Consider the following 179,211-nt stretch of genomic DNA (forward strand, 5'->3'; position numbering starts at 1 on the left):
TCGCATAGGCGCCGGGCATCCCCGCGTTGGTGTACTGGTAGCGCTGGACCAGGGCGTTCCCGCGGCTCGGCGGGAGCGGGGCCCAGAGCACCGGAAGGATGGCCGAGGTCTTCGGGGACAGCGGCGGACGCGCGTGCACCGCGCGCTGGCTGAAGACCCACCACTCCTTGCCGCACCACTCGCTGTCCAGGTAGGGGGCCGACACCAGGGCCACCAGGACATGCGCCTCGGCGAGCATCTGCGAGATGTACAGCCCCCAGTCGTCGCCGAGCGGTATCTCCCGGTCGGAGACGCCGGGGCCGGCCCTGGACTCCCGCCGGACGTGCTGCCCGATCTCGAAGTTGAGGTCCTGCACCAGGTCGCCGATCGGCGAGGCGTCGTCCTGGGAAGGGGCACCGGGGGGCCTGGCATAGCTGACGAAGAAGGACGGCCCGCCATCCTGTCGTTGATCCGATGCCGCGTCCTTGGTGCGTTCGGCCACCGCTGTCCTCCTGGGCACGCCACTGTCCGACGCTCCGTCAGGAGCGTTTCAGGACAACGGTATCGTGCAAAGTGAACAGCAAGTGCTCACTGGGCGGAAAGAGCGGGGCGAATTCGGGCAGACATGACCGGGCGAGTGATGATCACCCGCCCGGAATCAGGAATTCCGCAGATCAAACGTCAGATCGAGGATTGGAATGCGGCGATCTCGAGGTGCTCGGGCCCGTCGGTGCCGAGAGCCCGCTTGACCACGCGTGCGTCGAGGCGGTTGCGGGTATCGGCCAGTGACGGACGCGACGCGCCCGGGCGCGGAGCGGACTCACGGACTGAGGCCGCGGTGGCGGTGTTACTGGGAATGATCACAGAGACCAGCCTTCGGGTGGTGGAATCACGACTCCTGAAACGCCCCCGTCGTGCCCTTTTCGGCGACTCCCCTCCGTGGCCGTTCCAGCACGAAGCTCTCCAGGGCGCATAGATTCTGAATTAGCGTCACCCATACCCGCCGTCGCGGCAAGACCCCGTCAAGCGATGGCCAGTAACCGGCCGGGTTCTGGCCGAGATGCACCGCTCGGAACCTCGACGGGCTCAGGGCTGCAGCCGCCGGACGGTCCAGCCCCCGGCCCCGTCCTCGTACAGCAGCCGGTCGTGCAACCGGTTCTCCCGGCCCTGCCAGAACTCCACACTGGCCGGGGTGATCCGGTAGCCGCCCCAGAACGGCGGGACCGGCACGTCCTCGTCCTCCGGGTAGCGCGCGGCGAGGTCCGCGTAGCGCTGCTCGAGCTCGCCCCGGGAGCCGATCGGACGGGACTGCTCGCTGGCCCAGGCGCCCAGCTGCGAGCCGTGCGGCCGGCTGCGGAAGTAGGCGGCGGTCTCGTCCCGGCCCACCCGCGCGGCCAGGCCCCTGACGATCACCTGGCGGGCCAGCGGATGCCACGGGAAGAGCAGGGCGACCTGCGGATTGGCGTCCAGCTCGGCGCCCTTCCGCGACCCGTGGTTGGTGTAGAAGACAAAGCCGCGCCGGTCGTAGCCCTTCAGCAGCACGGTGCGCACGCTGGGCCGGCCCTCGGCGTCCGCCGTGGAGACCACCATCGCGTTGGGCTCGTCCAGGCCGGACTTCACCGCCTCGGCGAACCACTGGTCGAACTGCGCCATCGGCTCGTCGGCCAGCGCCGACTCGTCGAGCCCCTCGACGCGGTAGTGCCGCCGCATCGCGGCGAGGGAGGCGGGGGAGGCGGAAGCGGGTTCGGACTCGGGAGGCTGCACGCCCACATCATCCCGCATCCGGCACTCCGGTTGTTCTTTTGATCACTACAACATCTCGATATCAAGATATAAGGTGTCCGGTACGAAACCCGCCCCCGTGCGAGGTATCACCCTCGCGTGGTCTGGCGCACTGCACCCAGTGCCTGCCACCCTGACACTGCGTGCCACACGCCCATGACCTGCCACACGCACGACACCAGCGCGCAACCGCGCGTCACGTCCAGACAGCCGACGACTTGGCCACACCACAGTCACCGACGTCAGATTCAGAGGAGCCGCCTGATGTCCGATTTCGTACCCGGACTCGAGGGAGTCGTAGCGTTCGAGACGGAGATCGCCGAACCCGACAAGGAGGGCGGCTCGCTCCGCTACCGCGGTGTCGACATCGAGGAGCTGGTCGGCCACGTGTCCTTCGGGAACACCTGGGGCCTGCTCGTCGACGGCAAGTTCAACCCCGGACTGCCCGCCGCCGAGCCGTTCCCGCTGCCGATCCACTCCGGCGACATCCGCGTGGACGTGCAGTCCGCGCTCGCCATGCTCGCCCCGGCCTGGGGCCTCAAACCGCTGCTTGACATCAGCCCCGAGCAGGCCCGCGACGACCTCGCCCGGGCCGCCGTGATGGCCCTCTCCTACGTGGCGCAGTCCGCCCGCGGCCAGGGCCTGCCGATGGTCCCGCAGAGCGAGATCGACAAGGCCGAGACCATCGTCGAGCGCTTTATGATCCGCTGGCGCGGCGAGCCCGACCCCCGCCACGTCAAGGCCATCGACGCCTACTGGACCTCGGCCGCCGAGCACGGCATGAACGCCTCCACGTTCACCGCCCGGGTCATCGCCTCCACCGGCGCGGACGTCGCCGCCGCGCTGTCCGGCGCGGTCGGCGCCATGTCGGGCCCGCTGCACGGCGGGGCGCCGTCCCGGGTGCTGGGCATGATCGAGGAGATCGAGCGCACCGGCGACGCCGGCGCGTACGTCCGGAACGCCCTGGACAAGGGCGAGCGGCTGATGGGCTTCGGCCACCGGGTCTACCGCGCCGAGGACCCCCGCGCCCGCGTGCTGCGCCGCACCGCGATGGAGCTGGCCGCGCCGCGCTACGAGGTCGCCGAGGCGCTGGAGAAGGCCGCGCTGGAGGAGCTGCACGCCCGCCGCCCCGACCGGGTGCTGGCCACCAACGTGGAGTTCTGGGCCGCGATCATCCTGGACTTCGCCGAGGTCCCCGCGCACATGTTCACCTCGATGTTCACCTGCGCCCGCACCGCCGGGTGGAGCGCGCACATCCTGGAGCAGAAGCGCACCGGCCGCCTGGTCCGCCCGGCCGCCCGCTACATCGGCCCCAACACCCGCAGCCCGCACGAGGTCGAAGGCTTCGACGACATCGCGCGGTAACCTGCGCGCAAAGGGTCATTGGGACTACCTAGGGGCGCGGGGAACTGCGCAAACAGCAACCCGCGCCCACGGTGAACCCGCCCGTCACACCTTCGTGTCTCAAACGGCGGACCTCCCACGGCGCGTCCCCGCCGAGCCGGTAGGCTCGCCCCGTGGCTGAGATCCAGATCCCCGCTGACATCAGGCCCGTAGACGGCCGTTTCGGCGCAGGTCCCTCCAAGGTTCGCCCCGAGGCGCTCAGCGCCCTCGCCGCGACCGGTAGCTCGCTGCTCGGCACCTCCCACCGCCAGGCCCCGGTGAAGAACCAGGTCCGCCGCGTGCGCGAGGGTGTCAGCAGCCTCTTCTCGCTCCCCGAGGGCTACGAGGTGGTCCTCGGCAACGGCGGCTCCACCGCCTTCTGGGACATCGCCGCCTTCGGGCTGGTGCGGGAGAAGTCCCAGCACCTCAACTTCGGCGAGTTCTCGTCCAAGTTCGCCGCCTCCACCAAGGCCGCGCCCTGGCTCGCGGACCCGTCCGTGGTCAAGTCCGAGCCCGGCACCCACCCGCTGCCGGTCGCCGAGGCCGGCGTGGACGTCTACGCGCTGACCCACAACGAGACCTCCACCGGCGTGGCCATGCCGATCTCCCGGGTGGCCGGCGCCGACGAGGGCGCGCTGGTGCTGGTGGACGCGACCTCCGGCGCGGGCGGCCTGCCGGTCGACATCAGCGAGACCGATGTCTACTACTTCGCCCCGCAGAAGTCCTTCGCCTCCGACGGCGGCCTGTGGATCGGTGTCTTCTCCCCGGCCGCGCTGGCCCGCGCCGCCGAGATCGCCGCGTCCGGCCGCTACATCCCGCCGTTCTTCGACCTGCCGACGGCCATCGACAACTCGTCGAAGGACCAGACGTACAACACCCCGTCGCTGGCCACCCTGTTCCTGCTCGGCGAGCAGCTGGACTGGCTGAACGGCAACGGCGGCCTGGACTGGTCGGTGGCCCGCACCGCCGACTCCTCCTCCCGGCTCTACAGCTGGGCCGAGAAGTCCTCCTACGCGACCCCCTTCGTCACCAACCCGGCGGAGCGCTCGCAGGTCATCGGCACCATCGACTTCGACGACTCGATCAACGCCGACGCGGTCGCCAAGGCACTGCGTGCCAACGGCATCGTGGACACCGAGCCCTACCGCAAGCTGGGCCGCAACCAGCTGCGGGTGGCGATGTTCCCGTCCGTCGACCCGGCCGACGTCGAGGCGCTGACGGTCTGCATCGACTACGTGATCGACAAGCTCTGATCCACCCATGACCGAGGGGCCGTCCAGCACCGCTGGACGGCCCCTCGGTCATGGCTACCGCTAGCGCCGCGCCAGCGCGCCGATGACGACAACCAGCAGCAGCAGTACCAGCGCGCCGCTCACGATCCTGCTACGAGTCTTGGGGTCCACGGTCCGAGCGTACCTCCGCCGCCGCGGCGGCCCGCGTGGAGCCCCTCAGTACCAGGGCGGTGGCCAGCGGTTCGGGCGCCGCCGGGGCGTCCCCGGCGATCAGCGCCGCGAGCAGTTCCACCCCGGCCCGGCCGAGCCGCTCGCCCGGCAGGTCCACCGTGGTCAGCGCCGGGGACAGCAGCGCGGCGGCGAGGATGTTGTCGATGCCGACCACCGAGAGGTCCTCCGGGATCCGCAGTCCCAGCTCGGCCGCCGCGTGGTAGAGCCCGGCCGCGACCACGTCGTCGTCGCAGACCACCGCGCCGGGACGGTCCGTCCGGTCCAGCAGCTCCCGTCCGGCCGCCCGGCCCGCCTCCAGGCCGCCGTTGATCGACACACCGACCTCCAGTACCTCCAGGCCCCGCGCGGCCCGCTCGAACCCGGCCTGCCGGGAGCGGAAGGTGTACGCGGAGTCCGTCGACCGCAGATGGCCGAGCCGGACGTGCCCGAGCTCGCGCAGATGCCGCACCGCGGCGGCCATGCCTCCGGCCACGTCCAGTTCCAGGGTCCGGCGCAGGGGCAGGCCGGCCGGGGCGGGTTCCGCGTCCAGGAAGACCACGGGGACGGTGTCGGGCAGCTCGCCGAGCTGGCTGTCGTCGGGGGAGCACAGCAGCAGGCCGTCGAACTGGCCGGTGCCGTGCGCCCGGGCCAGGGTGCCCCGGTCCCAGCCGGAGCTGACCACCACCGCAAGCCCTGACTCGGTCGCGGCGCTCTGCGCCCCGTCCAGCACCCGGGCGAAGAACGGGCCGAGGATATTGGGCACGGCCAGGTGCAGCAGGCCGGTACGGCCCAGCCGGAGCTGCCGCCCGGCCGCCTGCGGCTGGTAGCCGAGCTGCTGGGCCACCGCCCTGACCCGCTCCCGGGTGGACGCGGAGACCCGGGCCCGGGTCAGGTCGTTCTCGGAGAACACCAGCGAGACCGTCGCCTGGGAGACCCCGGCGGCCCGCGCCACATCGCGCCCGGTCGGGCGGCCCGCGGTCACCACGTGGTCAGGCCGTGCCCTGCTCCGCGCGCACCGCGTCGTCGAGGGCGTCCTCGGCGGCGTTCTGCGCGGCGATGCGCTGCTTCATGCCGCCGCCGTTCTTGGCACGGCGCTGGTTGATGCCGGTGCTGATCTGCTCGGACACCTGGTCCCGCTGCTTGCTCAGCAGGACGTAGCTGAGCAGCCCCGACACCAGCAGCGAGATCATCAGCAGCAGCAGGACCCCGGCCCCGCCGGCCATCACCGGGAGGATCTTGAAGTGGGCCAGCATCAGGGCGACGAAGAAGCAGGCCCCGAACATGCTGACCCGCATGGAGGTGTAGCGGAGGGTGGCGTGTGACTTGCTGCTCACGGCGTCGGGCTCTCTTTTCCGAGCGGTTTCGGAGGACTCGTCCAGTACAGCACGGGGCGCGGGCAGATCTTCAGGAGGGGCCGGGTGGTGTCCGGGCTCAGCCCTCTCCGCGCAGCTCCAGCCACATGATCACGTCATCGCACTCCTCGCCGGGGGCCACCCGGATCGCGCCGGGGATCCGGCCGACCTCCTTGTAGCCGCTGCGGCCGTAGAAGGACTCCAGGCCGCGACCGCCGCGCAGGGTCAGCCGCAGCCCGGCCAGCTCCCAGCCGCGGGCCACCCGCTCGGCCTCGGCCAGCAACTGCCCGCCGTACCCGGCACCCTGGTACCGCGGGTGCACCATCACCCGCTTCAGCAGCCGCCAATGGGTCATCAGATCGTGCCGCTGGTCCTCGAAGAACAGGCAGGCGGCCAGTTCGCCGCTGCCCTCGACACGGGCGACCAGCAGCCGGTCCCCGCCGTCGGCCAGGCCGTCGAACTGCTTCTCGGCGGTCGGCCGCACCAGCTCCTCGGTGACCGGCGGGACGAAGCCCACCGCGCCGCCGGCGTTGCTGACATCGGTCCAGAGCGTGATCAGCTCGGCCCGGAGCCCCGGGGTGAGCTCCGGGTCCAGGGTGAAGAGGAGTGCCATCGTTCTTTCCGACTAGAAGCGCATCAGCTGCGGGGTCTCGCGGCGGTCGGCGACCGGTCCGTCGTACTCGCGGATGATCTCGTAGCGGGTGTTGCGCTCGACCGGGCGGAAGCCCGCGTCGCGGATCAGGTCGAGCAGGTTCTCCCGGCTGAGCTTGTTGGGCGTGCCGAAGCCGTCCGCGTCATGGGTGATCTTGTACTCGACCACCGAGCCGTCCATGTCGTCCGCGCCGTGGTTGAGCATCAGCTGCGCGCCGTCCAGGCCGTGCATCACCCAGAACACCTTGACGTGCGGGACGTTGTCGAACAGCAGCCGGGAGACCGCGAAGGTCTTGATCATGTCCGCGCCGGTGGCCATGGTCGTCCTGGCCTGCAGCCGGTTGCGGACGATGCCGTCCTTGGAGTCGTGGAAGTCGTGCTGGTAGCGCAGCGGGATGAAGACCTGGAAGCCGCCGGTCTCGTCCTGCAGCTCACGCAGCCGCAGCACGTGGTCGACCCGGTGCCTGGGCTCCTCGATGTGCCCGTAGAGCATGGTCGAGGGGGTCTTCAGGCCCTTGGAGTGGGCCAGCCGGTGGATCCGCGACCAGTCCTCCCAGTGGGTGTCGTGGTCGACGATGTGCTGCCGCACCTCCCAGTCGAAGATCTCGGCGCCGCCGCCGGTCAGCGACTCCAGGCCGGCGTCGATCAGCTCGTCCAGGATCTCGCTCGCGGAGAGGCCGGAGATCTTCTCGAACCAGTGGATCTCGGTGGCGGTGAAGCACTTCAGCGCGACGTTCGGCAGCGCCGCCTTCAACTCGCGCAGGCTGCGCGGGTAGTAGCGCCAAGGCAGGGTCGGGTGCAGCCCGTTGACGATGTGCAGCTCGGTGAGCTGGTCGTTCTCCATCGCCTTGGCCAGCCGCACGGCCTCCTCGATGCGCATGGTGTACGCGTCCTTCTCGCCCGGCTTGCGCTGGAACGAGCAGTAGGCGCAGGAGGCGGCGCAGACATTGGTCATATTGAGGTGGCGGTTGACGTTGAAGTGGACGACGTCGCCGTTCTTCTGCGTCCGCACGTGGTGGGCCAGGCCGCCCAGCCAGGCCAGGTCGTCGGTCTCGTAGAGGGCGATGCCGTCCTCGCGGGACAGCCGCTCCCCGGCGTAGACCTTCGCCTCGAGCTCCCGCTTCAGTCCTGCGTCCATCCGGCCCTCAGCCCTTTCCGCGCTAACCAGTAACCCCGATGAGCCTACGCCAGCAGTTCGGCAAGCATGGACGGGTCCACGTTCCCCCCGCTCACCACCGCGGCGACGCTCCGCCCCGGCGGCAGCTGCTCCGCGTGGTGCAGGTACGCGGCGGTGGTGACCGCGCCGGACGGTTCGGCGACCAGCCGCCCGCGCCGGGCCAGCACCGCCACCGTGGCGCGGATCTCGTCCTCGGTCACGGTGATGATGTCGTCCACGTACGCCTGGACGTGCTCCCAGGGCAGCAGGCCCAGCGAGTTGGTGCGCAGGCCGTCCGCGACGGTCCGGTGGGTCTTCTCGAACGGCCACACCTGGCGTTCGCCGGTGCGGAAGCTCTCCGCCGCGTCCCCGGCCAGCTCGGGTTCGACGCCGACCACCCGGACCCCGGGCATGGTCAGCTTCAGCGCCGCCGCCGTCCCGCTGATCAGGCCGCCGCCGCTGACCGGCACCAGCACCGTGCGCAGGTCCAGGTCCAGCGCGGTGGCGTCCTCGGCGATCTCCAGGCCGACCGTGCCCTGGCCGGCGATGATCCAGGGGTCGTCGTACGGCGGCACCCAGACGTAGCCGTGCCGCGCGGCCAGTTCGGCCGGGGTGGTGTCACGCTCGTGCATCCGCACCAGCACCACCTCGGCGCCGAAGGACCGGGTGTTCTCCACCTTCACCGCGGGTGAGGTGTCCGGCATCACGATGACGGCCTTGATCCCCATCTCCCGCGCCGCGTAGGCCACCGCCTGGGCGTGGTTGCCGCTGGACTGGGCCACCACCCCGCGGACCCGCTCCTCCGCGGTCAGCACCGCCAGCCGGTTGTAGGCGCCGCGGATCTTGAACGCGCCGGTCGGCTGCAGGCTCTCCGGTTTGAGGTGCAGCGAGTGGGCGTCGGTGTCCGCCCACGGGCAGGGCATCAGCGGGGTGCGCACCGCCACGCCGGCGATGCGCTTCTGCGCCGCGCGCAGTTCGTCCAGGGTCACCAGGGCCATCGGGGGGTCACGCCTTCCGCTCGCTCAGCGCGTCCGGGTCGGGCAGTTCGGTGGCCCGGTTCTCCCACTTGGTCGACAGCACGACCGTGGTCCTGGTCCGGGCCACGCCCTTGGTCCCGGACAGCCGCTTGACGATCGACTCCAGGCCGTCCACGTCGGGCATCCGGACCTTCAGCATGTAGGAGTCGTCGCCGGCGATGAACCAGCAGTCCTCCACCTCGCTGAGGCTCTGCAGCCGGTGGGCCACGTCGTCGTGGTCGGCGGCGTCCGAGAGCTGGAGCCCGATCAGCGCGGTGACGCCGAGGCCCAGCGAGGCCGGGTTGACCGTGGCCCGGTAGCCGGTGATGATCCCGCCCTGCTCCAGCCGGTTGATCCGGTCCGTGACGCTGGGTCCCGACAGGCCCACCAGCCGTCCCAGCTCCGCGTAGGAGGCGCGGCCGTTCTCGCGCAGAGCCTGGATGAGCTGTCTGTCCACCGCGTCCATCGTGGAAACCCGCGCCTTCCGATCGTTGGGCAATCAGCCGACATTATCCGGAATCGAAGACTCCTGACGGGTCGACCCTGACATCCCAACGACAATACCCCGCTCTAGTGAGCTAGCTCACGTGGGCCCGCCCGTCGCCGAGGCCGCCGGTCCAGCGGCGGTAGAGGTCGTGCGGCACGCCGGCCGCGTCCAGCACCCGTCCGGCCACGAAGTCCACCAGCTGCTGGGCGCTCCGGGTGCCCGCGTAGAAGCCGGGCGAGGCGGGCAGCACCACCGCGCCGGCGTCGTCCAGTGCCACCAGCTGACGCAGCGTCTGCCCGCTCAGCGGGGTCTCCCGGACGCACACCACCAGCGGGCGGCGCTCCTTGAGGGTGACGCTCGCGGCCCGCTGCAGCAGGTCCTTGGACAGCCCCAGCGCGATCCCGGCGACACTGGCGGTGCTGCAGGGCACCACCAGCATCCCCCTGGCCCGGTACGACCCGCTGGACGGCCCGGCCGCGAGGTCCCCGGCGGCCCAGTAGCGGACCCGGTCCAGCCCCTCCACCCGCGGTTTCCCAGTGTCCAGCGGCTGCTCCAGCCATTCGGCCAGGTCCTCGCCCCAGTGGCCGTCCCGGAACGGGATCCCGGTCTCGTCCAGCAGGGTCAGCCGTGCGGCCCGGCTGACCACCAGGTCCACGGCCTCCCCCGCCGCGAGCAGTCCCCGCAGCACCGCCGCCGCGTACGCCGTCCCCGACGCACCGGACACTCCGACCACCCACGGTTCTCGTTCCACCCTGCCGACCCTACCGGCGCGGGCTCCGGCGGCAGCCGACCGGTCCGGCCGGTCAGCCCGCGTCGGTGAGCAGCCGCAGCCCGGTGTGCCGGCCGAACGCGTCGAAGGTGGAGACCAGCAGGAAGAGCAGGGCGTCCAGCAGGTCCGGGCGCCCCTCGCCGACGAACAGCGGACGGAGGCCGACCGCCGAGATGAGCTGCTCCACGGCCGCCCGGTCGGCCTCGGTGGAGGTGTAGAAGAGGTCGCCCCTGACGCCGTCCCAGGTCGGCTCCTCGTACGTCTCCCAGGCCTGGGTGTTGAACGCCCGGGCGTAGCGCGCCCCCGGTGCCAGCTCGGCGACCTCGGCGGCGCTGTTGAGCACCGGGCCCGGGAAGCGGTTGGAGGCGTCCAGGACCAGCTTGCCGTCCAGCGCGGCGGTGTGGGTGCGCAGCAGTCCGGGGATCTCGCCGCCGGGCACGGCCAGCAGCACGATGTCGGCCCCGGCGATGGCCTCGGCCGGGGTGGCGATCTTGGCCGCGGTGTCACCGGCCGCCTTGGAGCTGCCGGGATCGCGCGAGCCGAAGACCACCTCCAGCTTGCCGCTGCGGGCGACCGCACGGCCGATGGTGCCGCCGATGTTGCCGGTGCCGATGACTGCGATGACGCTCATGGGTCTGCTCCTCCGTGGCTGTTGCGGACTCGTTATTCCGTCAGCATGACCCGGGAGAAAGGGCCTTGGACCCCTTTTCAGGCTCCGAGCCCGCGAAGCATGAGGTCGAGCAGGGCAAAGGCGAAGAGCGAGATTCCGACAAAACCGTTCACCTGGAAGAAGGCCCGGTTGAGCCGCGACAGGTCGCCCGGCTTGACGATGGAGTGCTCGTAGAGGAAGGCGCAGCAGACCACGACCAGGCCCATCCAGAACGCCCATCCGGCGTCCGTCAGCACCGCGTACCAGCCCAGCAGCAGGACGGTCACCACATGGGCGGCCCGGGCGCCGTAGAGGGCGCCGTCCACGCCGAAGCGGGCCGGGACCGAGCGGACCCCGTCGGCGCGGTCGGCGGCGACGTCCTGGCAGCCGAAGATCAGGTCGAAGCCGCCGATCCAGACGCCCACCGCCAGCCCCAGCACCAGGGCGTCCCAGGACCAGGCCCCGGTCACCGCCAGCCAGGCACCGATCGGGCCCATCGCCTGGGCCAGGCCCAGGATCGCGTGCGGGAAGTCGGTGAACCGCTTGCCGTAGGGGTAGACCACCATCGGGATCACCGCGACCGGCGCCAGCGCCAGGCAGAGCGGGTTGAGCAGCGCCGCCGCGGCCAGGAAGACGCAGAGCGCGACCGCGGAGCCGAGGTACGCGGTGCGCATCGACACCGCGCCGGTGACCAGCTCGCGCCCGGCGGTGCGCGGGTTCCGGGCGTCGATCTCCCGGTCGATGATCCGGTTGGCCGCCATGGCGAAGGTCCGCAGCCCGACCATGGCCAGGGTGACCAGCAGCAGCTGCACCCAGTGGATGCTCTGGTTGTCCAGGAACATCGCCGTCAGCGCGGCGATGTAGGCGAACGGCAGCGCGAAGACCGAGTGCTCGATCATCACCAGCCGCAGAAAGGCTTTGGTTTTGCCCGGTACCGGGACGACCGATGCCGTTGTCGCGCTCACAGCCCGTACTCCTTCCAGCGACGGGTGACCGTCGCGGCCGTCTGCGGGTCCGACTCGACCATCTCCGGCCAGCCCCCGTCCCTTGTGTACCCCTCCTCGGGCAGCTTACGGGTCGCGTCGATCCCGGCCTTGCCGCCCCAGAACTGCTGGTAGGAGGCGTGGTCCAGATGGTCCACGGGTCCTTCGACCACGCTCAGGTCGCGGCTGTAGTCGACATTGCCGAGCGCCCGCCAGGCCACCTCCTGGTAGTCGTGGACGTCACAGTCCTGGTCGACCACCACGATCAGCTTGGTCAGCGACATCATGTGCGCCCCCCAGATGGCGTGCATCACCTTCTGCGCGTGCTTGGGGTACTTCTTGTCGATCGACACGATCACGCAGTTGTGGAAGCCCCCGGCCTCGGGCAGGTCGTAGTCGACGATGTCCGGGACGATGATCTTCAGCAGCGGCAGGAAGAACCGCTCGGTGAACTTGCCCAGCGGCCCGTCCTCGGTCGGCGGGCGGCCGACCACGATGGACTGCAGCAGCGGACGCCTGCGCATGGTGACGCAGTCGACGGTCAGCGCCGGGAACGGCTCCTGCGGGGTGTAGAAGCCGGTGTGGTCGCCGAAGGGCCCCTCCGGCAGCAGCTTCCCCGGCTCCAGCCAGCCTTCGAGCACCACCTCGGCGTCCGCCGGGACCTGCAGCGGCACCGTCTTGCAGTCCACCATCCGCACCCGCTCACCGGCGACGAAGCCGGCGAACAGGTACTCGTCGATGTCCCCCGGCAGCGGCGCGGTGGCCGCGTAGGTCACGGCCGGCGGGCAGCCGAAGGCGATGGCGACCGGCAGCCGCTCGCCCCGCCGCTCGGCGACGGCGTAGTGGTTCCGGCTGTCCTTGTGGATCTGCCAGTGCATCCCGATGGTGCGCCGGTCGTGCCGCTGCAGCCGGTAGAGGCCGAGGTTGCGGATCCCGCTGTCCGGGTCCTTGGTGTGGGTCAGCCCCAGGTTGAAGAAGGAGCCGCCGTCCTGCGGCCAGGTGAACAGCGCGGGCAGCTGCTCCAGGTCCACCTGATCACCCGTCAGCACCACCTCCTGCACCGGGGCGTCCCCGGCCTTCACCTTCTTCGGCGGCACGTGCGCCATCCCGGCCAGCTTGCCGAAGGCGTCCCGTACGCCGGTGAAACCGTGCGGCAGTTCGGGCTTCAGCAGTCCGGCGATCTTCTCCGCGATCTCCTCGGGGCCCTTCAGCCCCAGCGCCTTGGAGAGCCGCCGCTCGGTGCCGAACACATTCATCGCCAGCGGCATCGAGGCGCCCCTGACGTTCTCGAAGAGCAGCGCCGGGCCCTTGGCCTTCTGCACCCGGTCGACGATCTCCCCGACTTCGAGGTACGGGTCCACCTCCGCCTTGATCCGCTTGAGGTCGCCCTCGCGCTCCAGCGCCCGGAGGAAGGACCGAAGATCGTCGTATGCCATAGGTGCCAGTATCGTCCACCGGCTACGCTGCCTCCGACGCGGCTCGGCGGCCACCTCCCGGCTACGTACAGAACGTACGCCGTACCCCCGCGTAGACCCGTCGTTCCGGCCGTTTACGGGTTCCATACGCACCCCGACACTGACCCTATGACCGCCGCCCCCACAGAGATATCCGCGTACGGCGACCACGTACTCGCCGTCGAGCCCACGGGCGCAGAGCCCATTCCCGACGATGCCAGACACGGCAGACCGCTCGGCCTGCTGTGGACCTGGACCTCCCCGAACATGGAGTTCGCCACCGTCTTCATCGGTGTGCTGGCCGTCGGCATCTTCGGCCTCGGCTTCTGGTCGGCCGTGCTCGCCATCGTCCTCGGCACCGCGCTCGGCGCCGTCGCCCACGCCTTCCTCGGCCTCAGCGGACCCCGCTTCGGCGTCCCGCAGATGGTCGCCGGACGCTCGGCCTTCGGCTACTGGGGCAACGCCCTCCCGGCCGGTCTCAACGCGCTGACCGCGGGCATCGGCTGGTTCGCCGTCAACAGCGTCAGCGCCTCCTACGCGCTGAACACCCTGCTCGGCTGGCCGGTGCTGCTCTGCCTGTTCATCGTGGTGATCCTGCAGGTCGGCATCGCCTACTTCGGCCACAACTTCATCCAGAGCGCCGAGAAGTACACCTTCCCGCTGCTGACCATCGTCTTCCTGATCGCCTCCGGGGTGATCCTCAGCAAGTCGGACATCGGCGCCGCGACCGGTGCGCACGCCTTCAACGGCGCCTTCCTGCTCACCGCCGGCGCGGCCTTCGGCTACGCGGCCGGCTGGACCCCGTACGGCTCCGACTACACCCGCTACCTGCCGCGCACCTCGGCCAAGTGGGCGGTGGGCCTGTGGCCCGCGCTGGGCGTCTTCCTCTCCTGCGTGCTGCTGGAGACCGTCGGCGCGGCCTCGGCCACCATCGTCGTGCCCAAGGACCTCAGCCTCACCGACGCCTTCACCCACGCCCTGCCGACCTGGCTGGCCGACCTCACCCTGCTCGCCATCGCGGTCGGCGGGATCGCGGCCAACGCGCTGAACATCTACTCCGGCTCGCTGTCCTTCGTGGCCATGGGCATCAAGCTCCCGGCCGCGGTCCGCCGGGCCACCGTGGCCCTGGTCTTCGGTGTGGCCGGCACCGCGGTCGCCTGGAGCGGGCTGAGCGACTCCGGCACCAAGTACGAGGACTTCCTGCTGGTCATCACCTACTGGATCGGCCCCTGGCTGGCCGTGGTCTTCATCGACCGCTTCCTGCGCCGCACCCAGTCGGACGCGGAGGTCGGCGCGCTGCTCGGCGACCGCTCCTTCAGCAACTGGGCCGCGCCGATCGCGATGGCGGCGGGCACCGGGATCGGGGTCTGGCTGTTCTCCAACCAGTCCGACTACACCGGCCTGGTGGCCAAGCACTTCCCCGGGATCGGCGACATCGCCTTCCTGGCCGGCTTCGTCATCGCCGGAGCGCTCTACCTGGCGCTGCGCCTGGTCCCGGGCCTCGGCCCGGTCGTCCCGGCCAAGGCCGACGCCCCGGCCCCGGCCGCGGAGCCCGCAGGGGCCTGACACCACCGGCGGGACCGGCCTCCGGCCGGGATGCGGCATCACGGTAACGGTCTACGGCTCCGCCGCGTGCGCCAGCGCGGCGGAGCCGTCGCAGCCGCGCGAGCGGCCCGGACCGGCCCCCGCTCCGACCCCGGCCGGGGCTACTCCCCCGCCCGCAGCAGCCGGTGCGCGCAGCAGGCCAGCAGGAGTTCGCCGTGGCACTCCGGATCCGCCACCGGCAGCCCCAACAGCGACTCGATCCGCTCCAGCCGCTGGTACAGCGACTGCCGTCCGACGTGCAGCAGCACCGCGGTCCTGGTCGGGCTGCAGCCGTTCCGCAGGTGCACCTCCAGCGTCCGGACCAGGTCGCTGGCGTGCGCGGCCTCCCACTCCAGCAGCGGTCCCAGCGCCCGGTTGACCAGGTGCGCCAGCCGGTCCCGGGACGCCGGGGTGAGGCCCTCGCCGACCAGCTGGCGCTCCAGCGCCAGCGCCCGGGAGGAGGTGACCTGGACCCCGCCGGCCACCGCGCAGCAGTCCGGCTCCGGCGCGGGGACGGTCAGCGCCAGCGCCAGGGTGGTCCTGGCCTCGCGCAGCGACTCGCCCCAGCGGCTCCAGGCCGCGTCCACCGGCGCGGCGGGTCCGAGCGCCACGGTCACCCCCTCGCCCACCGCGTCGCGCAGGGCCTGCAAGGCCGTGCGGACCACGTCCCCGTCCTTGGCCGGGACCGCGAACAGGGCCGCGACCGCGCCGCCGGGGACCGGGGCGCGCAGCAGCGGCGCGTCCAGCACCTCGGCGGCCCGGTCCAGCACCGCCAGCACGGCCAGTGGATCGGCCCCGGTCGCGGCGGCGCCGACCAGTCGGCGGGTCCGGTCCGGGCGGAAGTCCAGCGCCCGGGCCCGGGCCAGCACCTCGGACTGGCTCAGCGCGGTGCCCTCGGCCAGCGCCTGCAGCAGCGCGCCCGCGCGCCCGTCCCGGTCGGCGGCCGGGTGCGGGCGGTCGGCCAGCGACTGGGTGACGATGGCGGTGTTGGCGGCCTCGGCTATCCGGATGAACGGCACCACCGCGCGCAGCGCGACCAGCGGCAGTCCGCGCCGACGGCTCTCGTCCAGCAGTTCGTACGGCATCTCCATGAGCGACCGCCCGAGTTCCACCGCGATCCCGGCCACGCCGCGCTCGGCCAGTTCGCGGACGTAGTGGCGGCGCGCCCCGGCGTCCGCCCCGGCCAGCCCGAGGCCGGTGGTGAGCAGCAGTTCGCCGCCGGACAGCAGCGGTCCGATCTCGTAGATCTCGCTGGAGTGCACCCAGCGCACCGGCCGGTCCAAGCCGTTCTCCCCGCACAGGATCTCCGGCGCCGCGGCGCCGAGCACGTCGAAGGAGAGGATCTCGCGGAGCGTGAGCGCGGCCATGGAGACTCCTGGAGTGGATTCCGCAGGACAGGGTGTCGGCGTCGGGGTGGCCCGGAGCGTACTTTCCGCACGTTGCCGAGGTGTTTCCGGAACGGGACAGTGGTGCCATGACTGACACCGCAACACTGCTGGCTGTCGCCGTCGAGGAGGCCAGGCTGGGGCTAGCCGAGGGCGGCATCCCGATCGGCGCCGCGCTGTTCGGCCCGGACGGCGAGCTGCTCGGACGCGGCCACAACCGCCGGGTGCAGGACGGCGATCCCTCGACCCACGCGGAGACGGCGGCCTTCCGCGACGCGGGACGGCTGCGCGGCTACGGCCGCACCACCATGGTGACCACCCTCTCCCCCTGCTGGTACTGCTCCGGCCTGGTACGCCAGTTCGGCATCGGGCGGGTGGTGGTCGGCGAGGCCGAGACCTTCCACGGCGGCCACGACTGGCTCGCCGAGCACGGCGTGCAGATCGTGCTGCTGGACGACCCGGAATGCAAGACGCTGATGCGCGATTTCATCGCGGCCAAGCCCGAGCTGTGGTTCGAGGACATCGGCGAGTGACCGCAGAGACTGCAGAGAAGAGGCCCCCCATGTCCCCCCGCATCCCCGTGATCGACCTCGCCCCCTGGCTCTCCGACGACCCCGAGGCCCGGGCGCGGACCGCCGCCGCGGTGGACGCGGCGCTGAGCCAGGCCGGGTTCCTGCTGGTCACCGGCCACGGCGTGAGCCGCGAGGAGCGGGAGCAGGTGCGCGCCGCCGCCCGCGCCTTCTTCGCCCTGCCGACCGAGGTCAAGCAGCAGTACGGGGTGAGTGTCGGCGGGCGCGGCTGGCTGGCCAAGGGCGCCGAGGCCAACGGCTACTCGGAGGGCACCGAGACCCCGCCCGACCTCAAGGAGTCCTGGACCGTCGGCGCCGACCAGCCGATCGGCGACCCGGAGATCGACGCGTTCTGGTTCCAGCCGAACCGCTGGCCGGAGGCGGAGGCCCCGGCGCTGCGGAAGGCCGTCGAGGACTACCTGGCCCGGATGCGGGTGGTCGCGGACGAGGTGCTGCGGCTGCTGGGCACGGCGCTGGGCCAGGACCCGACGTTCTTCACCGACCACACCGCGCACCCCAGCTACACCCTGAACATCAACTGGTACCCGGGCACAGGCGTGGTCGGCGAGCCGCAGCCGGGCCAGTTCCGGATCGGCCCGCACACCGACTTCGGCACGGTCACCCTGCTGGACCGGCAGCAGGGCAAGGGCGGGCTGCAGGTGTACATCGCGCCGGAGGACGGCGGCATCGGCTGGGAGGACGCCCCGTACGACCCGGACGCGCTGACCGTCAACATCGGTGACCTGATGGCCCGTTGGACCGGCGACCGGTGGAAGTCGGGACGCCACCGGGTGCTGCCGCCGTCGCCGGAGGCGCCCGAGGAGGACCTGATGTCGCTGGTCTACTTCTACGAGTGCGACGTGCACACCACGGTGCAGCCGGTGGGCGGCCCGGTGGCGTACCCGCCGGTCGACTCCTCCGACTATCTGCGGGCCAAGCTTGAGGCCATCAGCGTGAGTTGACCGACCGTCAGAGCGCCCGCCGGGCCGGCCTCAGCTGTGCCCGAGCTCCTCGGCCGGGGCGTCGGCGGCCACCGAGCCGCCGTCCCGGTCGGGGTGCAGCGGGAAGTCCTCGTCCGCGAACTCGTCCAGCACCGGCGGGGTGGGCGGCACCGGGGCGGGCACCACCGCGGCCTCGGAGTGGCCGCCGCAGCCGTAGTCCAGGGCCACCACATGCCCGTCGGCCGGGCCGAACTCATTGGCGCAGATCCCGAAGGTCTGGCTGAGCGTCCCGGCCACCGGCACCAGGAAGCCGCAGCTGGAGCAGTTGGCCGGGGCGGCCTGGGCCATCGGGCTGTGCGCGCCGAAGTCCTTCTCCCAGCGGTCCGCCGCGAGGTGCAGCCCGAGCCGGGAGAGCACCCGGGTCCGGCCGAGGCCGAGCTCCAGGGCGACGGCGGCGATGGAGCCGCGGACGGTGGGCGCCGCCAGCGCCTCGGCCCGGGCGACGGCCTCGGCGCCGTTCTGCTCCTCCAGCGCCTCCCTGGCCGCGGCCAGCTCCGCGTCCACCAGGGCGGAGTTCGGGGCCGGCTCGTCCGCGCCGGACCAGCCCGGCTCCAGCCGCAGGTCGTCCTCGTCGGTCGGCAGCAGGTCGCCGGGGCCCATGTCGCCCGGGCGCAGCCGCTCGCTCCAGGGCACCCACTGCGGCGCGACCAGGGCGTCGGCCCCGGGCAGCAGCACCGTTTCGTCCAGCGTGACCAGCTTGCTCCGGGAGGCACGGGTGACCGTGACCGCCCAGCGCCAGCCCCGGTACGCCCATTCGCGGGTGGCGAAGTAGTGCGTGACGACACGCTCACCGTCTGCGTCCGTCCCGAGGTGCTCGCCGACCGCGTCCGCGCCGGCCATCTCCACCGCGGCGGCGCGGGCAAAGTCGACGGCATCGGCACAGAGCCGGTCGGGGGTACGGCTTCGCGTCGTCGCAGCACTCATCACAGGATCGATTCTCTCCCAAGCTTCATCCACGGAACGCCACAAGCACCGGGGGGCATGGCTCGGATGGCCTGCCGGGAGGCGTCGGGCGGTCCCTTATTCTGCGTGATTCCGCGGGCCGGTCAGGACGGGAGACCTGGGCCAGGAGCTGCCCGGACCGCCGCAGGAATTCACGCGAGGCACTACTGAGAAGTGTTGGCGCGGCACCCTCGTCGGAGAATGCCACTGAGTGCACGGTACCGCCCGCGCCGCCAACCGGGACAGTACCTCGCCACTTGTCACCCTGCGGCGTCGCCCGGCAACGCCCCAGCACGACCTGCCGAATCGCTGTCGGAAAGGCCAGCATGAGCGGCCCCGCGTCGGGCAGGATGGGCGATGTGGCCGACGACGCACCTCGGGGATCCGTTCCCGGAGGTCCCGACAGCCCCTCCCGGTCCGGGACCGGAACGGAGGGGCCGGGCACCGCTGGGCCCGGCGCCCCGACCGGCGCCACCAGCGCCCGCAGCGGCTCGCGGATCGGCGGCGCGCTGCACCGGGCGGCGTCGGCCTCCGCCCGCGGCACCGGCCACGCGGTGCACGCCACCGGGCGGCGGATCCGCCGGGCCACCTCCGCCGAGGGCGCGGGCGAGTCGGGCCTGGCCAAGCTGATCGAGCTGCACGCCGTCAGCTCGGCCGGGGACATGATGGTCACCGTCGCCCTGGCGTCGACCATCTTCTTCTCGGTGCCGACCGGCGAGGCCCGCGGCCGGGTGGCCCTCTACCTGCTGATCACCATGGCCCCGTTCGTGCTGCTGGCCCCGGTCATCGGCCCGCTGCTGGACCGGCTGCCCAGCGGGCGACGGGCCGCGATGGCGCTGTCGATGCTGGCCAGGGCCGCGGTCGCGTGGATGATGACCAGCTCCATCGCCGGCGGCGGGCTGCAGATCTACCCGGAGGCGCTGGGCGTGCTGGTGGCCTCCAAGGCGTACGGCGTGGTCCGCAGCGTGGTGGTGCCGAGGCTGGTCCCGGAGCGGGTCACCCTGGTGAAGGCGAACTCCCGGGTCACCCTGGCCGGCCTGCTGGCCACCGGGGTGGCCGGGGCGATCGGCGGAGGACTGCACCTGATCGGCCCGACCTGGCCGCTGCGCGGGGCGTTCCTGGTGTTCCTGGCCGGGGCGTTCCTGGCCTTCTCGCTGCCGCACCAGGTGGACTCGGCGGAGGGCGAGCAGCGCGCCGTGCTGCACGGCGACCCGGCGCCCCCGGTCTCGCTGAGCAAGGAGGCCCCGGCCGACCGGCCCGCCGACGCGCCCGCCGCAGCGTCCGCCGCCGCGCCGTCCGCCACCGCGGTGAAGCCTGCCCGGGTGGGCCTGCGCACCGTCGGCCCGGCCGTCATCCTGGCGCTGCGCGGCGAGGCGACCCTGCGCGGACTGTCCGGCTTCCTCACCTTCTTCCTGGCCTTCCTGCTGCGCGAGCACCCCTTCAGCGGGCTGCGGCCGACCGTGGCGCTGGGCTTCGTGGTGGCCGCGCTCGGCATCGGCAACACCCTGGGCACGGTGCTGGGCTCCTGGCTGCGGGCCCGCGGCCCTGAGATCCTGGTCACGCTGATGCTGACCGCCGCCACCGCTGCCGCCGTCGCCGCCACCCTGTTCTACGGACTGCTGACGGTCACCCTGCTCGCCGGTGTGGCCGGGCTCACCCAGTCACTGGGCAAGGTCGCCCTGGACGCGCTGATCCAGCGGGACGTCCCGGAGCTGGTGCGGACCTCGGCCTTCGCCCGCTCGGAGACGCTGATGCAGCTCAGCTGGGTGCTCGGCGGCGGCCTCGGCATCGTGCTGCCGCTGATCGGACGGGTCGGCACCGCCACCGCCGCGGGCATCCTGGCGGTCTCGCTGGCCTTCACCGTGCGCGGCCTGATCAGGCTGCCCCGGCTGGCCGCCCAACCCCACCTGGCGTAACGGCGGCCGGACGGCGGGCCCCCGACGTGGCGTGATCGCGGGCGGACGGTAGCCTCAGCACCATGAGTCTCAACCGCGCTGTCGCCGCCCTCGGAGCCGTCGCCGTCGTCGGCGCCCTCACGGTCGGCTTCTCCGTCGCCCACGCCAACAGCGTCGGCAAGCCCGTGCCCAAGGTCTATGTGACCTCGGGGTCGACCTGGGTGCCGATCTCCAACACCTGCTACAACGACGGCAAGGTGCTGACGTCCAAGCAGCTCGCGGCCTGCGTGGCGAAGGTCCAGAAGATCGGCGCGGCCGACACCGCCACCCCGGTCAAGGTGCACCCGAACACGACCTTCACCATCGGCGTGGACAAGCAGATCACCGACAAGGGCTGGAGTGCCAGCGGCACCGGCGCGCTGGTGGCGCAGACCACCAAGTACCAGGCGAACAACCTTCCGCTGAGCGGCGTCTTCGCCACCAACACGGACCAGTCCACCGGGGCCACCACCACGGCCGACAAGGGCACCGTGCTGATCGTCGAGCGCAAGAGCGCCACCAGCAACGACATCTACGGTGTCTGGATGGCCACCCTGAAGACCGTCTCCTGAGCCAGGTCCCGCGGCCGGGCCTGCCCCGGCTGCTGGTGGTCACCGCCGTCGCCCCCGAGGCGGCGGCGGTGCTGCGTGGCGTCCGAGCGGCGCTGCCGCACACCGGCCCGGTGGAGACGCCGCTGCCTGGCGGCCACCTGCTGCGGCGCTGCGGCCCGGTGGACGTGCTCGCCGCCGGGGTCGGCCCGGCCGCCGCGGCGGCAGGGACGGCCACCGCGCTGGCGCTGGCCGCACAGCCCTACCAGCTGGTGGTCTCCGCCGGGATCGCCGGCGGCTTCGCCCCGCTGGCCCCGCTGGGCTGCGCCCTGGTCGCCGAGGCCATCGTCGCCGCCGACCTGGGCGCGGACACCCCGGACGGCTTCGCCACCGTCACCGAGCTGGGCTTCGGCCGGGTCCGCCACGCCACCGCGCACTCCGCCCTCGTCGCCGCCGCGCTGCGCACCGCCGGACTGCCGACCGCCGTCGGCCCGGTCCTGACCGTCTCCACGGTGACCGGTACCGCGGCCCGCGCCGAGGAGCTGACGCTGCGCCACCCGGGCGCGGTCGGCGAGGCGATGGAGGGTTTCGGCGTCGCCGAGGCCGCGGCCGGCCACGGCACCCCGGTGCTGGAGCTGCGTGCCGTCTCCAATGCTGTGGGCCCGCGCGACCGCGCCGCCTGGCGGATCGGCGAGGCGTTCGCCGCGCTGGAACAGGTCTTCGCGCGGCTGCCGTACGACCGGCTCGGCTGACCGCACCGGCCGGAGCCTCCGGCACAGGGTTTAGGGTCGAAGGCATGACTGCCGCGGATGTGCTCAAGGTCGCCTACTCGCCCTGCCCCAACGACACCTTTGTGTTCCATGCCTGGGCGCACGGCCTGGTCCCGGCCCCGGTGGCGCCCGAGGTGACCTTCGCCGACATCGACATCACCAACGGCATGGCCGAGCGCGGCGAGCTGGACCTGCTGAAGATCTCCTTCGCCGCGCTGCCCTGGGTGCTGGACGAGTACACCCTGCTGCCCTGCGGCGGCGCGCTGGGACGCGGCTGCGGCCCGCTGGTGCTGACCGGCCCGGACGCGTCGGCGGACCCGGCCGAGCTGGCCGGGAAGACCGTCGCGGTGCCCAGCGAGCGCTCCACCGCGTATCTGCTGTTCCGGCTGTGGGCGGCCGAGGCCGTCCCCGGCGGGCTCGGGGAGATCGTGGTGCTGCCGTTCCACGAGATCATGCCGGCCGTCCGCGACGGCAAGGTGGACGCGGGCCTGGTCATCCACGAGGCCCGGTTCACCTACCAGCAGTACGGCCTGCGTTCGCTCGCCGACATGGGCGAGGCCTGGGAGGCCGCGACCGGCCTGCCGATCCCGCTCGGCGCGATCATCGCCCGCCGCGACCTGGGCCAGGACCGGCTGCGGCAGCTGGCCGAGGCGATCCGCGGCAGCGTGCGGCACGCCTGGGCGCACCCGGAGGACAGCCGCGACTACGTCCTGGCGCACGCCCAGGAGATGGACCCGGCCGTGGCCGACCAGCACATCGCGCTGTATGTGAACGAGTTCACCGCGGACCTCGGCGAGGCCGGCTACGCGGCGGTGCACGGCCTGCTCGACCGTGCCGCCGCGGCCGGCCTGGTCCCGGCGGTAGCCCCGGAAGCGCTGGCCTTCCCCTGACGGTCCGCCAGGTCGGGCGTCCGGGCCGGTCGTCCGGGTCAGACGTCCAGCTGGTCCGCGACCGCGCGGAGCAGGGTGGCGACCTGGTGGCCGGCCTGCTTCTCCGGGTAGCGCCCGCGCTGCAGCCCCGGCAGGATCCGCTCCAGCAGGGTGGTCAGATCCTGCACGATGGGCGCGAGGTCATCCGGTTTGCGGCGGTTCTGCGCGGCCAGCGACGGCAGGTCCTCCAGCACGGTGACCTTCTGGGCCTGGTCCCCGCGGTGGCCCGCGATCACCTCGAACTCGACCCGCTGGCCGGGCTTGAGTGCTTCGACCCCGACGGGCAGCGCCTTGGAGTGGACGAAGACGTCGCCGCCGTCGTCACTGGAGAGAAAGCCGAAGCCCTTCTCGCCGTTGAACCACTTGACCTTGCCCGTGGGCATACCGGAACCTCGTCGCTGCTGAGATGGGGTTGAAAGGGTGGAGCACAGAAGATGAAGGTGGCGCGTACAGATCAGTGCCGCGCCATTGTTCCAGGCTCAAGGCGGGTTGATCGACTGCTTTCCGCGGAGAGCCGCGCGCGGACACCGGAGGGTGCGGGTCGCCGACCGCGTTTCGAGAGCCTTGTCGCCCCTTGCTCTGCCGCAGTCATGACACACCCCCGATCCCTTCGCGGGGCTGCCTCCGGACGGTCTCGGCGCAATCCCCGTGCGTGACGTGCATACCCTTGGAGAGTGACTACTGAAACTCCGCGGCCCGGCGACGCTCTGGTCCGGGTCGGCGCGATCCTGTTCCTCATCGGCGCGGTGGCGACCGTCGCCACGGTGACCCCGCTGTTCCTGGGCCTGAGCCGGCTGCCGACACCCGCGTACTTCGTGAGCATGGTGATGCCGCTCGGCTTCGGCGTCGCCCTGGTCGGGCTGCTGCGCTCGGCCCGGGCCCAGCGGGTCAGCGCCGCAGGTACGAATCCAGCCACTCCGCGAACGCGGTGAGGTCCGGCAGGACCACGTCCGCGCCGGCCGCGGCCAGTTCCTCCGCGCTGTAGGGGCCGGTGGCGACGGCCAACGCCAGCGCGTCCGCGGTGCGGGCGCCCATGATGTCGCCGAGGTGGTCGCCGACGTAGACCGCGGCGCCCTCCTCGCGCAGCACCGTCCCCTTCTCCGGGCCGAAGACCGAGCCGTGCAGCGCGTCCGCGACCAGGTCCAGCGCGTCCAGGTTCAGCCGGGCGTTGGGGGTGTGCTTGCCGGTGACCACCACGGCCCGGCCGCCGTGCTTGCGGACCGCGGCGAGGGCGTCGTGCGCCCCGGGCAGGGCGAGGCAGTCGGCGACGCCGTGGTCGGCGTAGAGCGCGCGATAGCGGTTGGCCGCCTCGCGCACGCCCTCGGCCGGGAACCAGTGCGCCAGTTCCTGCTCGACCGGCGGGCCGAGCCGGCCAACCGCGAGGCCGCTGTCGATGAAGGTCCCGGTCTCGGCGGAGAGCAGGTCGTAGACCTTGCCGATGCCGGGCCTGGAGTCGATCAGGGTCATGTCCAGGTCGAATCCGATGGTGAACGCCGTACTTCCGATCATGTTGTTAACCCTACGGTGCCTCGGCAGGGGACATACTTCTTGAAAGGTGACATAACCCTCGTCGGAGGAACTCATGCCCCGTCAGCTTCCGCGTCGAAGCCTGCTGGTCGGCGGTGCCGGGGCGCTCGGCGGACTGCTCGCGGGCTGCGGCTCGGCGCCGCCGAGGACCAGCGGCGGCACCTCGAACAACGCGGCCACCTCCCCCGCCCCGGTCCCGGTGCACGATGTGCGGACGGCCGAGGGCCAGGTCAGCGTGCCGCAGTCACCGCAGCGGGTGGTGGTGCTCGACACCGCCGAACTGGACTCCGCGCTCACCCTCGGGGTCACCCCGGTCGGCGCGGCCAGGGGCGCCGCCGAGCCGGGCCTGCCCGGCTACTGGCCGGCCGCCCGGCTGGCCGGGATCAGCGAGGTCGGCCCGATCGGCGAGCCCGACCTCGACCTGGTCACCGGCCTGCGGCCGGATCTGATCCTCTCCAACCAGCCCTGCGACGGGGGCCGCTACGAGAGCCTGTCGGCGATCGCGCCGACGGTGCTCACCGCGAGCAGCGGCTACACCTGGAAGCAGAACTTCCAGACCCATGCCCAGGCCCTCAACCTGCGGGCCTCCGCCGATCTGGTCACCCAGGGCTATGCGCAGCAGCTGAGCTCCACCCTCGCCGCGCTGGGCGGCCGGCACCGGACCGGCGGCCTGCGGGTCAGCCTGCTGCGCTTCGTCGAGGGCGAGCCCCCGCGGCTCTACGCCAGGCAGAACTTCCTCGGTGTGCTGCTCGCCGACCTCGGCCTGGCCCGGCCGCCCGCCCAGTCGGGGCCGGTCTTCGACGTCCCGCTGGCCGGCACCGCGCGGCTCGCCGACGCGGACGGTTCGGTGCTGTTCTACGCCACCTACGGCGACCCGGCGAAGGCCGGGACCGCCCGTACCGTCGGCAGCGCGGACTGGCAGGCGCTGGAGGCGGTCAGGACCCAGCGGGCCTTCGCCGTGGACGACCAGCTCTGGTTCCAGGGGATCGGCTACACCGGCGCGAACCTGGTGCTGGCCCAGCTGCAGAAGTTCCTGACGGCCTGACAATTCCGGTACGCCTGTTGTGACCCAGGTCTTGTGACCCAGGTCACCCCGTTCCACCATGGCAGGATGCCGACCACAGCAGAGCAGGCGGGACAGACACCTTCGGACGTCAGGCGCAAGGCCGATATCGCCCAGGGATTCGACCTGGTCGCGGACACCTTCGGCGCGGGCAGCTCGGGCAGTTCGAGCAGCGGCGCGGGGAGCGGCTCGGGCGGCGGCTCCTTCTTCGAGAACGTGGGCAGACGGCTGGTACAGCTCGCCGGGCTGCGGGCGGGCGACCGGGTGCTCGACCTGGGCTGCGGGCGGGGCGCGGTGCTGCTCGCCGCCGCCGAGGCCGTGGGCGCCGACGGCTACGCCGCCGGGATCGACCTCTCCCCGGAGATGGTGCGGGCCACCGCCGCCGAGATCGCCCGGCGCCGACTGCGCAACGTCGCGGTACGGGTGGACGACGCGGAGGACCCGGGCTTCCCGGCCCGCTCCTTCGAGGCGGTGCTGGCGGGGCTGATGATGTTCATCACCCCGGACCCGGCCGCCGCGCTGGCCGCCGCCCACCGGGTGCTGGTCCCCGGCGGACGGTTCGCGATGACCACCTTCGCGCCGGAGGACGAGGCCTGGCAGCGTCCGCTGCTGGCCGCGCTGGCCGCGGCCGGCCGGCCCGCGGGCGCCGGTGAGTGGAGCCGCAACCAGGGCGGCAACGGCCTGCTGGCCACCCCCGAGCTGATCGCCGAACTGCTGCAGCGGGCCGGGTTCACCGAGGTCAGCACGGTGCAGGAGGAGCAGGTCAGCACCTACACCGAGCCGCAGCAGTGGTGGACCTCGCTCTGGTCCGGCGGCCGTCGCGCCGCCCTGCTCGAACACATCCCGGAGGACCGCCGCGAGGACGCCCGCAAGGCCGCCTTCGCGGAGCTGGACGCCCTCACCGTGGACGGCGTCCTCACCCGCCGCACCCCGATCCACTACACCACCGCGGTGAAGCCGTAGCGTCTGTCCGGCCGGTCTTCGCGGGTACCCACCGTCGCGGTGACAGGGTGCGGCTCCGCCGCGTGGCCCTGGCAGCTCCGCTGCGAAGGGCCCTGCACCGCACGGCGTGCGCCCATGCGGCGGAGCCGCATGTGTCGCAGCCGCGAAGGTTGGCCGGCAGGCGCTAGCGGCGCGAGATGCGCCAGGCGAGGAAGACCGTGGAGCAGCCCGCCGCCGCGCGGAGCCAGAAGGCGACGGTGGACCGCAGCAGGGCCTTGAACTGAGGGTCCGTCAGCGGATGCCCGGCAGGCTGCCCGTGGACATGCGCGTAGAACCAGGACGCGCAGGCCAGGGCAGCCAGCAGCGGCAGCCAGAGGCCGGCGAAGTGGGCCGCCCTGCGGCCGATCCGGCGGGCGGTGTAGGCCAGCAGCCAGCCGAGCAGGGCGACGTACCAGAGGCCGAGCACGGCCGCGGCGGCCAGCACCAGCGCGGCCAGCGACTCCACCAGCGGCAGCGGTCGCCGGAGTACGACAACCTGCTCCTCCTCGACCGTCTCGACCACCGGCGCCGGGCCGCCGAAGAGCCGGCGCAGCCGCGAGCGCGGCGGGGCCGCGGCGGCCTGCTTGACCGCGGCCTGGTCGGCGCCGCCCTCCTCCTCCGGCGGCAGCCGCTGCGCGGGCACCCGCCGGCGTTCGGCGGGGTCGACGTAGTCCGGGTCGAGGAAGTCGCGCTCATAGGTGGCCCGCCAGCCCGGCAGCTCACCGAGCGAGGCGCCGCCCAGCGGCGGCACCCCGCCGGCCCCCCGGTCCGGTCCGCCGAAGCCCCACACGCCGCCCTGGTCCCAGCCGTCCGCACCGCCGCCCCGCTGGCCGCCGCCGCTCCGGCCGGCGGCACCGCTCCGGCCGCCGGCGCCGCTGCCGAGCCCGCCGTCACCGCTGCCGCTGCCGCTGCCGTCGCGTTCGGCCTGCCGCGGCACCGAGGGGCCTTCGCGCCCGCGCTCACGCCCCTGCGGCACGCCGTCGCTGACCGCCTGCCGCACCACCTCGTCCGGGGTCCCGATCCCGGACAGGATCTTCTGCACCGCCGTGGCCTCCCCCCGGACCGATCCGGTGGTCGTACCGGCCGACGCCCCGCGCCGGGTGTCGATGGTCTCGCGCAGCCCGGAGACCAGGCGGGCCCGTTCGGCCGCGGTCAGCGACGTGGCCTGGGCCAGGTCGCCCACCCTGCTGAGGTAGTCGTAGACCACCTGGTCGCTCTCGATCCCCATAACGGCGATCACCCTCCCCAATACCCACCCCTGGGCCCAACCGCGAGAAGCCCGCGACCGAAAGCTTAGGGTGGCCTGATGGATGCCATCTCCGTACCCGCAGAACCGCTCTGGCACGCGCTTCCGCCGCAGCTGCGCCGAATGCGCCGGGCGCTGGTACTGGCGTTCGGACTGCTGGTGAGCGCGGTCGCGGCGGTGCTGACCGGTCTGCTGGCGGGGTGGGGCTGGGCGCTGTTCGCCCTGCTGCCGCTGGCGCTGACGGCGGCCGGCTGGCACGCGGTTGGCCGAAACTGGCGCAGCTGGCGCTTCGCCGAGCGCGAGGACGACCTGCTGATCACCCACGGGGTGCTGTGGCGGCGGCAGCTGGTGGTCCCCTACGGGCGGATGCAGGCGGTGGACGTGGAGGCCGGGCCGCTGGAGCGGGCCTTCGGAGTGGCCTCGGTCCAGCTGCACACCGCCACCGAGCACACCAGCGCCCGCATCCCCGGGCTGCTCCCGGCCGAGGCCGAGCGGCTGCGGGACACCCTGGCCGAGCGCGGCGAGTCCCGTCAGGCGGGGCTGTGAACCCGGCCCAGGTCCCGGCCCCGGCCCCGATCCCGGCAGCGGCGGCGGCCGGTCCGGCGGCGGGCGCGCCGGCCGGGCCGGACTACCGCCGGCTGCATCCGCTCACCCCGCTGCTGCGCGGCTGGGCCGTGGTCGCCGCCGTGCTCTACTTCCTGGCCCGCAACCTGCAGGACCTGGCCCGGCACCTCACCCCGGACCGGGCCGGCCTCGGCCTGCTGGTGCTGGTCCCGGTCGCGCTCGGCTACGGCTTCCTGTCCTGGCACTTCACCCGCTACCGGATCGAGGAGGAGCAGCTGCGGGTGGAGAGCGGGGTGCTGTTCCGCCGCACCCGACACCTGCGGCTCGACCGGGTGCAGAGCATCGACGTGGTCCGCCCGCTGCCGGCCCGGCTGACCGGTCTCGCGGTGCTGAAGTTCGACCTGGCCGGCGGCGAGAAGGACAAGTCCACCCTGGAGTACCTGTCGGTGCGTCAGGCCGCGCAGCTGCGCGCCGAACTGCTGGCCCGGGCGGCCGGGGTCGAGCCGACCGCGGGCGAGGCCCCCGAGCGGGTGCTGTTCCAGCTGGACACCGGGAAGCTGCTGGCGTCCATCGCCCTGTCGCTGGCGCCCTGGGCGACCCTGGGCTTCGCCGTGCTGCTGTCGGTCCCGCTGCTGGCCGCCGGGAGCTGGGCCGGGCTGGTCACCGCCGTGCCGATGCTGCTCGGGGTGTGGCACACCACCTTCAACCGCTTCGCCAAGTCCTTCGCCTTCACCCTGGCCGACTCCCCGGACGGGCTGCGGATCAGCGCCGGGCTGCTGGAGCACCGGCACCACACCGTCCCGCCGGGCCGGGTACAGGCGGTGCGGATCGAGGAGCCGCTGCTGTGGCGGCGGTTCGGCTGGGCCCGGGTGGAGATCAATGTCGCGGGCAAGAACAACTCGGCGGTGCTGCTGCCGGTGGGCCCGCGGGCCGAGGCGCTGGAGCTGCTGGAGCGGATCCTGCCCGGCGTGCGGTTGGACCAGGTAGTACTGACCCCGCCGCCGCGCCGGGCCCGGCTGCTGGCGCCGCTGTTCTGGTCCCGCTCCGGCTGCGGTGCGGACGGACTGGTGTTCGTCAGCCGCAAGGGCCTGGTCCGGCGGCGCACCGAGCTGATACCGCACGCCAAGGTGCAGAGCCTGGCGCTCACCCAGAACCCGCTGACCTCCTGGCTGCGGCTGGCGAGCGTCCGGCTGCACTCCACCGAGGGGCCGGTGAAGGTGGTCGCCCGGCTGCGCGGCCTGGACCAGGCCGAGGAACTGCTCGCCGCCCAGGCCGAACGGTCCAGGATCGGCCGCCGCACCGACCTGCCGGCCCGCTGGATGTCCGGGAGGGCGGCAGCGGCCCCGGCCGGGCCCGAGGCCGCCCCGCCGTCCGCCTGAGCCCCGCGCCCGAACCCCTCGCCTGAGCCCCCCGCCCGAACCCTCTGCCCGAACCCTCCGCCTGAGCCCTCCACCCGAACCCCTCGCCGGGCAGTCCAGGTTTTCCGGCCGACCGGCTAGCCTGGGTCGGATGAGCAGCAGCCCGAGCAGCGCCACCCCCGCGCCACGCGCCACGCGCGCCGCCGCCCCGCGTGCCGCCGCGGCGCGGCGGCAGCCGCCCGCCGCGCCGCGCACCCTGGCCGAGGAGCTGCGGGCCCGGTCCGACGAGGGACTGGCCGAGCTGCTCCGGGCCCGTCCCGACCTGCTGCACCCGGTGCCCAGCGACCTGACCCAGCTGTCCACCCGGCTGTCCACCCGGGCCTCGGTGGTCCGGGCACTGGAGCGGCTGGACCAGTTCGCCCTGCAGACCGCCGAGGCCCTGGCCGTCGCCCCGGACATCTGCCCCCAGGACACCCTGCGCGACCTGCTCACCGGCACCGTCCCGGACCCGGACACCGATACCAGGGCCGTGGTCAAGGCCCTCCCCGGGGCGCTGGCCGTGCTCCGCGCGCAGGCGCTGGTCTGGGGCGGGGACGACCAGCTGCGGCTGGTCCGCACCGCCCGCGACGTACTGCAGCCGGTCAACGGCACCCCCGGCCCGACCGGCCTCGGGCCGACCTTCGCCGAGGCCGCGGCGATCGCCAAGCTCTCCCCCGGGCGGCTGCAGGAGATCCTCGCCGACGCCGGGCTGCCGGCCACCCACGACCCGGTCAGCGCCGTCGCCGCGCTGGCCGCGCTGTTCCAGGACCGCCCCCGCGCCACCGCCCTGCTCGCCGAGGCCCCGCCCGGGGTCAAGGACGTGCTGCGCCGGCTGATGTGGGGCCCGCCGTACGGGGCGTCCCCGCCGCGCGCGGTCCGCGCCGCCGATGCCCGCACCCCGGTCGAGTGGCTGCAGGCGCGTGGCATCCTGCTGCCCGCGGGCCGGGAGAACGTGGTGCTGCCGCGCGAGGTGGCGCTGCACCTGCGCGGGGGGCGTGCGCACAGCGCCGTCGAGCCCCGGCCGCCGGCCGTCACCGCGGCGACCGCGCACGACCCCGCGCAGGTGGACCGCGCCGCCGCGGCCCAGGCGTTCACCGCCGTCCGCACCGTCGAGGAGGTGCTCGACCTGTGGAGCACCGACGCCCCGGTGGTGCTGCGCACCGGCGGCCTCGGCGTTCGCGAGCTGCGCCGCACCGCGACCGCGCTCGACCTGCCGGAGCCGGAGACCGCGTTCTGGCTGGAACTCGCCTACGGCGCCGGACTGCTGGCCGCCGACGGCGCCACCGCCGAGCGCTGGGCGCCGACACCCCTGTTCGACGAGTGGCTCCGGCAGCCGGTCGGCGACCGCTGGCTGCTGCTGGTCCGCAGCTGGCTGGCGAACAGCCGGGTCGCCGCCCTGGTCGGCAGCAGGGACGCCAAGGACAAGGTGCTGGCGGCGCTCGGCAACGACCTTGACCGGCCGTCAGCCCCCGAGCTGCGGCACAGCGTGCTCGCCCTGGCCGCCGGGCTGCCCGCCGGGGCCGCCGCCGACCGCGCCTCCCTGCTGGCCCACCTGCGCTGGCGCAGCCCGCTGCGCGGCGGCTCGGTCCGGGACCGGCTGGTCGGCTGGACCCTGACCGAGGCCGAGCTGCTCGGCCTCACCGGCCGCGGCGCCCTCGCCGCGCACACCCGGCGGCTGCTGGACGGCGGCGACCCGCTGCCACTGCTGCAGCCGCTGCTGCCCGAGCCGCTGGACCACGTCATCCTGCAGCCCGACCTCACCGCCATCGCGCCGGGCCCGCTGCACACCCCGCTGGCGCAGACCCTGGCCGTCGCCGCGGACATCGAGTCCAAGGGCGGCGCGACCGTCTACCGCTTCACCCCGGACTCGGTCCGCCGCGCGCTGGACGCCGGGCGCAGCGCCGCCGAGCTGCACTCCTTCCTGGCCCGGCACTCCCGCACCCCGGTCCCGCAGCCGCTCAGCTATCTGATCGACGACGTGGCCCGGCGGCACGGGGTGCTCCGGGTCGGCGGCGCGTCCGCGTACCTGCGCTGCGACGACGACGCGCTGCTGGGCGAGCTGCTGGCCGACCGCAGGGCCGCCCAGCTGCGGCTGCGGCGGCTGGCCCCGACCGTGCTGGCGGCCCAGGCCGACCCCGGCACGCTGCTGACCACCCTGCGCGCGATGGGCTACGCGCCGGCGGCGGAGTCCCCGGACGGCGATGTGCTGATCTCCCGCCCGGACGCCCTGCGCACGCCCCCGCGCAGCGCCCCGGTCCCGGTCTCCGACGGGCCGCCCCCGGTCGGCGACGGCCTGCTGGGCGCGGCGGTGAAGGCGGTCAGGGCCGGCGACCGCGCGGCCACCGTCGCCCACCGCGACCCGGCCGCGGACCCGGCCGCCGCCGCCCCGTCCCGCACCGCCCGCGCCCTGCCCCGCACCAGCGCCGCCGACACCCTGGCCGCGCTGCAGGCCGCCACCATGACCGGCGAACCGGTCTGGATCGGCTACGTCAACGCCGACGGCGCGGCCAGCCAGCGCGTGGTCGAGCCGAAACAGGTCGGCGGCGGCTTCGTCACCGCCTACGACCACCTCCGCGAAGAGGTCCGCACCTTCAGCCTGCACCGCATCACCGGCGTAGCCGAACTGGCCGACTAAGAACGGTGCTTCGCAGCAAGCGAGTTGAGCCGGGTACCGGTGCGGTGGCAGGGACAGCCGCAGGTGTGCGTCTCGGGGGACGACGTGGGCAACTGGCGGGTGTACCGGCCAGTGCAGATTGCATGGAGCTGCGGAGCACTGTCGTCGTAGCAGGCCCCGGAGCGTCCGGCGCTCACCGGGGCTCCGCCTTCTCCAGGACGGCGGCGAGTCCCTCGGCCACCTGGGCAGAGCAACCACCCAGTTCCACGAACGGGACGTCACGCGCCGGGTGACTGCCACGCAGGGAAGGAATCGCAAGGCCGTGTATCGCCATGGCGGCCCGTAGCCGCTCGGCAGCGACGATGGCCAACCGGTACGGGTCATTCTCAATATCGGCCATGGACTGTCGCCCTCCTTGCGGGATGCACTGGAGGACTCAGCATCCGGGCACGGAGCCGGCCGAATCTAGGGTGTTTCCTGTTCCCGCAAGAAGCCCTCCCGAATGCTCTCCACCATGACCCGCATGGCGTCACCGGATAGCCCCTCACCTGCGAATCCGTCGAACTTCGATACATAGGTGGCGATGTCCCGAGGGTCGGTCACGATCAGCTCGGCGTGCACAGTCTCCACAGTCACGGACCGGTCATCGCGGATCACGAACGAGTGCCCAGGCACATCGGCGTGACACCCGGCGAGAGGCACCACCCGCACATCCACGTTAGGGAGCCTGGAAACGGAGATGAGGCGATCCAATTGCCCGGCCATCATCGGAGCCGGAACCAGTTCCCATCTGAGGACGGGTTCCGTGATGACGAACCGCAGGTCCTTCCCAGCGTCGTAGAGAACCCGCTGACGATCAAGGCGCCCGCTGACGGCCCGAGACAACTGCTCCTCGGTGAGGTCCTTCCGGGCGAACACGGCCCGCGCATACTCCGGCGTCTGCAAAAGTCCCGGGATCAGAGAAGGCTGAAAGAGCCTCATCAGACCCATGGTCGCGTCCAGCGCCCTGATCTGCTGCTGCTTCCGGTGAAACCCCAAGCGACGGTACAACCGCCAGGCAGTCGCCTCCGTGGCCTCTGCCCGGGCAGCAGCCATGTACTCAGCCTTCACCGCTTCCGAGACGCCTATGGCGGTAAGGATGCGCTCCACGTCGCCAACGGTCGGGGCGGTGTGACCGTTCTCGATCTTGCTCAGCTTGCTGGTGGACATGACAGCGCTACGGGCGACGGCCTTGGCCTCCTTCTCGGATGCCTGCCGAAGTGCCCGCAACGCTGCGCCGAGTTCAGATCTGTTCACTCGCCGAACGCTGCCCACCATTCGGTGAACGGCACGGCGTGAGCCAGGGCGGTGTCCCGGTACCGCTGGAACTCGGCCAGGCGCTCGTCATCCTCGTACCACTCCACACCGAGGTACTTCCCGAAGCCGTCATAGCTCATGGCAGCGACGGACTCATCATCGAATGCCCAGAAGTCGGGAGCTTCCGGGATCGGGTTCGGCTGGTCAGTGGTGTCCAGGATGAAGAACTCCTCACCGGCCGCCATGTTCCGGTGGTACCCCCACGCCAACTCGAATCGCAGGTAGTCAGTCAGCGGACGGGACACGATGTGCACCCGGTACAGGCGCTTGCCGGCTCCAGTGGCGTCGGCGACCGTAGTCACCCACCCGGCCGTCCTGTAGCCCTCCGGCTGCTCCTCCCCCGCCAGGAAGGCCCGGTAGGCGTCGACGCCGCCGGACTGGCCGTAGTCGTCCAGCGTCTCCAGCCGGAACGCTTCCCGCTTGAACTCGGCGAACATCGCACCGAGGTTCTTAGAGGACTCCGTCACTGATGGCCTTCCGGATCAGGTCAATGGGGATCTCGACCATGGCTTCGTGAGCGGGGATGTCTCGTCCGTGCTCGATGAGGTGCGTCCCTTGGAAGGCGTACGTCCCCCGATCGGTGAGGTACACGGACGGGCACTCGCCTTCGTCGCATCCAACTAGCTTCGTGAGTTTCACGACTCGCCCCTCGTTGGCTGGTGTCGCATTCGATGCTCCCGACTCGGCGCGGGGTGGTGCAAGTAGCTGGAGTTTCGGTTACTGGAAACTGATCATGGCGAGCCATCGCACCACGCGGACCGGCAAGGCCCGGGGCCGGACCGGTGGACGCCCGCCGTCAGCGCCGGCGACCGCGCGGCCACCGTCGCCCACCGCGACCCTGCCGCCGCCCCGTCCCGTACCGCCCGCGCACTGCCCCGCACCGGCGTCGCCGAACTGGCCGACTAGGGTCCAGGAGATTACCCGTGCCTGCTTCCGACGCCGGGCTGGCACACTGGAGGGTCTGCCCTGTGCTCGACCTCCGGAGGCTCCGCTCGTGAACGACGGCCCGCTCATCGTCCAGTCCGACAAGACCCTGCTCCTGGAGACCGGCCACCCCAAGGCCGGTGACTGCCGCCGGGCCATCGCCCCGTTCGCCGAGCTGGAGCGGGCCCCCGAGCATGTGCACACCTACCGGGTGACCCCGCTGGGCCTGTGGAACGCCCGTGCCGCCGGGCACGACGCCGAGCAGGTCGTCGACGCCCTGGTCACCTACTCGCGCTACCCGGTGCCGCACGCGCTGCTGGTGGACGTCGCCGACACCATGGCCCGCTACGGGCGGCTGACCCTGAGCAAGCACCCGGTGCACGGGCTGGTGCTGACCACCACCGACCGCCCGGTGCTGGAGGAGATCCTGCGCTCCAAGAAGGTGATCCCGCTGGTGGGGGCCCGGCTGGACGCCGACAGCGTGGCGGTGCACCCGTCCGAGCGCGGGCAGATCAAGCAGGTGCTGCTGAAGCTCGGCTGGCCGGCCGAGGACCTGGCCGGGTACGTGGACGGCGAGGCGCACCCGATCGAGCTGGACCAGACCGGCTGGCAGCTGCGCCCGTACCAGCAGCAGGCGGTGGAGGGCTTCTGGCACGGCGGCTCCGGTGTCGTGGTGCTGCCCTGCGGGGCCGGCAAGACCCTGGTCGGCGCGGCGGCGATGGCGACCGCCAAGGCGACCACGCTGATCCTGGTCACCAACACCGTCTCGGCCCGGCAGTGGAAGCACGAGCTGGTGAAGCGCACCTCGCTGACCGAGGAGGAGATCGGCGAGTACAGCGGCACCCGCAAGGAGATCCGCCCGGTCACCATCGCCACCTACCAGGTGATGACCACCAAGCGGAAGGGCGTCTACGCCCACCTGGAGCTGTTCGACTCCCGGGACTGGGGCCTGGTGGTCTACGACGAGGTGCACCTGCTGCCCGCGCCGATCTTCCGCTTCACCGCCGACCTGCAGGCCCGCCGCCGGCTCGGCCTGACCGCGACCCTGGTCCGCGAGGACGGCCGCGAGGGCGACGTGTTCTCGCTGATCGGTCCCAAGCGCTTCGACGCCCCGTGGAAGGAGATCGAGGCCCAGGGCTACATCGCCCCGGCCGACTGCTGCGAAGTCCGGGTCACCCTGACCGACACCGAGCGGCTCGCCTACGCCACCGCCGAGCCGGAGGAGCGCTACCGCTACTGCGCCACCACGGCCAGCAAGCGCAGGGTCACCAAGGCCCTGGTGGAGAAGCACCGGGGCATCCCGACCCTGGTCATCGGCCAGTACATCGACCAGCTGGACGAGCTGGGCCTGGAGCTGGACGCCCCAGTGATCAAGGGCGAGACCACCAACCCGCAGCGGGAGAAGCTCTTCGACGCCTTCCGGAACGGCGAGATCACCGTCCTGGTGGTGTCCAAGGTCGCCAACTTCTCCATCGACCTGCCGGAGGCGACCGTCGCCATCCAGGTGTCCGGGACCTTCGGCTCGCGCCAGGAGGAGGCGCAGCGGCTGGGCCGGGTGCTCCGCCCCAAGGCGGACGGGCACACCGCCCACTTCTACTCAGTGGTCGCCCGGGACACCATCGACCAGGACTTCGCCGCGCACCGGCAGCGCTTCCTGGCCGAACAGGGCTACGCCTACCGGATCGTGGACGCCGACGACATCCTCGCGGGCGAGGACGTCTGACCAGCCGTCATGTCCTGACCAAGCGTCACATCCTGACCGGGCGTCACGTCCTGACCGGTCGTCACGTTACGACCCGCCGTCACCCCGAGAAGGAGGTCACCGGGTCGACCTCCAGCACCGAGTGCCCGGAGCCGTCCTCCACCGGGAAGCTGCCCTCCGCCCAGGCCATGGTGTGGGAGTGGGTCTCGCCGGGCGGGGTGATCACCATGGAATCGACCCTGATGCCGCTGCCGCCGCCGGTGTTCACCGGGTAGGTGATGGTGATCAGGGCGCTGCCGCCGGGCTTGAGGGTGATCCGCTGCGAGGACTTCTTGCTGCGGGACACGGAGAGCGTGCCGGCGTTGGTCTTCAGGTCCACGCCGGGGAAGCCGTAGAGGGTGCAGCTGCTGCCGCCCCTGTTGGTGAGCTTGACCACCCGGGCCGCCTCGGTGTCGCCGACCGCCTGCGGGCCGTTGTCGGGACCGTCGGTGAAGCCCAGGTTCGCGGTGGTGCACCGGGCCGCACCGGCGGCGACCGGAGCCGGGCTCGCGGCGGGGGTGGAGACGCCCGCCGGGGCGGAGCCGGACCCGCCGGCCGGAGCGGTGCTCGCAACGGGCGCGGCACTCACCGCGGGTGCGGAACTCGCCGCGGGCGCCGAGCCGGAAGAGCCCGCCGCCACCGTGCCGCTCGCCGTCGCACTGCAGCCGCTCAACGCGACACCGGCCGCCAGTACGCACGAGGCCACTACAGCCATCCGTCGAACGCTCATCGGAATCCCCCACCAGACGCTGCGACCGCGATCTCTCCGCGATCTCCTGCTACGGAGTCTGATGGGTGATCAAATGGAAAGTCCACTGATGTCGCCGCTGGTGACAGAGCTGTTGCCATGTCCCAAACAGGTATCAGACGCGCTTGCCGGCCTCGACGCCGTCGGGGCCGAGCAGCACCACCCGCCAGGCGGTGTCCAGGAAGACGACCGTGCCGCGCAGCGCGGTGCGGACCGGGTGGTGGTTCTGCCGCTCGTCGTGGTGTGCGGCCTTGGTGCTGCCGAGCCGCTCGGCCTTGGGGTTCATCTGCACAGTAGCCATGACTCCACCGTAGGCATCCGGCCCCGCCGGGGCGTCGCCCCGGAGACCGAGCCGGCGCCTCCCGGGATGTCCTACCTGCGGGGTATCCGCGCTCCTCCTCGGCTCAGGGTTTTCCCCGAGGTCCGGGGCCGGCGAAAACCCGTTCGCGCTCGACCGGCCACCAGGTCTAGGATGCTCGGTCTGCCGCCTTCCCCTCCGCCCAGGAGCCGGGGAGTGCGCCGCCCGGCCGGTACCGGGCGGCTCTCAAACTCCATCGCACGATCTTTGAGACCGCTGCGCACCGCGGACACCCCCGGTGCCCACGCAGCCGGGAAGGCTTCCTCATGCCCGCGCACGCTTCCGCCGACCAGTCGTCGTCGCCCGATCCGTCGCCCGATCCGTTGCAGCGCGAACGCGCCCACCTCGCGGCCTCCAGGGCCGCCCTCCGCGCCATGCGCGCGGACGTCGAGTCGCTCGACCTGTCGGACGTCACCGGGAACTGGGTGAACGCCGCGATCCTGCAGCGCGAGATGTCCGACCGGATCAAGGCCCTGGCCGACCTGGCCCACACCCCGCTCTTCTTCGGCCGCCTGGACTACCTGCACGCCCCGGGCCTGGACGGCGCCGGGGACCGCCGCGACGAGCAGTTCTACATCGGCCGCAGGCACGTCCACGACGGCCACGGCGACCCGATGGTCATCGACTGGCGCGCCCCCGTCTCCCAGCCCTTCTACCGCGCCAGCCGCAAGGACCCGCTGGACGTCGGCCTGCGCCGCCGCTTCGGCTACACCGGCGGCGAGCTGACCGCCTACGAGGACGAGCACCTCACCGACCCGGCCGAGCTGGACACCGCCAGCGCCCTGCTGGCCGCCGAGATCGAGCGCCCCCGCGTCGGCCCGATGCGCGACATCGTCGCCACCATCCAGCCGGAGCAGGACGAGATCGTCCGGGCCGACATCCACGGCACGGTCTGCGTCCAGGGCGCTCCGGGCACCGGCAAGACCGCCGTCGGCCTGCACCGCGTCGCCTACCTGCTGTACGCGCACCGTGAGCGGCTGGCCCGCACCGGCACCCTGGTGATCGGGCCGAACCGCTCCTTCCTGCACTACATCGAGCAGGTGCTGCCCGCCCTGGGCGAGCTGGACGTGGCCCAGGCCACGGTCGAGGAGCTGGTCTCCCATGTCGCGGTCGCCGGCGCCGACCCGGCCGACACCGCCGTGGTCAAGGGCGACGCCCGGATGGCCGCGGTGCTGCAGCGCGCCGTCCGCTCCGGCATCCGGCTGCCGACCGAGCCCTGCGTGGTGGTCCGCGGCTCCCGCCGCTGGCGCGTCCCGGCCTACGAACTGGAGGAACTGGTCCAGGAACTGATGGACCGTGACATCCGCTACGGGGCCGCCCTGGCCGCCCTGCCGCAGCGGATCGCGCACGCCGTGCTGGTCAAGATGGAGAACGGCGGCGAGGCCCCGGACGACCGGGTCCAGGACGCGGTGGCCCGCAACCCCGCGGTGAAGGCGGCGGTCAAGGCGGCCTGGCCGGCGGTCGACCCGGCCAAGCTGGTGTTCCGGCTGCTCTCCGACCCGGAGTTCCTGGCCGCGTGCGCCGACGGCATCCTCACCCCGGACGAGCAGCGCACCGTGCTCTGGCCCAAGCCCCCGCGCAGCCTCCGCACCGCGCCCTGGTCGCTCGCCGACGCCGTGCTCATCGACGAGGCCAGGGACCTGGTGGAGCGGACCCACTCGCTCGGCCATGTGGTCCTGGACGAGGCCCAGGACCTCTCCCCGATGCAGTACCGCGCCGTCGGCCGCCGCTGCACCACCGGCTCCGCGACCGTGCTCGGCGACATCGCCCAGGGCACCACCCCGTGGGCCACCGCGAGCTGGGCCGAGGCGCTGGAGCACCTGGGCAAGCCGGGCTCCCGGGTCGAGGCGCTGACCAAGACCTTCCGGGTGCCGAGCGAGGTCATCGGCTACGCCTCCCGGCTGCTGCCGGGGATCGCCCCCGACCTGGCCCCGGCCGAGTCGGTCCGGGAGTCCCGGGGCGCGCTCACCGTCCGCCGGATCTCTCCCGCCGGCCCGTCCCCGGACGACTCCGCCGCGGACGATTCGGCCGCCCTGGACGCCGCCTCGGCGCTGACCCCGCCCGCGGCCCCGGCCGCGCTCACCGACGCCGTCGTCGCCGCCTGCCGGGAGACGCTGCGGCAGGAGGGCTCGGTCGGCCTGATCGCCGCCGACGCCCGGATCCCGCTGCTGGCCGCCGCGCTGGACGCGGCCGGCCTGCCGCACCTGGACCCCGGCACCGAGACCACCGCCGAGTCCCGGCTCACCCTGGTCCCGGCCACCCTCGCCAAGGGCCTGGAGTACGACTACGTGGTCCTGGACGAGCCCGCCGCCATCGTGGACGGCGAGCCCGACCGCCGGACCGGCCTGCGCCGGCTGTACGTCTGCCTGACCCGCCCGGTCTCAGGACTGACCGTGCTGCACTCCCGCGACCTGCCGGCCGCGCTGCGGGTGTAGGCCGGGCCTTCGGCGCCTACGCCGCCGCGTGGGCGTCGGCGTCGACCAGGCGGCGCCACTGCTGCACCAGGCCGGTGTCCACCGGCCCGTCCCAGCCCGCCTTGCGGACCATCCCGCCGACGTGGAAGCCGGCGATGCCCAGCGCCCGGAGCCCGGGGACCTGGTCGGCCTTGAGACCGCCGCCGACCAGGATCTGCGGCCGGTAGCCGGGCTCGCCGGACCGCGCGGACTCGGCCGCGAGCACGTCGATGCCGGCGGCCACGCCCGCGGCCGAACCGGCCGTCAGCACGGTGTCCAGGCCCGGCAGGCCGTCGATCGCGGCCCGCACCGAGGCCCGGTCCGCGGCGTTGTCCAGCGCCCGGTGGAAGGTCCAGCTGCAGCCGGGGATCGCGTCCAGGACGGTACGGACCGCCTCCAGGTCGACGGTGCCCTCGGGGGTGAGGAACCCGAACACGAACTCCTCCGCGCCCTCGGCCCGCAGCGCCTGCGCGGTGGCGGAGAGCTGGTCGAGGTCGCGCGGCCGGAAGCCGTCGCGGTCGCGCAGCATCACCCGGAGCGGGATGTGCACGGCGGCGCGGATCCGGGCGAACTCCTCCACCGACGGGGTGAGCCCGTCGGCGCCCATGTCGACGGCCAGCTCCAGGCGGTCGGCACCACCGGCAGCTGCTGCCACCGCATCCTGGGCGGACGTGGCGATAACCTCGAAGATTGGTCTAGACATATTGCTTAGCCTGCCATATCCGGCCGCTTCGCGGCGAGTCCTGAACAGCCCTTGATCGCGCAAACTTCTACGCCCTTCTGCCCCACAATGGCGTCATGCCAACGTCTCCGCATCCTGACGCCGAGCTTGCCGCCGCCCTGCTGGACCGCTGGACCGCCCTGCTCGAACGGGTCGTCACCCCCGGTTCCCCACCCCCGGCCGCCTTCGGCGACGAACTGCTGCGCCGCTGGTCAGAGCCCCAACGGCGGTACCACACGCTCACCCATCTGGCGGCCGTCCTGGACGCGGTCGACGAACTCGCCGAGCCGGGCGAGGACGCCGACGCGGTCCGCCTCGGCGCCTGGTTCCACGACGCCGTGTACGCGCCGGACCGGTCCGAGAACGAGGAGCGCAGCGCGAGGCTCGCGGAGCGGGTTCTGCCGGAAGCAGGGGTTCCGGCTGCGCTGGTGGCCGAGTCCGCCCGACTGGTCCGGCTGACGACCGGTCACGACCCCGCCCCGGGCGACCGCCACGGCGAGCTGCTGTGCGACGCGGACCTCGCCGTCCTGGGCCGCGACCCGGCGGCGTACGCGGCCTACGCCGCGGCGGTACGGGAGGAGTACGGGTTCGTGCCGGAGAAGGCGTTCCGGGCGGGGCGGGCGCAGATCCTCGAACAGCTGCTGGGGCTGCCGACGCTGTTCCGCACGGCGGCTGCGCGAGCGCGTTACGACGCTGCGGCCCGGAGCAACCTCGGGGCGGAACTGGACGCCCTGCGTTCGTAGTGGCTCTTGTTCGCGCAGTTCCCCGCGCCCCCAGGCGTGGGGGGCGCGGGGAACTGCGCGAACAGCAACCCCCTACAACGCCGCACCCTTCCTCCGCCGCAGCCCCGCAGAGGTGAGCCGGGCCACCACCTCCCGACTGGACACCTGCACCGCCCCGGCCGCCACCGCCGCCGCGTACAGCCGTTCGGGAACGTCGTAGTGGTCGCGCTCGAACCCCCGCTCGGGGATCTCCAGCCGCCGCGCGAACGCATGCAGTTCGTCGTAGGAGACGTCGCTGACCAGGTGCGACCAGAGCCGTCCGTGCCCGGGCCAGGTCGGGGGGTCGATCAGGATCATGCCTGGAGCGCTCCGACCGGGGCGATCACGATGCCCTCCTTCTCGCACACCCAGTGCGGGTCGGGCCCCAGCTCCGGGTCCACACTGAGCGCCTGCAGCTCGCCCTCGACCGCGCAGGACCCGCAGAGCGGCCAGCGGCCGTAGGCCTCCAGCAGGGCGTCCTGGATGTCCTGGGCGACCAGGCCGAGCAGGAACTCGGCGCCGGCCGGCCACTGTTCCACCCACCAGCGGCGCTGGGCCACCGCGTCCTCCAGCAGCGAGACGACGGTGGCGTCGGCGACGTCACGGGTCGCCAGGTCCCGCAGCACGCCCGCCCGGGCGGTGTGCAGCGCGGCTTCGATGCCTGGGTTCGAGCTTTCGGAGTCGTCCATCCCCCCATTGTCCCAAACCAGGCAAGCGCCCGGGACGCAACGAGGCGGCCCTCCCCGAAGGGAGAGCCGCCTCGTACGCGGGTACTGCCGAACTGCCGATCCGACCGGGAGGGTCAGGATCAGAAGTCCATGTCACCGCCCGGCATGCCGCCGCCCGCGGGGGCACCGGCCTTCTCGGGCTTGTCGGCGATGACCGCCTCGGTGGTGAGGAAGAGCGCGGCGATGGAGGCCGCGTTCTGCAGGGCGGAGCGGGTGACCTTGGCCGGGTCGATGATGCCGGCCGCGATCAGGTCCACGTACTCGCCGGTCGCGGCGTTCAGGCCGTGGCCGTAGGGCAGGTTGCGGACCTTCTCCACCACGACGCCGCCCTCGAGGCCGGCGTTGAAGGCGATCTGCTTGATCGGGGCCTCAAGGGCGACCTTGACGATGTTGGCACCGGTGGCCTCGTCGCCCTCCAGCTCCAGCTTCTCGAAGATCACCGAAGCCTGCAGCAGCGCAACGCCACCACCGGCGACGATGCCCTCCTCGACGGCCGCCTTCGCGTTGCGAACGGCGTCCTCGATGCGGTGCTTGCGCTCCTTGAGCTCGACCTCGGTCGCGGCGCCGGCCTTGATGACGGCCACGCCGCCCGCGAGCTTCGCCAGGCGCTCCTGGAGCTTCTCGCGGTCGTAGTCCGAGTCGCTGTTCTCGATCTCGGCGCGGATCTGGTTGACCCGGCCGGCGACCTGGTCGCTCTCGCCGCCACCGTCGACGATGGTGGTCTCGTCCTTGGTGATGACGACCTTGCGGGCGCGGCCGAGCAGCTCAAGACCGGCGTTCTCCAGCTTGAGGCCGACCTCCTCGGAGATGACCGTGCCACCGGTGAGGATGGCGATGTCGCCGAGCATGGCCTTGCGACGGTCACCGAAGCCCGGGGCCTTGACGGCGACGGACTTGAAGGTGCCGCGGATCTTGTTGACGACCAGGGTCGACAGGGCCTCGCCCTCGACGTCCTCGGCGATGATCAGCAGCGGCTTGCCGGACTGCATGACCTTCTCCAGGATCGGGAGCAGGTCCTTGACCCCGCCGATCTTGGAGTTGGCGATCAGGATGTAGGGGTCCTCGAACGAGGTCTCCATACGCTCCAGGTCGGTGGCGAAGTACGCCGAGATGAAGCCCTTGTCGAAGCGCATGCCCTCGGTGAGCTCGAGCTCCAGACCGAAGGTCTGCGACTCCTCGACGGTGATGACGCCTTCCTTGCCGACCTTGTCCATCGCCTCGGCGATGAGCTCGCCGATCTGGGGGTCAGCGGCGGAGATGGAGGCGGTGGAGGCGATCTGCTCCTTGGTCTCCACGTCCTTCGCCTGCTCGAGGAGCTGGGCGGAGACGGCCGCGACGGCCTTCTCGATGCCGCGCTTCAGCGCCATCGGGTTGGCACCCGCGGCGACGTTGCGCAGGCCCTCGCGCACGAGCGCCTGGGCCAGCACGGTGGCGGTGGTGGTGCCGTCGCCCGCGACGTCGTCCGTCTTCTTGGCGACCTCCTTGACGAGCTCGGCACCGATCTTCTCGTACGGGTCCTCGAGCTCGATCTCCTTGGCGATGGAGACACCGTCGTTGGTGATCGTGGGGGCGCCCCACTTCTTCTCCAGGACGACGTTGCGGCCCTTGGGGCCGAGCGTGACCTTGACAGCGTCGGCGAGCTGGTTCATCCCGCGCTCAAGGCCGCGACGAGCTTCCTCGTTAAACGCAATGATCTTGGCCATGGAAGTGGTCCTCCCGGACAGGGTGGCTGCGTGTGGACCGCGCTGGCGCCCGCGACGGACGGTCCCGGCCTACGACGGTCACTTCCCGTCGCGTCCGGAGCCTCACCTACCCGGCCCGTTGTCACTCTCTACCTCAGAGTGCTAACGCCAATGATTAGCACTCTCACCCCTTGAGTGCAAGCAGATGCCCTGGAACGGGGACTGGAAACGCCGGTAGGCCGCTACCCCAGGGGGGTATCGGCCTACCGGAAGGTCTGTCAGCGATCGCTCGATGGAGCGGTCACACCACGCGGACCATGTCCGCCTGCGGACCCTTCTGACCCTGCGAGATCTCGAATTCGACCCGCTGGCCCTCCTCGAGCGACCGGTACCCGTCCATCTGGATCGCGCTGTAGTGGACGAACACGTCCGCACCACCGTCGACCGCGATGAAGCCGTACCCCTTCTCCGCGTTGAACCACTTGACGGTGCCCTGAGCCATTCCGTACTCCCCTATTACTGGCCCTTTCACGGACCGCACTCCGCGGACCGGATCGCGCACCGACGCTTTGCGCAACACGCGACCGACGCTGAATGTATCCACTCAGACGCCCTCTGCAACAGGGCGCACGGCGGAGAATTCTCGGGGATATTAAGGGGCACTGCGGTGCTTATGTCAACAAAGCGAGGCAAAGTACTCCGGACATAGCGGACCTGATAGACAAATCGCTTCAGGATTTCTCGGCGGACCCTTGGGGCGCAGCAGCCCCCTGGGCTGCAGGTGATGACAGATACCGAAGGAGAAGAGGTTTGAATACCGCGCCGACCGCGCAGCCTGCATCAACCGGAAGCCACTGTACCCCTACCGGGGGAAAGCGAAAGCCGGGGCACCCGCCCGGTAGGGAAGGGCGCCCCGGCTTTCGTCATGCAGTGAAACTAATTCGTTCAGCCACCGGCGACGGCGGGAATGATCGAGACCGCTCCGCCGTCGGAGATCACCGTCTCAAGACCGTCCGCGAAGCGCACGTCGTCGTCGTTCACATACACATTGACGAAACGCCGCAGCTTGCCGCTGTCGTCGAGGATCCGGCCGCGGATGCCGGTGTGGTTGGCCTCCAGGTCCTCGATGACGGCGGCGAGGGTCGCGCCCTCGGCCTTCACCTCGGCGGCGCCGCCGGTGTAGGTGCGGAGGATCGTCGGGATGCGAACGGAGACGCTCATGCGAGGCCAGCCTCTCGGAAGGAGTCCAGGGTGGGGCGGATGGTGGCGGACAGGCCGGTGGTGGGTTCCACCGCGTCCAGGGTCTTCAGACCGTCTCCGGTGTTCAGGACCACGGTCTCGGCTGCCGGGTCGAGCAGGCCGTTCTTGATCAGCTTCTGCAGTACACCCACGGTAACCCCGCCCGCGGTCTCGGCGAAGATCCCCTCGGTCCGCGCCAGCAGCTTGATCGCGTCCACGACCTGCTCGTCGTTGACGTCCTCGACCGCCCCGCCGGTACGGCGGCAGATGTCCAGCACATAGGGGCCGTCGGCCGGGTTGCCGATCGCCAGCGACTTGGCGATGGTGTTCGGCTTCTGCGGGCGGATCACGTCGCGGCCGGTCTTGAAGGCGACCGAGACCGGCGAGCAGCCCTCGGCCTGGGCCCCGAAGATCTTGTAGGGCTTGTCCTCGACCAGGCCGAGCGCGATCAGCTCCTTCAGCCCCTTGTCGATCTTCGTCAGCTGCGAGCCGGAGGCGATCGGGATCACCAGCTGGTCCGGCAGCCGCCAGCCCAGCTGCTCGCAGATCTCGTACGCCAGGGTCTTCGAGCCCTCGCCGTAGTACGGGCGCAGGTTGACGTTGACGAAGCCCCAGCCCTCGCCGGCCGGGTCGCCGATCAGCTCCGAGCAGAAGCGGTTCACATCGTCGTAGTTGCCCTCGATGCCGACCAGCTCGCCGCCGTACACCGCGGCCATCACGATCTTGCCCTGCTCCAGGTCCTGCGGGATGAACACGCAGGAGCGCAGCCCGGTACGGGCCGCGGCGGCGCCCACCGCGCCGGCCAGGTTGCCGGTGGAGGAGCAGGAGAGGGTGGTGAAGCCGAAGGTGCGGGCGGCCTCGACCGCGATCGCGACGACCCGGTCCTTGAAGGAGTGGGTCGGGTTGCCGGAGTCGTCCTTGACGTACAGGCCGCCGGTGATCCCCAGCTCGCGGGCCAGGTTGTCGGCCTTGACCAGCTTGGTCCAGCCCGGGTTGATGTTCGGCCGGGTCGCCACGTCGGCCGGGACCGGCAGCAGCGGGGCGTAGCGCCAGATGTTCGCCGGGCCCGCCTCGATCTGCGCCCGCAGCGCCTCGGGGTCGCCGCTGGGCAGCTCGTAGGCCACCTCGAGGGGCCCGAAGCACTCGGTACAGGCGAAGTCGGGGGCGAGCGGGGTCCGCGCACCGCACTCCCTGCAGGACAGGGCGACGGCGGGACCGAAAGACTCGGGTGTGACAGTTGCAGCAGCCATGATGGCGAGGCCCTCTCTCCTCATCTTCCCCGCGGCGCGTTTCGCCGCAGGACGGAATTGGCACCTTCCCCACCAGGGCCTTGACGGCTGTAGCTGGCAGGAGGGTTGCCGGGACTTCAACGGGCCGTTCCCTCAGTCCCTCTGGATGAGCTCTATGGCGGACCGTTCGCTCCTGGTCCGCATTTGTGATGATGGCAGTGCGTCCGCCGTGCGGCGGGCGTCTGTCATCCCCAAGACTGTAACCGAAGCGACGTCGGCGATCACTGGGCGTCCGCGAGACGAGACGCGCATCACGGCTCGTGCCACACCAGAGGAGTCCTGTGCTTGACGAGGTCGCGGACTGGCTGCGCCACCGCTCCTGGGCGGCCGACGACCGCTCGCTGCCCGAACTGCTCGCCGCCAAGGAGGCGACCGGAAGCACCGTCAGCGTCGTGCTGCCCGCACTGGATGAGGAGGCCACGGTCGGCGGAATCGTCTCCGCCATCCGCCGCGACCTGATGGACGCCGTGCCGCTGGTGGACGAACTGGTCGTGGTCGACTCCGGCTCCAGCGACCGCACCGGGCAGGCCGCCGCCGCGGCCGGGGCCCGGGTGGTGCACCGCGACTCGATACTCCCCGAGCTGCCCGCGCTGCCCGGCAAGGGCGAGGTGCTGTGGCGCTCGCTCCTCGCGACCAGCGGCGACATCGTCTGCTTCATCGACGCCGACCTGCGCGAGTTCGACTCCGCCTTCGTCTCCGGCATCGTCGGGCCGCTGCTCACCGAACCCGAGGTGGCCTTCGTCAAGGCCATGTACGACCGGCCGCTGGAGACCGGCGACACGGTGATCCCGGCCGGCGGCGGCCGGGTCACCGAGCTGGTCGCCCGCCCGCTGCTGAACCTCTACTGGCCGCTGCTGGCCGGCTTCGTCCAGCCGCTCGGCGGCGAGTACGCGGCGCGGCGCTCACTGCTGGAACGGCTGCCCTTCGCCACCGGCTACGGCGTCGAGCTCGGCCTGCTGGTGGACGCGCTGGAACTGGCCGGCCTCGACGCCCTGGCCCAGGTGGACGTCGGCGTCCGGCACCACCGGCACCAGGACGCGCAGGCGCTCGGCCGGATGGCCGCCGCCATCCAGCTCACCGCGCTCGACCGGCTGGCCCGCAGCAACCGGATCAAGGCCGCGGACGACCTGGCCCGGCCCAGACTCACCCAGTTCACCCGCACCGCGGCGGGATTCACCCCCAGCACCGCCGACATCGCGGCCACCGACCGGCCACCCGTCGTCACGCTCACCGCGAACGACGTTTGACCCGGTCACGAGCAGGCAAGGCTGAGCATCATGGTCACAGCTAGTCCGGCATCGATTCTGCTCGCCTCCAACCGGGGCCCGATCTCGTTCACGGTCGAGGACGACGGCACCCTGACGCCACGCCGGGGCGGCGGCGGGCTGGTGTCGGGGCTCAGCGCCATCGGCGACGAGGTCGACTCGGTCTGGGTCTGCGCCGCGCTGTCGGAGGGCGACCGCGCCGCGACCCGGCAGGGCCTCGACGACCCGTCCGTGCGCATGCTGGACATCGACCCGGGCACCTTCGCCCGCGCCTACAACGGCATCGCCAACTCCACCCTCTGGTTCGTGCACCACCTCATCTACAACACGCCGACCACCCCGGTCTTCGGCAGCTCCTTCCGCCGCGAGTGGGCCTCCTACGAGGCGTACAACACGGCCTTCGCCGAGGCGCTGGCGGAGAACGCCGCGCCCGGCGCGACCGTGCTGGTCCAGGACTACCACCTGTCACTGACACCCCGGCTGCTCCGCGAACTGCGCCCCGACCTGCGGATCGGGCACTTCTCGCACACCCCCTGGGCCCCGCCGGACTACTACCGGCTGCTGCCCGACGACGTGGGCCGGGACGTCCTGGCCGGGATCCTCGGCGCGGACCGCGCCGGGTTCCTCACCCGGCGCTGGGCCGGGGCCTTCGCCGACTGCTGCGAGGCCGTGCTCGGCGCCGAGGTCGACCGGGACGCGCTGACCATCACCTACAAGGGCCGGACCACCCGGCTCGGCGTGCACCCGCTGGGCGCCGACGGCGACTTCCTGCGCGAGCGGTCGCACCGTCCGGACGTGGACTCCCGGCTGGCCACCCTGCGCGAGGCCGTCGGCGACCGGAAGACCGTGGTCCGGGTGGACCGGACCGAGCTGTCCAAGAACATCGTCCGCGGCCTGCACGCCTACCGGCACCTGCTGCGGACCCGGCCGGAATGGCTGGACCGGGTCGTCCACATCGCCTTCGCCTACCCCTCGCGGCACGACCTGCCGGAGTACCGCGAGTACACCGCCTCGGTGCTGCGGGTGGCCCAGGAGATCAACGACGAGTACGGCACCCCCACCTGGCAGCCGGTGATCCTGCACGTGGACGACGACTTCGCGCGGTCGCTGGCCGCGTACCGGCTCGCCGACGTCGCCCTGGTCAACCCGATCAGGGACGGGATGAACCTGGTCGCCAAGGAGGTCCCGGTGGTCACCGACCGGGGCTGCGCCCTGGTGCTGTCCCGCGAGGCCGGCGCCTACGAGGAACTGGGCGCCGACTCCGTGGTGGTCAACCCGTACGACATCATCGCCACCGCCGAGGCCCTGCACACCGCCCTGACCATGCCGGAGGACGAGCGCGCCGCGCGCTGCCTGCGGCTGGCCGAGGCGAGCACCGCGCTGCCCCCGTCGGCCTGGTTCCTGGAGCAGTACCAGGCTCTGACGGAGGATCAGCGGGGCTGAGCGGGAAGGCTACTTGCTGCAGGAGTAGTTGAAGCTTGCCGAGGCGCTGTGCGCGCCCGGCTCGGTGATCTCCACCGTCGCGGTGGCCTGCAGATTGCCGTTCCCCTGCACGGTCCAGCGCAGCGGCAGCGTCACCTCGTGCAGGCCCGACGGCACGGTCTTGGTCTGCATGCCGTCACTGCTGCCGTCGCTGCGGATCCAGCGGTAGTGGATCACCCCGGAACCGCCGTTGGTGTGCACCACGGCGTTGACCTCCTCGGTCCCGTCGCAGGTGAGCGCGGCGGGGCTGGCGGTGACCGCGACCGAGCCGATGCTCAGCGGGGTGCCGAAGCGGTTCCACAGCAGGAACGCGACGACGCCCAGCAGGACCAGACCGGCCAGCAGGAACCCGCCCAGCTTGCGCTTCTTCGGCTTGCCCTGCTCCGCGGCGGCGGCAGCGCCGGCCGGGCCCGCGCCCTGCCAGACGGCCATCGTCCGCGCCGTCTTGGGGTCGGGCACGCCGGGGCCGAACCTGATCAGGCTCTCCGCGGGCGGCTGCTCGTCGGGCGGCGGCGCCGGCGGCGAGAACACCGTCGGCGTCGCCTCGTACGCCGGCATCGGCGTCCCGTACCCGGAGCCCGGGCCGGCGCCGTACCCGCCCCCGAGCTGCACGGTCGAGGTGTCCGGCGGCGGCGGAGGCGCGGCATGCCGCTGCGGCGGCCTCAGCCGAAACGTGCCGGAGTCCGGCGGGACGGCATCGCGGGGTGTGTCCTCGGGGGTCATGTGATGATGCACCCTTCGCTGGTGTCGTCGGTCGGAGCCAAGGTGGTCGTGGGGCTCGTGAACTGAATGCCCATGACGCTGCCGCAGTAGCCGGCGAAGGAGAACGGGGTGAACTCGACCCTTATGTAACTGGTCTTCCCCGAGAGCGTCTTGGTCTCGGTGCTCAGCACCTTCTGCCCGCCCTCGCCCTCCCTGACCCACCAGTGGACCGTCACCGTGACCGGCCCGGTGCCGTCCGTCGTGAGATTGGCGACCGCTGTACCGACAAAGGTGTTGGGGTTGACGGAGAACGCGTCCACGACGAGCCCGGTGACATGGGTGACCGTCACCGTCTTGCTGGGTGTCGGCGTGGGCGACTTCGTCACGGGTTTGGTGGTCGGGGGCTTCGTCGCGGGTTTGGTGGTGGGGGCCTTGGTGGTGGGCTTGGTGGTGGTGCCCGTGCCACCCGTCGTGCCGCCTGCCGCTGCCGTCGGGGTCACCGTCGCGGTGGGGGTCGTCGACGGGGTGGGCGTCGGGGTGGGGGTGGGGGTCGGGGTCGGCACCGGGGTGGGGGAGCCGCTGGGGGTGAACGAGGTGATCGCGCTGGGTATCGGGTCGGCGACGGTCTTGGTGTGGGTGTGGCCACTGCCTATCGCGCCGGAGGCGTACCCCCCGCCGAGCAGCAGGCCCAGGACGACCGTGCCGGCCAGCCCGCCCACCAGCACCCGCTTGCGGATCAGCCGTCCCCCGCTCTTGGCGAGGCCGCCCGCCCCGCCCAGCACCGTGGTCGCCACCGCCGTGGACCCGTCCGCCGCGGCGCCCCCCGCGGAGGGGAACAGCAGCGGGAGCAGCGCCGCCAGCGCGGCGAGCTTGCGCTGGCCCTTCTCCTCCCAGTCCTCGCCGTAGGCGACCCCGGCGACCGACTCCAGCTCGGCGACGAACGCCGCCGCGCTGCTGGGCCGCTCGTCGGCGGTCTTCGCCAGGCCGTGCCGGATCAGCGGGCGGACCGCCTCGGGCGCGAGCTCGTCCGGGATCGGGGCGGTGGTGTGCTGCACCACCAGCTCGGCGAACTCGGTGCCCGGATACGGGCGCTTCCCGGTCAGGCACTCGAAGAAGGTGGCCGTCGCGGCGTAGACGTCCGCCGCCGGCGTGGCCGGGTCGCCGGCCCACTGCTCGGGGGCCATGTACGGCGGGGTGCCGGCGATGCCGACCGCGTCGCCGGTCTTCACGGCGATGCCGAAGTCCACCAGTTTCGACGAGCCGTCAGCCGCGACCAGCACGTTCTCCGGCTTGTAGTCGCGGTGCACCACGCCCATCGCGTGCGCTGCCGCCAGCCCGAGCAGCGAGCCCTTGAGGACGACCAGCGCCGCCTCCGGGCCGGTCGCCCCGGCCTGGCGCAGCAGCGCCCGCAGGGCTATGCCGTCCACCAGTTCCATGACGATGGCGGCGCCCTCGGGCCCCTCCACGTACTCCCAGAGCCGCACCACGTACGGCGTCTCCAGGTCGCCGAGCAGGCGCGCCTCCGCGCGGAACTCCTCGAGGAAGTCCGCGTCGGCGCGGAGCTCCTCCCCGAGGTACTTGATCGCGACCGCCGTACCGGTCTCGTCGTGCAGCGCCAGAACCACACGCCCGCTCGCACCCGAGCCGAGCTCCCGCGTGTGCCGGTATCCGGGAACAACCCATTCCATCGTCCTACTACCCCCTGTGTCATTGGGAAGGTAGCGCCTGGGAGGTCTCGGCGGGGTGCTTGAAATGTCACTGTTATCCGACAAGACACCCTTCGTTGACGGATTGTCAGTGTGCGTACCTTCTCAGGCTCCCAGCGCGTCGGCCAGTGCGTTGATCAGAGCCACCACGCCCTCGGGGCCGGGGACGATCAGGTCGGCGCGGTCGGCGAGGGCACGGACCGGGGGTTCGCCGGTCGTCGGGGCGCTGCAGACCAGCAGGGCGTCCAGCCCTGCCGAGGCCCGCAGCGCGTCCACCGCGTCGTAGGCGGCGAGGTCGCCGAGGTCGTCGCCGGCGAAGAGCACGGATCCGGCGTCGCGCTCGCGCAGGAACGCGGTGAGGGCGACGCCCTTGTCCATGCCGGGGGGCCGCAGTTCCAGCACCATCCGCCCCGGTTCCACGGCCAGCCCGTGCCGGGCGGCGGCGGCCCGCAGCGGGGCGTCCAGCGCGGCCAGGGCGACGTCGGGCTCGGCGGCGCGGCGGGTGTGCACGGCGAGGGCGCGGCCCTTGTCCTCCAGCCAGACCCCCTGCGGTGCGGTGGCGAGCAGCCCGGGCAGTTCGGCCCGCAGCGCGGCGACGCCGGGGTGCTCGGCGGGGGCGCCCAGTTCGCCGGTCGCGGCGTCCCAGCGTTCGAGCCCGTAGTGGCCGAGGACGGTGAGGTGCTCCAGGCCGGGCGCCCCGGCGAAGCCGGCGTACTCCACGGCGGTGGCCGCGGGGCGTCCGGTCACCACCACCACTGCGGCGAGCCGCGGGGCGAGCCTGGCCAGCGCGGGGACCACGCCGGGGTGCGCCCTGGCCTGCTCGGGGTCGGCCACGATGGGCGCGAGCGTCCCGTCGAAGTCGAACGCCGCGACGGCGCGGGCGGGGTTCTTCCGGATCGCGGAGAGACCGGCTTCGCCGGCGGGGGACGTCGGTTCGATCAGGGTCATGCAGCCGACCTTACGCAGTGGACGGTGGACAGCGCGGCGACCGCCGTCAGCGTCTGCCCCGCCGCGCCTCCCGCAACCGTCGCAGCCGGTTGACCAGGAGCGCGTCATGGGCCAGCGCGGCAGGCCGGTCCAGCAGGCCGTTCAGCAGCTGGTAGTAGCGGACCGGGGCCAGCCCCAGCTCCTCCCGTATCGCCGCCTCCTTCGCCCCCGGGGTACGCCACTGCCGCGCTTCCAGCGCGAGGACGGCGCGGTCCCGGTCCGTGAGTTCGTCCACCTGCCCTGCCCCTTCCGCCGCCCTGTCGTCCTGCCGTTCGAACACTCCCGTTAATCGCATGCTAGTGCGAGAGGGAGCGGCAAGGCAGCGCTCTACCCGCCCTCGGCCGCCCGCTTGCTGTTCTCAGCGTGAACCCGGCGGCTGTGCAAGGTGTCGGGGTGGTCCGCTCCCAGAACCCGGGCACGATCCGCAGCAACCCCCGCCATCAGTCGGGCAGCCTCAGCGAAATCCCCCGCCTCGCCGAGCGCCCAGGCGTGGCTGGCGCGGCTGGCCAGGGTGTCGGGGTGGTCGGGGCCCAGCACCCGCGCGTGATCCGCAGCAACCCCCGCCATCAACCGGGCAGCCTCAGCGAAATCCCCCGCCTCGCCGAGCACCCAGGCGTGGTTGTCGCGGCTGGCCAGGGTGTCGACGTGGTCCGCTCCCAGCACCCGCGCACGATCCGCAGCAACCCCCGCCATCAACCGGGCAGCCTCAGCGAAATCCCCCGCCACACCGAGCCCCCAGGCGTGATTGTGACGACTGTTCAAGGTGTCGGGGTGGTCGGGGCCCAGAATCCGGGCACGATCCGCAGCAACCCCCGCCGACAGCCCGACCGCCTCCGCCACCTCCCCCGCCACACCGAGCGCCCAGGCGTGATTGTGACGACTGTTCAAGGTGTCGGGGTGGTCGGGGCCCAGAATCCGGGCACGATCCGCAGCAACCCCCGCCGACAGCTCGACCGCCTCCGCCGCCTCCCCTGCCATACCGAGGCATCTGGCGTGCCAGTAGCGACTGGCCAGGGTGTCGGGGTGGTCGGGGCCCAGCACCCTGGTCCGGTCCGCGGCGACCTCCTCCCACAGCATCGCCGCGCTGCGGAAGCGCTCCTGCTGCGCGTGCCGTTCCGCGCGTCCGACCAGGACCTCGATCTCGGCCAAGTCCCGCGCCCGCTCGGTGCCGGCCGGCGACCGTGCGTCCACGCCGTTCGCCGGGAGGCCCACCGTGGGCGGGCCCGCCGCCGAGGGGGGCGTCGAGGGCAGCGCCGGGGCCGTGCCGGGGGCGGCGGTTGCCCGACCGTGGCCGGGGAAGATCGGGGCGCCGTTGGGCCGGCGCGGGCCGGCCACCGCGTCGAGCAGCGCCTCGCGGGCCTGGTCCTCCGGGAGGTCGAACAGGTCCCGGTACAGCAGCGACCGCAGGTCGTCGGGGACCAGCTCGTGCGGGAACTTCTCGATGCGGAAGGGCAGCAGCCGGTCCTTGCCGCGGTCCCGCACCGCCCGGACCGAGGTCCACTCGTCCCTGGTGAAGCGTCCCGGCTCGAAGTACGCCGGTGAGAACAGCGCCACCACCCGGGTCGCCCGCCGCAGCGCCTCCCCCATCTTCTCCACGAAGTTCTGGCCCACCGCCCAGTCCCACTCGGCCAGTTCCACCGTGTACCCGGCCTGCTCCAAGTGCCACGCCACCCACCGCGCCCACGCACCGTCAGGCCCCGCATAGCTGATGAAGAAGTCCCGCCCGTCCGCCACCGCACCGCCCCCGACCGACCCGCCTGTGAACACCCCAGTGTGCCCGGCACCCGTCCACCCGGCACACCACCCCGCACAACTGGGCGCCCCCGCCACGACACACTGCCAAGCCCGCAGCCGGGTACGACACACAGTGCTGCTGCCCCGCCGCCGTCCGCGGGGGTTAGCGTCGAGGCCATGACCAGCATGAGCAGTTTCGCCGTACACATCCCGGACGCGGAGTTGGAAGCCGACCCGCTCGACCCGGCGCAGATCCTGGCGGGGACGCCCGAGGTCTCCGGCGCGGTGCTCTGGGAGTCCGAGGACGGGAGTCAGATCCGCGGGATCTGGCAGATCACTCCGGGCACGGTCACCGACACCGAGGCCAATGAGCTGTTCGTCGTGGTCAGCGGCCGGGCCACGATCGCGGTCGAGGGCGGCGACACCTTCGACGTCGGCCCCGGCGACGCCTGCGTGCTGCGCGAGGGCGACCGCACCGTCTGGACCGTGCACGAGACGCTGCGCAAGGCGTACCACATCAGTCTCTGACCACATGCGAGAAGAGGGGCACCCCCGGCGGGGCGCCCCTCTCCCGGTCTCCGGGCTACTTGACCGAGCCGGCCGTCAGGCCGGACACGACCTTGCCCTCGATCAGCGCGAACAGGATGATCACCGGAATGGTGGCGATCACCGAGCTGGCGAAGAGATGCTGCCAGTCGGTCGAGTACTGGCCGATGTAGGTGGAGGTCTTGACCGTCAGCGGCTGGTGGTTGACCGAGGTGGTCAGCGTCAGCGCGACGATGAACTCGTTCCAGGCGGCGATGAAGGTGAAGATCAGCGCGGTGACCAGGCCGGGCATCGCCAGCGGGATGATCACCCGGAACATCGCGCCGATCCGGCTGCAGCCGTCGACGATCGCGGCTTCTTCGATCTCCTTGGGGATCGCGCTGAAGTAGGCGTTGAGGATCCACACCGCGAACGCCATGTTGAACCCGGCGTTCACCAGGATGAGCGACCAGACCGAGTCGATCAGGTTGAACTGCAGGAACTGCCGGTAGATGCCGACGATCATCGCGGTCGGTTGGAACATCTGGGTGATCAGCACCAGCAGCAGGAACAGGCCCTTGCCGCGGAAGTTGCGCCGGGCGGTGTAGTACGCGGCGGGCACCGCGACCAGCAGCACCAGCAGGGTGGCGCCGATGGAGATCTCCAGGCTGACCCCGAGGTTGGTGCCGAGGCCGGTGTCACCCTGTCCGGCGGACCAGACGTTGGTGAAGCTGGAGAAGCTGAAGTGGTGCGGGAAGAGGTCGCGGTCCTTCAGCTCGTTGGAGGGCCGAAGTGCCGTGATCACCATTTCCAGGTACGGCAGCAGGAAGACGATGCCGATGAGGTAGGCGCTGCCGGCGATCAGGACGGTACGCAGCCGCGGCGGCTTCCGCTTCCCGCCGCCGGCCTTGCCGGCCTTCGCGGGCGCGGGTGCGGTCAGTGTGGTCATCTGTCAGTCCTCCGCGGTGTTCCACTTGGACGCCCGCAGGAAGAGCAGGACGATCACGATGATGAAGCCGAAGTTGACGACCGACATCGCTGCCGCCTCGCCGATGTTCGACGCCTTCAGGGTGTACATGAAGATGGTGGTGGTCGCGGTCTCGTCGCCGGGGCCGCCGCCGGTCATCTCCCAGATGATCGGGAACGAGTTGAAGACGTTCATCACGTTGATGAGGATCGCCACCAGCAGCGCGGGGCGCAGCAGCGGCAGGGTGACCGACCGGTAGGTGCGGAACGGCGAGGCGCCGTCCAGCTTGGCGGCCTCGTACACCTCGGCCGGGATCGCCTGCAGGCCGGCCAGCAGCGCGTAGGTGGTGAACGGGACCGAGACGAAGACGCCGACCAGGATCACCCAGCCGAAGGCGTAGGTGGGGTTGCCGAGCCAGTCGGCGTTGCCGGCGTTGTAGCTCTTCAGCAGGCCCAGGTCGTGCAGCAGCACGTTGAACGCGCCGTTGCTGGGGTCGAGCATCCAGCGGAACACGATCGAGGTCATCACCACGGACGCGGCCCAGGGGGCGATCAGCGCCCAGCGCGCGACCCGGCGTCCGGGGAACTCCTTGTTGAACAGGTTGGCCATGCCGAGCGAGACCAGCAGGGTCAGCCCGACGACCAGGACCACCCAGAGGACGGTGCGGAACAGCACCCCGGGGAGGTCGGACTCGTCGAACAGCTTGGTGAAGTTGTCCCAGCCCGCCGAGCCCATGTCGCCGCCCAGGGAGCCGAAGTGCCTCCGGGAGGTCTGGAACATCGCGATGACCGGCCAGATCACCACGAACAGGATCAGGCCGGTGGCCGGCGCGATCCAGGGCAGCGGCTCAAGGGCCCGCCCCACCCGCCGCAGTGGGCCCAACCGGGAACCCGACGCCGCCGGCGCCGTGCCCGGACCGGGCGCCGCACCCGGCGCGTCGGCATGAGTCGTTTGGGTCATGGTCTTCTCCATCGGTGCGCGCCGGAGGCCGGCGCAGCGAAACCTACTCGCTGCGCCGGCCGTCAGCAGTGCGGATCAACTAGTTGCTGGTGGCGGACTTCTGAAGGTCGCCCAGAACAGTGGCCGGGCTGGTGCCCTGCGCAGCGGTGCCGATGTCCTTCTTGACCAGCGCGGAGAGGCTGTTCCAGTTGGTCTGGTTGGGGTAGACCACGGCGTTGGGGACGGTGGCCAGGAAGCCGGCCGCGACCGGGTTGCTCGCGGAGATCGCGGTCGACGCGGAGGTAGTGGCCGGGAGCAGGTTGTACTCGTTGTCGAACTGGATCTGGTACTTGTCGGAGTACGCGAAGTCCAGGAACTTCTTGATCTCGGCCGCGTGGCCGCCGGCCTTGAACGCGGTGATGTCGTCGTGGACGGCGAGCGACTTGGTCAGCGGGCCGGACTTGCCGGGCATCGTGGTGACGCCCCAGTCCGCGGCCGTCAGCTTGCCGGCCTTGGTGATGCCGCCGATGAGCGCGCCGGAGCCGCCGGCCATGCCGACCTGGCCGGCCGCGAAGTCGTCCCAGATGGTCTGGCGGTTGGTGGTGGCCGGGCTGGGCTGGGTGTCCCCGGCCTTGACCAGGCTGGTCAGGAAGTTGAAGGTCTCGATGTTGGCGGGCGAGTTGATCGCGTACTTGCCCGAGTCGTCGACGTAGCCGCCGCCGTTGCCCAGCATCCAGATGTAGGACTCGGCCTGCGCCTCCTCGGAGCCCAGCGGCAGGCCGTAGCCGATGGTGCCGTTGCCGAGCGCCTTGATCTTCGCGGCGTCGGCCTGCAGGTCGGCCCAGGTGGTCGGCGGGGCGGCGATCTTGGCGGCGGCGAAGAGCTTCTTGTTGTAGAACAGCGCGCGGGCGCTGGTGGTGAACGGGGCGCCGTAGGCGGTGCCGTTGGCGTCGTCCTCCTGCTTGGCGAACACCGGGATCAGGTTGCTGATGGTGCTGGCGGACATCACGTCGGTCAGCGGGTACAGCAGGCCGTTGGCGGCGAGCTCCTGGGGGGCGTCGCCCTCGAGGATGTCCGGGTACTGCTTGTTCTGGATCAGGGTCTGGACCTGGCTCCAGTTGTCCCAGGCGATCGTCTGCACCTTGACGGTGATCGTCGGGTTGGCCGCGTGGAAGGCGTCGGCGATGCCCTGCCAGTAGGTCTGCGAGCTGTCCGGGCCACCGGCGGTGCCGTAGTCGGCCGCGAGGAGCTTGATGGTGGTGCTGCCGCCGCCCGAGGAGGAGGCGGCGGGCTTGGAGGAGGAAGAGCTGCCGCAGGCAGTCAGGGCCATGACGCCCGCGACACCGATTGCAGAGAGGGCAAGCACACGACGCTTCACTAAGAACTACCGCCTTCGCAGATGCGAACCCGGTCCTGGCCGGGTCCGAATGTGAGTCCCAGGTCGGCAGCAACCACCGGATGGCGTAAGTGAACCCGCCCCACTCCGACTGGAAGACCTGCCGTCCCCGCTATGGGCGCCAGTCTGTCCGCGTCCCGCTCAAGAGGTCTACACCATTTACCGAATAGCTGGACTTCGTTGCACCCTGCGCAACGACTATTCGGACATATCGCTTGATTTTCCATCACCGGAACCCTGTTGACAGACGGCCAGGTGTCGAAAAGTAACGAGGAGAAAGGTTCTTGTGGTGAATTTTCTGGAACACCCTTGCGGAATCGAGGGGCCGGTGACCTGCGGTTCCACTTGGTCTAGACCACAGGGCCGCCCTATTTGGCATCACCGCAGCTCAGCGCACTGTCACGGTGCGTAGTCGAGTGGCGACAAATCTGCCCATTACCCCCGCCGAGCAGCCCTTCTGCCCCTGGACCAGACCAATCCGCAAACTGGACTAGACCTCTGCTCCCTCGTACAGGGAGACTGTCCCCCGTGAAGCACGTCATCGCACTCGATGTCGGCGGGACCGGCATGAAAGCCGCACTCGTCGCCCAGGACGGCGCCCTCCTGCATGTGGAGCGCCGTTCGACCGGCAGGGAGCACGGGACCGACGCGGTCGTCGCGGCGATCCTGGACTTCGCCGCGCACCTGCGCGACGAGGGCCTGCGCCGCTACGGCACGGCCGCCTCGGCGGCCGGCGTCGCCGTGCCCGGCACCATCGACGCGGAGCACGGCATCGCCGTGTTCTCCGCCAACCTGGGCTGGCGCGACCTGCCGATGCGGCAGCTGCTCAGCACCCGTCTCTCCGACCACGGGGAGGCACTGCCGGTCGCGCTCGGGCACGACGTCCGCACCGGGGCCCTGGCCGAGGCCAGGATCGGCGCGGGGCAGGGCGTCGACCGCTTCCTCTTCGTCGCCCTGGGCACCGGCATCGCCGGCGGCATCGGGATCGACGGGCGGATCGAGGCCGGGGCGCACGGCAACGCCGGCGAGATCGGGCACGTGATCGTCCGCCCCGGCGGACGGGACTGCGGCTGCGGAGCCCGCGGCTGCCTGGAGACCGTGGCCTCGGCCTCGGCCGTGTCCCGGGCCTGGGCCGAGGCCAGCGGAGACCCCGACGCCGACGGCGCCGACTGCGCCCGCGCGGTCGAGGCCGGGGACAAGCGGGCGATCGAGGTCTGGTCCGAGGCGGTCGCCGCTCTGGCCGACGGGATCGTCTTCGCCCAGAGCCTGCTCGACCCGCGGACAGTGATCATCGGTGGCGGCCTCGCCGAAGCCGGTGACACCCTGTTCACACCCCTGCGCGAAGCGGTCCAGGAACGGATCACGTTCCAGGTGCCGCCCGTGCTCGTACCGGCGATGCTCAAAGACACCGCCGGATGCCTGGGCGCAGGGCTGCTCGCCTGGGATCTGCTCTCACTGGAGGTGACCGCGTGAGCAACGCGGACCGCACTGTGCTGGCCGGGGCCAGGCTCGTCCTGCCCACCGGCGTCGTCGACAACGGACGGCTGACCGTCGAGAACGGCCGCATCGCCGAGGCCGTGGCGGCCGACGCCAGCACCACTCCCCCGGTCGGAGCAGCCCCGCCGCTCGACCTGAGCGGCTACACCGTCGTCCCCGGCTTCGTCGACATGCATGTGCACGGCGGCGGCGGCGCCTCCTACGCCTCCGGCGTCGCCGAGGAGGCCCTGGTCGCGGCCAGGACCCACCTGCGGCACGGCACCACCACGACCATCGCCAGCACCGTCACCGGGGAGATCGACGAGGTCTGCCGGCAGGCGTCGGTGCTCAGCGAGCTGGTCGAGGACGGGGTGCTGGCCGGGGTGCACTTCGAGGGCCCGTTCATCAGCATCAACCGCTGCGGCGCGCACCAGCCCGACCTGCTGCGCGACCCGGACCCGGCGCTGGTCCGCAAGCTGGTGGACGCCGCCCGCGGCACCGCCAGGATGGTCACCCTGGCCCCCGAGCTGGACGGCGGCATCGAGTCGATCCGGCTGCTCAAGGAGCTGGGCGTGATCGCGGCGATCGGCCACACCGACGCCCGCTACGACAAGGCCCTGGAGGGGATCGAGGCCGGCGCGACCGTGGCCACCCACCTCTTCAACGCCATGCCCGGCATCGCCCACCGCGCGCCGGGACCGATCGTGGCGCTGCTGGAGGACGAGCGGGTCACCGTCGAGCTGGTCGGCGACGGGGTGCACCTGCACCCGGCCGTGATCGACCTCGCCATCAAGGGCGCGGGCCTCGACCGGGTCGCGCTGATCACCGACGCCATGTCGGCGGCCGGCTTCGGCGACGGCCTCTACCCGCTGGGCCCGCTGCAGGTGCGGGTCGAGGACGGGGTGGCCCGGCTGGTCGAGGGCGGCTCCATCGCCGGCAGCACGCTCACCCTGGACGTGGCCTTCCGCCGCGCGGTGACCCTGAACGGCCTGTCCCTGGTCCGCGCCGCGCAGGTGCTGTCGCTGAACCCGGCGAAGCTGCTCGGCCTGGACGACAAGGTCGGCTCGATCGAGGCCGGCAAGGACGCGGACCTGGTGGTCCTGGACGACGCCCACCAGCTGGTCGCGGTGATGCGCAAGGGCGAGTGGATCGTCGGCGCCGAGGTGTTCCAGGTGCCCGCCTCGGTCTGACCGGGTGAACCGGCGCACGCGAACGGCCCGGTGACGGAGGATCATCCGTCACCGGGCCGCTGCTGTTCAGGCAGGCTCCCGCGCGCTACTTCCAGGCGCTGGGGCGGCTGCTGGAGTCCGTGGGCGGGGTCAGCGCCATCTGGTCCAGGTTGAAGTTGCAGGCCGCGGCGGCGGTGCAGCTCACCGCGATGGTGTTCTGGCCCTTCTGCAGCGTCACCCCGCTGTAGGAGCTGAACCAGGAGTCCCAACTGCCCTTGCTGCCGTAGTCCTTGAGCCCTATGGTGCGGGCCCCGGAGGTCTTCTGGTTGACCGTCACGGTGGCGCCGGAGTCCTTGCCGGTCGCGTTGGCGTAGCGGACCCAGAGGAAGTAGCTGCCGGCGGCGGGTGCGTTGACGGTCCAGGTGACCGTGGCGCCGGGGGTGGTCATCCCGTCGACGAAGCTGCCGCCCGCGCTCAGCGCGCCCTTGTGGTCGGTGTTGGTCTTGGCCCCGCCGGTCATCACCATCGTCCCGGCGTCCACCGGGTCGACGGTTCCGGTGGTCGGCGCGACCGAGGGGGTGTCCGAGGCCGAGGTCGCCGGGGGCGCCACCGCGGGCGCCGAGCTGCTGCTGCCGGCGCCGGCCTTGTTGGACTTGTCCGGTCCGCTGTTGAACGCCACCACGGCGATGATGACCACGACCGCGATGCCCACCGCGATCGCGCCGAACATCACCCCGCGGCTGCCGCCGCGTCCGCCGCTGCCGCCGGCCCGGGCCCCGGCCCGGCCGCCGCCCGGCGGCGGGGTCGGCGCGGCCGCGGGCGCGGCCTTGTACGGGGAGGACTGGTACGAGGGCTCGCCTGCGCGGTACTGCGCCGTCGGCTGGTCCTGGTGCGGCAGCCGGGGCTGCGCCTGGTAGCCGGGCGGGGCCTGCTGGGCCTGCTGCTGCGGCTGGCCGTACTGGGTCCGGCCGACCTGGGTCGCCTGGTGGTACGAGGTACGCGGGACGCCCGGCAGCGGGGCGGTCTCCGGCGTCTGCCCCGACGCGCCGTCCGCGCCGTCCCCCCGGTAGAGGTAGGCGAACGGGTCGTCGTCCTCGGGCACGCCGTGGTTCTCGGGCGACATCGAGATCTCAACTCCCCAGGGGTGGAAGACCGTCCGCTCCCGCACGGGCGGAGGAAGGTCAACGTACATGATCATTTGCCTGTGCCGCACCCGGTCGGACTCATCCGGCGGACACATCTATCCCCAGCACACTACCTGGCTCGGGCGACACTCAGGTACGTACGGCAGGAGCCCGCCAGGAACCGCCGGTCAGCCCGCCCTGCGGTGCGAACGGTTGCCGTTGCCGGGCGGACGGCCGCCGCCGGAGGCGCCGGCCCTGGCCCGCTTCTCCAGGTACATCCGCTCGTCGGCGGTGTGCAGCACCTCGTCGATGGACATTCCGCAGCCGGCCCAGCCGATGCCCAGGCTGACCCCGACCCGCACCGCGCGGCCGTCCACCCGCATCGGCGGGATGATCGCCGTCCGCAGCCGTCCGGCCAGGTCCTTGGCCTCGTCCCGGCCCACGCCGTCGGCCAGCACCACGAACTCGTCGCCGCCGAGCCGGGCCACCGTGTCCCCCTCGCGGACCACGTGCTGCAGCCGCCGGGCCACCTCGATCAGCACCGCGTCGCCCGCATTGTGGCCGAAACGGTCATTGATGGACTTGAAACCGTCCAGGTCGCAGAACAGCACCGCCAGGCCGCGCCCGCCGCGCCCCTCGGCGGCCGGGTCGTCCGGCAGCACCGCGTGGACGTGGTCGAAGCCGCCGTCGTAGGAGCCGCCGCCGTGCAGCGCCGGCTGGTAGCCGTGGGCGTCGCCGGCGAAGGTCCCCAGCGCCCCGGGGCCGCCGCCGGCCCCGGCGGTGACCGCCTGCCGCTCCTGGCCGCCCTGCGGGTGCTCGCAGAGCCGCAGCGTCAGCCTGGTCCGCAGCTCGGCCGCGTTCGGCAGCCCGGTCAGCGCGTCGTGGCTGGCCCGGTGCGCGAGCTGGAGCTCGTGCCGCTTGCGGTCCTCGATGTCCTCGATGTGGGTGAGCAGGAAGCGGGCCCCCTCCTCGGTGTCGGCGACCACCGAGTTCCGCAGGTAGACCCAGAGGTAGCCGCCGTCGCGGCGGGCCAGCCGCACCTCGGCCCGGCCGTTCTCGGCCGAGACCCGGCGCAGCAGCCCCTCGTCCTCGGGGTGCACCAGGTCCTCGAAGCTCTGCCGCTGCAGGGAGGTGCGGGGGCGGCCGAGCAGCCGGCAGAGGGCGTCGTTGACCCGGGTGAGCTTGCCGCGCTGGGCGCCGTGCAGTTCGGTGATCGCCATCCCACTGGGGGCATACTCGAACGCTTGTCTGAAACTCTCCTCGCTGGCGCGCAGGGTGTGCTGCTCGCGCTCCAGCCGGACCAGGGCCCGCTGCATCTCGGCCCGCAACCGGGCATTGCCGATGGCTATCCCGGCCTGCTGGCTGAACATCTCCAGCGACTCACGGGTCCACTGGCCGGGTCTGCGTCCGCTGCGCGGGCGGTCCACCGAGAGCACACCGAGCAGTTCGCCGCCGAGGCTGTACATCGGCGCGAGCAGGATGTCGTCGGGGTGCCAGGGGACCACGTGCGGGCCCGCGGCCGGGGAGAGCTCGGCGTGGCCGCTGCCGCCGTTCCAGCTCGGCAGGTCCGCGGAGCGGGCCCAGCTGCGCTCGTGCGGGACGAAGACCAGCGAGCCCCAGACCTCGCCGACGTTGAGCAGCCGGTTCCAGGACTCGCGGGAGCCGATCTGGCCGAGCAGCCCGTCGATGCCGTACTCGGCCTCACCCGCCGGTTCGCCGTTGTCGTCCCATGCGTTCTGTCCGGCCGGTGCACCCTGGCCGCCGGATCCGCCCGCGGTGCCGTGCTTGCCCTCGGTCCAGACCGCGGCCACGACCAGGTCGCCGTCCGGACGGACCAGGTTGACCACCGCGCTCTCGAAGCCGAGGCCGATGACCGCGCCCTCGACCACGGCCTGCAGCGTTCCGGCCAGGCTGCGCGCGGCGTTGAGGTCCGCCACGACCCGGTGCAGCGTGCGCAGGGTGGCGAGACGGACATAGGGCTCCGACTCGGGGTCCATCACGCACTCCCTCCGTGACAGCGGCTCCGTGACAGCGGCAGATCCGCGATTCCAGTCATGCCTATCGTCCGATTGCCAAACAAACTGAATCACAGGGAGCACACCAATAGGCACGCTGGGTCAGCAAATGGACGCCACTTGTGACCCAACTCACACAACTGATCAGCTCTGATAACCAGTTCATCCGGGGCAAACCCTGCCAATCCCCTCCCAAGGCGGGCTTGCCACCGCGGCCTCGGGCGCCAAGAACTGAAGTCATCATCGTGCCCTCCGCTCCGATGCGTTCACCCCTCGGGGCGAAAATTCGCGTTTCGGCCACAGATGGACCCCAGTTCCCACACTTCCCGACGCCAAGGCCCCGCCTACGACCAGCGATGTGGGCAGGTATACACCTGTGGCCCGATGCGGTCGGCCGCCGGGCGAAGATACCGTGCGTTACGTGTACAACGCCGCGCATCCCTCCGCCAGCAGTTCCAGCACCGGCCCGGCCGCCCCGACGGCGGTCCTCCAGGCGACCCCCGAGGAGTTCAGGGCGGCCCTCGGCCACCTGGCCTCCGGGGTGGTGCTGCTGACCGCCCACGACCCCGAGGACGGCCCCCGCGGCGAGGACATGGGGATGACCGCGACCGCGTTCCTCTCGGTCTCGCTGGACCCGCCGCTGGTGCTGGTCTCGGTCCGCGAGGACTCCCGGATGGAGGAGGCGCTGACCCGGATCGACCGCTGGGCGGTCTCCGTGCTCGGCGCCGACCAGCGCACCACGGCGGCGCGCTTCGCGATGAAGGGCCGGGTCAGCGACCGGCTGCTGTTCGCCGACCTGCCGCACCGGCGCGGCGAGGCGTCCGGGGCGCCGCTGGTGGACGGGGCGCTGGCGACCGTGGAGTGCCGCACCGAGCAGCGGATATCCGCCGGGGACCACGTGCTGCTGATCGGCCGGGTGCTCTCGGCCAGGGTGTCCGCCGACGACGGCGGCCCGCTGCTCTACTTCCGGGGCCAGTACCGGCAGTTGGGCTGAACCCGGACCGGTCGGTCGACTCGGCCGGACTTCCCGTCAGTCGAACTTCCCGGAGCGCCCGCGCTTCACGTCCGCCCGGCGCTTCTTGTCGGTCAGCCGCCGCTCCACCATGCCCCGGCTCGGCTTGGTCGCCCGCCGGGTCCGCGCCGGCGGGGCCACCGCCTCGCTCAGCAGGGCCCCCAGCCGCACCGCGGCGGCCTCCCGGTTGCGCCACTGCGAGCGGTGCTCGGAGGAGCGCACCACCAGCACTCCGCCGTCCACCAGGCGTCCGGAGAGCCGCTCCAGGGCGCGCTCCTTCCAGACCGGGGGCAGCACCGCGGAGGCGGCGATGTCGAACAGCAGCTCGACCTGGGTGTCGGAGGTGTTGACATGCTGGCCGCCCGGGCCGGACGAGCGAGAGAAACGCCACATCAGCTCGGCGTCGGGCACGACGACCGAGCCGCGGACGCGGACGGGAATGGACATGCCCCCATGATCCCCGCTCCGGGGGGCCGCCCGCCAGAGGATTTCGCAGGTGCCGCCGGGATTTCCCAGGTGCGGACGGATCGGCGGGCCGTGGGACCATCGTCCGGTGATCGACCTCGGCTACTCGCTGTCCAACCGCTTCCCCGACCCCCCGCAGACCGACTACCGCAGCGTCGGCGCCCGCCCGCTGCGGCACGACCTCTTCTGCGGGGACGTGCACCTGGAGGGCGACGGGGTCGACCTGTCCACAGCCTGGGGATGGGTGCCGGTGCTGGACTTCGCCTGGGCGCTCTGCGACATCGTCGAGGAGATCGACCAGGACCCGGCCGGCGCCCGCAGCTCCCGGCTGCAGCAGGCCGACCTGGACTTCACCGAGTCCGCCGACCTGCTGCGCTTCAGCCGCCGCTTCAACTGGGTGGAGATCCACGCCGAGTGGGTGGACGGGCCCCCGCTCACCGTCCGCCACCCGGACCTGCGCCGGGAGGCCAGGGACTTCCTGCAGGACCTGATCGCCGACCTCGGGGACCTGCACGAGGGCTTCGCCGACAACGCGACGGTGTGGGAGGTCCAGGCCCGCTTCCCGCGCATCGGGTAGCGCGGCACCGGCGCGGCCGGCGCGGGCCCGGCGCGCGAAAAGCCGGACATTCCGGGGAACCGTAAGAGGTACCTTCCGCGTTCTTACCGGCGAAGCGCCGGAGCGGCAGACTGATGGCCGCAAGAATGCGCCTACCCGAAAATGCGACGCAGGAACAGGAAGGGGCTCCACCATGCCGGTCAGCCTGTCCAAGGGCGGAAATGTCTCCCTCACCAAGGAGGCTCCCGGTCTCACGGCCATCATCGTGGGTCTGGGCTGGGATGTTCGCACCACCACCGGGACGGACTTCGACCTGGACGCCAGCGCCATCGTCCTGGACGCCGCGGGCCGAGTCCTCTCGGACAAGCACTTCGTGTTCTTCAACAACACCGCGACCCCGGACCAGACCGTGGTCCACACCGGCGACAACGTCACCGGCCAGGGCGACGGCGACGACGAGCAGATCAAGGTGAACCTGGCCGGTCTCCCCGCCGAGGCCGACAAGATCGTGTTCCCGGTCTCGATCTACGACGCCGACAACCGCAGCCAGAACTTCGGCCAGGTCCGCAACGCCTTCATCCGCGTGCTGAACCAGGCCGGCGAGGCCGAGATCGCCCGCTACGACCTCACCGAGGACGCGGCGACCGAGACCGCGATGATCTTCGGTGAGATCTACCGCAACGGCGCCGAGTGGAAGTTCCGCGCGACCGGCCAGGGTTACGCCTCGGGCCTGTCCGGCATCGCCGGCGACTTCGGCGTCAGCCTGTAGTCGGGCAGCAAAGCGGCGGGGCCGCCCCGGGGACGGATATCCCCCGGGGCGGCCCCTTTCGCGTGCGTCAGTCCGTGCTGCGCCCCATCAGCACGCCGAACTCGCTGCGCGACAGCTCATGGAAGCCCAGCCGGTCGTAGAAGGCCCGGGCGCCGGTGTTCGCGCTGCTCATGCCCAGGTGCACCCGCCGCACCCCGAGCGCCCGCAGCGCGGCCAGGAAGTGCTCGATCATGGCCCGCCCCGCGCCCTGGCCCTGGGCCTCGGGCAGCAGGTCGATGTGCAGGTGGGCCGGGTAGTCGGCGACGGCCTCGCTCCACATCCACTCCGGGTGCCGCAGTTCCCCGATCCGCTGCGCGTCCCGCTCGTTCCCGCCGCCCTCCGGATAGCGGTCGGCCACCGTAGGCAGCCAGCGCTCCCGGTACGCCGTCACAAAGGCCGGGGTGTCGGCCGTGCCGATGACATAGCCGATCGCCCGGTCCCCGCTGTCGGTCAGGACGAAGGCCAGCTGGGGTTCGAGGGCGAGGTAGGGCCCGGTGAAGATGTCCGGCAGGATCCGCGGGTCGGTGTAGAGACCGGTGGCGTCGCCGCCGTGGTTCCCGGTGCGGATGCAGATGTCGTACATGGCGTCGTGGTCGGCGGGGCGGTAGGGGCGAATCGTCGGCGGCATCCCGCCAGCCTGTCACAGCCGGCGGGATGCCAGGTCCCCCGTCCCCGACCGCTCCCCCGCGGCCCTACCAGGCCGTGGACACCCAGCTGGGGCTGAGTGCGAGGGCCTTCAGCTGAGCGAGGGTCAGCACCGGCTCGGAACGGTCCTTGGCGGTGTTGAAGGCGGAGGCGTTCAACTCGCTGACGACGATCCGCCGCCCGTCCTTGTGCAGCACCTGCACCGTCCACTGGACCGCGCCCGCGCCGCCCTTCTCCGAGGCGCCCTGGTCGACCACGATCCTGGTGCCGTCCGCCAGCACGGTCGCTCCGCCGAACACCTGGTCGACGGCGTCGCCGCTGGTGCCGAACCAGTCGGCGTTGATACCGATGGCACCCGCGCCGTGGCCGTCGTTGATCCGGCCGGAGGCGTAGCCGTCCTGGTTGTCACTGTCCATGGACAGGGTCAGCCCCTTCGGCAGCGCGGCCCGCAGGGTGGCGCCGATCCGGTCGGCCGAGAGGCTGTTGTGGGTCGGACCCGTCTGCACCGGCGGCGGTGGCGGCGCGGGCAGCTCCGAGGTGATCGTCGCCCAGAACGGGTCGGTCACCACGGCCTTGAGCTGCTTCACCGAGAGCACCGGCTCGGGCCGCGACACCGCCCCCTTCTCCTGGGCGGAGTTGGTCTCGTCGAGGGTGATCAGCGAACCGTTGGCGGTGGCCAGGTACGCCGTCCAGTCCTTCTCCTTGCTGCCGTAGTTGGGGTTCTCCAGCCCCTGCATCACGGTGAGCACGGTCCCGTTGGGGAGGGCCTTGCGGCTGCAGCTGATGTCCGGCCGGACGGTGTGGCTCGGGCAGGCGATGTACTGCTGCACCATCTGGTCGTTGACGGTCGTCGCCAGGCGCCGAACGGAGATCGAGACCGCGGACGGGCCCTTCCCGTCGTTGAGGACCAGCGAGGCGCTCGGGCCGTCGACGAAGGTGCGGTCGCCCTTCTGCCGGCTGGTGATCCCCTCGGCCTGGACCGCGGAGAAGTGGCCCTTGGGGAGCATCGACTCGAAGGCGGTCCGCATCTGCTGGGCGCTGAACACCGGCACCGCCGCGCCCCCGCTCGTGGCCGCGCCGGGTCTGGCCGGACTGCCCGGCAGGTGGGTCGGGGTGGCCGGGCCGGCCGCGGCGCCGACCGGCCGCGCGCCGGCGTCCAGCACGCCGGAGGCGAGGGTCCCGCCGACCCCGACCAGGGCGAGCGCGGTGACGCTGCCGACCACGCCGACGGTGCGGCGCCGGCGCCGGCGGCGCCCGTCGGTGATTCCGGCGTTGACCAGCTTGGTCGGATCGGTGTGGAAACTTCCCGCGGTGCTGCGGAGTGCGTCGGTCAGTTCGTCCTCAAAGGGCATGGCAGAGCCACCATTTCAGGTCAGTGGGCGATTCCCGGGGTTCGGGCGGGGGAAATGCGTACCGCTAGCGGTGCGCGAAGTCGTTCAGGCTGTCGCCGAGCACCAGCCGGAGCCGGGCCAGCGCACGTGAGCTCTGGGTCCGGACGGTTCCGGCCCGGAGCCGGAGCAGGGCCGCGGTCTCCTCCACGCTGTGGTCCTCCCAGTAGCGCAGGATCACCACCGCCCGGTCCCGGACCGACAGCTCGCCCAGGGCGTGCAGCAGGGTGATCCGCAGCGCGGTGTCGGTCTCCGGGGCGGTGACGTCCGGTACGTAGCCGGTGGGGCGCTCGTCGCTGCTGCGCCGCCGCCGGTGCGTGAGAAACGTCCTGACCAGCACGGTGTGGGCGTAGGCAGCCGGGTTGTCGGCCCCGGACACCTTGCGCCAGTGGAGGTAGACCCGTCCCAGCGTCTCCTGGACCAGGTCCTCGGCCAGATGGCTGTCGCCGCCGGTGAGCAGGCAGGCCGTCCGGTAGAGGTACGTACTTCGTGCGGTCGCGAACTCCAGGTAGTCGTCCACGTACTTCTGTTTCACTGGCCCCCGCTAAGTGTCCCGGCTCGTTCTGCTCTCTGCTCCCTATGACGCGGGACCGCCGGGCACACGTTACAGGGGCCCCGGAATTGCTTCCGGGGCCCCTGCGGGATGTGCTCAGCGTGGAGCCGGCAATCGGTCCAGAAAGACCTTGAAAGCCGTGGGCTCGATCTTCGTCACCCCGTTGAAGGGGTAGTTCATCTCCTTGATCAGCACCAGCGACCCGACCACCAGCGCGGTCAGCGACAGCACCATCAGCGCGTGGGCCAGGGTGTTGGACAGGCCGAAGAGATAGGTGAAGCCGATCGTCAGCACCGCGCCGAGGATCAGCGCACCCCAGAGGATCGGCGGGACCGAGTCCTCCACCTCGGTCAGCCGCTCCCTGCGCTCGGTGGCCAGGTCCTCCACATGGGTCACCGCGTGGTCGAAGAGCACCTGCTGGGCCGGGGTGGTCGGCTGGTAGGAGTTGACGGCGTTACGGATCGCATAGACCTCCTGGGTGGCTTGGGGACTGCTCTTGTGGTCCGCCATCAGCGGCCACTCGTCGTCCTCGACGGTGTGGGCGTAGGCGAGGGTGGCGTGCTCGATGGTCGCGCCCAGCGGCAGCGGCATCTCGCGGGAGATCCAGTAGACCCCGGCCAGGGCGTCGGCCTCCTTGAAGGTGGTCTGCCGGGCGGCGTCGACGTTCTCCCAGACGGAGATGACGACAAAGCCGAGCAGCACCGCGTAGAGCACTCCCACACCGGCGAAGATGAAGCCGGCCACATCGTTGCTGCCCTCCCTGGACGGGTGCGGGACGAACCGCTGCACCGCCCAGAGCAGGACACCGGCGAAGGCCAGCGAGCCGAAGAAGACCAGGAGGTCGGACCAGCTCAAACGGTCACGCTCCGTTCTGTGCGACGGTGGAGGTGGTGGTGGTGCCGGCTCAGTCCCGCGGGTGCGCGACCTCGACGTTCTCCAGCACCCCCAGCGCGTCCGGCACCAGCACCGCCGCCGAGTAGTACGTGCTGACCAGGTACTGGATCACTGCCTTCTCGTTGATCCCCATGAAGCGGACCGAGAGGCCGGGCTCGTACTCGTCCGGGATCCCGGTCTGGTGCAGCCCGACCACGCCCTGGTTGTCCTCACCCGTGCGCAGCACCAGGATCGAGGTGGTGTGGCCGCCGTTCACCGGGATCTTGTTGCACGGGAAGATCGGCACCCCGCGCCAGGACGGGATCCGGTGCCCGCCGACGTCCACCGCGTCCGGGTAGAGCCCCCGCTTGCTGCACTCGCGGCCGAACGCGGCGATCGCCCGCGGGTGGGCCAGGAAGAGGTTGGAGCCGCGTCGGCGGGAGAGCAGCTCGTCCAGGTCGTCGGGGGTGGGCGGGCCGCCGTGGGTGTGGATCCGCTGCTCGTGCTCGGCGTTGTGCAGCAGCCCGAACTCCGGGTTGTTGACCAGCTCGTGCTCCTGGCGCTCGCGCAGCGCCTCCACGGTGAGCTTGAGCTGCTGCTCGATCTGGTTCATCGGCTGGTTGTAGAGGTCGGCGACCCGGCTGTGGACCTGCAGCACGGTCTGCGCGACGCTCAACTCGTACTCGCGCGGCGCGAGTTCGTAGTCCACATAGGTGCCGGGCAGTTCCTCCTCGCCCTCGTGCCCGGAGGCCAGCTCGATGGCGGCCTGGCCGTGCCGGTCCTGCGACAGCTCCGCCTCGGCCAGGTAGAGCTCGACCTGGACCCGGAGCTCCGGGGAGCGGTCGACCAGGCCGGCGAAAGCCTCCTTGGGCAGCGAGAGCAGGGTGCCGGCGGTCGCGGCCTTGGCCGTGTAGGCCCAGGTGGTGCCGGCCCCGGTGAGCACCTCGGTGAGCGCCTCGTCACCGAAGTGGTCGCCGTTGGCGAGGGTGCCGAGCACCGCCTCGTGGTCGCCGAACTTGCCGTCGCCCAGCCTGCGGATCTTGCCGTGGGCGACCACCAGGACGTGGTCGACGGGTGCGCCGAGGGCGGCGATCACCTCACCGGCCTCGAACTCGCGCTGGCTGAAGCGCCCGGCCAGCTCGGTGAGCAGCTCCTGGTCGTCGAAGCCCCTCAGCACCGGCAGTTCGCCGAGTGTGGGCGGGACGATCCGGACCTCCGAGCCGGTCTGCGCGATACTGAGCCGCCCCCGGCCGGTCGCGTAGGTGAGCCTGCGGTTGACCCGGTAGGTACCGCCGGCGACCTGGACCCAGGGCAGCATCTTCAACAGCCACCGCGAGGTGATGCCCTGCATCTGCGGGGCGGTCTTGGTGGTGGTCGCGAGATTCTTCGCTGCCGCGGTGCCGAGAGCGGTCTGCTGGTCCGTCATCTGCTACTGCCTCCCCAGAACGTGTGACCTGCGGTTCCAGAGTGTCGGCTGGGGAGGCCGCCTTCCATTCCCTGAAAGAGTGCGCATGTTCGACACCCATTCGGGGCAGTCACAGCCGCTGTTCGCCTATGCACTCCGGCATATGACGCAGTGTCACCGGACGGTCAGCCGGCGTCACCCAGCGCATCCAGCAGGTACGGCCAGGCCGAGGAGCCCGGGTCGATCAGGCCGAAGTGCTCCATCCCCGGAAGCTCCACCAGCCGCACCGGATCGCCCGCCCGCTCGGCCAGGGCGGCGTACTCGCGGCTCATCGCCGCCGGGACCTCCTCGTCCTCGCTGCCGTGCAGCAGCGTCACCGGCACGCCCAGCGGCAGCAGCGCGCCCGGGTCGGCCAGGGCGTAGCGCTCGGGGACGGCGTCCACATTGCCGCCGAGGAGGCTCGCCGTCGCGCCCCGGCCCAGGTTCCAGACGTCGGAGAGGGCCAGCGAGGCGCACCCGGCCAGCGACACCACGGCGTCCGGGCGCCACTCGGTCCGCCAGGTCGAGCCCGGCGGGAGCCGGTGCCTGGCGGCGGCCCACAGCGCGAGGTGGCCGCCGGCCGAGTGGCCGACCAGGACGGTGCGCTTGGCGCGGATGCCGCGGGCGGCGGTGATCATGTGCAGCGACTCGGTGAGGATCGAGATGTCGTCGAAGGTCCCCGGCCAGCCGCCGCCGGGCGACCCCACCCGCCGGTACTCCGGCACCGCGACCGCGAAGCCGGCCCGGGCCAGGGCGTCCGCGAGCGGGGCGGTGTGCGCCCGGTCGTAGGCGGCCCGCCAGAAGCCGCCGTGGACCAGCACCACCAGGGTGCTCGCGGGGGCGCCGTCCTGCGGCAGCCGCAGGTCGACGATCTGCTCCGGGCCCGGCCCGTAACGGGCGGTGTAGTCCGGCGGCGGGGCCGGGGACCGCTCCTGCAGGGACTGGAGCAGGACGTCGTCGTCGCTCGCGCTCACCGGTGCTCCTCGCATCGTCTCGGGTCGTGTCGCATCGTCGGCAGTGCCGCGCCGGTCAGTACGGCTGCACCGGCCGCCACTGGACCGGGCTGGAAAGGATCATGGTGCTGGCGGGCTGCCCGTACTCCGACAGCCGGTCGATCAGCGCCTCGAACTCCGCCATCGAAGCTACCGCCACCATCAGCACGCAGCAGGCGTCTCCGGTCACCCGGTGCAGTTGCAGTACTTCCGGCCAGTCCGCGACCGCCGGATCACGCAGTACGCAGCGTGGACCGTAGCACTGCACCTGTACCAGCGCGCTCACCGGCCGACCGGCCCTGACCAGGTCGATCCGGGCGTGGTAGCCGGTCAGCACCCCCGCCGCCTCCAGCCGCCGCACCCGCTCGGCGACGGCCGGCGAGGACAGGTTGACCCGCCGCGACAGCTCGTTGAAGGAGAGCCTCGCGTCCTGCTGCAACTCGGCCAGCAACCGCCGGTCCACCGCGTCCACGGCCGTGCCTTTCGTTCGGAAACCCGGGGCAGTGATCTGCCTTCCCCATGGTAGGTACTGGGGCCCAAGTGGCACGCGGTGGCCATTCAGCGTGAGGTGGAAACGATCGAGAATGGCGGAACCGCAGCAGATCGTCCGGACAGGGACCCGACCGGGGACCCCGACCGGCGACCCGACCAGAGACCCGAGGAGGCATGCCATGGAGCCCAAGCTCGACTTCGGCGAGCCCACCACCCCGTACGCCGCCTACGCGGGCATCGACGCCCTGCACTCGCTGCAGCACCCGCGCAGCAAGGAGCCCGCCGAACGGACCTTCATCGTCGCCACCCAGGTCATGGAGCTGCTGTTCGCCCAGCTCCGCCAGGAGTGGGTCGCCGCCCAGCACGCGCTGCGCGCCGACGACCTGGTCGGCGCGACCGCGGCGCTGCGGCGCGGCCTCGGCGTCCAGGACGTGCTGGTCGGCTCCTGGGACCTGCTGACGACGATGACACCGGTCGAGTTCAGCGCCTTCCGCCCGTACCTCGGCGAGGCCAGCGGCTTCCAGTCCTTCAGCTACCTGCACCTGGAGTTCCTGCTCGGCAACAAGAACGAGCGGCTGCTCACGCTCTACGCGGGCCACCCCCGGGTCCACGACGAACTCGCGGAGACCCTGAACAGCCCCTCGCTGTACGAGGACGCCGAGGCGGTGCTGGCCCGGCGCGGTCTCGTCGGCCCCGAACCCTGGGTGACCGTCTACGGCGACCCCGCGTACGCCGACCTGGCGCTGCTCGGCGAACTGCTGCTGGACGTGGCGGAACGGGTCACCCGATGGCGGCAGCGGCACCTCAGCTCGGTGAAGCGGACGATGGGGGCGAAGCCCGGCACCGGTGGCTCCAGCGGCCTGAACTGGCTCCGCAAGGCCGCCGAGCAGGACGTCTTCCCCGAGCTGTGGAGCGCCCGCAATGCCCTCTGAGCCGCAGGCCGCCGCAGGGCGGGGTGCCGCCGAGCCGCAGGCCGCCGAGCCGCCGCCCGCCGTCGAGTCGCTGCTCACCGCACGGCTGACCGCCGAGGTCGAGGCGTTGGACGCCGCCGACCCGCTGCGCGCGTTCCGGGACCGCTTCACCCTCCCGGAGGGCGTGCTCTACCTGGACGGCAACTCCCTCGGCGCACTCCCCGCGCACACCCCCGAGCGGATCGCCCGGATGGTCGAGCAGGAGTGGGGTCGCGGCCTGATCCGCAGCTGGAACGAGGCCGGCTGGTACGACCTGCCGCGCGGCCTCGGCGACCGGATCGCGCCGTTGGTCGGCGCGGCGGCCGGGCAGACCGTGGTCTGCGACTCGACCTCGGTGAACCTCTTCAAGGTGCTGACGGCGGCGCTGCGGCTGCGCCCGGACCGCCGGGTCATCGTCTCCGAGCTGGGCAGCTTCCCGACCGACCTCTACCTCACCGAGGGCGCGGGGGTCGGCTACGACCGGCGGCTGCTGGACCGCGACGGGGACACCCTGGAGCAGCTGCTGGACCAGGACGTCGCCGTGGTCCTGCTCTCCCACGTCGACTACCGCACCGGGCGGCTCCAGGACATGGCCGCCGTCACCGAACTGGTGCACCGTCACGGCGCGCTGATGGTCTGGGACTTGTGCCACTCGGTGGGTGCGCTGCCGGTCCGACTCGACGCCTGCGAGGTCGACTTCGCCGTCGGCTGCAGCTACAAGTACCTGAACGGCGGCCCCGGCTCCCCCGCCTTCCTCTATGCCGCCGCCCGGCACCATGACGCCGCGTCGCAGCCGCTCACCGGCTGGTTCGGGCACGCCGACCCCTTCGCCTTCGAGCCCGGCTACCGCCCCGCCGACGGCATCGGACGCTTCCTCACCGGCACCCCGCCGCTGCTCAGTCTCGCCGGCCTGCAGGCCGCGCTGGACCTCTGGGACGAGGTGGACCTGACCGCGCTGCGGGCCAAGAGCCTCGCCCTCACCTCGCTGTTCCTGCGGCTCACCGAGCCGCTGGGGCTGCCCTCGCTCACCCCGCAGGACCCGGAGCAGCGCGGCAGCCAGGTCTCGCTGCGCCATCCGCAGGCGTACGCCGTCATGCAGGCACTGATCGAACGCGGGGTCATCGGCGACTTCCGCGCCCCTGACGTGCTGCGCTTCGGTTTCACCCCGCTCTATCTGAGCCACGCCGAGGTGAGGGACGCCGCGGAGGCGCTGCGCGAGGTGCTGGTCTCCGAGGTCTGGCGCGAGCCGCGCTTCGCCGCAGTGGCGGGAGCAGTGACCTGAAACAAGAGCAGTGCTCTGATGCGGGAACGGTGCTCTGACGCAAGGACAGTGCTCTGACTCAGGGCAGCGCTCTCGTACGAAAGCGGCGCTCTCGCGCGGAAGCACTGCTCCGAAACGGAAGCGATAGCCCGCGACAGCAGCATCGGCGATGGACACCCCTGTCGCCGCAGGCCCCCGCGCTGCCAGAATGGCCCGATGCGCACCCACGCCCCCGCCACCGCAGCCACGAGGCGCCGCACCGGCCTCACCCTCGCCCTGCTGTCCGCCTGCGCCTTCGGCGGTTCCGGGACCGCGGCCAAGCCGCTGATCGAGGCCGGCCTGACGGCGATGCAGGTGGTGTGGCTGCGGATCGCGCTCTCCGCGCTGGTGCTGCTGCCCGTCGCCATCCGGCACCGCGACCTGCCCCGGCGGCACCCCGGGCTGCTGATCGGCTTCGGCCTGGTCGGGGTGGCCTGCGTACAGGGCTGCTACTTCTACGCCATCTCCCGCATCCCGGTCGGGGTCGCGCTGCTGATCGAGTACCTCGGCCCGGCGCTGCTGCTCGGCTACGTCCGCTTCGTCCAGCACCGCCGGGTGACCCGGGCGGCGGCCGTCGGCGCAGTGGTGACCATGGCCGGTCTCGCCCTGGTGGTGCAGTTCTGGAACGGACTCGGCGGCCTGGACCCGATCGGGGTTGCCTCGGCGCTGGCCGCCGCCTGCGGGATGGTCGGCTACTTCATCCTGTCCGAGAAGTCCGGCCCGTCCGCGACGGGCGGCGAAGAGCCGGCCCGGCCGATCGACCCCATGGGCATGACCGCGTACGGGCTGATCATCGGGGCGATCGTGCTGCTGCCGATCGCGCGCCCCTGGGAGACGCACTGGCACCTGCTCGGCACGGACGTGTCCATGGGCGGGACGCCGGTCCCGGCACTGCTGCTGCTCGGCTGGGTGGTACTGATCGCCACCGTGCTCGCCTACCTCACCGGGGTCGCCTCGGTGAGCAGGCTCTCGGCGCCGGTCGCCGGGGTGGTGGCCTGCCTGGAGGCGGTCGTGGCGACGGTGCTGGCCTGGGTGCTGCTCGGCGAGCACCTGGTGCTGCCGCAGATCATCGGCGGCCTGCTGGTCCTGGCGGGAGCCTGCGTCGCACAGACCTCGACGCCGTCGGACACCGCCGCAGTCGACTTCGTCGCACCCGTCGGAGAGGCGCCCCACGGGGAGGCAGCCCCCTTGGATGCAGCCCACAGCGAAGCCACCCACGGCGGAGCCACCGCCGATGCGGCGCCCGTCAGTGCGGCCGTTTCTGCTCTGCCACCTGCTCGGCAGCCCACCGTGCCCACTCCTCCCGCATCGCACTGAACCTCAGCCCGAACTCCAGGGCCAGCCTGCCGTTGGTCGACAGCATGCCCTCGTCCCAGCTGATCGACTGCTCCAGCCGCTCCAGCGCGCTGTGCTCCCCGGCCGCGCGCTCGGCCATCGCCCGCAGGTAGTCCAGCGCCTGCTCGTCGCTCAGCACGCCCAGGAAGAACACCCGGAGCAGGGTGTCGCTGCGGCGCGGAGGCTCCGGCTGGGTGTCCAGCAGCCAGCGGCGCAGTTCCGCCAGGCCCTCGTCGGTGAGCGCGTACTCCTTGCGCCCGCGCGGGCCCTCGGCCGAGACCTTCAGCAGCCCCGTTCCGGCGAGGCGGGTGAGTTCGCCGTAGACCTGGCTCTGAGTGGCGGGCCAGACATTGGCCAGCGAGGTGTCGAACAGCTTCATCAGGTCGTAGCCGCTGGCCGGCTGGTCGACCAGAAGTCCGAGAAGTGCGTGGCGGAGGCTCATGACTCCCACTCTACCTTCCACTCTTGACAGGTCAAAGTGCGACCCTCTACTTTCGACCTATCAGAATTGGAACGTCGCTACGAGGGGAACGAACACCATGAGCTACCTCCGAGGCTTCATCCCGTGGATCGCCTTCGCCGCCCTCTCCACCGTGGGATGGCAGTGGGGAGCCCTGGCCGGACTCGTCATCGGCGTCCGACTGCTGATGCAGGACCGCAAGGCCGGCGTCGCCACCGACGCGCTGATCCTGCAGTTCAGCACCGTCGTCTACTTCGCCGCGCTGACGGCCTTCGCCTTCGCCGCCCCGCACTCCCCGGTCGAGCACTACGACGGCGCGGTCTCCTTCGCCTGGCTCGCCCTCACCGCTTGGGGCACCCTCGCCGCGACCCGCCCGTTCACCCTCGGCATCGCCAAGCAGCAGGCGCCGAAGGAGGTGTGGGGCAGCCCGGCGTTCCTGCGGATCAACGTCGTGCTCACCGCGGCCTGGGCCACCGCCTTCACCCTGACCGCCGCCGCGGTCGCCGCCTGCGACGCCGCCCACCTCGGCTCGCTCGCCACGACCGGCTGCCAGGTCGCCGGGTTCGTCGTCCCGGCCGTCTTCACCGCCCGCTATCCCAAGGCCGTCCAGGCCCGCCTCGCCGCGACCGCCACCCCCGTCACCGCCGCCCGCTGACCGCCGCCAGCCGACCGCCGCACCCTTCGCATCGCCACTGCGCAATCGGCCACACACCGTCGAGGAGCCCGTCATGAGCACCACCACCGCCCCGCACCTGCTCGGCAACTACGCCCCGGTCACCGACGAGATGACCGTCAGCGAACTCCAGATCACCGGTGCGATACCGCCCGAACTCAGCGGCTGGTACCTGCGCAACGGGCCCAACCCCAAGGAGGCCGCCTCCGCACACTGGTTCCTCGGCGACGGCATGGTCCACGGCGTCCGCCTCGACGGCGGCAGGGCCACCGCGTACCGCAACCGCTGGGTCCGTACCGCGACCTTCACCTCGGGCGCCGGGCTCTACGACGACCGGGGCACCCTGAACCTGGCCGCCGGCGTCGCCAACACCCACGTCGTCCGGCACGCGGGCCGCACCCTCGCCCTGGTCGAGTCCTCCTACCCGTACCAGCTGGACTGCCGCCCCGGGCACGAGCTGGAGACCCTCGGCGCCTACGACTTCGGCGGGCGGCTGCGCACCCCGATGACGGCCCACCCCAAGACCTGCCCCACCACCGGCGAGCTGCACTTCTTCGGCTACGGCGGCCTGGCCGCACCGTATCTGACGTACCACCGCGCCGACGCCAACGGTGAACTGACGGTCAGTCGGCCGGTGGACGTGCCGGCCCACACGATGATGCACGACTTCCAACTCACCTCCGGGCACGTGGTGTTCATGGACCTTCCGGTGGTCTTCGACCTGGAGCGGGCGATGGCCCGGGCCGGCATGCCCTACGCCTGGACCCCCGGCTACGGCGCCAGGCTCGGCGTCCTGAAGCGGGACGACCCGTACGGCGAGGTGCGCTGGTTCGACATCGACAACTGCTACGTCTTCCACACCCTCAACGCCCACGAGGACGGCAACAGCCTGGTCCTGCACGCCATGCGCTACGCCTCCCTCGCCGACGGGGCCAAGGTCGACGCCCCGGCCTCGCTCTGGCGCTGGACCCTGGACCTCGCCGCCGGAACCGTCCGCGAAGAGCAACTGGACGACCGCAACGCCGAGTTCCCCCGCATCGACGACCGCCTCGCTGGCCTCCCGTCCCGCTACGGCCACGCCACCGCGGCCGCCCGCCCGCTCGGCGCGATCGCCGCGCCGAGCGAGGGCCCGATCACCCCGCAGCCGCAGGCGGACGGCCTTCCGCACGAGCCGCAGTCCAGCGCCGTCCACCGCTACGACCTGTTGACCGGAACCAGCGCCAGCCATCACTTCACCGTCGGCCGCACCCCCGGCGAGGCGTCCTTCGTCCCCAAGGACAGCACCCCCGGCGGCCCCGGCTGGCTGATGACCTTCGTCCACGACGCCGGCACCGACCGCAGCGACCTGGTCATCCTCGACGCAGACGACCTGGCGTCGCCCCCCGTCGCCACGATCCACCTCCCCGGGCGAGTCCCCTTCGGCTTCCACGGCAACTGGCTCCCGGACGCCTAGACACCCGGAAGGGCGGGGTTCAGTGGCGCGGAGGCTGCCGGAGGGGCGGAGGCTGGATTGCCTCCGCCCCTGTGTCTGGCGGGGTGTCAGCCGCCGAGGATGCCGCCCTTGTGGAACTGGTCCACCTCGCCGTTGCTGCAGGAGTTCTTGTTGCCCCACACGCCTGCGACGCCGGTGGCGTTGGCGACCGCGCAGCGCAGGTCGACGTCGGCGAACGGGGCCCCGTTGTTGTTGATGACCCCGTCCTGGGAGCCGGCCAGGGTGTCGCCGAAGTGGTTGCCGTAGGTACCCTCGCCGGCGGTCGTGGACCCGCCGTCCATCTGGTAGGAGCCGATGGCCTGCTGAGCACTCTCGGTCGTGTCGCCCCCCGCGCAGTCCAGTGCCGACGCAGGGGCGGCCAGAGCCGTCGCCGCGGACAGGGCGAGGGCGGTACCGGCCAGAACCTTCTTGATCATTTCGCGCTCCGGTGGAGGTTTTTGTTTGCTGTGGAGGTGGGGCAGCGAGTGCGGGCGAACCGTTTCGCCGCATCCCGCGCAGGACCCGGGCGCCGTCAGTGCGCCCAGGCCGCGTCGCCCGAGGCCGCGCTCGCTCCTCGGCTGTGCATGTAGCCCAACGAGGCCCCTGCAGCGCCGTGACACCCTTTCACCCGGTTAGCTCACATGTCCGCTTGCCGACAGCACTTTCGATCCGCCATTCGGTGCATACCATGACACTTACGGACAAGAGGTTCGTTTGGCCTGGTGAAGAGCCCGCCCGACCAGGGACGGGCACCCGATCCACTCCCCCACGGAGAATCCCACCATGATCAAGAAGATCCTGGCCGGCACCGTCCTGGCCCTGTCCGCAACCGCGGCCACCGCCGCTCCGGCCATCGCCGCCCCCATGGACGCACAGACCCACGAGACCGCAGCCGGCGCCATCAGCGCCTACCGCATGGGCGGCGACACCACCGGCGCCGAGGGCACCTACGGCAACCACTTCGGCGACACCCTGGTCGGCTCCCAGGACGGCGTCATCAACAACAACGGCGCCCCCTTCGTCTTCGTCGACCTGCGCTGTGCCGTTCCCAACGCCACCGGCGTCGGCGCCACGTTCGGCAACAAGAACTCCTGCAACGAGGCCCCCGTCGACCAGTTCCAAAAGGGCGGCATCCTCGGCGGCTGACGACCGGCCCCGTACGGCGCGCCTGCGCACCGATCGACGGTGCGCAGGCGCATCCACGGATGCAGACATCCCCTTGCGGTGGCCATGACGCCTGCCGGTCTGCTCAGGTCCAAAGGAGGGCGGGGGTTCGGTCCGGGGGCTGAGGCGTCGGGGGCGGTCGCGGGGCAGGCTCGCTGGTATGAGCATCTCTGCGGGGCCCGTGCGCGGTCTGTTGGACGCCGTGCAGCGTGGCGACAATGACGGGTTCGCCGCGTTGTTCGGGGAGGACGGGGCGGTGGACGACTGGGGGCGGGTCTTCACCGGGCGGGACGAGGTGTACGGCTGGAGCGCACGTGAGTTCCTCGGGCTGGGCGGTCGGCTGACGCTTCGCCAGGCGACCACCGACGGAACCGTCCTGACGGTCGACATCACCACCCGGGGCGGCTACAACGGCCCCGCCACGCTGACCTTCACGCTCACCGACGACGGCACCCGCATCCGGCGGATGAGGATGACGGACTGAATCCCCGCGCAGGCGGTACAACAGGGGAAGCCGATCCTCGGCCGCACCCGTACGCGCGTACGCCCGCACCACCCCGGAGGCCCCGTGAGCACCAACGCCCTGCGCGACGCCTGGGCAACCCTCGTCCCCGACCGGCGGGACGACCCCGGGAACCGCCACGGCCCGCTGCCTCCGCTGCTGATCGCGCTGACCGTGGTCACCGGCCTGGTCGACGCGTTCAGCTACCTCGTCCTGGGCCGGGTGTTCGTCGCCAATATGACCGGCAATGTCGTCTTCATCGCCTTCGCCCTCGCCGGGTCCCACGACTTCTCACTCGCGGCCTCGCTGGTCGCACTGCTGGCCTTCGCCGTCGGCGCGCTGCTCGGCGGACGGCTCGGGGTGCGGTTCGCCGCCCACCGGGGGCGGCTGCTGCTGGCCGCCGTGGTCGCCGAGGCGGTGCTGGTCCTGGCCTCGTACCTGTACTGCCTGCTGGTCCCGCACGCCGAGACCGGCGGCTCCCGCTACCTGCTGGTGGTGCTGCTCGGCCTGGCCATGGGCGCGCAGAACGCGGCGGTCCGCCGCCTCGCCGTCCCGGACCTCACCACGACCGTGCTGACCCTCACCATCACCGGCATCGCCGCGGACAGCCGTGCGGCCGGCGGTGGCGACAGCAAGATCGGCCGCAGGCTGCTCTCGGCGCTCTCCATGTTCCTCGGCGCCTTCCTCGGCGGCCTGGCCGCCCTGCACGGACACGCCGCCCTGCCGCTGCTCCCGGCGGCGGTCCTGCTGGCGCTGGCCTGCGCCGCGCTGGCCACCCAGGCCCGCTCCACCCTCCCCTGGACCGGGAAGCCCTGACCGAACGCGCACCGGTTCCGCTCGGCGGCGTCCGCACGTGCGTTCGATCGACCACTCGTAGTGATCAATGTGTCCGATTCACTGTGTACGGACGGGTTCCGCGCGGCAGGCTGGCCCTGCGGTCGAGATCACCCGACCGCTTCCGAGGAGAGGGCACCACCATGGCAGGGAGCTTTGAGTTCAGCTACGAGACTCCGCAGATCTCCGAGGAGACCGACCACGTCACCTGGGAGTGGACCGCCACCAACACCGGTGCTGCCACGGTCACTCAGGTCACCCTGACGTCGAGCCTGTCACCGTACGCGCTGCAGTTCACGAAGTCCTCCGGTGACGGCGACAGCACAATCACAGGCAGCACGGTGAAGACCCGGTTCGCGACGGTCGCCCCCGGCGTCACGCTGCGCGGCACCCTGGAGGCGGACCTGCCGGCCGACCTGGACGGCCCGGTGCAGATCAGCGGCAGGGTCACCTGGAAGGACGCGGCCCAGGCCGAGACCGTCCCCACCGCCACCTGAACCGGGTTCCGACCCGGGCCTCGCCGGCCCCCGTTCGGATGCGACTACCTTGCCGACCCCGGCCCCGGCCCCGGCCCCGACCTCGGCCCCGGCTCAGTGCGGCCGGAGTCCGGCTCCGTCGCGGGCAGTTCCACCGTGACGCGGAGGCCGCCCTCGGAGCGCGGAGTGAGGGTCAGGGTTCCGTCGTGTGCGTGAGTGATGGTCTCGACGATCGCCAGGCCGAGGCCGACGCCCGCGTGGTCGGTACGGATGCGTTCGCTGCCGCGCTGGAACGGCTCGGTGAGCGTGGAGACCAGCTGCGGGGTGAGCCGCGCGCCGGTGTTCTCGACGGTGAGCACCACACCGTCCGGGCGGACTCCGGTGTGCACCCACACGCTGCCCTGTTCGGGCAGGTTGTGGACGATCGCGTTCTGCACGAGGTTCGTGGTCAGCTGCAGCAGGAGCGTGCGTGATCCCAGGGTGGGGGTGATGTCGCCGCTGGTCTCGATGGTGGTGCCGTGCTTTTCCGCCAGCGGCAGCAGCGTTTCGGTGGCTTCCTCCGCCAGCAGGGACAGGTCGACGTGCTCCGGGGTGAAGGACCACTGCTCGGCGCGGCTGAGCAGCAGCAGCGCCTCGGTGAGGTCGATCGCCCGGGTGTTGACGACGCGGAGGCGCTCGATGACTTCGCCGGTGTCCTGGGTCGGATCGGTGCGGGCCACGTCGAGAAGTGCCTTGGAGATCGCCAGCGGGGTGCGCAGTTCGTGCGAGGCGTTGGCTGCGAACCGCTGCTGTCCGGCGACGTGTACCTCGAGCCGTTCCAGCATCGCGTCGAAGGCGTCGGCGAGTTCACGGAACTCGTCCTTGCGGCCCGGTAGCCGGATCCGGTGGGAGAGCGACCTGGTCGTGGCCAGGCGGGTGGCCTCGGTGATGCGGGTCAGCGGGGCGAGCATCCGGCCGGCCAGGATCCACCCGCCCACCAGGCCGAACACCAGCAGGAATCCGAACACCGCGGCTGCCCTCGGCGCGAAGACCTGCAGGAGCTTGGACCGGATCGGAAAAACCCCGGCGGAGAGGGTGCCGCTGGTGCTGGGGACGCTGAGCATCGCACGGTCGGGGACGTAGCGCAGGAGGAACAGCCACACCGCCGCGAGCAGCAGGACACCGGCGACCATGAGGAATCCGGTGTAGCTGAGGGTGAGTTTGAGCCGAACGCTCATTCCAGGCGCTCGATCCGCTCGATCCGGTAGCCGACGCCCGGCACCGTGGCGATGACCCAGGGTTCGCCGAGGCGCTTGCGCAGCGCCGAGACAGTGATCCGCACAGCGTTGGTGAAGGGATCGGCGTTCTCGTCCCACGCGCGTTCCAGCAGTTCCTCGGCGCTGACCACACCGCCCTCGGCGGCGACGAGGACTTCGAGCACCGCGAACTGTTTCCGGGTCAGCGCGACATAGCGGCCGTAGCGGTAGACCTCGCGGCGGAACGGGTCCAGCCGCAGACCTGCGATCTCCCGCACGGGCGGCCTGTGGTGGGCGCGCCTGCGGTCGAGTGCCCGGAGCCGGAGCGCGAGCTCCTGGAGCTCGAAGGGTTTGGTGAGGTAGTCGTCGGCGCCGAGTTCGAACACCGAGGCCTTGTCGTCGAGCCGGTCGGCCGCGGTGAGCATCAGGATCGGCATGCCGCTGCCGGAGGCGACAACACGCTTGGCGATCTCGTCACCGGACGGTCCCGGGATGTCGCGGTCGAGGACGGCGATGTCGTAGCTGTTGCTGCTCAGCAGTTCCAGCGCGGTGTCGCCGTCGCCTGCGATGTCGGCCGCGATCGCTTCCAGGCGCAGGCTGTCGCGGATGGCCTCAGCCAGAAAGAGCTCGTCCTCGACGATCAACACACGCATGCTCTCGATGCTACGAGTCGGCACATATCGTCCGCGTATCAAAAACCCCATACGCGCCGACAACACCACCCCGCGTTGACTGACCGAATGAGCGGCAGTGAGCGAGGGCGGACGATGACCCAGGTGGACCCGGCAGAGACCGGGCAGGACGGCACCGGTACCTCGCACATCCACACCCACGCGCACACCCGCCTCCGCCGAGCGCTGGGCGCCCTGTCCCGGCCCGGCCCCTGGAAGCGCGGCCCGCTGCTCGTGGCCCTGGCGCTGCTGCTCGGGCTGCTCCTGCTGCTGCACGCGGAGATCCCGAACGGGCTAGGGAACCCCGGCAGCCTGGTGGAGACCTTCCTGCCGTGGTTCGGCCTGTGCGTCCCGGTGCTGCTGGTCGCGGCGCTGTGGCGGCGCTCCGCCGCCGCGGTGGTCGCGCTGCTGCTGCCGGTCACGGTGTGGCTGAACCTCTTCGGCGGCCTGCTCGGCGACAAGTCCCACCCGGGCGGCGACCTCACCGTCGCCGAGCAGAACGTCGACTCCGGCAACCGCGACCCGGCCGGCACCGCACGTGACCTGGCCGCCTCCGGCGCGGACCTGCTGGCCCTGGTGGAGCTGACCCCGCAGGCCACCGGCACCTACGAGAAGGGCCTGGCGAAGGCGTACCCGTACCGCACCGTGCTGGGCACGGTCGGGCTGTGGAGCAAGCTGCCGCTGTCGGACACCGAGCCGATCGACATCATGGACTACGGGCCGCTGGCGAGCACCAAACCGGCCAGTGAAAAGCTGGCCTCGAACCGGGCGCTGCGCACCACGGTGGCCACGGACCACGGGCCGCTGACGGTCTATGTGGCCCACTTGGGATCGGTACGGGTGATGCCCAGGGGAGGCTTCTGGACGGCCTCGCGGAACATCGGTGCGCAGGCGCTCGGCAAGGCGCTCACCAAGTCGATCGCCGCCGCTCCGAGCCGACCGGTGGTCCTGCTCGGCGACCTGAACGGCACCACCGACGACCGCGCCTTCACCGCCCTCACCTCGCAGCTGCGCTCGGCCCAGGCCGCAGCTGGTGACGGTTTCGGCTTCACCTGGCCGGCGGCCTTCCCGGTGGCGCGGATCGACCAGATCCTGGTCCGCGGCGTGCAGCCGGACAGTTCACGGGTGCTCCCGGCCAACGGCAGCGACCACCTGCCGGTGACGGCCGCGATCAGCTGGTGAACACCGCAGAAGCCGCCCACTCCCTGGGCCCCCTGTCGGATTCGAACCGACGACCTTCGCTCTACAAGACGAACAGAGATCATGGCGAAGCGTGACGCCTGATGTCGTGTAGCCCTGACATTGCAGGTCAGGGCTACACGATCAGGTTCGTGACCCGACTCCGGGGGCTTGCTGCCATCCCGTCCGCTCACGCATGGCACCCGAGACAGGCTGCCGTTCGACCGGCCCACCTCTCCGGTGCACGCATAGGGCGCTCGTGACATGGGGTCCTCAGCCGAATCGGAAACCAAAAAGTCCCCCAGCATCGCTTTCGTCCGTAAGTCGAGTCCCCAGAATGTAGGGCTCCGCATCGAAGGCGCCATCGCTTTGATCTTCAACACTCGCGAGGAAGTCGGAGTTGAGCGTCACGATGTACTGGAAGCCGTGCTGCTCAGCGAGTCTCGCGCCAATATTGAGGCAAGAAGCAACCTGTCGCCCATCGATCGCGTCGAAGAGATGGCTGTCATGGACCAGTATCCGCGGCGCCCTTCCAGCCTTGATCGCCGCAATCAAGCATACGATATCGATCATGAAAGTCTCAACACTTCGGACACCGATGCTTGCATCGCCAGAGACACATGGTTTGACACTGAAGATTCCCTTGGGTGTCAGTGACACCAAGAGCGACGCCTCGCGATCGGTGTAGATTTCTGCGCCTAGCTCGTTGAAGAGTGAGATCGACTCATCAAGCTTGTCGTCCCGCTCGTTCATCTCAGTTCGAACCGAAGAAATTAGTTCTGCAGTCCGAAGCTTGACAGTGTCATTAATCGTGCTGATTGAGTTTGCGCCTTCGAGTCGACGCTCTAGGTCCGCGATATTTGCTTCCTGCTTGGCGAGATCGCGCTGCATACTCATGAAGGTATCGAGCGCTACCGTCTCATCGAGGATCTGCATAACCTCGGACCTCAATCCATCCAACGTCCGACGTTTCGCGTCGATGTCATCAAGGCGAGACCGGACCGCGTCAAGTTCTTGTTCCAGAAACGAGCGCCTATTACGGACCACGGACTCATGAAACGCCGCTACTTCATCATAGCGCCTACCGACAATATCGGGGAGCACTATTCCAATCTCCGCATAAACACGCGCGAGCCTTGCGGCGACCTCATCGCCGTGGGAACTCGTCACTTCGTCTTGCAACGCTTCATCAAGCTCACGCGATCGACGTTGGAGCGCTAGGGCTTCGTCATTGAGCTTCTGAATCGCGGCACTCAACCTGTCGGCCTCATGCTGGTGGTGAGCATACTGTTCATCGACTTTGAAAGAGCGCATATCAGCCTGCATGCGGTCTCGCTGGCGGCGAGCTGTCGCCAGCTGCGCTCGAAGGGCAGGCTCATCAAGCGAGAGATGTGCAATCGCGCCCTCGCGAACCGCCTGACGGATAGCCTTTCCCTGCTTCGTAAGCCTGTCCAGGTCTCCAGCTTTGCCCAAGGTTTCCGGCGAAAGTCCCAGCATGAACCCGATCTTTACGCCGGACTCCCAATCTGCTTCGGATTGGTGACCTTTAATCGGATTCCCGAAGTACGTTCGAATCAGTTGGCCCCAAAGTTGACCAGCTGTGGGTCGAGTCGCTGCAGCAGGAATGTGGAACAAGTTTCTGCTCAGCAGCTCCCGCCATTCGTCAACATGGAGGTCTCCAGACCCTTCGATAACAGACCAGCCAGAGACGGAGACCCGTGTCGTCGGCGAAACGGGGCGTGTCACGGTGACTGGTTCCCAGCCACGTTCACCACTGGCGGGAAGCGAGAGAGTTGCCGTGAACTTATGATCTGCTAGCTCAGGTACCTTGAAATCTGATGGCAGGTCACCGGCGAGGATGTACCGCAGAATCTTTACGGAACTCGTCTTGCCAATGCTATTCCGACTGTCGCCTTGCTCCGACTCATCCGTACGATCTGCGACGAGGATGTTCAATCCATCGTGGAAGTTCAGGTTCTTGAACCTGGCATCGGATGAGGTAAGGCTGCTAAGAAACATGGGCACGCCTGATGTAGCCATCGTCCGAAACGTCCACAACTTTCATGGCATAGAGGGCCGTCAGCGCCAGCGAGAACCAGTCAAAGGTGATCCGATGCGGTCTATTCGCCGAAGTTTGACGAGAATTGTACCGATCCCAGAGAGCCGACACCGACATTGGATCGCGTAGGTCCTCAAGAAGCTCCGACCCGATCGACATAAGGGCTCGTTCGGACGAGACGCCCTTAGTGGGCAACAACATCGGGATCCCCCCCTCCAGTCGTACCTCCGCCTACAGGCGGCATCTCGAAGATGTGACATGAATCGAAGAAGTACGAGACCACAGCAAAAGCTGCATTAGCGCGCTTTCCATCCATTCGGAAATTAGCGCCGGCTACTGACACGTAGAGTCGCTCCAGGATCTCAGCAGGCTCGGCCGTGATTGACCTAACCTCCTGATAGATAGATCGGAACCTATCTCCCTGGGCGTCGTACAGACCGGGATCTGACGACTCTGAATACCAGCGGTCGATGCGGGGAGCCAAGAGTCGGCCTGAATTGAACTCAAGGCGGCTTGCGCCAGGCAGCGCATTGAAGTCCATTTTAGTCGGCGGGACCGGCAGTACACTTGCACCCGTATCGGAAGCCGAGTTAACGGTACCGAGGGCATCGAGAAGAGGAAGCAGATCGGCAAGTTCCACATTTTCAATCCCTGGAGCACCAGGGAAAATCTCATTGAGGACCATGGCGTCTAGGGTGCTCACCACTTCAGCCCAAAGGCCTTCAGGCCTGATCGCTCGAATTTTCAGCGGCCTCGCCGCAGTTTGTCCGTGGGCCTGCTGCAGCCTAGTGATCACTCTCAACGATTCAGGACCGAACGGCGCATTGGTCACAAATTTCCAAGTATGGAAAGTGTCCCATTCAGCCAGCCCTCGCACAAAGTCCGAGTTGATCTTACTTGCGAGTTCGCGTTCAGCGCTGAAACGCCCCGGCCTTTGTCCATAGCAGGCGTAAAAGATTGTTCCGGACTCGGCCAGGCCGTCACAGCCGCCATCTCCAAGCGAGCCGCTCGGAGCCGGATTGATGAAGTCGTCATGGAAGCGATCAAGCACTTTCGAAACGTAATCTTCGAATGCAGTGCCAGACGCAAAGCACGCCTGCTGGTGGCGGAAGTGATACCAATCGCGCCAGTTGGGCGTCAGCAGCACGTTTGCCTCCATCGTCGTCGACATCGACCCTCGGAGGTCGCCTCATCAAGGTTATCGCCCGTCGCGCTGCGTCGGCCCCCAGAATCGATGAGCCGAGCACTCCAGTGAACATGCACTTACTTGACCGGAGGAGATCGAGAGCCGTGAAGCCCCAGGTGGCATGATCCGGCCAGAGTGACCAGCCATAGCCCACGACGCTAGTCGACCCGGAACCCGGTTGGCTGTCGCCTGCGGTGTATCCGCTGCAAGACAGTCACAGCCAGTTCGCAGCGCACCCGGGGGTCAGGTCCATCGGTCGGCTTCCTCGCGGTGGTCAGCCCAGGCGTGGGCCGAGGCGGCCATGTGCTTCTGCCAGTTGCTTCCTTGGGGGGCTTGTTCGGCGATCTCGTCCCACATGTGGGCGTTGACGTGGGCGAACGCAGTGAGCGATTCGGCTGGGGCCGTGTCCCAGGTGCGGAGTTTCCCGGCCCAGGTTTCGGCGGAGGCTGGCGTGTGTCCGGCGTCGATCAGGCGGATCACCCAGATCGCGGGCTCGACCCAGGACGCTCCCCTAATCGGCCACGCCCAGTCGATGAAGTGCGCGCCGTAACCACAGATCAGCGTGTTCGCGGGATTTATGTCGGTGTGGAGCACAGTTTCACCGGTAAACAGGTGGGCCTGGTCGCTGTACCCCGCGCAGCGATTCACGCAGTCCAGCAACCGGATGTCGGGGCACAGGGTGGCAGCCAGCTCCTCCAGGACTGCGATGGTCAGCTCCAAGTCACTACTCACGTGGCCAAGCAACTGGTCGTCGACGGGTGGGAGGTCTACGAAGACGATCCCAAGACCGACGCCGGGGCCCGCACCATCGCCCAGGGCAAGAACACGGTCGCCCCATCGGGACCGGCAGCGAGCAGCACGCGAGGAGTGGGGCGCGGCCTGGGTCGAGGCCCGGGGGGGTGTTCACCCGCGAGGACCGCAGCTGGCTGCACCCCACCGCCGTCTCCGACCGCCTCCGCCAGCTGTACGAGACGATCGACCTCCCGCCGGTCCGCCTGCACGACCTGCGCCACGGCGCGGCGTCGATCGCGCATGCCGCCGGAGCGGACCTGCACGCCATCAAGGAGATGCTCGGCCACTTCTCGATCGCGGTCACCTCGGACACCTACACGACGCTGCTCCCCCAGGTGGACCGGGCCCTCGCCGAGGCCGCAGCGAGCCTCGTCCCCCGCGCGCAGAAGCTCGCCATCGTGCCGCCTCCGGGTGCGGAGTCCGCCGCCCAGCCGGTCAAAATCACGCCGTCCGCTCACGCAAACGACCCCGGACGAGGGGTCCGAGGCCGCCGATGAAGCCCCTAGAAGGCCAAAGCTGCAGGTCATCCGGGGTGGTGTGCTGGGCCCCCTGTCGGATTCGAACCGACGACCTTCGCTTTACAAGAGCGGTGCTCTGGCCAACTGAGCTAAGGGGGCACGGTGCCTGTCCGCAGCTTGCCACGGCAGGACCAGGGAGGAGTCTAGCGGGAGTGGGGCGGGTGCCGCGATCGGCTTCTCGGCCGCCTGGGGCGGTTCGGCCGGCGGGTACCGATTGATTTTGGTGCCCGGAAGGTACTGACAGGAGCGGGTTCGTGAAGGTAGCGTCACCAGGAGTTTACCGAAAGGTGGACTAGACCTCTGACGCACAGTGCCGCTCCGGCGGGTTGGCACGGCGGTGGCGCCGGGGGCCGCACCAGACCTGCACCATCCGCCTTTACTCGGATCGTCCGGCACGTTCCTGCCGGTGAAGGAGAGCAATAGCATGCCTACCGTGACTTTCGACAAGGCCACGCGCATCTACCCCGGCGGCACCAAGCCGGCCGTCGACGCCCTCGAGCTGGACATCGCCGACGGCGAGTTCCTCGTCCTGGTCGGTCCCTCCGGCTGCGGCAAGTCGACCAGCCTGCGGATGCTCGCGGGCCTGGAGGACGTGAACGGCGGCGCCATCCGCATCGGCGACCGCGACGTCACCCACCTCCCGCCCAAGGACCGGAACATCGCCATGGTGTTCCAGAACTACGCGCTGTACCCGCACATGACCGTCGCCGACAACATGGGCTTCGCCCTGAAGATCGCCGGCGTGAACAAGGCCGAGATCCGCAAGAAGGTCGAGGAGGCCGGCAAGATCCTCGACCTCACCGAGTACCTCGACCGCAAGCCGAAGGCGCTCTCCGGCGGTCAGCGCCAGCGTGTCGCGATGGGCCGCGCGATCGTCCGCGAGCCGCAGGTCTTCCTCATGGACGAGCCGCTGTCGAACCTGGACGCCAAGCTCCGTGTGCAGACCCGCACCCAGATCGCCTCGCTGCAGCGCCGCCTGGGCATCACCACCGTCTACGTCACCCACGACCAGGTCGAGGCCATGACCATGGGCGACCGGGTCGCGGTGCTGAAGGACGGCCTGCTCCAGCAGGTCGACTCCCCCCGCAACATGTACGACCGCCCGGCGAACCTGTTCGTGGCCGGCTTCATCGGCTCCCCCGCGATGAACCTGATCGAGGTCCCGCTCGCCGACGGCGGCGTGAAGTTCGGCAACTCGGTCATCCAGGTCTCCCGCGACGCCGTGGCCGAGGCCGCCAACGCCGGTGACACCACGGTCACCATCGGCGTCCGCCCCGAGCACCTGGACCTGGTCGGCGAGGGCACCGCGCTCACCAAGGACGGCGGCGACGGCCTGGCCGTCATCGTCAACGTGGTCGAGGAGCTCGGCGCCGACGGCTACGTCTACGGCACCGCGAACGTCGGCGGCGTGGACAAGGACCTGGTCGTCCGCGTCAGCGGCCGTGCCGTCCCGCAGAAGGGCGAGACGCTGCACGTCGTCCCGCGGGCCGGCGAGACCCACGTCTTCTCCACCTCGACCGGGGTCCGCCTCAGCGACTGACGGGTCGACAGATAAATCTACAAATAACCTTCCCTGGTGGGCATCGCGCCCACCGGGGAAGGTTTATTTATTGACAAAACCGACACGCCATCACTCATTTGAGTGACTGAATGTCGCCGAACCATTACTCATCGCTAGCATCACCAGCGTGAACCAGCTTGCGAGCCGACTCGGCAAAACCCTGGCCTTCGTCCTTCCCTTCGTTCTGGTGACGACAGGCACCCTCGCGGTGACCCGCGTCTCCTGGGCCCCAGCCGGCTCAGGAGAGAAGCAGGTCCTCGCCGCCTCCTCCCTCAATGTGGGCCGTGCACCGGCGAAGCAGGCACCGGCGAAGGCCGCGCCGCAGGACCTCCTGCGCGACCGCCTGCTGAGCACGCTGCGGACGGAGAACCCGGGCGCCGCCCTGGACGCGCTGGCGCTGGCCATGCAGCAGCAGCCCTCGCTGACCCGCTACTGCACCGGCATCGCCCGCGACCTCGGCCAGGCCGCGGTCCGCAAGTACCACGGCGACGTGAAGCGGGCCCAGTCCTTCGCCCGGCCGGTCTGCGACGGCTCCTTCGCGGTGGGGACGCTCACTCCGGCAGGCTGACCACCGCTCGGTGGAGGCGGCGTCTAGGGTTCTCCCATGACCGCTGACCTCATCCCCACCACGGAGCGCTCGCCGTTCTCCTCATCCCCGGTGACGCAAGCCGTGATCCTGGCCGGTGGACAGGGATCCAGGCTCCGTCCCTTCACCGACACACGCCCCAAGCCGATGATCGAGATCCCGGGCACCGGAATCCCGATCATCGGCCATCAGCTGCAGTGGCTGGCCGAGGAGGGGGTGACCGATGTCGTCATCTCCTGCGGCTATCTGGCCGAGGTGCTCGAGGACTGGCTCAAGGCCGCCGACCTGCCGTTGAACGTCAACACCGTGATTGAGACCGAGCCGCTCGGACGCGGCGGAGGGCTGAAGTTCGCCGCCCACTCGCTCCCGCGCAAGGACGAGCCCTGGTACGCCACCAACGGCGACATCTGGACCCGTTTCAAGCTCCAGGAGATGGCCGACTTCCACGCCGAGCGCGATGCCCACGCCACGCTCGCCCTGGCCCGGCCCCGCCTTCCCTGGGGCACGGTGAAGACCGACCAGTTCGGCAGCATCCTCGATTTCATCGAGTCCCCGCCCTCTCCTTACCTGATCAACGCCGGCGTGTATGTCTTCTCCGCCGCGTTCACGGGCATGCTGCCCGACCTCGGCGACCACGAGCGCAGCACCTTCCCCCGGCTCGCCCGCGAGCACCGCCTCTCCGGCTGGGAACTGCCCCAGGGCGTCTACTGGAGGGCCATCGACACCGCCAAGGACCTCTCCGAGGCCGCCAAGGAGCTCGCCGCCACCCGCGGCGAGTAGAAACCGCCCACCAGGCGCACAGCGGCCCACAGCGGACCTGCAGGGCCCGCAGCAACGCGATGTGGCCCGTACCGACCTTCTCGTCGGTACGGGCCACATCGCGTTGCGGGGGCAGGGGCAGGGCCGGTCAGGTCACCGGCTGCGCCTGGGTCCGGCCGCTCGACATCCCCAGCAGCGGCAGCGGGGGCGCCGCGCTGCCGAGCAGGCCGCCGATCACGCCGTTGCTGGGCGGGCCGCCCGCCGGCGGCGTGTGGTGGGCCGGCGGCTTGCTGCTCTTCGGCGCGCCGGACGTGGCCTTGCCGCCCGTCGGCCGGCTGCTGCCGCTGTGCGCGGTACCGGCGGTGTGGCCGGGTGCCGGGTGGTGGCTCGCCGACGCCTTGGGCGAGCTGGACGCGGAGGGCTTGGCGGGCTTGTGCTTGGCGGGGGCCGCCTTGGCGGGGGCCTTTCCGGTCGGCCAGATCGGGCTGGGGTACTCGGTCGGCACACCCGGGGTCGCCGGGTAGACCGTCTCGACCGGCTTGGTGCTGCGCACCGCCGCGCCGAAGGCCGAGCCCAGCAGCAGGGTGCCGCCGATCACCACGGTCGCCACCACGAAGCCCCGGCGCAGCACCCGCCGCCGCAGCGCGGACACCGCGGCGCGCTCGCCCAGCCGGCGCCACGCCTCGATGGCGAGCCGCCCGTCCAGCGAGAACAGCGGGGCCCCGGCCAGCAGCAGCGGGCTCCAGGCGGCCAGGTAGATGATCTCCGGCGCGTCGTAGGCGGGCAGGGTGCGCCAACTGACGGTCAGCAGCAGGGCCAGCGCCAGCGCCATGGCGGCGGCTGCCGCGAGCCGCTGCCACAGGCCGAGGACGGACAGCACGCCCACCACGATCTGGATGAAGGCCACCGCGAGCCCCGCGCCCACCGGGTGGGTCAGCGCGAACTGCAGCAGCGGCTGGGCCATCGGCCACGGGTGCAGCGACTGCAGCCAGTGCATCATCGAGCCGCGGGCGCCGCCGTCGAAGTAGACCGGGTCGCAGAGCTTGACGAATCCGGCGTAGATCGAGATGCCGCCCAGGAAGACCCGCAGCGGCAGCAGCACCAGCCCGAGGTCGACCCGTCGGCCGGGGTACCAGGCATGGCGAACCGGTTCTCCGGGATCGCGCTCCTCCAACTGGTACTCGGGCCCGGCGAAGCGGGGCTCGCGCCCGTCGACGTAGAGCGGCTCGTCGGCGAAGGGGTCGGCGTGGCCGCTTCCGGCCCGACCGCCCTGGCTGCCCTGACCGGCATGGCCCGCCTGGGCGCCGATCAGCGGGAGCAGCTGGGTCTCGCCCGCCGTGTCGGGGCCGCCGGACAGGCCGGACGACTGGTTCGGCAGTGCTCCGCCGCCCAGCCGCACGGCGTCGAGCAGCGGGGCCGCGCCGCCGGTCCAGGTGATCGGAGTGACCCGGGGAAGCCGGCGCGGCACCGCCGACGCGGCGTGCGCGCCCGCGCCGACGAGGGCGGGCAGCACCACCATCGGCTGGGTCTCGTCGGGCGTGAGACCCGGGTAGCGGGGCGCGGCGGGGGCGGCGGCGAAGGCAGGTGCGGCGGTCGCGGCGTCGATCAGCGGGCTGACCGAGCTGCCGAGTCGCACCCGGAAGCTCGCCGTGGTGCTGCTCAGCCGGGCCGGGTCGCTCGGTACCTTGACCGTGTAGAGCCCCGGTCCACCGTCGCTGTCCTCGGCGCCGCGTCCCCCCTGAGGGCGGTTGGGTGTTCTGGTGTCCACACCCCTCTAACCGGTTGGGAGGCCGTTTGGACACCCTCCGGGGTGAACTCCGCTCGGCCCAGGTTTCGGGCCGGCCCCGCAGCGACCGCTTTCCGGCACCGGCCCGAGCCCGCCGCGGGGCCCGGTACCGACCCTGCGAAGCGGACGGTTCAGCGCCGGCCGCGGAGCCGCGCCGCCTCGTAGAGCACGATGCCCGCGGCGACACCCGCGTTGAGCGACTCGGCAGCGCCCGGCATCGGGATCCGCACGGTCAGGTCACAGGTCTCGGAGACCAGCCGGGACAGGCCCTTGCCCTCCGAGCCGATCACGATGACCACGGGACCGGTCAGCGCCTCCAGGTCGCTGAGCTCGCCCTCGCCGTCGGCGGCCAGGCCGACCACGAAGCAGCCGGCCTTCTGGTACGCCTCCAGGGTCCGGGTCATATTGGTCATCCGGGCCACCGGCACCCGGGCCGCCGCGCCCGAGGAGGTCTTCCAGGCGCCCGCGGTCATCCCGGCGGCGCGCCGCTCGGGGATCACCACGCCGTGCCCGTCGAAGGCCGCCACCGAGCGGACGATCGCGCCGAGGTTCCGCGAGTCGGTGATCCCGTCCAGGGCCACGATCAGCGGGTCCTCGCGGTTCTTGGCGGCCCGCGCCAGCAGGTCGTCCGGGTGCGCGTACTCGTACGGCGGCACCTGGAGGATCAGGCCCTGGTGGTTGTGCCCCTCGGCGAGGTTGTCGAGCTGCATCCGCGGGGCTTCCATCAGCGGGACGCCGCGCTCGTTGGCGAGCTGCAGCGCCTCGCGCACCCGCTCGTCGTTGTCGATGAACTGCTGGACGTAGAGCGCCGAGGCGGGCACGCCGCCCTCCAGCGCCTCCACCACGGAGTTGCGGCCGTAGACCAGCTCGGAGCCGGCCTTGCCGCCGCGCCGGGCGCTGCCGCGGGACTTGTTGCCCGCGCCGGCCCGCTTGGTGGCGGCCTTGGCCATCCGGTTCTTCTTGTGCCCCTTGCGCTCGGACGCGGGCGGGGTCGGGCCCTTGCCCTCGAGCGCCTTCCGGCTGTGGCCACCGGTTCCGACCGACGGGCCCTTCTTCGAGCCGGGGTTGCGGCGGTTCCTGCGCTGGCTGTTGCCGGCCATCAGTTCAGTCCTGCTTCCATGAAGTACAACAAAATGCTTACGGTTGGTTGAGCGTCCAGCGGGAGCCGTCGGCGCGGTCCTCGATGGCGAGGCCGGCCTGGGAGAGCCGGTCCCTGATGGCGTCGGAGGTCGCGTAGTCCTTGCGCTCGCGCGCGGCCTGCCGCTGCTCCAGCACCAGCTTGACCAGGGCGTCCACCACGCCGTGCAGGTCCTCGCCCTGCGCCGGACCCGCCCACAGGGCGTCCAGCGGGTCGAGGCCCAGCACACCGAGCATCGCACGGACCTCGGCCAGACGCGCTACCGCGTTCTCCTTGTCGTCCGCCGCGAGGGCCGCGTTGCCCTGCCGGACCGCGGTGTGGACGATGGCCAGCGCCTGCGGGACGCCGAAGTCGTCGTCCATCGCCTCGGCGAAGGCCGGGGGCACCTGCGGGGCCGGCTCGACCGTGCCGTGCAGCTCGGTGACCCGCTGCGCGAAGCCCTCGATCCGGTTGAACCCGACCTCGGCCTCGCGCAGGGCCTCCTCGCTGTACTCGATCATGGAGCGGTAGTGCGGGGTGCCCAGGTAGTAGCGCAGCACGATCGGCCGCCACTTCCGCACCATCTCGGAGACCAGCACCGAGTTGCCCAGCGACTTGCTCATCTTCTCGCCGCTGAGCGTGACCCAGGCGTTGTGCAGCCAGTAGGTGGCGAACTCGTCGCCGAAGGCCTTGGACTGCGCGATCTCGTTCTCGTGGTGCGGGAAGATCAGGTCGCGTCCGCCGCCGTGGATGTCGAAGGCCGGGCCCAGGTACTTGTGCGCCATGGCCGAGCACTCCAGGTGCCAGCCGGGACGGCCGCGCCCCCACGGGGTGTCCCAGCTCGGCTCGCCGGGCTTGACCGACTTCCACAGCGCGAAGTCGCGCTGGTCCCGCTTGCCGGTCTCGCCCTCGCCCTCGGGCTGGCGCAGGTTGTCCAGCTCCTGGTGCGAGAGCGACAGGTAGTCGGGGTAGGAGGTGACGCTGAAGTAGACGTTGCCGTCGACCTCGTAGGCGTGGCCGCGCCTGATCAGCTCCTGCATCATCTCGATCATCTCCGGGACGTGCCCGGTCGCCCGCGGCTCACCGGTCGGCGGCAGGCAGCCCAGCGCGCTGTAACCGTCGTTGAAGGCACGCTCGTTGGCGTAGCCGATCTGCCACCAGGGCAGGCCGGTCTCCCGCGACTTGGCGATGATCTTGTCGTCGATGTCGGTGACGTTCCGCACGAAGGCGACGTCGTAGCCCCGGTAGGCGAACCACCGGCGCATGATGTCGAAGTTCAGCCCCGAGCGGATGTGCCCGATGTGCGGGGGCGCCTGCACGGTCGCGCCGCACAGGTAGATCGAGACACAGCCCGGCACGATCGGGACGAAGTCGCGTACCTGGCTGGCGCTGGTGTCGTACAGGCGAATGCTCACACCGTCAAGCGTAGTGGGAACGACGGGGTGCCCTGTGCCCAACCGGGCACAGGGTCTCGATACATTCACGCCGACGCAATGATCGGCAGCGGTTCCGGGACGGTCAGAGACCCCGCTCGACGATCCGACGCGGGGTCACCCGGACCACGGTGCGCACCGCCTCCGGCGGCTCGGCCGGGTACTCCTTGCCGTTGTACTTCCAGGACAGCTCGTTGATCAACTCCCGGCCGCCCTCGGTGTCCAGCGTCGCCGTGCCGCGCACCTCGACGTAGGCGAAGGGGTTGTCGGCCGGGTTGAGCAGCAGCGTCACCCGCGGGTCCTTCAGCAGATTGAGGTGCTTGCGGCGGCCCTCGAGGGTCGAGACCAGGATGTCGCCCCCGTCGGTCTTCGCCCACACCACCGACAACTGGGGCGAGCCGTCCGGCTGGACGGTCGCGACGGTGACGTAGTTCTTGCCGTCGAAGAGCGCCTTGGCCTGATCGGAGAGCTGGTCTGGCATTGCCCGGTCCTTCCTGCGGGTGAATCCGTCTGTCGCAGGCACAACCACAGCTCCCGCAGGAGTGTTCCCAGGGCTCCCCTGAAAGAGTGAGGGGCCGTCAGCGAGCAGGCCCGGGCTCGGGCTGAGCGGACGTCAGTAGACGAGCGCGGTCGCCAGCCCGACCAGTCCCTCCTCGCGTCCGGTGAACCCCAGCGCGTCGGAGGTCGCGGCGGAGACCGAGACCGGCGCGCCCAGCGCCTCGGACAGCACCCGCTGCGCCTCCTCGCGCCGCTTGCCGATCTTCGGGCGGATGCCGATGACCTGCACCGCGACATTGCCGATCTCAAACCCGGCCGCCCGGACGATCCGGCCGGCCTCGGCCAGCAGCCGGACCCCGGAGGCCCCGGACCACTCCGGCCGGCCGACGCCGAAGTGCGCCCCGAGGTCGCCCAGGCCGGCGGCCGAGAACAGCGCGTTGCAGGCGGCGTGGGCGACCACGTCGCCGTCCGAGTGGCCGTCCAGGCCGACCTCGTAGCCCTCCCAGCGCAGCCCGGCGACCCAGAGCTCGCGCCCCGCCGCGAAGGCGTGGATGTCCGCGCCGATGCCGGTACGCGGCAGCCGCGGCACCGCCCGCTCGGCGGGCTTTGATTCAGCGGGCACCGGTTCAGAACTCATCGAGCGACCTCCTCCGGGCCAGTACCGCCTCGGCCAGCACCAGGTCCAGCGGCCTGGTCACCTTGAACGCCTCCTCGTGCCCGGGCACCACCACCACGCTGCCGCCGTAGCGCTCGACCAGGCCGGCGTCGTCGGTCGCGTCCACCCCGTCAAGCAGCGCCTTCTCGTGCACCCGGAGCAGCACCTCGCGGCGGAAGCCCTGCGGGGTCTGCACCGCGCGCAGGGTGCTGCGGTCGGGCGTGCCGACCACCGGTTCGGGGCGGCCGGGCGCGGCGGCGGGGCCGACCTGCTTGACCGTGTCGGCCAGCGGCACGGCCGGGACCACCGCCTCGGCCCCGTCCGCGACGGCGCGGGCGACCGCGTCCACCACGTCCACCGGGACCAGCGGCCGGGCCGCGTCGTGCACCAGCACCACGTCCACCGTCGCCGGGACGGCGGCGAGGCCGAGCCGGACCGACTCCTGCCGGGTGTCGCCGCCGGGAACCACCGCGATGGCGGTGCCGTCGTGGCCGTCCAGGCCGTACTGGTCCAGCAGCGCCCGTACCCGGGCCGTGCCGTCGACGGGCGCGACCACGACCACCAGGGTCACGGCACGGGAGCGCGCGAGCGCCCGGACGGCGTGCACCAGCAGGGGCACGCCCCCGAGTTCACGCAGGGCCTTGGGGGCACCGGGGCCCAGTCGTTCGCCCCGCCCTGCGGCGGGGACCACTGCTGCGGCGTTCAGGGTTTTGTTCCTTCGGGGATGTGGGTATGGCCAAGGCGTGCCCGGCCGAGCGCCTTCCGTGGAGCTCGACCTGCTCGGCCCGGCACCGGAACAGTACCGGGACGGTCCCGGCTACGACTTCCCGGAACGCGGCGTTCCGGACAGCACCCGTTCCGACAGCACCTGTTCCAGACGCGACTCAGCGCCCGCCGTCGGAAACGGCGAGCGCTGGATCGTTGTGTACGCAGGCGTGGGGCCGGCGGCTCAGGAGGCGAGGACCTCGTCGAGCAGCGTTTCGGCCTTGTCCTCGTTGGTGTTCTCAGCGAGTGCCAGCTCGCTGACCAGAATCTGCCTGGCCTTGGCCAGCATCCGCTTCTCACCAGCGGACAGCCCGCGCTCGCGCTCACGTCGCCAAAGGTCGCGCACAACCTCCGCGACCTTGATAACGTCACCCGAAGCAAGCTTTTCCAGGTTCGCCTTGTAGCGGCGGGACCAGTTGGTGGGCTCTTCGGTGTACGGTGCCCGCAGCACCTCGAAAACCCGGTCCAACCCATCCTGGCCGACCACATCGCGGACGCCTACGAACTCTGCGTTCTCCGCAGGCACGCGAAGCGTCAGGTCACCCTGCTGCACCTTCAGCACCAGGTAGGTCTTGTCCACACCCTTGATCTGGCGAATTTCGATTGCCTCGATCAGCGCGGCCCCGTGATGGGGGTAGACCACGGTGTCGCCAACCTTGAACGTCATGTGACAGGTACCCCTTCCGTGGCTTTCCAGAATAACACGGTTGCGGCCATATCCGAAGGGCGTTTTCGCAGGTCAGAGCCGTTCTCAGGGCTTGACAACCACCCCTGTTGCGTGCTGCGACCCCAGTTCGAGACAGGCTTCCCGCAGGTCGGAGTGCCTGCGCACGAACCGACGGGCTCCGCGAAAGCAGATGTCGATCTTACGTAAAAGGCGTAACTCAACCGTTATCTGATCTTCCCCCGGCCGGGTCGCGGAACCCTGCGCGGAAGCTGTGGATCACGCCGCGGGATGCGCGCGGCGTGCATGCGGGAAGCGATCAGGACGCGACACGGGGCCACCCCGTGCGGAGCCGATTCCGGGGCTCGGTAATCTGATCGCGGCCAGCCCGCCACATCTGTCGCACAACTGAGGAGAAGTCACCGCCGTGAGCCGCAGTCTTCGTCGCGGCGCAGTCGCCGCCGTCATCATCGCGACCGCTCCCATCCTCGCCGCCTGTTCCGCGGGGGACAGCGCGGCGACCCTCCAGGTGAAGCCCGACAACGCTGCCACCTCCATCCCGCTCGCCGACGGCACCGCGCTCAAGCTGAACGGCATCACCGTGGTGACCGACGCCACAGGGAAGGCCCCGGCCAGCGTCGTCGTGAACATCGCCAACGGCGGCCCGACCGCGGACACCCTGACCGGTGTCACCGTGGACGGCGTCCCGGCCGTGCTCAGCGGCAGCCCGACCATCCCGTCGCTCGGCTCGCTGGCGCTCGGCGCCCCCGGGCAGGCCTCGGCGACCGTGCCGACGCTCACCGCCACGCCGGGCCAGAACACCGCCGTGTCCTTCACCTTCACCACGGCCGGGTCGGCCCAGGTGCAGGCGCTGGTCACCACCGGCACCGGCGAGTACGCCTCCTACGCGCCCTCGCCGTCGCCCACCCCGACGCCCACGCCGGTGGCCACCGCCACCGCCACGGCGACCTCCACGGCGACCGCGACCGCCACGTCCACCAAGAAGCCCTGACCCGAACGGGTACGACTGTGCCCCCGAAAGGGTCATCCTTTCGGGGGCACTGTCCGGTGCTCCGCGGCGCGTCCTGCGGCGCGGTCTACGGCTCGAACTTGTAGCCGAGGCCGCGGACGGTGACCAGGTAGCGCGGCGCGCCGGGGTCCGGCTCGATCTTGGCGCGCAGCCGCTTCACGTGGACGTCCAGGGTCTTGGTGTCACCGACGTAGTCGGCGCCCCAGACCCGGTCTATCAGCTGCATCCGGGTGAGCACCCGGCCGGCGTTGCGGAGCAGCATCTCCAGCAGGTCGAACTCCTTGAGCGGGAGGTCGACCTTGGCGCCGTCCACGGTCACCACATGCCGGTCCACGTCCATCCGGACCGGGCCCGCCTCCAGCGCGCCGGGGCCGCCGACGGTGGTCTCCGGCTCGCCGCGGCGCCGCAGCACCGCGCGGATCCGGGCCACCAGCTCGCGGGTAGAGTAGGGCTTGGTGACGTAGTCGTCCGCCCCTATCTCCAGACCGACCACCTTGTCGATCTCGCTGTCCTTGGCAGTCACCATGATCACCGGGACGCTCGACTTCGCTCTGAGCTGGCGGCAGACCTCGGTGCCGGGCAGGCCCGGCAGCATCAGGTCGAGCAGCACCAGGTCGGCGCCGTTGCGCTCGAACTGGTCCAGCGCGTCTGGGCCGGTGGCGGCGATGGCCACCTCGAAGCCCTCCTTGCGGAGCATGTAGGAGAGGGCATCGCTGAAGGACTCTTCGTCCTCGACGACAAGCACACGGGTCACGGCTGGACCTCCGGGGCAGGCAGATGGGCAGGCAGGTGGGCGGGGACGGCACCGGGGTCGGCGTCGCCGTCGTGGTCGCTGTCGGTCTCGTGGTCGCCGGCGGTCTCGTACTCGCCGTCGGTGTCGCTGTCGGCGGGATCCGCGAACGGGGTGCGGTCGCGGGCCGAGTCGCCCCTGGGCGTCGTGGGCAGACGCAGGGTGAAGGTGGAGCCCTGGCCCTCGACGCTCCACACCGAGACCGTGCCGCCGTGCGAGGCGGCGACGTGCTTGACGATGGAGAGCCCGAGGCCGGTGCCGCCGGTGGCCCTGGAGCGGGCCGGGTCGACCCGGTAGAAGCGCTCGAAGATCCGCTCGCGGTCCCGCTCGGAGATGCCGGTGCCCTGGTCGGTCACCGATATCTCCACGGTCTCCACCTTGGACCCCGGCACCTTGCGGGCGGCGATGGCGACCCTGGTGCGGGCCGGGCTGTAGTTGACGGCGTTCTCGACCAGATTGCCGAGGGCCGCGGCCAGCTGGCCGCGGTTGCCGTGCAGCCGGAGGCCGGCGATGCCGCCGGCGGCCATGGTGATCTGCTTGGCCGCGGCCTGGTGCCGGCAGCGGTCCATCGCCTCGGCGACCAGCTCGTCCACCGCGACCGGCTCGGCGTCGGTGAGCCGCTCGTCGTCCTGGACCCGGGAGAGTTCGATGATCTCCTGGACCAGGCTGGTGAGCCGGGTGGCCTCGATCAGCATCCGGCCGGCGAAGCGGCGGACCGCCTCGGGGTCGTCGCTGGCGTCCTGGACCGCTTCGGAGAGCAGGGACAGGGCGCCGACCGGGGTCTTCAGCTCGTGCGACACATTCGCGACGAAGTCGCGGCGGACCGCCTCGATCCGGCGGGCCTCGGTCAGGTCCTCGACCAGCACCAGGACCAGCCGGGAGCCGAGCGGGGCGACCCGTACCGACACCGCCAGCGGGTCGCCGTTCAGCTTGCCGCCGCCCCGGGGGATGTCCAGGTCGGCCTGGCGTATCTCCCCGTCGCGGCGGGTCAGCCGGGCCATCGCCAGCATCTCGTCGACGGCGATCGCCCCGCCCCTGACCAGGCCCAGCGCATACGCGGCGGAGCTGGCCTTGATGACCTGGTCGCTGTCGTCGAGCACCACCGCGCAGGAGCGCAGCACCGACAGCACGGTGTCCACTCCCGGCGGCAGCTCGGGTTCGGGCTGCACGTCGATCCGTTTCACGGACTTCTTTCGGTCCTTCTCGCTCCAGCGGAAGGACAGTGCGGCGGTGAGGCCGACTCCGAGCCCGGCAAGCGCGCTCGCTGCGGCTTCAGCCACGTTCACGTCCATGCGTTCAGCGTAAGCGCACAGTGATGACCTGCTGTAACCCCTGGACAAGGGCATCAGCCTGCGGTCGCCGAGAATTCACCTCGGCGTCGGCGGTGGTTCACTCCTTCTGGCCTGGAGGGACGTCCGGACAGCCCATGGTGGGGTTATACGTTCGGATTAGTAGCCAGACCAGTCAGCAGGAGGAGCGGGACGATGCGCGACGCGTACCACGAGGAACTCGATTCGATCGGCGACGGCCTGGTCGAGATGGCCCGGCTGGCAGGCTCCGCGATCGGACGGGCGACCACGGCACTGCTCGACGCGGACCTCGCTCTCGCCGAGAGCGTCATCGCCGCCGACGAGAAGATCGACGATCTGCACCACGACCTGGAGAACCGGGCCATCGCCCTGCTGGCCCGGCAGCAGCCGGTGGCCACCGACCTGCGCATCGTGGTCACCTCGCTGCGGATGAGCGCGGACCTGGAGCGGGCCGGCGACCTGGCCCGCCACGTGGCGAAGCTGGCCCGGCTGCGCTACCCCGAGTCCGCGGTCCCGGCGGACCTGCACCCGATCGTGCTGGAGATGGGCCAGTTGGCGCAGCGCCTGGTCACCAAGGCCGGCCTGGTGATCTCCTCCAAGGACGTGGACGCCGCGCTGGAGCTGGAGCGGGACGACGACGAGATCGACGAGCTGCACCGCCAGCTGTTCTCGCACCTGCTGGACGACCGCTGGCAGCACGGCATCGAGACCGCCGTGGACGTGACCCTCTGCGGGCGCTACTACGAGCGCTTCGCGGACCACGCGGTGTCGGTGGCGAAGCGCGTGGTCTTCCTGGTGACCGGCGAGCACGCGGACGACTTCGTCGCCGACCCCAAGTAACCCGGGCAACCCGAGCAGCCGAGGAACACGGGGGCGCGTGAGCGGGCGTGCGGGAGACTCCGTACGCCCGTTGACGCTCTGTGAACGGGCGGCTTCACTGAGGCATAGGAACCACAGTCCGACGAAGGGTCCACCTATGGCTCAGGCTCCGAACCCGCCCACCGCGAGCGCCACCGACCAGGCCGATCCCACCGCCCAGCAGACCCTGCGGATCCCGCTGCCCATGCTGGCGGCCTGCGGCTGCGGTTCGGGCTGCGGCTGCGGCTGCCAGTCCGGCTCGCCCTGCCAGTGCGGCGGCAAGCACTGACCGCCGCCGGCTGAGCGAAAGGGCCCCTCGACCAGTGCCGGTCGAGGGGCCTCTCGGTGTGCTGGGTGCGCGTACCGCTACTTCTTCTTGCCCTGGTTGGCCACGGCCTCGGCCGCGATCTTCGCGGCCTCCGGGTCCAGGTAGCGGCCGCCCTTGGTGAGCGGCTTGAAGTCGGCGTCCAGCTCGTAGAGCAGCGGGATGCCGGTGGGGATGTTGAGCGCGGCGATGTCCGCGTCGGAGATGCCGTCGAGGTGCTTGACCAGGGCGCGCAGCGAGTTGCCGTGCGCGGTGACCAGGACCGTGCGCCCGTCGGCGAGGTCCGGCACGATCGCGTCGTACCAGTAGGGCAGCATCCGCTCGACGACGTCCTTGAGGCACTCGGTCTGCGGCCGGACGTCGGCGGGGAGCTGGGCGTAGCGGGAGTCGTGCGCCTGCGAGTACTCGGCGTCGGCGGCGAGTACGGGCGGCGGGGTGTCGTACGAGCGGCGCCAGAGCATGAACTGCTCCTCGCCGAACTCGGCCAGGGTCTGTGCCTTGTCCTTGCCCTGGAGCGCACCGTAGTGACGCTCGTTCAGGCGCCAGGAGCGGCGCACCGGGATCCAGTGGCGGTCGGCCCGGTCGAGGGCGATCTGCGCGGTGCGGATGGCGCGCCGCAGCAGGGAGGTGTGCAGGACGTCCGGAAGGAAGCCCTCGGCGGCAAGCAGTTCGCCGCCGCGCACGGCCTCCTTCTCGCCCTTCTCGTTGAGGTCGACGTCGACCCAGCCGGTGAAGAGGTTCTTCTCGTTCCACTGGCTCTCGCCGTGGCGGAGCAGGACAAGACGGTAGGGAGCTTCAGCCATGGCGAGAAGCCTAGTCGAGATGGCCGACCGGGAAACCCGGTGGCGGCGGCGGTGAGACAGTGAGTAATCTCCGGGATGCGTTAGTGACACTTACACCTGCCGCTCAGGAGCCCTGCCATGCCTCCGTACCCCCTGCCTCGTCCGGGCCTCGCCGAGCGGCTGGGGACCTCCTTCCGCGAGACGGTGGGCGGGCTGCCCGCGGCGTTCTGGTGGCTCTGGCTGAGCACGCTGGTCAACCGGCTCGGCGGGTTCGTGGTCACCTTCCTCGCCCTCTACCTGACCCTGGACCGGCACTTCAGCCCGGCCTTCGCCGGCCTGGTCGCCTCGCTGTACGGGCTCGGCGGCAGCGTCGCCTCGGTGGCCGGCGGTGTGCTGGCGGACCGGATCGGACGGCGTCCCACCCTGCTCGCGGCGTCGGTCGGCACGGCGGTGGCCACCCTGGCGCTGGGTCTGGTCCACCCGGCCTGGGCCATCGCCGCAGCCGCCGCGGTGGTCGGCTTCACCAGCAACGCCGGACGGCCGGCCGTCTCCGCGATCATGGCGGACCTGGTGCCCCCGGCCGACCGGGTGCGGGCCTACTCGCTCAACTACTGGGCCATCAACATCGGCTTCGCCTTCTCCGCGGCGGCGGCCGGGCTGATCGCGGCGCACGGCTATCTGCTGCTGTTCGTCGGCGACGCGGCCACGACGCTGCTGTGCGCGGTCGTGGTCTTCGCCCGGGTGCCGGAGACCAGGCCGGAGAGCGGGCCGGCCTCCGGCGGGCCGGAGCGCACGCCCAGGGCGCGGGGCACGGCCCCGGCGGGCGGCGGTCCCGGCGCGCCCCGGGTCGGGCTCGGCGCGGTGCTGCGCAACCCGGTCTTCATGGCCTTCGTCGGCCTCACCTTCCTGACCGGCTGCGTGGACGGCCAGGGCAGCATCGCGCTGCCGATCGTGATGGGCCGCAACGGCTTCTCCCCCACCGACTACGGCCTGGTGGTCAGCCTCAACGGGGTGCTGATCGTGCTGCTGCAGATCCCGCTGACCCGGCTGGTCGAGGGACGGAACCGGGCCGCCATGCTGGGCGCGGCCTCGCTGCTGACCGGCTGCGGCTTCGGCCTCACCGCGTTCGCCGGGGCCGCCTGGTTCTACGCCCTCACCGTGACGGTGTGGACCGCAGGGGAGATGCTGCGGGTCCCGGCCGGAATGGCGATCGTCGCGGAGCTCTCCCCGGTCCACGCCCGAGGGCGGTACCAGGGCGTCTACTCGCTCGCCTGGACCGGCGCCTCGTTCATCGCCCCGCTGATGGCGGGTCTGCTGCTGACCGCGGGGGGCGGCGACGCGGTCTGGCTCACCTGCACCGTGCTCGGCGCGGTCACCGCCGCCGGATTCGTCCGGCTGCTGCGCGGGCGCACACCGGAGCTGGTCAGGACGCATGTGGCAACGGCGGCTCCGGTTCCGGTAAATGCAGATGCCACGACGGTCGCGGCCTCGTAGGGTGCCAGGCATGGGACAGCACGGCGCGGAAAGCGAACAGGACCGGATCGAGATCCGGGTGGTCGAGGAGAGCGGGCTCACGGACTGGGGGAAGGCCGTCCAGACCGGATTCATGTCCCCCATGGGCGACGGGGACCTCGAGCTGCGCAAGGCGTACTTCGACCCCGGTCGGACCCTGGGCGCCTACCACCGGGGCCGCTGCGTGGGCACCTTCCGCAGCATGGACCGCGAGCTGACCGTCCCCGGCGGGGCCACCGTGGCCGCCGACGCGATCACCAATGTCACCGTCGCCGCCACCCACCGGCGGCGCGGGCTGCTCACCCGGATGATGACCCAGGACCTGGCCGCCGCCGCCGAGCGCGGCGACAGCGTCGCCATCCTGATCGCCGCCGAGTACCGGATCTACGGCCGCTACGGCTTCGGCCCGGCCACCCAGCACAAGGGCTACACCGTCGACAAGCTCCGGGCCGGCGAGGTCCGGGTCCCGGCCGAGGCCGAGGGTGGCAGCTTCGAGCTGCTGTCGATGGAGGAGTGGGCCAAGGTCGGCCCCGAGCTGCACGACCGCTTCCGCCGCACCCAGCCCGGGGCGATCAACCGTCCCCCGGTGGTCTGGCGGACGCGCACCGGGGAGCTCCAGGGCTCGGACAAGTCCTGGAAGGAGCCGCTGGTCGTGCTGCACCGGGACGCCTCGGGCCGGCCGGCCGGGATGCTCTCCTACACGGTCGCCGACGAGTGGCCCAACATGATCACCAAGGGTGCGCTCAAGGTCCGCGACCACATCGCCGTCGACCGGGGCGCCGCCGCCGCGCTGTGGCGCTACGCGCTGAACGTGGACTGGATCGACCGGGTCGAGATCAGCAACATCGCCCCAGACGACCCGCTGCCGCTGCTGCTCGACGACCCGCGCGCCTGCGCCGACGGCGGCGACAGCAGCGCCGACTACATGTGGCTGCGCGTGCTGGACGCCCCCGCGGCCTTCGGCGCCCGCAGCTACGCCGCTCCCGGCCGGGTGGTGCTGCAGGTCAGCGACCAACTCGGCTACGTGGACGGGCGCTGGGCGCTGGAAGCTGCGGCGGACGGAACCGGCGCCCTCACCCGGGTCGAGGACACCGACGCGGCCGAGGAGGCCGATCTGGCCATGGACGTACGCGAGTTGGGGACGCTCTACCTGAGCAGCGACTCGGTGACCCGGCTGCACGCCGCCGGCCTGGTACGCGAACTGCGGGAGGGCGGGGCGGCCCGTGCGGACGCGCTGCTGCGCACCGACTTCCGCCCCTGGTGCCCGGACGGCTTCTGACCTCCACAAGGCACCTGCTCGCCGGGCGGAGCGGTCAGGTGCCCGGCGGGTCGGATCGGTGTGTGAGGTAGGCGGCGAGGGCGATGGCGGCGGCCAGGGCGAGGCCGTTGGCGCCGACCAGGTGGAGGAAGGCACTAGCGGAGTAGTCGTCCGCGGAGTTGTGCGGGCCGAGGCCCGTGGAAGTGCCGAGGCTGGTGGGGGTGGCGAGGAGCAGCACCAGTGACGGGGGAACCAGGACGACGGCCTTGAGGGCCGCCCCGGTCAGCAGGAACTCGGTGCGGCGCAGCAGCAGGGTGCCCAGCGGCTGGAGGAGCAGCGCGAACGGCAACCAGCCGAAGAGGAGCGACGCGTAGCCGCCGAGGAACGGTGCGAGGCGATACAGCAGCACCGGCAGCAGCAGCAACTGCCACCAGCTGGCCGCACGGGCCAGGGCCACCATCCCGGGGCGGGCCCTGGCCCCGCGCTGGTGGCAGACGCCGATCACCGAGAGCCCGAACAGCGCGAACGCCACCGCGACCAGGACGAATACGAGCGGCCTGGCCTGCAGCCAGGTGTCCAGGAGCAGGAGGTACAGGGCCAGCAGGTACAACAAGGGCGAGCACAGCACGGCACCCAGAACGATCACGATCAGCGCCCATGGCGCCAGCCGCAGCAGGTCCCGGGCGGTGGCCTTGCCCTGCTGCACTCGTTGAAGGGGTGGGCTGACGGTGTGCGGCGTTTCCATGGGTCCCCCTGAGCCGGTGTCGGCGCAGGGGCGACCAAAGGTCAGCCGTCCTTGCGCCGCTTGCGTTTGGTGGTGGTGGTGGTGGAGGTGGTGGAGGTGGTGCCGGCGGGCTTCGCCAGCGCGGTACTGCTGCCGATCGTCGGCAGGACGAACTCCTGGATCATGTCGACCGCGTCGCGGACCAGGGGGCGGAAGACCCGGTAGCGGGAGAGGGCGACCAGCTTGGCGACGAACGGCGCACAGCGCTTGACGAAGGCGCGGGTTCGCTCGGTGTCCTCGGTGCGGTCGAAGACCCAGTACAGGACGATCACCATCAGGTGCAGCCAGAGCAGGTCCGGCAGCAGTTCCCCCAACTCGGGGTCGAGCTTGGGCCCGAGGTCGGACCCGTCGATGACCTCGCGGAAGATCTGCACCGCGGTCTCCCGCGCCGGGTGGGACTCGTTGGAGAACGGGCTGAGCGCGCTGTTCGGGTCGGCCGCCGTCCGGAAGAACTGGGCGGCGAACTCGTGGTAGTCGGCGGAGCAGTCCACCCAGGAGTCCAGCGCGATCTGCAGCCGCTCCGTGAAGTCCGTCTTCCCCGCCATCCGGGCCCGGGCGTCGAGCGCGTGCTCGTGCGTCATCCGGTCGTAGAACCCCTGGATCAGGAATTCCTTGCCTTCGTAGTAGTGGTAGGCGTTTCCGACAGAGACACCCGCCTCAGCGGCAATGGCCCGCATCGTGGTCTTGTCGTACCCGCGCTCCTGGAACAACCGCATCGCGGTCTCCAGGATCAGCGCTCTGGTCCGCTCCCCCTTGGGGAGCAGCTCGGGTGCGGGTGTCTCGGGCGGCGGCGTCGGCACAGCGTCGTTCACCCTTCTCAGGCTAGTCGCCGCCGGCGCTGCAGTGGCCCTCGCAGGGGGCCGGGCCCTGTGCGGCGGGCTGCGGCGGTCGCGTCGGGACCGGCAGGACCCGCTGCGAGGACGGCTCCCACTGCTTGCCGTTCCAGCTCCACGGCCCGGCGGCTGCGGAGGGCTCGGCGGGTGACCCGCCCGTTCGACCGGCTCTCCCCGGTGCAGTCGGTCGACCCGGGGCCTGGGAACCGGCGCGCCACTTCGCGGCGGTGAGGACCATGCCCCTGGCGAGCTGGGCCCCGCTCGGTGTGGCGAAGCGGTGCGACATCGGCCGGTAGGCATGCAGGGCCCACAGGCACACCACCCAGGCGGCGGCGCCCTCGTAGACCTGGCCGGAGTCGCCGATCACCGTGATCTCACGGAGCGTCCGATCGTGGTCGAGCGCCGGGTAGCACTGCCGCGCCTGCGGCGAACCGGCCGGCACGAAGTCCAGCGGGACGAGCTTCCGCTGCCGCTCCAGCCAGCCGCGGACGTGGCGGCAGAGCGGGCAGCCCTGGTCGTAGAGGACGGTGAGGCGGCGGACCGGGGCATCGCTGGGGCCACGGTCGGCGCGGTCTGCTCCTGCTGCTGCTTCGGTGTTCATCGCTGGTCGCCCGTCCTGGTCAGGGTCGCCGTCGCGGCCGGGTCAGACCCGCTGCGGGGCGGCGGGCGGGGTCCAGCCCTGCGGCGGGACCGGCGGGCGCTGCTCACTGTCCATCAGACCGCGGCGGCGGATCCGGTTGAGGACGTAGACGTTCATCAGGTGGAGCACTCCGAGGACCAGCAGGACCGTGCCGACCTTGTAGGACAGCGCGGTGAAGATGCCGCGCACGTCCACCACGTCGGTGTCGCCGCCGCGCAGCCAGAGCGCCACGAAGCCCAGGTTGACCAGGTAGAAGCCGACCACCAGCAGGTGGTTCACGGCGTCGGCGAGCTTCTCGTTGCCGTGGAAGACGTCGGCCAGGAAGACGTGGCCGCTGCGGCTGAGCGTCTGGGCCACCCAGACGGTGAGCCCGATGCTGAGGACCAGGTAGATGACGTAGGTGACGACCGTGTCGTCCATGCTCCACCCCTTGTGGGAATTTTTTGAACGCGTTCAATTCCTGCGTTGGTCAGGACTCTAGCCCTGTTATTGAACATGTTCAAGTGTGGATTTCCCGGCCCTCGGCAGCGGTCACTCCTCGCCGGAGAACCGGCCCCAGGCCGACTGCCGGGTGATGCCCAGCGCGGCGCCGATCCGAGCCCAGGAGACACCCCGCTCGCGCAGCCGGTTCACCTGGACCTGCAGGCTGGCGTCCACCTGGGCGCCCACCGCGGCGATCCGCGGCAGGCGCTCCAGGATGTGCTCGTCGGGCATGTCCTCCCAGGCCGGGACCTCGGGGCTCGCCCCGGAGCCCCCCTCCGAGCCTCCCTCGGGGGCGCCCGCCGCGCCGAGGATGTCGTTGCAGAGCCGCACGCAGGCGTCGCAGATGTAGACCCCGGGGCCGGAGATCAGCTTGTCCACGTCGGCCTCGGCCTTGACGCAGAAGGAGCAGTGGATCCCCCGTGCGGCAGTAGTGGCGGTCGTCGCCATGTCGTCCTCCCGAACCCAAGCCCGTCAGGCTGGCCCTGACAGGTCCTTGGGATGGACGATAGGCTGTCAGGGAGAACCTGACAAGGGTTCCGGTCAGGGTTTGCGGGACTCAGGGTTTGCGGGACTCAAGGTTTGCGGGACTCAGGGTTTGCGGGACTCAGGGTTTGCGGGCCAGGAAGTAGCCCTGCGGGCCCCGCTCGCTCTGGTCGGGCTCGCGGATCAGCCGGGCCTCGACCAGGAACCCGGCCCCGGCCGCGAGCTCGGCGACCTGGTCCGGGGGCGTCCAGTAGACGTCGAGCGACAGCTCGTGGCCGTAGGCCCGGGTCAGGTGCCGGCGCTCGTCCCCGGCCTTGAAGGCGAGCAGGAGTCGGCCGCCGGGAGCCGTCACCCGGTGGAACTCCGCGAACACCAGCGGCAGCAGCTCCGGCGGGGTGTGGACGGTCGAGTACCAGGCGACGACGCCGCCGAGAGCGCCGTCCGGCAGGTCCAGGGCGGTCATCGAGCCCACCTCGAACCGCAGGCCGGGGTGGGTCCGGCGGGCCACCGCGACCATCTCCGGCGACAGGTCGACGCCGAAGGCGGTCAGACCGAGGCCGTGCAGATGGGCGGTCACCCGGCCCGGGCCGCAGCCCAGATCGGCCACCGGTCCGGTGTCGGAGGTCCGCACCAGTTCGGCGAACAGGGCGAGCATCGCCCGGTCGAACGGCTTGGTGTCCAGTTCGTCGCCGAGGAGCTTCGCGTAGTCGGCGGCGACGAGGTCGTACGCCGTCCGGGTGCTGTGCAGATAGGTCGCTTCGGTCACCAGCGGGGCTTCGGTCATAAGCCGGGACGGTAGCGCGGCGCCGGGCCGCGGTGCGCCGGGCCGCCGTCAGCCGCCGACATAGGCCGCCAGGTGCTCGCCGGTCAGGGTGGAACGGGCGGCGACCAGGTCGGCGGGGGTGCCCTCGAAGACGATGCGTCCGCCGTCGTGGCCGGCGCCCGGGCCGAGGTCGATGATCCAGTCGGCGTGCGCCATCACCGCCTGGTGGTGCTCGACCACGATGACCGACTTGCCGGAGTCCACCAGCCGGTCCAGCAGGCCAAGCAACTGCTCGACATCAGCCAGGTGCAGGCCGGTGGTCGGCTCGTCCAGGATGTAGACCCCGCCCTTCTCGGCCAGGTGCGTGGCCAGCTTGAGCCGCTGCCGCTCGCCGCCGGACAGGGTGGTGAGCGGCTGGCCCAGGCTGAGGTAGCCGAGCCCGACGTCGGCCAGCCGGACCAGGATCGCGTGCGCCGCCGGGGTGCGGGCCTCACCCGCGCCGAAGAACTCCTCGGCCTCGGTCACCGACATCGCGAGCACCTCGCTGATGTCCCGGCCGCCGAAGCGGTACTCCAGCACCGAGGCCTCGAACCGCTTGCCCTCGCACTCCTCGCAGACGGTGGCCACCCCGGCCATCATCGCCAGGTCGGTGTAGATGACGCCGGCCCCGTTGCAGGTGGGGCAGGCGCCCTCGGAGTTGGCGCTGAACAGGGCCGGCTTCACCCCGTTGGCCTTCGCGAACGCCTTGCGGATCGGGTCGAGCAGGCCGGTGTACGTCGCCGGGTTGCTGCGCCGGGAGCCCTTGATGGCACCCTGATCGATCGTCACCACACCGTCCCGGCCTGCGACCGAGCCGTGGATCAGGGAGCTCTTGCCCGAGCCGGCCACCCCGGTGACGACGGCCAGCACCCCGAGCGGAATGTCGACATCGACGTCGCGCAGGTTGTGCGTGCTCGCGCCGCGGACCTCGAGCGAGCCGGTGGACGTGCGCACCTTCTCCTTGAGCGAGGCCCGGTCGTCGAGGTGGCGGCCGGTGACGGTGCCGGCGGTCCGCAGCCCCTCGACCGTGCCCTCGAAGCAGACCGTGCCGCCCGCCGTACCGGCGCCGGGGCCCAGGTCGACCACATGGTCGGCGATGGCGATGGTCTCCGGCTTGTGCTCCACGACCAGCACCGTGTTGCCCTTGTCGCGCAGTTGCAGCAGCAGCTCGTTCATCCGCTGGATGTCGTGCGGGTGCAGGCCGATGGTGGGCTCGTCGAAGACATAGGTGGTGTCGGTGAGCGAGGAGCCGAGGTGGCGGATCATCTTGACCCGCTGTGCCTCGCCGCCGGACAGCGTGCCGGACGGCCGGTCCAGCGCGAGGTAGCCGAGGCCGATCTCCACGAACGAGTCCAGGGTCTGCAGCAGCGCGGCGAGCAGCGGTGCCACGGAAGGCTCCTCGATGCCGCGGACCCAGGCGGCCAGATCGCTGATCTGCATCGCGCAGGCGTCGGCGATGCTGATCCGCTTGATCTTCGACGAGCGGGCCCCCTCGCTGAGCCGGGTGCCGTCGCACTCGGGGCAGGTGGTGAAGGTGACCGCCCGCTCGACGAACGCCCGGATGTGCGGCTGCAGCGCCTCCTTGTCCTTGGACAGGAACGACTTCTGGATCTTGGGGATCAGCCCCTCGTAGGTGAGGTTCACCCCCTCGACCTTCACCTTGATCGGCTCCCGGTAGAGGAAGTCGTGCATCTCCTTCTTGGTGTACTTGCGGATCGGCTTGTCCGGGTCGAGCAGGCCCGACTCGGCGTACACCCGGACGGTCCAGAAGCTGTCCGACTTCCAGCCGGGGATGGTGAACGCGCCCTCGGCGAGCGACTTGGAGTCGTCGTAGAGCTGGGTCAGGTCGATGTCGGAGACCGTGCCCCGGCCCTCGCAGCGCGGACACATCCCGCCGGTACGGTTGAAGGTCGCCTTCACCGCCTTGGTGTTACCGCGCTCGACCGTGATGGCGCCGCTCGCCCGGACCGAGGGGACGTTGAAGGCGTACGCCCCGGGCGGGCCGATGTGCGGCTTGCCGAGCCGGCTGAAGAGGATGCGCAGCATCGCGTTGGCGTCGGTGGCGGTGCCGACGGTGGAGCGGGGGTCGGCGCCCAGCCGCTGCTGGTCGACCAGGATCGCGGTGGTCAGCCCCTCCAGGACGTCGACCTCCGGGCGGTTCAGCGTCGGCATGAAGCCCTGTACGAAGGCGCTGTAGGTCTCGTTGATCAGCCGCTGCGACTCCGCGGCGATCGTGCCGAACACCAGCGAGCTCTTGCCCGAGCCGGAGACCCCGGTGAACACCGTCAGCCTGCGCTTCGGGATCTCGATGCTGACGTCCTTGAGGTTGTTCACCCGGGCGCCGTGCACGCGGATCAGGCCGTGGCTGTCGGCAACGTGCGGCGCGGACGCGGATGCAGGCACGGGCGTGAGCGCGGGTGACTGCGGGTCCGTTCTCGGGGCCTTGCTCATGGTGTCTCCGTCCGTCCGGGTGCGCGGGCCGTCAGCACAGTACTCATCAGTCCTGGAGCAGGCCGAGGACGTTGCCGTCGAGGTCGGTGACCGTGGCCACCAGACGGCCGCCGCCGACGTCGTGCGCCGGCTCCTTCACGGTCGCACCCGCGGTCGTCACCTCGGCCAGCTTCGCCTCGATGTCCGGCACGTGCCAGTAGGCCACCGCCGTGGTCATCCCCTGCGGCCCACCGGCCGGCACCAGCCCGATGTGCTGGCCCGCGGCCTCGAAGCCGACGTAGTAGGCCGAGTCGACCTGCGGTGCCACGCCGAGCAGGGCGGCGTACACCTCCTTGGCCTTCGCCAGGTCGGAAACGGGGTGCAGCACGGTCTTGATGCCCTGGGTGGAAGAGCTGCTCATGATCACTCCTGAGGTTGTCCGGTCGTTGTCGTCCGTGGAATTCACGCTAGCCGCGGTCTGCGGCAGGTGCTTCTCGATTCCTGACCGGTGAATCCGGTGGCCCCGCCTACCTAGCGGCGCCGGCCGCCGTCGCACCGGACGCGGACGGGCTGGACCAGGCCTGGACCGAGTCGCTCTGGGACTGCGAGGACGCGGCCCGGCTGCTGGGGATCGCCCACGCGCCGGACATCCCGGAGGCCCTGGTGCAGATCGCCGTCCTGCGCGACGACCCAATGGAGGACGCGGAGGTCAGAGCCGCAGCCGAAGCCCGTCTGGCGGCGGCCCGGCCTTCCTGTTCGCGGCCGTCCTGTTCGCGGCCGTCCGGCGTGCCGGAGGATCCCTTGCCGGACAATGCTTGAAAGAATTTCGGGCGGTGGTGTCGGATCGGGGCGGAGGCGTTCGTAGTAGGGGTGAGAGGTCGCCCGCGAGGGGCGTCCCCGAAGCACAGGAGATGAGCGAGATGCAGTACCTGGTTTCCGTGATCACTGACTCGACCGACCTCGCCACCCCGGAGGAGGACGCGGCGATCGACGTGTTCAACAGCCGGCTCCAAGCCGAAGGCCACTGGGTCTTCGCCGGCGGCCTCGGCGGGCCCGACACGGCCACGGTGATCGACAACCGCGCCGCGGAGCCGCTGTTCAGCGACGGGCCCTTCGTGGAGTCGAAGGAGTTCATCATCGGCTTCTGGATCATCGAGGCTCCCGACCTCGACGTCGCGCTCAAGCTGGCGGCGGCAGGGTCGAAGGCCTGCAACCGGAAGACCGAGGTGCGGCCGTTCCTGTGAACAGGGTCGATGCCGGAGAAGCCGGCGCCAGGAAGATCGACGCCCGAGCAGTCGACGCCCGAGCGGCGGTCACCCGGGCCCACCGAGAGGAGTGGGCCCGGGTGGTCGCCGCCCTGGCCAGGCGTTTCGGTGACCTCGACGTGGCCGAGGAGGCGGCGGCCGAGGCGTTCGCGACCGCCGTCGAGCGGTGGCCGGCCGACGGCGTACCGCCCAACCCCGGCGGCTGGCTGACCACCACCGCCAACCGCAAGGCCATCGACCGGATCCGGCGCGAGAACAAGCGCGGCGACAAGCAGAAGGAGGCTCGGATGCTGCACGACGACGACCCGCCCGGCACGTCCGAGCCTCCCGGCGCCATCGACGACGAGCGGCTCCGGCTGATCTTCACCTGCTGCCACCCGGCGCTGGCGCTGGAGACCCGGGTGGCGCTGACGCTGCGTCTGGTCGGCGGTCTGACCGTGGCCGAGATCGCCCGCGCCTTCCTGGTGCAGGAGAGTGCCATGGGGCAGCGGATCACCCGGGCGAAGGCCAAGATCAAAGCCGCTCGCATCCCCTACCGGGTGCCGTCCGCGGAGGACCTCCCGGCCCGCGTCTCCGGCGTACTGGCCGTGCTCTACCTGGTCTTCAACGAGGGCTACCTGGCGACCGGCCCCGACACCGATCCGGTGCGCCACGACCTGACGGCTGCGGCGATCCGGCTCACCCGCCTGATCCGCGCCCTCCTGCCGGAGGACGGCGAGGTGGCCGGGCTGCTGGCGCTGATGCTGCTCATCGAGGCCCGCCGTACCGCCCGGGTCTCACCCAGCGGTGAACTGATCGCCCTCGACGAGCAGGACCGCGGCGCCTGGGACACCGCGCTGATCGCCGAGGGCCACCAACTGGTACGCGAACGCCTGGCCACGGGTGCGGCTCCGGACCGCTACCAGGTCCTGGCCGCGATCAACGCCGTGCACACCTCCGCCCGCGACATCCGCGACACCGACTGGTCGCAGATCGTCGCCCTCTACGACCAGCTCGTCCGGCTCGACCCCTCACCGATCGTCGCCCTCAACCGGGCCATCGCCGTCGCCGAACTCGACGGCCCGCAGGTGGCCCTGGCGGCCGTCGACCGCCTGGAGGACAAGCTGCTCGACTACCACGCCTACCACGCCACCCGCGCCGAGCTGCTGCGCCGACTGGGCCACAGCCAACAGTCGCGCGCGGCCTACGACCGGGCCATCGCCCTGGCCGGCAACACCGCCGAAACCGCCCACCTGACCCACCGCCGCGACCAGTTGGGACAACCGCCTTCCGGGGCAGGCTCGTTCTGAGCTGCCTCACCGACGTTCGATCGCGGCGACCGCCGCCTCCAGCAGGTCCCAGCCGTTGACCTCGACCGCCGCCTGCTCCCCCGGTTGCCACCCGCGGGCCAAGGCCGCGTCGAGCAGAGACCGGACGGCGACCGGCTCATGCAGGTTCAGGGAGCAGCCTCGGACGAACCCCACGTCCCCGGAGCCCAGGGGAGCACCGCCCGGGACGTACCGGCCCGGCCCCTCGGCGAAGACGATGCGCAGCGAGCCGCCGGTGCCGGCCGGCTGCGGGAACAGCGTGAGGGTCTGCCGGCAGTCAGCGGAGCGACCGCCGCCAAGTACGTGGTGGCTGTGGCGGAGCGTCCACAGGTATGTGCACCCGTCGGTCACCAGCTGGCGGGGCTTCCTCGGATGGCGGGGCACGGAGACGAGGATATCGGCCGGGCCAACCTTCGGGACCTGTGCCGTAACGAGGGCGAGCCCCCGCCGTGAGTGCGCGCGGCTCTGCGCGGCCGTGGTGTGCGGGGTGGTGGCTGGGCAGGCTACCTTGCTCGGGTGACTCTCCTCGATGATGTGGCCGAGCGTGACGGCTGGCGGTGCTGGGTGTGCGACGAGCCGGTCGACCCCGACATGTCCGTGAACGACCCGCGGGGCCCCAGCGTCGACAGCCGGACCGCCGACCGTAAGGCCAAGGTCGCCGAACGGCTCGCGCACCGCGGGTGCAACACCCGCAAGGGCGCGGTCAAGGTGGTCATCGCCTGGCCGGACCGCCTGTACGTGGTGGAACCCGCGCCGCTGATCACCGTCGCCGGGAGGCTCGAGCGCAAGGGTGGCCGCGAGATGGTCGGCCGCTGTCCGACCAGGAAGGACGCCCAGGAGGCGGCGGACTGGCTGGTCGACCGCTTCTCCCGCCTGGTGCCGGAGCTGCCGGTGACCGCCGCCATCGAGGCAGGCGGCGGCCAGTTCCTCGTCATCCTGACCACCGGCCGCCGCTGACCGGATCGGTCCGTCTGGTCCGTCCGGCCCTGCCGATCAGGTTTCGGCCACGATCGACCCGTGGTCGGTCACCCTCGCGATGAGCGGGCCGATCTCCTCGTCCGGGCGCGGATCGTCCTCCCAGATCCCCAGCTGTGCCAGCGGGAACGGCTGCGCCAGGCAGCGCTCCGAGGGCCCGAGGTCGGGTGGCCCAGCAAACGACCCGTGAGAGATCTCCGCGACGAACGTGCGATACGGCTCCGGCACGACGATGCCGTTCTCCGCCTCGAACGAGTGCACCGCGTCCCAGCCGAGCGCCGACTCGCCGTCGTCGTCCCTGTCGCTGTCGTTGTCGCTGTCGGGTGTGGGTTTGTTATTCGGTGCCTGAGGCCTTGGTGAACTGGGTCACCAGCGAGACGAACCGGTCGGGGTCCTGGACGAGCATCGCGTGGCCGGCGCTGGGGAACAGGACCAGCTTGGCGTGCTTGGCCCGCTGGGTGATGATGCGCGCGTTTCCGGGCGGGGTGATCTTGTCGAGGGAGCCGTTGGTGATCAGCATCGGGATGGTGCTGTCGGGCAGCTTGTCCCAGGTGCCCTCGAAGGATTCGTACGCCTGTCCGGCCTGGTACTGGCGCAGCAGCGTCTCGTTGCCGACCTTCTCCGGCGCGATCAGGCCGAGTTGCCCGATGTATGCGGTCCGCGCGGCGGTGGCGTCGGCGGGGAAGAGCAGGTCCAGCATCTGCGGCCCGGTGGTCGTGGGGCTGTTGAGCTCCTTGGCCACAGCGGGCGGGGTGTTGATGGCCTGGCTGCCGCCGAGGTCGCCACCGGTGCTCACGAGCGCGCTGATCGCACCCGGGTGGAGCGCGGCGACGGTCAGGCCGATCTCGCCGCCCATCGACCAGCCCAGCAGCGTGGGGTGTCGCAGGCCCAGCGCCTTGATCAGAGCGACGGTGTCGTCCGCCATGAGCGGGATGGTGTCGGGGACCTGGGTGTCGTCGCTCGTGTAGCCGACGCCGCGGTTGTCGAAGATCGTGACGTGGTAGTGCCGGCCGAGCCGGCTCAGCAGGTCGACCGTCCAGTCGCTCATGGTGCCGGTGTCGCCCATGACCATGAGGAGGTCGGGGCCGGAGCCGAACTGGCGGTAGCCGACCGTGATGCCGTCGACCGGGATCCGGCGCACCGGCCCGAGGAACGCGCCCGGCCCGCTCGGAGCGGAGTTCGGAACGGTGGTGGACGCCGCCGTGGTGGCGGTCATGGCCGTGGCCTTCGTACTCGGCCTGCTGCTCGAAGCGCTGGTCGCGTGTCCGCCGCCGGGCGAACAGGCGACCGCTCCCAGGGTCACCGTGGCAACAACCACGGCCACGGCCAGCCGAAGCGGGGTGCGGGTACGCGGTGTGCGGGGCGATGCGGACATGAGGGGCCTCCGTGCTGGTCATGTGCGGGTGGGGTGCTGAGCAGGACGGGCCGTGGGTTCGGTGCGCGGGTCGGGCGCCGTGCCACGGGCCGTTCCGCAGGTCAGGCGCCATGCCGAGGACCGTTCCGCGGCCCGTGCCGCGGCCCGTGCCGCGGCTCAGACGTAGGCGGCCGGGCGGTGGGTCGGCTTGTTCGCGTCGCGGTCCACCCGTGCCTGCAGCAGTTGGCCGCGGATGACGATCGTGCCCAGGCGGACGACGACCTCGCCGACCGCCATCAGCAGCAGGGCGACGACCCAGGCCTGGCCGCTGGTGATGTTGTGCGCGGCGGAGAAGCTGGTCAGGTGCGCGGCGCCGGAGGGATGCGTGGACCACACCGCGAAGCCCAGGCGGAAGCCCATGCTGATGATCCACAGTGCGGCCGCACCGCCGGAGGCCTTGATCAGCACGTGCCCGCCGACCTGCCCGCCGACCTGCCGGACGCGGGTAAGCAGGCCGCCGGCGAGGCCGAAGACGACCCCGGTGGCCGCGAAGACCACGGCCAACAGCACGTCGTTGCCGGCGGTCGGGATGTTGGTCAGGTAGTTGCTGGCGGCCCAGGCGATCATGCCGAGCGGTAGCAGGATGGTGCGGGTGGTCAGCCGCTCCTCGCGCATCTGGCGAAGAACGATGAGCAGGAGCGCGATGTCGATGAGCCAGTCGGTCGTTGTCATGTTTAAGAGCATCCGCCGACGCGCCCCGAACTCCTTCAACCCACAGTTGCAACCCGGGTTGAACCCCGCACCACCACCGGTTGCGTCCTTGGCCAGGCAGCCGAGTGAGCCGGCCAGCAGCGCAGGCATGTGGGCACAGTGGGGCCGCGGTAAAGGCGTGGACCTCGCCCTGGCGGCCGGAACGGACCGCCGCAGGTCGCGCGGATCACGGCAGGGGCTCCGTCGTAGCAAATCCGGTGTCTACTGCGGCAGTTGCGAACGCGTCTCCGCGATCGAGCATCCGCCCGGATGTGGTTCTGCCATGGGGACTGCGAGGAGGGGACAGCGAGTGCCCGACACAGGTCAGACCTGGCGCCAGGCTGTTGCCTGGGTCATGCCCGCAGATCTTCCGTCACGGGCAGGCACTCGGCGAGCAGGTCGACGACGTCGCGCCAAGCTCGCTGCGCGTGCTGTGGGTGGTAGCCGACGCCGGGGACCGTGGGGTGGTCGACCGGCGGGTGGTGGAAGGCGTGCAGAGCGCCGCCGTAGACCGTAAGGCGCCAGTCGACGCCTGCGGCCTGCATCTCGGCGGTGAACGCGTTCCGTTGTGCGGGCGGCATGATCGGGTCTTCCGACCCGACGCCGGCCCACACCGGGCAGCGAATGCGCGCTGCCTCGCCCGGTCGGCCCGTGGTAGTCGCGTTGACTGTCCCGATCGCGCGCAGGTCGACGCCCCCGCGCCCGAGTTCCAGCCCGACAGCGCCTCCGGTGCCGTAGCCGATGGCGGCGACCCGGTCGGGGTCGGCCCGCGGTTCGGTGCGCAACACGTCGAGTGCCGCGTGGCCGATGCCCCGCATGCGGTCGGGATCAGCGAGCAGTGGCATGCAACGGGCCAGCATCTCCTCGGGGTCGCCCAAATAACGCCCGCCGTGAAGGTCGAAGGCCAACGCTACGTATCCCAGTTCGGCGAGAGCATCGGCTCGGTGGCGCTCGACGTCGCTGAGCCCCATGCCCTCCGGACCGAGCAGCACTGCGGGCCTGCGGTCGACACCGGCCGGGAGCGCGAGGTGCCCGATCATCATCAGACCGTCGGCCGGGTACTCGACCGTACGCGTCGTAATCGTCGTCATGAGACTGGACTCTAGTGATCGTCGAGCCCGGTCCGGCCGGTGTTCCGCCGCCGGCAGAACAGTGCGACCTGTACGAATACCAGCGCTCAGACTGGCCCCACCGAGCAGGCGTGATGCTCCCCTTCGGTCTCGGTGGTTGGCACCGTTTGGTCATCGCTGTTGGCACCTGCTCGGTTTGTTGGCCGACTTGCTACCAGCACTGAGCCGATTGCATGGGCTGCCCGGCTGAGTAGGTGCTGAGATTCGGTGGTGCCGGCGATCAGCCGCCGTGGAGCCCCCACTCGTCAAGGCCGCCGTACACGTGGGCTTCAAGGCATTCCGGAGCGTCCATGCCGGCGGCCTCACCTCGGTAGAGGGCGATGAGCGAGTCCTTGCCGCGCCACCACGTGTCTGTCACGCCCTGCACTTCAGGCACCGGCTCAAAGCCGACGAGGTCCAACGACTCGACGGCCTTCCCCTTGATCCTTGTCACGGTCTTGGCCCAACGACGAGCATGGGCGGCGAGCGCCAAGGACTCCACCCATCCGTCTGTGCTGGCATGCAATGCTGTCCAGCGGTTGGCATCGATCCCGAATGCACCGTCGGAGCCGATCATGAATCCGTAGGCCATGGACACCCGACAGCTTCCCGCCGAAAACGACCAGCCCTCAGCGGCCGAGCCTTCGGGACAATCGGCGCCCAGAATGTGCGGACCGCCCTCGTAGAACGGGGCAGGCGGCAGCGCGAGACCGCCCCAACGGTCCTGGAAGGCCGCGGCCCGGTCGACCTCCATAACCGGGACCCCGTGCTCGATCCACCTCTCTCGGTGCTGCCCGGGGCCCTGCCGAGGAACACGAACGCCGTCCACCTCGACGAATCTTCTGGCCCGGTCGGTCAGGCCGGCAGGCGCGACCGCAATGGGCGATACGGGAGTAGCGGCTGTCATGGTGCCGGAGCCTAGTGGCGGGGTTCAGTTGCGCTTGGGGGTCAGTCGTCGCGACCAGGTGTCATCTATTGCGCCCAGCCACAGCGACATGGGACACAGTTGCAAGCGGTGTGCTTGCAATAGTTAGCACGATGGGTGCAGAGTAGGGGCATGGCCTCACTGAACGTCGGCTCGCTCGGCGAGTACATCCGTGAGCAGAGGCGGCATGCGCAGTACTCGCTGCGGCAGCTGGCTGATGCGGCGGGGGTGTCCAACCCGTACCTCAGTCAGATCGAGCGCGGGTTGCGCAAGCCGAGTGCGGAGATCCTGCAGCAGATCGCCAAGGCGCTGCGGATCTCGGCGGAGACGCTGTACGTGCAGGCGGGGATCCTCGACGAGCGCGAGGAGGTCGGCCTGGAGTTCCGGGCCGCGATCTTCGCGGACTCACTGATCAACGAGCGGCAGAAGCAGGTGCTGCTCGCCGTCTACGACTCCTTCCTCAAGGAGAACGCGAACGCGCAGGCGGACGCGGACCCCGAGGCGGGGGCGGAGACCCGTGCCGGCAGGACCCAGGAAGATCCCGACTAGAAGATCCCGACTAGGGGAGGAACTCCCAATGCCCATCACCGATGATCTGCGCAAGACCCTTTCGGACCCCACCCCGCTGTACGCCCTCGCCGGCGCCGGCGACCTTGCGGTGGAGAAGCTCCGCGAGGTGCCCGAGAAGGCTGCGACGCTGGCCGGCACCGACCGCACGGTCGTGCAGGAGCGGGCGACCGCGCGGCTGAAGGAGGCCCAGGTCAGGCTGACCGAGGCGCAGGCCAAGGTCAGCGAGACCGTGTCCGGCCTGCCGAGCGACTTCAAGTCGCTGCAGGAGCGGGCCCAGGACTTCGCCCTGCAGTCGGTCGGCCGCGCCGCCGAGCTGGCCGTGAAGGCCCGCGAGGTGTACGACGAGCTGGCCGAGCGCGGCAAGGTCGTCGTCGACCGCCAGCGCAAGGACACCGCGGACGAGCTGGTCGGCATCGCCGGCAAGGCCGAGTCCAAGGCGGACGCCTTCGCGGCCGAGGTCGACCGGGTCGCCGACGAGGCCGCCACCAAGGCGACCGACGTCGCCGCCGCGGTCGAGCCGGAGGCCCCGGCCGCCGCGCCGAAGCCCGCCGCGAAGCGGACGACGCCGCGGAAGAACACCACGAAGCAGTAAGCAGTAGCTGCAGTCGGCAAGCGCGAGCAGGAGAGGGACGCACCGGGCACGCTCGGCGCGTCCCTTTCGTTCTCTCTCCGGGGAGCGGCCCCGTGGGACACTCCACATCCGGACAGGATTCTGCGGGTCGACGAGGGAGAAGTGATGGTCGAGCAGCTGGCAGTGAGCGGGGCCCTGGTGGACGGGTTCAGCAAGGGGCTGTACTGGCTGACGATCGCCCTGCTGCTGTTCAAGGCCGTCGCCTTCATCGACGCGGCCATTCGCCGTCCGGCGGCGTACCAGGCGGTGGACAAGCAGACCAAGACCTTCTGGCTGCTGGTCCTCGCCTTCGCGGTCGCGGTGGACTTCCTGCCGATCCCGTACATGGCGCAGATGCTCAGCCTGATCGGCCTGGTCGCGGCGATCGTCTACATGGTGGACGTCCGTCCGCGGGTGCGGGCGATCACGCCGCGCCGCTCCGGGAAGCTGGGCGGCAAGATGGGCGGGTTCGGGAAGATCGGACGCTCGAAGAAGGACAACGAGCGCAACCACATGGGCCCGTACGGCCCCTGGTGATCAGTCAAGAACGGTCAGGGCAGCGGCGGTCGCGCTCCCGCCGCGGGTGAGCAGCAGGACGGCGACGTCGTCGGCGAGCGCGCCGCCGTTGAGGTCCTCGACCTCGGACATCGCCGTGTCGATCAGCAGTTCGTCGCGCAGGCCGCTGTCCTGGTGGTCGCCGATCATGGCGATCAGCCCCTCCTGGCCGAGGCGGCGGGTGCCGGCCCCTATCCGGCCCTCGATCAGGCCGTCGGTGTAGAGCATCAGGCTCCACTCCTCGCCCAGCCGGACCTTGCGCGGCGGCCACTGCTCCTCGCCCGCGTCCGGTTCCAGCGGCAGCAGCCCCAGCGCCGGGCCGCCGAAGTCGTACGGCAGCATCTCGGGGCGGCTGCCCTCCTGGAGCAGCAGCGGGGCCGGGTGTCCGGCCAGGTGAAGTTCGGCGTACTCGCTGTCGGGTTCGATCGCGAGCATGCACAGGGTGGCGAAGATCTCCTCGCTGCGGCGTTCGTGCTCCAGCACCCGCTGCAGGGTGCCGAGCAGGGCCTCGCCGTGCAGCCCGGCGAAGACCAGGGTGCGCCAGGCGATCCGCAGGGCCACGCCGAGCGCGGCCTCGTCCGGGCCGTGGCCGCAGACGTCGCCGATCACCACGTGCACGGTGCCGTCGGCGGTGCGGACGGCGTCGTAGAAGTCGCCGCCGAGCAGGGCGCGGCGGCGTCCGGGCCGGTAGCGGGCGTGGAAGGCGAGGCCGGAGCCGTCCAGCAGCGGGGTGGGCAGCAGGTGGCGCTGCAGCCGGGCGTTCTCCTGGCCGCGCAGCTCGGCCTCGACCAGGCGGCGCTGGGACTCGTCGGCGCGCTTGCGCTCGACGGCGTAGCGCACGGCGCGGGTCAGCAGCCGGGCGTCGATCTCCTGCTTGACCAGGAAGTCCTGGGCGCCGGCCGCGACGGCGGCGGCGCCGAGGTGGACGTCCACCGTCCCGGTGACGGCGAGGACCGCGGTGCGGGGCCAGCGGCGGAGCAGCCGGCGCAAGCCCTCCAGGCCGCCGCCGTCCGGGAGTTCGAGGTCGAGCAGGATGCAGGCGGTGTCGGCGTCGATCATCGTGGCGGCCCGGTCGAGGGTCCGCGCCCAGCGCAGCCGGACCTCCGCGCCGACCTCGGCGAGCAGGTTGCGGAACACCTCCGCGTCCTCGGGGCTGTCGTCGATGAGCAGGACGGAGAGGGGGGCCGCCGGGGTGGCGGAGGACGGCCGCGGGCGCGGGTGCGGTATCGGGGCAGCGGCACTGGACGTGCTTGGCTGCGGTTCGTGCGCGCGTTCAGTCGCGGGCATCAGCGGTACCTCCCTCTCCCTGACGGTGCAACGGTTGGGCGACGGTTGCAGTGCCCATCAGACACCATGATCCTGGGGCATCCCCGTGACCCTAACGTGATCTGCACAGCCCCTCCGCACCCCGGGTCACCCCGATGGCCGCCTCCCCCACGACGGCCGTGGCCTGCGAGGCTGGCGGTGACGGCAGTGAAGCCACCGGGTTTCCGGGGCCGCGGCAGCCCCGGTGCGACCGGGGAGGAAAGGGGATCGTGATGGAGATCACGCTGGTGCAGGGGGACATCACCGAACAGCGGGTGGACGCGGTGGTGAACGCGGCCAACTCCTCGCTGCTGGGCGGCGGCGGAGTCGACGGCGCCATCCACCGCAAGGGCGGCCCGGAGATCCTGGCGGCCTGCCGGGCGCTGCGGGCCTCGCACTACGGCAAGGGGCTGAGGACGGGTCAGGCGGTGGCGACGACGGCCGGCCGGCTGCCGGCGACCTGGGTGATCCACACCGTCGGGCCGCGGTACACCCCCGTCGATCCCGAGCGGGCGGAGCGGGCCGAACTGCTCGCCTCCTGCTACCGCGAGTCGCTGCGGGTGGCGGACGAGCTGGGGGTACGGACGCTGGCGCTGCCCGCGGTGTCGACCGGGATCTACGGCTGGCCGCTGGAGGACGCCGCGCGGATCGCGCTGGAGACGGTGCGGGAAACAGTGCTGGAGACGGTGCGGGGAACGGTGAACGGTGTGCAGGAGGCGCGGTTCGTGCTGTTCGGGGCCGATGCCTATCAGGCGTTCGATTCCGTACGCCGAGAGTGGGGCGAGGGACGGGGGCTGGGCCATGGGTCCATGGTGGACTGAGGGAGGGCCGCAACGCCACGAAATTCGATAACTTGTTCGAACTATGTTTGTTCGTACCGCTTACCGACCACTTGCTGACGGATTACCTGGTGTTACCTGGCGCGACGGCCTCCCAACGCACCGTCAGCTCGCCGAGCCGCCACCGGTCCCGGCCGCCCACCAGCGGCCAGTCCGCGGCCACCGCACGGGCGGTGGCGATCCAGCGCTGCCGGGCGCCGAAGTCGGCGTAGGGTGCCGCCGCGGCCCAGGCCCGGTCCAGGTCGCGGAGGAAGGCGTGCACCGGTTCCCCCGGCACATTGCGGTGGATCAGCGCCTTGGGCAGCCGCTCCGCCAGGTCGGACGGCCGTTCGAGTCCGCCGAGTCGGGCGGCGAAGGTCACCGTGCGCGGGCCGCCCCGGTCCAGGGCCACCCAGACCTGCCGTCGGCCGATCTCGTCGCAGGTGCCCTCGACCAGCAGGCCGTCCGGGGCCAGCCGCCCCCTGAGCAGCGCCCAGGCGTCCGCGACCTGGTCCTCGTCGTACTGGCGCAGCACGTTCGCGGCCCGGATGAGCAGCGGCCGGCCCGAGTCGAGCGGGACCTCGAAGCCGCCGCGGCGGAAGGTGAGCGCGGGCGGACGGGCGTGCCGCTGGGCCGCCGCGACCCGCTCCGGCTCGATCTCGATGCCGACCACCCGTACGTCGGCGCGTACCGCCGCCAGCCGGCCGTGCAGTTCCACGGCGGTCCACGGGGCGGCCCCGTAGCCGAGGTCGACGGCCACCGGCGCCGGGTCGGCGCGGCGGAGGGCGGGGGCCAGCTCGGCGGCAATCCAGCGATCCATACGACGCAGACGATTGGGATTGGTGGTACCACGGGTCACCGCGCCCACCGGTCGACCCGGCCTGGCTCCTGCGCGCGCACCCATGGCAGGCAGCGTATTCCAGCTCGGGGAATCAGCCGTGCCTCGTTTCTGTTGCTGACTCTGTTGACGGGTCGCCGAGCGGCCGGAGCGGGACTGAGAGGACGAACGGTGACCCAGCGCCCTGGCCGTGTGGCGATGCTGAGCGTGCACACCTCCCCGCTGCACCAGCCGGGGACCGGTGACGCCGGCGGAATGAACGTCTACATCGTCGAGCTCTCCAAGCGCCTCGCCGCCCAGGGTGTGGAGGTGGAGATCTTCACCAGGGCCACCTCGTCCGGGCTGCCGCCGACGGTGGAGCTCGCGCCCGGCGTCCTGGTCCGGCATGTCACGGCGGGGCCGTTCGAGGGGCTGCTCAAGGAGGACCTGCCCGCGCAGCTGTGCGCCTTCACCCACGGCGTGCTGCGGGCCGAGGCCGGCTTCCGTCCCGGCTACTACGACCTGGTCCACTCGCACTACTGGCTGTCCGGGCAGGTCGGCTGGCTCGCCGCCGAGCGCTGGGGCGTGCCGCTGGTGCACACCATGCACACCATGGCCAAGGTCAAGAACGCCGCGCTGGCCTTCGGCGACACCCCCGAGCCGCCCGCCCGGGTGATCGGCGAGACCCAGGTCGTGGAGGCCGCGGACCGGCTGATAGCCAACACCGCGGACGAGGCCGAGGAGCTCGCCGTGCACTACGGCGCGCACCAGGACCAGCTCTCGGTGGTCCACCCCGGGGTCAACCTGGAGGTGTTCCGCCCGGCGACGGCGACCCCGGTCGGGGCGGTCGGGGACGCGCTGAGCCATAGCGGCGCCGGCGATCGCGAGAGCGCGCGCACGAGGATCCGGGCCGGGCTCGGACTTCCGGCGGACGCCACGGTCCTGCTCTTCGCCGGACGGATACAACCCCTCAAGGCCCCGGACGTGCTGCTCCGCGCCGTGGCCGTGATGCTGCTGCAGGACCCCTCGCTGCGCGACCGGCTGGTCGTCCCGATCGTCGGCGGTCCCAGCGGAAGCGGGATGGCACGACCGGAGAGCCTGCACAAGCTCGCCGCCCAGCTCGGCATCTCCGATGTGGTCCGGTTCCACCCGCCGGTCGGACAGGCCGAGCTCGCCGACTGGTACCGCGCCGCCACGGCGCTGGTGATGCCGTCCTACAGCGAGTCCTTCGGCCTGGTCGCCCTGGAGGCCCAGGCCTGCGGCACCCCCGTGGTGGCCGCCTCCGTCGGCGGGCTGCCGGTGGCCGTCCGCGACGGCAGGACCGGCTTCCTGGTCGACGGGCACGAGCCCGGCGACTGGGCCAGGACGCTGCGCCGCTTCATCGACGACCCCGCGCTCGGCGCCCGGATGGGCGCCGCGGCCGCCGCCCACGCCGCCTGCTTCGGCTGGTCGAACGCCGCCGCCGGGACGGTGGAGGTGTACACCGGCGCGATGGAGCGGATGGCGGACCGGACCGACCGGGCGATGGGTACCGCGCGGTAACGTCGGAGGCATGGACTCACCCCGCACCGTGACCCGTGCCCAGGCCCTCGACGTGCTCCGGTCGGCGCTGGACGACGCCGGCGTGGACTGGGAGCAGCCCGCCGGCGACCCTTTCACCTGTGTGGCGACCCTGCCGGGCACCCGGAAGCTGTCCACCACCTGCTCGCTGCGGGTCGGCGAGCACACCCTGAGCATCAACGCCTTCGTGGTCCGGCACCCCGACGAGAACCACGAGGCGTTCTACCGCTGGCTGCTGGAGCGCAACACCCGGCTGTACGGCCTCGCCTACGCGATCGACCGCCTCGGCGACGTCTACCTGGCCGGGCGGCTGCCGCTGGCGGCGGTGACGGCGGAGGAGGTGGACCGGCTGCTGGGCTCGGTCCTCAGCAACGCGGACGAGCCCTTCAACACCCTGCTGGAACTGGGCTTCGCCGAGGCGATCCGGCGCGAGTGGGAGTGGCGCACCAAGCGCGGCGAGTCCACCCGGAACCTGGACGCGTTCACCCGGCTGACCGGAGCCGCGGACGGCGAAGCCCCCGGCCGCTAGTTGTCAGAACGCCGCGCGGACCGCTCCCACCACCCGGCCGCCGCCGTACAGCGGCGCGGAGGCGATCCGGGAGAGGGTGTCGCTGTCCGCGGCCACGCCCATCCGCTCCAGGACGGCGGCGAGGACCGGGCCGACCGCGCGGTAGCCGCCGTCCTCCAGCTTGAAGGCGACGGCGCGGCCGTCGGCCAGGGCCACCGCCTGGACCGCCTCGGCGCCCATCTTGGCCATCGACCCGGGCACGCCGCGCATCAGCCAGGTGTCGATCCGGCGGGTGCCGGCCACGTACTCGGGGTGGGCCCGCATGGCGTCGGCGACCCGCCGCTCCGGGCTGCCGGGGTCGGCGAGGACGATGGCCCGGAAGGCGCGGGCCAGCCCGACCAGGCTGGTCGCCAGCAGCGGCGCGCCGCAGCCGTCGGTGCCGACCGCGGGGACGGTCTCGCCGGTGAGCCGCTGGAAGGTGCTGAGCAGCTGCTGCTGCAGCGGGTGCCCGGGGTTCAGGTAGCTCGTGGTGTCCCAGCCCCGCGCGACGCAGGCGGCCAGCATCGCGGCGTGCTTGCCGGAGCAGTCCATCAGGATCGGCTCGGGGTGTCCGCCGGAGCGGATCCAGGCCTCGGACTCGACCTGGTCCAGCGGCAGCGACGGCGGGGTCTGCAGGGCGTCCGTGGTCAGTCCGGCGCCGGCCAGGATCTTGCGCACACCGTCGAGGTGGAACGATTCGGCGGAGTGGCTGGCCGCGGTCAGCGCCAGCAGCTCGCCGTCCAGGTCCAGGCCGGTGCGGAGGATGGCCGCCGCCTGCATCGGCTTGTTGCTGGACCGGGGGAAGACCGGGACCCCGGGCTCGCCCAGGCTGAGCGCGGAGTCGACCGATCCGTCGGCGGCCAGCACCACCAGGGAGCCGCGGTGGCGGCCCTCCACGAATCCGGAGCGGACCACCTCGGCGAGGACCGCCGGGCCGGCTATCGGGGAGGTTCCCTGGGTGGTCATGGTGGTTCAGCCTCCGGAGAGCAGATCGTCGACGCGCGCTTCCCCCTCACGGTACCTGCGGGTGATCTCCGCGCTGCAACCGTCGACCGTCCGCTGCAGGCCCTGGCGGCGCAGCGAGAGCATCCGCTCGTGGGCGGTGAGCCTGATGCAGGCCGCCTGCAGCGCGGAATCCGACTGGGAGCGGAGGTCGGCGAGGGCCACGTCGTCCATCAGTTCGTCGGCGAGGGCCTGGTACTCCTCGCTGCGCGGGGTGTGCAGGGTGACGTGCCGGGCGGAGTTGCGGACCTCCGAGGGCAGGTCGGTGAGGATCTCGGCGAGCTGCTCCAGAAGGGTGTCGCTGACCAGCGTCCGCCCGCTGCGGCGGGTCAGCTCGGCGCGGAGGATGTCGACCCGGCCGTGCAGCACCCGGCGGAGGTAGGAGAGGTCGGCCTCGTCCTCGGTGGCCCGGCGGCGCAGCTCGCGCAGCGCGTCCAGGCCGAGCGCGCCGAGGGCGGTGGGGTCGGGGGCCGAGGGCTGCACCGGAACCGCCGGACGCTCGGCCGTGCACTGTTCGGTCATCCGGTGCTCCCTCTGGTCGTGCCTGTCGCCCACCACGCTTGCCGTCCCGGGGTTGTGTCCCACATTCGACGCCGACGCCTGTTCCGTTCCGCGACGGGCTCTCAGGCCGCATCGTGCCACCCGCTGCCTTCCCCGCGCAGGCGAGCTGCACCCAATCGGACCCAATCCGACCCCTGGCGAATTGGGGTAGCTCATACGACCGGCGCATATTCCCAGCGCACAGCCATTGGCCGGGTTCGCCAGGGGCGCGCGACGATCACCCTCACGCCCCCAAGCGCACGCCTGGGCGGAGGCCCGCGGGCACGCGCGGACGGAGCCGCCGCGGCGGTCGGCGAGAATGAGCCCATGCGTGCTGTGGCTCAGGTAGTGACCGAAGCGAAAGTGACCGTCGACGGCGAGGTGGTGGGCTCCATCCTCGGCCCCGGGCTCTGCGTCCTGGTCGGGGTGACCCATGACGACACCCCGGAGCAGGCGGCGCTGCTGGCCCGCAAGCTGTGGTCGCTGCGGGTGCTGGAAGGTGAGAAGTCCTGCTCGGACCTGGCCGCACCGCTGCTGGTGATCAGTCAGTTCACCCTCTACGGCGACGCCCGCAAGGGCCGCCGCCCCACCTGGAACGCCGCCGCGCCGGGCCCGGTCGCCGAGCCGCTGGTGGACGAGGTGGTGGCCCAACTGCGGGCGCTCGGCGCGACCGTGGAGACCGGCCGCTTCGGCGCGGACATGAAGGTCTCGCTGGTGAACGACGGCCCGTTCACGGTGCTGCTGGAGTTCTGAGCGGCCGTTCTGAGCGGCCGTTCTGAGCGACCGTCAGGCCTACTGCGGGACGACGACCTCCTGGGTCGCCGGGACGGTGCCGGCCAGCAGGGCCGCCTCGGTCGAGGTGTTCCGCTTGACCAGCGCCAGCGCGATCGGGCCCAGCTCGTGGTGCCGCACCGACGAGGTGACGAAGCCCACCGGGCGTCCGTCCGGGCCGTCACCGGCGATGCGGACCTCGGCGCCGTGCGGGGGCAGCACCTCCATGCTGCCGTCCAGGTGCAGGAAGACCAGCCGGCGCGGGGGCCGGCCCAGGTTGTTCACCCGGGCGACCGTCTCCTGACCCCGGTAGCAGCCCTTCTGCAGGTGGACCGCGGTCTCCAGCCAGCCCAGCTCGTGCGGGATGGTGCGGTGGTCGGTCTCGAAGCCCAGCCGGGGCCGGTGGCCCTCGATCCGCAGCGCCTCGTAGGCCCAGAGCCCGGCCGGAGCGCCGTATCCGGCGGTGACGGCGCCCAGCTCGGCCCGCGGCAGGAACAGGTCGCGCCCGTACGGCAGCTCGCGGACCGCGACGGCGGCCTCGGCAGAAACCGTTGAGCCGGCCGGGAGGTGGACCACGGCGTAGTCGGCGGTGGCGTCGGTGACCTCGACCTGGTTGAAGAACTTCATCTTCTCCAGGTACGCCACCAGCTCCCCGGTGGTCCCCGGCTCGACGTGGATCCAGGTCGTCGCCCCGTCGTCCACCAGGTAGAGCGCGTGCTCGATGTGGCCGTGCGGGGAGAGGATCAGCGCCTCGGTGGCCTGCTGCGGCGGCAGCTCGCTGACGTGCTGGGTCAGCAGCAGGTGCAGCCAGCTCAGCCGGTCGGGGCCGCTGACGGTGACCACGCCCCGGTGCGACAGGTCGACGAAGCCCCGGCCCGCGGCCAGCTCCCGCTGCTCCCGGAACAGCTCGCCGTAGTGGGCGGCGACCGGGGCGTCGATCCCGTCCCCGGCCACCGCGCCGCGGAGGGAGAGCAGAGGGCTTGCGGTCGCGGTCAGGGTCACGTGGCGTCCTTGTCCGAGCAGTCGGCGCACCGGCCGAAGATGGCGAAGTGCTTCACATCAGTCTCGAAACCATGGGTGGCCCGCAGGGATTCCACGAACGGGGCGGCGATCCCCACATCGGTCTCGGTGACCTTGTCGCAGTCGCGGCAGACCAGGTGCATGTGCTGGTGCCGGTCGGCCAGGTGGTAGGTGGGCGCGCCGTGGCCGAGGTGGGCGTGCGAGACCAGCTTGAGCTCCTCCAGCAGGTCCAGCGTGCGGTAGACCGTGGAGATGTTCACCCCGGTCGCGGTGCGGCGGACCTCGGTGAGGATGTCGTCCGGGGTGGCGTGCCCCAGCACGTCCACCGCCTGGAGCACCAGCTGGCGCTGCGGCGTCAGCCGGTAGCCGCGCGCCCTCAGATCGGTCTGCCACTCGGTACCGCTCAACGCGCCGCCCCTCTGCATGCGAAAATCCCGCACCCCCCAGTGTAAGAGGGCGCGGGACCGGTGCCCGTGCCTCAGCGGAAGAAGGCGATGCCGTCGTCCGGAAGGTCGTTGATGTCCTGGATCAGCTGGGCCGGGCTGAGCACCTTCTTCAGCTGCCCGGACATGTACGGGCGCAGCGGGACCTCGGGGGCCGACTTCTCGCCCACCCACATCAGCTCGCCGTTGACCAGCCCGTACAGCCGCTTGCCGCCGCTGTACGGGGGCGCGCCCTCGATCCGGGCGACCGCGTCGGTGGCCAGCTCGATCTGCGGCTTGCCGTCGGCCAGCTCGCCGTACCAGATCTCGACGGTGCCGTCGTCGCGGACCGAGGAGACCTCGATCTCGCGGGCGCCGGTGTTGCCGTGCGGGTTGCCGGTGACCCGCCAGAAGCCGGACTCGCTCTCCAGCGGACGCAGCTTCTCGCCCTCGGCGTCCAGCACCCAGCTGCGCGAGCGGAACTCCACGAAGGCGCGGCCGTCGTGCCGGAAGACGATCTCCTGGCCGAAGTTGCACTTCTCCGAGCCCGGGAAGTCATGCACCCCCGCGCCCTCCCAGGTGCCGAGCAGGAAGGCCAGCGAGATGACGTCCTTGTGCAGGCCGGACGGGATCTCGATCATCTCAGCGCTGTCCCTGGTAGAGCTTCTTCACCGAGTAGTAGGCGAACCAGCTGACGGCGAGGGCCATGACGATCAGCAGACCGATGAAGAAGTACTCAAGGCTGGACACGCGCGGGCTCCTCGGGGAGGGGAAAGGACCGGAACCGAGTCTAGTCTGCGACCGGTGACCGCTCACGGTGAGGCCCGCCACTGCGCCGGGCTGTCAGCTGCCTAGGCTGACGGTATGTCGAAGAAGCTGGTCATCAAGGTCACAGCGGGGGCCGACGCGCCGGAGCGCTGCTCACAGGCGTTCACCGTGGCGGCGATCGCGGTCGCGAGCGGGGTCGAGGTGTCGCTCTGGCTCACCGGGGAGTCCGCCTGGTTCGCGCTGCCGGGCCGCGCCGCGGAGTTCGAGCTCCCGCACGCCGCCCCGCTGCCGGAGCTGCTGGACGCGCTGCTCGCCGGGGGCACGGTCACCCTGTGCACCCAGTGCGCGGCGCGGCGCGGGATCACCCAGGCGGACGTGCTGGACGGGGTGCGGATCGCCGGGGCGCAGGTGTTCGTCAGCGAGATCATGGCCGACGGGGTGCAGGCGCTCGTCTACTGACGCCCGCAGGGAAGGAATAACGAAGCCCCGCGCCGGCCTGGGCGGCCGGGCGGGGCTTCGTACGGTCCTGCGGGCGCCGTCGGCTCAGACGGCGATGGCGACCTCGGCCACCGAGCCCTGCTGGGCGGCGACGACACGGTCCACCGTCGCGCCGGGCACGAGGGCGCGGAGCGTCCAGGTGCCGGGGGCGGCGAAGAAGCGGAACTGGCCGGTCGCCGAGGTGGGCACCTCGGCGGTGAACTCGCCGCCCTCGTCCAGCAGACGGACGTAGCCGTTGACCGGCTCGCCGTCGCGGGTCACCGAGCCCTGGATGATGGTCTCGCTCGCCACGTCAACTCCTGCCAGATCGGGGCCGCCGGCCTTCGCACCACACATGTGCGGTCTCCTTCGGGTCGGGCTGCCCTGGGTTCGGTACAGCCGGGATGTTCTCTTGGGACGGAAAGGTCAGTTGGAGCCGAGCTCGATCGGCACGCCGACCAGGCTGCCGTACTCGGTCCAGGAGCCGTCGTAGTTCTTGACGTTGGTCTGGCCGAGCAGCTGGTGCAGCACGAACCAGGTGAGCGCGGAGCGCTCGCCGATGCGGCAGTAGGCGATGGTGTCCTGGGACAGGTCCACGCCCTCCTCCTGGTAGAGGGCCGTCAGCTCCTCGTCCGACTTGAAGGTGCCGTCGTCGTTGGCGTTCTTGGACCACGGGATGTTGCGGGCGCTCGGCACGTGGCCGGGACGCTGCGACTGCTCCTGCGGAAGGTGCGCCGGGGCGAGCAGCCGGCCGGAGAACTCGTCGGGCGAGCGGACGTCGACCAGGTTCTTGGCACCGATCGCGGCGACCACGTCGTCACGGAAGGCGCGGATGGACGAGTCCTGGGCCTTGGCCTTGTACTCGGTCGCGGCCCGGTTCGGGACGTCGGCGCCGTCGACCAGGTCGCGGGAGTCGAGCTCCCACTTCTTGCGGCCGCCGTCGAGCAGGCGGACGTCCTGGTGGCCGTACAGCTTGAAGTACCAGAAGGCGTAGGAGGCGAACCAGTTGTTGTTGCCGCCGTAGAGGACGACGGTGTCGTCGTTGGCGATGCCCTTGGCGGACAGCAGCGCCTCGAAGCCGGCCTGGTCCACGAAGTCGCGGCGCACCGGGTCCTGGAGGTCCTTCTTCCAGTCGATCCGGGAGGCGTTGCGGATGTGGTTCTTGTCGTAGGCGGCGGTGTCCTCGTCGACCTCGACGACGACGACCTTCGGGTCGTCCAGGTGGTCCTGGACCCAGTCGGCGCTTACCAGGACGTCACTGCGGCTCATGCGGGATTCTCCATCCGGGGCAGTTGCGGAAGGCGTGCCGCGCAGAATTGTGTCCGGAGGGGAGTCCGGATCGTGGGACGCGCGGCAGTGGTCTGCGAGATGTGTATGCGAGGGGGGCGGGCTACGACGAGCCCAGCGGCCTGCGGGCGGGAAAACGCCCTGTCAGCGCATTCGACAGAGGCAGGCAGATACACGGCACAGGTCTACCGCCCGCCGCTTGGTGAGATCCGCCTGTCGCTTCATGGTGACGATGCTAGGGAACGAAAACGGCGCTGTCATTGATGTCTTGAATAGTGAGACAAAATGGTCCACATATTGACATGGAGGTCATCCGGGCCCTCCGGGAGTGGCGCCGGAGCGGGAGCAGGGGGCCCGCCGGAGTGACCGAAAGCCGATCTGCGAGACGGACGTGGACAGTGCGTCTCGCAGATCGGGACGGGGGTGGCCGCCGGTCAGTTGCTGAGGGAGACGTTCGTCCCCGAGACGGTGACGGCGATGCCGTCCGGGCCCGCCTGCACGGTGTTCAGCTTCAGGCCCGAGGGCAGCCCCGCGATCTGCAGCTTGGGCTGCAGGAAGGACGAGACCAGGTCGCCGATCCCGGGCGCCAGGCCGTTGATCCCGCTGAGGTTGCTCAGGCTGATGTCGGTGCCGTTCACCACGCTCACATCGGCGGTGCCGGACACGTTCTGCGCCCCGAGCACCGGCACGTCGATCCTGCCGGACACCTTCACCTTGCCCGGGGCGCCGCCGTAGGCCACGGTCACCTGGTTGGGCAGCGCCTTGGACAGGTCCGGGTACGAGATCAGCGCACTGCCGGTGCCGCTGTCCGCGATGATCCCGCTGTAGTTGCCGGTGACCCTGACTCCCTTGCCGTCGATGGCGAAGTTCTGCAGCCGGACGTCCGGGCCGCCCTTGCCGTCGTTCACCGTCAGCTCCGGCGAGGTCACCTTCACCTCGTCGAACTTCGAACTCGCCAGCTGGGTCAGGAAGGGGAACCCGCCGATGCTGACGCTGGGCTTCTGCGGCAGGTTGCGGGCCGACTGGATCTTCGTGGCCGCCTCGCTCTCCGCGAAGTGCAGGGCGACCCGGTCGGCTGCCACGAACAGTCCGAACAGGACCAGCAGGACGATGAGCAGACGACGTGCGGCGCGCATGGGGTTCCCCTCCGACGGGTGACGGTTCCTCGCGGTAGCTGGGACTCCGGCGGAGGCCCGGCGGTTCTCCTGCCCGCCGGGCCGGTGTTCAGCGGGCGAGCAGGTGACCCACCAGGAAGGCCGCCGGCGCGGCGCAGGCCAGCGGCAGCACCACCCCCGCGGTGAGGTGCACGAAGCGGGACGGGAAGTCGTACGCCGCGACCCGGCGTCCGACCAGCGCGCAGCAGCCCGCGGCCAGCCCCAGCAGCAGACCGCCGCCGAGGCCGATACCGGTGAACGCGCCGAGCAGCCCCCCCGCGATCAGCCCGGCCACCGCGCCCGCCGCGAAGTCCAGCTTCGCCTGGAGCATCGGCAGGGCGGACACGGCCGTCGCCACCCCCGCCGAGAGCGCGCCGGCCACCACGACGGCACCGGAGGACCAGCCGCCGTGGCCGATCGACCCCGCCGCGAGGAAGCAGCCCGCCAGGACGGTCATCACCGTCGCCGAGGCGCTGACGGTCAGGGCGTAGAAGCGCTCGTCCGGGTTGCTCGGTCGGAAGATCTGCAGGATCAGCACCAGCAGGAAGAACCCGCCGAGGGTCCCCGCCAGCACAGCCGGCGCGGTGCCGCCGGAGGCGGCCAGGGCGGCGGCATCGGCGGTGAACCCGCCCAGCGCGGCCAGCGCGATGCCCTGCCGGGCCGGCCACATCCCGTTCAGCCGGAACCACCCGGCCGCGGTGACCGCCTGCAGCAGCAGCACCGGGACGACCAGGCCGAAGCGCCCCAGCATCGCGGCGAGCGCGAGCAGCACGGCCAGGGCGAGGGTCGCCGCGGCGGGCTGGATGCCGGGATCGATGATCGGCGAGCCGCTGCGCGCCGCGGGCGCCGTGGCCGCAGGGGCGGGGGCGAACGCGGGGGTCTCGTAGCCGGCCGCGCTGGGGCCGGTGGGCTGGGCGGCGGCGAAGGCCTCGCGGAGCGAGCCGCCGGGAGGCTGCAGGTCCAGCGGGGACGGCGGCGGGGGCGCGAAGGACCCGGCCGGGCCGGTGGGCTGCGCGGCGGCGAAGGTCTCCCGCAGCGAGGAGGGGACGCCGTAGGCGAGCGGGGCGTCGGACCAGCCGGTGGCCCCCGGCGCCAACGGCTCGGGCTGCGGATACGGCTGCGCCTGTGCTTGCGGGTGCGGGTGCGGGTGCCCCTGGTACGGCGGAGGCTCGGCGTAGCCCGGGGGGACTGGAGGCAGCAACGCGGTCGGCTCCGCATCCACCCACCCGGCCGGAGCCTGCGGGAACGCCTGCGGCTGAGCGGTTTGCGGCTGCTGGAACTGCTGCGGCGGCGCAGCCTGCGGCTGCCAGGTGGTGGGTGGGGCCTGGGGCGGAGCCTGGGACGCGGGTTGCTGGGTCCAGTGGTCGGGCCAGGAGGGATCGGCGAAGCCGCCCTGCTGCTCGAACACCTGGGGCGGAAGCGGGACCTCGGTGGTGGCGTACTTCTCGTGGATCTGGCTGAAATGGGAGCTCGGCGGCGGCTGCGCCTCGTCCCACCCCGGCGAGGGGGCCTGCGGGGGGACCGGGGGAAGCAGCGCGGTGGGCTCGGCGTCGACCCAGGCCGGGGCCGGGGCCTGCTGCGGTGCGTTGTACGGGTCTTCCGCAGGAAAGATCGGGGAACCCGAGTAGTTGTCGGACATGTTCCGGCTCATCCTCCCGCGAACGGCGGCAGGACCTCGACGGTGCCGCCCTCGGCGAGTTCCACCGTCGCATGGTCGCGGGTGCCGACCGGCGCGCCGTCCACCAGGAACGAGCACAGGCTGAGCACCTGGGCGAACTTCGGCCGGTCGGCGTGCAGCTGCCGCGCGGCGTCCAGCGCCTCGGCGAGCGTCGCCGCGCGGTACGGCTCCTCGGCCGTCCCGGCCTCGGCCTTCGCCGCCGCCCAGTAGCGGATCACGCCCTGGCGCACCCGCGCTGTCTCTGTTTCCGTGGAACCTCGCATCGGGCCATCATGGCCTCCCCGACGCCGGTTCGTCACCGCGCCCTGGTCAGCCACTCGCCCACACGTTCGATCAAACCATCGTCGGCGGCGTTCTCGGCGTGGCCGAACCCCTCCTCGATCCACAGCTCGGCCGCGCCGTTCGGGGCCGCCGCCCGGTACAGCGAACGCGGGTGGTCCAGCGGGAAGTAGGGGTCGCTGTCCCCGTGCACCACCAGCAGCGGAACAACGCCGAGCAGCGCCGCCGCCTCCACCGGCGGCACCGGCACGTCCACCCACTCCTGCGGGTCGATCCTGGTCCGCAGCCCCAGGCGGCCGACCACCCGTCCGAGCGGTCGCATCACCACCCAGTGCAGCCGCCGCATCGGCACCGTGCCCCGGTAGTACCAGCGGGCCGGGGCGCTGACCGCCGCCACCGCGTCGACGCCCCCGTACAGCGCGGCGTGGCGGACGGCGACGGCGCCGCCCATGGAGAAGCCCAGGGTGACGATCCGCCGGTAGCCGAGCGAGCGGGCCCAGCCGACCGCCGCCTCCAGGTCGTGCACCTCGCGGTCGCCCACCGTGGAGCGGCCCTCGGAGCGGCCGTGGCCGCGGAAGGAGAAGGTCACCACCCCCGGCCGCCCGTCGCCGGCCGTCAGCACCCGGGCCGCCCGGCGCACCGCGGGGCGCTCGACCGCGCCGGTGAAACCGTGTGCGACCACCACCGCGACGGTCGATCCGGAGCGGTCGGCGGGGCGGTGTTCGGCGTGGATCCTGACTCCGTCCGAGGTGAGCAACAGCGCCTCGGCGGGCGCACTCCACGGACGTGCGCCCCCTCTGTTCCTGGTCAGACCCTTCGCGGCGGCGTCCATGTGGGCTATTCTCCTACTCCAAGGGATCCGGGCAGAGTCGCCCCCGGGTCCTTTTGCGCTTTGGAACGACCGGCACCACCACCAGTACGGTCCGCACAGCGTTGTGCAGCCGGCTGGACCAACGGGAGTCGCCGACCCCTCCGTCCCACCCGGAAAGGGGACTAACCGGGTATGAGTTCTCTGCTGCTGCTGACCAACGCCCTCCAGCCGTCCGCCGAAGTTCTTCCGGCGCTCGGACTGCTGCTCCACAACGTGCGAGTCGCCCCCGCCGAGGGCTCCGCCCTGGTGGACACCCCCAGCGCCGACGTGATCCTGGTCGACGGACGCCGGGACCTCCCGCACATCCGCAGCCTCTGCCAGCTGCTGCGCTCGACCGGCCCCGGTGCGCCGGTGGTCCTGATCGTCACCGAGGGCGGCCTCGCGGCCGTCACCGCCGAGTGGGGCATCGACGACGTCCTGCTGGACACGGCGGGCCCGGCCGAGGTCGAGGCCCGGATCCGGCTCGCCACCGGCCGGATGCAGGTGGTCCAGGACGACAGTCCGATGGAGATCCGCAACGGCGACCTCTCGGTCGACGAGGCGACCTACAGCGCCAAGCTCAAGGGCCGGGTGCTGGACCTGACCTTCAAGGAGTTCGAGCTGATCAAGTACCTCGCGCAGCACCCGGGCCGGGTCTTCACCCGGGCCCAGCTGCTGCAGGAGGTCTGGGGCTACGACTACTTCGGCGGCACCCGGACGGTGGACGTGCACGTCCGCCGGCTGCGCGCCAAGCTCGGCCCCGAGCACGAACAGCTGATCGGCACCGTGCGCAACGTCGGCTACCGCTTCGTGGTCCCGGAGAAGGGCGACAAGGGCGTACTGCCCAGGCCCGCCGAGGCCGGCACCGAGGCCGAGGCCCCGGTGGGCGCCGAGGCTCCGGCCGAGGCGAACGTCGAGGTCTGAGGCCCGGGCGCGCGGCAGGAACCCGGGGGCTTCCGGGTTCCTGCCGTGCGCCCGTCCCCGGTTCTGGACAGGTGCACCACACATCGTCTGTGCGCGTAGACTGCGGCCGTGCCCAAGGTGACCCGCGACGATGTGGCCAGGCTGGCAGGGACCTCGACCGCGGTCGTCAGCTACGTCATCAACAATGGCCCCCGCCCGGTCGCCCCGGCGACCCGCGAACGCGTACTCGCGGCGATAGCCCAGCTCGGCTACCGCCCCAACAGCGTCGCCCAGGCGATGGCGAGCCGCCGTACCAATCTCATCGGCATGGTCGTGCCCGATGCCCGCCAGCCGTTCTTCGCCGAGCTCTCGCACGCGGTGGAACGGGTGGCCTCCGAGCGCGGCAAGATCGTGCTGATAGGGAACTCCGACTACGTCGGCGACCGGGAGATGCACTATGTGCGGGCCTTCCTGGGGATGCGGGTGGCCGGACTGATCCTGATCAGCCGCAGTGCCTCGCAGCAGGCCGCGCACGAGTTCGCGGCCCAGGACGACTCCCGCCTGGTGCTGCTGCACCTGCGTCCGGAGACCGCCGAGGACGTCGCGGTGGTCACCGACGACATCGGCGGCTCGGAGCGGGCCGTCACCCATCTGCTGGAGCACGGGCACCCCTATGTGGCCTGCATCGGCGGCCCGGTCGAGGTGGCCGCGGCCGGCGACCCGGTGATCGACCACATCGAGGGCTGGCGCCGGGCGATGGCCGCGGCCGGCCTGTCCACCGAGGGCCGGCTGATCGACGCCCCCTTCGACCGCTACGGGGCGTACAACGTCGCGGTGGAGCTGCTGCGCTCCCCCGACCGCCCCCCGGCGATCTTCTGCTCCACCGACGACCAGGCGATCGGCATCCTCAGGGCCGCCCGCGAGGTCGGCGTACGGGTGCCCGAGGACCTGGCCGTGGCCGGGTTCGACGACATCCCCGAGGCCGCGTTCTGCGACCCGCCGCTGACCACCGTCGCCTCGGACCGGGACGCGATGGCCCGGGCCGCGGTGGACCTGGTGCTGGACGACTCGCTGCTGGTGCCCGGATCCGACACCCCCAGGGTGCGGCGGTTCCCGAACCGCCTGGTCGTCCGGCGTTCCTGCGGCTGCCCCGCAGAAGGGTCAAAGCCGCTGTAGAGCGGTCGCTCATCTGCGGCGCGGGAGTCCGAAGATTCTTTCGTCGGGCTATGAGCTGGCTCTCAGTGGGCTCTCATCTTGCGGGCGGACCTTGGTCACATGAGCGAGACGCACCGGAATCCTGCAGGCGCCCCCGAGCCGGGCGCGTACCCCTACCCCTCCGGAGAGGGCACGGGCGCCGAACCCACGACGCCGCTGCCGCCCATCCCCGGCCACGCGCCGACGGTGCACCACGCCGCCGAGCCCGCGCCGAAGAAGCCCAGCCGACTGCGCCGCCCGATGGCGCTGGTCGCCGCCGTGGCCCTGGTCTCCGCGCTGGCCGGCGGGGTCGCCGGCGGCGTGATCAGCGCCGACCGCACCAAGACCGGCGACTACAGCACCGCCGCCGTGGTCACCTCCGACTCCAAGAGCACCAGCAACACCGCCGCCATCGCCGCCGCGGTCTCGCCCGCCACCGTGCAGATCACGGTGACCTCGGGCAACAGCGAGGACATCGGCACCGGCATCGTGCTCACCTCGACCGGGCAGATCCTCACCAACTACCACGTGATCTCCTCCGCGGTGTCCGACAGCAGCGCCAGCATCAAGATCACCTTCAGCGACGGCAAGACCGCGACCGGCAGCATCGTCGGCACCGACGCCGGACTGGACGTCTCGGTGATCAAGGCCGACAACGTCAGCGGGCTGAAGACCGCCTCGCTCGGCGACTCCGGCCAGGTCGCGATAGGCGACTCGGTCGTCGCCATCGGCAACCCCGACGGCCTCACCGGCACGGTCACCTCCGGCATCGTCAGCGCGCTGAACCGCAAGGTCACCGTGGACGTCAGCGAGAGCACCGTGCAGCAGAACGGCGGCTACGGCTTCCCGAGCTGGCAGGGCGAGCAGGGCGGCAGCGGCCTCGGCGGCTCCTCGGGCGGCTCGTCCGGCACCCAGACCGCGACCTACAGCGCGATCCAGACCGACGCCTCGCTCAACCCCGGCAACTCCGGCGGCCCGCTGCTGAACAGCTCCGGGCAGGTGATCGGGATCAACGCCTCGATGTACAACTCGTCCTCCTCCGGCGGCTCCAGCAGCAGCCAGGCGGGCAGCGTCGGACTCGGCTTCGCCATCCCGATCAACGCGGTGAAGGCGGTCCTGCCGCAGCTGCAGGCCGGGCAGAACATCACCGGCTGACCCCGGGAACGACCCTGAGGACGCGCCCTTCGGACCTGCCGAAGGGCGCGTCGTTGCCGGAGAATCGCGGAGGGATGCCATCGTGGCGTCCGTCCGCCACCGAGAAGAGCCGAGGACCATCCAGATGACTGCCGCAGCAGGCCAGCCAGGCACCAACGAGCCCAGCGGCGCCGAGGAGGCGCTGGCACGCGTCCTCGTCGTGGACGACGAGCCCGCGCTGCGCGACGCCCTGGAGAGCAGCCTCGCCTTCGAGGGCTACGAGGTGAGCACCGCCTCCGACGGCCTGGAGGCGCTGGACGCGATCGCCGCGAACGCCCCGGACCTGGTGCTGCTCGACATCATGATGCCGCGGCTCGACGGACTCACCACGGTCCGCCGGCTGCGGGCCCGGGGGGACTCCGTCCCGGTGCTGATGCTCACCGCGCGGGACGCCGTCGGCGACCGGGTCACCGGGCTCGACGTGGGCGCCGACGACTACCTCGCCAAGCCGTTCGAACTGGACGAGCTGCTGGCCCGGGTCCGGGCGCTGCTGCGGCGCAGCACGATCGTGGCGGCGGCCGGGCTCGGCGGCACCGCCGAGGACGAGGTCCTCGCGTTCGAGGACCTGCGGATGAACACCACGACCCGCGAGGTCACCCGCGGCGGGCGGCCGGTCGAGCTGACCCGCACCGAGTACATGCTGCTGGAGATGTTCCTGGCGCACCCGCGCCAGGTGCTGACCCGGGAGCAGATCCTCAAGGCGGTCTGGGGCTTCGACTTCGAGCCGTCCTCGAACTCGCTCGACGTGTACGTGATGTACCTGCGCCGCAAGACCGAGGCCGGAGGCCAGCCGCGCCTGGTCCACACCGTCCGCGGCGTCGGCTACGCGCTCCGCGCGGGAGTCGGCACGTGAGCGAGGAGGCTCCCGCCGAGGTCCAGCCGCAACGGTCCAGCGGCTGGTTCAGCCGGATGTCGCTGCGCGGACGCCTGTCGATGCTCACCGCCGCGGCGGTCGCGGTGGCAATCGCCGTGTGCGCTCTCTCCTGCTGGTTCATCGTGCGCAACCAGGTCTACTCCCAGGCACGCACCACCCTGTCGAACGCCGTGGTGGGGCCGCGCTTTCCCACCTGCACGGCTTCCGCCGCCGGTTCCGCCGCGATCAACAACGCCAACCCCGCCAACAGCTCCGCGTTCGGGCCGACCAAGGGCCGCGGCCAGACCAGTTTCCTCCTCGCGCAGGTGCTCGTTCCCTCCCAGCCGGGCCAGAACGTGTGCCTTCCGTCCACCAGCACCGTCGGCATCAACATCGACCCCAATGACCTCACTACTCCCCAGGGCCAGTCCTTTTTCCGCAATGGCACCGACACCAGCGGAAAGCCCGTCATGGTCCGGGTGACCGACGTGGTGCTCGAGGACGGCAACACACCGGCAGTTCTCCTGGTGGCATACCCGATGAGTGAGACTCAGAAGTCGCTCCAGACACTGCTGCTGGTCCTCGGCGGCATCGCGATCGCCGGAGCTCTGGGCGCGGCCGGGATCGGCCTGCTGGTCGCCCGGGCAGCCCTCAAGCCGGTGGACCGGCTGACCGCTGCGGTCGAGGAGATCGCCCGTACCCAGGAACCCGGGACCACCATCGAGGTGTCCGGGACGGACGAGATCGCACGGCTCAGCACGTCGTTCAACTCGATGAGCACCGCTCTTGCGAGTTCCCGGGACCGGCAGTCGCAGCTGATCGCCGATGCCGGGCACGAGCTCCGTACCCCGCTGACCTCGCTCCGGACGAACGTCGACCTGCTGGTGCGCAGCGAGGAGACCGGACGGGCGCTGCCGGAGGCGACCCGGACCCGGATGATGGGCAATATGAAGGCCCAGATGGTGGAGCTCTCCACCCTCATCGTGGACCTGCTGGAGCTGTCCAGGCCGTCCCGTCCCAAGGGCTCCAAGCCCTTGGAGGTGCTGCCGCTGCACGACATCGTGTCCCGCGCGCTGGACCGGGCCCGGCTCCGCGGCCCGGGGCTGACCTTCGCGGTCGACCTACGGCCCTGGTACGTGCGGGCCGACGCGCACGCGATGGAGCGGGCGGTGATCAACCTGCTGGACAACGCGGTGAAGTTCAGCCCGCCCGGCGGCGCCATCGACGTTCGGCTGCGCTTCGGGACTCTCACGGTCCGGGACCGGGGTCCCGGCATCCCGGCCGAGGACCTGCCGCATGTGTTCGACCGGTTCTGGCGCTCGCCCTCGGCCCGGCAGATGCCGGGTTCCGGGCTGGGCCTGGCGATCGTGGCGCAGACCGTCCGCGAGGCCGGCGGCGAGGTCAGCCTGGCCGCGGCGGAGCCGGGGCCGGACGGGGCGACCGGCGGCGCGCTGGCGACGGTGCAGCTGCCGGGCGCGCCCACTCCCCCGCCGCCGACCCCGCCCGCGGTGGCGCCGACCGAGACCGTGTCCAACATCTGAAACAAATCGTCCCAGCTGGTGGATAAGGCGCATGATGGCCGCATCGTCCTTCCGGATCGTGCGGGGAGTCAGTCATGGGCAGCGGCCAGTCAGCGTCGGGCACGGACGGCGGCAACAGGCGCTGGCTGATGCTCGCGCTCGGCACCGCCGCGCAGACCAGCTCCTTCGCGTTCGTCTACGGGCTGCCCTATCTGATCCCGGTGCTGCGCCGCAGCGAGGGCCTGGACCTGGCCCGGGCCGGGATCCTGGTCGCCTGCCCGACCGTGGGCCTGCTGCTGGCCCTGTACGCCTGGGGCGCGGCCACCGACCGCTACGGCGAGCGGGTGGTGCTGGGCTCCGGCCTGGCCCTGTCCACGCTGGCCCTCACCGGCGCCCTGCTGGTCCACGGCCTGGTGCTGCTGGGTCTGATGTTCGCGCTGGCCGGCGCGGCCGGGGCCTCGGTCTCGGCGGCCAGCGGACGGGTGGTGCTGGGCTGGTTCGCGCCGGAGCAGCGCGGCCTGGCGATGGGTATCCGGCAGACGTCGACCCCGCTGGGGATGCTGGTGGCGGCGGTCTCGATGCCTCCGCTGGCGGCGGCGTACGGGCTGCGCGGGGCGCTGGTGTTCGTGACCGCGCTGAGCGCGGTGATGGCGGTCCTGGTGGCCGCGCTGGTGGTGGACCCGCCCCGGCCGCCCGCGGTGGGCCCGGGCGGCTCCAGGCCGCCCTCCCCGTACCGGCACGCGGCGACGCTGTGGCGGATCCACGGCTCGGCCGCGCTGATGGTCTGGCCGCAGTTCACCGTGGGCGCCTTCGGGCTGGTCTTCCTGACCGACGTCCGGCACTGGTCGCCGGTCGCGGCCGGGCAGCTGATGGCGGTCGGCCAGGGCCTGGCCGCGGCCTGCCGGATCGGTGCGGGCAGCTGGTCGGACGCGGTCGGCAGCCGGCTGCGGCCGATGCGGGTGCTGGCGGTCGCGGTCGGCGCGCTGTCACTGCTGCTGGCCGGATTCGCCGAGTGGTGGCCCGCCGCGACGGCCGTGGTGGTGCTGATAGCCCTGTGCGGGCTGTCGGCGAGCACCAACGGCCTCTCCTTCACCTCCGTCGCCGAGCTGGCGGGGCCGCACTGGGCCGGGCGCGCCCTGGGCGTGCAGAACATCGGCCAGAACCTCACCGCCTCGCTGGCCCCGCCGGTGGTCGGCGCGATCATCACCTCGGCGGGCTACGGCGCGGCGTTCGCCTGCGCGGCCGGATGCGCGCTCGCGGCGATCGCCGTCGTCCCGGTGAACGCCGCTCAGGTGGGTCTCTGAGCACAGCGGAAAACCGCTGTCGGGCCAGTGCGTCAAGGCGGTAGAACTACGGCTGTGCATAGGACTCCGGAGTTCCCCGACCTGCTGCGGCTGATCGACGAACGTGCGACCGCCTTCCGCGCCGTGATCGCCTCGGCGCCCAGCCTCGACGCGCGGGTGCCGACCTGCCCCGAGTGGACGCTGTTCGATCTGGCGCAGCACCTGGGCCAGGGCCGTCGCTTCCGGGCCGCCATCGTCGCCGCGGGACCTGCCGACGCTCCCCCGGCCGAGGCCGTCGCCGAGCGCACCGCGCCGGCTCCCCGGGAGCGCGAGGAGCTGCTGGCCTGGTTGGCCGCGACGACGCAGCAGCTGCTGGACACGCTGCTGGCGGCCGATCCGGAGGGCGGTTGCTGGACCGGATGGGGCCCCACCCAGTTGACGGACACCTGCGGTTCCGTCGCCCGGCACCAGGTCCAGGAGATCGCGGTGCACACGTACGACGCCCAGGTCGCCGTGGGCGCCCCGCAGCCGCTGCCGACCGAGGTGGCACTCGACGGTGTCGAGGAGAACCTGTTCATCAGCAGCTTCACGACGAGCGCCTGGCCGCACAAGCCCACCGCCTTCGACCTGCACGCCGCCGAGGGCCGCTCCTGGCGCCTCACCGTCGACGGCGACGGTGCCCGGACCACCCGGCTGCCCGCTGCCGGCCAGGACCCGGACGCGGCCGGCCTCTCCCTCCACGGCACGGCCAGTGATCTGGTCCTCTACCTGTACAAGCGCATTCCGGTGGACTCCCTGCGGCTCGACGGGGACCCGGAGCTGCTGGACCTGCTCCTCGCCTGGGAACCGGAGGACTGGGCCTGACGGCACGCCACCGCGCGCCTTCACACGTATGGTCGGTGCCATGGATGCAGTCATGGTGGTGGGGTCGGTGGACGGCGCGCAGCGGGCCGCCGTGGGGGCGCTGCTGGAGGCGGCAGCGGCGGCGGACGGGAAGGCGGCGGTGTCGGAGCAGGGCCGGCTGGCGCTGCGCGGCCCCCGCGAGGGGGTCCAGCACCTGCTCCAGTACGACGGGCCCGACCTGGTCGGGTACGGGCAGCTGGACGGCGCCGGGACGGCCGAGCTGGTGGTGGACCCGGCCCGGCGCGGCGAGGGCTACGGCCGGGCGCTGGCCGGAGCGGTGGTGGCGACCGGGGCCCGGCAGGTGTGGGCGCACGGCGGCCATCCGGCGGCCCGGCACCTGGCCGAGGCGCTGGGCATGGAGCTGGTGCGCGAGCTGCGGCAGATGCGCCGCCCGCTGCCGGTCGAGGAGGTGGCGGCGCCCCTGCCGCCCGGGGTGACCCTGCGCACCTTCGTCACCGGCGCCGACGAGGACGCCTGGCTGGCGCTGAACGCCGCCGCCTTCGCCCACCACCCGGAGCAGGGCGGCTGGACCAGGAAGGACCTGGACGACCGGATCGGCGAGCCCTGGTTCGACCCGAGCGGCTTCTTCCTGGCCGAACGGGACGGCAGGCTGGTCGGCTTCCACTGGACCAAGGTGGAGGACGGCCTCGGAGAGGTCTATGTGGTCGGGGTGAGCCCGTCCGAGCAGGGCAGCGGCCTCGGCCGGGCGCTGACCGCGGTCGGGCTGCGCCACCTGGGCGGCGAGCGCGGCCTGCCGGCCGTACTGCTGTACGTGGATGCCGATAACCCCGCGGCGGTCCGGGTATATGAACGACTGGGCTTCACGGTGCACGAAGTGGACCTGATGTACCGGGTCGCCGCCACCGGCTGACCTGCCGCGCTGAGGCGTCCGCCTCAGCTTTCCTACAGGCCACCCTGTATTTACCTTGAGTTCAGACGCCGTTGCAAAGATCGCGAAATGCAACCCGCAGGGACCATGACACAAGAAGACCCCCTGCAGGAGGAGCCGCCCGCCATGACCGCCGCACCCGTCCCCGGATCCGCCCCGGCACCCGCGCCCGCCCCGGTGCCCGTGCCCGCCAACGTCACCGTACTGCTGCCCGACACCCGGGAGCAGGACTCGGCCGAGGAGGAGCTGCCGCAGGGCCGCTTCCTGGACCGCGAGCGCAGCTGGCTGGCCTTCAACGAGCGGGTGCTCGAACTGGCCGAGGACCCGGAGACCCCGCTGCTCGAGCGGGTCAAGTTCCTGGCGATCTTCGGCAGCAACCTGGACGAGTTCTTCATGGTCCGGGTGGCCGGGCTGAAGCGCCGGATCGCCACCGGCGTGGCCCAGCGCTCCGCCGCCGGCCTGCAGCCGCGCGAGGTGCTGGACCAGATATGGACCCGCTCGCGCGAGCTGATGGCCCGCCACGCCGCCTGCTTCCACGCCGACCTGCTGCCCGAGCTGGCCGCCGAGGGCATCGAACTGGTGCGCTGGTCCGAGCTGAGCGACAAGGAGCAGGGCCGGCTGCTGACGCTCTTCCGGCAGAAGATCTTCCCGGTGCTGACCCCGCTGGCGGTCGACCCGGCGCACCCCTTCCCGTACATCTCCGGTCTCTCGCTGAACCTGGCCGTGGTGGTCCGCAACCCGTCCAGTGGCCACAAGCACTTCGCCAGGGTCAAGGTGCCGCAGTCGCTGAGCCGCTTCCTGGAGGCGTCCCCGGCCCGCTACGTCCCGCTGGAGGACGTGATGGGCGCGCACCTGGAGGAGCTGTTCCCCGGCATGGAGGTGCTGGAGCACCACTCCTTCCGGGTGACCCGCAACGAGGACCTCGAGGTCGAGGAGGACGACACCGAGAACATCCTCAAGGCGCTGGAGAAGGAGCTGATGCGGCGCCGCTTCGGCCCGCCGGTCCGGCTGGAGGTCGAGGAGTCGATCGACCCCTATGTGCTCGACCTGCTGATCCGCGAGCTGAAGATCACCGAGGCCGAGGTCTACCCGCTGCCGGGACCGCTGGACCTGACCGGCCTGTTCGCCATCGCCGGCCTGGACCGCCCGGAGCTGAAGTACCCGGCCTTCGTGGCCAGCACCGCGCGCGGGCTCTCCGACGTGGAGTCGGCCTCGCAGCCGGACATCTTCGCCGCCGTCCGCGAGCGCGACGTGCTGCTGCACCACCCCTACGACAGCTTCTCCACCTCGGTCACCGCGTTCCTGGAGCAGGCCGCCAGTGACCCGGACGTCCTGGCGATCAAGCAGACCCTCTACCGGACCTCGGGCGACTCCCCGATCGTGGACGCCCTGATCGAGGCCGCCGAGTCCGGCAAGCAGGTGCTGGTCCTGGTCGAGATCAAGGCGCGCTTCGACGAGCAGGCCAACATCAAGTGGGCCGGCAAGCTCGAGGAGGCCGGCTGCCACGTGGTGTACGGGCTGGTCGGGCTGAAGACGCACAGCAAGCTGTCGCTGGTGGTCCGGCAGGAGGGCGACACGCTGCGCCGCTACGCCCACGTCGGCACCGGCAACTACCACCCCAAGACCGCGCGGATGTACGAGGACCTGGGCGTGCTGACCGCCGACCCGCAGGTCGGCGCGGACCTCTCGGACCTGTTCAACCGGCTCTCCGGCTACTCCCGCCGGGAGTCCTACCGCCGGCTGCTGGTCGCCCCGCGCTCGCTGCGGCAGGGCCTGCTCACCCGGATCCACGAGGAGATCGCGCACCACCGGGCCGGCCGCCCGGCCCGGATCCAGTTCAAGGTCAACTCCATCGTGGACGAGGCCGTCATCGACGCCCTCTACCGGGCCTCCCAGGCGGGCGTCCCGGTCGACATCTGGGTCCGCGGCATCTGCGCCGTCCGCCCCGGCGTCCCCGGGCTGTCCGAGAACATCAGGGTCCGCAGCATCCTCGGCCGCTTCCTGGAGCACTCCCGGATCTTCGTCTTCGGCAACGGCGGCGACCCCGAGGTGTGGATCGGCAGCGCCGACATGATGCACCGCAACCTGGACCGGCGGATCGAGGCGCTGCTCAAGGTCACCGACCCGGGCCACCGCACCGAGCTGGCCGGCCTGCTGGAGCTCGGCACCGCCGACGACACCGCCTCCTGGCACCTCGGCCCCGACGGGACCTGGACCAGACACTCGCACGAGGAGGACGGCAGACCCCTGCGCAATGTGCAGGAGCTGCTGATCGAGTCGCGGCGCCGCAAGCGCAGCACCGGTGGCTGGGGCCAGAGTGGCTCGACCGCCTAGCAGGACCACCGGCCGCGGTGCCAGCACCTCGGCCGCCGCCAACAACGACAACGGGGAATTACGCACCATGACCGACGCACCCCTCGCCACGCAGGCTCCGCCGGGCGGCGACGGGCTGCTCGATGACGGCAGGAGCGCCGCCGAGGCGCTCGCCGCGCACCTGGCGGCCGAGGCCGGCAGCTTCCTCCGCGAGCTGCCCTCGGTCGACCTGCACACCCTGCGCCGGGTCGGCGCGGCCCTGCACACCTTCGACGCGCTGCTCGACCCCGGCTGGTCCCAGGACCTGCGTGAGGAGCTGAGCCGGCTCGGCGGTCTGCTCGGCCAGGAGCGGGCCTACGCGCGCAGGCTCGCCCGGCTGCTCGGCAGCCTGGACTCGCTCACCTGCACGGACGCCGCCGTGGCGGCGGCCGACGCCGGCGGCCCCGTCCGTACCGCGGGGCCGGTGCCGCAGCCGCGCCAGGCCGAAGGGCTGCTGGCCCGGCACCCCGGGGCGCCCAAGGCGCGGGCGCTGCTGGACCGGCAGCTCACCCTCGGCCGCTCCCGGGCCCACACCACCGCACTGCAGGAACTCGGCTCGGCCCGGTTCCACGCGCTCGCCGACCGGATGACCCTGCTGGTCACCGACCTGCCGCTGCGCCCCGGCGCGGCCCCGGCCCCGGCCGCGGCGCTGCTCGCCTGCGCCGGCGCGGAGGCGGAGGCCCTGGTCACGGCGGTGGACGCGCTGCCGCTGGAACGGGCGGCCGTCGCCTACAGCGGCGACATGCTGCACGACCCCGGTGACGACCAGCGCTGGCAGCAGGTCCGGGTGCTGGTGCTGCGCACCCAGTACGCGCTGGAGGTGTGCGCGCCGCTCGCGGGCGGACGGGCCGCCGCCCCGGCCGCGGCCCTGGCCGAGCTCGCCCGCACCCTGGCCCGGCACCGTGACGCGGCCGAGGCCGCGGAGGCCGCCGCGCTGGCCGCGCTGACCCCGCGGATAACCCCCGCCACCGCCTACGTCCTGGGCGTGGTCCATGCTGATCAACGTCTGGAGGTGGAAGCCGCGCGCCACACCTTCAGCAGCACCTGGCCCGACCTCGACCGTTCCGGATGGCTGACCGACGCATGGCTGAAGAATCGCTGAAGCAGGGCACGAAGGACCTGATCCGGGCGGCGGGGGTGGTGCTGTGGCGGCGGGGGCGTTCCGGCGGGCCCGAGCTGGCGCTGATCCACCGGCCCAAGTGGTGCGACTGGACCTTCCCCAAGGGCAAGCTGGAGGTCGGCGAGCGGCACCGGGACGCCGCCCGGCGGGAGGCGCTGGAGGAGACCGGCCTGCTGGTCGAGCTGGGCGCCAAGCTGCCGACGCAGCGCTACGAGGTCAGGGGGCGGCCCAAGCGGGTGCGCTACTGGGCCGCGGTCCGGGTCGGCGGCAGCTTCGCGCCCAACCGCGAGGTGGACCGGCTGGTCTGGCTGCCGGCCGCGCAGGCCCGCGCGCGGCTGAGCTACGGACACGACCAGGAACTGGTCGACGCCCTGCTCGACCGCCTCGCCGCCGAGGACGACTAAACCGTCGCCGAATGTGGCTGTCTTAACCACGCTGTGTTGCCGTCGTGGCGAAACCGTTACTACCGCACTGCGTATCCCGGCGTCCGTCCGAGGTTCACCTTCCGTTCATTCGCGCTGGCCCATCGCTTCACCTCCCCCGCCTAACGTCCTGTTTATCGACGGCCGCAGGGCCCTCGGACCACAGCGAAGCCCCAGGTCAGCGGTGCCCCTCACGGGAGCCCCGAGCTTGCGGGCCCCCAGAAAGGGACACCAAGTGAAGCTCCAGCGGAACGGCCGCACCAAGGCCCTCGCCATCGGCGCCGTGGCGGTCGTCAGCTCGCTGACGCTCGCGGCGTGCGGCTCCGACAACAACACCCCGGCGGCCAGCACCACCACCTCGGCCGCGTCCGGCACCAGCGCCAGCGCCGCCGGTGCCGACTGCGGCAGCGGCCAGCTGCTGGGCGCGGGTTCGACCGCCCAGGCCAACGCGGTCACCCAGTGGGTCAAGGACTTCCAGGCCAAGTGCCCCGGCGTGACGGTCAACTACAACGCCAACGGCTCCGGCGCGGGCATCACCAGCTTCGAGTCCGGCAAGGTCGCCTTCGCCGGCTCCGACGCCGCCCTGAAGCCCGCCGACATCACGGCCACCCAGGCCGCCTGCCCCGGCGGCCAGGGCATCGACCTGCCGATGATCGGCGGCCCCATCGCCATCGGTTACAACCTCCCCGGCGTGACCGGCCTGATCCTGGACGCCCCCACCCTGGCGAAGATCTTCAACGGCAAGATCACCAAGTGGAACGACCCGGCCATCAAGGCGCTCAACCCGACCGCCACGCTGCCCGGCCTGGCGATCCAGACCTTCCACCGCGTGGACGGTTCGGGTACCACCGCCAACTTCACCGCCTACCTGGCGGCCACCGCGGCCTCCGACTTCCCCTACGCGGCCAACAAGCTGTGGCCGGCCAAGTCGGGCCAGTCCGCGAACGGCTCGGCCGGTCTCGCCGCCCAGGTGAAGAAGGTCGCCGGCTCGATCTCCTACTTCGAGCTGTCGTACGCCACCTCCGGCAACATCTCCACCGCGAAGATCGCGACCGGCGCCACCGCCCCGGTCGACGCCACCGCCGCCAACGCCTCGGCCGCCGCGGCCGACGCCCCGGTCGTGGGCACCGGCGCCGACCTGGCGATCAAGCTCAACTACGCCACCAAGGCCGACAACGCCTACCCGATCATCCTGGTGACCTACGAGATCGCCTGCGACAAGGGCAACAAGGCCGCCACGCTGCCCGCCCTCAAGGCCTTCCTCAACTACACGGTCAGCGACGCCGGCCAGCAGTCGGTCGCCTCGCTCGGCTACTTCCCGCTGCCGGCCGCCCTGGCTGCCAAGGTCAAGGCCGGCATCGCCGCCCTCGCCTAGTCACTGCCCCACGCAGTCACTGCCGCCAGTCGGCTCAGCACGACGCGGTCCGGTCCTGCCCTCGGGGGAGGGCAGGACCGGACCGCGTCACCCCCTTCCCCCAGCCAGTCCGGTGCACCGCCGCCAGGCGACGTCCGTCCGACGCCGCCATCAGACCGGAGAACTCATGGACATACCCGACACGGCGCCTCCCCAGGACGTGCCACCTTCCGAGGACCTCCTCGACTCCCCTGCTGTCGCGCCCGAGGCGCCGCGGCGGGGCACTGCCGCGTCCAAGCTCAGTGGGAAGGGATCGTCCCGTCTCGGCGACCTGTTCTTCGCGGGCTCCTCGCGCGGATCCGGCATCCTGCTGCTGGTGATCATGGCCGCCATCGCGGTCTTCCTCACCATCCGCGCGGTGATCGCCATCCACGCGGACACCGGCAACTTCCTCACCACCTTCGACTGGAACGCGCAGCTCGGCACCCCGCCCAGCTTCGGCATCGCGCTGCTCGCCTTCGGCACCGTGGTCAGCGCCCTGATCGCGATGCTGCTCGCGGTGCCGGTGTCGATCGGCGTGGCGCTGTTCATCTCGCACTACGCGCCGCGCCGGATGGCCCAGGTGCTTGGCTACGTGGTGGACCTGCTGGCCGCCGTCCCCAGCATCGTCTACGGCCTGTGGGGCGCGCTGTTCCTGGTGCCGCACATGCTGGGCGTGAACGCCTGGCTGAACACCTACTTCGGCTGGACCTACCTCTTCGGCGAGGGCGACCAGGTCGGCGTGCAGCCGCGCAGCCTCTTCACCGTGGGCGTGCTGCTGGCCATCATGATCCTGCCGATCGTCACCGCGGTGACCCGTGAGATCTTCCTCCAGGTCCCCCGGATGTACGAGGAGGCCGCGCTGGCGCTGGGCGCCACCCGCTGGGAGGTCATCCGCACCTCGGTCCTGCCGTTCGCCCGCTCCGGCATCGTCAGCGCCTCGATGCTCGGCCTCGGCCGCGCGCTGGGCGAGACCATGGCCGTGGCCACCGTGCTCTCCTCCAACCTGGTGTTCAGCCTGCACCTCACCGCCCCCGGCGGCAGCACCATCGCGCAGAACATCGCCACCCAGTTCGGCGAGGCCCAGGGTGTCGGCCGCGACGCGCTGATCGCTTCCGGCCTGGTGCTCTTCCTGATCACCCTGCTGGTCAACGGTGGTGCTCGACTGATCATCGCCCGTCGCAAGGAATACTCGGGGGCGAACGCCTGATGAGCAGCACCACCACCTCGCGCCCCGCCCCGCTGTCGGGCTCGCTGGTCGAGCGCCGGCTGCCGCGCTGGGCCCCCGCCGCGACCGTCCTCGGCGCCGCCGTGCTCGCCGTGGCCCTGGGCCTCGGCTTCGACATCAGCAGCAAGCTGCAGTGGGCGCTGATGGCCGCGATCTTCTTCGTCGGCGGCCAGTACCTGCTGGCGCGCCAGGTCGAGGGACCGCGCCAGGCCAAGAACGGCCTGGTCAGCAGCCTGGTCTGGGTGGCCTTCCTGCTGGCACTGCTGCCGCTGGTCGGCCTGCTGTACTACACCATCTCCAAGGGCATCAGCGTCATCAATGTCGACTTCCTGACCCACTCGATGAACGGGATCGCCTCCAACCAGACCGGCGGCGGGCTCTACCACGCCCTGATCGCCACCCTGGAGCAGGTCGGCATCGCCACCCTGTTCGCCGCCCCGGTCGGCATCCTCACCGCCGTCTACCTGGTCGAGTACGGAGCGGGACGCCCGCTGGCCAAGGCGGTCAGCTTCTTCGTCGACGTGATGACCGGCGTGCCCTCGATCGTGGCCGGCCTGTTCATCCTGACCTTCTGGATCGTGGTCCTGAACCAGAGCTACACCGGGTTCGCCGGCAGCCTGGCGCTGATGATCCTGATGCTGCCGGTCGTGGTCCGCTCCACCGAGGAGATGCTCAAGCTCGTCCCCAACGAACTGCGCGAGGCCAGCCTCGCCCTGGGCGTGCCGAAGTGGCTGACCATCATCCGGATCGTGCTGCCGACCGCCATCGGCGGCATCACCACCGGCGTCATGCTGGCCATCGCCCGCATCATCGGCGAGACCGCGCCGATGCTGATGCTGGTGTTCGGCACCGACCTGATCAACACCAACCCCTTCAAGGATCCGCAGTCCTCCCTGCCGCTGTACGTGTACCAGCAGTACGGCAACGGGACCGACGCCTCCGAAGCCCGTGCCTGGGGTGGAGCGCTGGTACTGATCGCGCTGGTCATGCTGCTGAACCTGGTCGCCCGCGGGATCGCCCGCTGGAAGGCCCCCAAGGCTTCGCGCTGACGCGCACTGGTCACCCACAGACTTTCACGACAGGAAACAGACATCATGGCCAAGCGCATCGACGTCAGCGGGCTGAACGCCTTCTACGGAAACTTCAGGGCGGTCGAGGACATCTCGATGACCGTCGAACCCCGCTCGGTGACGGCCTTCATCGGCCCCTCCGGCTGCGGCAAGTCCACCTTCCTCCGCACCCTCAACCGAATGCACGAGGTCGTCCCCGGCGCCCGGGTCGAGGGCAAGGTCCTGCTGGACAACGAGGACCTCTACGGCAACGGCGTCGACCCGGTGGCCGTGCGCCGCACGGTCGGCATGGTCTTCCAGCGCCCCAACCCGTTCCCCACCATGTCCATCAAGGAGAACGTGGCGGCGGGCCTCAAGCTCAACGGGGTGCGCAACAAGAAGCTGGTCGACGAGGCCGTGGAGCGCTCGCTGATCGGCGCCAACCTCTGGAACGAGGTCAAGGACCGGCTCGACCGTCCCGGCGCCGGCCTCTCCGGCGGCCAGCAGCAGCGGCTCTGCATCGCCCGCGCCATCGCGGTCGAGCCCCAGGTGCTGCTGATGGACGAGCCCTGCTCCGCCCTCGACCCGATCTCCACCCTCGCCATCGAGGACCTGATCGGGACCCTGAAGGAGCAGTTCACCATCGTCATCGTGACCCACAACATGCAGCAGGCGGCCCGGGTCAGCGACCGCACCGCGTTCTTCAACCTCTCGGCAGTCGGCCAGCCGGGCCGGCTGATCGAGATCGACTCCACCGAGAAGATCTTCTCCAACCCGTCGGTCCAGGCCACCGAGGACTACATCTCCGGCCGCTTCGGCTGAGCCGGCGTCAGGCCTGTCCGGCCTGTCCGGCCGCACGAACTACTCCGCGGCGCTGCTAGGCGGTGCCGCCGCGGAGTACCAGGAAGGGCCCGCCCCCGGTCTCGTACCGGGGCGGGCCCTTCGCCAGTCCTGCTTCTCCTCCGCTGTCTGCCGACGGGGCGTCAGCCGATGATCGCCCAGCTGATCCAGTAGACGATCGCGGCCACCAGGCCGGCCGCGGGCATGGTCAGGAACCAGCCGATGACGATGTTCTTGGCCACCCCCCAGCGGACCGCGCGCACCCGCTTGGTCGCGCCGACACCCATGATCGCCGAGGTGATGATGTGCGTGGTGGACACCGGCACCTTGTAGGCGTACGCGGTGACATAGAGGATCGTCGCGCCCACCGACTCGGCCGCGAAGCCCTGCGGCGGGTCCAGCTCGATGATCTTGCGGCCCAGGGTGCGCATGATCCGCCAGCCGCCGGCCCAGGTGCCGAGGGAGAGCGCCAGGGCGGTGCTCGCCTTCACCCAGACCGGGATGTCCGAACCGGTGTAGTGGTGCGAGATGGTCAGCGCCATCACCACGATGCCCATGGTCTTCTGCGAGTCCTGCAGGCCGTGGCCCAGCGCCATCGCCGCCGCGGAGACGGTCTGCGCCATCCGGAAGTTGCGCTTGGCCCGGTGCGGGTTGGCCCGGCGGAAGATCCACATGATGGCCAGCATCACCGCGAAGCCGAGCAGCAGCCCGACCACCGGCGAGGTGATCATCGGGATGACCACCTTCTCCCAGACCCCGGACCAGTACACCCTGGTCCCGCCCACCAGCGCCGCGCCCACCATCCCGCCGAAGAGCGCATGGGTGGAGGAGGACGGCAGGCCGAAGTACCAGGTCAGCAGGTTCCAGGCGATCGCGCCGATCAGCGCCGCCCAGAGGATGACCATCCCCTTGGTGCCCTGCGGGGTGGCGATGATGCCCTTGCTGACGGTCTGGGCGACCCCGACCCCGAGGAAGGCCCCGGCCAGGTTCATCACCGCCGCCATCATCAGTGCGACCTTGGGGGTCAGCGCCCTGGTCGACACCGAGGTGGCGATGGCATTGGCCGAGTCATGGAACCCGTTGGTGTAGGCGAAGCCGAACGCCACGCCCACGACGAGGATCACTCCGAGCATGTTCACTCAGCACCGCCCTGCCGGACGGGAGCACAGACCTGCGCCACCGCGTGGTGACGTGCGGGTACGGGGGGTCGCTCCCCGGGGAACTGGAGCACGTGGTTCAGGACTCCTTGACGGCAATGGTCTCCACGGTGTTCGCCACATGCTCGAACGCGTCGGCTGCCTCTTCGAGGACGTCCACGATCTGCTTGAGCTTGAGCACCTCCAGAGCCTCGTAGCTGCCGCCGAACAGATGGGCCAGCAGCTTGCGGTGGATCTGGTCGGCCTGGTTCTCCAGCCGGTTGACCTCGATCCAGTACTCCGCGAGGTTGTCCATGGTCCGCAGGCCGGGCATGGCGGCGGCGGTCAGCTCGGCCGCCCGCGCCAGCACCTCGATCTGCTGCTCGACCCCCTTGGGCAGCGCCTCGATCTCATAGAGGACGACCAGGTCGACGGCCTCCTCCATGTAGTCCATGACGTCGTCGAGTGAGGAGGCCAGGTTGTAGATGTCCTCGCGGTCGAAGGGGGTGATGAAGGAGGAGTTCAGCTGGTGGAAGATCCCGTGCGTGATGTCGTCGCCCGCGTGCTCGGCGGCGCGCATCCGCTCGGCGAGCTCGGGTCGCGCTGCGACATCCGCGCCGAGAAGTTCCAGCAGGAGCTTGGAGCCGGTGACAAGGTTGTCCGCCGAGGCGGCGAACATGTCATAGAAGCTCGTCTCCCGGGGGGTCAGACGAATACGCACAGAGGTCTCCGAAGTACAGGGTCCGGTCGAGGCGATGCTAAGCGCTGCGTGTGGTCGGTGCGCCCACCGGGGTGGCAGCGGCGGCACCCGTGCCTTGGTAGTCATCCTCGCCTACAGATCATTACCGTGCCGCCCGGAGGTTGTGCACCATCAGTGTGACGGAAGGTCGGCCGGGATGCCGCCCCTCTGCGCACTGATGTTCACGGCGCCTTCACGACTGTGGCAGCCCGGCGGGCCCGCAGAAGGGACATACCGTCCGGACGCGCCCTACGATGGGCCGGTGGAGGCAGAAGAGACAGGCCCGAAAGCCCCGAAAGTCCCGGAGGCCGCGTCCGGGGGACCGCACGGTCCGCACGGGTACAGCGCGACCCGCGACGCGCACATCAAGCGGCTGCGCCGGATCGAGGGTCAGATCCGCGGGCTGCAGCGCATGGTGGAGGAGGACGTCTACTGCATCGACATCCTCACCCAGGTCTCCGCGGGCACCAAGGCGCTCCAGTCCTTCGCGCTGAGCCTGCTGGAGGAGCACCTGCGGCACTGCGTCGCGGAGGCGGTGACCAACGGCGGCCCCGAGGGGGACGACAAGGTGGCCGAGGCCACAGCGGCGATCGCCCGCCTGCTCAGGACGTAGTGCCGCTCAGGACGTAGCTGCTCAGGAGGGGGAGCTGTCGCGCTGGGCCGGAATGTGGACCTCCTCGGCCTCGGCCGACTCGCCGGGAGGGCGGACCTGGAGCACCTGGTCGATCCGGTCGGCCGACAAGCGGTCGAACGGGGTGGCCGCCGCCGCGATGATCAGATCACCGTAGAGGTCGATCTCTGCGAGGGCCACCGGGTCGTGCGCGGCCACACGAACCACCTCCTCGTCAGGCCCCGGACAGCCGGGCGCGGCCCGGCCAACTCCGCTGGTGTCGTTGGGTAGTCGACTCTTTACAGAGTAGGGAGCGCGCAGGGGCGTGCGCATGGCACGTCTGGGTCATTTACCAGACCCCCCGTTCGGGGCAGGCGCTCCCCCGCGCCCCCCGTTTTCCGGCCGTCCACCCCACGGTTCATTTCGCGGTCTGGGCCCCGTACACGTCCGCGGCGGGCGGCAGGGCGACCGTGACCGGGGCGCCGAAGCCGGAGAAGGCATTGCTGGAGGTGACCACGACCTGGTCCTTCGCCGCGGTGGAGTTGGCCACCTTGCTGAAGGTGAAGGTCTCCACGATCCGGTGGATCCGGCCGTGCTGGTCCAGCCAGACCTCGTAGGGGACCTGCTTGACGGTGAAGGTCCGCCCGGCCAGGGCGAGGCCGGCCGCGGCCCCGCCGCCGGTGGCGCTCGCCGCCTTGGCCAGGTCGAGGGTGCCCTTGTAGTGCTTGAGCAGCACACCGTCGACCGTCTGCGAGCCGAGCAGCACCGCCGTGGCCGCACCGCGCAGGGCGTTCGCCGCGGTGGCCGGATCCGTCGCCCCGCTGCTGACCAGGTTGCCGTCGGCGAGCTGCTGCACGTCCACCTTGACCCACTTGCCGGCCGGGACCTTGGCGCCGCTGTTCTGCATGTAGACCACGCCGGGGCTGACCACCTCGACCAGCCGTCCCTTGGTGGGCCCGCCGGGCGGGACGGTGACCTCCACCCGGCCCAGCCGGGTGGTGTAGTCGTAGACCGCGGTGCCGTGCAGGGTCTGCTTCTTGGTCTGCGACGCGGTCTGCAGGCTGGTCACGTCCTGGACCGACCCGGTGCGCCCGGTGATGTCGGCGGCGTCGCGCACGGCCGTGAGCGGGTCGGCGGCGAGGACGTCCGAGGAACTGCCCTTCAGCGCGGAGGCCGTGCCGGTGGCCCCGCCGCTGCTGCTCGCACAGCCGGCCAGCAGACCGGCCGCCGCGGCGGCGGCCAGGACGACGCGGACATGCTGACGATTCACCACAACCACACAACTCCCTCGGGACACACGCCGTACCGGGCCTCCCCCGGTCAACGAGCGCGGGTGGCGGAGGTTACGGCATCCGGGGCATCCGACCACGCACGGTGAGACCGCCGGGGCGGTCGGCGGGGTGGTCACCGGGGTGGTTCCGTCCACAGTCATCCGGGTTACGGTGATGCACGTGGAAAGTGATCCGACGGACTCCCCGGCCCAGGGCCAGGGAACCGGTACCGCCCCCGGATCCGTACCCGTTTCCCTGCCCGTGTCCCCGCCCGCGGCCGGGCATCTGGCGACCGTCGTGGAGAAGGGCTCGTTCAGCACCGCGTCCTGCGGCTGCGGCTGGTCCGCCCCGGCCCGGCGCTCCCGGGACAAGGCCCGCAAGGACGCCGCACAGCACACCGCCCAGCAGGCCGAGGACCAGGCCGGGTAGCGGACCGGTCGGCGAACCCCACGGGTGGCGGGCGAACCGGCGGGTACTGTTCCGCCGTCCCTAGTCTGTGGAGCGGGCCACCGCGTCCTCCTGACAGGAGAGCCAGAGCATGGACGAAGCAAGCACCTCACGCCGGACCGTGCTCAGGGCCGGCCTGCTCGGCGCGGCGGGGGCGGCGGGACTGACCGCCTGCTCCCCGAAGCAGCCCGCCGCCGGCGGGTCCGCCGCCGAGGCGGCGACCGGCAGCGGCCCCGGCGCCGCGACCTCACGTACCGCCGCCGCCTCCGCCTCCAGCGCGCCGACCCCGCCCAAGGCGGCGGACTGGGCCGCGCTCGGCAAGGACCTCGACGGACTGCTGATCCGCCCCGGCGACAGCCGCTACTCCTCGGCCCGCAGGCTGTTCCAGCCCCAGTACGACAAGCTCGCGCCGAGCGGCGTGGTCTACGTCGACGGCGCGCACGACGTGGCGACCTGCCTGGCCTTCGCCCGCCGGCACAACGTCCCGGTGACCGCCCGCAGCGGCGGGCACAGCTACGGCGGCTGGTCCTCCGGCAGCGGCCTGGTGCTGGACGTGAGCCGGCTCGCCACCGTGAGCGCCGCCGGCGGCGGGGCCACCGTCGGCGCGGGAGCACGGCTGATCGACGTCTACACCGGGCTCGCCGGACACGGGGTGACCGTGCCCGCAGGCTCCTGCCCCACCGTCGGAGTGACCGGCCTCGCTCTCGGCGGCGGGGTCGGGGTGACCGGTCGGGCGTACGGTCTGACCTGCGACAACCTCACCGGCGCGGAGATCGTCACGGCCGACGGGAAGACCCGCAGGGTCAGCTCGGGCAGCGACCCCGACCTGTTCTGGGCGCTGCGCGGCGGAGGCGGCGGCAACTTCGGCGTGGTCACCTCGCTCTCCTTCCGCACCCACCCGGCGGCGGAGTGCTCCTACGCCTTCCTCAGCTGGCCCTGGTCCAAGGCGGCGGCGGTGATCCGGGCCTGGCAGGCCTGGGCCCCCAGCGCGCCGGACAACCTCTGGGCCGATCTGCACCTGCTGGTCTGGGCGGACGGCCGCACCCAGCTCGGCACCACCGTCAACTACCTGGGCCCGGCGCACGAGCTGTCCACCCAGGTCGACCGGCTGGCCGTGGCCCCGGCCGGCTACACCGTGCACACCCGCTCGTACCTGGAGACCATGCAGGTCATGGGCGGTGTGCTGGGCTGGACCGAGGCCGCCGCGCACCTGCCGGGCAGCCTGCCGGGACAGCGGCCCTCCGGGAAGATCACCCGCGAGTCGTACGGGGCGAAGTCGGACGTCTTCACCCGCCCGCTCAGCGCGGCGGGCGCCGCGGCCCTGGTCGCGGCGATCGAACGCTATCCGCGGACCGGGCCGCAGGGCGGCAGCGCGGGCGTCGCCTTCGACGCCCTCGGCGGCGCGATCAACCGGGTACGGGCAGGAGACACCGCCTTTGTGCACCGCGACGGCCTGTTCCTGGCCCAGTACACCGCCAACTACCCGGCGGGCGTGGTCGGCGGCAGCGGAGCGGACCGCTCCTGGTCCTGGCTCAACGGCGTCTGGACCTCCATGCGCCCCTACTCCAGCGGACAGGCCTACCAGAACTACATCGACCCGCGGCTCAGCGGCTGGGAGCAGGCGTACTACGGCGCGAACGCGGCCCGGCTGCGGACGGTGAAGCGCAGCTACGACCCGACCGGGCTGTTCCACTTCCCCCAGTCCGTCCCCCGGGCCTGACGGTCCGCCAGGCTCCGCCGGAGAGGCGCTACGCGGCGAGGTCGCCCCGGGTCGGGGTCCCGGTGCCCGGGTGGTCCGGATGGTCCGTCACCGCGGCGGCCGGCACCGCGCCGCGCCCCGAGCGCCCCCGGCGCTGGGCCAGCACGATCGGGGCGAGCGAGCCGCGGGCCAGCGAGTGGGTGAGCGGCACCAGCACCGCCATCGCGATCGGGGCCAGCAGCAGCGTCGCGGCCGTGCCCAGGGCGAAGCCGCCGATCACGTCGGTGGGGTAGTGGACGCCCATGAAGACCCGGAGGAAGCCCTCGAACCCGGCCAGCGCCATGGCCAGCAGGCCGTACTTCCGGTTGACCAGCAGGACGCCGACCGCCACCGCCATGGTGAAGGTCGCGTGGTCGCTGGCGAAGGAGCCGTTGGCCTGGTGGTTCGTCAGAAGGTCGAGCCGGCCCGGGTGGGCGACGAAGGGCCGCGGCCGCTGCACCATCGCCCGGACCGGGACGTTGAGCACCAGCGCCACCCCGGCCGCGATTCCGGCCCAGAGCACACCGGCGACCGCGACCGGCGCGTCCGGACGGCGCCGGGCCCCGAGCCAGGCCAGCGCCAGCAGCAGCACGGAGAGCAGCGGCACCCCGTACTCGCCGAGGAAGCTCAACAGGCTGTCCACGCCCGAGGGGAGGTGGCGGGCCAGGCCGTTGACATGTGAGACGACAGTCCAGTCGATGGACCCGTCACCCTCAATCGGCAGCGCCGTCACACCACACCTCCGCCATCTCTCCGCCCACGCCCGAGCTGCTCATGGTCGAGTCCGGCCGCCGGGGCTCTGCTGCGGCAAGGCCAAGTGTCCTCCCCCGCCATCAGGCACAACGGCACGAATCGCCCAAAGTGTTCCGTGGGCGACGGAAGTTATGCGAACGTGACGCTACGCTCACCGGTCCGCCACAAGACCGCGTCCGGCGCGTGATCTTGAGGGCCCGTCTCGTGCTGTTGTCCACCGACTGGACAGGATCGGCGGCCACCGGCCGGGGGCGTCCGCCGAGGGGGCGGCGTCAGCCGGACACCGGCGCTCCGCCGTTGGCGATGCCGTTGCCGGGCTGCAGCACGGGCAGCGCCTTGGCGCCGTCCGCGGTCACCCGGGTCGCGCCGAAGTAGTCGCCCTCGGAGTCGAGCGAGTCGTAGCGGATCACCGCGCCGGTGTGCGGCGCGTTGATCATCATGCCGCCGCCGACATAGATGCCGACATGGTGGATCTGCGTCGGGTCGTGCGGATCGTGCGAGAAGAACACCAGGTCGCCGGGCTGGAGCTGACTGCGGCTCGGATGCGGCCCGGCGTACCACTGGTCGGCGGCGACCCGGGGCAGCGTGATCCCGACACTGGCGAACGCCTGCTGGGTCAGCCCCGAGCAGTCGAAGCGGTAGCCCTGGGACGCGAGGCCCTCACCGCCCCAGAGATAAGGGGTGCCGAGCTTCTGCTGCGCGTAGTAGATCGCCCCGGCCGCCTGCGCCGAGAAGCTGATGACCGTGGTGCCGGTGAAGGACTGGGCCAGCTTGGTGATCGAGCTGACGTAGTTCTGGGTCTCCTTGTAGGGGGGGACGCCGCCCGCCTTGATGACCGCGTAGGGGCCCGCGTTGTAGGCGGCGAGCATATTGGCGGTGTGGTTGCCGGGAACGCTCTTGGTGTCCTTGGCGAGCTGGCAGTCGTACGAGGCGGCGGAGGGGATGGCGTCCGCCGGGTTCCAGACATCGGGTGCATGGGTATGAGTGGGGTCGATGCCGTAGATCGCCCAGGTCGCCGGCATGAACTGGGCCATGCCCTGAGCGCCGACCGGACTGACCGCCTTTGGATTGAACCCGCTCTCCTGGTACATCTGCGCCGCGAGCAGAGGGGGCGTCAGCTCCGGGCAGAGAGTGCCCCATTTCTGGATCAGCGGGGCATAGGAGGCGGGGACGGTGCCGGGCGCGAGCTGGACGGCGTCCTGTGCCTGGGCCTGGTCGAGCGAACCCGAGGCCGAGTAGGTGCCGATGACCAGAAACAGCAGTATCCCGGTGGCGGCCATGCTGCCGCCGCCGAACAGGGCCCAGGCCCGACGGAGCGTCATGAAACCTGCCCAGGGTGGAGACTGGGGCGCAGCAGCGGAGAATGGATGCGCATGTGCCACCGTCCCATGCCTCGGGTGCCTGCAGATACCCCCACAGAGTCTGGACCAGGGCGTTGCTCAGCGCAATCACTGGTGATACACACAGTAAGCGATACGCTCATCCGAGCGGTTGCTGGGCCCATGGGGCCCAATGCTGGCACCTGTGGCACACAACTCAACGACGATCCTCTGGAAAGTGGCCAAGTCGACTTCGGTTCTGGCCAACAATAGGGCCGAGCCCTACACCACGGCCGGGCGTGGGGCTTTGAATGATGATCAGGTAGGTGATTGCTATGTATCTCAGTGCGGGCAAAGGTGACATCAACACCATCATCGGAGGGATCGCCCCGAACTGGGGGCCCTTCGCCAGCCTCGGCGGTGAAGCCAAGACGATGGTGGAGGTCGTCATGGCGGTAGCCATCCTGGGCTGCCTCGCCATCGCCATCTGGGGCGCGGCGAAGCAGCGGATCGGCGCGACGGCACTGCGGGACACGTTCAGCGCGGAGCAGGGGAAGGGACTGATCGTCGCCGGTTTGACCGGCGTGTTCATCATCGGATCACTCGGTACGTTGTTCACCATTGTGTATGGGATGGCGATCTGATCATTCGCCGGATCGGCATCCCGTTCGAACAACGCGTACCGGATCGGTCATGCCCTCCCCACGGGCGGCCGTCCGGGTGACACCCTGTCATGAGCGTTCCTTCATGCCTGTCCTGTACCGCCGCTCCGTCCCGAACCGCCGTCCTGTGCAGTACCGCCGTCCTGTCCTGTCCGCCTGCCTACCCTCGTCCCAAGGGGGCCGCTGTGTCCGTGCCCGACGACCAGCCGCATACGCGTACCCGGTATCCGACCGGCGAGCAGCCGCCGGAGCCGGCGGCACGCCGACCGCTGCGGACGCTGGCGGCGGTGCTGGTGGTGGTCGTGGTGCTGGTGGGGGCAGTGGCCGTACTCAACCGCACCAGCGGATCGCCCACGGGGACGCCCGCGGGGTCGGGGACCTCCGGCGACGGCGCGGGCAGCGGAAGCGGGACCGGTGACGGAACCGGGAAGTCGACAGCGGCGACGGGGACCACGCCGGTGACGACCACTCAGAACGGTATCGCCGTGGGCTTCCCGCACACGGGAGAGGGCGCGCAGTCCGCCGCAGTGAACTACGCCGTCGCCCTCGGCTCCGCCGAAATGTACTCGACCGCCACCCGAAAAACCATCGTCACCACAGTCGCCGACCCGTCGGCGGCAAGCCGACTTCTGGGGCGTTTCGATCCGTCGTACACCGCCCTTGGGAAGAGGCTCGGACTTGACGACGGCAAGGCCCGGAGCGGACTCGTCTTCATCTCCCGGACCGTCCCGGTCGGCACCAAGGCGGACGGATACAGCGCGGACCGAGCAACCGTCGAAGTCTGGACAACGGGCCTCATCGGCCTCTCGGGCCAGAGCTCCACAGCACCCGTCACTGAGTATTGGCAGACGAGCACGATCCAGCTCCACTGGACCAGCAACGATTGGAAAGTCGTCGACGTCTCCACCAAGGACGGGCCGACCCCAGTGAGCGGAAGCCAGGTCGCTTCGTCCGCCCAGGACATCGCGGGAGCCGTCACCCAGTTCGGAGGATTCCGCTATGCACGTTGACCTCCGCAGAGTGACAACCCTTGCGGGAGCCATGGCAGTGATCCAAGTGATCGCCCTCAACCTGGCAAGCTACGCCGTGGCAGCCCCCACACCGACACCTAGTCCTACTAGTTGTGACGGGCTGATCGGCTTCAGCAAGTCCATCTGCGAGCAGGGAAACGGAGGCAACGTCACCACGCCGTTGACTTCGTCGTTGGATCCGTTGCAGTCGTTGGCCAATGGGTGTGCGACCGCTGCCGCGTGGGTGGTGCGGAAGCTCTCCGACGGCATCAACTCGACCACCAACGTCGACTTCACCAACCCCTCGTTCCTGAAGCAGTACGCCGTGGTCTTCGGCGCGTCCACGTTCCTGACGCTGATCCTGTGGCTCCTCGCCGTCGCCAAGCGCGCCGCCCGCGGCGCCCCGCTGCAGCAGGCCATCGGCGAGGCCATCGGCTTCCTCTGGCTGACCGTCATCGCCTCCGCCTTCACCCCGCTGATCCTGTACACCGTCGTCAGCGCCACGGACGGGATCACCGAGGCCATCGCCGCGGGCACCAAAACGGACACCACCAACTACCTGGGCACCTTCGCCGACACCCTCACCAACGGCAATCTCGGCGGCGGCCCGATCATCCAGGTCCTGGTCTCACTGCTGGCGATCCTCGCCGCCGCGGTCCTCTGGCTGGAGATGCTGATCCGCGCCGCGATGCTGTACGTCGGCGCGCTGCTCGGCACGGCCGTCTACGCGGGACTGGTGGACAAGCAGATGTGGAAGCACGTCCGCCGCTGGGCCGCGCTGATGGTCGCGGTGGACCTGATCAAACCGGTGATCGTGATCATCCTCGGCCTGGCCGGCGCGATCGCCTCGAACGCCGGCGCCAATGACGCCTTCTCGACCGTCCTCGCCGGCCTGGCGATCCTCACCCTGTCCATCTTCGCCAGCACCGCGATCTACCGCTTCATCCCCGGTTTCGGCGACGACATGGCGGCGATGCGGCAGGCCCGCGCCTCGGCCGTGAGCGCGGGCTCGGCCGTGGTGAACGGTCCGGCGAACTTCATGAAGCAGGGCATCAACACCCACGCCGGACGCGAGTCCGAGCAGGGCGGCGGCGGCAACAGCGGTGGCAACACCGGCGGCGCCGGCGGCGGCAGTGTGACGCCCGGGATCGCCGCGCACGGCTCCCGTACGGGGGCCACCGCGCCTCCGCAGCAGGGCGGCGGCAGCGGCGGCGGGCACGGCGGCAACAGCGGCAGCGGCAACAGGGCCCCCGCGGGCACCGGTACCAGTAACAAGGGGGCTCGGCAGTAGTGACCACCCAACCCGTCGGTGGTTACCGGCGCACATACCTGCTCGGCAAGGCGAAGCCCAATGCCGTGGTGGGCAAGAACCGGGAGACCGGCGAGGTGTTCCTGATCATCTTCGGGGCGTTCCTGGGGATGATGTGGGGCCTGGTCGTCCCGATCCTGCCGCTGCGGATCCTCGGGCTGCTCGCCTTCCCGCTGCTGGCCTTCGCCGTCGTCTATCTGCCGTACCGCAAGCGGACGATCTACAAGTGGGCCGAGATCAACCGCACCTACCGGCGGACGGTCCGCGGCTCCAACGCCACGTACCACTCGTACGCCCCGGAGGCCGGCACCCGGCTGGACGGGCGCGAGGTCGAGGTCGGGCCGCCGCCGGGGATCGGGCGGATCCGCTGGCTGGCCGCGCCGTTCGGACCTGACGAGGTGTCGGTGCTGCTGCACCTGACCCGGCGCACCGTCACCGCCGCGATCGAGATCGAGGGCCCGGGCGTCGGCCTGCGCGACTCGGAGGACCAGGAGACCCTGGTCGAGCGCTTCGGCACGCTGCTGAAGCACGTCGCCAACGGCGACGGCTTCGTGACCCGGATCCAGATGCTGGCCCGCACCCTCCCGGCCGACCCGGACGCGCACGCCAAGGACGTCGCCCGGCGCGGCGACCCGGACTCGCCGCAGTGGCTGAAGGACTCCTACGACCAGCTGCAGTCGATGGTGTCCACCTCCTCCGAGCAGCACCGCGCCTACCTGGTCGCCTGCATGCCGTACACCCGCGAACTGGCCTCCGAGGCGCATGCCATAGGGCGTACCGCGCAGACCCGGGCCCGCGGCGACGAGGGCCTGGCCGCGGTGATGGCCCGTGAGCTGACGGACATCTGCGCCCGGCTGGCCGAGGCGGACATCCGGGTGCGGCAGCCGCTGGGGCAGGCCCGGCTGGCCTCGCTGCTGCACTCCATGTACGACCCGGACCACCAGATCGACCACATCCAGGCGATGTCCCGGCGCAATGCCTGGCCGGCCGAGCTGGACGCCACCCACGCCAACTTCCTGCAGGCGAAGACCCGCGAGTCGGAGACCCGCGAGCCCTGGTGCCACGCCACCGCCTGGGTCAAGGAGTGGCCGCTGACCCCGGTCGGCGTCAACTTCCTGGCGCCGCTGCTGGTGCACACCCCGGATGTGATCCGCACGGTCGCGGTGACCATGGACCTGGAGCCGACGGACGTCGCCATCGAGCGGATGCTGACCGAGAAGACCAACGACGACGCGGACGCCAGCCGCGCCGCCAAGATGAACCGCACGGTGGACCCGCGCGACTCGGCCCACAGCGGCCGGGTCGACCAGCGCGGCGCGGACCTCGCTTCGGGCGCGGCCGGCGTCAACCTGGTCGGCTACATCACCGTCAGCTCCCGCTCGCCGGAGGCGCTGGCCCGTGACAAGCGGACCATCCGCGCCTCGGCCGGCAAGAGCTACCTCAAGCTGGAGTGGTGCGACCGCGAGCACCACCGGGCGTTCGTGAACACGCTTCCCTTCGCCACCGGCATCCGCCGCTAACCCACCGCCCCTGGAGGTACCGCATGGCAGCAGCACCCGTGGGCGGCCTGTCCGACGCCTTCACCAGCTTCCTGTTCGGCAAGACCGAGACCACCCGGCTGCCGGTCCGCACGTCCAGCGGGCAGGCCCAGGCGGTCTACCTGCCGACGGCCGCACCCGGCCTGGGCGACTCCGGTGTGATCATCGGACGCGAGGTCTACAGCGGCAAGGGGTACGTCTACGACCCGTTCCAGCTGTACGGACAGCAGCTGCCGGCCCCGCACTGGCTGGTGCTCGGCGAGTCCGGCAACGGCAAGTCGGCGCTGGAGAAGACGTATGTGCTGCGGCAGCTGCGTTTTCGCGACCGGCAGGTGGTGGTGCTGGACGCGCAGGGCGAGGACGGCGTCGGCGAGTGGAACCTGATCGCCAGGGCGCTGGGGATAATGCCGGTCCGGCTGGACCCGCAGGCCGCCCTCAACGGCGGGGTGAAGCTCAACCCGCTCGACCCGGCGATCACCCTGACCGGGCAGCTGGCGCTACTGCGCACCATCATCGAGGTGGCGATGGGCCGCGGCCTGGACGAGCGGGCCGGCTTCGCGCTCAAGGCCGCGCACGCGCATGTGATCGCCACCAGGACCGAGCGCCAGCCGATCCTCGGCGACATCATCGACACCCTGCGCAACCCCAACACCGACTCGGTGGACGCGCTGGGCGTCTCGCTGGACGACATCCAGGTCTGGGGCCTGGACGTGGCCCTGGTGCTGGACCGGCTGGTGGACGGCGACCTGCGCGGCATGTTCGACGGCCCGACCACCACCGACATCGACCTGGACGCGCCGCTGATCGTCTTCGACCTGTCCCACATCGACCGCAACTCCATCGCCATGCCGATCCTGATGGCGATCGTCGGCGTCTGGCTGGAGCACACCTGGCTGCGTCCCGACCGGAAGAAGCGGATCTTCCTGGTCGAGGAGGCCTGGCACATCATCAACTCGCCGTTCGTGGCCCAGCTGTTCCAGCGGCTGCTGAAGTTCGGACGGCGGCTCGGGCTCTCCTTCGTCGCGGTGGTGCACCACCTCTCCGACGTGGTGGACGGGGCGGCCTCCAAGGAGGCCTCGGCGATCCTGAAGATGGCCTCCACCAGGACCATCTACATGCAGAAGGCGGACGAGGCCCGCGCCACCGGACGGGTGCTGGGGCTGCCGCGCTGGGCGGTGGAGATCATCCCGACCCTGTCGCCCGGCATCGCGGTCTGGGACGTCAACGGCAATGTGCAGGTGGTGAAACACCTGATCACCGAGCATGAGCGACCACTGGTGTTCACCGACCGGGCGATGACCGAGGACGCGATCATCGAGCGTACCCGGGCGTCGAAACAGCTCGCGGACGACCCGGCAGCGTGAGCCGCGGCAGCGTACGCCGCGGGAGAGGGGCGGGACCATGTCGTCGATGAACGGACGGCAGTGGCCGCCCGGACCACGGGTGCCGTCCGGGCCCGGGCCGTCGGGACCTTCGGGACCGTCCGGGCCCGGGCCGTCGGGACCTTCGGGACCGTCCGGGCCCTCGGGCCCGTACCGGACCCCCGGGCAGGTGCGGGGCGGGATACCGGACGGCGCGATCGTCGGGCTGCTGGCCACACTGCTCGGGGCGACCGCCCTGTTCTGGCTCTCGACGGCGCTCGGCGCGCTGCTGACGCACGGTCGGCTGCCGCATCCGATGCCCTTCACCGGCACCCCGCAGGCGATCCGCAGCCTGGCGACGGCGCCGAACAGCATCCCTGCGGCCTGGCCGAACACGCCGGCGGCCCAACTGCCGTCGGCGACGGCGTTCTGGGTCACCTTCTTCGTCCTGCTGGCGCTGCTGATCACGCTGGCCCTGACGATACTGACCGCGTGGATGCGGCTACAGGCCGCACGGCGGCAGCACGGGGCGGCGGACCAGCGGAAGGAGCCACCACCGCTGTGGGAACCGCCGGCTGCGGCTGCGGCGGCCGTGGCACCAGCGGCGGCGGTGGGCCCGTCGGCGGCTGCTTCCACGGCGGCTGCTTCGGCTGCGGCAGTTGCGACTGCGGCAGTTGCGACTGCGGCAGTTGCGACTGCGGCACCTTCGGTGGGACCGGACGCCGGGCCCGTCCCCGCGGCTGTGCCTCGCCCCGAGCCGACACCCGTGCCGACACCAGTGCCGACACGAGAGCCGGCTCAGGTGCCGCCGCAGGCAACGGCGCAGACCGCGCCGCCGGTGCCGCAGAGCCCGCCCCGGCCTCCCGGTCCGTTCGCCTTCCCGGCGGGGACCACCGCGCTGCTGGTGCCGGATCCCCTGTCCGCCGCCGCCAAGCGCGAGCTGCTGCGGCGGGCTGTGGAGACCGCCACCGGACCGGTCCTGGTCGTCACCGACGACCTCGCGCTCTGGGAGGCCAGGCCGCCGCACCGGGACGCCCGGCTGTTCGACCCGCTGCGGCTGGTGGCCGAGGTCCCCGACGCCGAGACCAGGGTCCGCTGGGCTCCGCACGACCGCTGCGACGACCCGGCCACCGCCACCTCCCGCGCCCGCGCGCTGCTCGCGCCCACCACCCGCGGCGGCGCGGCCGAGGCGGCGTCGCAGGCCGAACGGAACGTCAGGGACACTGCGCAGACGCTGCTCCGCTGCTGGCTGCACGCCGCGGCCCTGGACGGACGGCCGTTCCGGCACGTCCAGCGCTGGGCCTCGGGCAGCAACCGGGGCGAGGCGCTGACGATCCTCCGCTCCGCCGATCCGCACCGGGCCGCCGACGGCTGGGACGGCGAACTGCAGGCGCTGCTGACGCACTCCTCGGATCTGCGGGACTCGGCGATCGAGCGGATCCTCGACGCCCTCGACGTGCTCTCCGAACTCCAGGTGCAGCAGGCGTGCACACCGTCCTCGGCCGCCGACGGGCTCGACCTGGAGTCGCTGCTGCGCCACCGGGGAACCCTCTACCTGCTGGGACGCGCCACCGAGACCCGGGTCGGCCGCTCCGGCGGGGCACCGACCCAGCGCAGCGCGATGCCGCTGCTCACCGCCCTGGCCGAGGACGTGTTCGAACGGGCCCGGAAGACCGCCGCCAAGACCTCCGCCGGACGCCTGGACCCTCCGCTGCTGTGCGTGCTCGACAACGTGGCCGCCGTCGCGCCGTTCCCGGGCCTGCCCGAGCTGTTGGCACGCGGCGGCCCGCTGGGCCTCGGCGGCGTCGCGGTGCTCCGCTCCCCCGAGCAGGCCCGCTCGCGCTGGGGCGAGCGCGCCGTCCACAGCCTGTGGACAAAGGCCGACGCCCGCGCCGTCCTCGGGCCGCTGGGAAGCACCGCACTGGAGGCGCTGCTCGGCGCCCTGCAGACCGCCGCGCCCGAGGCCGAAGCGGCGGTCGCCGGGGGCGCACTGAGCGCAGGCGAACTGCTGCTGCTCGCCGCCCGCAGGCCCGCCCAGCGCTACTCCCCCGGGGGGACTCCTCTCGGGGCTCCTGGGGGGAGTGCGACGGCCGCGAGCGCTCCCGTACCCTCGGGAGGCCAGACAGCGCCGCAGTAGCGGTGGCGGGGGCCGGGGTAGAGGACAGCGGCAGCGATGAGCGGCAACACGGGGTGGGGCGGAGCGGGCACGCCGGGCGGTCAAGGGCCTGGTCAGGGGCCTGGTCAGGGGTCTGGTGGCTACGGGCCGGGCTGGTACGGACCCGGGGGTTACGGCCCAGGCGGGCCGGGCCCGGGGGGCTACCGTCCCGGTGGGCCCGGTCCGGGCGGGCCGGGTCCGGGCGGGTACGGGCCCGGTGGGTACAGCCCGTGGGGGTACATACCCCCGGTGCCCAAGCCGGGCGTCATACCGCTGCAGCCGCTGGGCGTCGGCGAGATCATCAGCGGGGTCTTCGGCACCCTGAAGCGGTACTTCAAGCCCGTCTACGTCCCGCTGCTCGTCATCGCCGGTGTCTCGGCGGTGCTGATGGGCGTCCTCATCGGCGTGGCCTACGCCCCGATGCGCAGCATCCTCAACAGCGCCAACGACTCTCCCGACTACACCCCGAGCCACGGCCAGGTCGTCGAGATGTTCGTCTACGGCGGCCTCGCGCTGCTACTGACCGTGCTCACCTTCTTCGCCTGCTACGTGGTCAGCTCGACCGTCTCCACCGCGGTGCTGCGCCACGCCGTGCTGGGCGAGCAGGTGACGGTACGTCAGGTATGGGACGAGGCCCGGCCCTACCTGTGGCGGGTGACCCAGGAGAACCTGCTGCTCTGGGCCGCGACCACGCTGGGCATGTGCCTGCTGTTCGGACTCGCGGCGGGTGTCGGCATCGCCACCGGCAGCCGTGCGGCCTTCGGCCTGCTGGCCCTGCTACTGATCCCGGCGTTCGGCCTCGCGGTCTACGCCCAGGTACGGCTGGTGCTGGTGGTCCCGGTCCTGGTGCTGGAGAACGAGCGACCGATCTCGGGCCTCCGGCGAGCCTGGCGGCTCAACGAGGGCGCCTGGTGGCGCAGCTTCGGGATCCCCTACCTGGTCAGCATAATCGGGTCGTTCGCCAGCCAGATCATCGTCATCCCCTGCGGCGTCATCGGCGCGTTCATCATGATCGGCACCGTACCGGCCGACGACAGGGGGCCCGACCCCAGCCTGCCGGTCGCCTCGTTCCTGATGTTCTACCTGGTCATGCTGGCAGGGGTCGCGCTCAGCAGCCTGCTGACCGTACCGCTGGCACCGCTGACCAACGGCCTGCTCTACATGGACCGCCGGATCCGCCGAGAGAGCCTGGACGTCGCCCTGGCCGCGCAGGCCGGGGTCGACCTGCACCACGGCCGCGGCCCGCAGCCCTACGCCGCCGCTCCGGCTCCGGGTTCGGCTCCGGGTCCGGTCCCGACGCCGGCTCCGGCTCCGGCTCCGGCTCCGGCTCCGGCTCCGGCTCCGGCCGACGAGGCACCTCCGGCAGCCGACGACAGCACCGCCGCCGATACCAGTGGGACTCCCGACGAGCCGCGCCCGTAATTCCGGCGCGGCCAGGTCCGGGTTCTCCTAGGCTCGGCCCATGCCCGCAGAGAACGATCAAGAAGTGCTGCTGACCGGCGGCGGCGTGAACCGGGTCACCCGGCTCGGCGACACCGTCCGCCGCCCGGTCGGACCCTGGACACCCACCGTGCACCGCCTGCTCGACCACCTCGCCGCCAGGGGATTCGCCGGGGCTCCCCGCGCACACGGGCTCACCGAGGACGGCACCAGGGAGGTCCTGGACTTCGTCCCGGGCGAGGTCGGCCACTACCCGCTGCCGCCGTACGCCCGCTCCGACGACTCACTCCGGACGGTCGGCCGGCTGCTGCGGGCGCTCCACGACGCCGACGCCGACTTCCCGCGCCGGCCGGAGGACGTCTGGCTGCTGCCGCCGCGGGAACCGGCCGAGGTCATCTGCCACGGCGACGCGGCCACGTACAACTGCGTGTTCAGGGACGGCCTTCCGGCGGCGTTCATCGACTTCGACACCGCCCACCCGGGGCCCCGGGTCTGGGACGTCGCCTACACCGCGTACCGCTTCGTCCCGCTGCACGCCCCCGGCAGCGACGAGGGCACCCTGCCGCCGGCGGAGCAGGGCCGTCGACTGCGGCTGCTCGCCGAGGCCTACGGGCTGACGGCGGACGAGCGGGCGGCGCTGGCCCACACCGTCGTGGACCGGCTGCACGCCCTGGTCGACTTCATGACCGAGCGGGCCGCCGCAGGCGACCCCGCCTTCGCCCGGCATCTCGCCGACGGACACCACCGGCTCTACCTCGCCGACGCCGAGTACACCGCGGCACACGCTGTCGACTGGACCGCTGAGCTGGGCAAATGACACAGCTTCATGGTTCCCGCATGACAAATGTACTGGCGAAGACGGGAGCGGCGGCCCTGACAGCCGACCCGCCCGCTACGCGAAGCTGATGCGTGTCGGCAGGGTGCCGGCACACAGTCCCAGGGGGCGGCACCATGAGCATCACCACCGTGTTCGACAAGCAGACCACCACCGCCGCCACGGTCGGGGAGCCGCCGGTTGCCGGGGTTGGCGAGGTCGCCGGGGTCGCCGGGGCCGACCTGCGGCAGATGAAGCCGCTGCCGGCCTGGTTCTTCGCCTTCGAGGGGGTCTTCGGCGGGGCCTACGACATCCTCAAGGCCAACCCCGACGCCTGGACGGTGCTGATCGGCCTCGCCCTGGTGAACATCACCATCAGCCTGACGGTGCTGGGCAAGCGCCGCAAACTGGTGCGGGCCATGCTGAAGAACAGCCGGACCCGCTTCATCGCGATCGGGCTGATCGCCCTGCGCCTGGCCGTCCACCTGGTGCTCGGTGCGTTGGGCGCGGCAGTGGAGACGACCACCGGCCACCTGTTGCTCGCCTTCGCGATGACCGGGATCACCGTCGCCCTGCTGTGGTTCGACCAGCGGGTCACCTTCCGCGCCCTCGGCATCCCGCTGAGCCGCTGAGCCGCTGAGCACTGGGTGTCGCTGAGCGTCAGTGCCCCGCGCTCCTGCTCCGCAGGCTGCTCTTCTTGGCCCGATTTCCACAGGTCTCCATCGAGCACCAACGACGGTTCCCCGGACGCGAGTTGTCACTGAACAGTGCACTGCAGGACTCGTCGGCACACTCCCTGACCCGGTTCACCGCCGATGAGGTGACCAGGTCGATGGCATCCCGTGCCACCAGCGAGAGTGTGGCTGATACGACGTCAGAGGCCGTCCACAGCAAGGCTCCTGACGCATCAACACGTGGAATCGGGGTCGGATTCTTCGCCGCCCGGTTCACCAGCTCCCGCACCAGGAAGCTGGACGAGGCCACCCCGCCGACGCTGTGGCCGATCGTGACCAGCTCGTACACGGCCTCCCGAAGACTGTGCGCATCCCGCACCTGCGCCGGGTCGTCGGACACCGGCTGCGAGTCCGGCGGATCACAGGGGCCGCAGGGACCGCACTGGACCACCCAGGCCAACAGGGCTGCGGAGTCCGGCAGTTCCTCGATCGCATCGAGCGTCCCGCGGTAGCGGAGGGTGCGCAGGAAGTCCAGGCACAGCCGCCCCGCACCCGTCCGAAAGCGAGGCGCGGCGGCGACGACGGGGGCAGTGGCGGCGGTCATGGCGGACACCCTACTGCGCGAACCGGTTTAGCTGGTAGCGTCAAGGAACCAGTTTAACTGGTTCCTATGTGGAGGGACATCACCATGCCCGTGCCGGTCACCGCCAGCAGCCCTGCGGACACCCGTCCGACAGCCTCGGGGCCACCACGTCGACTGGTGCTGCTCCTCGCCGTCGCCTGCGGTCTGACCGTCGCCAACCTCTACTACGCGCAACCGCTGCTAAGCAGTCTCCGCCAGGTCTTCCACGTCGACGAGGCCACGGCGGGCGGGCTGGTCACCGCCACCCAGATCGGCTACGCGCTCGGGCTGCTGCTCCTGGTGCCCCTGGGCGACCGGGTGGAGAACCGGCGCCTCGCCACCCTGCTGCTCGGCATCACCGCCGGCGCCCTGGTCCTGGCCGGTCTCGCCCCCGGCTTCGGCCTGCTGCTGACGGCCTCGCTGCTGTTCTCGACCACCGTGGTCGTGGTGCAGATCCTGGTCCCCTTCGCCGCCGACCTCGCCCCCGACCACAGCAGGGGACGCATCGTCGGCCAGGTGATGAGCGGACTCCTCGCCGGGATCCTGCTCTCCCGCACCCTCGGCAGCCTGCTCGCCGACGCCACCAGCTGGCGCGTCGTCTACCTGGTCTCGGCCGGGATGATGGCCCTGCTCGCCCTCACCCTGCGCACCGCGCTGCCGCAACGCCACCCGACCAGCACGCTCCGCTACCGCGAACTGCTGCGATCCACCCTGCAGTTGGCACGCAAGCACGCTCCGCTGCGGCGCCGGGCGCTCTACCAGGCCACGATGTTCGGGGCGTTCAGCGCCTTCTGGACCACCGTCTCCTATGTGCTCACCAGCGCCCCGTTCCACTACGGCCAGGTCGGCGTCGGCCTGTTCGCCCTGGTCGGTGCGGGCGGCGTGGCAATCGCCCCGCTGGCCGGACGCTGGGCCGACCACGGCCTGGTCCGTCCGATGACGGCGGTAGCGCTGGCGGCCACCGCGTCCGCCTTCGCACTGGCCGGCTTCGGCCGGCACAGCATCTTCGCCCTGGGTGGTGCGGCCGTGCTGCTCGACATGGGCGTGCAGACCACGCTCATCCTGGGGCAGCACGTCATCTTCCAGCTGGACCCGGCCTCCCGCGCCCGGCTCAACAGCGTCTACATGGCCACCTTCTTCCTCGGCGGCGCCCTCGGCTCCGAACTCGCCTCGCTGGCCTACCGCTCCCACGGCTGGACCGCAGTCGCCGTCCTCGGCGCGGGGCTGCCGTTGCTGGGCCTGGCGTACTGGGGCACGGAACGGCGCTCGCACTAACGGCTTTGGTTCACTTTGGCGCAGGGTTCACTACCCCGCCCGACGAGTCACGGTCGGGCTCACTTCCGGGGCGGGAGCAGCCCAGCCGCTGGCCATGCGAGCCCGGGACGGCCCGGGCCATTCCGCGATGCGGATCGGGGACGGGCATGGGCCTCGGCGGCGCTCGGCCGGGAGCGGAACCAAGCCTCAGGGTCGTTCCACCGCAGGGGGCTGGGCACTCAGCGATACCCCGGGCCGGGTCGAACCTCAGCGGCGTTGCCTGGCACCGGACTTCAGCCCCGCGCCGCCGAGTGCCGAGCCTCAGCGGTCCTCTGCCGGGGAGCGGTCCTCCGCCGGCGGGGAGGGGCGCTCGCCCCCGGGGCGGCGTTCGGACGGGGCCCAGCGGAGGACGGCTGCTGCGGCGAGCAGGGTCGCCAGAGCGAGGGAGACCCAGAGCGCCCCGGACCCCTGGGCCAGCAGCGCCGTGAGCAGGGCCGGGGAGGCCGCCAGGCCGATCCCGCTGGAGAGTTGGAACCGCGAGAGCGCTGCTCCGATTCGATCCGGAGCAGTGCTCGCAACGATGAGCGCTGTCGCACTGCCCGTGTACATGATCTCCCCGGCGGTGTAGAGCACGGACACCGCCGCGACCCCGGCCGCCGCGCCCCAACCACCGAGCGAACCCGCTGCCCAGAAGCCCAGGTAGGACACCGCGAGCACCAGGCCGGACATCGCCAGTGACGACCGCCGGGCGAAACGGGACATCCACATCACCACGGCAATCTGGGTGGCCACCACCAGCACCGTATTGCCCACGAAGATCCCCGCCGACCAAGCGGGCGCCACATGCAGCCGGACCACCAGAAAGGCAGGGAGTGCGACCTCAAGAACGTTGAAGCAGAAGGCGTAGGGGAGGTTGGCGACGTCCAACACCTTGAGTCCGCCGCCTCCCCTCACCCTGCTGACACCACGTCGGATCGGCTGCTGCGCCCGTACCCGCATCGGGAGCACCAGCGCCGCCGCCACCAGGTATCCCAGCGCGGTCACTCCGGCCAGCGTCCGCAGCGCACCGGTGCCACCCGCCGTACTCACCGTCGCGATCAGGGCACCCGCGCCCATGCCGGCGTTGCGGAGCGAACGCCCCGCCGCCAGCGCGGCATCCCGGTAGCGGGGTTCGGCGAGAGTGGTGACCACCGCGGCGTGCGCGGGCGGCCAACACTGGTTGCCGATGCCCAGGAACAGTGCGGCCACGATGAATCCCCACAGCGGCGACCCACCGAGCAGCGGCGCGGCCAGCAGGACCAAGACCCCCAGCACCCGGACCAGCATCGCTGCGGCCACCGCCGCCGTCCGGGCACCACGGTCGATCCACCGTCCGGCGAACGGCAGCACGGACAGGCCGGCCAGCATCCCCACCGACATCGCCGTCCCGGACCGCACCACCCCCAGGTGGCAGACCTGGATCCCGTAGAGCAGGAGGAAAGGTCGAAGCAGGCCCGACCCGAGGGAGTCCACAGCGAGCGCGACGGCATAACGCGGGCCGCCGGAAGCACGCACGAGCACACCCAGCGCAGGGCGTTCGGACGGTGGGGACGGGGACGGCGTCGGCGACGAGGACGAGGGGGCGGCCAACTGCCGCATGATGGTCATGCCGCCACCGTGATCCCGTCCCCCGGCAACGGTCACGCGGATTGATCACAACCGTCAATCGTGAGCCGCCAATCCACCGTGAGCTGCAACGATGGCGGCATGAGCCAACCGTCGACTATCACCGGAGTCCCGGCGGAGCAGATGCCCTACGCCGCGTCCCCGCTCGCCGAACTCACCGCGATCCTGCATGTTTCGCCGAATGCCTGAGGGCCGGCCCGCCACGGGCTCGCCCAGCCACTGCACTCAGTCTCACACTCGCTCAGTCTGGACCAGGCACGGCAGCGGATCATCATGGACAAGCTCCAGGACAACAGCACCAGTGCGGGCGGCAACTGGGGCACCTTTCATCCCGCGACGACGAGCGGCGTGAAGTGGCTCGCCTCTTGGGCATCCCTCGCGGCTGTGATCTGGTGCGCCGCCGACCTGATCGGTGTCTTCGAGGGGTTGAAGAACGCCGTCGAAGCCAGCGGACGGCTCGTCTTCTTCCTCGGGGCGCCAACAGCTTGGCTCCGCGCTCGACAGACCCGATTCAGGCGCCGGGACGCCAACTCTTCCGCGGACCGGGCGGCCACCGCACGTGGACTCGGGACCATGAGCGAGCGAAGACCGCAGCAGACCCGGCGAGGTACCGGGTGTCCGCCAGTGGGTGGGGCGGCTTGGGTGTGTGGCTTGGGCTCCCGGGTCGTTGTCGGGTGACGGGGGTGTGCCTGGCCGGGGTTGCTCGGCTCCGCCTCGCGGCCAACAACACGGCCGGGAGCCGGTGGCGGTGCATCGTTTCTCGCCGGCGGGAAGGGGGGCGTCGGACCCCGGCCCGGTGCGGGCTCCCTGTAGTTGGCTTCTTTGCGCCGCAGGCGCGAGACGGGTCCTCAACTGTGGCAACGGTGAAGGCCGACCCCGCGGGTGTTCGGTGGTGAACGCAGTGAAGCCCCCTGACAAGATGTCAGGGGGCTTCACTGGAATGGTTGTTCGGCGGCGTCCTACTCTCCCACAGGGTCCCCCCTGCAGTACCATCGGCGCTGTGAGGCTTAGCTTC

186 protein-coding genes, 1 tRNA gene, 1 rRNA gene and 1 riboswitch (1 of these 189 cut by a window edge) are annotated in these 179,211 nt (G+C 71.3%); of the genes, 84 read left to right on the plus strand and 104 right to left on the minus strand.

What is annotated here, in order from left to right:
• Positions 1–481, minus strand: the 5' portion of a protein-coding gene (locus ACEZDG_RS08670) for a TIR-like protein FxsC (protein WP_380504898.1). Its footprint begins 233 nt before the window's first position; 481 of the gene's 714 nt are visible here — the first part of the coding sequence; its start codon is at positions 479–481; its stop codon lies beyond the left edge, outside the window.
• A gap of 584 nt (positions 482–1,065) precedes the next feature.
• On the minus strand, positions 1,066–1,689 hold the full coding sequence (pdxH, locus tag ACEZDG_RS08675; RefSeq protein WP_380505464.1) for a pyridoxamine 5'-phosphate oxidase: 624 nt from the start codon (positions 1,687–1,689) through the stop codon (positions 1,066–1,068).
• A 336-nt stretch (positions 1,690–2,025) separates the two neighbouring features.
• On the opposite strand from pdxH, the gene ACEZDG_RS08680 reads away from it, so the two are divergent.
• Positions 2,026–3,126: a citrate synthase 2 gene (locus ACEZDG_RS08680; RefSeq protein WP_380504901.1), complete on the plus strand. Its 1,101-nt coding sequence runs from the start codon at positions 2,026–2,028 to the stop codon at positions 3,124–3,126.
• A gap of 152 nt (positions 3,127–3,278) precedes the next feature.
• Positions 3,279–4,397, plus strand: coding sequence for a phosphoserine transaminase (serC, locus tag ACEZDG_RS08685; protein WP_380504905.1), 1,119 nt, complete (start codon positions 3,279–3,281; stop codon positions 4,395–4,397).
• Positions 4,398–4,527: 130 nt separating this feature from the next.
• On the opposite strand, the gene ACEZDG_RS08690 is transcribed toward serC, so the two are convergent.
• The 10 genes from ACEZDG_RS08690 to ACEZDG_RS08735 all read right to left on the minus strand — a co-directional run bounded on the left by ACEZDG_RS08690 (position 4,528) and on the right by ACEZDG_RS08735 (position 13,085).
• Positions 4,528–5,571, minus strand: coding sequence for a LacI family DNA-binding transcriptional regulator (locus ACEZDG_RS08690; RefSeq protein WP_380504908.1), 1,044 nt, complete (start codon positions 5,569–5,571; stop codon positions 4,528–4,530).
• Positions 5,572–5,575: 4 nt separating this feature from the next.
• The gene (locus ACEZDG_RS08695) at positions 5,576–5,920 is read right to left on the minus strand and encodes a DUF4229 domain-containing protein (protein WP_380504910.1); all 345 of its coding nucleotides are present in this window, start codon (positions 5,918–5,920) and stop codon (positions 5,576–5,578) included.
• Positions 5,921–6,017: 97 nt separating this feature from the next.
• The gene (locus ACEZDG_RS08700; RefSeq protein ID WP_380504913.1) at positions 6,018–6,551 is read right to left on the minus strand and encodes a GNAT family N-acetyltransferase; all 534 of its coding nucleotides are present in this window, start codon (positions 6,549–6,551) and stop codon (positions 6,018–6,020) included.
• A gap of 12 nt (positions 6,552–6,563) precedes the next feature.
• Positions 6,564–7,727, minus strand: a complete 1,164-nt coding sequence (gene mqnE, locus ACEZDG_RS08705) for an aminofutalosine synthase MqnE (RefSeq protein ID WP_380504915.1) — start codon at positions 7,725–7,727, stop codon at positions 6,564–6,566.
• A 44-nt stretch (positions 7,728–7,771) separates the two neighbouring features.
• The gene (locus tag ACEZDG_RS08710; protein ID WP_380504918.1) at positions 7,772–8,743 is read right to left on the minus strand and encodes a threonine ammonia-lyase; all 972 of its coding nucleotides are present in this window, start codon (positions 8,741–8,743) and stop codon (positions 7,772–7,774) included.
• Positions 8,744–8,750: 7 nt separating this feature from the next.
• Positions 8,751–9,227, minus strand: a complete 477-nt coding sequence (locus ACEZDG_RS08715; protein WP_380505467.1) for an Lrp/AsnC family transcriptional regulator — start codon at positions 9,225–9,227, stop codon at positions 8,751–8,753.
• A gap of 112 nt (positions 9,228–9,339) precedes the next feature.
• Positions 9,340–9,999: a UbiX family flavin prenyltransferase gene (locus tag ACEZDG_RS08720; protein ID WP_380504921.1), complete on the minus strand. Its 660-nt coding sequence runs from the start codon at positions 9,997–9,999 to the stop codon at positions 9,340–9,342.
• A gap of 52 nt (positions 10,000–10,051) precedes the next feature.
• Positions 10,052–10,648, minus strand: a complete 597-nt coding sequence (locus ACEZDG_RS08725; RefSeq protein ID WP_380504923.1) for an NADPH-dependent F420 reductase — start codon at positions 10,646–10,648, stop codon at positions 10,052–10,054.
• Positions 10,649–10,725: 77 nt separating this feature from the next.
• Positions 10,726–11,631 carry a menaquinone biosynthesis prenyltransferase MqnP gene (gene mqnP, locus ACEZDG_RS08730; RefSeq protein ID WP_380504925.1) on the minus strand — a complete coding sequence of 302 codons (906 nt, stop codon included), beginning with the start codon at positions 11,629–11,631 and terminating at the stop codon, positions 10,726–10,728.
• Positions 11,628–13,085 (minus strand): menaquinone biosynthesis decarboxylase, encoded by a 1,458-nt coding sequence (locus ACEZDG_RS08735; RefSeq protein ID WP_380504928.1) that lies wholly within the window; start codon positions 13,083–13,085, stop codon positions 11,628–11,630. The genes mqnP and ACEZDG_RS08735 overlap by 4 nt, the downstream gene beginning before the upstream one ends.
• Before the next feature lie 147 nt (positions 13,086–13,232).
• Between ACEZDG_RS08735 and ACEZDG_RS08740 the strand changes: the two genes are divergently transcribed.
• Positions 13,233–14,669, plus strand: coding sequence for a purine-cytosine permease family protein (locus ACEZDG_RS08740; protein ID WP_380504931.1), 1,437 nt, complete (start codon positions 13,233–13,235; stop codon positions 14,667–14,669).
• A 140-nt stretch (positions 14,670–14,809) separates the two neighbouring features.
• Here the strand turns inward: ACEZDG_RS08740 and ACEZDG_RS08745 are convergent, their stop codons facing one another.
• Positions 14,810–16,054, minus strand: a complete 1,245-nt coding sequence (locus ACEZDG_RS08745; RefSeq protein ID WP_380504934.1) for a PucR family transcriptional regulator — start codon at positions 16,052–16,054, stop codon at positions 14,810–14,812.
• 107 nt (positions 16,055–16,161) lie between these two features.
• Between ACEZDG_RS08745 and ACEZDG_RS08750 the strand changes: the two genes are divergently transcribed.
• Both ACEZDG_RS08750 and ACEZDG_RS08755 read left to right on the plus strand, forming a co-directional pair.
• On the plus strand, positions 16,162–16,605 hold the full coding sequence (locus ACEZDG_RS08750) for a nucleoside deaminase (RefSeq protein ID WP_380504937.1): 444 nt from the start codon (positions 16,162–16,164) through the stop codon (positions 16,603–16,605).
• 29 nt (positions 16,606–16,634) lie between these two features.
• The gene (locus ACEZDG_RS08755; RefSeq protein ID WP_380504940.1) at positions 16,635–17,603 is read left to right on the plus strand and encodes an isopenicillin N synthase family dioxygenase; all 969 of its coding nucleotides are present in this window, start codon (positions 16,635–16,637) and stop codon (positions 17,601–17,603) included.
• 30 nt (positions 17,604–17,633) lie between these two features.
• On the opposite strand, the gene ACEZDG_RS08760 is transcribed toward ACEZDG_RS08755, so the two are convergent.
• Positions 17,634–18,566, minus strand: coding sequence for a DUF3027 domain-containing protein (locus tag ACEZDG_RS08760; protein ID WP_380504943.1), 933 nt, complete (start codon positions 18,564–18,566; stop codon positions 17,634–17,636).
• Positions 18,567–18,910: 344 nt separating this feature from the next.
• Between ACEZDG_RS08760 and ACEZDG_RS08765 the strand changes: the two genes are divergently transcribed.
• From ACEZDG_RS08765 to ACEZDG_RS08780, 4 genes are all read left to right on the plus strand, one after another.
• Positions 18,911–20,500 carry an MFS transporter gene (locus ACEZDG_RS08765; protein ID WP_380504946.1) on the plus strand — a complete coding sequence of 530 codons (1,590 nt, stop codon included), beginning with the start codon at positions 18,911–18,913 and terminating at the stop codon, positions 20,498–20,500.
• A gap of 62 nt (positions 20,501–20,562) precedes the next feature.
• Complete coding sequence (locus ACEZDG_RS08770) at positions 20,563–21,090, plus strand: hypothetical protein (protein WP_380504949.1); 528 nt, start codon at positions 20,563–20,565, stop codon at positions 21,088–21,090.
• A 35-nt stretch (positions 21,091–21,125) separates the two neighbouring features.
• Entirely contained in the window at positions 21,126–21,818 is a 693-nt protein-coding gene (locus ACEZDG_RS08775; protein ID WP_380504952.1) for a futalosine hydrolase, read from the plus strand.
• Between the two features lie 44 nt (positions 21,819–21,862).
• Positions 21,863–22,726 (plus strand): 1,4-dihydroxy-6-naphthoate synthase, encoded by an 864-nt coding sequence (locus ACEZDG_RS08780; RefSeq protein ID WP_380504955.1) that lies wholly within the window; start codon positions 21,863–21,865, stop codon positions 22,724–22,726.
• Between the two features lie 38 nt (positions 22,727–22,764).
• Here the strand turns inward: ACEZDG_RS08780 and ACEZDG_RS08785 are convergent, their stop codons facing one another.
• Positions 22,765–23,148, minus strand: a complete 384-nt coding sequence (locus ACEZDG_RS08785; RefSeq protein WP_380504958.1) for a cold-shock protein — start codon at positions 23,146–23,148, stop codon at positions 22,765–22,767.
• Positions 23,149–23,439: 291 nt separating this feature from the next.
• Between ACEZDG_RS08785 and ACEZDG_RS08790 the strand changes: the two genes are divergently transcribed.
• Positions 23,440–23,697, plus strand: coding sequence for a hypothetical protein (locus ACEZDG_RS08790; RefSeq protein WP_380504961.1), 258 nt, complete (start codon positions 23,440–23,442; stop codon positions 23,695–23,697).
• Here ACEZDG_RS08790 and ACEZDG_RS08795 read toward each other — a convergent pair.
• Positions 23,654–24,274 (minus strand): HAD family hydrolase, encoded by a 621-nt coding sequence (locus ACEZDG_RS08795; RefSeq protein WP_380504964.1) that lies wholly within the window; start codon positions 24,272–24,274, stop codon positions 23,654–23,656. The two genes, ACEZDG_RS08790 and ACEZDG_RS08795, sit on opposite strands and share 44 nt — an antisense overlap.
• Positions 24,275–24,347: 73 nt before the next feature.
• On the opposite strand from ACEZDG_RS08795, the gene ACEZDG_RS08800 reads away from it, so the two are divergent.
• Both ACEZDG_RS08800 and ACEZDG_RS08805 read left to right on the plus strand, forming a co-directional pair.
• On the plus strand, positions 24,348–25,337 hold the full coding sequence (locus tag ACEZDG_RS08800) for an ABC transporter substrate-binding protein (RefSeq protein WP_380504968.1): 990 nt from the start codon (positions 24,348–24,350) through the stop codon (positions 25,335–25,337).
• A 66-nt stretch (positions 25,338–25,403) separates the two neighbouring features.
• Positions 25,404–26,318 (plus strand): class I SAM-dependent methyltransferase, encoded by a 915-nt coding sequence (locus ACEZDG_RS08805; RefSeq protein ID WP_380504971.1) that lies wholly within the window; start codon positions 25,404–25,406, stop codon positions 26,316–26,318.
• A gap of 163 nt (positions 26,319–26,481) precedes the next feature.
• Here ACEZDG_RS08805 and ACEZDG_RS08810 read toward each other — a convergent pair whose 3' ends face one another.
• Positions 26,482–27,564 carry a hypothetical protein gene (locus ACEZDG_RS08810; RefSeq protein WP_380504974.1) on the minus strand — a complete coding sequence of 361 codons (1,083 nt, stop codon included), beginning with the start codon at positions 27,562–27,564 and terminating at the stop codon, positions 26,482–26,484.
• A 78-nt stretch (positions 27,565–27,642) separates the two neighbouring features.
• On the opposite strand from ACEZDG_RS08810, the gene ACEZDG_RS08815 reads away from it, so the two are divergent.
• The 3 genes from ACEZDG_RS08815 (at position 27,643) to ACEZDG_RS08825 (ending at position 32,178) form a co-directional block, all read left to right on the plus strand.
• Positions 27,643–28,128 carry a PH domain-containing protein gene (locus tag ACEZDG_RS08815; RefSeq protein ID WP_380504977.1) on the plus strand — a complete coding sequence of 162 codons (486 nt, stop codon included), beginning with the start codon at positions 27,643–27,645 and terminating at the stop codon, positions 28,126–28,128.
• Entirely contained in the window at positions 28,125–29,525 is a 1,401-nt protein-coding gene (locus ACEZDG_RS08820; RefSeq protein ID WP_380504980.1) for a PH domain-containing protein, read from the plus strand. Before ACEZDG_RS08815 ends, ACEZDG_RS08820 begins: the two co-directional genes overlap by 4 nt.
• A gap of 130 nt (positions 29,526–29,655) precedes the next feature.
• A complete protein-coding gene (locus ACEZDG_RS08825; protein ID WP_380504983.1) occupies positions 29,656–32,178 on the plus strand; it encodes a helicase-associated domain-containing protein in 2,523 nt (840 codons plus the stop codon).
• Between the two features lie 172 nt (positions 32,179–32,350).
• Here the strand turns inward: ACEZDG_RS08825 and ACEZDG_RS08830 are convergent, their stop codons facing one another.
• From ACEZDG_RS08830 to ACEZDG_RS08845, 4 genes are all read right to left on the minus strand, one after another.
• Positions 32,351–32,557: a hypothetical protein gene (locus tag ACEZDG_RS08830; RefSeq protein WP_380504986.1), complete on the minus strand. Its 207-nt coding sequence runs from the start codon at positions 32,555–32,557 to the stop codon at positions 32,351–32,353.
• Positions 32,558–32,622: 65 nt separating this feature from the next.
• Positions 32,623–33,453 (minus strand): helix-turn-helix domain-containing protein, encoded by an 831-nt coding sequence (locus tag ACEZDG_RS08835; protein ID WP_380504989.1) that lies wholly within the window; start codon positions 33,451–33,453, stop codon positions 32,623–32,625.
• Positions 33,450–33,980 carry a DUF6879 family protein gene (locus ACEZDG_RS08840; protein WP_380504992.1) on the minus strand — a complete coding sequence of 177 codons (531 nt, stop codon included), beginning with the start codon at positions 33,978–33,980 and terminating at the stop codon, positions 33,450–33,452. Before ACEZDG_RS08840 ends, ACEZDG_RS08835 begins: the two co-directional genes overlap by 4 nt.
• Positions 33,964–34,152, minus strand: coding sequence for a hypothetical protein (locus ACEZDG_RS08845; protein WP_380504995.1), 189 nt, complete (start codon positions 34,150–34,152; stop codon positions 33,964–33,966). Before ACEZDG_RS08845 ends, ACEZDG_RS08840 begins: the two co-directional genes overlap by 17 nt.
• Before the next feature lie 355 nt (positions 34,153–34,507).
• Here ACEZDG_RS08845 and ACEZDG_RS08850 point away from each other — a divergent pair, with 355 nt between their 5' ends.
• A complete protein-coding gene (locus tag ACEZDG_RS08850; RefSeq protein ID WP_380504998.1) occupies positions 34,508–36,160 on the plus strand; it encodes a DNA repair helicase XPB in 1,653 nt (550 codons plus the stop codon).
• A gap of 79 nt (positions 36,161–36,239) precedes the next feature.
• Here ACEZDG_RS08850 and ACEZDG_RS08855 read toward each other — a convergent pair whose 3' ends face one another.
• A complete protein-coding gene (locus ACEZDG_RS08855; protein WP_380505001.1) occupies positions 36,240–36,893 on the minus strand; it encodes a DUF4232 domain-containing protein in 654 nt (217 codons plus the stop codon).
• 148 nt (positions 36,894–37,041) lie between these two features.
• Positions 37,042–37,227: a hypothetical protein gene (locus tag ACEZDG_RS08860; protein ID WP_380505004.1), complete on the minus strand. Its 186-nt coding sequence runs from the start codon at positions 37,225–37,227 to the stop codon at positions 37,042–37,044.
• 323 nt (positions 37,228–37,550) lie between these two features.
• Between ACEZDG_RS08860 and ACEZDG_RS08865 the strand changes: the two genes are divergently transcribed.
• Positions 37,551–39,719 (plus strand): HelD family protein, encoded by a 2,169-nt coding sequence (locus ACEZDG_RS08865; RefSeq protein WP_380505007.1) that lies wholly within the window; start codon positions 37,551–37,553, stop codon positions 39,717–39,719.
• Positions 39,720–39,735: 16 nt separating this feature from the next.
• Here ACEZDG_RS08865 and ACEZDG_RS08870 read toward each other — a convergent pair whose 3' ends face one another.
• Positions 39,736–40,440, minus strand: coding sequence for a copper homeostasis protein CutC (locus tag ACEZDG_RS08870; protein ID WP_380505010.1), 705 nt, complete (start codon positions 40,438–40,440; stop codon positions 39,736–39,738).
• A 95-nt stretch (positions 40,441–40,535) separates the two neighbouring features.
• On the opposite strand from ACEZDG_RS08870, the gene ACEZDG_RS08875 reads away from it, so the two are divergent.
• A complete protein-coding gene (locus tag ACEZDG_RS08875) occupies positions 40,536–41,201 on the plus strand; it encodes an HD domain-containing protein (protein WP_380505013.1) in 666 nt (221 codons plus the stop codon).
• Between the two features lie 72 nt (positions 41,202–41,273).
• Here ACEZDG_RS08875 and ACEZDG_RS08880 read toward each other — a convergent pair whose 3' ends face one another.
• The 6 genes from ACEZDG_RS08880 to thrC all read right to left on the minus strand — a co-directional run bounded on the left by ACEZDG_RS08880 (position 41,274) and on the right by thrC (position 46,142).
• A complete protein-coding gene (locus ACEZDG_RS08880) occupies positions 41,274–41,537 on the minus strand; it encodes a DUF4031 domain-containing protein (RefSeq protein ID WP_380505016.1) in 264 nt (87 codons plus the stop codon).
• Entirely contained in the window at positions 41,534–41,908 is a 375-nt protein-coding gene (locus ACEZDG_RS08885) for a hypothetical protein (RefSeq protein WP_380505019.1), read from the minus strand. Before ACEZDG_RS08885 ends, ACEZDG_RS08880 begins: the two co-directional genes overlap by 4 nt.
• A 119-nt stretch (positions 41,909–42,027) precedes the next feature.
• On the minus strand, positions 42,028–43,650 hold the full coding sequence (gene groL, locus ACEZDG_RS08890; RefSeq protein WP_380505022.1) for a chaperonin GroEL: 1,623 nt from the start codon (positions 43,648–43,650) through the stop codon (positions 42,028–42,030).
• 280 nt (positions 43,651–43,930) lie between these two features.
• Positions 43,931–44,131: a cold-shock protein gene (locus tag ACEZDG_RS08895; protein WP_030255564.1), complete on the minus strand. Its 201-nt coding sequence runs from the start codon at positions 44,129–44,131 to the stop codon at positions 43,931–43,933.
• A gap of 443 nt (positions 44,132–44,574) precedes the next feature.
• A complete protein-coding gene (locus ACEZDG_RS08900; protein ID WP_380505027.1) occupies positions 44,575–44,850 on the minus strand; it encodes a MoaD/ThiS family protein in 276 nt (91 codons plus the stop codon).
• Entirely contained in the window at positions 44,847–46,142 is a 1,296-nt protein-coding gene (thrC, locus tag ACEZDG_RS08905; protein WP_380505031.1) for a threonine synthase, read from the minus strand. The genes ACEZDG_RS08900 and thrC overlap by 4 nt, the downstream gene beginning before the upstream one ends.
• Positions 46,136–46,270, minus strand: a riboswitch (SAM riboswitch). (Overlaps the previous gene by 7 nt.)
• A 168-nt stretch (positions 46,271–46,438) precedes the next feature.
• Here thrC and ACEZDG_RS08910 point away from each other — a divergent pair.
• Entirely contained in the window at positions 46,439–47,404 is a 966-nt protein-coding gene (locus ACEZDG_RS08910) for a glucosyl-3-phosphoglycerate synthase (protein WP_380505034.1), read from the plus strand.
• Positions 47,405–47,434: 30 nt separating this feature from the next.
• Positions 47,435–48,865, plus strand: coding sequence for an alpha,alpha-trehalose-phosphate synthase (UDP-forming) (locus tag ACEZDG_RS08915; RefSeq protein ID WP_380505037.1), 1,431 nt, complete (start codon positions 47,435–47,437; stop codon positions 48,863–48,865).
• Positions 48,866–48,874: 9 nt separating this feature from the next.
• Here ACEZDG_RS08915 and ACEZDG_RS08920 read toward each other — a convergent pair whose 3' ends face one another.
• The 5 genes from ACEZDG_RS08920 to ACEZDG_RS08940 form a co-directional block, all read right to left on the minus strand.
• The gene (locus ACEZDG_RS08920) at positions 48,875–49,627 is read right to left on the minus strand and encodes a hypothetical protein (RefSeq protein WP_380505040.1); all 753 of its coding nucleotides are present in this window, start codon (positions 49,625–49,627) and stop codon (positions 48,875–48,877) included.
• On the minus strand, positions 49,624–51,231 hold the full coding sequence (locus ACEZDG_RS08925) for a serine/threonine-protein kinase (RefSeq protein WP_380505043.1): 1,608 nt from the start codon (positions 51,229–51,231) through the stop codon (positions 49,624–49,626). Before ACEZDG_RS08925 ends, ACEZDG_RS08920 begins: the two co-directional genes overlap by 4 nt.
• A gap of 186 nt (positions 51,232–51,417) precedes the next feature.
• Positions 51,418–52,260 carry a trehalose-phosphatase gene (gene otsB, locus ACEZDG_RS08930; protein ID WP_380505046.1) on the minus strand — a complete coding sequence of 281 codons (843 nt, stop codon included), beginning with the start codon at positions 52,258–52,260 and terminating at the stop codon, positions 51,418–51,420.
• Positions 52,261–52,306: 46 nt separating this feature from the next.
• A complete protein-coding gene (locus ACEZDG_RS08935; protein WP_380505049.1) occupies positions 52,307–52,594 on the minus strand; it encodes a DUF3263 domain-containing protein in 288 nt (95 codons plus the stop codon).
• Positions 52,595–52,626: 32 nt separating this feature from the next.
• Positions 52,627–54,240 (minus strand): tetratricopeptide repeat protein, encoded by a 1,614-nt coding sequence (locus tag ACEZDG_RS08940; protein WP_380505052.1) that lies wholly within the window; start codon positions 54,238–54,240, stop codon positions 52,627–52,629.
• Between ACEZDG_RS08940 and ACEZDG_RS08945 the strand changes: the two genes are divergently transcribed.
• On the plus strand, positions 54,211–54,561 hold the full coding sequence (locus ACEZDG_RS08945; RefSeq protein WP_380505055.1) for a cupin domain-containing protein: 351 nt from the start codon (positions 54,211–54,213) through the stop codon (positions 54,559–54,561). The genes ACEZDG_RS08940 and ACEZDG_RS08945 overlap by 30 nt on opposite strands.
• A 55-nt stretch (positions 54,562–54,616) precedes the next feature.
• Here ACEZDG_RS08945 and ACEZDG_RS08950 read toward each other — a convergent pair whose 3' ends face one another.
• From ACEZDG_RS08950 to ACEZDG_RS08960, 3 genes are all read right to left on the minus strand, one after another.
• On the minus strand, positions 54,617–55,507 hold the full coding sequence (locus tag ACEZDG_RS08950; RefSeq protein WP_380505058.1) for a carbohydrate ABC transporter permease: 891 nt from the start codon (positions 55,505–55,507) through the stop codon (positions 54,617–54,619).
• 3 nt (positions 55,508–55,510) lie between these two features.
• Positions 55,511–56,485: a carbohydrate ABC transporter permease gene (locus ACEZDG_RS08955; RefSeq protein WP_380505061.1), complete on the minus strand. Its 975-nt coding sequence runs from the start codon at positions 56,483–56,485 to the stop codon at positions 55,511–55,513.
• Positions 56,486–56,564: 79 nt separating this feature from the next.
• A complete protein-coding gene (locus ACEZDG_RS08960; protein WP_380505064.1) occupies positions 56,565–57,794 on the minus strand; it encodes an extracellular solute-binding protein in 1,230 nt (409 codons plus the stop codon).
• A gap of 594 nt (positions 57,795–58,388) precedes the next feature.
• On the opposite strand from ACEZDG_RS08960, the gene ACEZDG_RS08965 reads away from it, so the two are divergent.
• A complete protein-coding gene (locus ACEZDG_RS08965; protein WP_380505067.1) occupies positions 58,389–59,333 on the plus strand; it encodes an ROK family protein in 945 nt (314 codons plus the stop codon).
• Positions 59,330–60,526: an N-acetylglucosamine-6-phosphate deacetylase gene (gene nagA, locus ACEZDG_RS08970; RefSeq protein WP_380505070.1), complete on the plus strand. Its 1,197-nt coding sequence runs from the start codon at positions 59,330–59,332 to the stop codon at positions 60,524–60,526. The genes ACEZDG_RS08965 and nagA overlap by 4 nt, the downstream gene beginning before the upstream one ends.
• 85 nt (positions 60,527–60,611) lie before the next feature.
• Here the strand turns inward: nagA and ACEZDG_RS08975 are convergent, their stop codons facing one another.
• Together ACEZDG_RS08975 and ACEZDG_RS08980 are read right to left on the minus strand one after the other, a co-directional pair.
• Positions 60,612–61,697, minus strand: coding sequence for a carbohydrate-binding protein (locus tag ACEZDG_RS08975; RefSeq protein WP_380505072.1), 1,086 nt, complete (start codon positions 61,695–61,697; stop codon positions 60,612–60,614).
• A gap of 120 nt (positions 61,698–61,817) precedes the next feature.
• Complete coding sequence (locus ACEZDG_RS08980) at positions 61,818–63,626, minus strand: diguanylate cyclase domain-containing protein (protein ID WP_380505074.1); 1,809 nt, start codon at positions 63,624–63,626, stop codon at positions 61,818–61,820.
• 439 nt (positions 63,627–64,065) lie between these two features.
• On the opposite strand from ACEZDG_RS08980, the gene ACEZDG_RS08985 reads away from it, so the two are divergent.
• Complete coding sequence (locus ACEZDG_RS08985) at positions 64,066–64,638, plus strand: flavin reductase family protein (protein ID WP_380505077.1); 573 nt, start codon at positions 64,066–64,068, stop codon at positions 64,636–64,638.
• Positions 64,639–64,674: 36 nt separating this feature from the next.
• Here ACEZDG_RS08985 and arfB read toward each other — a convergent pair whose 3' ends face one another.
• On the minus strand, positions 64,675–65,103 hold the full coding sequence (gene arfB / locus ACEZDG_RS08990) for an alternative ribosome rescue aminoacyl-tRNA hydrolase ArfB (protein ID WP_380505080.1): 429 nt from the start codon (positions 65,101–65,103) through the stop codon (positions 64,675–64,677).
• A 106-nt stretch (positions 65,104–65,209) separates the two neighbouring features.
• Here arfB and ACEZDG_RS08995 point away from each other — a divergent pair, with 106 nt between their 5' ends.
• Positions 65,210–65,698 carry a hypothetical protein gene (locus ACEZDG_RS08995; RefSeq protein ID WP_380505083.1) on the plus strand — a complete coding sequence of 163 codons (489 nt, stop codon included), beginning with the start codon at positions 65,210–65,212 and terminating at the stop codon, positions 65,696–65,698.
• 172 nt (positions 65,699–65,870) lie between these two features.
• Positions 65,871–66,446, plus strand: a complete 576-nt coding sequence (locus ACEZDG_RS09000) for a TerD family protein (RefSeq protein WP_380505086.1) — start codon at positions 65,871–65,873, stop codon at positions 66,444–66,446.
• Positions 66,447–66,513: 67 nt separating this feature from the next.
• Here the strand turns inward: ACEZDG_RS09000 and ACEZDG_RS09005 are convergent, their stop codons facing one another.
• The 7 genes from ACEZDG_RS09005 to ACEZDG_RS09035 form a co-directional block, all read right to left on the minus strand.
• On the minus strand, positions 66,514–67,113 hold the full coding sequence (locus tag ACEZDG_RS09005) for a GNAT family N-acetyltransferase (RefSeq protein WP_380505089.1): 600 nt from the start codon (positions 67,111–67,113) through the stop codon (positions 66,514–66,516).
• Positions 67,114–67,177: 64 nt separating this feature from the next.
• Positions 67,178–68,482 (minus strand): hypothetical protein, encoded by a 1,305-nt coding sequence (locus tag ACEZDG_RS09010; RefSeq protein ID WP_380505092.1) that lies wholly within the window; start codon positions 68,480–68,482, stop codon positions 67,178–67,180.
• A gap of 64 nt (positions 68,483–68,546) precedes the next feature.
• Positions 68,547–69,053, minus strand: a complete 507-nt coding sequence (locus ACEZDG_RS09015; RefSeq protein WP_380505095.1) for a SigE family RNA polymerase sigma factor — start codon at positions 69,051–69,053, stop codon at positions 68,547–68,549.
• 114 nt (positions 69,054–69,167) lie between these two features.
• A complete protein-coding gene (locus ACEZDG_RS09020) occupies positions 69,168–69,926 on the minus strand; it encodes a bestrophin-like domain (RefSeq protein WP_380505097.1) in 759 nt (252 codons plus the stop codon).
• A 49-nt stretch (positions 69,927–69,975) separates the two neighbouring features.
• Complete coding sequence (locus tag ACEZDG_RS09025; protein WP_380505100.1) at positions 69,976–71,370, minus strand: family 2B encapsulin nanocompartment shell protein; 1,395 nt, start codon at positions 71,368–71,370, stop codon at positions 69,976–69,978.
• A gap of 164 nt (positions 71,371–71,534) precedes the next feature.
• Entirely contained in the window at positions 71,535–72,362 is an 828-nt protein-coding gene (locus ACEZDG_RS09030) for an alpha/beta hydrolase (RefSeq protein ID WP_380505103.1), read from the minus strand.
• 55 nt (positions 72,363–72,417) lie between these two features.
• Complete coding sequence (locus ACEZDG_RS09035; RefSeq protein ID WP_380505106.1) at positions 72,418–72,852, minus strand: Lrp/AsnC family transcriptional regulator; 435 nt, start codon at positions 72,850–72,852, stop codon at positions 72,418–72,420.
• Positions 72,853–73,051: 199 nt separating this feature from the next.
• Here ACEZDG_RS09035 and ACEZDG_RS09040 point away from each other — a divergent pair, with 199 nt between their 5' ends.
• From ACEZDG_RS09040 to ACEZDG_RS09050, 3 genes are all read left to right on the plus strand, one after another.
• Positions 73,052–73,804 (plus strand): tryptophan 2,3-dioxygenase, encoded by a 753-nt coding sequence (locus ACEZDG_RS09040; RefSeq protein WP_380505109.1) that lies wholly within the window; start codon positions 73,052–73,054, stop codon positions 73,802–73,804.
• Positions 73,794–75,104, plus strand: coding sequence for a kynureninase (gene kynU, locus ACEZDG_RS09045; RefSeq protein ID WP_380505112.1), 1,311 nt, complete (start codon positions 73,794–73,796; stop codon positions 75,102–75,104). The genes ACEZDG_RS09040 and kynU overlap by 11 nt, the downstream gene beginning before the upstream one ends.
• A 195-nt stretch (positions 75,105–75,299) precedes the next feature.
• The gene (locus ACEZDG_RS09050) at positions 75,300–76,439 is read left to right on the plus strand and encodes an EamA family transporter (protein WP_380505115.1); all 1,140 of its coding nucleotides are present in this window, start codon (positions 75,300–75,302) and stop codon (positions 76,437–76,439) included.
• On the opposite strand, the gene ACEZDG_RS09055 is transcribed toward ACEZDG_RS09050, so the two are convergent.
• On the minus strand, positions 76,369–76,899 hold the full coding sequence (locus ACEZDG_RS09055) for a PadR family transcriptional regulator (protein ID WP_380505118.1): 531 nt from the start codon (positions 76,897–76,899) through the stop codon (positions 76,369–76,371). The genes ACEZDG_RS09050 and ACEZDG_RS09055 overlap by 71 nt on opposite strands.
• Before the next feature lie 97 nt (positions 76,900–76,996).
• Between ACEZDG_RS09055 and ACEZDG_RS09060 the strand changes: the two genes are divergently transcribed.
• Together ACEZDG_RS09060 and ACEZDG_RS09065 are read left to right on the plus strand one after the other, a co-directional pair.
• On the plus strand, positions 76,997–77,572 hold the full coding sequence (locus ACEZDG_RS09060; protein ID WP_380505121.1) for a hypothetical protein: 576 nt from the start codon (positions 76,997–76,999) through the stop codon (positions 77,570–77,572).
• A gap of 73 nt (positions 77,573–77,645) precedes the next feature.
• A complete protein-coding gene (locus ACEZDG_RS09065) occupies positions 77,646–79,043 on the plus strand; it encodes a carotenoid oxygenase family protein (protein ID WP_380505124.1) in 1,398 nt (465 codons plus the stop codon).
• Between the two features lie 86 nt (positions 79,044–79,129).
• Here the strand turns inward: ACEZDG_RS09065 and ACEZDG_RS09070 are convergent, their stop codons facing one another.
• Positions 79,130–79,498: a hypothetical protein gene (locus ACEZDG_RS09070; protein ID WP_380505127.1), complete on the minus strand. Its 369-nt coding sequence runs from the start codon at positions 79,496–79,498 to the stop codon at positions 79,130–79,132.
• A gap of 346 nt (positions 79,499–79,844) precedes the next feature.
• On the opposite strand from ACEZDG_RS09070, the gene ACEZDG_RS09075 reads away from it, so the two are divergent.
• The 4 genes from ACEZDG_RS09075 to ACEZDG_RS09090 all read left to right on the plus strand — a co-directional run bounded on the left by ACEZDG_RS09075 (position 79,845) and on the right by ACEZDG_RS09090 (position 82,058).
• Positions 79,845–80,207 carry a hypothetical protein gene (locus tag ACEZDG_RS09075; RefSeq protein WP_380505130.1) on the plus strand — a complete coding sequence of 121 codons (363 nt, stop codon included), beginning with the start codon at positions 79,845–79,847 and terminating at the stop codon, positions 80,205–80,207.
• 178 nt (positions 80,208–80,385) lie between these two features.
• Positions 80,386–80,709: a nuclear transport factor 2 family protein gene (locus ACEZDG_RS09080; protein ID WP_380505132.1), complete on the plus strand. Its 324-nt coding sequence runs from the start codon at positions 80,386–80,388 to the stop codon at positions 80,707–80,709.
• Positions 80,710–80,793: 84 nt separating this feature from the next.
• Positions 80,794–81,543 carry a YoaK family protein gene (locus ACEZDG_RS09085; protein WP_380505135.1) on the plus strand — a complete coding sequence of 250 codons (750 nt, stop codon included), beginning with the start codon at positions 80,794–80,796 and terminating at the stop codon, positions 81,541–81,543.
• A 161-nt stretch (positions 81,544–81,704) separates the two neighbouring features.
• Complete coding sequence (locus ACEZDG_RS09090) at positions 81,705–82,058, plus strand: hypothetical protein (protein WP_380505138.1); 354 nt, start codon at positions 81,705–81,707, stop codon at positions 82,056–82,058.
• Between the two features lie 44 nt (positions 82,059–82,102).
• Here the strand turns inward: ACEZDG_RS09090 and ACEZDG_RS09095 are convergent, their stop codons facing one another.
• Complete coding sequence (locus tag ACEZDG_RS09095) at positions 82,103–83,254, minus strand: sensor histidine kinase (RefSeq protein ID WP_380505141.1); 1,152 nt, start codon at positions 83,252–83,254, stop codon at positions 82,103–82,105.
• Positions 83,251–83,925: a response regulator transcription factor gene (locus ACEZDG_RS09100; protein WP_380505144.1), complete on the minus strand. Its 675-nt coding sequence runs from the start codon at positions 83,923–83,925 to the stop codon at positions 83,251–83,253. Before ACEZDG_RS09100 ends, ACEZDG_RS09095 begins: the two co-directional genes overlap by 4 nt.
• A gap of 87 nt (positions 83,926–84,012) precedes the next feature.
• Between ACEZDG_RS09100 and ACEZDG_RS09105 the strand changes: the two genes are divergently transcribed.
• Complete coding sequence (locus ACEZDG_RS09105; protein WP_380505147.1) at positions 84,013–85,125, plus strand: endonuclease/exonuclease/phosphatase family protein; 1,113 nt, start codon at positions 84,013–84,015, stop codon at positions 85,123–85,125.
• A gap of 270 nt (positions 85,126–85,395) precedes the next feature.
• Here the strand turns inward: ACEZDG_RS09105 and ACEZDG_RS09110 are convergent, their stop codons facing one another.
• The 4 genes from ACEZDG_RS09110 to ACEZDG_RS09125 form a co-directional block, all read right to left on the minus strand.
• Positions 85,396–87,162 carry an ABC-three component system protein gene (locus ACEZDG_RS09110; protein WP_380505150.1) on the minus strand — a complete coding sequence of 589 codons (1,767 nt, stop codon included), beginning with the start codon at positions 87,160–87,162 and terminating at the stop codon, positions 85,396–85,398.
• A complete protein-coding gene (locus tag ACEZDG_RS09115; protein ID WP_380505153.1) occupies positions 87,131–87,382 on the minus strand; it encodes an ABC-three component system middle component 6 in 252 nt (83 codons plus the stop codon). Before ACEZDG_RS09115 ends, ACEZDG_RS09110 begins: the two co-directional genes overlap by 32 nt.
• Positions 87,366–88,352 (minus strand): ABC-three component system protein, encoded by a 987-nt coding sequence (locus ACEZDG_RS09120; RefSeq protein WP_380505156.1) that lies wholly within the window; start codon positions 88,350–88,352, stop codon positions 87,366–87,368. Before ACEZDG_RS09120 ends, ACEZDG_RS09115 begins: the two co-directional genes overlap by 17 nt.
• Before the next feature lie 258 nt (positions 88,353–88,610).
• Positions 88,611–89,087: a hypothetical protein gene (locus tag ACEZDG_RS09125; RefSeq protein WP_380505159.1), complete on the minus strand. Its 477-nt coding sequence runs from the start codon at positions 89,085–89,087 to the stop codon at positions 88,611–88,613.
• A gap of 179 nt (positions 89,088–89,266) precedes the next feature.
• On the opposite strand from ACEZDG_RS09125, the gene ACEZDG_RS09130 reads away from it, so the two are divergent.
• Positions 89,267–89,656 (plus strand): tyrosine-type recombinase/integrase, encoded by a 390-nt coding sequence (locus ACEZDG_RS09130; RefSeq protein ID WP_380505162.1) that lies wholly within the window; start codon positions 89,267–89,269, stop codon positions 89,654–89,656.
• A 46-nt stretch (positions 89,657–89,702) separates the two neighbouring features.
• Here the strand turns inward: ACEZDG_RS09130 and ACEZDG_RS09135 are convergent.
• A tRNA-Thr gene (locus ACEZDG_RS09135) sits at positions 89,703–89,776 on the minus strand.
• A gap of 325 nt (positions 89,777–90,101) precedes the next feature.
• On the opposite strand from ACEZDG_RS09135, the gene ACEZDG_RS09140 reads away from it, so the two are divergent.
• From ACEZDG_RS09140 to ACEZDG_RS09150, 3 genes are all read left to right on the plus strand, one after another.
• Positions 90,102–91,217, plus strand: a complete 1,116-nt coding sequence (locus tag ACEZDG_RS09140; RefSeq protein WP_380505165.1) for an ABC transporter ATP-binding protein — start codon at positions 90,102–90,104, stop codon at positions 91,215–91,217.
• Positions 91,218–91,365: 148 nt separating this feature from the next.
• Entirely contained in the window at positions 91,366–91,806 is a 441-nt protein-coding gene (locus ACEZDG_RS09145) for a hypothetical protein (RefSeq protein ID WP_380505168.1), read from the plus strand.
• Between the two features lie 36 nt (positions 91,807–91,842).
• Entirely contained in the window at positions 91,843–92,604 is a 762-nt protein-coding gene (locus ACEZDG_RS09150; protein WP_380505171.1) for a nucleotidyltransferase family protein, read from the plus strand.
• Between the two features lie 127 nt (positions 92,605–92,731).
• On the opposite strand, the gene ACEZDG_RS09155 is transcribed toward ACEZDG_RS09150, so the two are convergent.
• From ACEZDG_RS09155 to ACEZDG_RS09185, 7 genes are all read right to left on the minus strand, one after another.
• Positions 92,732–94,351, minus strand: coding sequence for a DoxX family protein (locus tag ACEZDG_RS09155; protein WP_380505174.1), 1,620 nt, complete (start codon positions 94,349–94,351; stop codon positions 92,732–92,734).
• Positions 94,352–94,500: 149 nt separating this feature from the next.
• On the minus strand, positions 94,501–95,469 hold the full coding sequence (rlmB, locus tag ACEZDG_RS09160; RefSeq protein ID WP_380505177.1) for a 23S rRNA (guanosine(2251)-2'-O)-methyltransferase RlmB: 969 nt from the start codon (positions 95,467–95,469) through the stop codon (positions 94,501–94,503).
• A 37-nt stretch (positions 95,470–95,506) separates the two neighbouring features.
• Complete coding sequence (cysS, locus tag ACEZDG_RS09165) at positions 95,507–96,901, minus strand: cysteine--tRNA ligase (RefSeq protein WP_380505180.1); 1,395 nt, start codon at positions 96,899–96,901, stop codon at positions 95,507–95,509.
• Positions 96,902–97,004: 103 nt separating this feature from the next.
• Positions 97,005–97,400 carry a PPOX class F420-dependent oxidoreductase gene (locus tag ACEZDG_RS09170; protein ID WP_380505183.1) on the minus strand — a complete coding sequence of 132 codons (396 nt, stop codon included), beginning with the start codon at positions 97,398–97,400 and terminating at the stop codon, positions 97,005–97,007.
• A 132-nt stretch (positions 97,401–97,532) separates the two neighbouring features.
• Complete coding sequence (gene ispF, locus ACEZDG_RS09175) at positions 97,533–98,054, minus strand: 2-C-methyl-D-erythritol 2,4-cyclodiphosphate synthase (protein WP_380505186.1); 522 nt, start codon at positions 98,052–98,054, stop codon at positions 97,533–97,535.
• Positions 98,044–98,778: a 2-C-methyl-D-erythritol 4-phosphate cytidylyltransferase gene (gene ispD / locus ACEZDG_RS09180; protein WP_380505470.1), complete on the minus strand. Its 735-nt coding sequence runs from the start codon at positions 98,776–98,778 to the stop codon at positions 98,044–98,046. The genes ispF and ispD overlap by 11 nt, the downstream gene beginning before the upstream one ends.
• Positions 98,779–99,021: 243 nt before the next feature.
• Positions 99,022–99,504, minus strand: a complete 483-nt coding sequence (locus tag ACEZDG_RS09185) for a CarD family transcriptional regulator (RefSeq protein ID WP_030255707.1) — start codon at positions 99,502–99,504, stop codon at positions 99,022–99,024.
• A gap of 424 nt (positions 99,505–99,928) precedes the next feature.
• On the opposite strand from ACEZDG_RS09185, the gene ACEZDG_RS09190 reads away from it, so the two are divergent.
• On the plus strand, positions 99,929–100,513 hold the full coding sequence (locus ACEZDG_RS09190) for a DUF461 domain-containing protein (protein WP_380505189.1): 585 nt from the start codon (positions 99,929–99,931) through the stop codon (positions 100,511–100,513).
• Between the two features lie 85 nt (positions 100,514–100,598).
• On the opposite strand, the gene ACEZDG_RS09195 is transcribed toward ACEZDG_RS09190, so the two are convergent.
• Complete coding sequence (locus tag ACEZDG_RS09195) at positions 100,599–101,285, minus strand: response regulator transcription factor (RefSeq protein ID WP_030255711.1); 687 nt, start codon at positions 101,283–101,285, stop codon at positions 100,599–100,601.
• A complete protein-coding gene (locus tag ACEZDG_RS09200; protein WP_380505194.1) occupies positions 101,282–102,613 on the minus strand; it encodes a sensor histidine kinase in 1,332 nt (443 codons plus the stop codon). The genes ACEZDG_RS09195 and ACEZDG_RS09200 overlap by 4 nt, the downstream gene beginning before the upstream one ends.
• Before the next feature lie 192 nt (positions 102,614–102,805).
• Between ACEZDG_RS09200 and phoU the strand changes: the two genes are divergently transcribed.
• Both phoU and ACEZDG_RS09210 read left to right on the plus strand, forming a co-directional pair.
• Positions 102,806–103,471: a phosphate signaling complex protein PhoU gene (gene phoU, locus ACEZDG_RS09205; protein ID WP_380505197.1), complete on the plus strand. Its 666-nt coding sequence runs from the start codon at positions 102,806–102,808 to the stop codon at positions 103,469–103,471.
• 136 nt (positions 103,472–103,607) lie between these two features.
• Positions 103,608–103,778: a hypothetical protein gene (locus tag ACEZDG_RS09210; protein ID WP_380505199.1), complete on the plus strand. Its 171-nt coding sequence runs from the start codon at positions 103,608–103,610 to the stop codon at positions 103,776–103,778.
• Positions 103,779–103,855: 77 nt separating this feature from the next.
• Here the strand turns inward: ACEZDG_RS09210 and ACEZDG_RS09215 are convergent, their stop codons facing one another.
• Positions 103,856–104,617 carry a phosphoglyceromutase gene (locus ACEZDG_RS09215; protein ID WP_380505201.1) on the minus strand — a complete coding sequence of 254 codons (762 nt, stop codon included), beginning with the start codon at positions 104,615–104,617 and terminating at the stop codon, positions 103,856–103,858.
• Between the two features lie 117 nt (positions 104,618–104,734).
• On the opposite strand from ACEZDG_RS09215, the gene ACEZDG_RS09220 reads away from it, so the two are divergent.
• Together ACEZDG_RS09220 and ACEZDG_RS09225 are read left to right on the plus strand one after the other, a co-directional pair.
• Positions 104,735–106,090, plus strand: coding sequence for an MDR family MFS transporter (locus ACEZDG_RS09220; RefSeq protein WP_380505204.1), 1,356 nt, complete (start codon positions 104,735–104,737; stop codon positions 106,088–106,090).
• Between the two features lie 10 nt (positions 106,091–106,100).
• Positions 106,101–107,387 (plus strand): GNAT family N-acetyltransferase, encoded by a 1,287-nt coding sequence (locus ACEZDG_RS09225; protein WP_380505207.1) that lies wholly within the window; start codon positions 106,101–106,103, stop codon positions 107,385–107,387.
• A 34-nt stretch (positions 107,388–107,421) separates the two neighbouring features.
• Here the strand turns inward: ACEZDG_RS09225 and ACEZDG_RS09230 are convergent, their stop codons facing one another.
• The 8 genes from ACEZDG_RS09230 to ACEZDG_RS09265 all read right to left on the minus strand — a co-directional run bounded on the left by ACEZDG_RS09230 (position 107,422) and on the right by ACEZDG_RS09265 (position 114,242).
• Entirely contained in the window at positions 107,422–108,111 is a 690-nt protein-coding gene (locus ACEZDG_RS09230; RefSeq protein WP_380505210.1) for a hypothetical protein, read from the minus strand.
• A gap of 41 nt (positions 108,112–108,152) precedes the next feature.
• Positions 108,153–108,962 carry a TetR/AcrR family transcriptional regulator gene (locus tag ACEZDG_RS09235; RefSeq protein ID WP_380505213.1) on the minus strand — a complete coding sequence of 270 codons (810 nt, stop codon included), beginning with the start codon at positions 108,960–108,962 and terminating at the stop codon, positions 108,153–108,155.
• Between the two features lie 10 nt (positions 108,963–108,972).
• Positions 108,973–109,584: a thiol-disulfide oxidoreductase DCC family protein gene (locus ACEZDG_RS09240; protein WP_380505216.1), complete on the minus strand. Its 612-nt coding sequence runs from the start codon at positions 109,582–109,584 to the stop codon at positions 108,973–108,975.
• A 42-nt stretch (positions 109,585–109,626) separates the two neighbouring features.
• Positions 109,627–110,043, minus strand: a complete 417-nt coding sequence (locus ACEZDG_RS09245; RefSeq protein WP_380505219.1) for a hypothetical protein — start codon at positions 110,041–110,043, stop codon at positions 109,627–109,629.
• A gap of 111 nt (positions 110,044–110,154) precedes the next feature.
• A complete protein-coding gene (locus tag ACEZDG_RS09250) occupies positions 110,155–110,553 on the minus strand; it encodes a ClpX C4-type zinc finger protein (protein ID WP_380505222.1) in 399 nt (132 codons plus the stop codon).
• Positions 110,554–110,710: 157 nt separating this feature from the next.
• A complete protein-coding gene (locus ACEZDG_RS09255) occupies positions 110,711–111,373 on the minus strand; it encodes a class I SAM-dependent DNA methyltransferase (protein ID WP_380505225.1) in 663 nt (220 codons plus the stop codon).
• A gap of 48 nt (positions 111,374–111,421) precedes the next feature.
• Positions 111,422–113,842 carry an ATP-binding cassette domain-containing protein gene (locus ACEZDG_RS09260; RefSeq protein ID WP_380505228.1) on the minus strand — a complete coding sequence of 807 codons (2,421 nt, stop codon included), beginning with the start codon at positions 113,840–113,842 and terminating at the stop codon, positions 111,422–111,424.
• Positions 113,843–113,888: 46 nt separating this feature from the next.
• Positions 113,889–114,242 carry a VOC family protein gene (locus tag ACEZDG_RS09265; protein ID WP_380505230.1) on the minus strand — a complete coding sequence of 118 codons (354 nt, stop codon included), beginning with the start codon at positions 114,240–114,242 and terminating at the stop codon, positions 113,889–113,891.
• A gap of 499 nt (positions 114,243–114,741) precedes the next feature.
• Between ACEZDG_RS09265 and ACEZDG_RS09270 the strand changes: the two genes are divergently transcribed.
• Positions 114,742–115,065 carry a YciI family protein gene (locus tag ACEZDG_RS09270; protein ID WP_380505233.1) on the plus strand — a complete coding sequence of 108 codons (324 nt, stop codon included), beginning with the start codon at positions 114,742–114,744 and terminating at the stop codon, positions 115,063–115,065.
• Between the two features lie 35 nt (positions 115,066–115,100).
• Complete coding sequence (locus ACEZDG_RS09275; RefSeq protein WP_380505473.1) at positions 115,101–116,375, plus strand: RNA polymerase sigma factor; 1,275 nt, start codon at positions 115,101–115,103, stop codon at positions 116,373–116,375.
• A 6-nt stretch (positions 116,376–116,381) separates the two neighbouring features.
• On the opposite strand, the gene ACEZDG_RS09280 is transcribed toward ACEZDG_RS09275, so the two are convergent.
• The gene (locus tag ACEZDG_RS09280; protein WP_380505236.1) at positions 116,382–116,777 is read right to left on the minus strand and encodes a hypothetical protein; all 396 of its coding nucleotides are present in this window, start codon (positions 116,775–116,777) and stop codon (positions 116,382–116,384) included.
• Positions 116,778–116,909: 132 nt separating this feature from the next.
• Between ACEZDG_RS09280 and ACEZDG_RS09285 the strand changes: the two genes are divergently transcribed.
• Positions 116,910–117,350, plus strand: a complete 441-nt coding sequence (locus tag ACEZDG_RS09285; protein WP_380505239.1) for a hypothetical protein — start codon at positions 116,910–116,912, stop codon at positions 117,348–117,350.
• A 36-nt stretch (positions 117,351–117,386) separates the two neighbouring features.
• On the opposite strand, the gene ACEZDG_RS09290 is transcribed toward ACEZDG_RS09285, so the two are convergent.
• The 5 genes from ACEZDG_RS09290 to ACEZDG_RS09310 form a co-directional block, all read right to left on the minus strand.
• The gene (locus ACEZDG_RS09290) at positions 117,387–117,629 is read right to left on the minus strand and encodes a hypothetical protein (RefSeq protein WP_380505242.1); all 243 of its coding nucleotides are present in this window, start codon (positions 117,627–117,629) and stop codon (positions 117,387–117,389) included.
• A gap of 73 nt (positions 117,630–117,702) precedes the next feature.
• The gene (locus ACEZDG_RS09295) at positions 117,703–118,743 is read right to left on the minus strand and encodes an alpha/beta fold hydrolase (RefSeq protein ID WP_380505244.1); all 1,041 of its coding nucleotides are present in this window, start codon (positions 118,741–118,743) and stop codon (positions 117,703–117,705) included.
• A 156-nt stretch (positions 118,744–118,899) separates the two neighbouring features.
• Positions 118,900–119,454, minus strand: coding sequence for a hypothetical protein (locus tag ACEZDG_RS09300; protein ID WP_380505246.1), 555 nt, complete (start codon positions 119,452–119,454; stop codon positions 118,900–118,902).
• A gap of 371 nt (positions 119,455–119,825) precedes the next feature.
• On the minus strand, positions 119,826–120,563 hold the full coding sequence (locus tag ACEZDG_RS09305) for a dienelactone hydrolase family protein (RefSeq protein WP_380505248.1): 738 nt from the start codon (positions 120,561–120,563) through the stop codon (positions 119,826–119,828).
• A gap of 259 nt (positions 120,564–120,822) precedes the next feature.
• Positions 120,823–121,488 carry a hypothetical protein gene (locus tag ACEZDG_RS09310; RefSeq protein WP_380505251.1) on the minus strand — a complete coding sequence of 222 codons (666 nt, stop codon included), beginning with the start codon at positions 121,486–121,488 and terminating at the stop codon, positions 120,823–120,825.
• A 150-nt stretch (positions 121,489–121,638) separates the two neighbouring features.
• Between ACEZDG_RS09310 and ACEZDG_RS09315 the strand changes: the two genes are divergently transcribed.
• The 3 genes from ACEZDG_RS09315 (at position 121,639) to ACEZDG_RS09325 (ending at position 123,223) form a co-directional block, all read left to right on the plus strand.
• Positions 121,639–122,055: a helix-turn-helix domain-containing protein gene (locus tag ACEZDG_RS09315; protein ID WP_380505253.1), complete on the plus strand. Its 417-nt coding sequence runs from the start codon at positions 121,639–121,641 to the stop codon at positions 122,053–122,055.
• Positions 122,056–122,083: 28 nt separating this feature from the next.
• Positions 122,084–122,668, plus strand: coding sequence for a hypothetical protein (locus tag ACEZDG_RS09320; protein WP_380505256.1), 585 nt, complete (start codon positions 122,084–122,086; stop codon positions 122,666–122,668).
• Between the two features lie 144 nt (positions 122,669–122,812).
• A complete protein-coding gene (locus ACEZDG_RS09325) occupies positions 122,813–123,223 on the plus strand; it encodes a DUF2516 family protein (protein WP_380505259.1) in 411 nt (136 codons plus the stop codon).
• Here the strand turns inward: ACEZDG_RS09325 and ACEZDG_RS09330 are convergent, their stop codons facing one another.
• Entirely contained in the window at positions 123,224–124,528 is a 1,305-nt protein-coding gene (locus ACEZDG_RS09330) for a PP2C family protein-serine/threonine phosphatase (protein ID WP_380505262.1), read from the minus strand. It abuts the gene before it with no gap.
• A 248-nt stretch (positions 124,529–124,776) separates the two neighbouring features.
• On the opposite strand from ACEZDG_RS09330, the gene ACEZDG_RS09335 reads away from it, so the two are divergent.
• Positions 124,777–125,367, plus strand: a complete 591-nt coding sequence (locus ACEZDG_RS09335; protein WP_380505265.1) for an O-acetyl-ADP-ribose deacetylase — start codon at positions 124,777–124,779, stop codon at positions 125,365–125,367.
• Positions 125,368–125,449: 82 nt separating this feature from the next.
• Here ACEZDG_RS09335 and ACEZDG_RS09340 read toward each other — a convergent pair whose 3' ends face one another.
• Entirely contained in the window at positions 125,450–126,268 is an 819-nt protein-coding gene (locus ACEZDG_RS09340; protein ID WP_380505268.1) for a class I SAM-dependent methyltransferase, read from the minus strand.
• Between the two features lie 132 nt (positions 126,269–126,400).
• On the opposite strand from ACEZDG_RS09340, the gene mshA reads away from it, so the two are divergent.
• A complete protein-coding gene (gene mshA / locus ACEZDG_RS09345) occupies positions 126,401–127,723 on the plus strand; it encodes a D-inositol-3-phosphate glycosyltransferase (protein WP_380505476.1) in 1,323 nt (440 codons plus the stop codon).
• Between the two features lie 10 nt (positions 127,724–127,733).
• On the plus strand, positions 127,734–128,270 hold the full coding sequence (locus ACEZDG_RS09350) for a type III secretion system chaperone family protein (RefSeq protein ID WP_380505271.1): 537 nt from the start codon (positions 127,734–127,736) through the stop codon (positions 128,268–128,270).
• A gap of 3 nt (positions 128,271–128,273) precedes the next feature.
• Here ACEZDG_RS09350 and ACEZDG_RS09355 read toward each other — a convergent pair whose 3' ends face one another.
• Together ACEZDG_RS09355 and ACEZDG_RS09360 are read right to left on the minus strand one after the other, a co-directional pair.
• On the minus strand, positions 128,274–129,254 hold the full coding sequence (locus ACEZDG_RS09355) for an asparaginase (RefSeq protein ID WP_380505274.1): 981 nt from the start codon (positions 129,252–129,254) through the stop codon (positions 128,274–128,276).
• A gap of 6 nt (positions 129,255–129,260) precedes the next feature.
• A complete protein-coding gene (locus ACEZDG_RS09360; protein ID WP_380505277.1) occupies positions 129,261–129,812 on the minus strand; it encodes an RsiG family protein in 552 nt (183 codons plus the stop codon).
• 345 nt (positions 129,813–130,157) lie between these two features.
• On the opposite strand from ACEZDG_RS09360, the gene dtd reads away from it, so the two are divergent.
• Positions 130,158–130,583: a D-aminoacyl-tRNA deacylase gene (gene dtd / locus ACEZDG_RS09365; protein WP_380505280.1), complete on the plus strand. Its 426-nt coding sequence runs from the start codon at positions 130,158–130,160 to the stop codon at positions 130,581–130,583.
• A 39-nt stretch (positions 130,584–130,622) separates the two neighbouring features.
• On the opposite strand, the gene ygfZ is transcribed toward dtd, so the two are convergent.
• The 3 genes from ygfZ to ACEZDG_RS09380 all read right to left on the minus strand — a co-directional run bounded on the left by ygfZ (position 130,623) and on the right by ACEZDG_RS09380 (position 132,684).
• The gene (ygfZ, locus tag ACEZDG_RS09370; RefSeq protein WP_380505479.1) at positions 130,623–131,597 is read right to left on the minus strand and encodes a CAF17-like 4Fe-4S cluster assembly/insertion protein YgfZ; all 975 of its coding nucleotides are present in this window, start codon (positions 131,595–131,597) and stop codon (positions 130,623–130,625) included.
• 2 nt (positions 131,598–131,599) lie between these two features.
• Complete coding sequence (locus ACEZDG_RS09375) at positions 131,600–132,028, minus strand: Fur family transcriptional regulator (RefSeq protein ID WP_380505283.1); 429 nt, start codon at positions 132,026–132,028, stop codon at positions 131,600–131,602.
• A 71-nt stretch (positions 132,029–132,099) separates the two neighbouring features.
• On the minus strand, positions 132,100–132,684 hold the full coding sequence (locus tag ACEZDG_RS09380) for an FABP family protein (RefSeq protein ID WP_380505286.1): 585 nt from the start codon (positions 132,682–132,684) through the stop codon (positions 132,100–132,102).
• A 223-nt stretch (positions 132,685–132,907) separates the two neighbouring features.
• Here ACEZDG_RS09380 and ACEZDG_RS09385 point away from each other — a divergent pair, with 223 nt between their 5' ends.
• Complete coding sequence (locus ACEZDG_RS09385) at positions 132,908–133,270, plus strand: DsrE family protein (RefSeq protein WP_380505289.1); 363 nt, start codon at positions 132,908–132,910, stop codon at positions 133,268–133,270.
• An 84-nt stretch (positions 133,271–133,354) separates the two neighbouring features.
• Here ACEZDG_RS09385 and ACEZDG_RS09390 read toward each other — a convergent pair whose 3' ends face one another.
• From ACEZDG_RS09390 to ACEZDG_RS09420, 7 genes are all read right to left on the minus strand, one after another.
• Entirely contained in the window at positions 133,355–133,645 is a 291-nt protein-coding gene (locus tag ACEZDG_RS09390; RefSeq protein ID WP_380505292.1) for a DUF1416 domain-containing protein, read from the minus strand.
• A gap of 69 nt (positions 133,646–133,714) precedes the next feature.
• Complete coding sequence (locus tag ACEZDG_RS09395; RefSeq protein WP_380505295.1) at positions 133,715–134,557, minus strand: sulfurtransferase; 843 nt, start codon at positions 134,555–134,557, stop codon at positions 133,715–133,717.
• Positions 134,558–134,719: 162 nt separating this feature from the next.
• Positions 134,720–134,836 (minus strand): putative leader peptide, encoded by a 117-nt coding sequence (locus ACEZDG_RS09400; protein ID WP_380505482.1) that lies wholly within the window; start codon positions 134,834–134,836, stop codon positions 134,720–134,722.
• 173 nt (positions 134,837–135,009) lie between these two features.
• The gene (locus ACEZDG_RS09405; RefSeq protein ID WP_380505298.1) at positions 135,010–135,711 is read right to left on the minus strand and encodes an LmeA family phospholipid-binding protein; all 702 of its coding nucleotides are present in this window, start codon (positions 135,709–135,711) and stop codon (positions 135,010–135,012) included.
• An 88-nt stretch (positions 135,712–135,799) separates the two neighbouring features.
• Positions 135,800–137,368 carry a hypothetical protein gene (locus ACEZDG_RS09410; protein WP_380505301.1) on the minus strand — a complete coding sequence of 523 codons (1,569 nt, stop codon included), beginning with the start codon at positions 137,366–137,368 and terminating at the stop codon, positions 135,800–135,802.
• An 8-nt stretch (positions 137,369–137,376) separates the two neighbouring features.
• Entirely contained in the window at positions 137,377–137,670 is a 294-nt protein-coding gene (locus ACEZDG_RS09415) for a MoaD/ThiS family protein (protein WP_380505304.1), read from the minus strand.
• 32 nt (positions 137,671–137,702) lie between these two features.
• Complete coding sequence (locus ACEZDG_RS09420) at positions 137,703–138,518, minus strand: alpha/beta hydrolase (protein WP_380505307.1); 816 nt, start codon at positions 138,516–138,518, stop codon at positions 137,703–137,705.
• Positions 138,519–138,689: 171 nt separating this feature from the next.
• Here ACEZDG_RS09420 and ACEZDG_RS09425 point away from each other — a divergent pair, with 171 nt between their 5' ends.
• The 15 genes from ACEZDG_RS09425 (at position 138,690) to pstB (ending at position 155,661) form a co-directional block, all read left to right on the plus strand.
• Positions 138,690–139,460, plus strand: a complete 771-nt coding sequence (locus ACEZDG_RS09425; RefSeq protein WP_380505310.1) for a response regulator transcription factor — start codon at positions 138,690–138,692, stop codon at positions 139,458–139,460.
• Between the two features lie 108 nt (positions 139,461–139,568).
• On the plus strand, positions 139,569–140,615 hold the full coding sequence (locus tag ACEZDG_RS09430) for a LacI family DNA-binding transcriptional regulator (RefSeq protein WP_380505313.1): 1,047 nt from the start codon (positions 139,569–139,571) through the stop codon (positions 140,613–140,615).
• A gap of 99 nt (positions 140,616–140,714) precedes the next feature.
• Positions 140,715–141,788, plus strand: a complete 1,074-nt coding sequence (locus ACEZDG_RS09435) for a S1C family serine protease (protein WP_380505316.1) — start codon at positions 140,715–140,717, stop codon at positions 141,786–141,788.
• A gap of 124 nt (positions 141,789–141,912) precedes the next feature.
• On the plus strand, positions 141,913–142,680 hold the full coding sequence (locus ACEZDG_RS09440) for a response regulator transcription factor (RefSeq protein ID WP_380505320.1): 768 nt from the start codon (positions 141,913–141,915) through the stop codon (positions 142,678–142,680).
• On the plus strand, positions 142,677–144,221 hold the full coding sequence (locus ACEZDG_RS09445; RefSeq protein ID WP_380505323.1) for a sensor histidine kinase: 1,545 nt from the start codon (positions 142,677–142,679) through the stop codon (positions 144,219–144,221). Before ACEZDG_RS09440 ends, ACEZDG_RS09445 begins: the two co-directional genes overlap by 4 nt.
• A 74-nt stretch (positions 144,222–144,295) precedes the next feature.
• Entirely contained in the window at positions 144,296–145,504 is a 1,209-nt protein-coding gene (locus ACEZDG_RS09450; RefSeq protein WP_380505326.1) for an MFS transporter, read from the plus strand.
• Positions 145,505–145,558: 54 nt separating this feature from the next.
• Positions 145,559–146,347, plus strand: coding sequence for a maleylpyruvate isomerase family mycothiol-dependent enzyme (locus tag ACEZDG_RS09455; RefSeq protein ID WP_380505328.1), 789 nt, complete (start codon positions 145,559–145,561; stop codon positions 146,345–146,347).
• A gap of 40 nt (positions 146,348–146,387) precedes the next feature.
• Complete coding sequence (gene mshD / locus ACEZDG_RS09460) at positions 146,388–147,257, plus strand: mycothiol synthase (protein WP_380505331.1); 870 nt, start codon at positions 146,388–146,390, stop codon at positions 147,255–147,257.
• 144 nt (positions 147,258–147,401) lie between these two features.
• A complete protein-coding gene (locus tag ACEZDG_RS09465; RefSeq protein ID WP_380505334.1) occupies positions 147,402–149,609 on the plus strand; it encodes an RNA degradosome polyphosphate kinase in 2,208 nt (735 codons plus the stop codon).
• 67 nt (positions 149,610–149,676) lie between these two features.
• Positions 149,677–150,729 carry a CHAD domain-containing protein gene (locus tag ACEZDG_RS09470; RefSeq protein WP_380505337.1) on the plus strand — a complete coding sequence of 351 codons (1,053 nt, stop codon included), beginning with the start codon at positions 149,677–149,679 and terminating at the stop codon, positions 150,727–150,729.
• Positions 150,711–151,151, plus strand: a complete 441-nt coding sequence (locus ACEZDG_RS09475) for an NUDIX hydrolase (RefSeq protein ID WP_380505340.1) — start codon at positions 150,711–150,713, stop codon at positions 151,149–151,151. The genes ACEZDG_RS09470 and ACEZDG_RS09475 overlap by 19 nt, the downstream gene beginning before the upstream one ends.
• 253 nt (positions 151,152–151,404) lie before the next feature.
• A complete protein-coding gene (gene pstS / locus ACEZDG_RS09480) occupies positions 151,405–152,544 on the plus strand; it encodes a phosphate ABC transporter substrate-binding protein PstS (RefSeq protein WP_380505343.1) in 1,140 nt (379 codons plus the stop codon).
• 166 nt (positions 152,545–152,710) lie between these two features.
• Positions 152,711–153,772 (plus strand): phosphate ABC transporter permease subunit PstC, encoded by a 1,062-nt coding sequence (pstC, locus tag ACEZDG_RS09485; RefSeq protein WP_380505346.1) that lies wholly within the window; start codon positions 152,711–152,713, stop codon positions 153,770–153,772.
• On the plus strand, positions 153,772–154,839 hold the full coding sequence (gene pstA, locus ACEZDG_RS09490; protein ID WP_380505349.1) for a phosphate ABC transporter permease PstA: 1,068 nt from the start codon (positions 153,772–153,774) through the stop codon (positions 154,837–154,839). Before pstC ends, pstA begins: the two co-directional genes overlap by 1 nt.
• Positions 154,840–154,884: 45 nt before the next feature.
• Positions 154,885–155,661 carry a phosphate ABC transporter ATP-binding protein PstB gene (gene pstB, locus ACEZDG_RS09495; RefSeq protein ID WP_380505352.1) on the plus strand — a complete coding sequence of 259 codons (777 nt, stop codon included), beginning with the start codon at positions 154,885–154,887 and terminating at the stop codon, positions 155,659–155,661.
• Positions 155,662–155,822: 161 nt separating this feature from the next.
• On the opposite strand, the gene ACEZDG_RS09500 is transcribed toward pstB, so the two are convergent.
• The gene (locus ACEZDG_RS09500) at positions 155,823–156,812 is read right to left on the minus strand and encodes an inorganic phosphate transporter (protein WP_380505485.1); all 990 of its coding nucleotides are present in this window, start codon (positions 156,810–156,812) and stop codon (positions 155,823–155,825) included.
• A 103-nt stretch (positions 156,813–156,915) separates the two neighbouring features.
• Positions 156,916–157,536 (minus strand): DUF47 domain-containing protein, encoded by a 621-nt coding sequence (locus tag ACEZDG_RS09505; protein WP_380505355.1) that lies wholly within the window; start codon positions 157,534–157,536, stop codon positions 156,916–156,918.
• Positions 157,537–157,816: 280 nt separating this feature from the next.
• Here ACEZDG_RS09505 and ACEZDG_RS09510 point away from each other — a divergent pair, with 280 nt between their 5' ends.
• Positions 157,817–158,167, plus strand: coding sequence for a metal-sensitive transcriptional regulator (locus ACEZDG_RS09510; protein WP_380505358.1), 351 nt, complete (start codon positions 157,817–157,819; stop codon positions 158,165–158,167).
• Positions 158,168–158,188: 21 nt separating this feature from the next.
• Here the strand turns inward: ACEZDG_RS09510 and ACEZDG_RS09515 are convergent, their stop codons facing one another.
• Together ACEZDG_RS09515 and ACEZDG_RS09520 are read right to left on the minus strand one after the other, a co-directional pair.
• Positions 158,189–158,383 (minus strand): hypothetical protein, encoded by a 195-nt coding sequence (locus ACEZDG_RS09515; RefSeq protein ID WP_380505361.1) that lies wholly within the window; start codon positions 158,381–158,383, stop codon positions 158,189–158,191.
• A 199-nt stretch (positions 158,384–158,582) separates the two neighbouring features.
• A complete protein-coding gene (locus tag ACEZDG_RS09520) occupies positions 158,583–159,437 on the minus strand; it encodes a hypothetical protein (RefSeq protein WP_380505364.1) in 855 nt (284 codons plus the stop codon).
• Between the two features lie 178 nt (positions 159,438–159,615).
• Here ACEZDG_RS09520 and ACEZDG_RS09525 point away from each other — a divergent pair, with 178 nt between their 5' ends.
• Together ACEZDG_RS09525 and ACEZDG_RS09530 are read left to right on the plus strand one after the other, a co-directional pair.
• Positions 159,616–159,864 (plus strand): hypothetical protein, encoded by a 249-nt coding sequence (locus ACEZDG_RS09525; protein WP_380505367.1) that lies wholly within the window; start codon positions 159,616–159,618, stop codon positions 159,862–159,864.
• Between the two features lie 109 nt (positions 159,865–159,973).
• On the plus strand, positions 159,974–161,602 hold the full coding sequence (locus ACEZDG_RS09530) for an FAD-binding oxidoreductase (RefSeq protein WP_380505370.1): 1,629 nt from the start codon (positions 159,974–159,976) through the stop codon (positions 161,600–161,602).
• Positions 161,603–161,630: 28 nt separating this feature from the next.
• Here the strand turns inward: ACEZDG_RS09530 and ACEZDG_RS09535 are convergent, their stop codons facing one another.
• Positions 161,631–162,353, minus strand: coding sequence for a phosphatase PAP2 family protein (locus tag ACEZDG_RS09535; protein ID WP_380505373.1), 723 nt, complete (start codon positions 162,351–162,353; stop codon positions 161,631–161,633).
• Between the two features lie 292 nt (positions 162,354–162,645).
• On the minus strand, positions 162,646–163,695 hold the full coding sequence (locus ACEZDG_RS09540; protein ID WP_380505376.1) for a bifunctional lytic transglycosylase/C40 family peptidase: 1,050 nt from the start codon (positions 163,693–163,695) through the stop codon (positions 162,646–162,648).
• A 332-nt stretch (positions 163,696–164,027) separates the two neighbouring features.
• On the opposite strand from ACEZDG_RS09540, the gene ACEZDG_RS09545 reads away from it, so the two are divergent.
• The 9 genes from ACEZDG_RS09545 to ACEZDG_RS09585 all read left to right on the plus strand — a co-directional run bounded on the left by ACEZDG_RS09545 (position 164,028) and on the right by ACEZDG_RS09585 (position 174,613).
• Positions 164,028–164,336 (plus strand): hypothetical protein, encoded by a 309-nt coding sequence (locus tag ACEZDG_RS09545; protein ID WP_380505379.1) that lies wholly within the window; start codon positions 164,028–164,030, stop codon positions 164,334–164,336.
• Between the two features lie 203 nt (positions 164,337–164,539).
• Positions 164,540–165,364, plus strand: a complete 825-nt coding sequence (locus tag ACEZDG_RS09550) for a hypothetical protein (protein WP_380505382.1) — start codon at positions 164,540–164,542, stop codon at positions 165,362–165,364.
• A 31-nt stretch (positions 165,365–165,395) separates the two neighbouring features.
• Entirely contained in the window at positions 165,396–166,655 is a 1,260-nt protein-coding gene (locus tag ACEZDG_RS09555; protein ID WP_380505385.1) for a hypothetical protein, read from the plus strand.
• The gene (locus ACEZDG_RS09560) at positions 166,655–168,193 is read left to right on the plus strand and encodes an SCO6880 family protein (protein WP_380505388.1); all 1,539 of its coding nucleotides are present in this window, start codon (positions 166,655–166,657) and stop codon (positions 168,191–168,193) included. The genes ACEZDG_RS09555 and ACEZDG_RS09560 overlap by 1 nt, the downstream gene beginning before the upstream one ends.
• A 23-nt stretch (positions 168,194–168,216) precedes the next feature.
• Positions 168,217–169,575, plus strand: a complete 1,359-nt coding sequence (locus tag ACEZDG_RS09565; RefSeq protein WP_380505391.1) for an ATP-binding protein — start codon at positions 168,217–168,219, stop codon at positions 169,573–169,575.
• Between the two features lie 187 nt (positions 169,576–169,762).
• Positions 169,763–171,709, plus strand: coding sequence for a TraM recognition domain-containing protein (locus ACEZDG_RS09570; RefSeq protein ID WP_380505393.1), 1,947 nt, complete (start codon positions 169,763–169,765; stop codon positions 171,707–171,709).
• A gap of 267 nt (positions 171,710–171,976) precedes the next feature.
• A complete protein-coding gene (locus ACEZDG_RS09575; RefSeq protein ID WP_380505396.1) occupies positions 171,977–173,149 on the plus strand; it encodes a hypothetical protein in 1,173 nt (390 codons plus the stop codon).
• A gap of 40 nt (positions 173,150–173,189) precedes the next feature.
• The gene (locus tag ACEZDG_RS09580) at positions 173,190–173,984 is read left to right on the plus strand and encodes a phosphotransferase enzyme family protein (protein ID WP_380505399.1); all 795 of its coding nucleotides are present in this window, start codon (positions 173,190–173,192) and stop codon (positions 173,982–173,984) included.
• Between the two features lie 134 nt (positions 173,985–174,118).
• On the plus strand, positions 174,119–174,613 hold the full coding sequence (locus ACEZDG_RS09585) for a hypothetical protein (protein WP_380505402.1): 495 nt from the start codon (positions 174,119–174,121) through the stop codon (positions 174,611–174,613).
• Positions 174,614–174,641: 28 nt separating this feature from the next.
• Here ACEZDG_RS09585 and ACEZDG_RS09590 read toward each other — a convergent pair whose 3' ends face one another.
• Complete coding sequence (locus ACEZDG_RS09590; protein ID WP_380505405.1) at positions 174,642–175,259, minus strand: CGNR zinc finger domain-containing protein; 618 nt, start codon at positions 175,257–175,259, stop codon at positions 174,642–174,644.
• A gap of 84 nt (positions 175,260–175,343) precedes the next feature.
• Between ACEZDG_RS09590 and ACEZDG_RS09595 the strand changes: the two genes are divergently transcribed.
• The gene (locus ACEZDG_RS09595; RefSeq protein ID WP_380505408.1) at positions 175,344–176,552 is read left to right on the plus strand and encodes an MFS transporter; all 1,209 of its coding nucleotides are present in this window, start codon (positions 175,344–175,346) and stop codon (positions 176,550–176,552) included.
• 300 nt (positions 176,553–176,852) lie between these two features.
• On the opposite strand, the gene ACEZDG_RS09600 is transcribed toward ACEZDG_RS09595, so the two are convergent.
• Both ACEZDG_RS09600 and rrf read right to left on the minus strand, forming a co-directional pair.
• Entirely contained in the window at positions 176,853–178,178 is a 1,326-nt protein-coding gene (locus tag ACEZDG_RS09600) for an MFS transporter (protein ID WP_380505411.1), read from the minus strand.
• A gap of 964 nt (positions 178,179–179,142) precedes the next feature.
• Positions 179,143–179,211: ribosomal RNA gene (gene rrf / locus ACEZDG_RS37875) — 5S ribosomal RNA — on the minus strand; the annotation flags it as partial.

Source organism: Streptacidiphilus alkalitolerans, from assembly GCF_042511045.1.
Lineage (GTDB): Bacteria > Actinomycetota > Actinomycetes > Streptomycetales > Streptomycetaceae > Streptacidiphilus > Streptacidiphilus alkalitolerans.

Coding starts and splice junctions, on each gene's coding strand:
- pdxH (WP_380505464.1), bottom strand. CDS start 1,689: ATGCGGCGGCACTACCGCGTCGAGGGGCTCGACGAGTCGGCGCTGGCC.
- ACEZDG_RS08680 (WP_380504901.1), top strand. CDS start 2,026: ATGTCCGATTTCGTACCCGGACTCGAGGGAGTCGTAGCGTTCGAGACG.
- ACEZDG_RS08700 (WP_380504913.1), bottom strand. CDS start 6,551: ATGGCACTCCTCTTCACCCTGGACCCGGAGCTCACCCCGGGGCTCCGG.
- mqnE (WP_380504915.1), bottom strand. CDS start 7,727: ATGGACGCAGGACTGAAGCGGGAGCTCGAGGCGAAGGTCTACGCCGGG.
- ACEZDG_RS08710 (WP_380504918.1), bottom strand. CDS start 8,743: ATGGCCCTGGTGACCCTGGACGAACTGCGCGCGGCGCAGAAGCGCATC.
- ACEZDG_RS08715 (WP_380505467.1), bottom strand. CDS start 9,227: ATGGACGCGGTGGACAGACAGCTCATCCAGGCTCTGCGCGAGAACGGC.
- ACEZDG_RS08725 (WP_380504923.1), bottom strand. CDS start 10,648: ATGAGCGTCATCGCAGTCATCGGCACCGGCAACATCGGCGGCACCATC.
- ACEZDG_RS08735 (WP_380504928.1), bottom strand. CDS start 13,085: ATGGCATACGACGATCTTCGGTCCTTCCTCCGGGCGCTGGAGCGCGAG.
- ACEZDG_RS08740 (WP_380504931.1), top strand. CDS start 13,233: ATGACCGCCGCCCCCACAGAGATATCCGCGTACGGCGACCACGTACTC.
- ACEZDG_RS08745 (WP_380504934.1), bottom strand. CDS start 16,054: ATGGCCGCGCTCACGCTCCGCGAGATCCTCTCCTTCGACGTGCTCGGC.
- ACEZDG_RS08750 (WP_380504937.1), top strand. CDS start 16,162: ATGACTGACACCGCAACACTGCTGGCTGTCGCCGTCGAGGAGGCCAGG.
- ACEZDG_RS08755 (WP_380504940.1), top strand. CDS start 16,635: ATGTCCCCCCGCATCCCCGTGATCGACCTCGCCCCCTGGCTCTCCGAC.
- ACEZDG_RS08760 (WP_380504943.1), bottom strand. CDS start 18,566: ATGAGTGCTGCGACGACGCGAAGCCGTACCCCCGACCGGCTCTGTGCC.
- ACEZDG_RS08765 (WP_380504946.1), top strand. CDS start 18,911: ATGAGCGGCCCCGCGTCGGGCAGGATGGGCGATGTGGCCGACGACGCA.
- ACEZDG_RS08770 (WP_380504949.1), top strand. CDS start 20,563: ATGAGTCTCAACCGCGCTGTCGCCGCCCTCGGAGCCGTCGCCGTCGTC.
- ACEZDG_RS08780 (WP_380504955.1), top strand. CDS start 21,863: ATGACTGCCGCGGATGTGCTCAAGGTCGCCTACTCGCCCTGCCCCAAC.
- ACEZDG_RS08785 (WP_380504958.1), bottom strand. CDS start 23,148: ATGCCCACGGGCAAGGTCAAGTGGTTCAACGGCGAGAAGGGCTTCGGC.
- ACEZDG_RS08795 (WP_380504964.1), bottom strand. CDS start 24,274: ATGATCGGAAGTACGGCGTTCACCATCGGATTCGACCTGGACATGACC.
- ACEZDG_RS08800 (WP_380504968.1), top strand. CDS start 24,348: ATGCCCCGTCAGCTTCCGCGTCGAAGCCTGCTGGTCGGCGGTGCCGGG.
- ACEZDG_RS08805 (WP_380504971.1), top strand. CDS start 25,404: ATGCCGACCACAGCAGAGCAGGCGGGACAGACACCTTCGGACGTCAGG.
- ACEZDG_RS08810 (WP_380504974.1), bottom strand. CDS start 27,564: ATGGGGATCGAGAGCGACCAGGTGGTCTACGACTACCTCAGCAGGGTG.
- ACEZDG_RS08815 (WP_380504977.1), top strand. CDS start 27,643: ATGGATGCCATCTCCGTACCCGCAGAACCGCTCTGGCACGCGCTTCCG.
- ACEZDG_RS08825 (WP_380504983.1), top strand. CDS start 29,656: ATGAGCAGCAGCCCGAGCAGCGCCACCCCCGCGCCACGCGCCACGCGC.
- ACEZDG_RS08830 (WP_380504986.1), bottom strand. CDS start 32,557: ATGGCCGATATTGAGAATGACCCGTACCGGTTGGCCATCGTCGCTGCC.
- ACEZDG_RS08855 (WP_380505001.1), bottom strand. CDS start 36,893: ATGGCTGTAGTGGCCTCGTGCGTACTGGCGGCCGGTGTCGCGTTGAGC.
- ACEZDG_RS08860 (WP_380505004.1), bottom strand. CDS start 37,227: ATGGCTACTGTGCAGATGAACCCCAAGGCCGAGCGGCTCGGCAGCACC.
- ACEZDG_RS08865 (WP_380505007.1), top strand. CDS start 37,551: ATGCCCGCGCACGCTTCCGCCGACCAGTCGTCGTCGCCCGATCCGTCG.
- ACEZDG_RS08870 (WP_380505010.1), bottom strand. CDS start 40,440: ATGTCTAGACCAATCTTCGAGGTTATCGCCACGTCCGCCCAGGATGCG.
- ACEZDG_RS08875 (WP_380505013.1), top strand. CDS start 40,536: ATGCCAACGTCTCCGCATCCTGACGCCGAGCTTGCCGCCGCCCTGCTG.
- ACEZDG_RS08880 (WP_380505016.1), bottom strand. CDS start 41,537: ATGATCCTGATCGACCCCCCGACCTGGCCCGGGCACGGACGGCTCTGG.
- ACEZDG_RS08885 (WP_380505019.1), bottom strand. CDS start 41,908: ATGGACGACTCCGAAAGCTCGAACCCAGGCATCGAAGCCGCGCTGCAC.
- groL (WP_380505022.1), bottom strand. CDS start 43,650: ATGGCCAAGATCATTGCGTTTAACGAGGAAGCTCGTCGCGGCCTTGAG.
- ACEZDG_RS08895 (WP_030255564.1), bottom strand. CDS start 44,131: ATGGCTCAGGGCACCGTCAAGTGGTTCAACGCGGAGAAGGGGTACGGC.
- ACEZDG_RS08900 (WP_380505027.1), bottom strand. CDS start 44,850: ATGAGCGTCTCCGTTCGCATCCCGACGATCCTCCGCACCTACACCGGC.
- thrC (WP_380505031.1), bottom strand. CDS start 46,142: ATGAGGAGAGAGGGCCTCGCCATCATGGCTGCTGCAACTGTCACACCC.
- ACEZDG_RS08915 (WP_380505037.1), top strand. CDS start 47,435: ATGGTCACAGCTAGTCCGGCATCGATTCTGCTCGCCTCCAACCGGGGC.
- ACEZDG_RS08920 (WP_380505040.1), bottom strand. CDS start 49,627: ATGACCCCCGAGGACACACCCCGCGATGCCGTCCCGCCGGACTCCGGC.
- otsB (WP_380505046.1), bottom strand. CDS start 52,260: ATGACCCTGATCGAACCGACGTCCCCCGCCGGCGAAGCCGGTCTCTCC.
- ACEZDG_RS08935 (WP_380505049.1), bottom strand. CDS start 52,594: ATGCGATTAACGGGAGTGTTCGAACGGCAGGACGACAGGGCGGCGGAA.
- ACEZDG_RS08945 (WP_380505055.1), top strand. CDS start 54,211: ATGACCAGCATGAGCAGTTTCGCCGTACACATCCCGGACGCGGAGTTG.
- ACEZDG_RS08950 (WP_380505058.1), bottom strand. CDS start 55,507: ATGACCACACTGACCGCACCCGCGCCCGCGAAGGCCGGCAAGGCCGGC.
- ACEZDG_RS08955 (WP_380505061.1), bottom strand. CDS start 56,485: ATGACCCAAACGACTCATGCCGACGCGCCGGGTGCGGCGCCCGGTCCG.
- ACEZDG_RS08960 (WP_380505064.1), bottom strand. CDS start 57,794: ATGGCCCTGACTGCCTGCGGCAGCTCTTCCTCCTCCAAGCCCGCCGCC.
- ACEZDG_RS08975 (WP_380505072.1), bottom strand. CDS start 61,697: ATGTACGTTGACCTTCCTCCGCCCGTGCGGGAGCGGACGGTCTTCCAC.
- ACEZDG_RS08980 (WP_380505074.1), bottom strand. CDS start 63,626: ATGGACCCCGAGTCGGAGCCCTATGTCCGTCTCGCCACCCTGCGCACG.
- arfB (WP_380505080.1), bottom strand. CDS start 65,103: ATGTCCATTCCCGTCCGCGTCCGCGGCTCGGTCGTCGTGCCCGACGCC.
- ACEZDG_RS09000 (WP_380505086.1), top strand. CDS start 65,871: ATGCCGGTCAGCCTGTCCAAGGGCGGAAATGTCTCCCTCACCAAGGAG.
- ACEZDG_RS09005 (WP_380505089.1), bottom strand. CDS start 67,113: ATGCCGCCGACGATTCGCCCCTACCGCCCCGCCGACCACGACGCCATG.
- ACEZDG_RS09010 (WP_380505092.1), bottom strand. CDS start 68,482: ATGCCCTTTGAGGACGAACTGACCGACGCACTCCGCAGCACCGCGGGA.
- ACEZDG_RS09025 (WP_380505100.1), bottom strand. CDS start 71,370: ATGACGGACCAGCAGACCGCTCTCGGCACCGCGGCAGCGAAGAATCTC.
- ACEZDG_RS09040 (WP_380505109.1), top strand. CDS start 73,052: ATGGAGCCCAAGCTCGACTTCGGCGAGCCCACCACCCCGTACGCCGCC.
- kynU (WP_380505112.1), top strand. CDS start 73,794: ATGCCCTCTGAGCCGCAGGCCGCCGCAGGGCGGGGTGCCGCCGAGCCG.
- ACEZDG_RS09050 (WP_380505115.1), top strand. CDS start 75,300: ATGCGCACCCACGCCCCCGCCACCGCAGCCACGAGGCGCCGCACCGGC.
- ACEZDG_RS09055 (WP_380505118.1), bottom strand. CDS start 76,899: ATGAGCCTCCGCCACGCACTTCTCGGACTTCTGGTCGACCAGCCGGCC.
- ACEZDG_RS09060 (WP_380505121.1), top strand. CDS start 76,997: ATGAGCTACCTCCGAGGCTTCATCCCGTGGATCGCCTTCGCCGCCCTC.
- ACEZDG_RS09065 (WP_380505124.1), top strand. CDS start 77,646: ATGAGCACCACCACCGCCCCGCACCTGCTCGGCAACTACGCCCCGGTC.
- ACEZDG_RS09070 (WP_380505127.1), bottom strand. CDS start 79,498: ATGATCAAGAAGGTTCTGGCCGGTACCGCCCTCGCCCTGTCCGCGGCG.
- ACEZDG_RS09075 (WP_380505130.1), top strand. CDS start 79,845: ATGATCAAGAAGATCCTGGCCGGCACCGTCCTGGCCCTGTCCGCAACC.
- ACEZDG_RS09080 (WP_380505132.1), top strand. CDS start 80,386: ATGAGCATCTCTGCGGGGCCCGTGCGCGGTCTGTTGGACGCCGTGCAG.
- ACEZDG_RS09090 (WP_380505138.1), top strand. CDS start 81,705: ATGGCAGGGAGCTTTGAGTTCAGCTACGAGACTCCGCAGATCTCCGAG.
- ACEZDG_RS09095 (WP_380505141.1), bottom strand. CDS start 83,254: ATGAGCGTTCGGCTCAAACTCACCCTCAGCTACACCGGATTCCTCATG.
- ACEZDG_RS09100 (WP_380505144.1), bottom strand. CDS start 83,925: ATGCGTGTGTTGATCGTCGAGGACGAGCTCTTTCTGGCTGAGGCCATC.
- ACEZDG_RS09105 (WP_380505147.1), top strand. CDS start 84,013: ATGAGCGGCAGTGAGCGAGGGCGGACGATGACCCAGGTGGACCCGGCA.
- ACEZDG_RS09110 (WP_380505150.1), bottom strand. CDS start 87,162: ATGGCTACATCAGGCGTGCCCATGTTTCTTAGCAGCCTTACCTCATCC.
- ACEZDG_RS09115 (WP_380505153.1), bottom strand. CDS start 87,382: ATGTTGTTGCCCACTAAGGGCGTCTCGTCCGAACGAGCCCTTATGTCG.
- ACEZDG_RS09120 (WP_380505156.1), bottom strand. CDS start 88,352: ATGTCGACGACGATGGAGGCAAACGTGCTGCTGACGCCCAACTGGCGC.
- ACEZDG_RS09140 (WP_380505165.1), top strand. CDS start 90,102: ATGCCTACCGTGACTTTCGACAAGGCCACGCGCATCTACCCCGGCGGC.
- ACEZDG_RS09150 (WP_380505171.1), top strand. CDS start 91,843: ATGACCGCTGACCTCATCCCCACCACGGAGCGCTCGCCGTTCTCCTCA.
- rlmB (WP_380505177.1), bottom strand. CDS start 95,469: ATGGCCGGCAACAGCCAGCGCAGGAACCGCCGCAACCCCGGCTCGAAG.
- ACEZDG_RS09170 (WP_380505183.1), bottom strand. CDS start 97,400: ATGCCAGACCAGCTCTCCGATCAGGCCAAGGCGCTCTTCGACGGCAAG.
- ispF (WP_380505186.1), bottom strand. CDS start 98,054: ATGAGTTCTGAACCGGTGCCCGCTGAATCAAAGCCCGCCGAGCGGGCG.
- ACEZDG_RS09185 (WP_030255707.1), bottom strand. CDS start 99,504: ATGACGTTCAAGGTTGGCGACACCGTGGTCTACCCCCATCACGGGGCC.
- ACEZDG_RS09200 (WP_380505194.1), bottom strand. CDS start 102,613: ATGGACGTGAACGTGGCTGAAGCCGCAGCGAGCGCGCTTGCCGGGCTC.
- phoU (WP_380505197.1), top strand. CDS start 102,806: ATGCGCGACGCGTACCACGAGGAACTCGATTCGATCGGCGACGGCCTG.
- ACEZDG_RS09210 (WP_380505199.1), top strand. CDS start 103,608: ATGGCTCAGGCTCCGAACCCGCCCACCGCGAGCGCCACCGACCAGGCC.
- ACEZDG_RS09215 (WP_380505201.1), bottom strand. CDS start 104,617: ATGGCTGAAGCTCCCTACCGTCTTGTCCTGCTCCGCCACGGCGAGAGC.
- ACEZDG_RS09220 (WP_380505204.1), top strand. CDS start 104,735: ATGCCTCCGTACCCCCTGCCTCGTCCGGGCCTCGCCGAGCGGCTGGGG.
- ACEZDG_RS09225 (WP_380505207.1), top strand. CDS start 106,101: ATGGGACAGCACGGCGCGGAAAGCGAACAGGACCGGATCGAGATCCGG.
- ACEZDG_RS09230 (WP_380505210.1), bottom strand. CDS start 108,111: ATGGAAACGCCGCACACCGTCAGCCCACCCCTTCAACGAGTGCAGCAG.
- ACEZDG_RS09240 (WP_380505216.1), bottom strand. CDS start 109,584: ATGAACACCGAAGCAGCAGCAGGAGCAGACCGCGCCGACCGTGGCCCC.
- ACEZDG_RS09245 (WP_380505219.1), bottom strand. CDS start 110,043: ATGGACGACACGGTCGTCACCTACGTCATCTACCTGGTCCTCAGCATC.
- ACEZDG_RS09250 (WP_380505222.1), bottom strand. CDS start 110,553: ATGGCGACGACCGCCACTACTGCCGCACGGGGGATCCACTGCTCCTTC.
- ACEZDG_RS09255 (WP_380505225.1), bottom strand. CDS start 111,373: ATGACCGAAGCCCCGCTGGTGACCGAAGCGACCTATCTGCACAGCACC.
- ACEZDG_RS09260 (WP_380505228.1), bottom strand. CDS start 113,842: ATGAGCAAGGCCCCGAGAACGGACCCGCAGTCACCCGCGCTCACGCCC.
- ACEZDG_RS09265 (WP_380505230.1), bottom strand. CDS start 114,242: ATGAGCAGCTCTTCCACCCAGGGCATCAAGACCGTGCTGCACCCCGTT.
- ACEZDG_RS09270 (WP_380505233.1), top strand. CDS start 114,742: ATGCAGTACCTGGTTTCCGTGATCACTGACTCGACCGACCTCGCCACC.
- ACEZDG_RS09295 (WP_380505244.1), bottom strand. CDS start 118,743: ATGTCCGCATCGCCCCGCACACCGCGTACCCGCACCCCGCTTCGGCTG.
- ACEZDG_RS09300 (WP_380505246.1), bottom strand. CDS start 119,454: ATGACAACGACCGACTGGCTCATCGACATCGCGCTCCTGCTCATCGTT.
- ACEZDG_RS09305 (WP_380505248.1), bottom strand. CDS start 120,563: ATGACGACGATTACGACGCGTACGGTCGAGTACCCGGCCGACGGTCTG.
- ACEZDG_RS09310 (WP_380505251.1), bottom strand. CDS start 121,488: ATGACAGCCGCTACTCCCGTATCGCCCATTGCGGTCGCGCCTGCCGGC.
- ACEZDG_RS09315 (WP_380505253.1), top strand. CDS start 121,639: ATGGCCTCACTGAACGTCGGCTCGCTCGGCGAGTACATCCGTGAGCAG.
- ACEZDG_RS09320 (WP_380505256.1), top strand. CDS start 122,084: ATGCCCATCACCGATGATCTGCGCAAGACCCTTTCGGACCCCACCCCG.
- ACEZDG_RS09325 (WP_380505259.1), top strand. CDS start 122,813: ATGGTCGAGCAGCTGGCAGTGAGCGGGGCCCTGGTGGACGGGTTCAGC.
- ACEZDG_RS09330 (WP_380505262.1), bottom strand. CDS start 124,528: ATGCCCGCGACTGAACGCGCGCACGAACCGCAGCCAAGCACGTCCAGT.
- ACEZDG_RS09340 (WP_380505268.1), bottom strand. CDS start 126,268: ATGGGTGCGCGCGCAGGAGCCAGGCCGGGTCGACCGGTGGGCGCGGTG.
- mshA (WP_380505476.1), top strand. CDS start 126,401: ATGCTGAGCGTGCACACCTCCCCGCTGCACCAGCCGGGGACCGGTGAC.
- ACEZDG_RS09350 (WP_380505271.1), top strand. CDS start 127,734: ATGGACTCACCCCGCACCGTGACCCGTGCCCAGGCCCTCGACGTGCTC.
- ACEZDG_RS09355 (WP_380505274.1), bottom strand. CDS start 129,254: ATGACCACCCAGGGAACCTCCCCGATAGCCGGCCCGGCGGTCCTCGCC.
- ACEZDG_RS09360 (WP_380505277.1), bottom strand. CDS start 129,812: ATGACCGAACAGTGCACGGCCGAGCGTCCGGCGGTTCCGGTGCAGCCC.
- dtd (WP_380505280.1), top strand. CDS start 130,158: ATGCGTGCTGTGGCTCAGGTAGTGACCGAAGCGAAAGTGACCGTCGAC.
- ACEZDG_RS09380 (WP_380505286.1), bottom strand. CDS start 132,684: ATGATCGAGATCCCGTCCGGCCTGCACAAGGACGTCATCTCGCTGGCC.
- ACEZDG_RS09385 (WP_380505289.1), top strand. CDS start 132,908: ATGTCGAAGAAGCTGGTCATCAAGGTCACAGCGGGGGCCGACGCGCCG.
- ACEZDG_RS09390 (WP_380505292.1), bottom strand. CDS start 133,645: ATGTGTGGTGCGAAGGCCGGCGGCCCCGATCTGGCAGGAGTTGACGTG.
- ACEZDG_RS09395 (WP_380505295.1), bottom strand. CDS start 134,557: ATGAGCCGCAGTGACGTCCTGGTAAGCGCCGACTGGGTCCAGGACCAC.
- ACEZDG_RS09400 (WP_380505482.1), bottom strand. CDS start 134,836: ATGACAGCGCCGTTTTCGTTCCCTAGCATCGTCACCATGAAGCGACAG.
- ACEZDG_RS09405 (WP_380505298.1), bottom strand. CDS start 135,711: ATGCGCGCCGCACGTCGTCTGCTCATCGTCCTGCTGGTCCTGTTCGGA.
- ACEZDG_RS09410 (WP_380505301.1), bottom strand. CDS start 137,368: ATGTCCGACAACTACTCGGGTTCCCCGATCTTTCCTGCGGAAGACCCG.
- ACEZDG_RS09415 (WP_380505304.1), bottom strand. CDS start 137,670: ATGCGAGGTTCCACGGAAACAGAGACAGCGCGGGTGCGCCAGGGCGTG.
- ACEZDG_RS09420 (WP_380505307.1), bottom strand. CDS start 138,518: ATGGACGCCGCCGCGAAGGGTCTGACCAGGAACAGAGGGGGCGCACGT.
- ACEZDG_RS09425 (WP_380505310.1), top strand. CDS start 138,690: ATGAGTTCTCTGCTGCTGCTGACCAACGCCCTCCAGCCGTCCGCCGAA.
- ACEZDG_RS09435 (WP_380505316.1), top strand. CDS start 140,715: ATGAGCGAGACGCACCGGAATCCTGCAGGCGCCCCCGAGCCGGGCGCG.
- ACEZDG_RS09440 (WP_380505320.1), top strand. CDS start 141,913: ATGACTGCCGCAGCAGGCCAGCCAGGCACCAACGAGCCCAGCGGCGCC.
- ACEZDG_RS09450 (WP_380505326.1), top strand. CDS start 144,296: ATGGGCAGCGGCCAGTCAGCGTCGGGCACGGACGGCGGCAACAGGCGC.
- mshD (WP_380505331.1), top strand. CDS start 146,388: ATGGATGCAGTCATGGTGGTGGGGTCGGTGGACGGCGCGCAGCGGGCC.
- ACEZDG_RS09465 (WP_380505334.1), top strand. CDS start 147,402: ATGACCGCCGCACCCGTCCCCGGATCCGCCCCGGCACCCGCGCCCGCC.
- ACEZDG_RS09470 (WP_380505337.1), top strand. CDS start 149,677: ATGACCGACGCACCCCTCGCCACGCAGGCTCCGCCGGGCGGCGACGGG.
- ACEZDG_RS09475 (WP_380505340.1), top strand. CDS start 150,711: ATGGCTGAAGAATCGCTGAAGCAGGGCACGAAGGACCTGATCCGGGCG.
- pstC (WP_380505346.1), top strand. CDS start 152,711: ATGGACATACCCGACACGGCGCCTCCCCAGGACGTGCCACCTTCCGAG.
- pstA (WP_380505349.1), top strand. CDS start 153,772: ATGAGCAGCACCACCACCTCGCGCCCCGCCCCGCTGTCGGGCTCGCTG.
- pstB (WP_380505352.1), top strand. CDS start 154,885: ATGGCCAAGCGCATCGACGTCAGCGGGCTGAACGCCTTCTACGGAAAC.
- ACEZDG_RS09500 (WP_380505485.1), bottom strand. CDS start 156,812: ATGCTCGGAGTGATCCTCGTCGTGGGCGTGGCGTTCGGCTTCGCCTAC.
- ACEZDG_RS09530 (WP_380505370.1), top strand. CDS start 159,974: ATGGACGAAGCAAGCACCTCACGCCGGACCGTGCTCAGGGCCGGCCTG.
- ACEZDG_RS09540 (WP_380505376.1), bottom strand. CDS start 163,695: ATGACGCTCCGTCGGGCCTGGGCCCTGTTCGGCGGCGGCAGCATGGCC.
- ACEZDG_RS09545 (WP_380505379.1), top strand. CDS start 164,028: ATGTATCTCAGTGCGGGCAAAGGTGACATCAACACCATCATCGGAGGG.
- ACEZDG_RS09555 (WP_380505385.1), top strand. CDS start 165,396: ATGGCAGTGATCCAAGTGATCGCCCTCAACCTGGCAAGCTACGCCGTG.
- ACEZDG_RS09565 (WP_380505391.1), top strand. CDS start 168,217: ATGGCAGCAGCACCCGTGGGCGGCCTGTCCGACGCCTTCACCAGCTTC.
- ACEZDG_RS09580 (WP_380505399.1), top strand. CDS start 173,190: ATGCCCGCAGAGAACGATCAAGAAGTGCTGCTGACCGGCGGCGGCGTG.
- ACEZDG_RS09585 (WP_380505402.1), top strand. CDS start 174,119: ATGAGCATCACCACCGTGTTCGACAAGCAGACCACCACCGCCGCCACG.
- ACEZDG_RS09590 (WP_380505405.1), bottom strand. CDS start 175,259: ATGACCGCCGCCACTGCCCCCGTCGTCGCCGCCGCGCCTCGCTTTCGG.
- ACEZDG_RS09595 (WP_380505408.1), top strand. CDS start 175,344: ATGCCCGTGCCGGTCACCGCCAGCAGCCCTGCGGACACCCGTCCGACA.
- ACEZDG_RS09600 (WP_380505411.1), bottom strand. CDS start 178,178: ATGACCATCATGCGGCAGTTGGCCGCCCCCTCGTCCTCGTCGCCGACG.